This is a genomic window from Flavobacterium sp. J49, assembly GCF_011742145.1.
Classification (GTDB): domain Bacteria; phylum Bacteroidota; class Bacteroidia; order Flavobacteriales; family Flavobacteriaceae; genus Flavobacterium.
In genome coordinates, this window is sequence record NZ_JAAQQU010000104.1 from 711,997 (window position 1) to 930,373 (window position 218,377).

At 37.7% G+C, this 218,377-nt stretch carries 180 protein-coding genes, 3 tRNA genes, 1 pseudogene and 1 riboswitch (1 of these 185 cut by a window edge); of the genes and pseudogenes, 94 read left to right on the forward strand and 90 right to left on the reverse strand.

The features are described from left to right. The 6 genes from HA632_RS09780 to HA632_RS09805 all read left to right on the forward strand — a co-directional run. Positions 1–164 carry the end of a lysine transporter LysE gene (locus HA632_RS09780; RefSeq protein WP_176306987.1) on the forward strand. Its footprint begins 463 nt before the window's first position, so only the last 164 of its 627 coding nucleotides appear in the window; its start codon lies beyond the left edge, outside the window; it ends in the stop codon at positions 162–164. A 1-nt stretch (position 165) separates the two neighbouring features. Then, a complete protein-coding gene (locus tag HA632_RS09785; protein ID WP_176306988.1) occupies positions 166–492 on the forward strand; it encodes an MGMT family protein in 327 nt (108 codons plus the stop codon). A 147-nt stretch (positions 493–639) separates the two neighbouring features. Then, positions 640–1,776 (forward strand): Mrp/NBP35 family ATP-binding protein, encoded by a 1,137-nt coding sequence (locus tag HA632_RS09790; protein WP_176306989.1) that lies wholly within the window; start codon positions 640–642, stop codon positions 1,774–1,776. A gap of 82 nt (positions 1,777–1,858) precedes the next feature. Beyond that, a complete protein-coding gene (locus HA632_RS09795; protein ID WP_176306990.1) occupies positions 1,859–2,098 on the forward strand; it encodes a NifU family protein in 240 nt (79 codons plus the stop codon). A gap of 268 nt (positions 2,099–2,366) precedes the next feature. Continuing rightward, positions 2,367–3,425: an NAD(P)/FAD-dependent oxidoreductase gene (locus tag HA632_RS09800; RefSeq protein WP_176306991.1), complete on the forward strand. Its 1,059-nt coding sequence runs from the start codon at positions 2,367–2,369 to the stop codon at positions 3,423–3,425. 3 nt (positions 3,426–3,428) lie between these two features. Then, on the forward strand, positions 3,429–3,761 hold the full coding sequence (locus tag HA632_RS09805; RefSeq protein ID WP_176306992.1) for a 2Fe-2S iron-sulfur cluster-binding protein: 333 nt from the start codon (positions 3,429–3,431) through the stop codon (positions 3,759–3,761). A 1-nt stretch (position 3,762) separates the two neighbouring features. Here the strand turns inward: HA632_RS09805 and HA632_RS09810 are convergent, their stop codons facing one another. The 4 genes from HA632_RS09810 to HA632_RS09825 all read right to left on the reverse strand — a co-directional run bounded on the left by HA632_RS09810 (position 3,763) and on the right by HA632_RS09825 (position 7,557). Next, positions 3,763–4,467: an SGNH/GDSL hydrolase family protein gene (locus HA632_RS09810; protein WP_176306993.1), complete on the reverse strand. Its 705-nt coding sequence runs from the start codon at positions 4,465–4,467 to the stop codon at positions 3,763–3,765. Positions 4,468–4,512: 45 nt separating this feature from the next. After that, positions 4,513–5,295, reverse strand: a complete 783-nt coding sequence (locus HA632_RS09815) for a DUF3050 domain-containing protein (protein WP_176306994.1) — start codon at positions 5,293–5,295, stop codon at positions 4,513–4,515. Positions 5,296–5,413: 118 nt separating this feature from the next. After that, positions 5,414–6,592, reverse strand: coding sequence for an acyl-CoA dehydrogenase family protein (locus HA632_RS09820; protein ID WP_176306995.1), 1,179 nt, complete (start codon positions 6,590–6,592; stop codon positions 5,414–5,416). 233 nt (positions 6,593–6,825) lie between these two features. Beyond that, positions 6,826–7,557 carry a hypothetical protein gene (locus HA632_RS09825; protein WP_176306996.1) on the reverse strand — a complete coding sequence of 244 codons (732 nt, stop codon included), beginning with the start codon at positions 7,555–7,557 and terminating at the stop codon, positions 6,826–6,828. A gap of 131 nt (positions 7,558–7,688) precedes the next feature. Here HA632_RS09825 and HA632_RS09830 point away from each other — a divergent pair, with 131 nt between their 5' ends. Further along, complete coding sequence (locus tag HA632_RS09830; protein WP_176306997.1) at positions 7,689–8,513, forward strand: hypothetical protein; 825 nt, start codon at positions 7,689–7,691, stop codon at positions 8,511–8,513. On the opposite strand, the gene HA632_RS09835 is transcribed toward HA632_RS09830, so the two are convergent. The 3 genes from HA632_RS09835 to HA632_RS09845 form a co-directional block, all read right to left on the reverse strand. Further along, positions 8,514–9,230, reverse strand: coding sequence for a tRNA1(Val) (adenine(37)-N6)-methyltransferase (locus tag HA632_RS09835; protein WP_176306998.1), 717 nt, complete (start codon positions 9,228–9,230; stop codon positions 8,514–8,516). A 165-nt stretch (positions 9,231–9,395) separates the two neighbouring features. Beyond that, positions 9,396–9,920, reverse strand: a complete 525-nt coding sequence (gene rimM / locus HA632_RS09840; RefSeq protein WP_176306999.1) for a ribosome maturation factor RimM — start codon at positions 9,918–9,920, stop codon at positions 9,396–9,398. 14 nt (positions 9,921–9,934) lie between these two features. Then, positions 9,935–10,582, reverse strand: a complete 648-nt coding sequence (locus tag HA632_RS09845) for a 30S ribosomal protein S16 (protein ID WP_176307000.1) — start codon at positions 10,580–10,582, stop codon at positions 9,935–9,937. A gap of 200 nt (positions 10,583–10,782) precedes the next feature. On the opposite strand from HA632_RS09845, the gene HA632_RS09850 reads away from it, so the two are divergent. From HA632_RS09850 to dnaE, 3 genes are all read left to right on the forward strand, one after another. Continuing rightward, entirely contained in the window at positions 10,783–11,499 is a 717-nt protein-coding gene (locus HA632_RS09850) for a DUF6252 family protein (RefSeq protein ID WP_176307001.1), read from the forward strand. Between the two features lie 129 nt (positions 11,500–11,628). After that, positions 11,629–11,997 (forward strand): RNA-binding protein, encoded by a 369-nt coding sequence (locus tag HA632_RS09855; protein ID WP_176307002.1) that lies wholly within the window; start codon positions 11,629–11,631, stop codon positions 11,995–11,997. 145 nt (positions 11,998–12,142) lie between these two features. Continuing rightward, positions 12,143–16,645 carry a DNA polymerase III subunit alpha gene (gene dnaE, locus HA632_RS09860; protein WP_176307003.1) on the forward strand — a complete coding sequence of 1,501 codons (4,503 nt, stop codon included), beginning with the start codon at positions 12,143–12,145 and terminating at the stop codon, positions 16,643–16,645. Here dnaE and HA632_RS14005 read toward each other — a convergent pair. Together HA632_RS14005 and HA632_RS09865 are read right to left on the reverse strand one after the other, a co-directional pair. Further along, complete coding sequence (locus HA632_RS14005; RefSeq protein ID WP_255166371.1) at positions 16,632–16,856, reverse strand: hypothetical protein; 225 nt, start codon at positions 16,854–16,856, stop codon at positions 16,632–16,634. The two genes, dnaE and HA632_RS14005, sit on opposite strands and share 14 nt — an antisense overlap. A 41-nt stretch (positions 16,857–16,897) precedes the next feature. Next, a complete protein-coding gene (locus HA632_RS09865; protein ID WP_228778773.1) occupies positions 16,898–17,539 on the reverse strand; it encodes an O-antigen ligase family protein in 642 nt (213 codons plus the stop codon). Between the two features lie 265 nt (positions 17,540–17,804). Between HA632_RS09865 and trxA the strand changes: the two genes are divergently transcribed. From trxA to HA632_RS09890, 5 genes are all read left to right on the forward strand, one after another. After that, on the forward strand, positions 17,805–18,122 hold the full coding sequence (gene trxA, locus HA632_RS09870) for a thioredoxin (protein WP_121312549.1): 318 nt from the start codon (positions 17,805–17,807) through the stop codon (positions 18,120–18,122). Positions 18,123–18,357: 235 nt separating this feature from the next. Continuing rightward, entirely contained in the window at positions 18,358–19,284 is a 927-nt protein-coding gene (locus HA632_RS09875) for a DUF58 domain-containing protein (RefSeq protein WP_176307004.1), read from the forward strand. An 86-nt stretch (positions 19,285–19,370) separates the two neighbouring features. After that, positions 19,371–19,444: transfer RNA gene (locus HA632_RS09880), tRNA-Asp, on the forward strand. 310 nt (positions 19,445–19,754) lie between these two features. Next, entirely contained in the window at positions 19,755–23,063 is a 3,309-nt protein-coding gene (locus HA632_RS09885; protein ID WP_176307005.1) for a T9SS type A sorting domain-containing protein, read from the forward strand. 117 nt (positions 23,064–23,180) lie between these two features. After that, on the forward strand, positions 23,181–23,657 hold the full coding sequence (locus HA632_RS09890) for a hypothetical protein (protein WP_176307006.1): 477 nt from the start codon (positions 23,181–23,183) through the stop codon (positions 23,655–23,657). Between the two features lie 83 nt (positions 23,658–23,740). Here HA632_RS09890 and HA632_RS09895 read toward each other — a convergent pair whose 3' ends face one another. Together HA632_RS09895 and HA632_RS09900 are read right to left on the reverse strand one after the other, a co-directional pair. Then, complete coding sequence (locus tag HA632_RS09895) at positions 23,741–24,874, reverse strand: glycosyltransferase (RefSeq protein WP_217902846.1); 1,134 nt, start codon at positions 24,872–24,874, stop codon at positions 23,741–23,743. Continuing rightward, positions 24,865–25,782 (reverse strand): lysylphosphatidylglycerol synthase domain-containing protein, encoded by a 918-nt coding sequence (locus HA632_RS09900; protein ID WP_176307007.1) that lies wholly within the window; start codon positions 25,780–25,782, stop codon positions 24,865–24,867. Before HA632_RS09900 ends, HA632_RS09895 begins: the two co-directional genes overlap by 10 nt. Before the next feature lie 163 nt (positions 25,783–25,945). On the opposite strand from HA632_RS09900, the gene HA632_RS09905 reads away from it, so the two are divergent. The 6 genes from HA632_RS09905 to HA632_RS09930 all read left to right on the forward strand — a co-directional run bounded on the left by HA632_RS09905 (position 25,946) and on the right by HA632_RS09930 (position 32,955). Then, positions 25,946–29,209, forward strand: coding sequence for a reprolysin-like metallopeptidase (locus HA632_RS09905; protein ID WP_176307008.1), 3,264 nt, complete (start codon positions 25,946–25,948; stop codon positions 29,207–29,209). 99 nt (positions 29,210–29,308) lie between these two features. Further along, positions 29,309–29,863, forward strand: a complete 555-nt coding sequence (gene ruvC, locus HA632_RS09910) for a crossover junction endodeoxyribonuclease RuvC (protein WP_176307009.1) — start codon at positions 29,309–29,311, stop codon at positions 29,861–29,863. Positions 29,864–29,920: 57 nt separating this feature from the next. Next, positions 29,921–31,054: a radical SAM family heme chaperone HemW gene (hemW, locus tag HA632_RS09915; protein ID WP_176307010.1), complete on the forward strand. Its 1,134-nt coding sequence runs from the start codon at positions 29,921–29,923 to the stop codon at positions 31,052–31,054. Positions 31,055–31,065: 11 nt separating this feature from the next. After that, positions 31,066–31,824 carry a cyclase family protein gene (locus HA632_RS09920; protein WP_176307011.1) on the forward strand — a complete coding sequence of 253 codons (759 nt, stop codon included), beginning with the start codon at positions 31,066–31,068 and terminating at the stop codon, positions 31,822–31,824. 3 nt (positions 31,825–31,827) lie between these two features. After that, positions 31,828–32,199, forward strand: coding sequence for an MmcQ/YjbR family DNA-binding protein (locus tag HA632_RS09925; protein WP_176307012.1), 372 nt, complete (start codon positions 31,828–31,830; stop codon positions 32,197–32,199). A 45-nt stretch (positions 32,200–32,244) separates the two neighbouring features. Beyond that, positions 32,245–32,955: a PH domain-containing protein gene (locus tag HA632_RS09930; protein ID WP_176307013.1), complete on the forward strand. Its 711-nt coding sequence runs from the start codon at positions 32,245–32,247 to the stop codon at positions 32,953–32,955. Between the two features lie 117 nt (positions 32,956–33,072). Here HA632_RS09930 and HA632_RS09935 read toward each other — a convergent pair whose 3' ends face one another. The 5 genes from HA632_RS09935 to HA632_RS09960 all read right to left on the reverse strand — a co-directional run bounded on the left by HA632_RS09935 (position 33,073) and on the right by HA632_RS09960 (position 38,605). Continuing rightward, positions 33,073–34,173 (reverse strand): DUF4407 domain-containing protein, encoded by a 1,101-nt coding sequence (locus HA632_RS09935; RefSeq protein ID WP_176307014.1) that lies wholly within the window; start codon positions 34,171–34,173, stop codon positions 33,073–33,075. Positions 34,174–34,289: 116 nt separating this feature from the next. Beyond that, positions 34,290–34,721, reverse strand: a complete 432-nt coding sequence (locus HA632_RS09940) for a hypothetical protein (RefSeq protein WP_176307015.1) — start codon at positions 34,719–34,721, stop codon at positions 34,290–34,292. Continuing rightward, entirely contained in the window at positions 34,722–36,560 is a 1,839-nt protein-coding gene (locus HA632_RS14010; protein ID WP_228778774.1) for a M56 family metallopeptidase, read from the reverse strand. It abuts the gene before it with no gap. Beyond that, positions 36,557–36,928: a BlaI/MecI/CopY family transcriptional regulator gene (locus HA632_RS09955; protein WP_176307016.1), complete on the reverse strand. Its 372-nt coding sequence runs from the start codon at positions 36,926–36,928 to the stop codon at positions 36,557–36,559. The genes HA632_RS14010 and HA632_RS09955 overlap by 4 nt, the downstream gene beginning before the upstream one ends. Before the next feature lie 288 nt (positions 36,929–37,216). Beyond that, positions 37,217–38,605 carry a dipeptidase gene (locus HA632_RS09960; protein ID WP_176307017.1) on the reverse strand — a complete coding sequence of 463 codons (1,389 nt, stop codon included), beginning with the start codon at positions 38,603–38,605 and terminating at the stop codon, positions 37,217–37,219. Positions 38,606–38,712: 107 nt separating this feature from the next. Here HA632_RS09960 and HA632_RS09965 point away from each other — a divergent pair. After that, positions 38,713–38,794: transfer RNA gene (locus HA632_RS09965), tRNA-Leu, on the forward strand. An 86-nt stretch (positions 38,795–38,880) separates the two neighbouring features. On the opposite strand, the gene HA632_RS09970 is transcribed toward HA632_RS09965, so the two are convergent. From HA632_RS09970 to HA632_RS10025, 12 genes are all read right to left on the reverse strand, one after another. Further along, entirely contained in the window at positions 38,881–39,660 is a 780-nt protein-coding gene (locus tag HA632_RS09970) for a hypothetical protein (protein WP_176307018.1), read from the reverse strand. Next, positions 39,605–40,168: a hypothetical protein gene (locus HA632_RS09975; protein ID WP_176307019.1), complete on the reverse strand. Its 564-nt coding sequence runs from the start codon at positions 40,166–40,168 to the stop codon at positions 39,605–39,607. The genes HA632_RS09970 and HA632_RS09975 overlap by 56 nt, the downstream gene beginning before the upstream one ends. Beyond that, a complete protein-coding gene (locus HA632_RS09980) occupies positions 40,168–40,878 on the reverse strand; it encodes a TIGR04255 family protein (RefSeq protein ID WP_176307020.1) in 711 nt (236 codons plus the stop codon). Before HA632_RS09980 ends, HA632_RS09975 begins: the two co-directional genes overlap by 1 nt. Before the next feature lie 122 nt (positions 40,879–41,000). Then, on the reverse strand, positions 41,001–41,894 hold the full coding sequence (locus HA632_RS09985) for an Abi family protein (RefSeq protein WP_176307021.1): 894 nt from the start codon (positions 41,892–41,894) through the stop codon (positions 41,001–41,003). A 199-nt stretch (positions 41,895–42,093) separates the two neighbouring features. Beyond that, positions 42,094–42,279 carry a hypothetical protein gene (locus HA632_RS09990; RefSeq protein WP_176307022.1) on the reverse strand — a complete coding sequence of 62 codons (186 nt, stop codon included), beginning with the start codon at positions 42,277–42,279 and terminating at the stop codon, positions 42,094–42,096. Positions 42,280–42,672: 393 nt separating this feature from the next. Further along, positions 42,673–44,940, reverse strand: coding sequence for a VapE domain-containing protein (locus HA632_RS09995; RefSeq protein ID WP_176307023.1), 2,268 nt, complete (start codon positions 44,938–44,940; stop codon positions 42,673–42,675). An 82-nt stretch (positions 44,941–45,022) separates the two neighbouring features. Further along, positions 45,023–45,328 carry a helix-turn-helix domain-containing protein gene (locus tag HA632_RS10000; protein ID WP_176307024.1) on the reverse strand — a complete coding sequence of 102 codons (306 nt, stop codon included), beginning with the start codon at positions 45,326–45,328 and terminating at the stop codon, positions 45,023–45,025. Positions 45,329–45,410: 82 nt separating this feature from the next. Next, positions 45,411–45,590: a hypothetical protein gene (locus HA632_RS10005; RefSeq protein WP_176307025.1), complete on the reverse strand. Its 180-nt coding sequence runs from the start codon at positions 45,588–45,590 to the stop codon at positions 45,411–45,413. 4 nt (positions 45,591–45,594) lie between these two features. Next, complete coding sequence (locus HA632_RS10010; protein ID WP_176307026.1) at positions 45,595–46,362, reverse strand: hypothetical protein; 768 nt, start codon at positions 46,360–46,362, stop codon at positions 45,595–45,597. Continuing rightward, a complete protein-coding gene (locus tag HA632_RS10015) occupies positions 46,359–49,529 on the reverse strand; it encodes a type ISP restriction/modification enzyme (RefSeq protein WP_176307027.1) in 3,171 nt (1,056 codons plus the stop codon). The genes HA632_RS10010 and HA632_RS10015 overlap by 4 nt, the downstream gene beginning before the upstream one ends. A 90-nt stretch (positions 49,530–49,619) precedes the next feature. Continuing rightward, positions 49,620–50,528, reverse strand: a complete 909-nt coding sequence (locus HA632_RS10020; RefSeq protein WP_176307028.1) for a hypothetical protein — start codon at positions 50,526–50,528, stop codon at positions 49,620–49,622. Next, complete coding sequence (locus HA632_RS10025) at positions 50,525–51,835, reverse strand: phage integrase SAM-like domain-containing protein (RefSeq protein ID WP_176307029.1); 1,311 nt, start codon at positions 51,833–51,835, stop codon at positions 50,525–50,527. The genes HA632_RS10020 and HA632_RS10025 overlap by 4 nt, the downstream gene beginning before the upstream one ends. Before the next feature lie 356 nt (positions 51,836–52,191). Here HA632_RS10025 and HA632_RS10030 point away from each other — a divergent pair, with 356 nt between their 5' ends. Next, positions 52,192–52,956, forward strand: coding sequence for a hypothetical protein (locus HA632_RS10030; protein ID WP_176307030.1), 765 nt, complete (start codon positions 52,192–52,194; stop codon positions 52,954–52,956). Positions 52,957–52,992: 36 nt separating this feature from the next. On the opposite strand, the gene HA632_RS10035 is transcribed toward HA632_RS10030, so the two are convergent. The 6 genes from HA632_RS10035 to HA632_RS10060 form a co-directional block, all read right to left on the reverse strand. Further along, positions 52,993–54,759 (reverse strand): DUF885 family protein, encoded by a 1,767-nt coding sequence (locus HA632_RS10035; protein WP_176307031.1) that lies wholly within the window; start codon positions 54,757–54,759, stop codon positions 52,993–52,995. Between the two features lie 67 nt (positions 54,760–54,826). Further along, positions 54,827–55,189 carry a nuclear transport factor 2 family protein gene (locus HA632_RS10040; RefSeq protein ID WP_176307032.1) on the reverse strand — a complete coding sequence of 121 codons (363 nt, stop codon included), beginning with the start codon at positions 55,187–55,189 and terminating at the stop codon, positions 54,827–54,829. Between the two features lie 62 nt (positions 55,190–55,251). Further along, entirely contained in the window at positions 55,252–56,181 is a 930-nt protein-coding gene (locus HA632_RS10045; protein WP_176307033.1) for a pseudouridine synthase, read from the reverse strand. A gap of 178 nt (positions 56,182–56,359) precedes the next feature. Further along, positions 56,360–57,286, reverse strand: a complete 927-nt coding sequence (locus HA632_RS10050) for a geranylgeranylglycerol-phosphate geranylgeranyltransferase (protein ID WP_176307034.1) — start codon at positions 57,284–57,286, stop codon at positions 56,360–56,362. A gap of 55 nt (positions 57,287–57,341) precedes the next feature. Further along, positions 57,342–58,280 (reverse strand): mevalonate kinase, encoded by a 939-nt coding sequence (locus tag HA632_RS10055; protein WP_176307035.1) that lies wholly within the window; start codon positions 58,278–58,280, stop codon positions 57,342–57,344. Positions 58,281–58,285: 5 nt separating this feature from the next. Then, positions 58,286–59,377, reverse strand: coding sequence for a diphosphomevalonate/mevalonate 3,5-bisphosphate decarboxylase family protein (locus HA632_RS10060; RefSeq protein WP_176307036.1), 1,092 nt, complete (start codon positions 59,375–59,377; stop codon positions 58,286–58,288). Between the two features lie 89 nt (positions 59,378–59,466). Here HA632_RS10060 and HA632_RS10065 point away from each other — a divergent pair, with 89 nt between their 5' ends. Further along, on the forward strand, positions 59,467–59,943 hold the full coding sequence (locus HA632_RS10065) for a TspO/MBR family protein (RefSeq protein WP_176307037.1): 477 nt from the start codon (positions 59,467–59,469) through the stop codon (positions 59,941–59,943). A gap of 48 nt (positions 59,944–59,991) precedes the next feature. Here HA632_RS10065 and HA632_RS10070 read toward each other — a convergent pair whose 3' ends face one another. The 11 genes from HA632_RS10070 to HA632_RS10120 form a co-directional block, all read right to left on the reverse strand. After that, the gene (locus HA632_RS10070; protein WP_176307038.1) at positions 59,992–63,144 is read right to left on the reverse strand and encodes a T9SS type A sorting domain-containing protein; all 3,153 of its coding nucleotides are present in this window, start codon (positions 63,142–63,144) and stop codon (positions 59,992–59,994) included. 64 nt (positions 63,145–63,208) lie between these two features. Then, positions 63,209–64,423 carry an NAD(P)/FAD-dependent oxidoreductase gene (locus HA632_RS10075; protein ID WP_176307039.1) on the reverse strand — a complete coding sequence of 405 codons (1,215 nt, stop codon included), beginning with the start codon at positions 64,421–64,423 and terminating at the stop codon, positions 63,209–63,211. Beyond that, positions 64,420–65,067 (reverse strand): glycerophosphodiester phosphodiesterase family protein, encoded by a 648-nt coding sequence (locus HA632_RS10080; RefSeq protein ID WP_176307040.1) that lies wholly within the window; start codon positions 65,065–65,067, stop codon positions 64,420–64,422. The genes HA632_RS10075 and HA632_RS10080 overlap by 4 nt, the downstream gene beginning before the upstream one ends. Positions 65,068–65,069: 2 nt before the next feature. Next, complete coding sequence (locus HA632_RS10085; RefSeq protein WP_176307041.1) at positions 65,070–66,731, reverse strand: alpha-amylase family glycosyl hydrolase; 1,662 nt, start codon at positions 66,729–66,731, stop codon at positions 65,070–65,072. A gap of 1 nt (position 66,732) precedes the next feature. Then, positions 66,733–69,105, reverse strand: coding sequence for a TIM-barrel domain-containing protein (locus HA632_RS10090; protein ID WP_176307042.1), 2,373 nt, complete (start codon positions 69,103–69,105; stop codon positions 66,733–66,735). A 90-nt stretch (positions 69,106–69,195) separates the two neighbouring features. Continuing rightward, the gene (locus HA632_RS10095) at positions 69,196–71,064 is read right to left on the reverse strand and encodes a glycoside hydrolase family 13 protein (protein ID WP_176307043.1); all 1,869 of its coding nucleotides are present in this window, start codon (positions 71,062–71,064) and stop codon (positions 69,196–69,198) included. After that, positions 71,051–71,431 carry a GxxExxY protein gene (locus tag HA632_RS10100; RefSeq protein WP_176307044.1) on the reverse strand — a complete coding sequence of 127 codons (381 nt, stop codon included), beginning with the start codon at positions 71,429–71,431 and terminating at the stop codon, positions 71,051–71,053. Before HA632_RS10100 ends, HA632_RS10095 begins: the two co-directional genes overlap by 14 nt. A 144-nt stretch (positions 71,432–71,575) precedes the next feature. Then, positions 71,576–73,882, reverse strand: a complete 2,307-nt coding sequence (locus HA632_RS10105; protein ID WP_176307045.1) for a glycoside hydrolase family 65 protein — start codon at positions 73,880–73,882, stop codon at positions 71,576–71,578. 34 nt (positions 73,883–73,916) lie between these two features. Beyond that, positions 73,917–74,570 (reverse strand): beta-phosphoglucomutase, encoded by a 654-nt coding sequence (pgmB, locus tag HA632_RS10110; RefSeq protein WP_176307046.1) that lies wholly within the window; start codon positions 74,568–74,570, stop codon positions 73,917–73,919. Beyond that, on the reverse strand, positions 74,563–76,092 hold the full coding sequence (locus tag HA632_RS10115) for an MFS transporter (RefSeq protein ID WP_176307047.1): 1,530 nt from the start codon (positions 76,090–76,092) through the stop codon (positions 74,563–74,565). Before HA632_RS10115 ends, pgmB begins: the two co-directional genes overlap by 8 nt. Positions 76,093–76,279: 187 nt before the next feature. Beyond that, positions 76,280–77,299, reverse strand: a complete 1,020-nt coding sequence (locus HA632_RS10120) for a LacI family DNA-binding transcriptional regulator (RefSeq protein WP_176307048.1) — start codon at positions 77,297–77,299, stop codon at positions 76,280–76,282. Positions 77,300–77,525: 226 nt separating this feature from the next. On the opposite strand from HA632_RS10120, the gene HA632_RS10125 reads away from it, so the two are divergent. From HA632_RS10125 to HA632_RS10155, 7 genes are all read left to right on the forward strand, one after another. Beyond that, positions 77,526–80,612, forward strand: a complete 3,087-nt coding sequence (locus HA632_RS10125) for a TonB-dependent receptor (RefSeq protein WP_176307049.1) — start codon at positions 77,526–77,528, stop codon at positions 80,610–80,612. Positions 80,613–80,631: 19 nt separating this feature from the next. Then, on the forward strand, positions 80,632–82,182 hold the full coding sequence (locus tag HA632_RS10130; RefSeq protein ID WP_176307050.1) for a RagB/SusD family nutrient uptake outer membrane protein: 1,551 nt from the start codon (positions 80,632–80,634) through the stop codon (positions 82,180–82,182). A gap of 20 nt (positions 82,183–82,202) precedes the next feature. Continuing rightward, positions 82,203–83,252 (forward strand): SusE domain-containing protein, encoded by a 1,050-nt coding sequence (locus HA632_RS10135; protein ID WP_176307051.1) that lies wholly within the window; start codon positions 82,203–82,205, stop codon positions 83,250–83,252. 61 nt (positions 83,253–83,313) lie between these two features. After that, positions 83,314–86,178, forward strand: a complete 2,865-nt coding sequence (locus HA632_RS10140) for an alpha-amylase family glycosyl hydrolase (RefSeq protein WP_176307052.1) — start codon at positions 83,314–83,316, stop codon at positions 86,176–86,178. A gap of 120 nt (positions 86,179–86,298) precedes the next feature. Continuing rightward, positions 86,299–89,067 (forward strand): AsmA family protein, encoded by a 2,769-nt coding sequence (locus HA632_RS10145; RefSeq protein WP_176307053.1) that lies wholly within the window; start codon positions 86,299–86,301, stop codon positions 89,065–89,067. A 75-nt stretch (positions 89,068–89,142) separates the two neighbouring features. Further along, positions 89,143–90,459, forward strand: coding sequence for a hydroxymethylglutaryl-CoA reductase, degradative (locus HA632_RS10150; RefSeq protein WP_176307054.1), 1,317 nt, complete (start codon positions 89,143–89,145; stop codon positions 90,457–90,459). Positions 90,460–90,463: 4 nt separating this feature from the next. After that, on the forward strand, positions 90,464–91,378 hold the full coding sequence (locus HA632_RS10155) for a GYDIA family GHMP kinase (protein WP_176307055.1): 915 nt from the start codon (positions 90,464–90,466) through the stop codon (positions 91,376–91,378). Between the two features lie 50 nt (positions 91,379–91,428). On the opposite strand, the gene HA632_RS10160 is transcribed toward HA632_RS10155, so the two are convergent. From HA632_RS10160 to HA632_RS10190, 7 genes are all read right to left on the reverse strand, one after another. After that, on the reverse strand, positions 91,429–93,525 hold the full coding sequence (locus tag HA632_RS10160; RefSeq protein ID WP_176307056.1) for a peptidylprolyl isomerase: 2,097 nt from the start codon (positions 93,523–93,525) through the stop codon (positions 91,429–91,431). A 108-nt stretch (positions 93,526–93,633) separates the two neighbouring features. Next, positions 93,634–94,893 (reverse strand): hemolysin family protein, encoded by a 1,260-nt coding sequence (locus HA632_RS10165; protein ID WP_176307057.1) that lies wholly within the window; start codon positions 94,891–94,893, stop codon positions 93,634–93,636. A gap of 3 nt (positions 94,894–94,896) precedes the next feature. Next, on the reverse strand, positions 94,897–95,088 hold the full coding sequence (locus HA632_RS10170) for a hypothetical protein (protein ID WP_176307058.1): 192 nt from the start codon (positions 95,086–95,088) through the stop codon (positions 94,897–94,899). Positions 95,089–95,090: 2 nt separating this feature from the next. Next, the gene (lptC, locus tag HA632_RS10175; protein ID WP_176307059.1) at positions 95,091–95,642 is read right to left on the reverse strand and encodes an LPS export ABC transporter periplasmic protein LptC; all 552 of its coding nucleotides are present in this window, start codon (positions 95,640–95,642) and stop codon (positions 95,091–95,093) included. Continuing rightward, positions 95,642–96,916, reverse strand: a complete 1,275-nt coding sequence (locus HA632_RS10180) for a hypothetical protein (protein WP_176307060.1) — start codon at positions 96,914–96,916, stop codon at positions 95,642–95,644. The genes lptC and HA632_RS10180 overlap by 1 nt, the downstream gene beginning before the upstream one ends. Positions 96,917–96,928: 12 nt before the next feature. Continuing rightward, on the reverse strand, positions 96,929–98,179 hold the full coding sequence (locus tag HA632_RS10185) for an outer membrane beta-barrel protein (RefSeq protein ID WP_176307061.1): 1,251 nt from the start codon (positions 98,177–98,179) through the stop codon (positions 96,929–96,931). Further along, complete coding sequence (locus HA632_RS10190) at positions 98,176–98,904, reverse strand: type III pantothenate kinase (protein WP_176307062.1); 729 nt, start codon at positions 98,902–98,904, stop codon at positions 98,176–98,178. The genes HA632_RS10185 and HA632_RS10190 overlap by 4 nt, the downstream gene beginning before the upstream one ends. Before the next feature lie 131 nt (positions 98,905–99,035). On the opposite strand from HA632_RS10190, the gene HA632_RS10195 reads away from it, so the two are divergent. The 6 genes from HA632_RS10195 to HA632_RS10220 all read left to right on the forward strand — a co-directional run bounded on the left by HA632_RS10195 (position 99,036) and on the right by HA632_RS10220 (position 106,719). After that, positions 99,036–99,108: transfer RNA gene (locus HA632_RS10195), tRNA-Phe, on the forward strand. 151 nt (positions 99,109–99,259) lie between these two features. Beyond that, positions 99,260–101,428 (forward strand): S9 family peptidase, encoded by a 2,169-nt coding sequence (locus HA632_RS10200; RefSeq protein ID WP_176307063.1) that lies wholly within the window; start codon positions 99,260–99,262, stop codon positions 101,426–101,428. Positions 101,429–101,456: 28 nt separating this feature from the next. Continuing rightward, positions 101,457–102,974, forward strand: a complete 1,518-nt coding sequence (locus tag HA632_RS10205) for a peptide MFS transporter (protein ID WP_176307064.1) — start codon at positions 101,457–101,459, stop codon at positions 102,972–102,974. Positions 102,975–103,051: 77 nt separating this feature from the next. Next, complete coding sequence (locus HA632_RS10210; RefSeq protein WP_176307065.1) at positions 103,052–104,710, forward strand: peptide MFS transporter; 1,659 nt, start codon at positions 103,052–103,054, stop codon at positions 104,708–104,710. Between the two features lie 5 nt (positions 104,711–104,715). Next, the gene (locus HA632_RS10215; protein ID WP_176307066.1) at positions 104,716–106,197 is read left to right on the forward strand and encodes a peptide MFS transporter; all 1,482 of its coding nucleotides are present in this window, start codon (positions 104,716–104,718) and stop codon (positions 106,195–106,197) included. 54 nt (positions 106,198–106,251) lie between these two features. Then, on the forward strand, positions 106,252–106,719 hold the full coding sequence (locus HA632_RS10220) for a thioredoxin family protein (RefSeq protein ID WP_176307067.1): 468 nt from the start codon (positions 106,252–106,254) through the stop codon (positions 106,717–106,719). A 10-nt stretch (positions 106,720–106,729) separates the two neighbouring features. Here HA632_RS10220 and HA632_RS10225 read toward each other — a convergent pair whose 3' ends face one another. Genes HA632_RS10225 through surE form a run of 4 tightly spaced genes read right to left on the reverse strand, consistent with a single transcriptional unit; the run spans position 106,730 to position 111,402 of the window. Next, positions 106,730–108,757, reverse strand: coding sequence for a ComEC/Rec2 family competence protein (locus tag HA632_RS10225; protein WP_176307068.1), 2,028 nt, complete (start codon positions 108,755–108,757; stop codon positions 106,730–106,732). 40 nt (positions 108,758–108,797) lie between these two features. Beyond that, a complete protein-coding gene (locus tag HA632_RS10230; protein WP_228778775.1) occupies positions 108,798–109,463 on the reverse strand; it encodes a C40 family peptidase in 666 nt (221 codons plus the stop codon). Positions 109,464–109,511: 48 nt separating this feature from the next. Further along, positions 109,512–110,624: a lipid-A-disaccharide synthase gene (gene lpxB / locus HA632_RS10235; RefSeq protein WP_176307069.1), complete on the reverse strand. Its 1,113-nt coding sequence runs from the start codon at positions 110,622–110,624 to the stop codon at positions 109,512–109,514. A gap of 10 nt (positions 110,625–110,634) precedes the next feature. Beyond that, on the reverse strand, positions 110,635–111,402 hold the full coding sequence (surE, locus tag HA632_RS10240; protein WP_176307186.1) for a 5'/3'-nucleotidase SurE: 768 nt from the start codon (positions 111,400–111,402) through the stop codon (positions 110,635–110,637). A 212-nt stretch (positions 111,403–111,614) separates the two neighbouring features. Here surE and HA632_RS10245 point away from each other — a divergent pair, with 212 nt between their 5' ends. Next, on the forward strand, positions 111,615–113,798 hold the full coding sequence (locus HA632_RS10245) for a carboxy terminal-processing peptidase (RefSeq protein WP_176307070.1): 2,184 nt from the start codon (positions 111,615–111,617) through the stop codon (positions 113,796–113,798). A gap of 48 nt (positions 113,799–113,846) precedes the next feature. Here the strand turns inward: HA632_RS10245 and HA632_RS10250 are convergent, their stop codons facing one another. The 7 genes from HA632_RS10250 to purH all read right to left on the reverse strand — a co-directional run bounded on the left by HA632_RS10250 (position 113,847) and on the right by purH (position 121,655). Then, positions 113,847–114,389: a hypothetical protein gene (locus tag HA632_RS10250; RefSeq protein WP_176307071.1), complete on the reverse strand. Its 543-nt coding sequence runs from the start codon at positions 114,387–114,389 to the stop codon at positions 113,847–113,849. Positions 114,390–114,438: 49 nt separating this feature from the next. Further along, positions 114,439–115,701 carry a rod shape-determining protein RodA gene (gene rodA / locus HA632_RS10255; protein ID WP_176307072.1) on the reverse strand — a complete coding sequence of 421 codons (1,263 nt, stop codon included), beginning with the start codon at positions 115,699–115,701 and terminating at the stop codon, positions 114,439–114,441. 12 nt (positions 115,702–115,713) lie between these two features. Next, positions 115,714–117,648, reverse strand: coding sequence for a penicillin-binding protein 2 (gene mrdA, locus HA632_RS10260; protein ID WP_176307073.1), 1,935 nt, complete (start codon positions 117,646–117,648; stop codon positions 115,714–115,716). Then, the gene (locus HA632_RS10265; protein ID WP_176307074.1) at positions 117,645–118,151 is read right to left on the reverse strand and encodes a rod shape-determining protein MreD; all 507 of its coding nucleotides are present in this window, start codon (positions 118,149–118,151) and stop codon (positions 117,645–117,647) included. Before HA632_RS10265 ends, mrdA begins: the two co-directional genes overlap by 4 nt. After that, positions 118,144–118,971: a rod shape-determining protein MreC gene (mreC, locus tag HA632_RS10270; protein ID WP_176307075.1), complete on the reverse strand. Its 828-nt coding sequence runs from the start codon at positions 118,969–118,971 to the stop codon at positions 118,144–118,146. Before mreC ends, HA632_RS10265 begins: the two co-directional genes overlap by 8 nt. A 72-nt stretch (positions 118,972–119,043) precedes the next feature. After that, the gene (locus tag HA632_RS10275) at positions 119,044–120,072 is read right to left on the reverse strand and encodes a rod shape-determining protein (RefSeq protein ID WP_121312631.1); all 1,029 of its coding nucleotides are present in this window, start codon (positions 120,070–120,072) and stop codon (positions 119,044–119,046) included. A 56-nt stretch (positions 120,073–120,128) separates the two neighbouring features. After that, a complete protein-coding gene (purH, locus tag HA632_RS10280) occupies positions 120,129–121,655 on the reverse strand; it encodes a bifunctional phosphoribosylaminoimidazolecarboxamide formyltransferase/IMP cyclohydrolase (RefSeq protein WP_176307076.1) in 1,527 nt (508 codons plus the stop codon). 186 nt (positions 121,656–121,841) lie between these two features. Here purH and HA632_RS10285 point away from each other — a divergent pair, with 186 nt between their 5' ends. Continuing rightward, positions 121,842–123,098 (forward strand): ABC transporter permease, encoded by a 1,257-nt coding sequence (locus HA632_RS10285; protein WP_176307077.1) that lies wholly within the window; start codon positions 121,842–121,844, stop codon positions 123,096–123,098. Positions 123,099–123,209: 111 nt separating this feature from the next. On the opposite strand, the gene accD is transcribed toward HA632_RS10285, so the two are convergent. From accD to HA632_RS10300, 3 genes are all read right to left on the reverse strand, one after another. Next, on the reverse strand, positions 123,210–124,064 hold the full coding sequence (accD, locus tag HA632_RS10290) for an acetyl-CoA carboxylase, carboxyltransferase subunit beta (RefSeq protein WP_176307078.1): 855 nt from the start codon (positions 124,062–124,064) through the stop codon (positions 123,210–123,212). An 88-nt stretch (positions 124,065–124,152) separates the two neighbouring features. Beyond that, positions 124,153–125,220: a class II fructose-bisphosphate aldolase gene (gene fbaA, locus HA632_RS10295; RefSeq protein ID WP_176307079.1), complete on the reverse strand. Its 1,068-nt coding sequence runs from the start codon at positions 125,218–125,220 to the stop codon at positions 124,153–124,155. A 51-nt stretch (positions 125,221–125,271) separates the two neighbouring features. Next, complete coding sequence (locus HA632_RS10300; protein ID WP_176307080.1) at positions 125,272–127,815, reverse strand: BamA/TamA family outer membrane protein; 2,544 nt, start codon at positions 127,813–127,815, stop codon at positions 125,272–125,274. A 36-nt stretch (positions 127,816–127,851) separates the two neighbouring features. On the opposite strand from HA632_RS10300, the gene HA632_RS10305 reads away from it, so the two are divergent. Continuing rightward, positions 127,852–128,580 carry an RNA methyltransferase gene (locus HA632_RS10305; RefSeq protein WP_176307081.1) on the forward strand — a complete coding sequence of 243 codons (729 nt, stop codon included), beginning with the start codon at positions 127,852–127,854 and terminating at the stop codon, positions 128,578–128,580. On the opposite strand, the gene HA632_RS10310 is transcribed toward HA632_RS10305, so the two are convergent. From HA632_RS10310 to HA632_RS10325, 4 genes are all read right to left on the reverse strand, one after another. Beyond that, the gene (locus tag HA632_RS10310; protein ID WP_176307082.1) at positions 128,577–129,278 is read right to left on the reverse strand and encodes a porin family protein; all 702 of its coding nucleotides are present in this window, start codon (positions 129,276–129,278) and stop codon (positions 128,577–128,579) included. The two genes, HA632_RS10305 and HA632_RS10310, sit on opposite strands and share 4 nt — an antisense overlap. 23 nt (positions 129,279–129,301) lie before the next feature. Beyond that, positions 129,302–130,036, reverse strand: coding sequence for a bifunctional demethylmenaquinone methyltransferase/2-methoxy-6-polyprenyl-1,4-benzoquinol methylase UbiE (gene ubiE, locus HA632_RS10315; protein ID WP_176307083.1), 735 nt, complete (start codon positions 130,034–130,036; stop codon positions 129,302–129,304). A gap of 112 nt (positions 130,037–130,148) precedes the next feature. Continuing rightward, positions 130,149–130,634, reverse strand: a complete 486-nt coding sequence (locus tag HA632_RS10320; RefSeq protein ID WP_176307084.1) for a dihydrofolate reductase — start codon at positions 130,632–130,634, stop codon at positions 130,149–130,151. Beyond that, complete coding sequence (locus HA632_RS10325) at positions 130,634–130,969, reverse strand: 2TM domain-containing protein (protein ID WP_176307085.1); 336 nt, start codon at positions 130,967–130,969, stop codon at positions 130,634–130,636. The genes HA632_RS10320 and HA632_RS10325 overlap by 1 nt, the downstream gene beginning before the upstream one ends. A gap of 238 nt (positions 130,970–131,207) precedes the next feature. Between HA632_RS10325 and HA632_RS10330 the strand changes: the two genes are divergently transcribed. After that, the gene (locus tag HA632_RS10330) at positions 131,208–131,504 is read left to right on the forward strand and encodes an isoamylase early set domain-containing protein (protein ID WP_176307086.1); all 297 of its coding nucleotides are present in this window, start codon (positions 131,208–131,210) and stop codon (positions 131,502–131,504) included. Positions 131,505–131,560: 56 nt separating this feature from the next. On the opposite strand, the gene HA632_RS10335 is transcribed toward HA632_RS10330, so the two are convergent. The 4 genes from HA632_RS10335 to HA632_RS10350 form a co-directional block, all read right to left on the reverse strand. Next, positions 131,561–132,385, reverse strand: a complete 825-nt coding sequence (locus HA632_RS10335; protein ID WP_176307087.1) for a thymidylate synthase — start codon at positions 132,383–132,385, stop codon at positions 131,561–131,563. Positions 132,386–132,456: 71 nt separating this feature from the next. After that, positions 132,457–133,083, reverse strand: a complete 627-nt coding sequence (locus HA632_RS10340; RefSeq protein ID WP_176307088.1) for a bifunctional nuclease family protein — start codon at positions 133,081–133,083, stop codon at positions 132,457–132,459. 241 nt (positions 133,084–133,324) lie between these two features. Then, on the reverse strand, positions 133,325–134,293 hold the full coding sequence (locus HA632_RS10345; RefSeq protein WP_176307089.1) for an electron transfer flavoprotein subunit alpha/FixB family protein: 969 nt from the start codon (positions 134,291–134,293) through the stop codon (positions 133,325–133,327). Between the two features lie 16 nt (positions 134,294–134,309). After that, positions 134,310–135,056, reverse strand: coding sequence for an electron transfer flavoprotein subunit beta/FixA family protein (locus HA632_RS10350; RefSeq protein WP_176307090.1), 747 nt, complete (start codon positions 135,054–135,056; stop codon positions 134,310–134,312). 233 nt (positions 135,057–135,289) lie between these two features. On the opposite strand from HA632_RS10350, the gene HA632_RS10355 reads away from it, so the two are divergent. The 3 genes from HA632_RS10355 (at position 135,290) to HA632_RS10365 (ending at position 139,490) form a co-directional block, all read left to right on the forward strand. After that, positions 135,290–136,267, forward strand: coding sequence for a pyruvate dehydrogenase complex E1 component subunit beta (locus HA632_RS10355; protein WP_176307091.1), 978 nt, complete (start codon positions 135,290–135,292; stop codon positions 136,265–136,267). A 132-nt stretch (positions 136,268–136,399) separates the two neighbouring features. Continuing rightward, positions 136,400–138,886: a DUF5686 and carboxypeptidase-like regulatory domain-containing protein gene (locus HA632_RS10360; RefSeq protein WP_176307092.1), complete on the forward strand. Its 2,487-nt coding sequence runs from the start codon at positions 136,400–136,402 to the stop codon at positions 138,884–138,886. Then, positions 138,870–139,490: a DNA-3-methyladenine glycosylase 2 family protein gene (locus HA632_RS10365; protein ID WP_317174602.1), complete on the forward strand. Its 621-nt coding sequence runs from the start codon at positions 138,870–138,872 to the stop codon at positions 139,488–139,490. The genes HA632_RS10360 and HA632_RS10365 overlap by 17 nt, the downstream gene beginning before the upstream one ends. A 2-nt stretch (positions 139,491–139,492) precedes the next feature. Here HA632_RS10365 and HA632_RS10370 read toward each other — a convergent pair whose 3' ends face one another. Next, entirely contained in the window at positions 139,493–140,212 is a 720-nt protein-coding gene (locus HA632_RS10370) for a glycosyltransferase family 2 protein (RefSeq protein ID WP_176307093.1), read from the reverse strand. Positions 140,213–140,378: 166 nt separating this feature from the next. On the opposite strand from HA632_RS10370, the gene HA632_RS10375 reads away from it, so the two are divergent. The 5 genes from HA632_RS10375 to HA632_RS10395 all read left to right on the forward strand — a co-directional run bounded on the left by HA632_RS10375 (position 140,379) and on the right by HA632_RS10395 (position 149,506). After that, positions 140,379–142,937, forward strand: coding sequence for a sodium-translocating pyrophosphatase (locus HA632_RS10375; RefSeq protein WP_176307094.1), 2,559 nt, complete (start codon positions 140,379–140,381; stop codon positions 142,935–142,937). A gap of 93 nt (positions 142,938–143,030) precedes the next feature. Continuing rightward, a complete protein-coding gene (locus HA632_RS10380) occupies positions 143,031–145,304 on the forward strand; it encodes a family 20 glycosylhydrolase (RefSeq protein WP_176307095.1) in 2,274 nt (757 codons plus the stop codon). Between the two features lie 2 nt (positions 145,305–145,306). Beyond that, on the forward strand, positions 145,307–146,299 hold the full coding sequence (locus tag HA632_RS10385) for an isoaspartyl peptidase/L-asparaginase family protein (protein ID WP_176307096.1): 993 nt from the start codon (positions 145,307–145,309) through the stop codon (positions 146,297–146,299). 64 nt (positions 146,300–146,363) lie between these two features. After that, the gene (locus tag HA632_RS10390) at positions 146,364–147,029 is read left to right on the forward strand and encodes a copper homeostasis protein CutC (protein WP_176307097.1); all 666 of its coding nucleotides are present in this window, start codon (positions 146,364–146,366) and stop codon (positions 147,027–147,029) included. Further along, positions 147,026–149,506 carry a glycoside hydrolase family 2 protein gene (locus HA632_RS10395; RefSeq protein WP_228778776.1) on the forward strand — a complete coding sequence of 827 codons (2,481 nt, stop codon included), beginning with the start codon at positions 147,026–147,028 and terminating at the stop codon, positions 149,504–149,506. The genes HA632_RS10390 and HA632_RS10395 overlap by 4 nt, the downstream gene beginning before the upstream one ends. A gap of 30 nt (positions 149,507–149,536) precedes the next feature. On the opposite strand, the gene HA632_RS10400 is transcribed toward HA632_RS10395, so the two are convergent. Together HA632_RS10400 and HA632_RS10405 are read right to left on the reverse strand one after the other, a co-directional pair. Further along, positions 149,537–150,151 carry a deoxynucleoside kinase gene (locus tag HA632_RS10400; protein WP_176307098.1) on the reverse strand — a complete coding sequence of 205 codons (615 nt, stop codon included), beginning with the start codon at positions 150,149–150,151 and terminating at the stop codon, positions 149,537–149,539. Then, on the reverse strand, positions 150,151–150,945 hold the full coding sequence (locus tag HA632_RS10405) for a hypothetical protein (protein WP_176307099.1): 795 nt from the start codon (positions 150,943–150,945) through the stop codon (positions 150,151–150,153). Before HA632_RS10405 ends, HA632_RS10400 begins: the two co-directional genes overlap by 1 nt. A 119-nt stretch (positions 150,946–151,064) precedes the next feature. On the opposite strand from HA632_RS10405, the gene HA632_RS10410 reads away from it, so the two are divergent. The 3 genes from HA632_RS10410 to HA632_RS10420 all read left to right on the forward strand — a co-directional run bounded on the left by HA632_RS10410 (position 151,065) and on the right by HA632_RS10420 (position 157,226). Next, positions 151,065–151,961 carry a GLPGLI family protein gene (locus HA632_RS10410; RefSeq protein WP_176307100.1) on the forward strand — a complete coding sequence of 299 codons (897 nt, stop codon included), beginning with the start codon at positions 151,065–151,067 and terminating at the stop codon, positions 151,959–151,961. 31 nt (positions 151,962–151,992) lie between these two features. Beyond that, entirely contained in the window at positions 151,993–154,743 is a 2,751-nt protein-coding gene (locus HA632_RS10415; protein ID WP_176307101.1) for a carboxypeptidase-like regulatory domain-containing protein, read from the forward strand. Between the two features lie 146 nt (positions 154,744–154,889). Further along, positions 154,890–157,226, forward strand: coding sequence for a hypothetical protein (locus HA632_RS10420; protein WP_176307102.1), 2,337 nt, complete (start codon positions 154,890–154,892; stop codon positions 157,224–157,226). Positions 157,227–157,284: 58 nt separating this feature from the next. Here HA632_RS10420 and metK read toward each other — a convergent pair whose 3' ends face one another. After that, positions 157,285–158,535, reverse strand: a complete 1,251-nt coding sequence (gene metK / locus HA632_RS10425) for a methionine adenosyltransferase (protein ID WP_176307103.1) — start codon at positions 158,533–158,535, stop codon at positions 157,285–157,287. Positions 158,536–159,251: 716 nt separating this feature from the next. On the opposite strand from metK, the gene HA632_RS10430 reads away from it, so the two are divergent. The 10 genes from HA632_RS10430 (at position 159,252) to HA632_RS10475 (ending at position 170,925) form a co-directional block, all read left to right on the forward strand. Then, on the forward strand, positions 159,252–160,544 hold the full coding sequence (locus tag HA632_RS10430; protein ID WP_176307104.1) for an O-acetylhomoserine aminocarboxypropyltransferase/cysteine synthase family protein: 1,293 nt from the start codon (positions 159,252–159,254) through the stop codon (positions 160,542–160,544). 1 nt (position 160,545) lies between these two features. Next, positions 160,546–161,004, forward strand: a complete 459-nt coding sequence (locus HA632_RS10435) for an OsmC family protein (protein ID WP_176307105.1) — start codon at positions 160,546–160,548, stop codon at positions 161,002–161,004. A gap of 143 nt (positions 161,005–161,147) precedes the next feature. Continuing rightward, positions 161,148–162,149, forward strand: a complete 1,002-nt coding sequence (locus HA632_RS10440; protein WP_176307106.1) for an alpha/beta fold hydrolase — start codon at positions 161,148–161,150, stop codon at positions 162,147–162,149. Beyond that, the gene (locus HA632_RS10445) at positions 162,136–163,236 is read left to right on the forward strand and encodes an aspartate kinase (protein ID WP_176307107.1); all 1,101 of its coding nucleotides are present in this window, start codon (positions 162,136–162,138) and stop codon (positions 163,234–163,236) included. Before HA632_RS10440 ends, HA632_RS10445 begins: the two co-directional genes overlap by 14 nt. 155 nt (positions 163,237–163,391) lie before the next feature. Next, a riboswitch (SAM riboswitch) is annotated at positions 163,392–163,496 on the forward strand. 245 nt (positions 163,497–163,741) lie between these two features. After that, entirely contained in the window at positions 163,742–164,731 is a 990-nt protein-coding gene (locus HA632_RS10450) for a homocysteine S-methyltransferase family protein (RefSeq protein ID WP_176307108.1), read from the forward strand. 35 nt (positions 164,732–164,766) lie between these two features. Beyond that, a complete protein-coding gene (locus tag HA632_RS10455) occupies positions 164,767–165,129 on the forward strand; it encodes a four helix bundle protein (RefSeq protein ID WP_176307109.1) in 363 nt (120 codons plus the stop codon). Next, on the forward strand, positions 165,126–167,837 hold the full coding sequence (metH, locus tag HA632_RS10460; RefSeq protein ID WP_176307110.1) for a methionine synthase: 2,712 nt from the start codon (positions 165,126–165,128) through the stop codon (positions 167,835–167,837). Before HA632_RS10455 ends, metH begins: the two co-directional genes overlap by 4 nt. Before the next feature lie 73 nt (positions 167,838–167,910). Then, entirely contained in the window at positions 167,911–168,867 is a 957-nt protein-coding gene (gene metF / locus HA632_RS10465; RefSeq protein ID WP_176307111.1) for a methylenetetrahydrofolate reductase [NAD(P)H], read from the forward strand. Between the two features lie 208 nt (positions 168,868–169,075). Beyond that, on the forward strand, positions 169,076–170,164 hold the full coding sequence (locus HA632_RS10470) for an acyloxyacyl hydrolase (RefSeq protein ID WP_176307112.1): 1,089 nt from the start codon (positions 169,076–169,078) through the stop codon (positions 170,162–170,164). Positions 170,165–170,175: 11 nt separating this feature from the next. Further along, positions 170,176–170,925: a head GIN domain-containing protein gene (locus tag HA632_RS10475; RefSeq protein WP_176307113.1), complete on the forward strand. Its 750-nt coding sequence runs from the start codon at positions 170,176–170,178 to the stop codon at positions 170,923–170,925. A gap of 11 nt (positions 170,926–170,936) precedes the next feature. Here the strand turns inward: HA632_RS10475 and gldA are convergent, their stop codons facing one another. After that, the gene (gldA, locus tag HA632_RS10480; protein ID WP_176307114.1) at positions 170,937–171,836 is read right to left on the reverse strand and encodes a gliding motility-associated ABC transporter ATP-binding subunit GldA; all 900 of its coding nucleotides are present in this window, start codon (positions 171,834–171,836) and stop codon (positions 170,937–170,939) included. Between the two features lie 127 nt (positions 171,837–171,963). On the opposite strand from gldA, the gene HA632_RS10485 reads away from it, so the two are divergent. The 16 genes from HA632_RS10485 to HA632_RS10560 all read left to right on the forward strand — a co-directional run bounded on the left by HA632_RS10485 (position 171,964) and on the right by HA632_RS10560 (position 191,276). Then, positions 171,964–172,896, forward strand: a complete 933-nt coding sequence (locus tag HA632_RS10485; RefSeq protein WP_176307115.1) for a M20/M25/M40 family metallo-hydrolase — start codon at positions 171,964–171,966, stop codon at positions 172,894–172,896. A gap of 237 nt (positions 172,897–173,133) precedes the next feature. Then, positions 173,134–173,961 carry a prephenate dehydratase gene (locus HA632_RS10490; protein WP_176307116.1) on the forward strand — a complete coding sequence of 276 codons (828 nt, stop codon included), beginning with the start codon at positions 173,134–173,136 and terminating at the stop codon, positions 173,959–173,961. After that, on the forward strand, positions 173,958–175,106 hold the full coding sequence (locus HA632_RS10495; RefSeq protein ID WP_176307117.1) for a pyridoxal phosphate-dependent aminotransferase: 1,149 nt from the start codon (positions 173,958–173,960) through the stop codon (positions 175,104–175,106). The genes HA632_RS10490 and HA632_RS10495 overlap by 4 nt, the downstream gene beginning before the upstream one ends. A 52-nt stretch (positions 175,107–175,158) precedes the next feature. After that, positions 175,159–176,241, forward strand: a complete 1,083-nt coding sequence (locus HA632_RS10500; protein ID WP_176307118.1) for a bifunctional 3-deoxy-7-phosphoheptulonate synthase/chorismate mutase type II — start codon at positions 175,159–175,161, stop codon at positions 176,239–176,241. Positions 176,242–176,342: 101 nt separating this feature from the next. Then, the gene (locus HA632_RS10505) at positions 176,343–177,998 is read left to right on the forward strand and encodes a hypothetical protein (protein WP_176307119.1); all 1,656 of its coding nucleotides are present in this window, start codon (positions 176,343–176,345) and stop codon (positions 177,996–177,998) included. A gap of 103 nt (positions 177,999–178,101) precedes the next feature. Continuing rightward, on the forward strand, positions 178,102–179,082 hold the full coding sequence (gene rsgA, locus HA632_RS10510) for a ribosome small subunit-dependent GTPase A (RefSeq protein WP_176307120.1): 981 nt from the start codon (positions 178,102–178,104) through the stop codon (positions 179,080–179,082). A 6-nt stretch (positions 179,083–179,088) separates the two neighbouring features. Next, on the forward strand, positions 179,089–179,541 hold the full coding sequence (dtd, locus tag HA632_RS10515) for a D-aminoacyl-tRNA deacylase (RefSeq protein WP_176307121.1): 453 nt from the start codon (positions 179,089–179,091) through the stop codon (positions 179,539–179,541). A 1-nt stretch (position 179,542) separates the two neighbouring features. Then, positions 179,543–179,746, forward strand: a complete 204-nt coding sequence (locus tag HA632_RS10520) for a hypothetical protein (protein ID WP_176307122.1) — start codon at positions 179,543–179,545, stop codon at positions 179,744–179,746. 57 nt (positions 179,747–179,803) lie between these two features. Beyond that, positions 179,804–181,714: a DUF3857 domain-containing protein gene (locus HA632_RS10525; protein ID WP_228778777.1), complete on the forward strand. Its 1,911-nt coding sequence runs from the start codon at positions 179,804–179,806 to the stop codon at positions 181,712–181,714. 5 nt (positions 181,715–181,719) lie between these two features. Then, positions 181,720–183,720, forward strand: a complete 2,001-nt coding sequence (locus HA632_RS10530) for a DUF3857 domain-containing protein (RefSeq protein WP_176307123.1) — start codon at positions 181,720–181,722, stop codon at positions 183,718–183,720. A 4-nt stretch (positions 183,721–183,724) separates the two neighbouring features. Next, positions 183,725–185,713 (forward strand): DUF3857 domain-containing protein, encoded by a 1,989-nt coding sequence (locus HA632_RS10535; protein WP_176307124.1) that lies wholly within the window; start codon positions 183,725–183,727, stop codon positions 185,711–185,713. A gap of 1 nt (position 185,714) precedes the next feature. Beyond that, positions 185,715–186,041 carry a nucleotide pyrophosphohydrolase gene (locus HA632_RS10540; RefSeq protein ID WP_176307125.1) on the forward strand — a complete coding sequence of 109 codons (327 nt, stop codon included), beginning with the start codon at positions 185,715–185,717 and terminating at the stop codon, positions 186,039–186,041. 96 nt (positions 186,042–186,137) lie between these two features. Next, on the forward strand, positions 186,138–187,394 hold the full coding sequence (aroA, locus tag HA632_RS10545) for a 3-phosphoshikimate 1-carboxyvinyltransferase (RefSeq protein ID WP_176307126.1): 1,257 nt from the start codon (positions 186,138–186,140) through the stop codon (positions 187,392–187,394). Between the two features lie 203 nt (positions 187,395–187,597). After that, entirely contained in the window at positions 187,598–188,647 is a 1,050-nt protein-coding gene (gene queA / locus HA632_RS10550; protein ID WP_176307127.1) for a tRNA preQ1(34) S-adenosylmethionine ribosyltransferase-isomerase QueA, read from the forward strand. A 236-nt stretch (positions 188,648–188,883) separates the two neighbouring features. Further along, positions 188,884–190,164: a kynureninase gene (gene kynU, locus HA632_RS10555; RefSeq protein WP_176307128.1), complete on the forward strand. Its 1,281-nt coding sequence runs from the start codon at positions 188,884–188,886 to the stop codon at positions 190,162–190,164. A 23-nt stretch (positions 190,165–190,187) separates the two neighbouring features. Then, positions 190,188–191,276: an agmatinase family protein gene (locus tag HA632_RS10560; protein ID WP_176307129.1), complete on the forward strand. Its 1,089-nt coding sequence runs from the start codon at positions 190,188–190,190 to the stop codon at positions 191,274–191,276. 7 nt (positions 191,277–191,283) lie between these two features. Here the strand turns inward: HA632_RS10560 and HA632_RS10565 are convergent, their stop codons facing one another. Next, complete coding sequence (locus tag HA632_RS10565; RefSeq protein ID WP_176307130.1) at positions 191,284–193,725, reverse strand: PAS domain S-box protein; 2,442 nt, start codon at positions 193,723–193,725, stop codon at positions 191,284–191,286. Between the two features lie 343 nt (positions 193,726–194,068). Between HA632_RS10565 and HA632_RS10570 the strand changes: the two genes are divergently transcribed. Beyond that, entirely contained in the window at positions 194,069–196,456 is a 2,388-nt protein-coding gene (locus tag HA632_RS10570; RefSeq protein WP_176307131.1) for a penicillin acylase family protein, read from the forward strand. On the opposite strand, the gene HA632_RS10575 is transcribed toward HA632_RS10570, so the two are convergent. Genes HA632_RS10575 through HA632_RS10590 form a run of 4 tightly spaced genes read right to left on the reverse strand, consistent with a single transcriptional unit; the run spans position 196,453 to position 200,046 of the window. Then, complete coding sequence (locus tag HA632_RS10575; RefSeq protein ID WP_176307132.1) at positions 196,453–197,985, reverse strand: cryptochrome/photolyase family protein; 1,533 nt, start codon at positions 197,983–197,985, stop codon at positions 196,453–196,455. The genes HA632_RS10570 and HA632_RS10575 overlap by 4 nt on opposite strands. Continuing rightward, positions 197,986–199,293, reverse strand: a complete 1,308-nt coding sequence (locus HA632_RS10580; protein ID WP_176307133.1) for a DASH family cryptochrome — start codon at positions 199,291–199,293, stop codon at positions 197,986–197,988. It abuts the gene before it with no gap. Further along, a complete protein-coding gene (locus tag HA632_RS10585; protein WP_171220831.1) occupies positions 199,266–199,409 on the reverse strand; it encodes a DUF2256 domain-containing protein in 144 nt (47 codons plus the stop codon). Before HA632_RS10585 ends, HA632_RS10580 begins: the two co-directional genes overlap by 28 nt. Then, on the reverse strand, positions 199,399–200,046 hold the full coding sequence (locus HA632_RS10590) for a flavin reductase family protein (RefSeq protein WP_176307134.1): 648 nt from the start codon (positions 200,044–200,046) through the stop codon (positions 199,399–199,401). Before HA632_RS10590 ends, HA632_RS10585 begins: the two co-directional genes overlap by 11 nt. 148 nt (positions 200,047–200,194) lie before the next feature. On the opposite strand from HA632_RS10590, the gene HA632_RS10595 reads away from it, so the two are divergent. Continuing rightward, on the forward strand, positions 200,195–201,535 hold the full coding sequence (locus HA632_RS10595) for an NAD(P)/FAD-dependent oxidoreductase (protein ID WP_176307135.1): 1,341 nt from the start codon (positions 200,195–200,197) through the stop codon (positions 201,533–201,535). 149 nt (positions 201,536–201,684) lie between these two features. Here the strand turns inward: HA632_RS10595 and HA632_RS10600 are convergent, their stop codons facing one another. Genes HA632_RS10600 through HA632_RS10615 form a run of 4 tightly spaced genes read right to left on the reverse strand, consistent with a single transcriptional unit; the run spans position 201,685 to position 204,454 of the window. Continuing rightward, positions 201,685–202,050, reverse strand: coding sequence for a cupin domain-containing protein (locus HA632_RS10600; protein WP_176307136.1), 366 nt, complete (start codon positions 202,048–202,050; stop codon positions 201,685–201,687). A 58-nt stretch (positions 202,051–202,108) separates the two neighbouring features. Next, positions 202,109–202,558: a DUF4440 domain-containing protein gene (locus HA632_RS10605; RefSeq protein WP_176307137.1), complete on the reverse strand. Its 450-nt coding sequence runs from the start codon at positions 202,556–202,558 to the stop codon at positions 202,109–202,111. 7 nt (positions 202,559–202,565) lie between these two features. Next, positions 202,566–202,934, reverse strand: a complete 369-nt coding sequence (locus HA632_RS10610; protein ID WP_176307138.1) for a DMT family protein — start codon at positions 202,932–202,934, stop codon at positions 202,566–202,568. Continuing rightward, positions 202,934–204,454, reverse strand: coding sequence for a helicase HerA-like domain-containing protein (locus tag HA632_RS10615; protein WP_176307139.1), 1,521 nt, complete (start codon positions 204,452–204,454; stop codon positions 202,934–202,936). Before HA632_RS10615 ends, HA632_RS10610 begins: the two co-directional genes overlap by 1 nt. A gap of 391 nt (positions 204,455–204,845) precedes the next feature. On the opposite strand from HA632_RS10615, the gene HA632_RS10620 reads away from it, so the two are divergent. The 10 genes and pseudogenes from HA632_RS10620 to HA632_RS10665 all read left to right on the forward strand — a co-directional run bounded on the left by HA632_RS10620 (position 204,846) and on the right by HA632_RS10665 (position 213,475). Beyond that, complete coding sequence (locus tag HA632_RS10620; RefSeq protein WP_176307140.1) at positions 204,846–205,667, forward strand: MotA/TolQ/ExbB proton channel family protein; 822 nt, start codon at positions 204,846–204,848, stop codon at positions 205,665–205,667. A gap of 43 nt (positions 205,668–205,710) precedes the next feature. Continuing rightward, positions 205,711–206,337 (forward strand): biopolymer transporter ExbD, encoded by a 627-nt coding sequence (locus HA632_RS10625; protein WP_176307141.1) that lies wholly within the window; start codon positions 205,711–205,713, stop codon positions 206,335–206,337. Positions 206,338–206,355: 18 nt separating this feature from the next. After that, positions 206,356–206,922, forward strand: coding sequence for a biopolymer transporter ExbD (locus HA632_RS10630; protein WP_176307142.1), 567 nt, complete (start codon positions 206,356–206,358; stop codon positions 206,920–206,922). A 31-nt stretch (positions 206,923–206,953) separates the two neighbouring features. After that, the gene (locus tag HA632_RS10635) at positions 206,954–207,742 is read left to right on the forward strand and encodes an energy transducer TonB (protein ID WP_176307143.1); all 789 of its coding nucleotides are present in this window, start codon (positions 206,954–206,956) and stop codon (positions 207,740–207,742) included. 232 nt (positions 207,743–207,974) lie between these two features. Further along, on the forward strand, positions 207,975–208,898 hold the full coding sequence (locus tag HA632_RS10640; RefSeq protein ID WP_317174603.1) for a substrate-binding domain-containing protein: 924 nt from the start codon (positions 207,975–207,977) through the stop codon (positions 208,896–208,898). Between the two features lie 10 nt (positions 208,899–208,908). Next, a complete protein-coding gene (locus tag HA632_RS10645; RefSeq protein ID WP_176307144.1) occupies positions 208,909–210,570 on the forward strand; it encodes a tetratricopeptide repeat protein in 1,662 nt (553 codons plus the stop codon). A gap of 125 nt (positions 210,571–210,695) precedes the next feature. Further along, entirely contained in the window at positions 210,696–211,328 is a 633-nt protein-coding gene (locus HA632_RS10650; RefSeq protein WP_176307145.1) for a 7-carboxy-7-deazaguanine synthase QueE, read from the forward strand. Positions 211,329–211,422: 94 nt separating this feature from the next. Further along, positions 211,423–211,740, forward strand: a pseudogene (locus tag HA632_RS10655) (energy transducer TonB); the annotation flags it as partial. A 76-nt stretch (positions 211,741–211,816) separates the two neighbouring features. Next, positions 211,817–212,221: a DUF2059 domain-containing protein gene (locus tag HA632_RS10660; protein WP_176307147.1), complete on the forward strand. Its 405-nt coding sequence runs from the start codon at positions 211,817–211,819 to the stop codon at positions 212,219–212,221. Between the two features lie 96 nt (positions 212,222–212,317). Continuing rightward, positions 212,318–213,475, forward strand: a complete 1,158-nt coding sequence (locus HA632_RS10665; protein WP_176307148.1) for an aminotransferase class V-fold PLP-dependent enzyme — start codon at positions 212,318–212,320, stop codon at positions 213,473–213,475. Between the two features lie 96 nt (positions 213,476–213,571). On the opposite strand, the gene HA632_RS10670 is transcribed toward HA632_RS10665, so the two are convergent. Continuing rightward, positions 213,572–214,270, reverse strand: a complete 699-nt coding sequence (locus HA632_RS10670; RefSeq protein WP_176307149.1) for a bifunctional 2-polyprenyl-6-hydroxyphenol methylase/3-demethylubiquinol 3-O-methyltransferase UbiG — start codon at positions 214,268–214,270, stop codon at positions 213,572–213,574. Between the two features lie 74 nt (positions 214,271–214,344). Between HA632_RS10670 and HA632_RS10675 the strand changes: the two genes are divergently transcribed. From HA632_RS10675 to HA632_RS10685, 3 genes are read left to right on the forward strand one after another with little or no spacing between them, the layout of a single operon-like run. After that, positions 214,345–214,842 (forward strand): YkgJ family cysteine cluster protein, encoded by a 498-nt coding sequence (locus tag HA632_RS10675; protein ID WP_176307150.1) that lies wholly within the window; start codon positions 214,345–214,347, stop codon positions 214,840–214,842. A gap of 7 nt (positions 214,843–214,849) precedes the next feature. Continuing rightward, positions 214,850–215,239 carry a PH domain-containing protein gene (locus HA632_RS10680; protein WP_176307151.1) on the forward strand — a complete coding sequence of 130 codons (390 nt, stop codon included), beginning with the start codon at positions 214,850–214,852 and terminating at the stop codon, positions 215,237–215,239. 38 nt (positions 215,240–215,277) lie between these two features. Beyond that, the gene (locus HA632_RS10685) at positions 215,278–215,502 is read left to right on the forward strand and encodes a hypothetical protein (RefSeq protein ID WP_176307152.1); all 225 of its coding nucleotides are present in this window, start codon (positions 215,278–215,280) and stop codon (positions 215,500–215,502) included. Here HA632_RS10685 and HA632_RS10690 read toward each other — a convergent pair. After that, positions 215,499–216,710, reverse strand: coding sequence for an exo-beta-N-acetylmuramidase NamZ domain-containing protein (locus tag HA632_RS10690; RefSeq protein WP_176307153.1), 1,212 nt, complete (start codon positions 216,708–216,710; stop codon positions 215,499–215,501). The two genes, HA632_RS10685 and HA632_RS10690, sit on opposite strands and share 4 nt — an antisense overlap. Before the next feature lie 76 nt (positions 216,711–216,786). Here HA632_RS10690 and HA632_RS10695 point away from each other — a divergent pair, with 76 nt between their 5' ends. Further along, positions 216,787–218,019, forward strand: a complete 1,233-nt coding sequence (locus tag HA632_RS10695; RefSeq protein ID WP_176307191.1) for an ABC transporter permease — start codon at positions 216,787–216,789, stop codon at positions 218,017–218,019. Positions 218,020–218,377: the final 358 nt, after the last annotated feature.

The window sequence follows — 218,377 nt, forward strand, 5'->3', positions numbered from 1 at the left end:
TTGGAGTGGTTTTAGGTTCGTTTAGCGTTTTTTACCTCTACATTGTTGCCTTCAAAAAGATTGAAAAAAAGACCGAGTTCCTCATGCAAAACATCAATATTGTTATTGGTTCGGTGACCACTTTTATGGCAGTGGTTACTTTGATTAAATTACTTTACGGCTAAAATGGAAGATAATTTTTTTGAAAGAGTTTATGCCATAGTGCGCCAAATTCCCGAAGGAAAAGTGACTTCTTATGGCGCTATCGCAAAAGCCTTAGGTGCAGCACGTTCCGCTCGAATGGTAGGTTGGGCCATGAATGCCAGTCACGACAGAGAGGATGTTCCTGCACATAGAGTGGTAAATAGAATAGGAATGCTTTCCGGGAAACACCATTTTGACGGAACCAATTTAATGCAGCAACTCCTCGAAAACGAAGGCATTGCGGTAATAGACAATCAGATTGTAGATTTTGAAAAGCATTTTTGGCAACCGGAGATTAGTGGTCAATAAACTTTCCGCAACCTGCATCCATCTTTCAACTATTTCTCCATAAACATTTTCAATTCATTAACTATTGTTTCCAAACATTTCGTATTATCTTTGCAATCTAAATTCAGTTTAAATAAAAGGAACTGAAAAGCTTAATTACAACTCGAAATGAAACTAGATAGAAAAGAAATCTTAGCGGCTTTAGAAACCATTACTATCGCCGGCGAAGGAAAAAATATGGTCGAAAGCGGTGCGGTAAAAAACGTACTAACATTCGGTAACGAAGTGGTAGTTGATTTAGTAATCTCAACACCGGCCATGCACATTAAAAAACGTGCTGAAGACGATATCAAAAAATTAATCCACGAAAAATTCTCTCCCGAAGCAGAGGTGAAAGTCAACATCAAAGTAGAAACCCCAACCCAAAACCCGAACGAAATCAAAGGCAAAGCCATTCCCGGCATCAGCAATATTATTGCTGTAGCATCTGGAAAAGGAGGCGTTGGAAAATCTACCGTGACCGCAAACTTAGCGGTGACTTTGGCCAAAATGGGATTCAAAGTAGGGGTTTTAGATGCGGACATTTACGGACCTTCAATGCCGATTATGTTTGACGTGGAAAATGAAAAACCAATCTCTGTTGAAGTTAACGGAAAATCCAAAATGAAACCGGTTGAAAGCTACGAAATCAAATTGCTTTCCATAGGATTTTTTACGGCTCCGAGTCAGGCCGTGATTTGGCGCGGACCAATGGCTTCTAAAGCGTTGAACCAAATGATATTCGATGCCGATTGGGGTGAATTAGATTTCATGCTAATCGATTTGCCACCGGGTACAGGCGATATCCACTTGTCGATCATGCAATCGTTACCAATTACTGGCGCTGTTGTAGTAAGTACACCACAGGCAGTTGCTTTGGCGGATGCCAAAAAAGGAGTGTCAATGTTCTTATCTGACAGCATCAACGTTCCGGTATTGGGAATCATAGAAAACATGGCTTACTTCACTCCCGAAGAATTGCCAAACAACAAATATTATATCTTCGGAAAAGAAGGTGCTAAAAACCTCGCGGCCGATTTACAAGTGCCGTTTTTAGGAGAAGTGCCTTTAGTACAAAGTATACGCGAAGCAGGAGATTACGGTCGTCCGGCAGCGTTACAAACCGCATCGGTGATTGAAAGGGTTTTTGAAGAAATCACCCGTAATGTAGTACAGGAAACGGTAAACAGAAATAATGATTTACCACCTACTGAAGCCATCAAAATAACTACCATGGCCGGCTGTTCAGCAGTAAATAAAAAATAAAATTGATTTGAAGATTTGAAGATTTGAAGATGCCAAAATCATTTTCAAATTTCCAAATTCTCATATTTTCAAATTAAATATCATGACAAACGAAGAATTAACTTTAAACATCGAAAAAGCACTCGACGAAATCAGACCGTTTCTGAATTCCGATGGCGGCGATATCAGTTTGGTTTCCATAGAAGATGAAAAACACGTAAAAGTACGTCTTCAAGGCGCTTGTACTTCTTGTAGTTTAAGCATCAGCACAATGAAAGCCGGTGTGGAAACAACAATTAAAAAATATGCGCCACAGATTGAAACCGTAGAGAACGTAGCTTAATGTCATCCTGAGCTTGTCGAAGGATGGGCGTTATCCGCGATTAACAAAAACTACGTTCTACAAACTTGTTTTTGTCTATCGGGATCCGGGCTATTCGTTGCAATCTTTTGATGATTTCCCTTTCGCTACGCTTCAGGGCAATCCTAAAAAGGATTTCCACTTCTATCCCTAACGCATTCGTGCTGAACATGACAAAAATCATAAAATAAAAGTTCCGGTTTAAAGACCTTAGCGCCTTAGAACCTTAAGAACCTTACAACCTCAAAAAATGATTGAAACAGATATACTAATAATCGGTGCCGGACCTACAGGCCTTTTTGCGGTCTTCGAAGCAGGATTATTAAAACTAAAATGCCACATTATTGACGCTTTACCGCAACCCGGCGGACAATTAGCCGAATTGTATCCCAAGAAACCTATCTACGATATTCCCGGTTATCCCGAAGTATTGGCGGGCGATTTGGTGACCAATTTAATGGAGCAAATCAAACAATTCCAACCCGGATTTACTTTAGGAGAAACAGCCGAAACCATCGAAAAACTCGAAGACGGCAGTTTTATCGTAACAACCAATGAAGGGACAAAACATTTGGCCAAAGCCATTGCCATTGCCGGTGGTTTAGGGACATTCGAACCGCGAAAACCCATTTTGAAAGACTTAGAGTTTTACGAAAAAGAAGACCGCGGTGTAGATTATTTCGTCAAAGATCCCGAAAAATACCGAGGTAAAAACATAGTGATTTCCGGTGGTGGTGATTCTGCTTTAGATTGGAGTATCTTCCTTTCTGAGGTGGCAGCTTCCGTTACTTTAGTTCACCGAAGAAACGAATTCCGAGGCGCTTTAGATTCTGTTGAAAAAGTACAAGAATTGAAATCGACCGGAAAGATAAAGTTAATTACTCCCGGTGAGGTTGTAGGATTCAAAGGTTCGGAACGAATCGAATCGGTAGATATTGAAGTTAACGGTGCTCGAATGAATGTGGTGACCGATTATTTTATACCGCTTTTTGGCTTGACACCAAAATTGGGTCCTATTGCTAATTGGGGATTAGAAATTGAAAAAAACGCCATTAAAGTCAACAACGCTTTAGATTACCAAACCAACATCGACGGGATTTACGCCATCGGTGATGTTAATATTTATCCCGGTAAATTGAAGTTGATTCTTTGTGGTTTCCACGAGGCGACTTTAATGTGTCAAAGTGTTTACCAACGATTGAATCCGGGCAAAAAATATGTCTTGAAATACACCACAGTTTCGGGTGTTGACGGTTTTGACGGAACCCGTAAAGAAGCGGAGAAAGCAGTTGTAAAATCGATAGACTAAGATATGGCACAAGATATTACCATAACCATCACCGACCGCGAAGGCATCAGTCATGAAGTGCAAGCACCAACCGATATGAACATGAATATCATGGAGCTCGTTCGTGCCTACGAATTAGCACCCGAAGGAACCATAGGTATTTGTGGTGGTATGGCCATGTGTGCTTCTTGCCAGTGCTATGTGTTAAATGATTTTCCGCTTCCTGAAAAAAGCGCGGATGAAGAAGCCATGCTTTGGGAAGCCTTCAACGTCAAAGAAAACAGCCGCTTGGGTTGTCAAATCCACATCACAGAAGACCTTAACGGATTAGAAATAGAATTGGCTCCGGAAGTCTAAACTACAAACCCAATTTCATCTTAGCTTCGGGCAGAATCCTTTCTACAAATTCAGCATACGCTATCGTTGAAGGATGCAATCCGTCACTGGCGACCAATTCGGGTTGGAGTAAACCTAATCTGGTGATGTCTGTAATATTAACAAAAGTAATGTTGTTGGTTTCGCAATAATTTTTTGCAAAAGCATTGTATTGATAAACCCCTTCCGAAATGGCGATTGAACCTTGTCCAAAAGGCGTATAAGCATAATCCGGAATCGAAACTACTATCAGTTTGTTTTTATCTCCTCCGGCTTTGGTAATGGCTATATTAACCAGTTCAGGAAATTCTTGTTCGTAAAGGCTAAAAGGTTTGCCTTGGTATTGGTTGTTGACACCAATTAACAGGGTAACCAAATCATAAGTATTGGGCAGATTTTCATTCCCAATAGCCGTTTTCAAATTCGTAGTTGTCCAACCGGTTTGCGCAATGAGTTTGATGTTAAAAGAATCTTCCGCGTTTAAGAATTGCTCAAGGCCGTCCTTCAATTGTTCGGGAAACCGACAAGTTTCGCATACGCTTTGACCGTAAGTATAACTGTCGCCTAAAGCCAAATACTTATAGTTTACCGGAACAATTTCAGTAGCGGTATTGTCCTCATCAGAACTACAACCGATCAATAGTAAGCCAAGCAAGAGCGAGAAAAATATTTTAGTCAAGTATCTCATAAGGATTATTTTCAATACAATTACGCTAAAGCAATTGCTATAGGTTTAAACCAATGCCAGGCTTGATTCTATTTTTTCTTCAATGGCATTCCAAAGTCCGATTCTTTTCTCCAAAGCTAAAATGGAAACTTCCTCAACTTCTTTCCATTTTTGTGCATCATCCTGACAAAGTTCGGTAATCATTTGCATCGCCATTGGGCCGTGTTCGTCGGCGTCTAACTCGATGTGTCTTTCGAAGTAATAAATCAACTTGGACAAATCCACTTTCGGGAAATTTTGTTGGAAGCTTTTCAAGATTTCGGTAAACATATTCGGAATCAAATCTTCTCTACCAAAAGTAAACGCCGCGGCAATTTTATGCACTTTACCTTCTTCGATTACGCGGAAAGTAAAGTCGAGAAACGCTTTCACTTCAGGATGCAAATCACTTTGTTTGATCCCGATAAATACATTTTTAGTGTCATTTACATTTTTAAGAAAAGCTTCTAATTCTTGCGTACAAGCACCACAACTTTGCATGGCTTCCACATACATTTCGAAATGACTCAAGCGTTTGCCGTCTAAAGTCAAATCGCTTTCTTCGGCCAATACAATTTCGTTAATCAAATACCTGGTTTCCGGATTTTCCGAAGCAAACCATGGCGTAGTAGTGCAAGTCAGTTTGCTTTGCAGTGCTTTTAACAGCGACATAAAATCCCAAACGGCATACACGTGATTTTCCAAAAACTTTCGCAAGTCGTCAATGGTTTTTACTTTGTCGTATAATGGATGTTGGAGTAAAATGTCTTTCTGTGGTTGGATTTTTTCGTTAATAATAGAAATGGTCATAGCTTTTTTTTAATATTTACGGATTTCAAAACACTAAAGTTTTAAATACACACAAAAGTAAAAATGCTTCCCCAAAAAGAGAAGCATTTTATATCAATTTTATTTATTGTTTAATCTATTATTTAAAGGCCGGAATTCCTGTTATATCCGCACCGGTAATCAACAAGTGTATGTCGTGTGTTCCTTCATAAGTAATCACACTTTCCAAGTTCATACTGTGGCGCATGATAGAGTATTCACCGGTGATTCCCATTCCGCCTAAAATCTGACGTGCTTCACGAGCTATGTTGATGGCCATGTCTACATTGTTTCTTTTTGCCATAGAGATTTGAGCCGTAGTCGCTTTGCCCTCGTTTCTCAAAACACCCAATCTCCAAGTCAATAATTGGGCTTTGGTGATTTCGGTAATCATTTCGGCCAATTTTTTTTGTTGTAATTGCGTTCCGGCAATGGGCTTGTCAAATTGAATTCTTTCTTTAGCATAACGCAAAGCGGTATCGTAACAATCCATGGCCGCACCAATAGCGCCCCATGCAATTCCGTAACGAGCAGAGTCCAAACACATCATTGGCGCACCTAATCCCGATTTGCCCGGCATTAAGTTTTCTTTCGGCACTTTTACGTTGTCAAAAATCAATTCTCCGGTAGCCGAAGCACGCAATGACCATTTGTTGTGCGTTTCAGGTGTGGTAAAACCTTCCATACCGCGTTCTACGATTAAACCGTGAATTCTGCCTTCTTCATTTTTGGCCCAAACTACGGCGATGTCAGCAAATGGCGCATTAGAAATCCACATTTTAGCTCCGTTCAACAAATAATGGTCGCCCATGTCTTTGAAGTTGGTAGTCATTCCGCTTGGATTCGAACCATGATCTGGTTCTGTCAATCCGAAACAACCCATGAATTCTCCGGTGGCCAATTTGGGTAAGTATTTTTGACGTTGCTCTTCGGTTCCGAATTTCCAAATAGGATACATTACTAAAGATGATTGTACCGATGAGGTAGAACGAACACCCGAATCGCCTCTTTCAATTTCCTGCATGATCAAACCATATGAAATTTGGTCTAAACCGGCACCGCCATATTCCTCAGGAATGTAGGGTCCAAATCCGCCAATTTCACCCAAACCTTTGATGATTTGTTTTGGAAATTCTGCACGTTGCGCATAGTCTTCAATAATTGGAGAAACTTCTCGTTTCACCCAAGCACGAGCAGAGTCACGCACTAATTTGTGTTCATCCGTTAATAAATCATCTAAATTGTAGTAATCCGGAGCTTGAAATAAATCTGGTTTCATTTTCTAAAAAGTGATTAATTAGTGATTAGTAATTAGCCAAAACCAGTTACGAAATCGTTTGCAAAGCTAATCAATCTTACTTAAAATCTCAATCAACAATTGTTATAATTTTTTGAAGCTTTTTGCTTCGCTAGTTCACTCCTTGTCAGGAGCTCGGGTCCGGCTATCCGCTTTATCTTTTTCAGAGAAAAAGGATGCCGCTGCTATCCGAGCTAGGGATTCACTGTTGGAAATTAACGCTCGAGTTTCTTAAATGCTTCATTTTTTTCAAATAAAAAATCGGCCATTTCCAATAGGTCTCGTTGTTCGGCCAAACTTTTAGCTCTCGAATCCACTTCACAATAAGCAATGAACAACTCAATTTCTTCGGGTTTGAGTTTGAGTTTTTGGGTATAAAAAGCAGTGTCAAAATTCAAGTCGAGATAGTCTTTAAACGGAATTGGCGGAAGAGATTTTTCCCGTTTTTCTCGGTCTTTGTTTTTGAATAAATTGCGCAATCCTTTGGCCATTCTGACAAAGTCGATTCCGTTTTCGATTGTACCGTCATAAACATTCTGTACTTTGAGTGCGTTGGCTTGTTTGGCAAGCTTTATGGCATCAATATCTGATTGTTTTACCTCTATTTTGAGACTTGATTTTTTCAAAATTTCTACATCTTCCAATGCAATCGGTTTTTCCTCTAAATAAATGAGAAGTTTGGTTTGGTCTAATTGTTCTTGTGTGACCACTATTTTTCGGTCGACATATTCTTTGGAAATGATAAAGAGTTCATCTCCGGTTTTGGCCAAAATACTGAAATTACCATTGCTGTCGGTTGTGCTGCTTTTTTTCGAATTTGTATTGACAATATCAACATTGCTGATGGACTTTCCTTCAGACAACACTTTTCCGTGAAGTAGTTTTTCGCTTTGCGCAAAGCCTAAAAAAGGGAACAAAATAAAGAACCAATACGTAATTTTTGCCATAAGCTTTGAGATAAAACCTTCAAGGCCAAATTAAACATTGCGAATCGGGTAAACTCCGAAGAATTTGTTAAATATTTTAGTACAAAAAGTTAAACTTAAAAAATGTATCTTGGAACTCCTTTTTAAAAATTATGAGAAATAAGATAACGGTATTGTTTTGTTTGATGTGTACTTTATTTCAAGCACAAACGGTCGTGCATGTTAAAGATAAAGAGTCAAAAATGCCTATAGCTTATGCCAATATCTGGAAAGCGGAATCGCTTTACAAAACAGCTGATTCAACGGGAGTTTTTAGTGTTAATTCTACAGAAACGGCAAGTTATTTTAAGATAACTTCTGTTGGTTATCATGATACCATTGCAAAAATCACAGAGGAAATATTCCTGCGACCGAATAGAATTGCCTTGGATGAAGTAAAGTTGGTTCAACGCAAATTCGAAAAAAAAGTAAAACTTGGAAAAGTCAAAAGAGGCGATAATCATTACGGAGTACAATGGGATACTAAAATGGCAATGACGGCCAAATATTTTCCCAACAAAGATACCAAAGGAAAATACCTTAGTAAAGCCAAGTTCTTTGCCACAGCAACCAATAAAAACAGGTTGATAAGTGTTTTGGTTTATTCGGTTGGTGATGATGGAAAACCTGACGAAATATTAAACACAGAAAATCTTGTTTACAAACTCAAAAAGGGAACGCATGCTGTGGAAGCGGATTTAAATAGTTTCAATATTGAATTTCCTTCCAACGGGATTTTTATCATCATTCAGCATCCATTGTTGGAGCAAAATAAGAATTACAGTAAAGATAACAATCACCCAAATGGTTTTTTTTATGAACCTTTAATCTCCATTGATGAATCAGAGGAATACATAGATTCCTGGTATTTTAAAGATGGGATATGGAATCAAAGCAAAACGTACTCAATCAATATTGAATTACTTCTTACCGATTAATTACATCTTCAGATAAAAATCTTTAGTCAAAGCAATATAGTCTTCAGTATATTGATGACGTGCCGTTTCGATGATAAGTTCATCAATTGGGAAATTGGTTTTTTCAGCAAAGGAAAAAGCGAGTAAACTTCTTTTGATTTCGGTGGTTGGGGTACCTTTTACTCTCGTAATTTTCAGAGGAAACAAGTTACATTCTTTAGCCAAACCAATAAATTTTGCTTCTTCTTTATAGGGAATGATTACAGAGAAAATTCCGTTCTCAGAAAGTAAAATGGAAGCCGCTTCTATCAAATCTTCAAAAGGCAAAGCGTCTTGGAAACGCGCTAAATCTCTTTGTTCGCTGTCGGTTTTGTAATCTTCGCTGTAGAATGGCGGATTGGAAACAATCAAATCGTATTCTTCGTCTTCCAAATCCTCCATAAAATCGTCGAGTGAAGCGTGAAAACAGAACAAACGGTCATTCCATGGCGAATTTTCAAAGTTTTCTACGCATTGTTCAAAGGCGTTTTCGTCAATCTCGAAGGCGTCAATCTGTTCGGCTGTGGTTCTTTGGGCCAACATCAAAGCCAAAATTCCGGTTCCGGCACCAATATCCAACACCGAAAAAGGACGATTGTCTATGGGCGTCCAAGCGCCAAGCAAAACCCCATCGGTACCGACTTTCATCGCGCAACGGTCTTGGGTAACGGTAAATTTTTTGAATTGGAATTGAGACATTTGATATTAAGAGGAGGAAGCTCAATGGGCTTCAGGTATTTTTAATTGTGTTTTTTACTGACAAACATGAATCAGAACTCAAACCCCTAGCCCCGATTGTAGCTAGCTACCGTGTAGCGCGGAAAGCGGGACACGAGCTCCGCGAATTGGCGAAGCAAATAGCTCCTAAAGATACATTTCGATTAAGCCTTCCGGTAAATTCATCACGACTTTTTTGTTTTCTCTGTCGATTTTCACTAAGAATTGGTCAATCATTGGTACCAAAATTTCAACGGAACCATTGACTACTTCAAATAAAGGTTGGGCTGAAGTATCATTAATTGAAACGATTTTACCAAAAACACCTAAGCGTTGGTCTTCGATTTCAAAACCAATCACTTCGTGGAAATAGAATTTATTACCTTCGAGTTTGGGCAACATGTTGAGTGGAAGGTAAATTTCGCAACCGATTAATTTATCGGCTTCTTCTTCGGAGTCGACATCTTCAAATTGTACGCGAAGAAAGTCGTTTTTGTGCAAGGCACTGTTTTCAATAAAAAATGGAACCAGATTTTTGTTGAATTCAACAAATACTGATTCCATGTTTTCATATAATTCGGGTTCGTCGGTATCTAAATAGATGAGAACTTCCCCTTTGAAACTAAATTTTTTTGCAATTTTACCTAAATAGAAACAATCTTCTTTACGCATAATTGCTTGAAATATTAAGCTTCTTTTTCTTCGCTGGTTTCTTCAGCAGCAGGAGCTTCTTCAACAGCCGGAGCTTCTTCAGCTACAACTTCAGGAGCTTCTTCAGCAGCAGGAGTTTCCTCAACAGCAACTTCAGCCACTACTTCCGGAGTTTCTTCCGCTACAGTTTCTTCAACTGCTACTTCTTCAGCCACTTCTTCTTCTACTTTGGCAGCTTCAACAGCGGCAGCAGCACGTTTGTCATTGGCTTCTTTTTCTGCTTTCAAAGCTTTGGCTTTTGCAGCTTCTTGTGCTTTTGATAAACCTTCTTTTTTAGCAGTTACTTTGCCTGCTTTTTCTTCTAACCATTTGGCCAATTTAGCATCAGCTTGTTCTTGCGTTAAAGCACCTTTGCGAACGCCGCCATCAAGGTGGTGTTTCATCAAAGCGCCTTTGTAAGAAAGGATAGCTCTTGCAGTATCGGTTGGTTGAGCTCCATTGTGTAACCATTGAACCGCTTGGTCAAGGTTTAAATCAATAGTAGCAGGGTTAGTGTTTGGATTGTAAACGCCTAATTTTTCTAAGAATTTACCATCTCTTTTTGAACGAGCATCAGCAGCTACGATCCAATAAAAAGGTTTCCCTTTTTTTCCGTGTCTTTGTAATCTAATTTTTACTGACATAATCTTTTTGATTAATTTGAGGTACTCGACCTCGGTTATTTAAGGGCGCAAAGATAGTTATTTTTAGGAAACAAACTAATTGAAAGTTATATTTTTACTCCTAAGTTCTTGTTTTATCTAACTTTAACGTTATTTTTTTAAAATTTAATTAGCATTTTTATATTAAAAAGTTATTTTTGTGGAGTAATACATTCAAAAAAATGAAAAGAATTTTGTCCCTTATTTTAATTGCAACCGCAATGATCTCTTGTCAAGAAGACGTTAAATTTAACGACCCGGGTTTTCAGGGTTTGAAAGATGATGTTTATTGGAGAGCTAATGATGCAAGAGCATACTTGTCAACCGCAGGCCGACTTACTATTGAAGCCTTGACGGAGTATGAGCAAGTTACTTTAAGCACCACCAATGCCAATTTAGGCACTTATGTTTTGGGTACAACCAACACCAATAATGCCGCACGATATACCTCAAGTTTAAACGGAGTAGATTTGGAATATGCTACTGTAGCTGTTCCCGGTCCGGTTTCAACTTTCACTTTGGTTTCGGGAGGTACCGGATACACTAGTGGGACATCCGTTGCAACAACCGGAGGAACAGGAAGCGGATTATTAGTAAATGTTACCGCCAACAGTTCAGGAGTGGTTACGGGATTGACTCTTGCTTCAAGAGGAAACGCCTACACAGCCGGAGATTTAATTACAGTGTCCGGAGGTAACGTCAATTGCACTTTTAGAGTTGTAAACGTTCAGAACAGCAATGGAGAAATTAAAATCACAGAATACGACAATGTAAATATGACGATATCTGGAAAATTCAAGTTTAATGCCGCCAATGTCAACAATAACCCTTTTGGCGGACCTATAATGAATTTCCAATACGGAGAGTTTTATAAGATTCCAATTTATCCATCTCTTTAAGAATCAATTAATTTCAATGATATAAGCCATCTTCGGATGGCTTTTTTATTTATTTGTAATAAAGTCCAAATTTATAGCGGTTTACGTTTTATTTAGGTTACCTTTGTAACTGAATTTTAAATTTAAAATATGAACATTTTTGTTGGGAGTCTTCCGTTTAGTATAGACGAAGCAGATTTAAGAGAATCTTTCGGGGTTTATGGTACGGTTAATTCCGTAAAAATTATTACTGATAAATTTACCGGAAGAAGTAAAGGATTTGGTTTTGTTGAAATGGAAAATGATACTGAAGCTGAAAAAGCAATTCAGGAATTAAACGGTGCTACTGTTGAAGGACGTACTATTGTGGTAAATAAATCTGAACCAAAACCGGAAGGCGAAAGAAGAACTTTTAACAACAACCGTTCAGGCGGTGGTGGTTACAACGGCGGTGGAAATTCACGTGGTGGTGGAAGCTATAGTGGTGGAAACAGCGGTGGAAATAGAGGAAGATACTAGTATATATTCTTTATAGATATTTAAAAGCCAACTCAATCGAGTTGGCTTTTTTGTTTTTTGTTGATAACTAAAATTGATTACCTAACGGCTAAAACGTATTTTTGTTTTTATCATAAAAGTAGCTTTTGGCTAATCCCTTATTCAGATGTATTTAATTTTCGATACCGAAACGACCGGTTTGCCCAGAAATTGGGCCGCACCCATTTCAGACACCAACAACTGGCCTCGCTGTATTCAAATTGCTTGGCAGTTGCATGATGCGCTGGGAAATCTTATCGAACATCAGGATTATTTGGTCAAACCCGAGGGTTTTAATATTCCGTATGATGCCGAAAGAATTCACGGGATTTCAACTGAATTAGCCCAAGAGCAAGGCATTCCTTTGGCGGAAGTTTTAGAAAAATTCAATACCGCTTTGGCGAAAGCCAAATTTATAGTCGGGCAAAACGTTGGCTTCGATGTCAATATTATGGGCTGTGAATTTTACAGGTTAGGCGTGAATTCTCCTATGGCTGCCATGCCGGTTTTAGATACTTGTACCGAAGTTACCGCTGACCTTTTAAAATTACCGGGCGGTCGAGGCGGAAGATATAAATTACCAACCCTGACCGAACTTCACGGCTATTTGTTTGGTGTTCCGTTTGCCGAAGCACACAATGCCACAGCCGACGTTGAAGCTACCACCCGTTGTTTCTTAGAATTAATCAGAAGAGAAGTTTTTACCAAGGAAGAACTCGATGTTCCGGCGGATTATTTCAGAGAATTTGGAGAAAACAATCCCAAGGAAATCCAACTAATCGGATTAAAACATATCAATCTGAAACAAGCTTCGGAGGAAATCCGAAAGCAATTTCAGCAACAAGAAGCAGTTGTTGAGCCAATCGACCAAGAAGAACAAATCCACCATGATGTAACCGATGTTGAGTTTGTGCATTTGCACAATCATACCCAATTTTCAGTCTTGCAATCAACCATTAGTGTTAAAGATTTGGTGAATGCTGCTGTACAAAACAAAATGCCGGCGGTGGCCATGACCGATCATGCGAATTTGATGGGTGCTTTCCATTTTGTTAGAGATATTTTATACCATAATAAATCGGCTCAAGCCAAAAACAAGCAAGCCGAAGAAAACGGAGAAACACCAACTGAAACCATCGTAAAGCCCATTGTAGGCTGCGAGTTTTATGTTTGTGACGACTTAAAAGATAAGTCTAGAAAAGACAACGGCTACCAAATCGTTTTTTTGGCCAAAACTAAAAAAGGCTATCACAATTTGGCCAAATTATCGTCCATCGCTTACACCGAAGGGTTTTATTATGTGCCCAGAATTGACCGAAAAGCTATCCAACAATACAAAGAAGATATCATCGTTTTATCCGGAAATCTCTATGGAGAAATTCCGAGTAAAGTGTTGAATATTGGAGAAAACCAAGCCGAGGAAGCCTTAATTTGGTGGAAACAGGAGTTTGGAGAAGACTTCTACATCGAGTTAATGCGCCACAATCAAGAAGATGAAAATCGCGTGAATGTTTCATTGATTTCATTGGCCAAAAAACACCAAGTCAAAACGGTTGCAACCAACAACGTCTTTTATATCAATAAAGAAGATGCCAATGCGCACGATATTTTGTTGTGTGTTCGCGATGGTGAAAAACAATCTACGCCTATAGGTCGCGGTAGAGGTTATCGTTATGGTTTAAACAATAAAGAATACTATTTCAAATCGGGTGAGGAGATGAAAAAACTCTTTCACGATTTGCCTGAAGCGATTGTAACTACTGAGGAAATTGTCAACAAAATAGAGATTTATGATTTATCTCGCGAGGTGTTACTTCCCAAGTTTGACATTCCGGAAGAATTTTTAGTGCCCGAAGATGAAGCTGATGGCGGTAAAAGAGGAGAGAATAAATATTTGGCCTATCTCACTTTTGAAGGTGCCAAAAAACGTTACGGAGAAATCACTCCCGAGATTCAAGAGCGATTGGATTTCGAGTTAAAAACGATTGAAAATACGGGTTATCCGGGTTACTTTTTGATTGTACAGGATTTCATCGCTGCTGCCCGAAGAATGGACGTTTCCGTTGGTCCGGGTCGTGGTTCTGCAGCCGGTTCGGTAGTGGCGTATTGCCTGGGAATTACCAATATCGACCCATTGTTGTACGACTTGCTTTTTGAGCGCTTCCTAAATCCGGATCGTGTATCGATGCCCGATATTGATATCGATTTTGATGACGAAGGCCGAAGCCGTGTAATGGATTATGTAATCAATAAATACGGTTCCAAACAAGTAGCCCAGATTATCACTTATGGAACTATGGCCGCCAAATCATCGGTTCGCGATACCGCACGTGTGCTGGATTTGCCATTATTTGAAGCTGATAAAATAGCCAAGTTGATTCCGATGACGATGAATTTGGCCAAAATTTTTACCCTTGATAATGATAAATTAAAAGCAGCTTTAAGAGCAGAAGAATACGATAAAGTCAAAGAATTAATCGAGTTGGCAAATGCCGATGACCTTGGTGGTGAAACGATTCAACAAGCCAAAACATTAGAAGGAAACCTAAGAAATACGGGTATTCACGCTTGTGGTGTGATTATTACGCCAAGCGATATTACCAATTTCGTTCCCGTGGCAACCGCCAAAGATTCTGATTTATATGTGACCCAATTTGACAACTCGGTGGTAGAAAGTGCCGGATTGTTAAAAATGGACTTCTTGGGTTTGAAAACCCTAACCCTGATAAAAGATACGGTTAAGTTGGTCAAATACAGAACCGGAATTGAACTTGATCCGGATGCTTTTCCGATAGATGATGTGAAGACTTATGAATTGTTCCAAAGAGGCGAAACGGTTGGGATTTTCCAATACGAGTCACCCGGAATGCAGAAGTATTTGAAAGATTTAAAACCCACAGTTTTCGGAGATTTAATTGCGATGAATGCGCTTTATCGTCCCGGACCGTTGGAATACATTCCGTCATTCGTTCGCAGAAAGAATGGAGAAGAACCTATCACTTATGACTTGGAAGCCAATGAAGAATATTTGAAAGAAACCTACGGCATTACGGTTTACCAAGAACAAGTAATGCTTTTGTCTCAAAAATTGGCCAATTTCTCCAAAGGTGATGCCGACGTTTTGCGTAAAGCGATGGGTAAAAAGCAAAAAGATGTCTTGGATAAAATGAAATCCAAATTCATCGAACAAGCCGTGGCCAATGGTCATGCTGAAGACAAATTGGAAAAAATATGGAAAGACTGGGAAGCTTTTGCACAGTACGCGTTTAACAAATCGCACTCGACTTGTTATGCCTGGATTGCCTACCAAACCGCTTATTTAAAAGCCCATTATCCTGCGGAATATATGGCGGCCGTACTTTCTAACAATATGAACGATATCAAACAAGTGTCGTTCTTTATGGAAGAATGCAAGCGCATGGGATTGCAAGTTTTGGGTCCGGATGTGAACGAGAGTTTTTATAAGTTTACGGTTAACGAAAACTATGCGGTTCGCTTCGGAATGGGCGCCATTAAAGGCGTTGGTATGGGTGCCGTGGAAACCATTGTCAACAACAGAAAAGAAGGCAAATACAAGTCGATTTTTGATTTGGCCAAACGAATAGATTTGCGTGCAGCCAATAAGAAAGCTTTCGAAAACTTAGCTTTGGCCGGAGGTTTCGACTGTTTTTCGGACACGCATCGGGCACAATATTTCCATACCGATGGCGACAACATCACTTTTTACGAGAAAGCCATTCGCTATGGGGCAAAATTCCAAGAGAATGAGAACTCCTCTCAAGTGAGTTTGTTTGGGGATGCCAGTGATGTTCAAATTGCAGAGCCAACGGTTCCGCCTTGCGAAGATTGGAGCACGATGGAGAAGTTAGCCAAAGAGAAAGAAGTGGTTGGGATTTATATTTCGGGTCATCCTTTGGATGATTTTAGATTTGAAATGAAATATTTCTGCAGCAGCAAATTAGAGCATTTAAAAAATTTGAACAGCTATGTCGGGAAGACCTTAACTTTTGCCGGAATTGTGACCAATGTACAATACAAAACCGCCAAGAACGGAAAAGATTGGGCCATGTTCACTTTAGAAGGATATGATGAAAGTCATGACTTCAGGATTTTTGATGAAGAGTATTTGAAGTTCAGACATTTCTTGGTTAACAACCAATTTGTCTATTTCAAAGTTACGGTCAAAGACGGTTGGGTCAATAGAGAAACCGGAAAAAAATCGGAACCGAGAATCCAATTTGCCGATGTAAAACAACTTCAGGATGTGTTGCCTCAGTTTGCTAAAAAGCTGAGTATTCAGATGGACATTAATGATTTGCATCAAAATGCCATCCAGCAATTGAATCAAATATTTAGTTCAAACAAAGGTGATAATACAGTTACTTTCGAGATTATCGAACAAGAAAAAGTTAAAAAAATAGTTGAAGCAGTACCCAAAATCATGGCAGAAGATGAAGCCAATTTAGAGGCGGAAAACCTTGAAGATATTGAAATAGAAATCCCTACAGTTGAAGAAGAAATACAAGTGATTACTAAGGTTACGCTTCCGAGTCGAAAATTGAAGATTAAAATCTCAACCGAATTACTTCAAGAATTAGAAAAGTTGGGATTGAGCTTTAAACTGAATTGATTTCAGTGTCTTTTTTGAGTCTTAAAAGAGCCAAGGCGTAGATAAAAGAAGGCGCAGCGACTCTCATGCCCGTATGATTTATAGTAAGCAACCAAAAGGTAAAAAGACAAATAAGATAGATATTTTCTTTATTTTTCAAGTAAAGGAATAGTGGTGTGAAGAGTAAAATTAAAATACCAGCTATACCAAACAGTCCGTGTTCGGCCAGCATTCTTGTGATTTCGTTGTGTGTGGAAATGCTGGTGCCATGTTTTAAGCTTCGGGTTTCTTTTTTTTTCCGACACCAACACCCATGATTGGGTTTTTTGTGAATTGATTTATTTCATCCAAAGCAATATCTTTTCGGCCTTCTGTTTCATAAGATTTATACAATCCCGAGGGATTTTGGTTGTTGTATCTTTTAAACAAAAGACCGTCTGTTTGACAAGAACCCAAAATAAATATCAGCGGAAAAACAAGCGAAACAACCACAAGTTTTAGTTTAACAGGAAGGTATTTTTTATAATTGAATAAAATAAAAAAGACTAAAAGGACTACCATTGCTATGGCTGTAATCATTCCGCCTCTAGAAAAAGTCAATAAACCTCTATAGTAAATAAAGGAGAAAAGTAAGCTGTTTATGGCGATAAGAATACTGGGAATCAAGAATAACAAGAACAGCCAATACGGATAAGCTCTTTTCGAAAAACCGCTGTAATACAATCCTATAAGAACAAACAGCAATACAAAATACCTGCCGTATTCGTGAAAGGGATTGCCTTGCGTAGTTCTCAAAAGAACTTCACTGCCTACTATATATGCGGCAACATAAAGGACTTCATGGTTTTTGTTTTTACTTTTGATTACATAATACAATCCGATTGCCACAATCAGTAAAGCGTAAACTTTAGCCAAAAAAAAGGGAAAACCGAAATCAAAACTCCAATACCTATATGGCCTGTGATAATTTTGATGTAATCTTTGTCAGTCATTAGAAGTAAGATATTAGAAACAAATATATAGTAAATTACTAACTGACAATACGCTGAAGGAAGATTTTAGTTGCAATCAGCTTTTCAAATGCAGTCATAGCCAAATCTGATTTTTTTAGTAAAGAAAACCAAAATAAAATGTCTAATTTTGTCCTCAAATAATTAAAGTAATTTAAAAAATATAAAATATGGCTTTAGCAATTACCGATGCTACTTTTGACGAGGTAGTATTAAAATCAGATAAACCGGTTGTAGTAGATTTTTGGGCAGCTTGGTGTGGTCCGTGTCGTATGGTAGGTCCGGTTATCGATGAGATTTCATCAGAATATGAAGGAAAAGCAGTGGTTGGAAAAGTTGACGTTGACGCTAACCAAGAGTTTGCTGCCAAATACGGTGTGCGCAACATTCCAACGGTTTTGGTATTTCAAAATGGTGAAGTAGTAGGACGTCAAGTAGGCGTTGCTCCTAAGAAAACATATACTGATGCTATTGATGCATTGTTGTAAAATACCAATGAAAAAGAAACTAAGGTCTAACGAAAGTTAGGCCTTTTTTTATAAAAGGAGCACAAGATTGGCTGTTTTAGAAAATTCAGACCCGCTGTCCGCGCTACACGGTAGCCAGCTCCCATCGGGGCTAAAATTCACCTTTTGCAATTTTTAGGATAACTTTTTAAGTCATTCAAATTTACCTATATTTGACACGAGCCTTGCGCAAGCATGGCGAACTGACGAAGTAATTATGAAGATTGAAGAACAAAAAGAACTCGTTTCCGGGTTTAAACATCTGGAATTGCTCGCCAACCAAGTGGTGGAAGGCTTTATTTCGGGCATGCACAAATCGCCTTTTCATGGGTTTTCGGCAGAGTTTGCCGAACATAAAGTGTATAATTCCGGAGAAAGCACCAAGCACATCGATTGGAAATTATTTGCCAAAACCGATAGGCTTTACACTAAAAAATTCGAAGAGGAAACCAATTTGCGTTGCCATTTGATTATTGACAACTCCTCTTCTATGCATTATCCTAAACTGAGAAGCGAGGAGCTGTTTTACCATAATAAAATCGGATTTTCCGTATTGGCTTCAGCGGTTTTAATGAATTTGTTAAAGAAACAGCGTGATGCAGTAGGCTTGAGCGTGTATTCGGATACGTATGAATATTACGCGCCCGAAAAGGGAAGTGATCGCCACCATCGCATGATTTTAAACAAGCTTGAAAATCTTTTAGAAAACCCCAAGGAATCTAAAAGCACCGACACCGTAACTTTTTTGCATCAAATAGCCGAGAAAATCCACCGCCGTTCGATGATTATTTTGTTTACCGATATGTTTCAAACGGGAAATAGTGAAGCACTGTTCAATGCCTTACAGCATTTGAAACACAACAAACACAAAGTAGTCGTGTTTCATGTCATCGATAAAAAAACCGAAATCAACTTCAATTTCGATAATGCGCCCCGAAAATTCATCGATTTGGAAACGGGCGAACAGATCAATATTTTCGCCGATTCGATAAAGGAAGCCTACGAAGAAAAGGTAAATGAGTATTTCAAAACCTTAGCGATGACTTGTGCTCAAAACAAAATCAAGTATGTTCCGGTAGCTGTGGAGGATTCTTTTGAAAAAATTTTAACCACATACTTGGTTGAAAAACAAATGTTTGGTTAGTGCGGCAAAATCATTTTCGTTTTTTTAGATAAAAAATGTTGCAGAATTGAAAATCAGTTGTATATTTGCAACCGCAATTAAGCGATGGTTTGGTAGTTCAGTTGGTTAGAATACATGCCTGTCACGCATGGGGTCGCGGGTTCGAGTCCCGTCCAGACCGCTAAAATTGGGAAAGGTTTTCGGAAACGAAAACCTTTTTTGCCCAAAATAGGATTTTAAAAATTCTGTTTTAGGCTCCAAGAAAGTATCTAAGATTAGTTGTGTTGTTTCGATACGAATTTGTAACTCGTATCAAGGTTTAGTAGTTAGACCAATGAAAAGCTTTCCACTTTATTGTGGATGGCTTTTTTGCTTTATAAGGGTTTGAATTTTTGTTTTGTAATTCATTGGAAATTTGTAACTTGCATTGCCTTTAGAGAACACATATTGCTCTTGGGTCAATTGTCAATCAACCAAACCAATTCCAAAACATGAAAAAACTATTACTCGTTCTCACATTATTTTTTTCAACCTCCATTTTAGTAGCCCAAAATTTTAATCAGCCTTCACAATTCAACAATGTGTGTGATGATAACAATGATGGAATCGCTGCCTTTTGGCTGGGAGAAATCTCCTTTGAAATCTTAGGAAATTTGAACCCCGATGATTATGTGATTACCCATCACGAAACTCAAAATGATGCGGTAACCGGATTCAATGCTTTAACAAGTCCCTACGCCAATATATACTCATTCACACAAACTGTTTTTGTTAGAGTTGTTACAATTGCTACTAGTGAGATAACGATTTTGACTTACAATTTAAATGTCAACCTAACACCGGACGCGCCGACCACTACCGTTGTCAATTGTGCCAGTCTTATCACAAGTTTTCCATGTTGGGATTTGACAACTGTTATTCCGCAAATTCTTAATGGTAATCCGAGTTTGTCGGTTTCCTTTTTTACATCTCAGTTTGATGCCCAAGCTAATGTTAATCAAATTGCCAACCCAAGTTGTTACATAAGTCCGTTTGGAGCACCGACTCAGCCTCCTGTTTTTTACCGCGTAGAATTTCCGGATACCGGTTGTTTTGCCATTGGCATAGTTGAATTGGTTACCATTACTTGTGGAAACCCGAATTGTCCGGCACCGGCACAACTTGTGGTTACCAATGTTACACAAACTTCAGCAGTACTTGGTTGGACCTCTGGTGGTAATGAAACTTCTTGGAGTATTGGAATAACAGCCAACGGAATGCCGGTTACTACTATTTTTACACAGGTAAATCCATTTGTAATAACAGATTTGTTGTGTGACACAAATTATATTTTTAATGTCACTGCCAATTGTGATGCCTCAGGCACAAGCGCTGCTTCAAACTGGGGAGAGTTTATGACCATGCCTTGTTCGCCACAACCTGGTCAGCCTATTAATATTAATACTTGTGGCGATGATTCTCAGGCTTGTTTTGATTTGACGGTGAATAATTATTACATCATAGGGAATTTGAATCCATCAGAATACACGATTACCTATCATCTTACTCAGACAGATGCGGAAAACGATGTGGCCGCAATTACAACTCCGGCGAATTATTGTGCCCAACATGGAGCAGTAATTTACGCTCGTTTAGAAAACAACACTACTCAAGAGTATCAGTTTTTCCCTTTTGCTTTGATTGTAGATAATTTTTTCGATGGAACTATGACATTACCGGCATTGCAACAATGTGATGATAATAATGACGGAATAGTGACTTTTGACCTCACTAGTATTCAAGCAGCGTTAAACTCAAATAATGTTGTAGAATACTACCCGAGTTTGTCCAACGCTCAAAATCAAGTAGTGCCTTTTGCGAATCCATCTCAACTTAACTTAAGTACTCAGAACATGGTAACTATGGTTTTTGCCCGTGAAATTATTCAAAACGGTTGTGACCAAATTTACAGCTTTGAGTTGTTGGCGTATCCTAACTGCAATTTGGCTTACACTTGTGCCCAAGCCAACTCGTTGTGTAATGCATTGGGCGTTCCTTTTGCAAACACCGTAAATGTTAATGGAAGCGGTTCCGCCAACTGTTTGGGAACTACACCAAACCCGACATGGTTTTTCTTACCGGTGAGTCAGGCTGGCAATATTACTTTTCAAGTGAATCAAGTATCTAATAACGGACAACCTTTGGATGTTGATTACATTATGTATGGTCCTTTTACATCACCTACGGTAGCTTGCGGAAATCAAAGTATGTTGCTTAGCAATGTAGTTTCTTGTAGTTATTCATCTGCGGCAGTAGAGTATCCGTTTATTCCAAACGCTTTACCGGGTCAATATTATTTATTGATGGTAACTAACTTTAGCAACAATCTCGGATTAATCACCATCACGGAAGCTAATACCTCCAATACCGGCGCAATAGACTGTTCGGGATTGCGTTTGAATGCCTTTTTAGATGTTAACAGTAACGGGACACAAGACAACGGAGAGCAAAACTTCCCTTTAGGACAATTTACCTATGAAGTCAATAACAATGGGAATGTTCACAATATAGTTTCTCCAACAGGATTCTATAATATTTATGATACTAATGGTTCCAATTCTTATGATTTGAGTTATTCAATTGACCCAAATTATACGGCTTCTTATGCCATAACCACAGCTTCTTACAGCAATGTGAATGTAGTAATCGGTGGCGGAATGCAAACTTATAATTTCCCGATTACTGTAACGCAAACTTACAATGATTTAGCCATAAATATTGTTCCTGTAAATGCCCCTAGACCAGGGTTTACCTATATGAATAAATTAGTGTATACCAACAATGGTAACCAAACGATAGCTTCGGGAACGGTGACATTTAATCATGATCCTTTGGTTTCAATTGTCGCTAATACCCAATCGGGGACAATGCCAATCACAAACGGATTTACCTATAACTTCACTAATTTGTTGCCTTTCGAGTCAAGAGAAATATTGGTAACAATGCAAGTACCAAACATTCCAACAGTGAATATTGGCGGATTATTAACCAACACCGCTTCTATAATTCCGTTAAGTGGCGATGTGGTTCCGGCTAATAATTCAACTACTAATACACAAATTATCATCGGAGCCTATGACCCGAATGACAAAATGGAAGCCCATGGAGAACAAATTTTGCATTCAACATTTACTGCTGATGATTATTTAACCTATACCATCCGTTTTGAAAACACAGGAACGGCCAGCGCAATTAATGTTAGAGTAAATGATGTCTTGAATTCTCAACTGGACGAAAACTCTATTCGAATGGTAAGCGCGAGTCATCCTTACATCATGGACAGAATTGGAAACAATATCAATTGGCTTTTTGATAATATTATGTTACCGCCATCGGTAGCCAATACCAATATTGGAAAAGGATACATTACTTTCCAAATCAAACCGACAGCCGGTTATGCTGTAGGGGATATTATACCAAATACCGCCTCAATTTATTTCGATTTCAATCCGGCCATTATTACCAATACATTCAATACGGAGTTTGTGCAACAATTGGGCGTTGGTGAATTCGAAAATGCTGATTTTGTTTTCTACCCGAATCCGGTTTCAGATATCGTGACCATTCAAGTGAAAAATGAGGGCACTATTGCCAATATAGCTGTTTACGATGTGTCAGGCAAAATGATTATGTCTCAAAAATCCGAGAATGCTTTATCAATCCAAACACTCAATTTGTCTTCGGTTTCCAAAGGCATGTATCTTTTAGAAGTGACTACGGATACCAACCTGAAAGTAGTGAAGAAATTGATCGTCGAATAAATTCAAAATTTAAAATAACAAAGCCTTCTTTCGAGAAGGCTTTTCTTTTTTGGACAAACTGTAGCTTCGTGAATATAATTTCTTATTTTTGAAACTGTTAATCCGATGGAACCTTACATGAAAAAAGCGCTCGCTTTATTTTTACTAACCTTTTGTTTTTCCTGCCAATACTTGGAGAAGAAGGTGCCTTCCGAACAAGAATTGCTCGACCAACAAATGAAGGAAATCAATTGGAAAGAAGTGGATGAATATCCTTCGGTAACGGATTGCGAGAAGTTGACAGATGCAGCCCAACGCAAACAATGCTTTTTCGACTTTTTAACCGCCACTATTGAGCAAAAATTAGCGGTCGACACTTTGGCTACCATGTTTCCAAAATTAGACACCATTGAAGTCAGAGTAACCGTGTTGCCGGATGCCACTTTAGAATTCAATCCCGAATTCCCCAAAGATTCCGTCGCCTATGATACCATCAAAATTGACAGCATTCTTAAAGCACGTTTAGTAGATTTTCCTAAAGTAAATCCGGCTTTAAAAAGAGGCATTCCGGTCAAAACGCAGTTTGTGCTTCCGGTGATTATTAAGCAGGAATAATTTTTAGGAGCTGTTTCCCACTGTCCACTATATCTTTTGTCGCGTTTTGAGAACGAGACAAAAGGATGCCGTTCCCATTGGGGCTATTTAGAAAACCTTCTGCCTTTCCAAGAAAAGCGGCCAAACAAGGAATAAATCCCAACCAAGCTCGAGTAAAAAGGATAAATCACACTGGTTGCCAAAGGGAAAATACATTGGCCTTTGAGTAAGTATTTGTTGGTTTTATATAACAACCAGTAATCCACCAAATATTTAGCCGAAAACACGCCAAGCAAAATGCGCCAGTCAAAGTTCCCTACAACAGTCAACAAACAACAGCCAACCAACCCAAGATTCATCATCAACACAATAACCGCTAAGAACTTCGCATAACCGCTTTGATAACCGGTTGTTTTACTCGCCCAACGAACCCGTTGCATAAAGAAGTCAAACAAATCGTTCTCAGGTTTGGTTTTTACGATACTCTCGTTGTTTTTTAGATAATGAATTTTATCTAAGTGATTCTTCGTCGCCTTCTGTAACAAGAAGACATCATCGCCGCTGGCATTTTTGGAAACTCCGTCAAAACCGCCTATTTCTGTAAAGAGTTTTTTGGTATAAGCAAAATTGGCACCGTTACACATAAACGGTTTTCCAATTCCGAAACTACCTATCGTAGTGCCTTGTAAACTTAACAAATCCAGTTGTTGAAACTTGTGAAACCAATTGTTTTTGGTTTTGTATTTTACCGCTCCAACAATCATTTCCGGTTGGTTTTTTTGAATATAATTGTCTAAAGTTAGCAACCAATTTTCAGGAACAGTGCAATCGGCATCCGTAGTGATAATCCAATCGTGTTTGATAATCGGAACCGCTCGTCCGATAGCGTCTTTTTTAGGCGAATTTGATAAGCGTAAATTCTCCAAAAGTGTTGTGTCCAAAAATTCATGGTCCAATCGCCATTTGATACAAACGCGCTCCGAAAGGTCGGTAGAAAAGTCATCCACCATAACAATTTCGATCAACTTATAAGGATAGTTCAGTTTGGAAAACGATTGCAATAGTCTCGGTAAATTCTTTTCCTCATTGCGAAAAGGAACGATGATAGAAAAAGCTGTTTTAGGTTCAACAGTCGTTCTTTTGAAAGTTTTGACTTTGTCATAGCCCAAAATTAATTGAACCATTAATACAACATAAACTAATAAAATCAGGGAAAGTGCTATTGTAATCAATTCCATTTGGGTTTAAATTTTAAAACAAAATAACTGCCGATAACCACCGGCAACACTACATTTAAAAACCACATCAATGTGGAAATAAAAATGACTATCCATTCGTTGATGCCTAATTTCTCGAAGAAAAAAAGTGCGACGCTTCCTTTTACAGCAAAATCCAAAAACTGAAAACTCGGTAAAGAAGAAGCCAAAAAATAAACCGCTGCAATCGAAGCCATCATCGTTAGATAAGGTAAATCTACATCAAAAGCCAGAAATAAAAAATAGTATTGGTGCGAAAAAACCATGTAGCGAAAAATAGCCAGTAAGATGTTTTTGCGATGAATCGTTTTTGGAATTTCGTTGAGTTTGGCCAAAAGCTTTTCAATCGAATAGCCTTTGATTTTTATTTTTTTGGACAAAAAAGAAGCGAGAAGCAAAAAACAAAATAAACCAATTATTATCAGTGCCCATTTCCAATAACCAATGATAAACAACCCAATCGTGCCGAAAAGAACCGTTAAAATCATTTGAATACCATTGCAAATCAAGTTGAGGAAAATAATCTTTTTAGTTTTTTTTTGTTCAAAATACAAAGCTTTACCCGCGTATTCGCCTAAGCCATTTGGGGTAAAAATTCCGGCAGTCAAAGCGCCAAGCACCTGTTTGGTAGATTCGCCAACGGAAATGGGTTTGATAAAAGCAACTAAGTTTTGCCATTTGAGGATTTCCAAAAAACGATTGGCAACACTAAACGAAAGTAAAAAGGCAATTCCTAAAACAGATTGTTTCTGTTCAAGCAAAAGGAAGAATTTTTGCCAATCCAGTTGGTCGTTGTTTTTCAATTCTCCATAAATAAAATAAAAGGAAAGCAAAACGATAGTTAGCTTGACAATAAATAAGAAGTATTTATTTCGGAGAAGATTTTTCATACCGCAAAGTAACGGATATCCTGTTTTGAATCCTAAAATATCTATTAATCATAATCTTAGGGGTTAAAAATTGTTTTGTTGAAAAAAAATCATATTTTTACGCCTTTGTTTAAAAAATTCTTTAAAAAACTACTAAAATAACACAGAAAACTAAAAAATAATGATGAAAAAAATTACAATTTTGCTTCTTGTTTTGGTGTGTTTCAGTGGATATTCTCAAAAGTCAAAAGCTTGGGAAATCACGTCACGCCAAAACATTGAACCTTTAACGCAGGTTCAACGTTCAAATTTCCCCAGAGAATTCAAACTTTATGATGCGAATCTAACTGATGTTAAAGCGGCATTGCAAACTGCACCAAACAGACTGACTGCAAAGCAATCTAATGTTGTAATTTCGGTGCCTAATGTAAATGGAACAACAGAAAGATTTCAAATGTTTGAATTTTCAAATTTTTCACCGGCATTGCAAATGCAATTTCCGAATATTCGTTCTTACATCGGGGTTGGGTTAGATGATAACCAAGCACAAATAAGACTAAGTATGGATGATAGCGGAATGCAAGCTATGATTTTCAGAACGGGCAGAAGAAACGAATTTATTGAACCATATTCTACAGATGGTAATGTTTACGCGGTTTATCAATCGAGCAGAGAGAATGGAGGATTACCATTTACTTGTTCAACAGAAGATGTAAATCTATCCGGTAGTTTGCAAAGACAAAATTCATTATCACCCAACTCAAATTCGGGTGAGTTGCTTATTTTTAGATTGGCTTTGTCTTGTAATGGTGAATATACTGCCTTTTTTGGTGGTACAGTGGCCAATGCTTTAGCGGCGATGAATGCAACTATGACAAGAGTAAACGGTGTATTCGAAAAAGATTTGTCGATTCACATGAATTTGATTGACAATAATGCACTTATTGTTTATACCAACGCAGGTACTGATCCCTATACCACTATGAACAATTGGAATAACCAATTGCAAACAACTTTGACCAATATAATTGGGGAAGACAATTATGATGTTGGACACATGTTTGGTTCCTCAGGTGGTGGCGGAAATGCAGGTTGTATCGGTTGTGTATGTGTTGACGGTATAAAAGGAAGAGGAATCACGTCACCTTCGAATGGTGTTCCAATGGGCGATACCTTTGATATTGATTATGTGGCCCACGAATTGGGACATCAGTTCGGTGGAAATCATACTTTTTCTCATAATGTGGAAGGCAGTGGTGTCAATGTTGAGGTAGGTTCGGGATCAACCATTATGGGATATGCCGGTATTACAGCGCAGGATGTTCAACCCAATTCCGATGCTTACTTCGTCTATGCTTCCATCAAGCAAATACAAGACAATATGGTAGGTAAAACTTGTCCGACCAGAATTACTTTGACCAATGTTGCACCTGTGGTAAGCGCAGGTTTAGATTATACTATTCCAAAAAGTACTCCATTTATTTTAACCGGAACAGCAACTGATGCTAATGGTGATTCTATGACTTATTGTTGGGAACAAAATGATTCTGCAACCAATCAAACCGGAGCAGCCAGCGCTGCATCGGCTACTAAAACCGGTGGTCCAAACTGGCGTTCATATACACCAAACGCTTCTCTAAGTAGATACTTTCCACCATTAGCAAGAGTAATTGCAAATCAATCAACAACTCAAGGTACAGATATAACTGTAGAAGCATTGAGTTCGGTTGCCAGAACATTAAATTTTGTGTTTACTGCCAGAGATAATTATACAGGAGCGGGACAAACCGGATCTGATAACATGGTTGTTACCGTAAATGGAACAGCCGGACCATTTTTAGTATCTGAGCCAAATACTGCTGTTAGTTGGGCAGTTGGGACAAATCAAAATGTAACTTGGGCTGTAGCCGGAACTACCACAAACGGCGTAAACGCTCAGTATGTAGATATTTACCTGTCTACCGATGGCGGTAACACATACCCTATTTTATTGGCCAGTAAAGTGCCCAATGACGGTTCGGAAACGATAACTGTACCTAATAATGTTGGAACTACTAACAGAGTGATGGTTAGAGGATACCGACACATTTTTTATGACATCTCTAATACCAACTTTACCATAACAGCTCCGACATCAACATTCGGTGTCAGCTTTAATCGTATAGCCGAACAACAAAACAAGCAAATTTGTACCGGAAGTACCATATCGTATGCTATACCTTATACAACTTATGCCGGTTTTAGTGGTACAACTAATTTCACGGTTACAGGTCAACCGGCTGGTACAACGGCCACTTTGACACCAAATAGCCTTTCGGCAAATGGAGAAGTAATCTTGACAATAAGCAATACGGGTTCGGCAACTCCGGGATTCTATTCAGTAGTGGTTACAGCAACATCAGGCGCAACAACCAGAACAGTGCCTTTTTACTTAGAGCTGTTTAATTCTAATTTCCCAACTCAGGCGTTAACGTATCCCGGAAATTTACAAATTGGTATTCCAACAACACTTACTCTAACATGGCCGGCTAATGCTAACGCAACGGCTTACGATGTTCAAGTGGCTACTGATGACAATTTCACCAATATAGTTGCTTCTGCCACAGTTACAACCAATTCTTATAATGTTACAGGATTGTCCGATGCAACGCAATATGTTTGGAGAGTTTTACCCAAAAACAATTCTTGTGTAGGGAATTATAGTGCTGCGAATTTGTTTAAAACCGGACTGCCAAATTGTACTGTTTTCAATTCAACTAACGTGCCGATCAATATTCCTACTACCGCAAACGTAACGGTTAATTCAACACTAAACGTGGCTTCAACCAATGTGATTTCTGATGTCAATGTTACGATGAATATTTCTCATACATGGGTAAACGATATGACGATAACTTTAATAAGTCCAACAGGAACACAAGTACAATTGGTGGCTCAACCTTGTACTAGTGATAGTTTATCGAATATTAACGCCACTTTTGATGATTCCGGAATTCCTTTGGTTTGCGAAATCAATCCGGCGATTTCAGGAACAGTTCAACCCGTTCAATCGTTAACGGCTTTTAATGGTCAGACCATGAACGGACTTTGGACCTTGAGAGTTTTAGATTCGTTCAACCAAGACGGTGGTGCCATCAATAGTTGGAGCTTGAGATTGTGTAGTACTGTTGCGGTTCCGCTTGGAGTTGATGAAAACACCATTAAAGATTTCAGCTTGTATCCCAATCCAAACAACGGAGATTTCAATATTCAATTCAATTCGACTTCATCTGAAAACATTGAACTTTCGATTTACGACCTAAGAGGAAGACAAATTTATGGGAATACTTATGTTAACAATGGCTTCTTTAATGAGAGCATTCGATTAAGTAATTTACAGTCAGGAGTTTACTTAGTAAAAGTCAAAGATGGTAAAAATGAAATTACCAAGAAATTCATCAAACAGTAATTGGTGAAAATTCAAATAAGGAAAGGTCGTTTTTTAAACGGCCTTTTTTTATGAAATCCATTATTGTTTGCTATTTTTACCAAAATAAATCATCGTATTTTGACCAACGAACGCATCATATTAGGCATTGACCCCGGAACAACCATTATGGGTTTTGGATTGATTAAAGTGGTCAATAAAAAAATGGAATTCCTTCAATTGAACGAACTCATTTTAAGCAAATATGATGACCACTATACAAAGCTGAAAGTCATTTTCGAACGCACCATCGAGCTCATTGAAACCCATCATCCCGATGAAATTGCAATTGAAGCTCCTTTTTTCGGAAAGAATGTTCAGTCAATGCTGAAACTCGGAAGAGCACAAGGTGTTGCGATGGCAGCCGGTTTGTCGCGTCAAATTCCCATCACAGAATACGAACCGAAGAAAATCAAAATGGCCATTACCGGTAACGGGAATGCCAGCAAAGAACAAGTCGCCAAAATGCTCCAACAGCTTCTTGGCTTAAAAGAATTACCCAAAAATCTGGATTCTACCGACGGTTTAGCCGCAGCAGTTTGTCATTTTTTTAACTCGGGAAAAGTAACCGGAACTAAAAGCTACAGCGGTTGGGATGCTTTTGTAAAACAAAACGAAGAACGAATAAAAAAATAGTGCTCGGTATTCAGTCTTCAATAAACGGTACTGACCACTAACCACTGACCACTAAATATGTCTGGCATCTACATCCATATTCCTTTCTGCAAACAAGCCTGTCATTACTGTGACTTCCATTTTTCGACTTCATTAAAGAAAAAGGACGAAATGGTTTTGGCATTAGCAAAAGAAATTGTTCTGCGCAAAGATGAATTTAAGAACGAAACAGTCGAAACCATTTACTTCGGTGGCGGAACGCCAAGTATTTTACAGACTTCAGATTTACGATTGCTGATTGATACGGTTTTTCAAAATTACAAAGTCGAAGCCAATCCCGAAATCACTGTCGAAGCCAATCCGGATGATTTAACCGAACAAAGAATAATCGAATTATCAAACAATTTGGTTAATCGCCTGTCAATCGGCATCCAATCTTTCTTTGAAGACGATTTGAAGTTGATGAACCGAGCGCACAATGTTGAAGAAGCCAAAAAATGTCTGGAAATTGCCACCCAATATTTTGACAATATCACCATCGATTTGATTTACGGCATGCCGAATATGAGTAACCAAAAATGGCTTCAGAACATCGAAACCGCTTTGTCTTACAATATTCCTCACATTTCGAGTTATGCGCTCACTGTTGAGCCGAAAACCGCTTTGCATAAGTTTATAAAGCAAGGTGTCATTCCGAAATTGGATGATGAATTGGCGCAAGAGCATTTTAATTTATTGGTAGACAAACTCGAGGAAAACGGATTCATCCATTATGAGCTGTCCAATTTTGGCAAAGAAAATTATTTTTCCAAAAACAACTCGAGTTATTGGTTGGGCAAAAAGTATATCGGAATCGGGCCGTCGGCTCACAGTTATGATGGCGAAAAACGAGGTTGGAATGTGTCTAATAATTCGCTTTACCTAAAATCTTTAGCCGAAAATAAAGTCCCGATTGAAACGGAAATCTTAACCAAAACCGATCGCTACAACGAATACATCATGACCGGTTTGCGAACGATTTGGGGCGTTTCTTTGGATAGAGTCGAAAAAGAGTTTGGGCCAAAATATTTAGACTATCTCAAACAACAAACCGCTAAATACATTGAAGATCATTTGCTTTTTATTGATGACAATATTTTGCGAACTACCAAAAGCGGCAAGTTTTTGGGAGACGGAATTGCAAGTGATTTGTTTTTGCTAAATTTGGAGTAAAATCCATTCCATTGAAAGCAGTAATCAATAATACATTCCAAATCGACTTATCAAAACCCATTGATATTTCCCTTCCATTATCTAACACCGATGCCAATCCGATTGCGTGGTATATCGAAAAACCCGAAATCAAACCGGTTAAATTCGGCGATTGGGTTGGGAAAGTATCTGAAGGCAGTTCGACCAATTTCAACAATATTTTCTTCAATCCGCACGGTCACGGTACGCATACCGAATGTCTCGGTCATATCACCAAAGAATTTTACAGTATTAATCAATGTTTGCAACAGTTTTTCTTCACGGCTGAATTGATTTCCATTGAGCCTAAAATGACAGGTTTAGATTTAATCATTACCAAAGATCAAGTTGTTGCTGCTTTGAACAGTAAAACTCCCGAAGCGATAGTCATTCGCACTTTGCCTAACCAAACCGATAAGAAACACAAAAACTATTCTCATACCAATCCGCCTTATTTAGCGGAAGAAGCAGCGATTTTTATTCGCGAAAACGGAATCAAGCACTTGTTGATTGATTTGCCAAGCGTCGATAGGGAAGAAGACGAAGGAAGATTATTGGCGCACAAAGCTTTTTGGAACGTAAAAAATGTCGATAATCTCAATACCGATGCACGATTGGATAGCACCATTACTGAAATGATTTTTGTAAACGATGAAATCCAAGATGGAAGTTACATTCTCAATATTCAAATCGCTTCGTTTGAAAATGATGCCTCGCCAAGCAAACCGGTTTTGTATAGAATTGAACACTAAAAAATGAACATCCAACAGCTTTACGAATTTTGTCTTTCCAAAAAAGGCGTAACCGAACACTTTCCGTTTGACGAAGACACTTTGGTGTTTAAAGTCGGAGGTAAAATGTTTTGCCTGACATCGTTAAAAGAATGGGAAAAAGGTACACCGTCGCTCAATTTAAAATGCGATCCGGAACGCGCCCAAGAACTACGTGCGGAATATGATGCCATCAATCCAGGCTTTCATATGAGCAAAATCCATTGGAATACGGTAAGTTTTAACAATGATGTTTCGGATAAAATGATGTGCGAATTGATTAACCATTCCTATGAATTGGTTTTCAAAAGTTTGACTAAAAAAAGTCAAAACGAAATTCTCGAAAATGAGAATTAGGCATTACTTTTGCTAAAAATATTGCGTCAAATTAAAACACAAGCCATGTTAGACAATTTAAAGAAGATATTAAACGAAGATCAAGACCCGAAAGCGATTGAGAAAATCACCAATAAGTTGGATAATTTATTAATGTCAAATGAGCATATCGGTTACATTGCGGTACAAAAAAAACCGGCGGTCAATATGTTTCCCGACAGCATAGTGGTAACCAATAAAAGAATTATCCTTTGTAAACCTAAGAACTTAGGCTTATCGATGGAGTTCATGGATTATGATTGGGATGATATTGAAGCCAGTTTTGTAAAAGAAGGGATTTTAGGTGCTGATTTTACGTTTTCCACCAAGTCTGATTTAACGCATACGGTTGATTATTTACCTAAAAATCAAGCGCGAAAATTATACACTTTTGCCAAAGAACAATTGGATTTATTAAAACATCCAAAAGCGGAAGCCTCAACTGTTGAGCAGTCCAAAGCTGTTGAGGTTACAGAAGAACCACAAACCATCGAAGAGCCCGAAGTAATTGAAGAAATGGCGACCGAAGAAGTAACCAATTTTGCCGAAATCATTCCGGTAGAGCAATCAGGATATCGTGATGAAAAGCAATTTCCGGATGATAAATCAGGTTTGGCCGAATTGTCGCAAGACGAATTGTTTGAAAAACTACAGAACTACAAAAAATTATTAGACAACGGACTGATTCTTCAAGGCGAATACGATGCTTTAAAGAAAGAAATCCTGAGCCATATGTAATTTAGGGGATGAGTAGTAATAAGAGACCCGAGGCGAAGCCGAATTGAGCGAAGCAAAAAGGGAATAGTTAATTATATTTTTAACTATTCCCTTTTTGCTTTTCCCTTGTCCCTTTTTCTACATCGACTTCTTCTGCTTATCTACAAAACCATCAGCCTGAAGCTTGAGCAACTCAATGGCACCTTTTTTCTTATAGTTGTAGATTTCTTTGTCGTCGCGTATGTCGGCATAGACTTTATCATAGATTTCGGCATCGGTTTTCTTCTGCAGTTCGCTTTGGTAGCGGTTTTGTTCGATTACATTTTTGATGCCCATTTCTTTATCTTCTTGTTTCAAATCGTATTCGCCTTTTGGGGATAATAATTTGGCAATAATTGGAGAAGTTTCTATCGCTAAAAACAACAACATGATAAAGAACGAAGGCAACCAAGGCAATTTCCCCAAAGCATTAATTCGCGCCATTAAACCATCAAAACTGTCAATGATAGGTTGCGTTTCGGTCACTTTTTTGTCTAAATCTGCTTGTAATGTTTTGCTCCTGGCTTCTTTTTCGGCTAAGATTTTAGCACTGGTAATTTTTAAGGAATCCAATTGTTTGGTCGCCAAATCATGAGCCGCACGCTTCTCTTTATAAATAGGTCCTTTCCCCATTTTTTTGGTTCCGGCAGTTCCTTCCGCTTCGGTGATATAGGAGTTATATAAGGAAGAAACTTCTTTTTCTTTTTTGGTTATGGATGATTTTAAACTGTCCATTTCGGCTTTGTTTTTATCCACATCGCCTTTGAAATAATTGGTCACTTGATTTTTATTAGCAGTCGCCAATTCATTTTTCTCCTTTAATAAAACGGTATTGATTTCTTTTTCAAAAATTTTGATTTCCAAGGGTTTTGAAATCACGATAGCGATAATAGTAGCCAATACTATTCGAGGTGAAGCTTGGATAAATTCGTCTAAAAAACGATCTCTTTTTTTGATGGTAGAAACGATAAACCGATCGAGATTGAAAATTAAAAATCCCCAAATTAGTCCGAAGAAAACGGCGGTATAAATATTGTCGAAAACCGTATAAAGCGCATAACTTCCGGCGATGAAAGCCATGATTGCAGTAAAAAATACGGTAGCACCGATGCCGGCGTATTTGTTTTGTTCGCCATTGGAACAAGAGTTCACGATGTCGCTGTCGACACCGGAACAAAGGAGGAAGAAACGCTTTAACATGATGATTGGTTTTACTCCAAAACGAGTTTGGAAGATTTTGATTATGATGATTATACAAATATAACGCCAAAAGTTGAGGTTTATTGTAAGGTCTTGATTTTTAATAAAAAACCCGCTTATCTTAGCGGGTTTGGGATGAATTCTTGTACCGAAACTAATTCGCCTTTTTCGTATTTCTTGATGCCGATAACTTTGCCGTTTTTGTCAAAAAAGGTCCATTCTCCTATGATGTACCAATGGGTTTCTTCATTTTCTTCTACCATCATTGATTGACCTGTTGAAGTAATGTGACCTTCAGAGTCAAAGGTGGTGATGTAACAAATGCCGTCCTTGTATTTTTCGGTTTTGACTAGTTTTCGGTTTTCGTAATATTTCCAGGTTTTGATTTCTATACTCTTTTTGTATCGTCCTTTTGATTTGTAAAGAATACCGTTGACAGTGTCTTTGTAAATCCATTTGCCAACGCGGTCATGGTTTACTGTTCGGTTGATTTTGCAACTGCTAACCAATACAATTAGCATCAAAAAGGATAGAAACCTCCAATTCATTTACTCGGATTTTATTGAAATCGGTAAGCTGTACATTGTTCTGACCGGTTTTCCGTGTATTTTTCCCGGTTTCCATTTAGGCGAGTTTTTCAAGACTCTTTCTGCTTCTTCTCCGGTTCCGTAACCCATGTCTCTGAGGATTTTTATGTTGGATAAACTGCCGTCTTTTTCCACGATGAAACTGGCAAAAACCCTTCCTTTCAGTTTGTTTTTGGTGACTTCTTCCGGTATTTTATAGTTGGTGCCAATGTATTTGTAAAAGGCTTCTAGTCCTAATTCAAACTCGGGTTTTTCAGTTACTTCAGCTACCGATTTAACATCAGTGCTGTCTTTTTGTGGTTTTACTTCCGAACCGTACATTGGTTTTGGTTTTTGAGCAATTTGTTTTTTCCTAACCGTATCTTTTATGTATAAATTATAACCTTCTTTTCCTTTAGTTTGCCAAACAATAGTGTCCGGTTTTGTTGTTTTGCTTAGAATTTCATCAACTTTATTTTTTTTGTAGTTTGATATTACCATTTTTAAAGTGTCATTCCCAAAATGCAAATGGCTGTTTTTTAAATTTTCATCAAAATATTTTTTAGTGTACAGTGTATATTGATATTCTTGAGGAAACCTTTTTGATCTTGCATTTTTATGTACAAAACTATAGGTGTAATGTGAAAAATCGGTTCTCTTGTATTTTTGAATTTCTGCCGCGCTACTTGTTTTACCGTTTATCCAAACTGCCATATTTTTGGTTTTCATTTTTTGAAACAAAGGTTCAGGAACTTCTTTTGAGATAATCATATCAGGAACCCAACTCAAATAGCTTCTTTTTTCTTCAAGGGTTAGTTCTTCATACATTTTGTCTATCGTTATGCCATTTCTTACATCTTTTAAAATGATTCTGACGTTTGAGTAATAACGATCTCTAATTTTATCTTCACTTGTGAGGTTTTTTTCGGTCTTATTTGTTGTCGGTAATGCTTTTTCCTGCGCCACAATTTCAATACAGAAAAAGTAAATTAAAGCCACTAGAATCGGTGTTATGGCAATTTTTTTCAAAAAGGCGATGCTTCTCGAAGTGTTTTTGGTCATCATAATCAATCGTTTTTTGGTTACTAAATAATTCAAATTACTGGCCAAGTAAATCGTTTGGTTGCCGTTTCCTTTTTGCAATAGCAAGCTTTGGTAAAACGGAACATCATTATAGGATTCTACCACTTGTTCGTCTGCAAGGAATTCGTGGTTGAGTTGGATGGCTTTTTTATAGAAATACAAAACCGGATTGAACCAAAAAACGGTTTTCAAAAATTCAACAAACAAGATGTCTAAAGTGTGTTTTTGGGTAACGTGAACTAGTTCGTGTGTGTACAATTCATCTTCAATATTTCTTTGGTTGTAATCGTCAAAATTGATGAAGATGGAATTCAAGAAAGTATGTGGAAGTGTTTTTTCATCGACTAAAACCAGCTTGGCGTTTTTGTATTTTACGATTGGATTGGAACTTGATTTTGAAGTTAATTTACAAATGTTTTTACCGAATCGAATGCCTAAAAAAAGTGTTGTTACTGCGTATAAACTCCATAAAACAATCGGTGTATAATCAATAGTTTCTATAACCGGAATGGTTTCATCCGACATTGGAAACGGCATGTAAATTGGTTCCGTGATTGCTGCAACCGGAATTTCTTTGATTATTTCAAAAGTTATAAACGGAATCACAAGCGAAATCACAATCGAAAACAACAAGTAAAACCGATTGAATTGGTGCATTTTTTCTCTTTCTAATACCAAATGATAGAAGCCAAGAAAGACAATTAAGCTTATGGTTGAAGTAATTAAGAAGTCGATCATTTTTTCTTTTTTTGAAGTTCAACATCGATGATTTTCTTTAAATCTTCCAATTCTTTTTCAGACAAATTAGTCGAAGTCGTAAAGAACGAGGCAAATTGGGAAGCCGAATCGTTAAAGAAGTTTTTAATCAATCCGTTAACGTGTTTAGAAAAGTAATCCGATTTTTTTACCAACGGATAATATTCTCTGGAGTTTCCAAATTCGTTGTAAGCCACAAATTTTTTGTCAATCATTCGTTTCAAAAGTGTGGCTACGGTTGTCGTTGCCGGTTTGGGTTCGGGAAAGGCTTCTAATAAATCTTTCATGAAAGCCTTTTCAAGTTTCCACAAATGTTCCATCAACTGTTCTTCTGAATTGGATAACTGCATTGCTCTACGTTTTTAGAAATTACTCTACAAATGTAGAATAAAAATTCAATTCTACAACTGTAGAGTAAAAATTTAACATTTAGGTCTAATTTAATCTTGACTTGCGTTAAGGATTGCAGTGGAAATCCTTTTCCTTGAAAAGGAAAAGATTGTAATGGAAAGCCTGACCTTGTTGCTTTAGAGAATTTCTATTTAGATAAAATGTTGTGCAACAAGGGAACGCCCAAAATAAAAAATCCGTTTACTCAACTGAATAAACGGATTTATAATTTGCGAATCTGCGGTTAACTATTTCGACAATTCAACAAAATATTTATAGAACAACGGAATCGTCTCAATCCCTTTCAAGTAATTAAAAACTCCGAAATGTTCGTTTGGCGAGTGAATCGCATCGCTGTCTAAACCAAATCCCATCAAGATAGTTTTTGATTTCAATTCTTTTTCAAACAAAGCCACAATCGGAATACTACCGCCTGAACGCACCGGAATCGCTTGCACACCGAAGGTTTCGGTATAAGCTTTATTTGCTGCTTTGTACCCAATGCTGTCGATAGGCGTTACATAACCTTGACCGCCGTGATGCGGTGTAACTTTTACTTTTACCGCTTTTGGCGAGATGCTTTCAAAGTGGTTTTTGAATAATTCGGTGATCTCTTCCCAGTCTTGGTTGGGCACCAAACGCATCGAGATTTTGGCGTAAGCCTTACTCGCAATAACTGTTTTCGCACCTTCGCCCGTATAACCGCCCCAAATTCCGTTGACGTCTAATGTCGGACGAATTGAGTTTCTTTCATTGGTCACATAGCCGGTTTCACCATAAACATCGGCGATGTCTAAAGCTTGTTTGTATTTGTCTAAAGAGAAAGGAGCTTTTGCCATTTCTGCTCTTTCGGCAGTGGAAAGTTCTTCTACTTTGTCATAAAATCCGGGAATCGTAATGTGGTTGTTTTCGTCATGCAAAGAAGCAATCATCTTAGTCAATACATTGATAGGATTCGCAACTGCGCCACCGTACAATCCGGAGTGTAAATCTCTGTTTGGCCCGGTCACTTCGACTTCCACATAACTCAACCCACGCAAACCGGTGGTGATACTCGGCTGTTGGTTGGATATCATTCCGGTATCGGAAATCAAAATTACGTCGCAGCTCAGTTTTTCCTGGTTTCTTTCAACAAACCAACCTAAGCTTTTCGACCCGACTTCTTCTTCACCTTCAATCATGAATTTTACATTACAAGGAAGTGAATTGCTTTGAATCATGTATTCAAATGCTTTTACATGCATATACATTTGCCCTTTGTCATCACAAGCACCACGGGCGAAAATCGCGCCTTCAGGATGGATTTCGGTAGTTTTGATTACCGGTTCGAATGGTGGAGAAGTCCACAATTCCATTGGATCCGGTGGTTGTACGTCGTAATGGCCGTAAACTAGAACCGTTGGTAAGTTCTTGTCGATGATATGTTCCCCGAAAACGATTGGATAACCCGGCGTTTCGCAAATTTCTACAAAGCTACAACCGGCTTTTTCCAAGCTGGCTTTTACGGCATCGGCGGTGTTGATTACATCTTGAGCATATGCGCTGTCGGCACTTACCGAAGGGATTTTCAAGAGTTCAATTAACTCATTGATAAAACGTTCTTTATTTTGTTGAACGTAATTTTTGATGTTGTCCATGGGTTTAAATTTGTTGTGCTTCAAAAGTACGAAATTGGCAGATATTTTTTTTAATAATTTTCCTTTGAAAGTTTGAAGTTATGATTATATTTGCACTCACGAATTTTGCGGGTATGGCGAAATTGGTAGACGTGCCAGACTTAGGATCTGGTGCCGCAAGGCGTGTAGGTTCGAGTCCTATTACCCGCACTTTTTAAAATTACAAAACCCTTAAAATCAACATTTTAAGGGTTTTTTATTTTTATTTTTGCCGAAATTTTGCCGAAAAAATCAGTTTACGCAACGAACAAGTTCTTTTTTATTTTCTCATAATTTGGGAGTTGTGGATATGAATTCACCTTGATCCAATCATTAAATATTACCTCGACAAACTTTCTATCTGTTGCATTTTTTGCTTTTTCGAGGGGATCATCTTTAAAATTTTTGATTTCTAAAACCACATGCCAATAATTTAAAGCAACAGGATCATGAACGAATCGAATACGTCCTAACAATTCGATATCTCCAGGTGGTTTGTTTGACAAAATATTAGATCCAAATGATGCTTTAAATTTTTCAATCTCTTTATGGAGCTGTGGATTAGAAGATAGGTTATATGGCAAAGTTATATCATGTAATTCATTTGCATTTATAAAAATAGATCCTTTTGTGTCATCGATACTGTAATTTTCCAAATATTTGGATAAATAAACATTACCGCCAGTCCATGAATCGGCTCCGGCATTCGTCGCAATAAACTTAGAATGTTTTGCTTTAAATCTAGCGCCCATAATATTAAGTGACAAATACGGAATCCTTTTTAGGTCTAAGGCATCTTCATTTAACAAAAAGGAACCATCATTAAAAATATGGAATGTTTCAGATTGAGGAAGTTCGGATCTCCTTAAAACATAAATTATCCCACCTGAAACTAATTCGTTAAAATCAATTTTTAGTTTAAATTTTGTTTTAGGTAAAATTTCAAAAGGATAGTTTAATCGCCCGGTGAGTCGTAAAATTTTACAGTGACAAATATTCTTTAAACTTTCCAGTAAATTCTTTAATTTCTGCGACATCCGATGCAATTAATTTTCTGTCGATAAAATAAGAATAAATGATGTCTGTATCACTGTCCTTAATATCTTTACTGACAATTAACATTTTATTATTGTTAAAAATGGTGGTAATCTTTAATAATTCAGACTTAGTAAACTCCAGGTGTACATCATTGAATCTTAACTCAGAAATGTAATTACACAGTAAATTGAAGATTTTATCTGTGGAATTAGTCAAGTTTTTATTTTGTTTTAACATTGAGTATAAATCATTAATTTTTGATTTGTTTGTGTTGAAAAATTCCGGTAAACTAACTTTAAAGAACTCAGTTTGATTTGAAATTCCTTTGATTGAATCGAAGTAAACGTGAGTCTTAGGTTGGGGTTTGAAGTTAAGCAATAACATTTCAGAGTTATAACAATCCAATGAAGATGTAGTCCTTGAATTTTGATTTTCATAAAATTTTTGAAGAATAACATCGTTAGTAGTAACAACACTTCTTTGAATTTCTTGATTATCTGTCTGCATCAGTAAGTTGGATTTAATGTTTGAATGAATTCTCTTTTCAAGAGACCAAAGAATAATTTCTTTAAATCTGTGTGTAAATTATCAATAATTTTATAGACATCATTGTTTGGATTTAAATCATTTACAAATGAAGCATCTATATCTATATATAAGCCTCTTCTTTCATCGTCATGTTTTAATATTTTGGTATTTGGAGTAATTTGCAACAGTAAAGTACTGTTGTCAGTTTTAAAATAAGATTGGAAACCTGCAAAGATACTCTGCATGCCATTTATTTGAATAGTTGGGATCTCTGCCAGCGCATTATTGGGATTGGTAATGTCATCTAACATACTGCCATACCTTACTCCACATCTTTCGATTTTATTGATAAATCCTAATTTGAAAATTTTTTCTAACGAATCTTTAATAAAAGGAAAATAATTGCGCCAATATTTATATTCTGAATTATGTTCAAAAGAGATACTGTTCGTAGTGAATGAAATAAGGTACTCATCATTTGAAAGGATATAATCCGCTGCAAACCTAAATTGTTCTTCTTGTTTTTTTAGTTCATCTGGAATGTTGCCCTTATCTAACTTTGGAAATTTGTCTGAGAATGTCAATACCATCTTCTGTAACATTTCTTCCTTTGTAATATTGGTAGAAAATCTTATTTCGATCGTTGTAATGAACAATGGGTTTGGAGAAATACTCGTTGGTAGCTGCATACTATAAATTACATTTAGATGTAAGTCTGTGTAAAATTAAACTATATAAATGTCTAAATATATACTTTTTCACAAAATTTTATATATTTTAGGTTAAAATGCTTTATATAAAATTAAGTATTCTAATTCCATATTGGTTCTAACTCCCACTCCTTAGGGAATCCCATTTCTTTTTCTTGATGTAAAGGACAGTTTTGCATAATTTGTTTTAAACGATCTTTAAAGTCGTTTCCGGGACTAATTATATTCAAAACATACTGAACACAGGATAGTGTTGCATATAACTTATTTGTGTAAACATCTTGATTTTGTAAAAATTGATTAGCTGTATTATACGGTAAAACAATTTTTACTAATCTTCGATTCCATACACGACCATGATGAGCACATATATTTCTGAGACTGCAGAAACAAAACAACCAATTTTCAAAAATATTTACATCTTTTATTCCGAAGTGATTTGCAACCTCTTTTTTTTCATTTGTTTTCACCAAATTTTGGTAAATCCTAGAAAGTAATCCAATGCTACTAACCTCTAATGACATCCAGCAAGGCGGCTCTGTTGGAAATGTATATTTATTTTGATAGTGTGTTATAAATGTTTCGGATCCGCGATTAATTTCTTTTTGTAAATCAGTCACTTGATTTGCAAAACGCATACTGTCTCTATAATGCTTTGGATCAATATGCCAATGAGAACCATGTTTTAAAGAATAGTGGTAAATTATTTGTGTTCTTAATGAGATCTCGATTTTTTCCATTGCATCGAAAATTAATAGCCTTAATTTTCTATCAAAAACATAAAGAGTAATTATATCTTCAAAAGATATTTTCTGAACGAATGGATGATTAATATCTGCATTATCTTGAAAAGGATAAGTATAAGCTCTTAATCTATAAAAACTTATGTTGGAAAGATAATCAGCTGCCTTTGATTCATTCCCAAAGGATAAACCTCGATCTTTGAGTTTTTGAATTTGATCAAGTATTGAAATTGACGGTTTAGTATATTTCATAAAAATCGAAAACCAGCCCGGGTGCGCTGATCGAGGGAAGCGTGGCTGGTATTATTGATGCAAATGTATAAATGTTTTTAATCTAAACAATTTTTTTTAACCTTTTTAACGATGTATTTATAAGAAAATCCGACAATCTGCATGTTTTTTATCGGGTTTTGATTCATTTCATCGATTTTTAAAAAATTAGAAAGTCTAATTATTTCTCTAATATGAATGTTATTGCATAAGCGGTAGAAGTTGTTAATTCAGTATGTATTGTTTGTCTTATGATATATCCTTCTTCTAAATATTTCGTAAGTTGAGGATATTCGGTTTCTAAAAAAACTTTGGATGTGGTTGTTACTCCAACGGTTAATTGAGTAATTGTTATTACTTTTTGCATAATTATTAATTTAATTTGTTTAGATAAAATTATTGACAATTTTTGAGTAGACCTTTTTTAATCGTTTAAATGCGGATAAATTGGTTAAAAAGAGTGCAGGAAATAAAAAGTTTTGAGGTTTTCACTTACCTATGTTACTCTACAATGTAAAACCCCAATAAAACAAAGGCTTGCAAAACTGTAAATTAATTAAAAGGTAGTTACCCCAACCAACCTTAGTTACCCTAATCAAAAGGTAAGATATGGTAACTTAGGGTAAGATGAAATTAAAATAAGTTACCTATAATAAAGTCAGCAAAATTAAAGGTTTTTAAAAAATAAGGTAACTTAGGTAACTACTTTTTACTTAATTTTTGTATTTTTTAAATACTCCCTTTTATTTTTACTGCTTTTTTATCCATTCGGGTATTCTTTTTTCACAACCCAATATCCCCAAACGCCATTGTGTTTTTTTCTGATAAATCCGCACTTTTGCATAGCCCTGCCAATTGCTTCTTTGTTTAATCTCATATTGGAAGTATATACGTTAATGTAGTTTAAAATCCACGTTGCTGTTAAGAACTCCGCATTTTCAATATTTGTTGGCACTTCAAAGTATTTTGGTATTAATTCCCGCTCCGGCGATAAAATTTGAAATTTATCATTTCTAAGTTCATTAAGTCTAATGTCTTCCGGTGTCATTTCTGCTTTGAAGGTTTCATCCTTAGACAACGAATACGCTTGCGCCCAAAGGTTGTCTATATTAAATTCAAGACTATAATTGAAATTAATTTTTTTGACTATGAAACATAGCCAACGAACGGAACCGGTTTCATCAACTAAAAATGAACTCATGTTTGTTGAACCTATAAAGTTAGCAACCCTTGAAATAACTATGTCTTTTTTTCCATAGGGAAGTCTTGTTTTAATTTTATCGGAACTAAACAACGATTTTAATTTATTAATATCTGTTTTCGACAATGTAGCTAATTCATCTAAATTTATTATAAAATTTTGACCAAGTCTTTTAAGTGCATCTTTATCCTCCGGTAAATTTTCACAATAGTATTTATTGAATGATGTAGGTACTAGGAACCTGATAAGGGTTGTTTTGCCAATATTTTGACCTTTTGCATCGTCTGACAAAACAAAAGCTTGTTTATTATAGTATCCATCCGTTGTAGAACACTTTACAGACCTGACACACCATTTTGTAAATTGATAAATAAATTGAGATCTGTCTTCGCCTTGTTCTAATTCTACATAATCCAAAAATTGTTTTATAAAATCCGTTTTTTTATCCCATTCCGGCAAGTTTTCAAAGTAAATTTTTATCGGGTTAAATTTTGGCACAAAATCACTCAATAATATTGAACTTAAGTTTCCTTTAGAAATTTTTAAATGCTTTTTTTGCATTTCCACATACAGACTGTCTTCGTTTAATTCTTTCCAGTCATTTTTGTCTTTTGGACTTATCTCAATTTCATTTGCAATAACATCAAACCTTAAATCGTAGTGTTTAGAAATGTAATTTTCAGCTTTGTGGAAAATGGTTAAATCTGTGTTTTCCGTAACCTCTTTACCGGCATTTTTATTTTTTACTGCTAAATCAATAATTTTCTGAAAATCAGCAGCAGTATATTCTTGAAAATAATCGGTAACATCATATCCCTTTATATTTTCGTTTGCTGGCAATTGCAATGCTATGATTTCAGGAAATCTTTTAACTAATGCATTTCTGCCTTTTTCGCCGGCTTCATCGTTATCATAACATACAAACAAATGAGTACATCGCTTTTGCAAAAGTTCTATTTGTTCTGGTTTTGGATTTCCTGATTCGCTTCCAAATGTAACCGCATTAAATCCCCTAGAGTTTGCTATAATAGTGTCCTTTTCTCCGGCACAAATTATAATGATTTCCTTTTTTTCTGTTCCTAATTGCTCAAATCCAAAAATGCCCGACTTAAAAGCTGGTAAAACATTTTTCTTTACTCCAATGTCAGGCTGGAATGGAATGTATAATTTAATTTGTCCGTCTAATTCGATGACAAAAGCCACACTTCCATTTTTTGTGTATATTGGTTTTTTACCGCTCCAGCAGTAAGAAGAAATTGAACTTACATTGTATTTTTCCAAAACAGCTTTTGCAATACCCAATTTTTCCCAGTACTCCAAGTCAAGGGCTGTAAATTCTCGTTTAGTTACTGTCAAAGTCTTTGAAGAAGTTTTGTCTTTTGCAATACTTTGATTTGATGTTTGCAAAACCTCTTTTTTAGCCGGATATGGTGGTTTTACGCTGTTTTGATTGATTTCTAAATCGATATTTATATCTATTGCAATGGTGCTACACACTTTTACAAAGTCTGTTTTGCAATCCAGCTGATTTAAGTCTGCGACAAATTGCCAGACATCACCGTTACGAGAACTTTCATTGTGTCCTTTGTATTTCAAAACATCGCCATCGTAGTAAAAATGGAATGAAGGGTTTTTGTCTTTGTCCGTAAATGGATTTGACACTCTCATGTTTTTTGGGAAAGATGGAATGCCTAAATAGTGAAGATAAATATCTTCTTGTGTCGTTTGAGATAAAATTTTATCTTTGATGCTTGAATTTGAATACATAAAATCATTTTTTTTACACCGTTTGCAAAAGCCATTTGCAAACGGTGTTTTGTTATACATTACTTTTTTTTAGGTTCTTTAGGGGCATAAACAGCTTTTGCAAAGGAGTTTTGCAAAATGACAGTTGCTTTTGCAAAACCCATTACTGATGTGTTTTTGATGAAAATTTATTGTGTTTTTGAAGTGCTTCCATTACATCGCTTTTTTTATACCGGATTTTATTGCCGATTCTAAATGCCGGAATAATGTCTTTTCGCGTGTAGTCCCATAAGGTTGTGAGACTGATGCCTAACATTTCGGCTGTTTCCGTTCTGGAAAGAAGTCTGTTGTCATCGTTGCTTTTAGTGGAACTTGCAAAATTTTCCAATACAACTTTGATACCGTCTAGGATTTCATTAGTAAAACCTTCTGCGGTTGTGTTTTCGATTTGTACGATTGATTTAGTCATGGGTCTATTTTTTATTGTTATAGACCACAAATTGACGAAGATGGATTTGTTTGAAACAATTAGGGTAACCCTGTGAGTTACCCTAACGTTTTTTGTTAAAGACGGTTTTTAATAAATATTCAATTGCGTCTTGTTCGGTAAAGGCTTTGTTTTTCTGCCTGTCGCCGTTTAATTTTAATCTAATTTGGATTAGATTATTTAATTTGATTAATTCGTCATTATCAAGATGAATTGCTATGTTAAAAACATCATTGGCTTTCATATATTTAGAAGTCTAAATTACAATCACAATCTACAACGTAGTCAGGTTTATAAAAATTCATGAACATTGCAACCGCAGTAAAAGTTTCATCATATTTAAATTGCAAAAGTCTTTTTATTAATTCTTCCTGATTCACAAAACTTATATCTGATTTTGTGTGTATTAATTCATCTCTAAGCTTTTTTAGATTGGTGATATGTTGGGTGTGAATTGTTTGACGTGAAAAAAAGTTAGCCCCATTCAATAGTTGTGGTAATACTTTTTTTAGTTTATCATCAAAAGCAATATGCCTTTGAATTTGTTTCTTATTGTAGTATGCTGTATTTCTGTCAGTTTCTAACGAATATGATTTGTCATCGGGAAGTATATGATTGATAAAGCTTTCAAGAGCAGTAAATAGAAAAATAATGCAGCCACTAGCATTGCCGTAATAATGATAAATATCATTCGTTGCATCTTCTCCAAACTTGTCGTTTTTTGAAGTTAATTTTTCAAGGAGTTTTACTTCAAATTCTTTTCTCTCTTTGTTCTGATTATAAGCACTATCATAATAAACTAAGGTCAAATCAGGGATTGGGATAAAAGCAATTCCATTTGAGTGCTTATAAGGAAATGCCTTTATTATAAAGTTTTTTTCAGTTGTAACAAAAAGGTCTTTCTGTTTTGCTTTTTTAAATAAGTTGCCATCATTAATAGATACTTCCTCTCCAATTTCTTTTAATTTATTGGCTCCTTCCATTTGAAAGAGATATTTTTTCTTGATGTGCTTCATAATTTTACTTTATCAATCTCTTTCATCAACCTATCCGTTTCCGTTAATGCCACTATTATCTTTTGGTAATGGAAAAGCTCTTCAGTTGAAAGCTCACGGTCTTTTCTATCCTTTAGCCATTTTTGAGCCGGCTGGTACCCGCCAATGTAGAAATTCCATGCTACTTCGGGTACGTTTGCAAAGTATTGCAAGTCGTTGATGTAAACCTTGCCATCCTTATAAATTGGCTTTGTGACAACGTTATTGCCGTCTTCGGGATATTGGGTAATGTATTTGTCAACTATTGGACTTTCTAGTAAATGAATTTCACGCAACTGACTACCTAAATCTACCAAATCAAAAAACGTTTTTTGGTCTTTTGGGTAAGGCACTCTTGGGAAATCTATTTTAAGAAACTCTTTGTATTTTTCACGGTAGTTAGGACTATGTAACACGGCATAGATATAATCTAACAAGTCAATAGGAGTAAAGGTATTGGCTTCTACAGTCTGCTCTTTGTTTGCAGGTTTCTCAGGACTAAAGAACATACCGGTTTCTTTGGCAATAGCATTCACAATCTCCATGTTAAGATTAGGAACACGATTATTGGTTTCAAAGGCACTTTGTTGGGTTGTGGTTTCGGAATATAGGTAGAGGGGAAATATGCTTTCAGCACCTTGCATACCGGGACTTGACCAGCCTCTTCTATCTGAAATATATTTTGTAATAAAAGCAACAGGCGAATTTTCATTGTAGAAACCCCTTTTAGCAATAAATCCAATATTATCATTCAATAAATGCTTCATTACATTAAATCTTCCATTGCAAACAAAACCATTTTGCTTACCGGAATAAAAAGTTTTTCTAGTATCAAAAGGTCTATAACTTACATTTTGCCATACTTTTGTATTGTTTATGTTATTTTTTATATCTTCTTTAGCTCTTCCAATTTTCCAATCCCTTGCATCAGTAGTATCATATTTTTTTGCAATTTCACTTTCATCTAATTCTGCAAAATCTTTAATTACCTCTCTTAATGAATTTTCTTCAAAATGGATTGTTATAGCATCTCTAATAGTTTCTATTCCTGCAACATTTTCATTAAATAGATTGTCAACTTTAAATCCTTTTTCATATTCAATTTGTTCCCCAAAATCCTTTGGAACAAAGAAGTAATAAGGGTTTTCAAAATTTAACTTTTTCCAAATTAACTTTGAAATATTTTCTTCAAGTTTATGGTATTTAATATCTCTTTTTCCATACAAATCATAATGAAAAACTTCTCCTAGCTCATTCCTTTTCTTGTTTCCAGTTTTTACAAAAATATTAATAGAAACCCCTTGCATTATATCAAATACATTTTGGTCAACAGAGCCATCAGGACAAACTTCTTTTTTCTTTGCATTACCATGCAAATCAAGAATATATATTTTATCAAAACTCTCTAATAAATGTTTTCTCATTTGACGATGTGTAATGCCATCAATGAAGCTATTATTAGAAATATATGCTAAAATGCCACTTCCATTTTTATCAATAAAATATTGTCCAAAACGAGTAAATTTTATATAATCGTCATCAAGATTTATTTTTCTTTCATTTAAATCTTTTTTGTAGTCTTTAATTAAGTTTTGAATCCATTCGCTTTTATTGGAACTACTCACACTATAAGGCGGATTTCCCATTACAACCATCACAGGTGCATCACGTTTAATTGCGTTGGCTTGGTCTGCTTCGTCAGAAAGCCATGAACTAAATAAGGTTTGGGTATCGGGGTGTGCTTCTTCTAAACTGTTTGTTAGGAAAATTCTAAAACGTTGGTCATCGGTTGGTTTATAGCCGGTTTCCGTTAAGAGCATATCCATTTTAAGATGTGCCATTGCATATGAAGCCATTAGTAATTCAAAGCCGTTTAATCTTGGTATTAAATCATTGGTTACATACTTACTCCAAATGCCTTGTTGTCCTTCAAACTTCTTATGGATATGTTTTACTACTTCGGCTAGGAATGTTCCCGTGCCGGTGGCTGGGTCAAGTATTTGCACTCTGTGTACGTCGACTTCGGTAGCTACTTCTTTAATCTTGGCATCTTTACCTTTGGTTTGGGTTACGGCTGTTTTTTTGATTTTTATTTTGCTGGTATCGGCTAAACCATCTTTTAAATTGAATTCTGTTTTTAAAATATCATCAACTGCACGAACGATAAAATTAACTACCGGTTGCGGTGTGTACCATACGCCACGTGCTTTTCGTAATGCTGGATTGTATTCGCCTAAGAAAGTTTCGTAAAAGTGAACTACCGGGTCTTCTTGCTTGGTGCTACGACCAAAGTTTTTCATGATAACTGCCACATCACTTGCAAGAAAGATGGAAACTAATTCTTCCACAATCCAAACCAATCGGTTGTCAAGGTCATAACCGGCAATATCTTGAAATAATTTGCGTAAAAACGGATTACTTTTCGGAATTAAGGTTGCTGCTTCTTCACGTGAAAAAGTGGGTAGCGTAGGGTCGTGGTAACGTGCGGCAAACATACCGTATGCAATTGTTTGAGCATAAATGTCAGCAAAAGATTTGTTGTCAATATCATGAATCAACATTTGCTGAAAAGATAACATTTGACTTTTTATACTTGATCGTATGCCTTGCAAGTCATCATTGTTTAATGATTTTTCAATGACATCAGCCATTAATTTGGCTTTACCCGCCATCATTTGCGCCAGTTTAGTGGGCGATTTTATAGTTTGAGATACTGTTTGCGCAAAGTTTGCAATAAGGTTTGTAAACTGTTCAAAGTTGTCTTGCAATGCTACTATTGCACCATTTTCGATTTTTGCAATAGCTATTTTGGTAACGAATTCACCGTCTTTGTAAAAGTGAAAATCTAAATAATCAGTAAAAATTAAGTTTGATAGTCCGGCTTTGTAGCGGTCAAACTGTTCTTTTAATGTTTTGCTAGCTAAATCAACGCCAATATCCTTTGCTTCAATGTAGCCGATGGGAACATCTTTTCTAGTCAACACATAATCAGGCGCGCCACAGTCAACTCTTGCCGGTTCATTGGTAACTAGGACATCCGGTAAAATAGCCATAATTAGGTTTTGCAAGTCTCCTCTGTAGGAGTGTTCTCGTGCATTGCCGGTTTTATAAAGGATATCTAGTTTGGAAATGTATTGTTGAATGGTCATTGCAATGAAATTGTTTTCGTAAATATAAGAAAAATACCTTTTTTCTCTTGTCTTTTTATAAGTTCGCTGCAGTTAAGTTTTACTTGCAATTTAACCCAATATTTTTTTCACAATTTCTTCAGCTTCAGCTTGTTCTTTAGCCCATTTGCCGCCTTCTTTGAATTTTCCATTTTGCTTTTTTTCTACCTGTAAATAGTAATGCTTAATGTTGTCTGGATGGTCTCCAAAAAGATGTGTTAATAGCTCTCCCTTTTTATTAGCGGTTGCATTTGCAAATTTATTAGAGCTTAATATTACTTCAAAAAGCGAAAGTCTAAATGACATATCTCTTTTCTTTTCTTTATTTTCTTCACTCATGGTTGAGGGTTTGTTTAATAGTTCATTTTTCTTTTTTTCGCAAAAATCACTAATGCCGGAAAAAATAAAATAGTCTGTCCAATTTTTATCTAAAGCGGCGGGAAGAAATTTGACTTCTCCCTTCAAAAATTCAGAGATGTACTCATACCTTTCATGCCCTAGAATTTCATCAAGAAAATACTCTTCCCAAGATGCATAGCCGTTAGTTTTAGTTTTGTTTTTGTACAACGCATAGTACTGTTTATCTTCTATTAGCGAAAAATATTTTTTATAGCTGTCCTCTATTAGTTTGATTTTATCTTCCTGTTTGAATTCTGCTTCGATAAGTAGTGCTATTTCATCAGTAGCATGTTCAATATCTGAATCGAAGAAAGCATTGAGTTGCCAATTTTTGACATAAATCATTTCCCAGAGAACGTTCTTTTTTAGATAATAAGCTTTCCGATTATGAATAAAGAAATCCCCAAATGTCATCACGTCATCATCATTGATGAAAAAATCATCATCATTTTTTTGAGAATCGCTCAATTCTTGTTCTTCAAAAATGCCGCTCTCAATTAAGACTTCAAAAGTATTTTTGATTATGTTTTCAAAGTCAAATCCTTTAAGAATTCTATAATATTTTGTGTCTAATGAACTCATTTTTTTATTTTTTCATTTTCCCATAATTCGCGAAGCTTTTCAGCATTTTCTTTAGGGGTAATTTTTATGTATTTCAAAAATTGTGTTTCAGTACTATGTCCGGTTATCGCCATTATAGTCATGTTTTTCAATTTACCATATAGATTTGAGGCAAAAGACCTTCTACAAGTATGTGAAGAAATTAATTGATATTTCGGATAAATACCTGTTTCTTTCCGCATTTTATTTTTGGAAATTATATCAGCGTCAGGGAAGAAATCTTTGTCCTCTTTTTTATTTATCATTTTAGCACCCTCTACCATTTGAGTGAATCCAACTTCTTTGCAAACTGTTTTGACATATTCGTTAAAAGTTTGGTCTTCCACTTTTTTAGGAAATTCACCACCTCTTTTAGAAAGTATTTCTGCTATTTGTTCATGTACCGGAATGATAACAAATTGACCTGTTTTCTCGGTTTCGACTTCAATAAAATTATCTTTAATATTTATTTTTTTCAATCGTTTAAAATCAGATATTCTTAATCCGGTTCTTAGCCCAATTATAAAATTATCTCTGATGTTGTCTAAACTTTCAGAATGGCTAAAATCATGGTTGTATACGGCGTTTATTTCTTCTTCTGTTAAGTAAACATCCTTTGTTTTATTTGATATAGCCGAAAATTCCGAGTGTCTGTATTGCTGATTTATTGGGAGACCATCAATGTCGATTATTTTACACCATTTTTTTACGTTCGTTATGTAGCCGCCAATTGTGTTGTTATTTATCTTTTCAATATTTTGACAGTAAAACAAAAAGTTTCGATAAAAGTCTAATCCAATATCTTGAAAACGCAATTTAGTTTTGAAGTACTTTTCATAATTTTCAAGTTTGTATTTGGTTGTCGTGTAGTGTTGAATAGTTCTTTTTTTTATGGGTTGACCTTTGTAAAGATTGTTAGGACATTCGTCAATAAATTTTTGAACCCAGTCAACAAAATATATTTTGTGTAGTTCATCCTTATCTACTTGTCCGAAGAAGTTGTTTACATAATCTTTTAGCCAGCTTTTACCATGATGTTTTTGAGAAATGTAATAGGATTGGTACTTCTCAATGAGATAGTTTTCCAAAAGTCTTAGCGTGTTGTTGACTTCATCTTTGTTAGTGGCTGAAACAGTATTTTTAACTATTCCTTTTTTATCGCTCCAGTCACTTAATTTTACATGTAAACCTGTTTTGGTTTTTTGGTCAAATTTATTACTGTCCCACAGCCTTACATAAATGCTTGTGATTTCTGACTTGCCTTTTACTATAAAGAATTTTATTCGCACCTTGTTTTTATTGAAATACGAAGATAAATATTTTGCCGAAATATTGCCGAAAATATCTTAATTAATTTGAATTAATCCTTATTTCCTCAAACTTTTTGAATTTAAAATTACTCTTTAAAGGCTTTATTTGTATAGGTTTATCGTGTTTTTGTTGTTGTGGCGAATTATCAATGTTTTAGATGCTTGTAATACTATTACCCGCACAAACAAGCTCTAACGAAAGTTAGGGCTTTTTTATTGGTGCCAATTAGTTAATAATATGTTCACAGTTTGTTGTTTTTGAGTGTTTTAATTTTTGAAAATTCGATTATTTTTACACCATCAATATTAATTTGAGGTAAAAATCTTTTATTCTAATGAAAGGGAAAAAGCTTATGATAACTGTGGTACTAGGAATTTTTGGATTTGTTTTATTGGCACTGTCTGGTTATTTGCTATATAGAAACAGTTCCAATTCCATTTCGGCGGAAAAACAGAAGCAATTGGATGAAGCCATCAAACAAATCGAGGTTTTGAATGCCGAAATTGTCGAAAAGGATAAAATTGTTGATGAAGCCGAGCAAAAAATAAAGACCTTACGATACGATACTTTTACCTTAACCGCCGGTCAAAATATTCCCATCATAGAAATTGTAGATAACGATTTAAGTGAAGGGAACGTTTCAGAAGAAGGCTCAAAAAAAGTACATAAATTGATGTACCACCATCAAATCAAATTTTCCTTGGTCAATGCCGGGAAAAGTGCTTTAAAAGATGTAATCTTCTCCATTAAGGATGATTACAACAAAGGCAAAGAAAAAAAGAAGATGGCAAAAGCCGTAGCTAGTGTTGATTATTTGGGGAAAAAGGTAAATGATGCGGAATTGGGAGAATATGAAAATATTGAAGTCAATACACTGAATCTGAAATCCAAAAAACTACTTTACACCAGCAACCTTCCGGCAAGTTTTGGCGTAGCCGATTACGAATACCATTTGATTGTGGAATGGAGTCAGGGTTTTTATCAAATGTACATTAAGATTGAAGAAGTCGACGGGAAGTTAAAATATAACTACGAATTTTTTGATGTCAATGGAAACACCATTGATTTCAACAACCTCGAAAACAGTATTAGTAATTAAGTAAAAAGCCTCTCGATGGAGAGGCTTTTTTTATGTTTACTTCCCGGAAGTAATCCAGCGGTTAATTTTCTTTTCCAGTAAGGCTAAAGGCATCACGCCCGATTCTAAAACTTTTTGGTGGAAAACTTTGATGTCAAATTTACTTCCCATTTTGTCTTGTGCTTTCTGACGCAATTCTAAAATCTTTAATTGTCCTATTTTATAAGACAAGGCTTGTCCGGGAATCGCCATATAGCGTTCAATTTCGGCTATGATGCTGGCTTCGCTTTCGGCTTCATTGTCTAACGAATATTTAATGGCCTGTTCACGGGTCCAACCTTTAGCATGAATGCCTGTATCCACTACCAAACGAATCGCACGGTGCATCTCGTTGCCCAACATGCCGAAATATTGGTACGGATCTTTGTAAAGGCCTAAATCTTTACCTAAACTTTCGGTATATAAAGCCCAACCTTCGCCATAAGCGCCAAACCAATTGAACTTTCTGAAATCAGGTAATTCTTGGTTTTCTTGCTGGAGTGAAATTTGGAAATGATGTCCCGGAATCGCTTCGTGTAAAAACAAATCCTCATCTCCATAATAATTGTAATTGGCTACATCCGGAATGGGAACATAAAAGGTTCCCGGTCTTGAACCGTCAGCCAAACCTTGAACATATTCTGCACTGGCAGTTTTTTCTCTGAAAGCTTCGGTTCTTTTGATTTGGAAAGGTGTTTTGGGTTGTAAAGAGAAAAATTTATCTACATTAGGTTTGATAACCTCATTGATTTTTTCGAAGTTGGCAATGACTTCTTTCGGGTCTTTAAAAGGTTTTAGCTCTTTTTTGTTACGTACATGTTCAAAGAATTCTATAATGGTGCCTTTGAATCCTACTTGGGCTTTTACCTTTTCCATTTCTGCTTTGAGGCGTGCCACTTCTTTTAAGCCCAATTCATGGATTTCTTCCGGGGTTTTATCCGTTGTGGTCCATTGTTTTACATAAACTTTATACAAATCATCTCCTCCTTTAAGACTGCCGATACCACTCGTTGTTCTGCATGCCGGAACGTATTCGGTTTTCATGAAATCGATGAGCTTTTGAAACTGAGGAGTTAGTTTAGTGTTGATTAATTCAGCATATTGTTTTGACAAATTACTTTTTTGTTCTTCGGTAAAGTCGGCCGGAAATTTTTTGCAGCTGGAATAGAAAAGATTGTCTTCTGCTTTTGGTGTAATTACATCTTGAAATTGCGGAATGATTTTTTCGGCTAATGCCTTTGGTAAAACCACTTTCTCTTGGATTCCCTTTTTCATATACACTATAGCAGAGTCAATCCAAACTGAATAAGTGTCCATTCTTTTTAGGAAATTTTGATAATCTTTTTCATTTTTGAATGGTTGGGCACTTTCCGCACTGGCGAATTGTCCCATCGTCAAATGCGTTCCCCAAAACTGTTGTATCGGAGTCAAATTGGCATTTTGTTTCAATAAATCTTTCCCGATAGAAACTTCCCAAGCGATGATGTCAAAGCTGTTTTTTTCTTCGTCTGAAAGGGCTGCAGTGTCAATCGTTGCCAATTCTTTTTCGTATTTATCATAGAAAACGGCTTGTTTTTTTCTGTGGAAATCTGTCATTTCAAAGACCAGTTGGTCATTGAATTCGCTTTGCCCGTTTAAGGTAGCTTCCAAAGGGTTTAAAGCATTTTTATCGTTGAAATAGGATTTGACAACAGTGTTGATATCGCCTGTTTTTTCTTCTGATTTGCAGTTTGAGAAAAGTAAAGACAACACAATCATCGCAGTTAATGGATATAAATTCTTCATAATGTTTGGTTTAGTTGGAGTAAAACTATTGGTTTTTGGTCAATGGTATTGTTAACGGAATGATAAATTATCCGTGATACACTCGAGAGGTAATGATGCGATTTTCTTTGATTTCAAGGACTTCAGCGACTAACATGTCGGGTTCATTTTCAACAGTTCGAACATATTCCATAAAAACCCTATCTGAGTTAGAAGTCAACGAAGTGACTTTATAATGTAAAGTGGGCAAACGGTCAAAAGCGTCTTGCCACCAAGAGCGCAAGGCTTCTTTTCCGGTGACTAAGCCATTGGTTTCGGGATGGCGAATTTTTAGTTTGGGACTAAAATGTTCTGCTTCGTCATCATAAAGTGATAATAATTTTTCAAGGTTGTGCGCGTTGAAGGCTTCAAACCAAAGATGGGCAATAGAGAGATTTTTTTCTGCTGACATAATTTTTAAATAAAAAATCCCAAGTAAATGGGATTTTTGTTACGGTAAATATAGACTATTTTTTATACGTTTTTCAAATTGATAATTTCCTGTTCGGTTAGGAAACGCCAATTGCCACGGGGTAAGTTCTTCTTGGTCAAACCGGCAAAAGAAACGCGGTCAATTTTTAAAACATCGTATTTGAAACTTTCAAAAATGGCGCGAACCACTTTTACATTGGAAGTTCTTAGTTTCAAACCAATTTCTGTTTTGGCTTCACCTTCGATGTACGAGATTTCATCTACATATAAACGGTGTCCGTCAAGGGTTACGCCGGTTGAGATTTTTTCCAAATCTTCAAACTTCAGGTTTTTGTCTAAGGTAACTTGGTAAATCTTAGCTGATTTTTGATTGGGTAAACTAAATTTTCGAATCATATCGGTATCATTGGTAAAAACCAATAATCCGGTTGTGTTTTTATCCATACGGCCAATGGGTTGGATTTTGGCTTTGGTGGCGGCGCGAACCAATTCCAATACATTTCTGTGATCGGCATCGTCTTCGTTGGAAGTGGTGAAGTTTTTAGGTTTGTTGAGCAAAATGTATTCTTTGCGTTCCGGGGTTAAAGTGGTACCGTCAAAGTTGACCACATCGCCCGGTTTTACTTTGTAACCCATTTCGGTAATGACTTCACCATTGACTTTCACGTTTCCGGATTGGATGTAAATATCGGCATCTCGACGCGAGCAAACACCCGAGTTGGAGATGTATTTGTTCAAACGAATGTCATCCGATTTTAAGGGTTTCGGGATATTGTTTACCGGTTTAGTTCCGCTCCGTTCGCCTCCGGCTCGGTTGGCTGTTTTTTTGGGAGCGGCATCACCAGTTGTTGGCTTAGCCTTTTTCGGACCTTGCGCTCTTTTTGGCATGGCTGGTTTAGGCTTATTGGAGCTTGGTCGCGAGTTGTTTGGTCGTGAACCGCCTCTTTTATTATTGCCTTCATTCTTGTTCATAAATTCTATAATTTAGTGCAAAGATACGTATTTCAGAGTCTTATCCCGACTATTAAAATGCTATGGTTGGATTTTAGCCCCGGTTGCCATGAAAATCCTCGCAGAGATTGTAATGGAAAACGGGAACCTGCCTGCCTGCCGGCAGGAATGGTTTAGCAATTGCCCATCACTTTCGCTCCTAACGAACAATCGTTTCTACTATCTTTTTGCCGTGAATTAAGACCGAAGGATTGATGAGTACGATGCAAAAGACACCCGAAACGACCAAAAATTTTAGGATGTTGTGGAGTTTGAGGTAATCGGGTTTTGAGTTGGATTTCCAGAGCTTTTGCAGGAAGAAAATCAGGATAATCATGCTGAGATAGAAATAGATATCCATGTAACCGACTTCAAAAATTTCGATTAAGAAATAGATCGGAATGATGGTGGAAATGGTCAAAAGCGTAATGATTTTTTTAGAAAACGCTTCGCCGAATAATACGGGAATAGTTTGGTAATCGTTGGCGATATCACCTTTGATGTTTTCTAAATCCTTAATCATTTCGCGGATGAGAATGAGTAAATACAAAAACGTTGCGTGTGCAAATATTTGCGGGTAAAGATTTTTATAGTACAAAAGAATCGCAAAAAAGGGCAACACTGCCAGGAAAGAAGCGGTTAGGTTTCCGATGATTACTATTTTCTTGAGTTTGTGTGAATAGAACCAAATGAGGAAAATGTAAGCTGAAAAGAACAATACAGCTCTTAGCGAAACCAGGAAAGCCAGCAAAAAGACAATGAAATTTACGGTAAAGTATACTTGGAGTTTGGTTTTTTGACTGACCAATCGGTCGAGTTGGGATTTATTGGGGCGATTGATTAAGTCTTTTTTGCTGTCGTAAAAATTATTGATAATGTAGCCTGAAGCAATGGTTAATCCGGAAACCAAAACAATGATAAACAGGTTGAAATCGAGCAAAACATCCAGCGCTCTTTTTTCGGGAGCCAAAATAAAGATGGCTGATAAATATTGTGCTAATGCTATGACGGGAATGTTATAGCCACGAATCACTGAAAACATGCTTATAATTTTCAGTAAGGTGTGTTTGGTTTTTCGGCTTAACATTATTACAACATTAGTCCTTCGGCTGCGCTCAGGATGACAAAATAGGATTTCATATTTAAAACTGGTAAACCACTTCCAGTTTGTAATCTTTCAGGGATTGTTTGGCCTTTTCTAAATCTTCGGTGAATCCAAGAATGTAACCGCCACCGCCGGAACCGCAAAGTTTTAAGTAGTAATCATTGGTGTCAATGCCGCGTTGCCAAACGCCGTGAAATTGTTCCGGTATCATCGGTTTGAAGTTGTTTAAGACTACTTTAGACAACTGTTTGGTGTTGGCAAACAAAGATTTCATATCGCCGCCGAGGAAATTTTCCACACAAGCGTCGGTGTATTTGATGAATTGGGATTTCAGCATTTTACGGAAGCCTTCTTCTTTTAGGTTTTCCATAAAGATGTTAACCATTGGAGCAGTTTCGCCAACGATTCCGGAGTCTAACAAAAATACTGCGCCTTTTCCGGTCGCACTTTGAGACGGAATGCCGGTAGCTTCGATATTGTCTTTGGAATTGATGAGAATCGGAATGCTCAAATAGCTATTTAAAGGGTCAAGACCCGAACTTTTTCCGTGGAAGGCAGCTTCCATTTGGGAAAAAATTGTTTTGAGCTGCAATAATTTTTCGCGGGTTAGATTTTCTAGAACGGTGATTTTGTCGTTGGCATATTTGTCATAAATAGCGGCAACCAAAGCACCACTGCTCCCAACACCATATCCTTGCGGAATACTGGAATCGAAATACATGCCGCGCTCCACATCGGTTTTTAAAGCGTCTAAGTTGAAAGTCACTAATTCGGGTTGGTCTTTTTGGAGTTGCTCCAAATAGGTTACAAAACGACGTAAACTCGCATTAGATTTAATCGCTTCTTCAGAAGGGTTTTCGTCCACTTTCAAAGCACCGTTGTAAAAGTTATAGGGAATGGATAAACCTTTAGAATCCTTTATAATTCCGTATTCTCCGAAGAGAAGAATCTTTGAGTAAAATAATGGTCCTTTCATCTGTTTTAATTATCAATTATCAATTGACTTCCAAGTCCAATGGCATCACAAATATAGTTACCATTTTGACAATAGCCAACTAATTCGTTAGTAATAAATTGCATCGCTTCAACTCTAACGTTTTCGGGGTACAAAACATGTACATTCGCACCGGCATCGAGGGTGAAACATATAGGAATATTCGTTTTATTTCTGAATTGCCATATCTTATTGATGATTTCCAACGTGTTGGGTTTCATCAAAATAAAATAAGGAATCGAGGTCATCATCATGGCGTGTAAAGTCAACGCTTCGCTTTCTACAATTTTGATAAATTCGGTTAAATCCCCATTTTCTAGTACTTTTTTGATGGCCGATAAATTATCATGCGCTTGGGCAAATCGTTGCTCGGCAAACGGATGATTGTGCATTAAATCGTGTCCGACTGTACTTGAAACTTGCTTTTCGCCTTTGTCTACTAATAGAATGGTATCCTGATAGTTTTTGAAATTGTCATGAATCTTGGCTGGAAATTCCACTCCGAATAAGTCTGAGCTTTCGTTAATTTCGGCATGATTTCCCCAAACAACAACACTTCCTTTTATGCTTCGGCAGGCGCTTCCCGAACCTAATCGGGCAAGGAAAGAGGCTTTTTGGTTAAAGAAACGGTCAGTCATTTCGGGATACAAAGCTTTTTCCAAGCTCATTATATTCATTGCCAATGCTGCCATTCCCGAGGCAGAAGACGCAATTCCGGAACTGTGTGGAAAGGTGTTTTCGGTATCGATGGTGAAATGATAGTTTTTTAAGTAAGGACAATAAATTTCGATTCGTTCCAAAAACTTTTGGATTTTCGGTTTGAAATCTTCTTTGGGTTTTCCTTCGAACAGCAAATCAAAAGAGAAATTAGTGTTGTGTTCTTTTTTGGCAAAAGCCAATTTAGTAATCGTTTTACAGTGATTCAAAGTAAAACTGATGGAAGGATTGGCCGGAATTTGATTTTCTTTTTTGCCCCAATATTTGACTAAAGCAATATTGCTGGGTGCGCTCCATTGAAAACTACCGTTTTCGATAACTGTAGAAAATGGTTTTGAAATAAAATCCTTTTCGGATAGCATAGATTTTGAAATTTAAACAAAGATACATTTTTTATAAAAAGGATGTTCTTTTGTTTAGTATATTTGAACAATATTTAAACAAAATTAACATGCAGAGGATTTTAAGAATAGTGCTTGTGGTGTTCACTTGTTTGACTATTGGTTATTTATCCGGTATGGTCACTCGAGAGAGTATCACGACTTGGTATCCTACCTTAATCAAACCGGTTTTTAATCCGCCGAATTGGATTTTTGCTCCGGTTTGGACGGTGCTTTACATGATGATGGGTGTGGCCGGCGGCATGATTTGGAATCGGATTGATACCGATGAGGAGAATGTCAAGAAGGCTTTTAAGTTTTTTATTTACCAGTTGGCGTTGAATGCGCTTTGGTCTTATTTGTTTTTTGGATTGCACAATCCTTTATTGGCGTTGATTGAAATTGTTTTACTTTGGCTAGTTATTTTTGAAACCTATACACAATTTAAGAAAATTGATAAAATTGCCGGAATGCTCTTTATTCCGTATTTGGCTTGGGTCAGTTTTGCCACAGTGCTCAACGCAAGTATTTGGTGGTTGAATAAATAAAAAAATCCCGTCGATCAGGCGGGATTTTTTATCTCTAAGAATATTCAATTATTGGATTACTAACTTTTTGATGGTTTTTAAATGGTTTTCGGTATTAATTTCTACCAAGTACACACCTTTTGATAAATCGTTTACATTCAAATTGAAAATCTCGTTTGCATGTACCTTAACCGTTTTAACCGCTTTTCCTAACATATCATAGAGTACAACAGTATCAATGGTTTCAGTAGTATTTACCAAACTGATTTGAACATTGTTAGTAGCAGGATTAGGATATAAAATCAAGTTTCCATCCGCAAAAGTAGTATTGCTTAATGCGTTCAAGAATTTCGTATTAAAGGTATTGGTAACAATAGCCGGATTGGAGTCAAAATAAATCGAGGCATTGTTTGGAATGATGTCACCCACTTGGAAGCCCGGATTGGCTTTGATTTTGAATTGCACATAGCCCATACTTCCGTTGACATTAACAAACGAGGATGGAAGATAGATGTTTTTGAATTCCCATTGCAAATGATTGTCATTTCTGGTCATCGTGTAGTTGTGGCTGGCACTAACCATTCTAACGCTTTCCTGATCTAATTGTGAATCAAGTAAATCCTCTATACGAATATCTATCGCACTGGCCGTTCCGTTATTTTGGAATCGGATAGTATAGAACAAATAATCATCAGCAGTAAACTCATTGATTCGAATTTTGTCTCCATGGGCTTCCATTTTGTCATTTGGATCCCAAGAATTTACAACAATTTGTGAATTAGTATACGAATTGTTAACCAAGTTAATATCACTCGCAATAGCTGAAATGGTAGCAGTAGCCGTCAATAAATCATTTAAATTCACTGTAGGGCTTGGAGGAACAGTCATTGTCACTGTGATAATTCTGGTTTCATTTGGCTGAAGATTGGTAAAATTATAAGTGAATCCATTCGCGTTATTTGTAACTCCGGCCTGACTTACATTGTTTATCGTTACTTGAGAAGGTTTTATAAAAGCAACTGTGCCGTCTGAAGCCGCTAGCCCAATATTTTTATAAATTATTCTATTTTGATAAGTTAAGCCAGGTCTTGGCGGACTCAAAGGCGCTATGGAAATACTTAAGTCAGCATAAGTTTGAGTCAAAGTAACAGGGAAATAAAAAAACTGAGTACCGCTACCCACCGCTATACTTATATCGTTATAAGTTGTTCCGGCAGTAGTGTAATAGGCTGTGTATTCCGGTTGTAATTCATAACTAAAATCATAAGAATTGCTTGGATTAGTGTCGTATAAAGCAAATTGACCCGATGGAGAATAACCACTGATATTTGTTCCGGAATCGTTTTGTTGGTAAATAAATGATCCATTAGAAAACAGAGTTTCTCCGGTATCTCTAATGCCGTTATTGTTATCATCCACAAAGGATACTAAAACAATTTTGTCTGCATCAGGGGCACAAGTTACATTAGCAATCCATCCGGGTCTGTTTACACTGTTGTCACTTCTGAATCTGAAGGTCAAACAGCCATCTGGACTTGAAGAGGTAAAAGGGCCAGGGGGAGTTGTGCCCCAATAGCCGCCTGCTAAACCTCCGGGAACGTTGGCAGCCGGATTTGAACTGGCAATTTGAGGCGCATTAATAGAGTTGCCATCAAATACATACAGTGCATCCCAATCCGCTTCCACATCGAAAGTAGTAAATGCAACGGTTACAAGTTCACCCGGAATGGTAGGGCATATAACATAAGTATTATCAGAATTATTAGCATAAAGACTATTTGCTCCGCCGTTATCCACAAATTGACCGCCACAAGCCGGAGGTGAAGATTGGGTGCAAGCAGAAACGCCTACACTCCAAGTACTTGAATCATTGGCAGAACACACCGATCTGGTATAGATGGTGTAACAAGTGTTGGGCGAAAGCCCGGTGATAACAAAAGGATTTACAGTAGATGCTATAAATCCGGTTGTATTAGCATTTGGGACCGGACTTCCGGCCGGAAGGACAATTATATCCCAATTGGTGGCCGAACCGGTTTCAGTCCAACCGGCAACCAGTGAAGTAGGAGTAGCTCCCGAAATTGTTAAAGCAGTTGGTCTTGGACAAGTTGGTGCCGGTGCACACGTAATGTTAGCAATCCAACCGGTTCTATTTATAGTATTGTCACTTCTGAATCGGAAGGTTAAACAGCCGTCTTGACTTGAAGAAGTAAACGGTCCCGGAATTGCAGTTCCCCAAAAACCACCGGGCAAACCACCGGGAACATTTCCGGCCGGATTCGTACTCGCTATTTGAGGCATGGCGGTTGAATTTCCGTCAAAAACGTATAAAGCATCCCAAGTAGCTTCGGTGTTGAATTCGGTAAAAGTAACCGTAACTAAATCTCCCGGATTATCAGGACAAATGGTTGTGGTAACATCTGAACTGTTAAGATAGTTGGCATTTGAACCTCCGTTGTCAACAAATAAACCGCCACATACTGTAGGGCCAATTAGGGTTGTAAAAGTTAATGGTCCAGACCATTCGCTTATTTCCGTTGCATTACACATGGCTCTGACGTAGGCATTGTAACATGTAGAAGAACTTAAACTTGAAAATGTATAGGAGGTTGTAGTTGCGTTTGTTCCGGAAGTATTAGCCGTTGGCGGAGCTGACCCACAAGGGACAGCAATGATTTGCCATCCGGTAGCGGTACCCGCTTCTGTCCAAGTTAAAGTTGTCCCCGAAGCAGTAACATTTGTTGAAGCCAATGAAACGGGTTGAGGACAAGCTGGTGGTGCTGCGCAAGTTACATTGGCTATCCATCCCGCACGGTTTACGGCATTGTCACTTCTAAATCGGAAGGTAAGACAACCACTGGCATGCGAAGAGGTAAATGGTCCCGGTAAAGTCGTTCCCCAAAAACCTCCTGCCAGTCCTCCGGGGACATTGGCGGCTCCGTTAGTACTCGCAATTTGTGGAGCAGTTGTGGAGTCACCGTTAAAAACGTAAAGGGCATCCCAAGTGGCTTCGACATCGAAAGCGGTGAAGGTTACGGTAACATTTTCGCCCGTATTGCTTGGGCAAATTGTGACGGTACTATCGGTATTGCTAACATAATTGGCGTTAGGTCCTTCCGGATCCGTAAACGTTCCGCCGCAGGAAGGGAAATTTTGCGCATAGGAACTTAAAATTGATGCAAAGAACATAGTCCAAAGACTAAAGAGTAGTTTTGTTTTCATTATTGGTTGGTTTTGACTACCAAATATAACTGATTTTGAATTAAATAGCTAAAAAAGAATAAAATTATTTGGCGATTGTTAGTGCCGCAAGAAACCCACTCGTCCAGGCGTTTTGAAAGTTAAATCCGCCCGTAATCGCATCGATATTGACAATTTCCCCGGCAAAAAATAAGTTTTCATGCAACTTGCTTTCCATGGTTTTAAAGTTGATTTCTCTTAAATCAATGCCACCTGCAGTCACAAATTCTTCCTTAAAAGTACTTTTGCCATTCACCTGAAATTGACCATTGGTGAGTTGGTTAGCCAAATTCGTCAATTGCATTTTAGTCAAATCGGCCCATTTGGTTTCATCCGAAATGACGGAAGCCAAAACCAAACTTTCCCAAAGTCGATTCGGAAACTCGAAAGGCGATTTTTTGCTCACCACTTTTTTTGCGTGTTCTTGTTTGAGTTCTTTCAAACTTTCCATGGCTTCGTCAAAAGTAACATCATTGAGCCAGTTGACTTCTAACACAAATTGGTATTTTTTCTCTGCCAAAATTCTGGCGCCCCAAGCCGAAAGTCTTAAGATTCCCGGTCCACTCATGCCCCAATGGGTAATCAATAACGGTCCGGAAGCTTCCAATTTTGTGCCTTTGACTTTCACATGGGCAAAAGCCGAAATTCCCATCAAATCTTTGATTCGAGCGTCTTTGATATTAAAAGTAAATAACGATGGAACCGGTGGAATTATTGTGTGATTCATGCTTTCGAGCAATTCCCAAATCTTAGGATTACTGCCGGTAGTCATGACTAATTTTTGACAAGAATAAGTCTCGTGGTTGGTTTCTACTTTCCAGTAATTGTCACCATGAAAAAGCGATTGCATACTTTGTCCGGTTAGCACGTCAATTTTTAGTTTCTGGGTCAAGCCCAAAAAACAGTCGATGATGGTTTGGGAAGAATCCGTAGTGGGAAACATTCTCCCATCGTCTTCTATTTTCAATTCGACGCCGTGCTTTTCAAACCATTCAATCGTATCGCCTGAACAAAATTGGTGAAACGGACCGCGCAATTCTTTTTCGCCACGCGGATAAAATTTGACCAAATCATTCGGTACAAAACAAGCATGTGTTACATTACAACGGCCACCACCCGAAATGCGCACTTTCTCCAATACGGTTTTACCACGCTCCAAAATAGCGACTTTGAGCTTCGGATTGTTTTCGACAATGTTAATGGCTGTAAAAAAACCTGCCGCACCGCCGCCTACAATGATAATGTCATAGTTTGAGTTCATATTCGCTCGGGAAAATCAGTAATGATACCGTCAACGTTTAACGATGTCACAAAGGTAATATCTTCGGGTTCATTTATCGTCCAAGGAAAAATTTTAAATCCTTTTTCTTTGACTTTCTGAGTTTTTTCAGCCGTCAGCATGTGGTAATAAGGATGAATCGAATAGGCTTTGATGAATTTGGCGAAAGCCAAAGCCAAGTCTAAATCGGTTTCTGTCAAAACGCCAATTCGGATTTCCTCATCGTGAAACCGGACTTCTTGTAACGCATTCCAATCGAAACTCGAAATTAGGATTTTAGTTTTTTCGAATATGTTTTTATCTATCAAATCCAAAACAGCTTGGGTGGCCGAAAACGTTTTGATTTCTACATTGATTTCGCAGCGATTGTCCACTTGTTCGAATACGTCGCGTAATGTTGGAATCCCTAACTTTTGCAATTCTTTAGCGGAATAATCGGTAACCAAACCCACGCTCGAAGTCGTACGGTCAATGGTTTCATCGTGTATGACCATCGGCACTTTATCCAAACTCAATTGTACATCGAGTTCAATCATGTCAACGCCTAAGGCAATGGCTTTTTGGAAGGAAGCCAAAGTGTTTTCGGCTGCATGACCTTTCGCACCGCGATGACCGATTATGAGCATGGTTATAATTTTTCCAATAAAACTATCGTAGCATTAGTGTCTAAAGTCACTTTTCCATTTTCAACAGTGGCTTCTTTGTTCGAATAAGTATCTTTTACTTTGGTTCCGTTAGTAAAAACAGTTCCGACAGAAATTTCTTTTTTCCCTATTGGCAAATCTAATCCTACGACTACTTGGTCGTTGTAATTGCCTTTGCTGTAAGTTCTGCTAAAGACATAAGGCGATTGCGAAATCATTTGGTGTACTCCGGCGCCAACGGCAGGATGGTTTTTTCTGAATGTTCCCAAAAGTTGGTAATGCACCAATAATTGGTTTTTGGTTCTGTCTGTTTTCAAATCATTCCAGTTCATAAACGAACGCAAAGTAGCATCGCCTTGAGTGCCTTCAATTTCAAGAGAACGAGCAGTTTCGTCTCCGTAATACACTTGCGAAATGCCCGGTGCCAACAACAATTTGGTTCCCGATTCAAAGGTTTTTTCGCGTTTTTTATCAAATGGCCAACCGTCATCGTGCGACGTTACATAGTTCATTACGGTGTTGCCTTTCAAATCATTTTGCAAAATGTTAGAATACTTAGAGAACAATTCTTCATAGTTCATTTTGGCCTCATTTCTGAAATCGAAATTGATTAATCCGGTGAAACCATTAGCGTAATAATCTACTTTTTTATCCCCAAAATCATAGAGTCTTTTCGCTCCGATATTGTAACCATACACTTCACCAACGGTAAAGAAACCATTGTTGTCTAATACTTTGGATGGGTTGCTCTTTTTGAAATCGGCGAAAGCCCTATCGCATACTTTTTTGAAATCGGCCCAAACATCTTCGGTGGTGTGTTTGGCGGTATCGACTCTATATCCGTCAATACCATAATCGGTAATGTAATCTGAAAGCCATTTCATGATGTAATATTTCGGAGCTCTCGGATAACCTGTTTTTTTGAAAAAAGCATCCAATTCGGCTACTTCTTGTTCGTAACGACCTTCTTTCTTCCATTTTTCGACCAACATTGGCGGCAAAGCAACGTTTTCATTGCTCTCGGTTTTCACATCCGGAAGGTTTTCTACTAACGTACAATTGATGTAAGTGTCGTAAGACTGGTAAGTACATTTAGGCGACGTTCGTACCCAATCGCTCGGATAAACCGGGTCAAGTTCTGTAACCGGTCCGGTGTGATTGATTACAGCGTCGAGCATGATTCTGATGCCTTTGGCGTGTGCTTTTTCGACCAATTCTTTTAAATCTTCTTTGGTCCCGTAACTTGGATCAACTGCTGTCCAATCTTTGGTCCAATAGCCGTGAAAGCCATACGAATTACCCGTGCCTTCATCGACTGAGCCGTGAATTTGCTCTACAACCGGTGTCATCCAAATGGCGTTGATGCCGAGATTGGTAAAATAGCCTTCGTCTAATTTCTGAATTACACCACGAATATCGCCGCCTTCAAAGCCGCGTAAAACACCGGTGGGTTTATTGCGGTTGATGATTTTATCATTGGCCGGATTGCCGTTTTGGAACCTATCGATTAAAAGGAAATACACATTGGCACTTTCCCAAAGGAAAGGCGTTTGTGCAGCAGTTGGTTGTGTTTTTACCGTTTCTTTGGTGCAATTACAACCCAACAATAGTAGGGCAGCGGAAAGCGTAAGCAGTATATTTTTCATATTAGTATTCAATTTTAATTTCAGGTGTAGTGCCTTTTTTCCAGGTTACCGGAATTAATAGAGGTTCGTTAAAGGTTTTGAAAACCATTTCTTGTCCGTTAACAAAAATGCGTTTGGCTTTGATGTTATGAATCAATACCGAAACCGTTTTGTCTGTTGCCGTATAGTTTTTTCCAACGGTTGAAGCTAGTTTTATAACCAATTCCTTCCCATTGTTATTGCTGATGAAATTCAATATTTCGTATTGTCCTTTTTCAAAAGCTTGTGGCGTTTCCCCGTTGTCGTTGTATAATTTCCCTGTTGAGGTTTTAACCGTTTCATCAAAGTAAAAATGCAAATTGAAGTTGTCCACCGAATATTTTGAAGTGTTTGGAATGGTTTCAATCATCGGAACAAAACTACCGCCGCGAACAAATGTCGGAATATGGTCTTCCTCTATTTTTACAAAATCAGATTTTCCTCCAAAATGTTTTTCACCAGTGTAAAATTCAAACCAGTTACTACTTTTTGGAAAATATATCTCAGAATAAAAAGGTTCTTCTGGGAGTGGTATTGTTATTGGCTTAATCAAAAAAGCATTACCCCAAAGATAGCTTTCCTTTTCGTTGAGCAATTTTTCATTCGTTGGCTCTTCAAAGAATAACGGACGCATTAACGGTGTTCCTTTTTGGTTGTTTTCAAAAGCCAAAGTGTAGTTGTAAGGCATCAATTGGTAGCGCAATTCTACTGCTTTTTTGGCTTTGGCCTTGGTGTGAACATCTTTATAAGTTACTTCCGATGCCACATCTTCTTGAGCATGCGGACGGAAAATCGGGTTGAAGACGCCGTATTGTAACCAACGCAAATACAATTCGTTATCGAAATAATCACCGGCAAATCCGCCTAAATCCGAGTGCATATAGGCCATGCCTTGCATTCCCATTTGCATCGCGATTTCCATTTGGGATTGCAATCCGCCCCAACTCCTGGAAACGTCGCCACTCCAAGGCATCATCCCAAAACGTTGCGAACCCGAATAACCGGCGCGCATTAGGATAAATGGTCTTTGGTTTGGAAAATCTCTTTGGTAACCATCGGCGATTAATTTGGCCCAATTATGACCATAAATATTGTGGACTTCATCCGCTTTTCCGGCTGCTGTTATCGCTTTGGACGGGAAGACTTCCGGTTCGCCTAAATCGCCCCACATGCCGCCGACACCTTGGTTAATTAAGCGTTTGTACACATTCCAAAACCATTGATTGCCTTCCGGTTTAAAAATGTCGACTACACTGGTATTTCCGAAATAAAAATCCCAAGTGGCCGGTTTTCCTGTTTTATCGGTAACCAATATTTTCTTATCGACAGCTTCTTGCCATTTGGATGAGGTTGTCAGAATGAAAGGTTCGGTGATTAAAATTGTTTTGACGCCTTTGGTCTTCAAATCGGCTATCATTTTTTCGGGATTCGGAAATTGTTCTTTGTCCCATTCGAGATTGCCCATGGTGCCTTGTACGGTTTTGCCAAACCAATACAAATCGAGGATAATTGCATCTACCGGAATGCCGTCGGAGTTGAATCGATTAATCGTTTTTTCGACTTCTTCTTGGGTATGATAGCCAAATCGGCTGGAGAAATTCCCAAAAGTCCAGCGTGCCGGCATCGGTTGTTTTCCGGTTAAATCGGTATAATTGGCTACTAAATCTTCCCAAGTATCGCCTACGATGACCTGATAGGTTTTTCTGCCGGAAATGGTTTCGTATTCTAACGTATTGTTTTTTTTACTGTCTAAATCCAAATGACCAATCGCGGCGTTGTCGAAATGCACGGCGTACAATTTGGAAGACAAAACCAGCGGAATACAGAAGTTCATCAACTCGGCACGGGTTTCATAACCATAATGGGCTCTGTTGTATAAAGCCAAACGATTTCCACGACGGTTCATGCCTAAAGCTCTTGCACCGCCGCCAAATAATACTTCTGAATTATCGAGATTGAATTGTAAAACTTCGGTGCTGTCCTTTTTGATGTAGCCGTTTTTTTCAGACAACAAGACTTTGCCTTTATTGGAATAAGTAATTCTAAAAGGCGATTTGTTGATCACAACCGTAATGTCTTTAGTGAAAAGCGAAATCGAATGGTCTGTTTTGGAAACAGCGGTTTTTATTTTTTCAGGGGTTTTGATTACGGCATGCGAATTGGCATTGAAACTTTCCCCGTTTGGCACAAAAGAAGTCTCAACAATTTTATCGGAATAAGGTTTGATGCGATAAGTTCCGTCACTGGTTTTTATTTCCAATAGGTTATTTTTCCAGCTATGTGAAAGGTAATTTCTATTGGCGTTTTGGGCGAATGAAAATGTGGTAATTAATAATAGTAGTAATAGCTTTTTCATTTTGTTTAATTAATCTCGCAGAGGCACAAAGGCACAAAGGCACAAAGCATTTTTATTTATTTTGCGTCTCTGCGACTTTGCGAGACTTATTTATTTTAACTCTAAGACTAAAACCGATTTCCCTTCAATAGTCACATCGTTTTTTAAATCAAAAGAAGCATTGCTTAAAACGTCTTTTCCTGATTTGTAATGGTTTAGATTTTCTTGAAATCTGTTGGTTTTGAAGGTTTGTTTTTCGTTGCTGTTATTTACAACTACCATCACGCTTTCTTTTTCGTTGTAACGGAAGTAGACGTAAACATTGTTTTCCGGAATGTAATGTGTTGTTTTGCCAAAATGAATCACATCTTTTGATTTTCTCCAGTTGAATAGTTTGGCTGTGAAATCGTAGAATTTGTTTTGCTCTTCAGTTCGACCGGCTTTGGTGAAAGCATTATTGGTGTCGCCATTCCAACCACCGGGAAAATCATGACGAATATCGCCATCGCCTTTGCCTTTGTCACCGGCCATCGCAATTTCGGAGCCGTAATACAATTGAGGAATTCCTCTAACCGTAGCCAAAATAGTCATTGCCATTTGGTATTTTTTGAAATCGTTTTTGTAAGCTTGATTGATACGATTGGTGTCGTGATTTTCGGCAAAAATTAAAATGTTGTTGATGTTGGGATACAAAAAATCATTGGCAAAATTATCATATACTCTGATCATTCCTTTATCCCATTCGCCTTTGTCTTCGTTAAACACTTTTTCCAAAGCATTGTATAAAGTGAAATCCATTACACTTGGTAAATAGGAATTATAACTTTGAATGGCGCCAATTTTACTATCTTTTTGCCAAAAAGCCATTTGCGCTTGGTCTTGCATCCAAACTTCACCTACAATATTGAAATGCGGGTATTCATCGGTGATGGCTTTGGTCCATTTGGCTATACCGACTTTGTCATTATACGAATAAGTATCCACACGGAAACCATCTAAATCGGCATATTCAATCCACCAAATGGCGTTTTGCGTCAGGTAATTTAATACCAAAGGATTCGACTGATTCAAATCAGGCATCGACTTTACGAACCAGCCGTCCATACAATATTTAGCATCGCGTTCGGAAGCATTAGGGTCGAATTGTGTCGTCATTCTGTAATTAGAATTTGTAAATTCCGGGAATTGGTGAACCCAATCACGTGTGGGTAAATCTTTGTACATCCAGTGTTGCCAACCCCAATGATTGGTTACATAATCCATAATGTTTTTCATGCCGCGTTTGTGCAATTCGGCGCTCATACGAACATAGTCATCATTAGTTCCGAAACGTGCGTCAATTTTGTACACGTCGGATTGACCGTAAGTATGATACGAACCTCTTTCGTCATTGTCTTCGCAAAGTGGCGTTGGCCAAACAGCAGTCGCACCAAGCGATTGTATATAGTCTAAATTTTTGATGATGCCTTCAATATCACCGCCGTGTCTTCCGTTGTCTTTGGAACGATCCATTTTTTCGGTTAAGGCTGCATTATTGTCATTGTTTGGATTTCCGTTGGCAAATCGGTCCGGCATTAAAAGATAGATTACATCAGAACTGTCGTAGCTTTTGCGGAAGCGAGAATTTTCCCTTCTGGTTTTAAGCGAATAGTTTTGGGTGAAGGATTTTTTGCCATTTCTAAACGTAAACACAAAATCTTGGGCTGAAACATTTTTGGTTTCAATGGTTACAAAAAGGTAATTCGGGTTTTCGGTTTTTTGAATGCCTTTGATGATGATGCCGTTGGAAACAGTGACGTCGTTTTGGGCAATATTTTTGCCGTAAAACATGATTTGAACATCGGAAAGCGTCATGTCATTCCACCAAAACGGTGGCTCTACTTTGTCAATTTGGGCGAAAGCCGAAAAAGAGATTAAAATCATTAGTATTGTTAATCTCTCGAAGGCGCGAAGGCGCGAAGGGTTTTTAAGATAATCCATGAACTACTCGTTTTATGCCGTTTTTAATTAATGCTTCATTAAAATTTATTAATAATCCTAATTTTAAATTAGTGACTCTGATATACGTTAAGAGTTGTTTTAAATGAATATTTGAAATTTTTTCAACTGATTTTATTTCAATAATAACTTTGTTTTCAACAATTAAATCTGAGCGAAAACCGATATCTAGATGGATATCTTCCCAAATTACAGGAATAGGTTTCTGTCTTTCTACCGTTAAACCTTTTTTTGTTAATTCATGATGTAATATTGCTTCGTAAACACTTTCTAATAAGCCTGGACCAAGTCTTGTGTGTATTTTGTAACTTATGTCAACTATGATTTTTGAAAGTTCGTTTTCTGTCATATTTATATTTTTATAGTCATGAAAAAAATGTTTTCTCGCAAAGGCGCTAAGACGCAAAGGTTTTATGTTTTATTTCTTTAGTTATGTTTAAAAAACAAAGTCGCAAAGTAAAATATCTTTGCGACTTTGTGTCTTTGCGAGAAATTACACAGTCACCAAACTATTCGGTTCTACTAAAATGGCTTTACCATTGACAAAAACCGAAATCGCTGTTTCGCCTTCCAGGGTAAAGTTGGTTTCATTTTGGTGAACAGCCACTTTTAAAATTTGGTTTCTAAAATTGATTTTAAACGAATACCCATCCCAGTCTTTCGGAATTCTTGGTTCGAAATGCAAAGTGTCGTTTTTAACTCTCATTCCGCCAAAACCTTCCACAATACTCATCCAAGTGCCGGCCATTGACGTGATGTGTAACCCTTCTTCGACTTCTTTGTTGTAATCGTCTAAGTCTAAACGTGACGTTCTTAAATAGAACGTATACGCTTGTTCCATTCGGCCTAAAACAGCAGCTTGAATGGAGTGTACACAAGGCGATAACGAACTTTCGTGAACAGTAAACGGTTCGTAAAAGTCGAAATGTTTCTCCAATTGTTCTTTGGTAAAATGATCTTCAAAGAAATAGAAACCTTGTAGCGTATCGGCTTGTTTGATATAAGGAGAACGCAGGATTCTGTCCCAAGACCATTTTTGGTTGATTGGGCGTTGTGATTTGTCTAAATCGTGTACTTTGACCAATTCTTTGTCTAAGAAACCGTCTTGTTGTAAATAGACATCGTGTTCTTCAGAATACGGAAAATACATGTGGTCGGCTACTTTTTTCCAGTGAAGGATTTCGGTGTCTTCCAATTTTACTTTACTCATGATTCTGGTGTAATCAGAAGCATATTCTTGTTTTACTTTTTCGATTTGCTCGATGGTATAATCGATACACCATTTGGCAATATAATTGGTGTAAAAGTTATTGTTGACGTTGTTTTCGTACTCATTCGGACCGGTTACGCCTAAAATTACGTACTGATTTCTATACGTAGAGAAAGTTGCTCTTTGGTGCCAAAAACGGGCAATTCCGATTAACACCTCCAAACCTTTTTCAGGAATGTAACTATAATCTCCGGTGAATCGGTAGTAATTGAAAATAGCGAAAGCAATAGCGCCGTTTCGGTGGATTTCCTCAAATGTGATTTCCCATTCGTTGTGGCATTCTTCGCCGTTCATGGTTACCATCGGATACAATGCGGCACCATTTTTAAAGCCCAATTTTTCAGCATTTTCAATGGCTTTGTCCAATTGGTTGTAGCGGTAAGCCAAAAGGTTTCTGGCTACTTGTTGGTCTTTGGTCGCCATGTAAAAAGGAATACAATAGGCTTCGGTATCCCAATAAGTGGAACCGCCGTATTTTTCTCCGGTGAATCCTTTCGGACCGATATTCAAGCGAGAATCTTTGCCCAAATAGGTTTGGTTCAATTGGAAGATATTGAACCGAATTCCTTGTTGGGCTTTCACATCACCTTCAATAGTGATATCGCTCATTTCCCATATTTTGGCCCAAGCCTCGATTTGGTTTTGTAGTAAACGATCATAGCCTAAAGCCAATCCTTTTTGAATTACTTTTTGTGCTGCCGGTATCAATTCGGCAGAAGCATGATTCATGGAAACGGTGTAACCACCCAATTTTTGGAAAGCTACCGTTTGGCCTTTTGAAACCAGTTGCTCATAGGTAAAAACCACTTTGTCTGAAGTAGTGTCTACAAAGGTTGGTTCGGCGTTTTGATTTTCGTTATTGATGAAAATGCTGTTGTGCATATAAGTAGCTACTTCAAAATGCGTTTTGAAAGTACGCGCTACGACAAAAGCTTCGTTATTTTGATGTTGGGTTTCTAATGGTTCCCAAAATTTCTCTTCCCAGTTGGCGTCTTCATTGTGTACTCCGGCGTCTAGATAAGGTTTGAAAACGATAGTCGCATCATTGTTTTTCGGAGTGATTTCGTATTTGATTACGCCCAATTCATCTAAATCCAAAGAAAGAAAACGTCTGACATTAACATCGATTTCGATTCCGTTGTTCAAAGTGGCTGAAAAAGAGCGATTGTACCAACCTTCTTTCATGTTCAGTTCGCGTTTGAAGTTGGCTATTTTACAAGCAGCCATGTCCAGTGTTTCACCATTGATTTCGATTAAGATTCCAATCCAAACCGGTGCGTTTAACACTTTGGCAAAATACTCCGGATAGCCGTTTTTCCACCAGCCCACTTTGGTTTTGTCCGGGTAATAAATCCCGGCGATGTAACTTCCTTGGAAAGTGTTGCCTGAATAGAATTCTTCAAAATTGGCACGTTGACCCATGGCACCGTTTCCGATACTGAATAAACTTTCCGAGGATTTTACGCTGTCTAAATCAAATCCTTCTTCAATAATTGACCAGTTATCTGGTTTGATATAATCTTGGTTCATTGTAATTTTTTTATTGTCCTTTTATCATTCAATTTTAGTCGAGGAGAGCTTCTATAAAAGAAAAATCCATAAACGTAAAATCTTTAAAATTATACTTTGCTTCGTGCAATATTTCAGCATCGCCCATACCAACACTAATCATGTTGGCAATGTTGGCGGCTTGAATTCCGGCTACGCTGTCCTCAAAAACGATGCAGTTTTTGTTGTTAGCGTTTACTAATTTGGCGGCTCTTAGAAAAACTTCCGGATCGGGTTTGGCATTGGTTACATCATTGCCATCAACGATGGCATCAAAAAAGTGCAAAATCCCTGTTTTCTCTAAAATAGGTCGGGCATTTTTACTGGCCGATCCTAGGGCAATTAGTTGTTTTTTTTCTTTAATAAATTGAAGAACGTTGATCACTCCGGGTAATAATTCGCTTTCGTTCATATCTACCAAATAGGATAAATATTCTTCGTTTTTTTGGATTAGCCATTTGTTTTTGTCCTCCTGTGAAGCTTGAACGTTACCAAGCGCTAAAATGATGTCAAGAGAACGAACGCGGCTAACGCCTTTTAATTCTTCGTTGTGTTCAGGGGTAAATTCGATTCCTAACTCTTGAGCTAATTTTTGCCAAGCCAAAAAATGGTATTTGGCTGTGTCAACGATAACTCCGTCAAGGTCGAAAATGAATGCTTTTTTACTCATTAATAATAATTTTCGATTTGTCATTGATGGTGAGTGAAATAATTCCCGCAAGAATCATAGATGCGCCACCAATTAATAGGGCATAAATAGGTTCGCTGTTAAAAAATCTAGAGACTAAAAAGCCTAAGATAGAAGCAGCGACCAATTGTGGAATTACAATAAAGAAGTTGAAAACTCCCATATAATAACCCATTTTACTTGATGGTAAAGCACCGGATAACATAGCGTAAGGAATGGACAAAATACTAGCCCAGGCAATTCCAACCCCAATCATCGGTAACCATTCCATAGTAAATGTTGTAGGTTCGGTGATGAAATAAATGGAAATTAATCCCAATCCACCAAAAGTTAAGGCAATGAAATGCGTAAATTTTCTGCTGGTGTATTTGGCTAATAACGGCAACAAAAATGCAGCGATAGCCGCAATCAGATTGTAATTAGCAAACATTTCACCGACTTGATTCGCACCATTGTTATAAGCCTCAGAAGTAGTGTCTGTTGTACCGTAAATGTGTTGCGTCACAGCAAGTGTAGTGTAAATCCACATAGAAAATAAAGCAAACCAAGAAAAGAATTGAACCCAAGCCAATTGCTTCATGATTTTTGGCATAAACTGAAAATCGTTCATGATAGTTACAAAACCATTGTCTGTCTTATTGGCTTTTTGCAATAATCCTGAGACCAACATGGCCAATCCGCCTAATCCAATTAAACCTAGGGAAAGCACATATAAATCTTTCTTTAAATCATAATTAAAAATGGCATAAGAAAAAACAACACTGACAATCAAAAATAAAATACCTTTTGTTAAGTGTGATTTTGCATTGGTAGCAAACCATTCTGCTGAATGGGTTTCTTTTTTGTATTCTGTTTCTTGGTGTTTTTCAAAGGCTTCCATTTCTTCCGGAGAATATTCTTTAGATGTCAGCACTGTCCAAAGAACAGTCACAATGAAAGCAACTCCGCCCAGGTAAAACGAATATTTAACCGAATCTGGAATAATCCCTAATGGAGCTGTGTTTTCAACACCGAAATAGGTAAAGATTAATGGGAGTTTGGAAGCAAAATAGGCGCCAATTCCGATAAAGAAACTTTGCATAGCAAATCCCATTGTTCGCTGTTTTTCCGGCAGATTATCCCCAACAAAAGCTCTAAAGGGTTCCATTGAAACGTTTATGGAAGCGTCCATAATCCAAAGCATTCCTGCGGCAAACCAAAGCACGGGTGAATTAGGCATTATGAATAATGCTGCTGAAGCTAAAATGGCACCAGCCAAAAAATAGGGTTTTCTTCTGCCTAATCGGGTCCAAGTTCGGTCTGAGAAATAACCAATGATAGGTTGAACAATTAAACCGGTTAAAGGAGCTGCAACCCATAATATAGGGATGTCATCAATATTGGCTCCTAAAGTTTGAAATATTCTGCTAACGTTTGAATTTTGCAGGGCAAAACCCATTTGAATCCCCAGAAATCCGAAACTCATGTTCCAAATTTGCCAGAAACCTAATTTACGCTTTTCCATTATCGTAATTTATTGGTTTGTAATACGATAAGCGCTTTGCTTATCAAAACTTTAATTTGTTTTCGAAGTAAAGTACAAGCTTTGATAATTAGGGTAAAGATAATAAAGAATTTATATTGTGATGATTCTCTTTAAAAAAAATGATATTGACAAGTTACGCAAACGTTTTTTGTTGATAAAAATCCTTTTATTTCGTGGATTCTCTTTCGACCAACTCGGTTTCGATTACTTCGGTTCTGTATTGTTCTTCGTCTTCTTCTTCGGCTTCTAGTCTTTCAATCAGCATTTTAGCAGCTTTGCCGCCCATTTTCACGCCATTTTGACTAACCGTTGTGATGCTTGGAGAAGAATATTTGGAAATGATTCCGTCTGTAAATCCGATGATAGAAATGTCTTCCGGGACTTTTTTGCCCAGTTTATTTGCTTCTTTTATAGCGGTGACAGCGAACAATTCATTTACGGCAAAAACGGCATCAATTTCATTGTTGGCCAAAAGATGGGCTATGCTGTCTTCGAAGTTTTCGGTGTCTTCAATTTTTAAAATAAGATTTTCGTCTACTTTTAAATCATTGTTTTTTAGGGCTTTGACGTAGCCTTCAGTTCTAAGTTTTCCAACGCTTACATAATCAACGGTTGAAATCAGCGCAATTTTTTTAAAGCCCTTATCGATTAAGTGCTGGGTTGCATTGAAGGCTGCAAGATTGTCGTCGATAATTACTTTATCGCAAAGAATTTCATTGGTGATACGGTCAAACATTACCACCGGCATTCCTTGATTGATGACTTCAATTATATGGTGAAAATCTTTCTTTTGTTGGGTTTCTTTTGACAGCGACATGATAAAGCCATCGATACTTCCGTTGGCTAGCATTTCCATGTTAATTACTTCTTTGTCAAAGGATTCGTCTGAGAGGCAAACCAAAACATTATAGCCGTTTTCATTGGCTACATTTTCTACTCCGCTGATGACCGTGGCAAAGAAATGGTGGATAATTTCGGGAATAATAATACAAATTGTCTTGGTTTTTTTGTTCTTTAAACTCAGGGCAATATTGTTGGGTTTGTAGTTGTATAATTTGGCAAATGCTTGAACTTTTTGACGTGTATCTTCGCTTATTTCCAAACTGTTTCTAAGTGATTTTGAAACGGTAGAAATGGAGACGTCAAGTTCTCTGGCAATCTGCTTGAGTGTTACTTTTCTTTTCATTTTAGGAATGTAATAAATACTGATTTCTGAATAAAGATATACGTTATTTTTAATTCTGTCAATTTTAGCCTTAAAATAATGAAATAATAGAAAAGTTTTCAACACGAAAACGTTTTCGGTGCAGATTTAACAAGCGTTTATTCCATCAATTGAAATTTTTACATAAATTTAACATTCGAAGTATATTTACAAGCACAAAATTAAATTTTTAACCTAAACAAAACGTATGAAAACAATTTACAAAAAGTTGTTATTTTTATTCCTGCTACTGCCTTTTAGCGCTCTTGCACAGAGCACTTTAAGCGGAGTTGTTGTTGACAGCAAATCAAGCCAACCATTGCCGGGAGTAAATGTAATTGTTCAAGGTGCGAACAACAGCACCACAACAGATTTTGACGGGAAATTCCAGTTAGGAGGCCTAAAAAACGGAGACAAATTAGTCTTTTCGTTTATTGGTTATGACTCTAAAACGGTTACTTTTTCAGGTCAAAAAACTGTTAACATCAGCTTAGATGAAAGCGCAAACCAGCTACAAGAAGTTGTGGTACAAGTAGGGTATGGAACCGTTAAGAAAAAAGATGCAACGGGATCGGTAACTACTGTAACTGCAAAGGATTTCAATAAGGGTGCGATTGTATCTGCAGACCAGTTGTTGACTGGTAAAGTTGCGGGTGTTAGAATTACCACTAATGGTGGTCAGCCTGATTCTGCACCTAATATTAGAATTAGAGGAGGTGCTTCGTTAAGTGCAAGTAACAATCCTTTAATTGTAATTGACGGAATTCCGATTGACAGTAACAATCCGGCCGGAGTTAGCAATCCTTTTTCGCTTATTAACCCGAATGATATTGAGAGTTTCACAGTGTTGAAAGATGCAAGTGCAACTGCAATTTACGGATCAAGAGCATCAAATGGTGTAATTATCATCACTACAAAAAAAGGAACTACGGGAGACATTAAATTTAATTACTCTGCTAATTTCACAGGTGGAAAAGTAGGGAAGAAAATCGAAATCATGGATGGGTCTACTTTTGTTAAGTTCATTCAAGAATATCATCCTACCTTTACTAACTTGTTAGGGGTTGATGATCCCAACAGTACTTTGACGGATGATTTGTCTACTCCTGAAGTAGAAGGAAGAATACTTTCTAATACTGATTGGCAAGATCAGATTTTCAGAAATTCATTTTCAACGGATCATGCCTTTAGTGCCAGAGCCAATATTTTTGGAGATGTGCCTTTCAGAGCTTCATTAGGATTCAATAAAACAGAAGGGTTAATCAAAACAAATGATTATCAAAGAACTACAATGTCGCTTAAGTTGACGCCAACTTATTTTAAAAAGCATTTAAAAGTTGACATTAATGCCAAAGGGATATCAAGCAAGAAAAATGCTGTAGATGAAGGAGGCGCTTTAGGTAGCGCAGTTTATATGGACCCTACTAAACCGGTATATGATAATTCTCCTAACAACAGATTTGGCGGATATTATCAAAACACCCGATTAAACGGAGGACGTTATATATTAGATGGCGCTTGGAATCCATTAGCCATATTAGAGCAAAGAGACAGACCGGAAAGAGTTTACAGATTTTTAGGAAACGTTGAGTTTGACTATAAATTTCACTTCTTGCCGGATTTACATTTTGTAAATAATTTTGGTTTGGATGGTTCAAGAGCTGTTATTGAAGAAAAGTATTCTGATAATTCTATTGCTACTTATCGTTTTAATCAAGGAACGGATCCTAATACAAACTATGTATTCAACCCGGGAAGAAATTATTACGAAGCCCAAAGAATTACCAATACTACATGGGATTCCTATTTCTTATATGCTAAAGAATTAAAAGGACTGGTTAATAAGTTTGATTTACAAGGAGGTTACTCTTATCAAAACTTCAAAAATGACGGTCACAGAGAATTTTACCAATATAATAATGATACTGGTATAAGAGAATTAGTTGTAAATGTTAATAATCCTAATAACAGATACTTCAATGTTTTAAACTTACAGTCATATTTCGGTAGAACAAACATTGATTTTGCTAATAAATATTTACTTACCGTTTCATTCAGAGCTGACGGTTCATCTTTGTTTAGAGAAGACAAAAGATGGGGCTATTTCCCAGCCGCTGCTTTAGCATGGAAACTTAAAGAAGAAAGTTTCTTGAAAAATGTAAGCTCAGTTAACGATGCTAAAATCAGAATTGGATACGGTAAAACCGGACAACAAAATATTACGGATGCGGTAGGTTTCTATCCTTCTACACCTTTGTTTGCTATAGGTAGTAATTCAAGTCAGTATCTTTCAGGAACTAATTTGTATTCAGCTATTGCCTTCAACCCTGATTTAACATGGGAGAAAACAACCACATACAATTTAGGACTTGATTTTGATTTGTTTAAAAACAGTTTCTTATCAGGAAGTTTTGACATCTATAAAAGAGAAACAACTGATTTGCTTGCCAGAGTAGCTTTGCCACCGGGACAAGGACTTTCAGATTCATTTGTGAAAAATGTTGGTTCTACAGAAGGAAAAGGGTTTGAGTTGAATTTAAACATCAAACCATTCAAGACAGACAACGCAAGTATTGAAATTACTTCCAATTTAGCCTATAACTATACTGAAGTTACAGACTTAAATGATGTTACTCAAATTACTGCTTTCGAGTCTGGGATTGGTACACAAACAGGAGTATATTTAGCGCGTCATGCGGTAGGATTTCAACCTTATTCTGCTTGGGTATTCCAACAATTATATTCAGCAGACGGTTCATTGATTCCTGGTGCTTTTGTGGATAGAAATGACGATGGAGTTATTACTAACGATGATAGATATTACAAAGCCTTACGTCCGAATTGGACATTTGGATTCGGATTTAATTTCAACTACAAAAACTGGGATTTAAGTTCAAACTTCAGAGGTCAAATCGGTGGTCAAACTTACAATCAGAGAAAAATGAGTTTAGGATGGGTTGATGCTGCATTACCGGTAAATACCAACAGTTTAACCAACGTGCTTGATTTTTACAGCAATGAAGCGGATGCTTCAATCCAAAACATTCAAGGTAACGTACCTTTATCAGATTACTACCTAGAAGATGCTACATTTTTACGTTGTGAAAATATTGTAATAGGGTATAGATTTAACAAGTTCATTAAATCTTCATCATTAAGAGTGTATGGAGCTTTAAATAATCCTTTTATCATCACCAAATACAAAGGTCAAGATCCGGAGAATTTCAATTCTATTGATAACAATTTCTACCCTAGACCTAAAATGTACACATTTGGTCTGAGTTTAGATTTTTAATTAAAAAACTATGAAAAAAATGAAAAAATTAAAATTGTTTAGCATTTGTATTTTGTTCTTTGGGACATTGTCATGTACCGATGATTTAAATACAGAACCTTTGGTAGAATTGTCGCTTCAACAATTGTTGCAAGAAGATCCCAATGCTATCACAGGTATTATGTCAAAACTGTATGGTTCGTTTGCCCTTTCCGGTGCTAATGGTCCCGGAAGTTCAGACATCAGTGATGACGCGGGGGAATCTCCTTTCTTAAGGGGAATTATCAATCTTCAGGAGTTTACTGCAGATGGTATGAAAAACCGATGGGGAGACGATGGATTAGACCAGTTAACCACTACTTCTAATTGGGATGCCAATAACAAGTTTTTCAGATATTTATACAACAGAGCTTTCTACACTATTCCACAATGTAATAATTTATTGGCGGTATTGTCTAGTGTTGATGTTCCTAACGAAGAAGCAGTTGTAAGTGAAGTTAGATTCTTAAGAAGTTTAGCTTATTTTTATTTAATTGACTGTTTTGGTAAAGGCGTTTTATTAACTGAAGATAACTTAGGTAGTGCAACACCGTTACCTCAATCATCAAGACAAGAGCTGTTTAATTTTGTTGAATCTGAATTATTGGCTATTGAAAATACTTTACCGGATACCAATCAGTATGGTAGAGCCAATAAAGCAGTTGGCAGAATGTTACTGTCAAAATTGTATATCAATGCAGAAGTTTACACGGGTACTCCTAGATACACAGAAGCACTTACCTTCATTTCTAAAGTGATTACTGAAGGAGGTTATAGTTTGGATCCAAATTTTGAACACATTTTTTCTGGAGACAACCATACATCACCCGAAATCATTTATCCTTTAATTGCTGATGCTTTGGTTAGCCAAAGTTATGGTAATACTACCTATTTGGTAAATGGAAGTTTGAACTCTGCTACAATGACTTTGTCAGATTATGGTGCAACCGAAGGATGGGGCGGACACAGAGCTTCTAAAGCATGGTATGGTTTATTTGGCGCTAATGCCGGTGAATTAGCTTCTTCACCTGACCAAAGAGCGCATTTGTTTTGGACATCTGGCCATACTTATGAAATGACCGATTACAGAGAATGGGAGAATGGTTATCCTTCGACCAAATTTAGAAACTCTAATTTCTTCTCAAGTTCTTCACCAACGTCTTTTTCAAGTACCGATTTTCCTTTATACAGATTAGCAGATGCTTATTTAATGTATGCAGAATGTGTAGTAAGAGGTGCAGGTGGCGGTTCAGTTTCTCAAGCTGTGAATTATGTAAATCTAGTAAGAGCTAGAGCAGGTGCTAATGCAATTTCAGCCGGAGATTTGACCTTAGATTTTATTTTAGATGAAAGAGGAAGAGAATTGATGTTTGAAGGACACAGAAGAACGGATCTTATCCGTTTTGACAAATTTGCAGGCGGTAGTTATTTGTGGCCATGGAAAGGAAACACCTTAAATGGTGCTTCGATTTCAACCAACTATAAACTTTTCCCTATTCCTCAACAAGCTCTTGAAGCCAATCCTAATTTAACTCAGAACCCAGGTTACTAATTAAAAAAATATACTTAAAAATGAAAAAAATATTAAAAATATCTAGTTTAGCTTTCTTGTTAATAGCAGGAGTTGCTTGTGAAAATGATGATCAAACAATAGCTCAGGCTGTAGGCGATCCTGAATTAATTGCTCCTGCTTCCGGAACAGAATATGAATTGTCTCCGGCTAACGAAACCAATGAAGCTACAACCTTAATTTGGAATCATGCAGATTATGATGTTCAAACGGAAGTAAATTATGAGGTTCAAGTGGCATTAGCCGGAACCGATTTTGCAACAGTGATCTCTGGTGGAACAACTACAAACAGATTTTTTACTTGGTCAGTAGCAGCTTTAAATCAAGTGGCTTTAGATGCAGGTTTAACTCCATACACTCCCGGAGATTTAGATGTTAGAATAAGAGGAACTTTAGGCGCTAATGCTGAAATGGAAAGTTTTTCAAATGTTATTACTTTGACAGTAACAACCTATACTACTGAGTTGCCAAAATTAGCAGTTCCTGGAAACCACCAAGGTTGGAATCCACCAACAGCTCCAAGAATAGCTTCTTCAGGATTTAATCAAACAGATTATGAAGGATATATGTGGTTAGACGGAGGATTCAAATTTGTTGGGCCTAATGTAGCAGGAGCCTTTGCCTGGGGTAATACTGATTGGGGTGATGATGGTTCTTTCTCAGGAGTTCTTGCAGAATCAGGAGAGTCAGACATTGTAGCTACACCTGGTTATTACAGAGTTAATGCCAATACAACAACATTGCTTTACACTGTTGTTCCAACAAATTGGGGAATTGTAGGTGCTGCAACTCCAGGAGGTTGGGATAATAGTACTGCATTAACTTACAATGCTACTACCAAAAAATGGGAAGGAACAGTAGTTATGACAGCCGGAGGTTATAAATTCAGAGCCAACAATGCTTGGGACATTAATTTAGGAGCAGATTCAGATTTAGATGGTTCAATGAACTATGGTGGACCGGATTTATCAGTTGATACTGCTGGGACCTATAATGTTGTTTTAGATTTAAGCAATCCAAGACAATATACTTATTCAGTGACACTTCAATAAGTAAATTAAGAATAACTAAAAAAGGGTTTCTTTTGGAAACCCTTTTTTTAAATTTTAAGCTATGAAAAATTTTATTTTATTTCTGTTTGCAGCCCTTTTAGGAAATTCAGCTTTCGCTCAAGTTTCTTGGCAAGGCGGTTCCAATCCTGATGCTACAGCAGCAGCTACCATACTGTTTGATAAATCAGGTACAGGGTTAGCCACTTACACAGGGACAATATACGCTCATACAGGGTTAACGGTAAACGGAACCCCTTGGCAAAACGTAAAAGGTTCTTGGGGTAACAATACCACACAACCGGCGCTGACTTTAGTTTCGGGAAATATATATAAATTAGACTTAACACCAACAATACTTCAGTATTACAATGTGACGTCCGGTTCGGTGACCAAAGTTAATATGGTTTTCAGAAATGCAGCCGGTAATGCACAAACAGTTGATTTGACTTTAGATGTAGGTGCTTTTCAGGCGGCATTAGTAACACCGGTTGAAAACAGTAATACCATTATTAATAGCGGTCAAAGTTTGACAGTAACTGCCAATAATACAAACGGTCCGGCTAATTATAACTTGTTGGCCAATGGTGTTAGTATTAACACTTTCTCAGGAACAAGTTATAATTATACCGATGCCAATATTACAGTTAATAAGACTTATGAACTACAAATTACACAAGGCGCTACTTTTTTCTCAAAAACTTTTGGAGTTATTGTAAATGCCGGAACAGTCAATGAAACAATGGCATCCGGTCTCGAAGACGGGATCAATTACAATCCATCCGATGTGACCAGAGCAACGGTTGTATTAGACGCACCGGGAAAAGATTTTGTTTACCTCGCCGGAAGTTTTAACAACTGGCAACCGGGAACCAATTATTTGATGAAAAAAGACCCGGGAACAGGAAAGTTTTGGTTAGAATTAACCGGATTGACCTCGGGACAACAATATACCTATCAGTATTGGGTAGTAGATTCTACACCAACGACCAATTCACCCGCAGTTGTAAAAACAGCGGACCCTTATTCAACCTTAGTACTGTCACCTTTTGACGACCCATACATCCCAGCCGCTTCTTACCCTAATTTACCGGCATTCCCTGCCGGGCAAACAAGAGAAGTTACCGTTTTGCAAACCGGTCAAACGCCCTACAACTGGAGCTCGGCAACAACCAATTTCGTTAAACCTAAAAAAGAAGATTTAGTAGTTTATGAAGTTTTAGTCAGAGATTTTGATGCCGATAGAAATTACCAAGATTTAATTGATAAAATTGACTATTTTAAAAATTTAAAAGTTAATGCAATCCAATTGATGCCGGTAATGGAATTTGAAGGAAATGAAAGCTGGGGCTATAACACTTCTTTTCATATGGCTTTGGATAAATTCTACGGTAACGCAGCTAAGTTTAAAGAGTTTGTCGATTTGTGCCACCAAAACGGAATAGCAGTTATTCTAGACCTTGCATTAAATCACGCTTTCGGAAGAAATCCAATGGTCAGAATGTGGATGAAAGATCCTGATGGGGACGGCTGGGGTGATCCTGCTGCCGATAACCCTTATTTTAATGAGTTTGCCAAACATAGTTATAGTGTCGGGTCCGATTTCAATCACTCTTCTGCAAGAACCAAATACTATACTAAAAGAGTCATCAAGCAATGGATACAAGAATTCAAAATTGATGGTTTCCGCTGGGATTTAACCAAAGGATTTACCCAAAACTGTTCCGGAGGAGATGACACTTGTACCAATGCTTACCAAGCTGACCGTGTTGCCGTTCTCAAAGAATATGCCGATTACTCTTGGTTATTAGACCCAACACATTACGTTATCTTCGAACATTTGGGTGGTGATAGCGAAGAACAACAATGGGCCAATTACCGTCTTGGAGAAACTCCAAGTAAAGGAATCATGATGTGGGGAGAATTACACGAAGCCTACAAACAACTTACTATGGGATTCTCAACCAATGCTGATATTAGCAGAATGGGTCACGTGAGCAGAGGATTTACCGGCAAACGTTTGTTAGGTTACCCTGAAAGTCATGACAAAGACCGATTGGTTTATGAAGCTGTTACTTACGGAAATGGAGGAGGAACAGCACCACCACTGAACAATTTAAATAATGCCGTTGCAAGAATGTCGGCTATTGGCGCGTTATCTATCCTAGTTCCGGGGCCAAAAATGATTTGGCACTTCGCTGAATTAGGAATGAACAATTCCATTTACACTTGTGAAAATGGAACTGTAAATTCAGAGAACGATGTCACAACAGGAGATTGTAAATTAGCCACAAAACCACAACCACAATGGGTCAACAACTGGTTAACCATGACTACACCCAACAGACAGCAAGTGTACAACGATTGGAAAAGATTAATCCAAATGAAAATCGAAGAGCAAGTGTTTGAAGGAGATTATGCCATTAGCCCAGACGGAAATAATATCAGACAGAGAATTTATGTCTATGACAATTCACTACCTTCAACACAATTGAAAAATGTGGTTATTATTGCCAATATGTCTGTGGCAAGTCAAAATATTAATCCTAGTTTCCCATACACCGGAAATTGGTACAATTTGATGGATAATACCCCTTACAATGTAACCAGCACCACCGCAACAATTACATTGCCTCCGGGAGGTTTCAGAGTCTATGGTAATCAGCCTGTAGCTTTATCAACTAATGATTTTGACATTGTGAACCAAGTGAGTTTGTATCCAAATCCAACTTCAGGAAGTTTCAGCATCAAAGGACAAGTGGCCAAAGTGGAAGTGTATTCTATCACCGGACAAAGAGTTAAATCCTTTGAAAATATTTCATCAGAAGCCGATCAATTCGACATCAGTGAATTGAACAGCGGTGTATATTTAGTCAAAGCTTTTGACCTAAATAACCATTCTACAACGATGAAATTAATCAAACAATAAGGTTAGATTAGTTATATAATTATTTTGCAGGAGCCACGTTTTTTTTAAGCGTGGCTTTTGTTTTATAAAAATTTTCCCCTTAAATTTTTTTGTCTCTGTGATGAATTGTATTTTTGACTCATGAAAAAGCCATCAAAGTCAATCATAGTCAGGATTTTAAAGATAACCGGAATCACTTTTGGTTCTATTATCCTTTTGTTGTTTTTGATGCCTATACTTTTTCCGGGAAAAATTGCCGAAGAAGTAAAAGCGTTCGCCAATAAGAAATTAAACGGCGAATTAGATTTCAAAGAAGCCAATCTTTCGTTCTTCAATCACTTTCCGTCTTTAACTTTAACCCTAACCGATTTTTCCTTAAAAGGTTCTGCACCCTACCAAAATGAAACATTAGTTTCCGCCAAGGAAGTGTCGTTCGGAATAGATATCAGCTCTTTGATTTTTGACAAAAGTGTTACTATCGATAAAGTTTTCGTGTCCAATGCGTTAATTAATGTAAAAGTCAATGCCAAAGGCGAAGCCAATTACAACGTCTACATTTCCGAAGCCGAAACGACAAAAAAAGATACCACAAGTAATACGTCACTTCGATTGGATAAAATTGCCATTGAAGACAGCCATTTGGTGTACGATGACCAATCAACGAAAGTTTTAATCGATGCCAAAGGATTTAATTACATCGGTAACGGCGACTTAGACCAAGCCATATTCGACATCTATACCGAAGCCGAAATCGAAGACTTCGATTTTGCCTATGACGGACAACAATACCTCAAAAACAAAAAGGTAAAAGCCGATTTGATTACCAAAATCAATACCAATTCCCTGGCCTTTGTCTTCCAACAAAATAATTTAAAAATCAACAAGCTTCCGGTGGAATTCAACGGGAAGTTCGACTTCCTGAGCAATGGTTACGATATGGATTTTAACATCAAATCGGAAGACAGTAAGCTCAACGATTTCTTCACGGCTTTGCCACCGGCTTATGTTACTTGGCTCGACAAAACCAAAGTCAAAGGCAGTACCGATTTGTCTTTTACCCTAAAAGGAAAATACATCGCTTCTAAAAATCAAAAACCAGATGTGGCTTTCAATATGAAAATTCGTGACGGTTTGATTGAATACAAAGATGCACCTTTTCCGGTATCGAATATCTTCCTCAATTTTGACACCCAATTACCGTCCTTGGACACCGAAAAATTAAAAGTCAATATCGATTCTATTTTCTTTAATGTCGATAAAGATTATGTCAAAGCAATTATCAAAACTGAAGGTTTGTCGAAACCGAATATCAGCGCCAGAATCAATTCCAAAATTGATTTAGCCCAAATGGACAGAGCTTTCGGATTGGAAAATATGGATTTGCGCGGTATACTCAATATGGACATCAAATCAAACGGGGTTTACGACAAAAAGAACGGTAAGATTCCGGTAACCAATGGGAAAATCAATTTCAAAAACGGCTACGTAAAAACCGATTATTACCCAAATCCGATTCAGAACATCAATGTAGTCGCCACGGTTTTAGACCAAAAAGGATCGTTGGATGATTTGAAAATCAATATTACGCCGGCTTCTTTTGAGTTCGAGGGAAAACCTATTTTTGTCAACGCCAAGCTGCAGAATTTCGAAAATATCAATTACGATATTAAAGCCAAAGGCGAATTGGATTTAGGCAAAATCTACCAAGTCTTTTCCCAAAAAGGGCTCGATGTAAAAGGCTACATCAATGCCGATGTTTCCTTCAAAGGTTCGCAAGATGACGCTATGAATGGCAGATACGCTAAGTTGCAAAACAAAGGCACTTTAAAATTGAGAAATATCAAAACCACTTCGGAATATTTGCCCAAACCATTTGTGATTAAAGAAGGAACTTTTGTGTTCAATCAGGACAAAATGAACTTCAATGATTTCATGGCGGCCTACGGTCAATCCGATTTTAAAATGAATGGTTATCTGCAAAACGTAATCGATTTTGTGTTGACGGATAAAGCCATATTGAAAGGGAATTTCCAATTGCAGTCGGACTATATCAATGTCGATGAATTCATGACACAAACCACTGCAACAACCATTTCAGATTCAACTAAAGCAACAGTCGCAGCCGGAGTGGTGGTGATTCCTTCTAATTTCGATTTGCAGTTTAAGGCTACTGCGAAAAAAATTAATTTTGAAGGGTTGGCTATAGACAATCTAAAAGGCAACATGAAAATCGACAAAGGGCAATTAGAACTCAAACAATCCGGTTTTGATTTGATTGGTGCCAATGTTAAAATGGATTTGGTGTACGGCAGTCAATCGACTGAGAAAGCTTTTTTTGATTTCAAGATTTTGGCCAAAGAATTCGACATCAAACGCGCTTACAACGAAGTAAAAATGTTCCGAGAAATGGCAACCGCAGCCGAAAGTGCCGAAGGAATTGTTTCCTTAGATTATAAAGTCGCCGGAATTCTCGACGCGAATATGGCACCCATTTATCCATCCCTAACCGGAAAAGGAACCTTGTCTGTAAAAAAGGTCAAGATGAAAGGGTTCAAAATGTTTGGTGCCGTAAGCAAAAAAACAGGCAAAGACGCTATTAAAAATCCGGATGTATCGCAAGTTGATATCAAAACCACCATTAAAAATAACATCATCAATATTGAACGTTTCAAGTTCAAAGTCGCCGGTTTCCGCCCAAGAATTGAAGGACAAACCAGTTTTGACGGCAAGCTGAATATTAAAATGCGTTTGGGTTTACCACCATTTGGCATCATTGGCATTCCGATTAAAGTTACGGGAACACAAGACGAACCCAAAGTACGTTTGGGCAAACAAACCGAAGACTTACAAGAAACCGAATACGAGGGCGAAGTGCCGCAACCTATTTCAGCGGAACCAAAACCCTTGTAATTTCCAATAGTTTTTCGGTTATAAATTCACGCGCTATAACTTATCTTTGTAGCCAATAAACTTTTATTTTTTGATATGAATAATGCAGTTGCCGGTTTTTCCAAATTGTCCAAAGAAGAAAAAATCAATTGGATTGCTAACGAATATTTCAGTAATCCGACCGAAGCGATTACCACCATCAAACAATATTGGAACAGCGATGTCAAATTGCAACAGCTGCACGACGAATTCATAGAAAATACAATTACCAATTTCTATTTGCCGATGGGTATTGCGCCCAATTTCCTAATCAATGGTAAATATTATTCGGTACCAATGGTGATTGAGGAAAGTTCGGTAGTTGCGGCAGCAGCCAAATCAGCCAAGTTTTGGAGTACACGAGGCGGATTCAAAGCGACCGTTTTAAATACAGAAAAGATTGGTCAAGTTCACTTTTTATTCAAAGGAGATGCAGCTAAACTGCAAGCTTTTTTCAATACAGTAAAACCAACTTTAATCGATTCCACCGAGAGCATTACCAAGAACATGCAAAAGCGTGGCGGCGGTATTTTAGGATTGGAACTCAAAGATAAAACAGCGGAATTAGAGAATTATTACCAATTGCATGCAACCTTTGAAACCAAAGACAGCATGGGCGCGAATTTCATCAATTCGTGTTTGGAACAATTGGCCAAAACTTTAAAAGAAGCAGCACAAAACCATTCCGCTTTTAGCGAAGCCGAAAAGAACATTACGGTTGTCATGAGTATCTTGTCCAATTATGTTCCGAATTGTATAGTGCGTGCCGAAGTTTCCTGTGAAGTTTCAGCTTTAGCTGAAAAGAAAATAGAAAATCCGCAAGAGTTTGCCGAGAAATTTGTGCAAGCCGTTCGTATAGCAGAGATTGAACCATTCCGCGCGGTAACGCACAACAAAGGCATCATGAATGGTATTGACGCTGTGGTTTTGGCTACCGGAAATGATTTCCGTGCCGTCGAAGCCGGCGTGCATGCTTATGCTTCGAGAAATGGTCAGTATTCAAGTTTGTCTCATGCTCAAATTGAGAACGGTATTTTTACCTTTTGGATGGAAATTCCGTTGGCTTTAGGAACGGTTGGCGGATTGACTTCATTGCATCCGTTAGTAAAAATGGCTTTGGAAATCCTAGGCAAACCTTCTGCACAAGAATTAATGCAATTGGTTGCGGTCACCGGTTTGGCACAAAATTTTGCTGCTTTACGTTCGTTAACCACAACCGGAATTCAGGAAGGTCATATGAAAATGCATTTGAATAATATTTTAAACCAATTCGAAGCCACATCCGAAGAGCGAAAAACAATTGTAAAGCATTTCGAAAAAAATACGGTGACACATTCTGCCGTAGTAGCACTGATTGAAAATCTAAGAAAATAATCTTTTGAAGAAATCCTTTTACAGCAACGGAAAATTACTCATTACAGGAGAATATGTGGTACTTGACGGTGCCCAAGCTTTTGCGTTGCCTACCAAGTATGGGCAAAATCTAATCATAGAAGAAGCTGATGGAGACAGCATTCAATGGACGAGTTACGACAGCGACAAGAGTGTTTGGTTTGAAGATATTATTCCGTTTGCCTCGATAGTTAGAAAAGAACGCCATGATGATGCCAAAAGCATTAAAAACACTTTAATTGAAATCCTGCACGAAGCGTATTTGATGAATTCTGATTTTATTACCCAAACGAAAGGTTATAAAATCACCACCGAACTGACATTTCCCAAATCATGGGGTTTAGGAACATCTTCTACACTAATCAACAACATTGCCCAATGGTTGCAAATTGATGCCTTTGAACTGCTTAAAAGAAGTTTTGGCGGTAGTGGTTACGATATTGCGTGCGCCCAAAATAACTCAGGGATTTTATACCAAATTGTAGACGAAAAACCGGTGGTTGAGATTGTGAACTTTAATCCCGACTTTACGGATAAAATTTTCTTTGTTTATTTGAATAAAAAGCAGAACAGCAGAAATGCGATAGCCTCGTATTACAGCAATCAGGTCGACATTCGCAAAACCATTCCGGTGATTAATGAACTGACGAAAACAGTTGTAGAGGCGGAGCAGCCTAAAACTTTCGCATTGGCTTTGGCCCAACATGAAATAGCCTTAAGCAATATTTTAGAATTGTCGACGGTTAAAGAAACACTATTTCACGATTTTGATGGCGTGATTAAAAGTCTAGGCGCATGGGGAGGTGATTTTGTACTGAGCATCTCTAAAGAAAATCCAACAGACTACTTCAAAGAAAAAGGTTTTGAAATAGTCATCCCTTACCACGAAATGATCTTATAATAAAAAACCCCGAATTCACTTCGGGGTTTTTTATTTATTGTGATTTACGATTAATAGAAATCAGCTCTGTTGTCTTGGATGTCTGCTTCGTTTTTCAACGCTTGCATAAATCTTCCGGCATTACCGGCAGCTTGTGGCTTTAATTTATTTACGTAATCAGTATATTTTGGAAGTGCTGGTGCTTTAGCAACGGTTTTGGTTACCACTACATAAACTCCGGCATTGCCATCAATAGCTTTAGAAATTTGTCCTGCTTTTGAAGCGAAAGCAGTTCCTACCACTTTTGGCTCAAAACCGGCACCAGGAACAGCCGGACTTTCAAGGGTTAAATCAACAGCGTTAACCACTGCAACTTTATTTGAGGCAGCAATGGCAGCCAATGAACTTCCGGTCATTTTAGCTTTGATCATTTCTGCTTTCTTTTTGTTTTTCAAAAGACCTTCCACTTGTGGTCTGGCTTCTTCAACAGCCATTAAGCCTTTCTCGTTTACTTTTTTCAATTTCACAATTACATGACCCATATTAACTACTTCGAAACGTTTTACGTCTCCAATGTTAGTATCGTCTGCAAATGCCCATTTCACGATTTGTCTTTGGTTACTAACCGCACCAAAACTTTCGTCAATGGCTTTAACTCTTACCGATGGATTCACCGTCAATTTAGCTTCTTTGGTCAAAGCAGCAAAATCTTTACCGGAAGTAGCATCCATTTCAAACTTAGTAGCTTGGGTGTAAATTTTGTCATTTGTTGCTTCTGACGGCTCAATTTTTTCAGCAATGGTAGCCAATTTAATAGCGTCTTGCTTGTCGGTAACGCTAATGATGTGGTAACCAAATTCAGTTTCTACTAAACCAATTTTTCCAACCGGATTGTTGAATACGAAATCGTTGAACGGTTTCACCATTTGGCCCGGACCGAAATAACCCAAATCACCGCCTTGTTGTGCAGAAGAGTCATCAGAATTGGACATCGCCAAAATCATAAACATTGATGGGTTGGCTAATGCTTGGGCTAATAATCCTTCAGCTTTGGCTTTGGCTTGTTCTTTAGTTCTTTTCTCTTTTTTGTTAGGAACTTGAGTACCTTCCCAACTGATTAAGATGTGACTTGCTTTTGATTTTGCACCTGCTTTTCTTCCTAAAGCTTTAGAAATACAATAGTAGTTGCTAAACATATATGGTCCGTATACTTGACCGGTTGCTAAACCAAATAATTGTTCAGCGTGTTCTGCCGGCAAATCTTGTTTGGTGATGTAAGTTGAGTCAAAAGGAATGTCAGAATTTTGGTTTACAAATTCAGCAATATTTTTTGCCGATTGGAAACTTGGAATCGTATCATTTTTACCATCTTTGAATTCAACACGTGTAGTCAATAGCGAATTGATTTTGTTTTTAACTTCTGCCTCGTCTTGAGCAGATGGTTTTTCTTCAATCAATACATACTCCAATTCGCGAGATTCTTCTGATTTGAATTTTTTCTCTTTGGTTTTGATGTAAGCTAAAATCTCATCGTCAGTGATTTTAACGTCGCTGTCTTTGATGCTTGAGTAAGGAACTGAAACAAAGTCAAAAGTTACTTTGTTCATCTCGGCCTCGTATTTGAATTTACCTTCAGTTTCTGTAGTATACATGGCGCCTTTTACCAATGAATTGTAAATTTGGTACTTGGCATTTAATTCAGCGTCTTTTTCTCTTTCTTTTAAGATTTGAATTCCTTCCGGATTGGATTTGAAGTAATCTTTAAACTTGGTTACATCAAATTTTCCGGCAGCATTCATAAACATTTGGTTTTGGCCAATGTTGGGATCCGCTTTGAATACTTCAACAATATGTTTTTCGCCAACGCGTAATCCTAATTTTTCGAATTCAGCGGTCAACAAGGCAACACTTACTTCTTGGTTCCAAACTTGGTTAGAAGCTTGCATAGAAGTCATTGGTTGACCGTTTTGTCCGCTTTTTTCAACGTTTGCTACTTTAATTCTAAAGTCTTCAAAAGAAATATCCTTTCCGTTAACACTTCCTACGTCAGTTGATATGCTTTTAAAGCCGTTGCTAAATAAATCTTGCACGACAAAAGCCAATAATGCAAAACCTATAAGTATTAAAAGTAAGCCTGAGCGATTTCTAATTTTTGATAAAATTGCCATTTCTAATCTTGTTAATTTTTAATTCAGTTTGCGAAAATACAATTATCTGTGAAATAATAATACTCACTTAGTTATAATTTCATCTATTTTTTAATTTTTTTGCAGAAACTAATCAATTAGCATCATTTTCACCAATTCGATTTTCTTATTCGTCGCTTCTTCTATGGTGAATTGGAAGTTTTCTATGGTGATTTGATCTCCTTTTTGCGGAATTTCTTTGAAGAAATCAACGATAAATCCACCCAAAGTACCATAAGAATCTCCTTCAGGGATATTCAATTTGTACGTTTCGTTTAAGTATTCTACTTCCAATCTTGTTGAAAACAAGTAAGTAGTGTCGTCGAGTTGTTTTTCCGTGAAAGCTTCATCAGAATCGTGTTCGTCTTCTATTTCACCAAACAGTTCTTCTACGATGTCTTCGATGGTCACAATTCCAGAAGTTCCACCATATTCATCCAATACAACAGCCACGCTTTTTCGCTTTTTGGTCAACAAATTCATCATGTCTTTGATGTAGATGGTTTCGGGTACAAACTCGACAGGAATCATCACCGATTTAATGGTTCTTGGTTTTTTGAAAAGTTCAAAGGAATGCACATAACCAACAATATCATCCATCGTATTGAGATACACCAAAATTTTAGAATACCCGGTTTCAATAAACAGTTGTCGCAAGTCAGATACTGAACTATATAGGTCAACCGCTACTAATTCGGTTCTTGGGGTCATAATTTCTCTGGCCTTTACACCGGAAAATTCAAGGGCATTTTGAAAAATTTGAATTTCAGAATCAACGGTTTCGTGGTCTTGCACCGCGCTCATTTGCTCAGTGATGTAATTGCCCAATTCTATTTTGCTGAAGGAAAGGGTAACTTGATCTCCTTCGGTTTTGAAAAATTTCTTCAAAATATAATCGGATATCCAGATCATAAAGGAAGAAATGTAGTAGAAGAGTTTGTAAAAAAAATAGGCAGGCAAAGCAAAAAACTTCAGGAAACTATTGGCATAAATCTGAAAAAATACTTTAGGCAAAAACTCCGAAGTCATCAAAACGATTAGTGTCGAAATTACAGTTTGTAACAATAAATTTGATAAATCGGTAAATTGATAACCAAGATTCACAAACCATTTCATCAGTAAGTCACCCATGAAAAATCCGTAAATTACCATAGCAATATTGTTACCAACAAGCATGGTAGCAAGGAACTTGGAAGGCTTTTCGGTGAGCTTGGTTAGGATTTTGGAAATAAAATCATCTTGTTTTTTTTCAATTTCAAGATAAATTTTATTGGAGGAAATAAAGGCAATCTCCATTCCCGAAAAAAAGGCGGAAAGTATCAAACACAAGATAATAATTCCGACCTCCATGCTTTAGGGTTTTTTATTGCGCTCAGCAAATTTTTTGGCAAAATTTCTGCGAAAGAAAAACATGAAAATACAGACTGCTGCAAAGGCGGCACTGATAATCCAATTTTCTTTTTCTTGCCATCTTAGAAAGGAATCAACGCCAAAAAGAACTCCGGCGATTAGGTAAGCGTATTGGGTAAATTTTAGATAGTTCATAATTATTCTGATGATTGGACTTGTCCGGATACTTTTTGTGAATTTACTTTTTTGAAATCTTTACTGAAATCAATTCCTTCGCCATAGGAAACCCCTTTTGGTGAAGTAAATTTAAACTTTTTTTCGGTAAAAAACCATTCGTTTTTTTGGTCGTAATACAATTGCTCAGTTTCGAGTTGCTCTCCGTTTTGGTTAGAGATTTTTACATTGCCTTGTAAGTCAATCATGTCGGTGATTTTATATCTTACCGCATAGTTGGCGTCGATGTAAGTCTGTTTTCCGTCTTTGTCAAATAAGGTCAAATGCATGCCTTTGGGAAATTCGGTAAAGGGAAATTCTACCGTGGCATAATCAAGCATTTTCGGACTGATTAAATTGGCGGTAATTCTACCTGAATCGGTGTATTTTAAATTGATTGAATCGGCATCACCACTAGGGGTAAACTCGGAAACGCCCATTTTTTGAACCTCTTTAAAATTGCTTTCACACGAGGTAACTGCCAGACATACCAACAAAGAGAACAAGAAAATGCTATTTCTGAAAAGGACATTCATTATTTAGCGGGAAAAGTAATGGTTTCATTTATCCAACAATCGATGGTTAATGATTTTCCATTCATTTTGGCCTTATTGATTTCAGCCTGTGTCAAAGCTTTCGAAGCAAAGTCCTGCGCCATTTTATCGGCTGCGGGTTTTAGCTTAGGATCGGCAATACCGGCTTTTTTAGCGGTTTCTATGGCCAAATAATAAATGGCTTTTTTTTCAAAATCGTCTTTACCGCATTCCTCCGGAGCATAAGAATACAATTGGGCCAAAAACAAATGCGCTCTTCCCATTTTCGGGTCAAACTGCAAAGCTTTGTTTAGCGTTTCTTTAGACTTGGTCATGTCGTTTGCCAACAATCCTGTTGCTAAGGTGTAATAAATTTTGGCTTTCTCTTGCGGGTTGGTTTCTAAATCGGCCGCTTGGTTGTAAAACTGAATGGCTTCGGTGAATTTTCTTTGACGCAAATTGGCCAAAGCCATGAAATAAGCCGATTGAGAAGTGGCTTTTACACTATATAATTTTTCAGCCATGGTCACAAATACGGGTTGTGAACTGCATTTAGCGGAAAGATTGGTTAAAGCAGTTGCAATCCAATCGTTATTGTCTTTGTTTTGGGTGAAGTTTTTTTCGTAATACGATGCCAAATTGCTGCAATTTACTAAGTCTTTGGACAATGCATTAATGCCTCGCTGTGCGGTTTTGTATTGGTCTGTTTTCTCCGTTTGGCTGTTTTGCAATTGGGTAAGCATATAATTAACCAAAGTATATTTGTCTAAAACCAAATCAGCAGTAAATTTTTTATCACCGGCTTTGTATTTTTCATAGCAAAGACTGAAATAGGTGTAAATGGCATTGGCGTTGGTTATGCTTGCTGAAGCTTTAGAGAAACCGCTGTCCAGCAAACTAAAAATCTCTTCTTTAGCTTCTATTTTGTTGTCGTGTAAAGCCATGGCCTTATTCACTTCATAATCTGCTGTTTTTTCGGGGAAGTTTTTGTTGTATTGGTCGTAAAGCGCCATTTTATCACGAACCAAAGTTTCTTTCTCTTCTGCTGTGGCGGCATTGTCTATTTTGTACTGAATGATATTAAATCCGTCGGTGTAAACGCTTTCACTTTGTTTTGGGCAATTTTTTTTCACTTCACTCCAAGTATCAAAAGCAGCAGCGATGTCTTTGGCCTTAAAAAAATCCTGATAGGCAGTCATTTTAGAAGTGCAGTCAAACTTTTGGGCATTGATATTTGTAATAAACAAGATGCCAATCAGAGAAAAAATTGCTTTCATAATGAAAAAATTTTAGTCATATTTACGTTTTACGAACCATCTGTCATTAAGAGACAAACCAACACTGATGTTAAAATAGTTTTCTTCTACTAAGTTATAATATTTAGTACCTCTTTTGCCCATTTCCAAACCTATGTTGATTTTAGAAAAACTACCGCCTAAAGGAAGACCAAAACCGATATTGGCAGCAAAATCAGTTATCGATTTGTCTTGAATTACCAAACCGGTATTTTCGTATCTCAATCCGGCGCGGTAAGTTATTTTTTTGAAATAATTGGAATAGGAGTTGTAATTTGGAATAAAATAACCGCCCATACTATAACGAACGGAGTTTTCAAAAGTAGCTCCGTTGATGTCCTCAAAACGATTAGACATGGCGCTGTTGTTTAAAAGGGTAACTTCGGCACCAAGAAGCCATTTCTTTGCCTCACCCAATCCGGAACCAAAAGAGAGTTTCGACGGCAGTTTGATGGTGGTATTGGCTACATCAACTTCTTCAGTTTCGATGATGCTGATTCCTCCGGAACTTAAAAATTGTATGATTTCAATAAAGCGGGTATTGCTGAGTTTAACTTTAGATTCGGGTGAATATCCTAAGCTACTGAAAAAACTTAGCTTTTTGTTTAATTTTGTTTGATAAGTAGCGCCAAAATCAACATTAAATCCTTGAATGGTTGATGCATTACTTTCACGAGTTCCGTATTGAATTTCGTTTTGGTATCTTAAATTGGTGGTTTCTACAGTACCAAAATTATACTGTACATCCGCTCCGATATTAATTTTTTTGGTCAATTTGTAACCTGCCCCAAAAAATACTTTGTTCACGCCGCCAATCCCGCTATATCTTGAGTAAATAGGCACATCATCATCTGAAACACTCTGGATTTTGTACCCAACGGAAGAATAAGGGATGAGGCCGAAACCTAAACCTAATTTGCCGATTGGAACGCCAACAGCCAGATAATCAAGAGTCGTTCTTCTGGCTTTTTCTTCTTGGGTTTCAGTTTTAGATTTGGTGTTGGCATAAGTGCCGCCAATAGAAAATGTGGTAAGTTTGAGACTCGCCAAATGAGCCGGGTTTTGAAGGTTCAAGTGAATACTGTCGGGAAAAACTGAAAGTCCGCCCATGGCACGAGTTTCCGCAGTTCCTTTAAATTTGATGTCTCCAATTCCGTAATAAGAATATGGGGAAGAAGTTCCCTCTTGAGCTAAGGCAGAGAATGAAAAAAGTAAACAAAGGCTTACTATAAATTTTTTAATCATTTTTGATTGTATTGAAATGTTTGGTTCAAACCTTCCAGCAGAAAATTTGAATTGGCAAATATGGTATTTTTTAATCGTTTAGCCAAAAATTCTGCATCGCCACCCGTTAAAATTATGATAAATTTAGCGTATTGTGATTTATACTGTTCAATAAAGCCGTCAATTTCAAGCGTTATACCGTTTACAACTCCCGAATGTATAGATTCTTGGGTCGAATTTCCAATTACATATTCCGGGTAAGCTTTTTTTAATAAAGGTAATTTTGCGGTAAATTGATGCAAAGATTCATAACGCAAACGAATACCGGGAGAAATAGCGCCGCCGAGATATTGATTGTGTTCATCAACAAAATCATAAGTGATACAAGTACCGGCATCAATTACAAGTCGGTTTTGATTGGGAAATTGCAACGTGGCCGCGGTAGCCAATACCATTCGATCGATACCAAGGGTTGCAGGAGTGCTGTAAAGATTCACAAAAGGAAATTTACTCTGATGTGTGATAAAGTAAACCGAAGCTCTTTTTTCAAAACACAAAAAGTCAGTTTGGGTAATATTTCCAACACTAGCCACCACAATATGGTTGATTTTTAAATGTTGGTCCAAAATAAAATTAATTTTTTCGACCACTTCTTTTTTGTCAAAAACAATGACGGTCAAAAGAGTATCGTCTTCAAATACAGCGGATTTGATTCGGGTATTTCCAACATCTATGGCTAATAGCATACGGGCGATTTTGATTAGGCTAAGGTAAGAATAGTTTTTTTTTATTATTTGTTTTGGATAAATTAAAAATCGTTCTATATTTGCACCCGCAACAATCAAGGCATACCGCCGAACGAGACGTAGCAAAAGAAGGTACCTTAGCTCAGTTGGTAGAGCAATGGACTGAAAATCCATGTGTCCCTGGTTCGATTCCTGGAGGTACCACTTAAACCCCGATAAGAAATTATCGGGGTTTTTTGTTTTTCGGGAATTTTGAAGTCTAAAATCCCGGTTTAAAAATGCATTTAACACAAAAATGTGCGGTGGTTTCTAAATTTTTCACTAAAATTGACCTCTTTTATAATCCATCATTACAATGAAAATAAAAAAAGCAGTTGTACTGTTCCTTTTATCGTGCTTTTCTTTAACGGCACAGCAAAAATTAAGCGTTGAAGAAATTTATTCAGGAGCTTTCAGACCTGAAGCCATGGACGAACTTATCGCCATGAAAAACACCAACCAATACACCGTTCTCAACTTTGACCGTACTTCAAGATCCATGCAAATTGATTTGTATGATTTTGCGACGCTTAGAAAGGTCAGTACTTTGATTGACACCAAAAGCTTTCCGGAATTAACAGCCGGTATTGACAGTTATTTTTTTAGTAAAGACGAAAAACAATTGTTAATGGCCAATAATTCCAAACCAATTTATCGTCACTCATTTACCGCCGATTACTTTCTTTACAATTTAGCGACCAAAAAACTAACCAAAGTGTTAGAACAAGTTCAAAGACCGACATTTTCTCCCGACGGCTCTAAAATAGGGTTTGCCAAAGCCAATAATCTTTTCATTTATGATATCGCTTCCGCAAAAGTGACTCAGGTAACTACTGATGGTAAGAAAAACAGCATTATCAACGGAATTACCGACTGGGTTTATGAAGAGGAGTTTGCCTTCGTGAGAGCTTATGATTGGAGTGCCGATAGCAAAAAGTTGGCCTATATTCGTTTTGACGAAAGCGAAGTGCCTGAGTTCTCCATGAATGTTTTCAAGAAAAACTTATATCCAACGGTAGAAACGTTCAAATATCCAAAAGCCGGTGAGAAAAACGCCTTGGTTTCTTTGCATATTTACGATGTGACTTCGGCCACCGTTAAAGCCATCAACTTAGGAAATTACAATGATTTCTACATCGCGAGAATGGAATGGACCAATGAGGCCAATGTGCTTTCTGCTCAAGTGTTGAACCGTCATCAAGACAATTTAGATTTGTTGTTCATTGACAGTACAACCGGAACGGCAAAAGTTGTTTTAAACGAAAAAGACAAAGCCTACGTAGATGTGACCAACAATTTGACGTTCTTAAAAGACAACAGTTTCATTTGGACATCTGAAAAAGACGGCTTCAACCATATTTATTTATACGACAAAACCGGAAAGTTGAAAAACCAAGTGACCAAAGGCAATTGGGAAGTAACAGCTTACTATGGTTTTGACGAAAAAACCAAAACAGTTTTCTACCAATCGGTTGAAAATGGTTCTATTGTAAGAGATGTGTACCGTATTGGTTTAGACGGAAAAAATAAAATCAAGTTATCAAAACAAGTCGGTACCAATGGCGCAACTTTGAGTCCGAACTTTGAATATTTTATCAACCGATATTCCAGTGCTACTCAGCCAACCGTTTTTACTTTAAACAGTGCCAAAGACGGCAAGCAAATCCAGTCTATTGTTGACAACAAAGCTTTGGTAGAAAAAATCAAGAAATACGATTTACCGGCCAAAGAATTTTTCGAATTAACCACCGAGAAAGGCCACAAACTAAATGCCTGGATGATCAAACCCAAAGATTTTGATGCGACTAAAAAGTATCCTGTATTTATGTTCCAATACTCCGGACCGGGTTCGCAAGAAGTCGCTAACAATTGGTTGGATTCTAATGATATGTGGTTTATGATGTTGGCACAACAAGGTTATATTGTAGCTTGTGTAGATGGTAGAGGAACCGGTTTTAAAGGAGCAGCTTTCAAAAAATGCACCCAAAAAGAATTAGGAAAATACGAAGTAGAAGACCAAATCGATGCCGCTAAAGTCATTGGGAATTATGCTTATGTAGACAAAACCAGAATCGGTATTTTCGGTTGGTCTTATGGCGGGTTTATGAGTAGTAATTGTCTTTTCAAAGGCGCTGATGTATTCAAAATGGCCATTGCCGTGGCACCGGTTACCAATTGGCGTTTCTACGACAGTATTTATACCGAAAGATACATGCAAACTCCGCAAGAAAACGCAAGTGGTTATGACGACAATTCGCCTATCAATCACGTGAGCAAGCTAAAAGGAAACTTTCTTTTAATTCACGGAACCGCTGATGACAATGTGCATGTACAAAATACCATGCAAATGATTGAAGCTTTGGTGCAAGCCAACAAACAATTTGATTGGGCGATTTATCCCGACAAAAATCATGGCATTTACGGCGGTAAGACCAGAGTGCAATTGTTCAATAAAATGACCAATTTTATCAAAGAAAATTTATAATTAACCAATACAAACTAAAACCAATATTATGAGTGAAACTACAGTAAAAACAGGACATCCAAAAGGACTCTATTTCCTTTTCTTTACAGAGATGTGGGAAAGATTCAGTTATTATGGAATGAGGGCAATCTTTATTCTATTTATGACGAAAGTTTTATTAATGAAAGATGCAGATGCTTCTGAAATTTATGGGAGTTATACAGGGTTAGTTTATCTAACTCCACTTTTAGGAGGTTATCTGTGTGATAAGTTTTTAGGAAATAGAAGAAGTATTGTGATTGGTGGTTTGTTAATGGCTATTGGTCAGTTTTTTATGTTTTTCAGTGCTTCTGCCGGTGTAAATGGAGGTGTTTCACTAATGTGGATGGGATTGACTGCAATCATTATTGGAAATGGTTTCTTTAAACCCAATATTTCTACCATGGTGGGTCAATTATATCCGGCCAACGACAGAAGAATAGATAGCGCATTCACCATTTTCTACATGGGAATTAACCTTGGAGCATTCTTTTCGCCATTAGTTTGTGGATCAATGGATTTCAAATGGGGATTCTTAGCCGCAGGAGTTGGAATGTTAATTGGTCTTGTGGCTTTTGTTTTAGGCCAAAAAAAATACCTTATTTCTGAAGACGGAAGACATATTGGTTTACCGGTAAAGAAATTAGATGCCAAAAGTATTGGGATGATAGTCGGTTCAATTGCTATTATCTTCTTTATGTTGAATTTCAAACAAATGTTCAAAAGTGATATTGATATCATCAGCTACTTCATCTATGGCGCAATGGTATTAATGCCGGTTTTGATTTTTAGTGATAAAAGTTTAAGCAAAATCGAGACACAACGCATTACCGTGATTTTTATTCTTGCTTTCTTCGTTATCTTCTTTTGGGGTGCGTTTGAACAAGCAGGTGCTTCTTTAACGCTTTTTGCCGATAGACAAACTGAAAGATCCTTGTTTGGTTGGGAAATGCCGGCCTCTTACTTTCAATCAGTAAATCCATTAGCTGTTATTGCTTTAGCACCAATTATGACCATTGTTTGGGGATTTCTATATGCAAGAAAATTAGAACCTTCTTCTCCAAAAAAGATGGCCATTGGTTTAGGTTTAGTAGCCATGGGATATGTTGTAATTGCCATTGCAGTTAAAGGTTTAGGATTGGGAGAAAAAGTATCCATGTGGTGGTTGATTGGTTTGTATGTAATTCATACTATTGGAGAATTATGTTTGTCACCAATCGGATTGTCAATGGTTTCTAAGTTAGCACCACTACGTTTGTCATCCTTGATGATGGGTACTTGGTTTTTAGCCAATGCCGCGGCTAATAAATTCGCAGGTACTTTAAGTGCCTTAATTCCGGGAGGTGAAGATGGAACTGGCGGAGCAACAAATTTTTTAGGATTTCAAATCACAAACTTATATGAGTTTTTTGTCTTATTCATCATTATGTCAGGTGCTGCAGCTGCAATTTTGTTTTTCTTAAGTTCTTGGTTAGAAAAAAGAATGCACAATGATCATGTTGAAGTGATTCCTGAATTAGACAGATAGTGGCATATTAAAAATATTTTATATCTTTCAAACCTACAAGCAACCCTTGTAGGTTTGTTTTTTTAAATCAAAAAATTATGTGGAAAAGTCATCCTAAAGCACTGCCTTATTTGTTTTTATCCGAAATGTGGGAGCGATTCGGTTATTATTTAATGATTGGAATTTTTACTTTATATCTTAAAGATGTAGAGGCCGGATTCGCCATGACCGAGAAAGAAGCGTCTGATTTGTATGGTACTTTTATCGCCCTGGTATTCTTAACCCCTTTTATTGGTGGCTTGGTGGCCGACCGTTATTTTGGCTATAAAAAATCAATCGTCATCGGCGGATTGATGATGGGAGCGGGATATATGCTGATGGGAATTCATGACATTACAATGCTGTATGTTGCCATGACTTTGGTCATCTTGGGTAACGGATTCTTCAAACCTAATATCTCAACACTTTTAGGGAATTTCTATAACGATGAACAATACAAAGACAAAAAGGATGAAGGCTACAACATTTTCTATATGGGAATCAATGTGGGTGCCTTTATCTGTAACTTTTTTGGCGCAGCCTTGCAAATCCTTCTGGGCTGGCAATATGCCTTTATGGCTGCAGGAGTCGGGATGTTTATCGGGGTAATTGTTTTCCTGATGGGAACCAAACATTACGGAGATAAAACCGAGAAAAAGGGAATACAAGAAGGGGATATGCCGTTTTATAAAATTGTACTTTTTATTTTAGTGCCTTCGGTAATTTTTGGGGTAATTGGTTGGTTTCTAAAAGGGGTAACGTCTGATACCAATCCCAATAGCTACGTTTTTGGTTCAGATAGTACCGATGCCTTTATTTTTGCTTGTATACCGGTAATTTTCTTTTACGGAAGCTTGTACTTCAAAGCGAAAACTGAGGACAAAAGACCTATCGGCGCCTTGTTGGCTATTTTTGCGGTAGTCATCTTATTCTGGGCGGTATTTAAACTCAATGGTTCTGCCTTAAATACTTGGGCCGACCGTTATACCGACAGAGAAATTACAGGTACAACCCAAACGGTTTTCAATGGTTTGAAATTGGCCAAAGAAGTCGAATACAAAAAAGATTCAACAGAATTATACGATGCCGGATTCCGTCTTCAAAAGGAAAACGGCGTAGTCAAAAAAGTGGTAGACTATCCGATTTATTTCAGAAATGTAAAAGAAGAAAAAAAACCGGAAGAAGGAAATAAAATCAGTATTTGGGCCACCAATTTAAGCCAGTCCATCAATCCGGGTTGGGTGATTATTTTAACGCCTTTGGTCGTAGCCTTTTTTACCTTTTTACGCAGTAGAAAGAAGGAACCAAGTACGCCAACCAAAATAGCTTTCGGTTTATTAATTTCAGCGTTGTCTGTTTTAGTGATGGTTGCCGCAGTTCACATTGGCAACAACGGCAGTGAGAAAGTATCGGTTTGGTGGTTGGTAGCCAATTATGGTGTCATTACCATTGGAGAGCTTTTCCTCAGTCCGATGGGATTGTCGGTGGTTTCTAAGCTTTCGCCAAAGAACATCACGTCTTTAATGATGGGTGGTTGGTTTTTATCCACTTCGATCGGAAATAAAATGTCGGGTGTTTTGGCCAGTTTATGGGATACTTATGATGACAAAGCCAATTTCTTCTGGGTGAATTTTGCCTTGCTGATGTTTGCGACCTTGTTGATGTTTGCTTTACTGAAACAACTGAATAAAGTAATGAAAGAAAAAGGGATAAACTAAACATTATGGAAAAAGATTTAACCATCGAACAGATTCAAAACTTTGAAGGCAAATACCCAAAACAACTTTGGTATTTGTTCTTTAGTGAAATGTGGGAGCGTTTTTGTTTCTATGGAATGCGCGGTATGCTGACTTTTTTCATGGTAGACCAATTGTTGATGAATGAAAAGGTAGCCAATTTGCAATACGGAGCCACACAAGCTTTTGTATACGCATTTACCTTTATTGGCGGTTTGTTTGCCGATAAAATACTAGGCTATAGAAAATCGCTTTTTTGGGGCGGTATAATGATGATAGTCGGGAGTATAATTTTAGCGATTAATCCGCAGGAGTTTTTCTTTTTGGGAATCTCATTTACCGTGATAGGAACAGGTTTCTTTAAACCCAATATTTCCACCATGGTCGGGACTTTGTACAAAGCCAATGACACCCGAAGAGATGCCGGCTTTTCCCTGTTTTATTCGGGTATCAATATAGGCGCATTGTTGGGCGGTTATGCTTGTATTTATTTAGGAAAAAACTACTCATGGAATTTGGCTTTCGGTTTGGCCGGAATTGTCATGACCATCAGTTTATTGACTTTTGTATTTACCCAAAAAAGTATGGCAGATATTGGAATTTCTCCTTTACTGCATTTAGAAAATTCGAAGCGTAAATTATACGAATATGCTACCTACATCGGAACAATTTTAGCCATCCCGTTAATTATGGCCATGGTGTCTAACCCGGAATATACCGATTATTTTATGTATACCATAGGACCGATTACGCTGCTTTATTTGGCCTACGAAATGAGGAACTTTTCTATAAATGAAAATAAGAAGTTGTTGGCGGCGATGGTATTCATCATTTTTTCTATTTTGTTTTGGGCCTTTTTTGAACAAAGCGGTGGTTCTTTGAGTTTGTTTGCTGCCAACAATTTAGACAATGATATACTGGGACTCAAATTAGACCCGAATGGCGTTAACAATGCTGCGAATTCATTATTTGTAATCATTTTTGCTCCTTTGTTAGGGATTGTTTGGATTTGGTTGAGTAGCAGAAAAAAAGAGCCTAATACTGTGGTCAAATTTGGTCTAGGCTTTTTATTCTTGGCTTTGGCTTTTTATACTTTTTATACGACCAGATTTTTCGCTAATGCCGAAGGTTTAACTTCTCTTGAAATGTTTACTTTGGCTTATTTTATAATTACGTTTGGGGAATTGTGTTTATCACCTATCGGACTTTCTATTATGACCAAACTCGCGCCGGTAAAACTTCAGGCCGTGATGATGGGAATGTGGTTCTTGGCGAGTGCTTATGGTCAATATGCTGCCGGAATATTAGGCGCCGGAATGGCGAGTGCGGATGAGAATGCTTCCAAAGTCGAAAAATTAACCGCATACACTGATGGTTATAATCAATTGGCCATTTATGCGTTAGTGGCCGGCTTGGTGCTGATTGCCATTTCGCCCTTAGTCAAAAAATTAATGCAGGATGTAAAATAGCCGACAGTAATTGGTACTGTTTTTGTATATATTTGTAAAAAAAAATAAGATCACATGAAAAAATTAATCCTTACGTTATTCCTGGTTTTAGGGTCTTTAACGATACAAGCACAAGAATTGACATGGCAAACTGACATCAACAAAGCCATGGAAATTTCTAAAAAATCTAAAAAGCCTTTAATGTTATTTTTTACCGGAAGCGACTGGTGTGGTTGGTGTATCCGTTTGCAAAAGGAAGTTCTAAAAACACCTGAGTTTGCCAAATGGGCCAAAGACAATGTTGTTTTAGTGGAGCTTGACTTCCCGAGAAGAACACCACAGCAACCGGAAATCCAAAAACAAAACATGGAATTACAACAAGCTTTAGGTGTTAGAGGTTATCCTACAGTATGGTTTGTGAAAGCTTCTAAAAAAGACGGTAAAATCAACTTAGAGCAAATAGGCAGCACAGGCTATGTTGCCGGCGGTCCAAGTGCTTGGTTGGCCGGAGCCGATCAAATATTGGCACCAAAAAAATCCTAATTCATCCAAATTAAATCTTATAAAATCCCTTTTCATTGGTATAGTGAAAAGGGATTTTTGCTTTATCACAAGTGGATTCCCATAGTTTAACATAGCTTTTATAATTGGAAGCATCTGCAATGATTTGTTGGGGTTTACAATTCTTTAGTAAACGTTCCATATTCAGTTTCGGGGAATTGATAATAATTAAAATATCGGGTTTTATTTTGGCGGAATAAATAGCCGAACTGTCAATCAGTAATATCCTTTTGTTTTTGAAGTAGTATAGGTTTTGGAGTCGTCTTTTCTCTTTGACCTGACAAAAATTGCCAACCAAATAGGCTTGAATGGTTGTGTTGTTTTCCAAAGAAGTCAAAACACTATCGTTGCTGTAAACTGTTACATTTTCATTTGTTCTTTGAGTGATAAGATTGCTTTTTCTCGAGTTGAAAACAATAAACTCTTCAGTGTTGTGCGTTTTGAATCTGGTAACAATGTAAAGGCTTTGCAATGTGATAATACTCAATAAAACAATGACCAATCGCTTGAAATTTGGTTTTTTGTACCAAATAATAATCATGGTAATCGCGAGGTAAGAAGTCCAAAGCATAGCAATGGTAAACGATACATTCTTGAGTACAAAATCTTCATAAGAAGCAACTTTATGAATGAGATTGTTTTGCCATTCAATCAGCAATTCCAAAGGCTTAACCACGAACATCGGCACTTTTCCGAAACATGCAAATACAATGGCTGTCAAACCAACAATCATAATTATGCCAAGCATTGGTAACACGATAACATTGGTCACAAAAAACAAACCCGGAAATTGGTGAAAATAATAAATACTCAAAGGTAAAGTTCCGATTTGAGCCGCAAAAGAAACGGTTAAGATATCCCAAAAGTATTGGGTAATTTTGTATTTGGGTTGCCAAATGTCGTTTAGTAAAGGTTGTAACCATAAGATAAAAAACAAAGCTAAATAACTCAACTGAAATCCAACATCAAACAGAAATGAGGGTTTCCATAGCAGAATTAAAAACATAGAAACCAATAAGGTGTGAAACACATTCACCGTTCTTCGCAAGTGATTGCCAATGGCTACAAACGAAAACATCGTTACCGAACGTACCACCGAAGGCGCTAATCCGGCCAAAATGCCATAACTCCATAACGAGAGCAGTATGATGAACAGTTTGATTAAAGTATTCCTTTTCGTGTTGGCTATTGGCTTTAAAAGGAAAGTAACAAACAGTAAGATAAACCCAACATGCAAGCCTGAAACAGATAAAATATGAACAGCTCCGGCCAATTGGTAATCTCTTAAAACTTCAGGTGAAATATCTTGTTGTTGCCCAAGCAATAAGGCAATCATGATATTGAGTTCCTCTTTTTTGAATTGCGATATTGTTAAGTTTCGGATGATATCTGTTCTGAAATTGGAAAAACGTGACCAAAGCATTGATTCGGTTTTGTCAATGATAATTTGCTTTTCATCGGCATAAATTTGACCATAAATCTGTTGGTTTTTTAGATACTGCCCATAATCAAACTGGTTGGGATTGAATGGTTTTTTATTTTTATAAATGGTGCTGAAAAGCGTCACTTGACTGCCAATGGGTAAATCCTCAATCCGATTGGATTGCCGAATGTTGACAATGACTTTGCCAAAACTTTTATGATGGTCAATCCTTTCGATGTCGGCCACATAACGAATATTTTTTGCTGTGCTTTTAAGTTTTTCGTGTACTTGAAATGTAATTTGATGCGATGATTCTTCGACCAACTGATTGAGATAATGATTTTGCCGTAAACCATCATTATGGTAAATTGAAGTAGCCAAACCGATAAAGAATGAAATCCCCAAAGCAACTATTCCAAAAAGCGTTCTACAGATTGTTTTTCTCTTACACCCAAAGTGCAAAACTATCATGAATACCAATCCAATCAAGATACTCCCATAGACGACAGGCGACTCGGGTTGGTGTTTTTGGTACACAATTATTCCCAAAATAAAGGCAAAAGTGATACTCGCTAAAGGAAATTGTAAGATTTTCATGTAACTAAATTACAAGATATCTTTTATTTAAGCAAGAAAATTACTGTAAAACTCTGTTTATTTGTACGAAAGTTCTATTGTAATAGGATTCTTTAGTAGAAGAAATAATAACGCCACTTTGGGTAGAGGAGTGGATAAACTTCACTTCATCTGCGGTTACTTCTACAACCATTCCCACATGATTGATTCTTCTCTGACCGCGATTGATAAAGAAAATCAAATCGCCTTTTTTGGCCTCAGACAAATCAACTTTAGTGCCTACTGTAGCCATTTCGTGAGACGAACGCGGTAAAGTAATATCGAATTTTTTAAAGGTAGAATAAATTAAACCCGAACAATCAAAACCGGCTTTTGTGGTTCCGCCACCGCGATATCCTACGCCTAAATTGTCAGAAGCGCTATTGATTAATTGTTTGATCAAATAACTGGCATCCTCGTTTTCGATGACAATGTCGTCGTCATTCTGGTTGTTCACCTTAGCGACTTTTTTGGTGAGATTGGGTTCGGGAACCTGTGTTAATGATAACTCTTTAGTTTGACTTTTCTTTTTCTTTTCCGTCGTCTTTACCGGAGTTGCAGCAATCGCTTTGGGTTCGCTGTACATTCCTTTTTTTACAGCAACTTCCTTCGAAGTAACGATGCTCGAAGTGGGTTTACAAGCAGTAAACAGCAATAAAAGAAGTGATATGTAAGCGATGTTTTTCAATAAAAAATTGTTTTTTACAAAAGTAAAAATTAGTGTTTGTAATCAAAACTACTTTAGGTCATTTATGATAAATTTAGCAGTTTTTTTGCTGGCGCCAATGCCTCCTAATTTGGTTTCCAATTGGTTGTATTTTTCTAAAAGAGCGTTTCTGTGCTTTTCTTCAAGCAATTTTGAGAGTTCTTTTCTCAGGTTTTTAGTGTTGCATTTGTCTTGAATCAATTCAGTCACCACTTCTTCATCCATAATTAAATTGACCAATGAAATGTATTTTAAAGTAATGATTCTTTTGGCAATTTGATACGAAATATAACCGCCTTTATAGCACACGACTTCGGGTACTTTGAACAACGCGGTTTCCAAAGTAGCCGTTCCTGAAGTTACCAAAGCGGCTCTGGCGACACTCAACAAATCATACGTTTTATTCGAAATGAACTTGACATTCTTATTGGTCAAAAACTGCTCGTAAAAATGATAGTCCTGACTTGGCGCACCGGCAATTACAAATTGGTAATCGCTAAAATCATCCACGATGCTAAGCATCACACTCAGCATTTTTGAAATCTCTTGTTTTCGGCTTCCGGGAAGAATTGCTATTATAGGTTTGTCGTCAAGATTGTTTTCTTTTCTAAAGGTAACTTCGTTTGTTTTCTCACGATGGTGAATCGCATCTATCAAAGGATGTCCGACAAAATCAACTTTAAAATGGTGCTTGACTTCAAAGAAATCTTTTTCAAATGGTAAGATGACAAACAGTTTGTCGAAGTCTCTTTTGACCGCTTTGATTCGGTTTTCTTTCCAAGCCCAAATTTGCGGAGCGATATAATAATGGGTTTTAATACCACGGGCTTTCGCCCATTTGGCAATGCGCATGTTAAAGCCGGGATAATCGATAAAAATAATCACATCGGGATTGAATTTTTCGATGTCAGCTTTGCAAAATTTGATGTTGTTTAGGATGGTTTTCAGATTCATCACTACTTCGGCAAATCCCATAAAGGCCAATTCACGGTAGTGTTTTACCAAAGTTCCGCCAACGTTTTGCATCAAATCGCCACCCCAAAAACGGATTTCAGCAGTTGCGTCTTCCTCGTAAAGCGCTTTCATCAAATTGGAACCGTGTAAATCGCCCGAAGCTTCGCCGGCAATGATATAATACTTCATCTGTTAAATGTTATAAATCCCAAGAATTTAATTGCTGAATGGCATGATGTGCCGTTAAATCAAACTGCACCGGAACCACTGAAATATAGCCTTTTGACAATGCCCACTCATCAGTGTCTTCGCCTTTGTCCTGGTTGACAAATTCACCACTCAACCAATAGTAATCTTTCCCGTATGGCGTTTGTCTTTTGTCAAATTTCTCCATCCAAATGGCTTTGGCCTGACGACAAATTTTGATGCCTTTAATATCGTCATATTTCAATTTGGGGAAGTTGACATTCAAAACCGTGCCTTCGGTTAATTTTCTAAACAAAACTTCTAAAGCTATCTTTTTGATAAATGGTTTTATCGTTTCAAAATCGGCATTCCAATCATAATCCAATAGCGAAAAACCTATAGCCGGTATGCCTTCAATCCCTGCTTCCACTGCAGCACTCATGGTGCCCGAATAAATCACATTAATCGAAGAGTTAGAGCCGTGATTAACGCCAGAAACACATAGGTCAGGTTTCTTTTTCAAAATTTCATTGACCGCCAATTTGACACAATCCACCGGAGTTCCTGAGCAAGCGTATTCGGTAATGGCAGCATTTTCGGCAGAAACTTTATTCAAGTACAAAGTGCTGTTGATGGTGATGGCATGTCCCATGGCGCTTTGCGGACTGTCGGGTGCCACCACAATCACGTCGCCAATTTCAGCCATGACGTCAATTAAGGCCCTAATTCCCGGGGCATTGATGCCATCGTCATTGGTAACTAAAATAGTGGGTTTGGTCATCATCTTTTTTTTAATTCTGTAACAAAGCACGGTTTTTGTACGACTTACTGTGCATGCAAAATTAACCATTTTAAGGCTTTACAACGCTACAATTTTTTATAACTTTGAAGCAATTGCCGTTCTGAGTGGAACACAGGAAATGATTTTAACAAAATTTTATCTGGCAAGGCAAATCTTGGCATGGTTTTTTGTTTAATTTAGACCAATAATTAATGAATGTTATAATGCAGTTTATGAAAAGAAATTATAAAGCACTACTGGTAGTTTTGACACTATCAGTGGCCTTATTGGGGTTCAGTTTGTTCCCAAGTAAGAAAGAATCAGATCCGGAAAAAGATAAATTGTTGATTGAGTTGTTGACTTTTGTCATAGAAAAAGGACATTATAGTCCGGCCGCCATCGATGACAATTTTTCTAAAGGAGTTTACAAAGATTATCTGAATGCTTTAGATCCTTCTAAACGTTTCTTTTTGCAATCGGATATCGATGAATTTGCTCAGTATGAAACGCAAATTGACGACCAAATTTTAAACAAAGAATTGTCTTTCTTTGACTTGACCTACACTCGTTTGATGAAGCGTATGGAGGAAAGTAAAAGCTATTACAAAGAGGCATTGGCCAATCCTTTTGATTATAAAAAGGATGAAACGTTCAATACCGATTATGAAAAAATGCCCTACTGTAAATCAACTAAGGAATTAAAGGAAAGATGGCGTTTACAAGTAAAATTGTCGGCCTTATCGTCTTTGGTTGAAAAACAAAAGTTAGAAGAAGACAAGAAAAACAACAAAGATTTATCGAAAAAATCAGAGCCAAAAACTTTCGAACAGTTAGAAAAAGAAACCCGCGAAAGCACTTTGAGTTCTCTGAATGACAATTTCAATTTCATCAAAGATTTAGACCGAGAAGATTGGTTTTCGATTTATGTGAATGCCATATCGTCTCGTTTTGATCCGCATACTTCTTATTTCGCGCCCAATGAAAAAGAGCGTTTTGATTTGAGTATGAGCGGAAAGTTGGAAGGAATCGGCGCGCGTTTGCAAAAGAAAAATGACTTTACTGAGGTTTCAGAATTAATTTCAGGCGGTCCGGCCTGGAGAGGAAAACAGCTGGAATCTGGAGATGTTATTCTAAAAGTAGCCCAGGCAGATGGAGAACCGGTGGATGTGGTGGGAATGCGTTTAGACGATGTTGTTAAAAAAATTAAAGGGCCAAAAGGTACTGAAGTTCGTTTAACGGTTAAAAAGCAAGACGGAACTATTAAAGTAATTACTATCATCAGAGATGAAGTAGAAATTGAGGAAACTTATGTAAAATCGAGTGTGGTAGAGAAAGACGGATTCAAATACGGCATCATTTATTTACCAAAATTCTATATCGATTTTGAAGACCAAAACAGTCGCGATGCCGGAAAGGATGTCGCCATTGAAGTAGAAAGACTAAAAAAAGAAGGTGTTCAAGGCATTGTGATGGACGTTAGAGACAATGGCGGTGGTTCTTTGAAAACGGTTGTTGACATAGCAGGATTATTTATCGAGCAAGGTCCGATTGTACAAATCAAATCAGCTGCCGGTAAAAAAGAAGTGCTTTACGATCGTGATGCCAAAGTGCAATGGGATGGTCCGTTAGTAGTGATGATTAATGAGTTTTCGGCTTCCGCTTCAGAGATTTTAGCAGCGGCCATTCAAGATTACAAGCGTGGAGTTGTTATCGGAAGCAAACAATCTTATGGCAAAGGAACAGTGCAAAATGTGATTGATTTAAACCAATTTGTTCGCGGCAGTACTTACGGAGATTTAGGCGCTTTAAAAACGACTACTCAAAAGTTCTACAGAATCAACGGTGGTTCTACTCAATTAGAAGGCGTGAAAAGTGATATTGCCATTCCGGATAAGTATGCTTATTTAAAAATGGGTGAACGCGATATAGAAAATGCGATGCCTTGGGACAAAATCGATGCTGCCGATTATAAAGTTTGGGACAAACAAAACAATTTTGATTTGACCATTTCCAAAAGCAAGACCAGAATGCAAAACAACCCGCAATTGCAGTTGATCGATGACAATGCCAAATGGTTGGACGAAAGAAATAAAGAGAATGTATATAGTTTGAATATCGACAAATTCAAAGCCGAACAAAAAGCTTTGGACGAAAAGAACAAAAAGTACAAACCCATTTCGGATTACAAGAATGCCTTTGATTTTAAATCATTGCCTTATGAGATAGAAAGCATGAAAAATGACCCTGTACTGAAGGAGAAAAGAGAAAGATGGCATGAAAGCTTGTCAAAAGATATTTATATTGAAGAAGCGATTCATATTCTAAATGATTTGCAAACCGAAAACAATAAAGGTTTGTCTTCAAAATTAAAGAAAGATAAAGTAGTTAAATCTTAATATTCTTATTATAAATAAAAAAGCCACCATGTCGGTGGCTTTTTTTGTTTAACGTCTTAATTTATTCAGCTTCTTTTCTGTTTTATCAAGGTCTTCTTGTAACTCTTGAATTCTGATTTGTTGTTTGCTGATTTTGATGTTTTCTTTTTCAATTTCAATATCGCCTAGCTTTCCTTTTCGTTTGTTCTTTTCGAGTTTCTCTTGCATTTTTTGAAGGTCTTTTTTCTCTTTGATAAGCTTCTCTTTGATTTTGATTAAGTCCTTCTCTCCTGAAGCAATTTTCTTTTGTTCTTTGGCAAATTGCTTTTGTTCTTTCTCCAGCTTTCTTTGCTGTTTATCTAAAGCTTTAGCTTGTTTTTCAGCCGCTTTTTTCATTTTCTCGGCCTCTTTTTGTTTTTGTAAAGCTGCTTTCTGGATGGCTGCTGATTGTTCCGGAGACAAAGTTCCCGCTTTATCTTTGGCTTTTTGAAGCTCAATTTGCTTTAAAGCAATGGAATCTGTGGTGATTGCAACAGTGTCTTTGGCCACTTGAGCACTTAAGGAAAAACTACCTAAAGCGATTAATAATAAAAAAGGAAATTTTGTTTTCATGACTTGAAATTTTTAGTGTAATCCCAAAGTTACAAAAACCATTCCTAAATTACCATTCATTCACTTTGTTTGCATCCATCTTAAGGAAAATGAAAAGTAAAATGGTGAATCCCCATAGTCCGGAGCCGCCATAAGAGAAGAAAGGCAATGGCACTCCAATCGTAGGGAAAACCCCAACGACCATTGCGATATTGACAAAGAAATGGATAAAGAGTATTCCGGCAACACAATACCCATAAACCCGACTGAATTTGGTCTTCTGTCGCTCGGCGAGATAGATGATTCGAATAATCAGAATTACAAATAAGGCAATCACAAACAGCGAACCGGTGAATCCCCATTCTTCTCCAACAGTAGTGAAAATATAATCGGTGTGTTGTTCGGGTACAAATCCGCCTTTGGTTTGTGTGCCTTCGAGATAGCCTTTTCCAAACCAACCTCCGGAACCAATAGCAATCTCAGATTGATTGGTGTTATAGCCAACTCCTTTCATGTCGACTTCTTTGCCCAAAAGAATATTAAAACGGTCGCGGTGGTGTTGCTTGAATACATTTTCGAAAACATAGTCTACAGAAAAAACATAGCCCGAGATAAGAACCAAAATGATACTGCTCAATAGCCAGTTTCGGTCTATGATACGGCTTCTGTAATAAACAAAAAGAATGACAGCCAAAGCTATACCGATTAGCGCCAAAGGTTTAATAATTAAGGCTAAAACAAACAAAACAATAGCGATAAAACCCGTCCAAACATACCAAGAAGGCAAACCTTCTCGGTAAAGAACCAAAATGAAAACGGTATAAATCAAAGCACTTCCGGGATCGGGTTGGGGCAATATTAACATGACCGGAAGAAAGATGATAATCATCGCTTGGATTTGTCGGTTAAAGTCTTTTAAATTAACTTGTACATCGCTTAGGTATTTGGCTAAAGCCAAAGAAGTAGCGGCTTTGGCAAACTCCGACGGTTGTAGTGTAAAACTTCCTATGGCATACCAACACCGTTGTCCGGCAATGGTTTTTCCAAAGAGAAATAATCCTACTAAGGATACTAGTGCAATGGCAAAAATGATACTGGAGTACTTTTCGTAAAACTTGGCGTCAATAGAAAGCACCACGAAAATCATCGGAATTGAAAAGAGGATGAACAAAAATTGCTTCCCGTAAATTTGACTGAAATCAAAAATGGAAGTTTCCTGCTCTATGGAAGACAACGATGACGAATAAATATTGAGCCAACCCATAATCACCAAGATGATATAGATGACAACACTTATCCAATCCAAGTTATTTGTTACACTTTGATTTTTCATGGTCTGTAGAAATTAATTTTGTGGAGTCGTACTCTTTTTAATTCCGTTGGTGTCTTTTACTGTTGGTTTTATGGGCGTTTTAATGCTTTTGTTTATCAAAGTGTCTTTTATCGGATTGGTGATGTATTTGTTGTACTCTGCCTGAAGACTTCCTTCTAACATTCGCTTTTCTAAATCTTTGCGGGTAATTTTTCTTTTGATGTATTTTTCAATCATCAAACTCGTTATCGGTCCGGCCCAACGTGAACCCCAATATCCGTTTTCAACAAATACGGCTATGGCAATTTTCGGATTGTCTTTTGGAGCAAAAGCCACAAAGATCGAGTGATCTTGGAGCTTTACCCTTTTACCGTTAATTTTGGTATAGTTTTCAGCAGTTCCTGTTTTTCCGCAAATGTCTATTCCTTCCACATTCAAACCATGCGCAGTTCCGAGGTTGTAAACATCAAATAAGCCACTTATCATGGGTTCATAATATTTTCTGTCGATGGAAGTCACGTGTTTGGTCGTGAATTTTTTATCAATTTGTCCTCCTTTAATTTTTTTGATGATGTGAGGAGTATAATAAAAACCTCTGTTGGCAACGGTTGCAATCATGTTGGCCAACTGAATTGGAGTCATCAAAACTTCCCCTTGGCCTATCGCATTAGAAACGATTGTTTTGCTGTCCCAGCCCCAACCGGGATACATTTTTTTATAGGTTTTTGAAGTAGGCAGACTTCCTTTTTTTCCGGTGGGTAAGTCATATCCCATAAATTGTCCTAAGCCGAATGTTCTTAAATGTTTGCTCCAAGCATCAACACCGTCTGACGGTTTTTTGTATTTGTTTATGGTTTTCATGTAAACACTTGCAAAGTAGGTGTTACAAGAATTATAAATTCCGTTGTGCAAAACAGATACCCCTGAATCGTGACATCTCATAAATCGACCACGAGCATAACTGAAACCATGGTGACAAACAAAACTGGTGTTTTCATCAATAACACCTTCTTGAAGCGCAACCAATCCGGTAAGGATTTTAAAAGGGGAACCGGGTGTGTATTCGGCCAAAAGACCACGGTCGTAAAGCGGTTTGGCTATAGAGTCGTGGTAAAGCATGGTATAATTTTTAGAACGCTGTCTTCCAACCAATATGGCAGGGTCATATGATGGCGCGGTTACCAAAGCTAAAATTTCCCCTGTGCTTGGTTCGATAGCTACAATTCCGCCGCGTTTGTTAATCATTAGCTCTTCTCCGTACTTTTGCAATTCGGCATCAAGCGTTAGGTTGATGTCATTTCCTTGTACGGCGATCGTATCAAATCGGCCTTCTTTATACGAACCAATATCTCGGTTGTATTTGTCCTTCTGAATGTATTTTACACCTTTGATACCGCGTAAAATTTCTTCATAGCTTTCCTCAACACCTTGTTTGCCAATCAAATCACCGCTATTATAATATTTGTTCTTTTCTATGATGCTTTCGTTTACTTGGGTGATAAACCCAAAAACATTGGCGCCAAAAGCCACTTGATAATCTCTCAAAGAACGTTTTTGGATGTAAAAACCGTTAAACTTTCTCTGAATTTCCTGAAAGGCTGCGTATTCTTTTTTGTTGAGCTGTGCCAAAAACACAGAAGGAAGTCGTGGACTGTAAACCTTGGCTTTCGCAATTTTTTTGAGGAACTCTTCTTTGGTGATGTTAAGCAAAGAGCAAAATTCAACTGTGTCTAAATTTTTGACATCTTTGGGGATCACCATGATGTCATATGAAGGTTGATTAGCTACCAAAAGTTTGCCGTTTCTATCGTAAATATAACCTCTTTCGGGATAATCATATTGGATTTTAATTGCGTTATTATCGGATTTTAGCTTTAAGGAATCATCAATTACCTGCAAATAGAATAGGCGTATTACAAGTAAAATGGTTACAACGAAAATGATTGTGGGCAACAAAACTTTTCTCATCGTTTACTTGGCTTAATGATGTAGATGATAATGATACAAGTAATAATGGTGAATAAGGTACTCAATACAGTACGCAATAAAATATCCCAAAGGAAGCTCAATTTAAAGACTTCCAATACAAACAATACAATGTGATGCAGGACAACAGCAATTAAGATAAAGGAAAACCTTTCGGGTGTTAGGACATCATTTAATTTTACCGTTTGGTATTCGTAACTCAACCCGAAAGAAAATTTAAAAATAGCCGGTCTGAAATAAGCCAACATAATGCAAGCTGCGGCATGAATACCACCCGAATTACAGAACATGTCCATCAGTAAGCCCAAAAAGAAACTCGCCATCAACAATCCGGTTTTGTTTCCGTTTACGGGAAAAAGGATGATGAATAGAACATAGGGGAATGGATTGATAAATCCAAACAAATCGATTCGATTGAATATCAAAACTTGCGCAGCGAGCAACAAGATGAATCGGGCCATATTTCCTAATAAAGCGCTATTCATTTTTCTTGATTTGACTTTCTAATTTAGAGATTTCTTCAGCGTCTTTGTTTTTGATAATGTATACATGGCCTAAATTGGTCATGTCATTAAATAATTTGATGTCAAGAGTATAATAGTTGGTTACGTTGTCGATGTAAACCTTTTCGATAGTTCCGATGCCAATATTCTCGGGGAAAATAATAGATTGTCCACCGGTTACAATTGTGTCACCTTTGCGAACGCCGGCCAATCTTGGGACGTCTATCAACTGAACAAATCCGGTGCTTTTACCGTTCCAAACTAAGGAACCAAAATGATTTGACTTTTTGATTTTAGCGTTGATTTGAGATTTGACATTCAAGATACTAATAATGGTCGAGTAATTTTTGGATGTATTGTCTACAATTCCGATAATACCGGCACTGTTGATGACACCCATATTGGGTTTGATTCCTGAAGCCGAACCATTGTTGATGGTCAGGTAATTTTCGTGTACACTATAGGAATTGCGAATCACTTTGGAAACAATAATGTCGGTTTTCTTAACGCCTTTTATGGAATCAATTTTCGGTAATTTTGTAGTGTCTTTTTGATTGAACAAAAGCGTTTTTAATCGGGCGTTTTCTTGGGCCAATTCCTCGTTTTGTGATTTCAAATGAAAATACTCATCAATGTTATTGACCTTTTCATAAATGCCGCCGGTAAAGAAATTAGCAGAGCTAATCATCTTGCTTTTATGGTAAGAATGGGATTGAATTGTCAGAGAAAGGGATATCACCAAAAGCAGCAAAAACAGTAAGCGATTACTGTTTTTAAGTATAAAATTAAAAATTTGCTGCATTTTTAAACTGTATAATGTTTGTTATAATATCCGTCGAAATAAAGATAAAAAATAAATAGTCTTGCCGGCTAATTATTTAATTAAAATACTTCTGAACTTCGGAATATTTTTAAGCGCCATTCCGGTACCGCGAACCACGGCTCTTAAAGGGTCTTCAGCAATATAAACCGGTAAATCTGTTTTCTGAGAAATACGTTTGTCCAATCCTCTCAACATTGAACCTCCACCGGCAAGATAGATACCTGTATTGTAGATATCGGCTGCCAATTCGGGTGGTGTTTGTGATAAGGTTTCCATAATCGCATCTTCAATACGTTGGATAGATTTGTCTAAAGCTTTGGCGATTTCTCTATAAGATACTTCAACCTGTTTTGGTTTTCCGGTCAACAAATCTCGACCTTGTACCGACATGTCATCCGGTGGTGTTTCTAAATCGTCTGTAGCTGCTCCAATTGTAATTTTGATTTTCTCAGCCGTACTTTCTCCTACAAATAAATTGTGTTGCGTTCTCATGTAGTAAACAATATCATTTGTGAAAACGTCACCGGCAATTTTAACCGATTTGTCACAAACAATTCCGCCCAAAGCGATAACTGCAATTTCTGTGGTTCCACCACCAATATCCACAATCATGTTTCCTTTGGGTTGCATAATATCGATACCGATACCAATTGCCGCAGCCATAGGTTCATGGATTAAGTAGACTTCTTTTCCGTTTACACGTTCACACGATTCTTTTACTGCACGCATTTCTACTTCAGTAATACCCGAAGGAATACAAACTACCATGCGAAGTGCCGGAGTAAACATTTTTTTCTTTAAAGCCGGGATACTTTTGATGAACATGCTGATCATTTTCTCAGACGCATCAAAATCGGCGATAACCCCATCTTTCAACGGACGTATGGTTTTGATGTTTTCATGGGTTTTACCCTGCATCATATTGGCTTCTTTTCCTACCGCTATGATTTTACCTGATATTCGGTCACGAGCTACAATTGAGGGGCTATCAATTACAACTTTATCATTGTGAATTATCAGAGTGTTGGCTGTACCAAGGTCAATTGCTATATCCTCGGTCATGAAATCAAAAAATCCCATAAGTCTTTTAAGGGTTTAAACGTTTATATAATTTTTAACGCACAAAGTTAAACAAATTAATGTTTGAAATGACGTGTGCCTGTAAATACCATCGCAACTTTATTTTCGTTGCAAAAATTAATACTCAATTCATCTTTTATCGAGCCACCCGGCTGAATAACTGCCGTAATTCCTGCATTGTGAGCGATTTCCACACAATCCGGGAAAGGGAAAAAGGCATCACTCGCCATCACAGCTCCGTTCAAATCAAACCCAAAAGTAGTCGCTTTTTCAATCGCTTGCTTCAAAGCATCTACTCGTGAAGTTTGTCCGGTTCCCGATGCTACTAATGTACTGTTTTTTGCAAATACAATCGTGTTTGATTTGGTATTTTTACAAATTTTTGAAGCAAATAATAAATCATCGATTTCTTGTTCGCTAGGCTTTGTATTAGTAACGTAAGTAAGGTGTGTTTTATTATCCGTGATGTTGTTTTTATCTTGTACCAATAAACCGTTCAAACAAGTTCTTACTTGTCTGTTAGGCAATTCCACATCGTGTTGTACCAAAATAATTCGGTTTTTCTTTTCAGATAAAATCGCAATCGCTTTTTCGTCATAACTTGGCGCAATCACTACTTCACAGAACAAGCTGTTGATTTCGTTTGCAGTGGCCTCATCAATTTTGCTATTGGCAATTAAAACACCGCCAAAGGCCGAAGTCGGATCGCCCGCCAGCGCCGCTAAGTAGGCATCTTTCATGTTGCTTCTCGTAGCTAAACCGCAAGCGTTGTTGTGTTTTAAAATGGCGAAAGTTGGATCGTTTTCTTTGAATTCTAAAATTAAATTTACAGCGGCATCAACATCCAGCAAATTGTTATATGACAATTCTTTGCCGTGTAATTTGGTAAACATTTTATCAAATTCTCCAAAGAAGAATCCTTTTTGGTGTGGATTTTCTCCGTAACGCAATACTTGTCCATTATCAATACTTACTTTGAAAATGGTTTCATCAGTATTGAAATAATTAAAAATGGCACTGTCATAATTCGAAGAAACGTGGAATGCTTTTGAGGCCATCACTCTTCTTTGTTCCAATGTAGTGGTACCGTTTTGAGTCGAAATCAAATCCAATAAAAGGGCATATTCGTTTACGGAAGCTACAATCACAGTGTCTTTGAAATTTTTGGCAGCAGCGCGAATCAAAGAAATACCGCCAATGTCAATTTTCTCTATAATGTCTGCTTCGCTAGCTCCCGAAGCTACTGTTTTTTCAAATGGGTATAAATCAACAATCACTAAGTCAATTTGAGGAATATCAAACTCCTTCATTTGCTCCACATCTGAGGAATTGTCTTGTCGGTTTAAGATGCCGCCGAAAATCTTTGGGTGCAAAGTTTTGACTCTTCCGCCCAGAATTTCCGGGAACGAAGTGATTTCTTCTACAGGAACTACCGGAATTCCTAAGTTTTTGATGAACTCTTCGGTACCGCCGGTTGAATAAAGGGTTACATTTTGTTCGTGTAGTTTGCGAACAATTGGCTCTAAACCGTCTTTTGAAAAGACAGAAATCAAGGCTGATTGAATTGTTTTTGGTGTGCTCATGTTGTGTGTGTTGTGTGTGTCAAAGGACAGATAGTTTTAAGGGGACAAAAGTAGTTTTTTTAATGGCAAAATTCAAGCAAGAATTGTAACAATATTTTGTTTTTTGACACAAATAAGGCAACGTACAAAATAATCATGATTTTCATTATTTTTATGGAAATTTGCCTTTATCTAAACCGATCATAAATGTTACTTTACTTAAGACTCCTAAAAGAAAGTTTTGCCTTTGCCATGAACGCTTTGCGGAACAATAAATTGCGTACCATGCTTTCTTTGTTGGGCGTAACGATTGGAATATTTTCTATCATTGCAGTTTTGGCAGCGGTTGATTCTTTAGATAGAAAGATAAAAAACGATTTGAGTTCCTTAGATAAGAATACCATTTATCTGACCAGTCAGTCTTTTGGTCCGACTGAGATTCCGAGATGGAAAAGAGAACAGTTTCCCAATGTGACTTTTGAGGAATACCAATATATGAAAACGGCTTTGAATCATGTAGAGAATTCTTGCTTTCAATATTTTACCGTTAATCAAAATATTACTTACGAGTCTCGAACATCAGAAGCGGTAAATATGGTTGCGGTGACTGCCGAATTTGTTGATGTTCAGCGAATGGAGTTTTCCAATGGTCGTTTTTTTAATGAAGCTGAATCTTATTCGGGAAAACAAGTAGTGGTTTTGGGCTATGAGATTGCTCAAAATCTTTTTGACGGATTTGACCCCATAGGCAAGGTGGTTAGAATGTACGGACAAAAGTTTACTGTTATCGGTGTCACTAAAAAGAAAGGAAGTTCCGGGATAGATATTGGCGGCGGAGATGATACTTCTGTGTTTTTTCCTTCTACTTTTTTAAGAAGAATTTATGGGGATAACAATCCGCAAGTCCTGCCTGTAATAGTCATCAAGCCGGAAAAAGGTACAGATATTGACGCATTGAAAGGAGAAATATCCCAAAAACTACGCAATTTCAGAGGAGTTAAACAAGGTGATATCGACAATTTTTTCATCAACATCTTGTCGGGATTAACCGATATGATTGATGGTCTTTTGGGAAGTATGCGAGTAGGAGGTATCATCATCAGCTTCTTTTCATTCTTGGTAGGTGGATTTGGAATAGCGAATATTATGTTTGTTTCAGTAAAAGAACGAACCAGTCTTATTGGTATTCAAAAATCCTTAGGAGCCAAAAACAGGTTTATCCTTTTACAGTTTTTATTCGAAGCCATAATTCTTTGTCTGATTGGCGGTTTTATTGGTTTGGTGATTGTGTGGTTGTTGGCCATGTTATTGACCAGTATTTTAGATTTTGAATTTGTCTTAGGATTGAGCAATATTATTATCGGCACCGGATTGTCGGTCTTTGTCGGGTTGGTTTCAGGAATTTTACCGGCTATTTCAGCTTCAAAATTAGATCCGGTAGAAGCGATTCGTAGCGGTATGTAATTAGCATTTCAGAGTTTAATTGTCGGTGTTCAGCCGACAATTCTGTTGGACATAAAAAAAACACAAAGTTTATGCTTTGTGTTTTTTTGTATAATTTACTATCGATTTCGACTATCTCACCTCTTGGTTCAAAATCAAATCGAGGTACAAGTTGATTTTGTCTTTCAATTCTTTACGCGGAGCGATAAAATCAAGGAAACCATGGTCTAATACGAATTCGGCCGTTTGGAAACCTTCCGGTAAATCTTTTCCGGTAGTATCTCTAACTACACGTGGTCCGGCAAAACCAATCAAGGCACCTGGTTCGGAGATATTGATGTCTCCTAACATCGCGTAAGAAGCTGTTGTTCCTCCAGTAGTTGGGTCAGTACACAATGAAATGTAAGGGATTTTAGCTTCGGCTAGTTGTGCCAATTTGGCTGAAGTCTTCGCTAATTGCATCAAAGAATAAGCGGCTTCCATCATACGAGCACCACCCGATTTGGATATCATTACAAACGGAATATTATTTTTGATGGAATAATCGATACCACGGGCAATTTTTTCACCCACTACAGCACCCATAGAACCGCCGATAAAGGCAAAGTCCATACAACAAACCACCAAGTCTTTCCCTTTTGATTTACCAACACCGGTACGAACAGCATCTTTCAATCCTGTTTTGTCAATAGCGTCTTTTAATCGGTCAGAGTATTTTTTTGTATCAACAAAATTCAAAGGATCTTTAGAAGTCATTTTGGCATCTAATTCTTTGAATTCGTTGTTATCAAACAAGATTTCGAAGTATTCTTTGCTGCCAATTCTCACGTGAAAATCATCTTCGGGACTTACCCATAGATTTCTGGCCAATTCATCTTGGTCAATAATTTTCCCCGTAGGCGATTTGTACCAAAGTCCTTTGGGAACGTCTTTTTTGTCTTCCGTAGCGGTTTGAATTCCTTTTTCTGTTCTTTTAAACCAAGCCATAGTTAAGTTTATTAGTTTATGATTTGTTGTTTGCGGTGGGTTTAATTTAAAACGATAAACTACAAACGAACAAACTTAATTATATTATTTATAGAGTGTTTACGTTATTCAAGTCAGCAAATGCTTGTTCTAATCTGGTATTGAAAGTGACTTCACCTTCACGAATCCATTTTCTTGGATCGTAGTGTTTTTTATTGGGTGAATCAGCGCCTTCCGGACTTCCGATTTGTGTTCTTAAATAATCAATTTTGGAAGTCATATAATCTCTGATGCCTTCGGTGAAAGCAAATTGTAAGTCGGTATCAATGTTCATTTTGATTACCCCGTAAGAAATCGCTTCTCTGATTTCTTCTAAAGTTGAACCTGAGCCACCATGGAAAACAAAGTCAACCGGATTTGGTCCTGTATTAAATTTATTTTGAACATAGTCTTGAGAGTTTTTCAAGATTTTAGGGGTCAATTTTACGTTACCCGGTTTGTAAACGCCGTGTACGTTTCCGAAAGCGGCTGCGATGGTAAATTTTGGTGAGATTTTCATCAACTCTTCGTAAGCGTAGGCCACTTCTTCCGGTTGGGTATATAATTTTGAACTGTCAACATCAGAATTGTCAACACCGTCTTCTTCACCTCCGGTGATTCCTAATTCGATCTCCAAAGTCATGCCCATTTTGCTCATACGAGCTAAGTATTCTTTACAAATTTCAATGTTTTCTTCGATGGGCTCTTCGGATAAATCAATCATGTGTGAAGAGAATAAAGGTTTTCCGGTTTCAGCAAAATGTTTTTCTGAAGCGTCTAATAAACCATCAATCCAAGGCAATAATTTTTTAGCACAATGGTCGGTATGTAAAATTACAGTAGCACCATAGGCTTCCGCTAGCGTATGAATATGCTTTGCTCCGGCAATTCCACCGGCAATGGCTGCTTTTTCGCCTGCATTTGACAATCCTTTTCCGGCATTAAATTGTGCGCCACCATTCGAGAATTGAATAATCACCGGTGCGTTTAATTTGGCAGCCGTTTCCAAAACACCGTTGATAGTGCTCGAACCGATTACGTTTACCGCAGGAAGTGCAAATCCTTTTTCTTTAGCATAATTAAAAATTGCTTGTACGTCATCTCCGGTAGCAACTCCTGGTTTGATATTGTGCGCCATTGTTTTGTGTCGTTTTTTAAGTTAAGGTTACAAAAATAATAATTTCTAATTTTAGAAAGGATAATTTATTCCAATATTTAAAACGGATTTATTGAAGCGCATTTCGCTAAACCATCTTTCATTTTCTTCCAAGGCCGGATTATAGGTTTTGAATCCTAAATCCAAACGAACGATAAAGAAGTTAAAGTCATATCTGAACCCGAAGCCTGAACCTACGGCTATATTTTCAAGAGATTGTAATCCGTTAAAAATGTAATCTTCGTCTTCGGTATTGTCTAATACATTCCAAATATTACCCACATCTGTAAAAAATGCACCATTTAATTGTTGGAATATATTAAAACGAAACTCGGTACTAAAGGTCAGTTTCATATTGGCTTCATTAAAATCCAAAAAACTACCGCTTGCGCCCGGACCTAAACTGTAGGATTGCCAGGCTCTGATGTCATTTGTTCCTCCGGCAAAATAACTACGTGAAAAAGGAACGTCTTCAGAATTGCCGTAAGGAATAGCGATTCCCCCAAAAGCTTTGACCGCCAAAACTTTTTTACGGCTTAAATCCCAATGTTTGATGTATTCGAATTCGGTTTTGATGTATTGTGAAAATTCGACGTCCAAGAAAGTATTGGCGCCATTTTGATTCTGCAATTGCTTAGAGGCACGAGCCAAAAGAGAAAGGAGGTTTCCGGCCGATTCTACTTTGGCTTTAATGGCGTAAAATTCGTTGTCAAAAAAATCCTTTTTTGAGGTTTTAGTAAAAGTGATGTTGGAGGCAAAAATCAAGTTGTTCTCAATCAATCTGAATCTTCTTTCCGCGATACTCAACAACGATTTGGCATCGGGAAGCGTTACCGGGACAAGACCATTGCTTACGTCATTAAAAAAAGCCAAAACACCATCCTCAATTCTTAAATTTCCGTTTTCAAAATAAGCCGGATTTACGCTGGGATAACTTTGTGCAATTTCATTAACGGTATTGTAGGACGACTTATAAATGTTAAAGTAATTCGAAGGATTCAAGTTTTTTACAAACTGGATGTTAATCAAATCAAATTTGAAACTGGTGTTTCTTTTGGGTGTCCAATTGTAGGTTAGCGAGCTCGTAAAGTTCTGTTTGTCTAAACCGATATTGGTTTGTTTCGAATAACCTACACTCAAAGTGGTGTAAGGAATCATGGTTTTCGGTATGATTTTGTCTGTTTTGAAAGGCAAAAAGATACGCGGGAAATTCAATTTGGCATCAACCCCAATTTCTGAAATATTAAAGAAAGTATCGTTGGGATTGCTCAAATCTTTTGAAGAACCAATATTTCCTCTAAAGCCTATTTCAAAGGTTTCTGCACCATTAAACACGTTGCGAATACTTAAGAAGGTATTTCCGGTTATCCCAAAGTCTTGAATATTGGAATGGGTGAAATCGGTTGAAAATCCGAATGTGTATTTTTTTCTTGGGGTTAAATAAACATTGGCAATCAAACTGTTCTTTTGGGTTTTGTCTTCTATATATTGAATCAACGGATAGTTGAATACTTTGAGATTACTCAAATATCTAGAAGTAACCGAAGTTCTGAAATCTGAAAAATAATTGCCTTTGGTCACAAAAATCCCATCAGTTATGGCTTTAGGACGGTATTTTAATTTATTGGTACTGTATAATGTAAAGTCGTTGTAAGTTGCACTGTCCTTGATGGCCGCATTGGGATTTGTCGGACTGTGATCGGTAAAAATATTGACTTTGCTGATTTTGTATAACTCAAATGGTTTTGTTTGTATACTGTCTTCAGTTCGAATGATTTCATTTTCGATGACCAAGTTTACCGTTGGTTTGTGTTTTTTGTTAATGGTATCAATGTCAAAACTCACATAATTTTGTTGGAAGCGAAAAGCGCCATTGTTTCTGAAATCTTCGGTGATGCGCTTTTTTTCTTCAATAAAAGTACTAGTTTCATATCGTTGGCCGGTTTTTATCAGGGAGCTTTTTTTTCTCAACTGATAAATAGAATCCAAAGGTGCGCTGGCAATATAAGCATTGAGGCTGTCAATGATGTAAGGTTTTCCGGTACTGATGTCATAGCGAAGTTTGACCTTTTTCTTATCAATAGTGTCTATTTTATATTTTGAGGTTACATCAAAATAACCGCGGTTGTAGTAGTAAGATTTTAAACGGCGCAAAGACTTTTTGGTACTTGTGGTGTCAAGTATTACAGGTGCTTCACCGGTTTTTCTCAAAAAATTGTCAAGACCCGAATAGAGAAAAGATTCGCCAAGACGCTTGACTTGTTTTTTAGAGAGCCAATTCGCTTTTCGGTAATAGCGTTTGGGATTTTTGATCATTTTGGCTTTGAACAAAGAGTCTGATTTAGGCTTAGCCAAATTATAAAGGTTCAGCCTAAGACGATAACCCAAAATGGAGCTGTTCTGCTTTTGGTACAACTGATTGGTGACTTCTTCCAAATTGCTTTTTTGGCCATCAACATAGATATCGTTTTTAGTAAGTAGTCTTTTTCCATCCGGAACCCTTTTTGTAGAGTTACAACCAAAGATAATTAGCCCGGTTAGAATAAATAGTGATATTTTTGTGATACTCTTTTTCAATTTTGTGAAATATTTAATTCAAAAATACAGTATTTTATGGTTAGTAAAAACCAAATAAAATTAATTACCAGTCTTCAACATAAAAAATACCGTAACGAGCATCAATTGTTTATAGCCGAAGGTGTAAAAGTAATACAGGAATTGTTACAATCAAATATTGTGCTGGAACATTTATTTGTTACAGAAAGTATTTTTGATACTCTTAATCCGGCACAAAAAACCCTAATCAAAGAAGCCGATATGAAGCGAATCTCTGCCTTGGTTTCTCCGAGTTCGTGTTTGGCCATTTTCAAAATCCCAAAAGCCAAAACCATAGAGGATAAAGGTTTGATTGTGGCGCTCGACGATATTCGTGATCCCGGGAATTTGGGAACAATCATTCGACTTTGCGATTGGTTTGGGGTTAAACAATTGGTTTGTTCCAATGAAACGGTTGATGTGTATAATCCCAAAGTAATTCAGGCTACTATGGGCTCGATTGCCAGAGTGAATGTCCATTATGTTGATCTGAACACGTTTGTTTCTCAAACCAAACTACCGGTTTTTGGAACTTTTATGGATGGAAATAATATTTACAAAGAAGCTCTTCCTACAGATGGCATTTTAATCTTTGGCAATGAAGCCAATGGGATTTCTCCTTCTTTAGAGAAAATAATCAAAAACCGAATCGCCATTCCGAGATTTGGAGATGTTCAACAAACGGAGAGTCTAAACGTAGCCACTGCGACAGCTGTTTGTTTGAGCGAATTTAAAAGGAATTCTTAGTGGAAAGTAAAGTTGATTAAAACCGCACGGGTTTTCAACGATTCAATGTTGCCTGTCCACGGACTGTTAGGGTCATCATCGCGGATCAACTCGTCATTAAATCCGAAAACACCTCTGATAGAAGGTGAGAATTTGAAGTATTCAAAATACAAGTCAATCCCGAAACCAAAAGTATAATTCTGTGTCCAAGGTTTGACCCTGAATTTTTGTTCAGAGTTGTCGTCTTTTGATTTGGAATTACTCGATAAGTTTAAAGTGCTTCCAACACCACCGAGTAAGTAAGGTCTAACATTTCCGGTGCGTAAGGAGGAAAATTTTAGCATTAAAGGAAAGTCGATATAAGTTGCTTTTACTTCCCTCAATGCATCGCGTTCATTGGTAAATCCGGGATAAGTCAAAGTTCTGCTGGCATAATACAATCCGGGTTCGAAACGCAATTCTACATATTCGTGTAACCTCAAAACCCCGACCAATCCTACGTTAAAACCGGTATGTCCTTTGACATTAATATCCTGTCCGGGCACTTTGTAATCGGTTTTGAAATCAAAAGAACTAAACCCTAAAAAATAACCCCAATAGACTCTTTGCTTGTCAAAGTTTTCCAAATTAACAATAGGATCTTTAGAAAAGATGCTTGTTCCAAATTGCGCTTGAGCAGTAAGGTTAAAAAGGACAAAAAGGACAATTAATTTCTTCATTAGTATGCGTGCAACTTCAGTTTTTATTTTTTTGTGGCGGTGTAAATAGTGGCTACTCCAAAAGTTTGTGGCATGGCTTTACATTCTATAAACGAAACTTTTCGCAAAATATTGTTTAAAGCTTCTCCAAAAGGAAAATTGGCTGCCGATTCTGAAAGATAACCATAGGCTTTATTGTCTTTTGAAAAGAGCTTTCCAATCAAAGGAAGAATGAATTTGGTGTAAAAACCATAGCCTTGCTTGAACGGAAATTTTGTCGGTACCGAAGTCTCTAAAATCACAAAAATGCCGTTTGGTTTTAAAACCCTGTAAATTTCGGCTAAACCTTTTTCCAAAGTTTCAAAATTTCTGATGCCGAAAGAAACTGTAATGGCATCAAAATAATTATCGGGATAAGGAATGTTTTCACTGTCGCCTACGACCATTTCTATTTTGTCTGCCAAGTTTTTATCCAGAATTTTTTTCTTGCCAACTTCAAGCATTCCAACCGATAAATCCAAGCCGATAATTTTCTTCGCTGCTGTAGATTCGGCCATCATGATGGCTAAATCGCCGGTTCCGGTGGCTATGTCAAGTGCGTTTTCGGGATTTTTGGCTTTGACCAATTCGATTACTTTCTTTCTCCATTTAACATCAATACCCATCGAAATGACTCTGTTCAAGCCATCATATTCTCCCGAAATGGTATCAAACATTTGGGTGACTTGTTCTTTTTTGCCTAAGGTAGATTCCTTATAGGGTGTAATTTGCTTTGACATTCTCAAATTTTTAACTGCGTTGAGTTCGACCTAACGGTCTCGGGTGACAAATATAAGCCAATATTTTAATTGCGATAAGGCTTATGATTTTCTTTAAGAATTGTGGAATGAATTATGGTTTTCTGACAAAGGTTTGAAATGTAAAATCAAATTCATGTCGCTCGTCTCGGGGATGAAACTCTTCAAAAACCAATTGCCATTCGCTTAAATCAATTTCCGGGAAAAAAGTATCGGCTTCAAAGAAATGATGCACTCTGGTAATGTCAACTTTATCCGCTCTGGCTATGGATTGTTGGTAGATTTGGCCTCCGCCGATGACAAAAATGTCTTCTTCTTTGGGACAAACTTCAATGGCTTTCTCCAAGGAATCAACTACAATGCAACCTTCGGGTTGGTAACCTTTTTGGCGCGAAATAATTACGTGTGTTCTGTTGGGCAAAGGTTTAGGAAAACTTTCAAAAGTTTTTCTGCCCATGATAATATAATGACCGGATGTCAGGGCTTTGAATCTTTTAAAATCATCGGGCAAATGCCAAAGGAGTTGGTTGTCTTTACCCAGGGCATTGTTTTCAGCCACAGCGGCTATGAGTGTTATCATTATTTTGTGGGGTTTGTGTTTTCCAAGTCGTTTTTGAGTTGTTCAACTTTTTTGGTTTGTTTGAGCATCAACTTGTCTATTTGGGCTCTTTCCCAGTTTTTATTCATAAAACTATCGGTAATGAGTACTTTGATGACATGAAAAATAAAAAGGCTGCTCCAAACCGCTACTATCCATATCCACCAATTGGTTTCGTCGTGAAAGTTCAACAAATGATTGGCCGAAAACAAAAAGACACTGCCAATGCTAAGCACAATAAAGTGTTGAAACAAACGCTTTTTCTGGTTGATTCTGTTCCGGGCGTATTCGTATAATTCGTGTTGGTTACTCTCCATAAGACGAAATTTGTGCTTTAAAGATAAAATTTATTTTTAAAATGATAAAATCTCATTTTGGGATAATGTATTACGAAACCGATTTCTTAATCACAGATGTAAAATTTAAGGGTATTTTAATTGTAAATCTTCTTTTAAATTGGCTATGTTTTTGGCAATCTCGTAAAAATAATTGCGCTTGTAAAACCTATAAAAAAATCGCTTTACTTTGCCTCAGTAATCTATAAATGAATTAGTTATGGCTATCAAGAAACAAGTTATAAAAACAAAACCGGTTGTTAAAGTTACCTTTTCAATCGAGGCAAAAGAAGCAAATGCAGCTGCAGTAGTTGGTGATTTCAATAATTGGAATCCGGCTGAAGGAGAATTATCTAAATTGAAAAACGGAACCTTCAAAGCTACTTTTGATTTACCAAAAGACAACTCTTTCGAGTTTAAATATTTAGTGGATGGTTCTTATATAAACGATCCGGAGGCAGACAGTTATGCATATAACGAATTTGCCGGAGCAGAAAATAGTGTGTTAGCACTATAGGTTTTAGTTTTGGTTAGGAAAAAATCCGTTTCGGTTTCGAGGCGGATTTTTTGTTTTTATACCGCTACAGCACCTTTAATATGCGGATGCGGATCATAATCCACTAAGGTGAAATCTTCAAACGTGAAGTCAAAAATGTTTTTTACTTCAGGATTTAAAATCATTTTTGGTAGTGGTCTTGGTTCGCGTGACAATTGCAATTCCACTTGTTCGAAATGGTTGTTGTAAATGTGGGCATCGCCAAAAGTATGGATGAATTCACCCACTTGCAAGTCACATACCTGAGCAATCATCATTGTAAACAAAGCATAAGACGCAATATTGAACGGAACGCCCAAGAAAATATCGGCACTTCTTTGGTACAGTTGGCAAGACAATTTCCCATCGGCCACATAAAACTGAAAGAATGCATGACACGGCGGTAAAGCCGCTTTCCCATTCGCTACATTTTCTGAAAAAGATTTTGAAGTATCCGGCAAAACTGATGGATTCCAGGCGGAAACCAACATGCGACGGCTGTTTGGATTTGTCTTTAAAGTCTCAATTAATTCGGTGATTTGGTCGATTTCTTCACTGTTCCAATTACGCCATTGGTGACCGTACACCGGACCTAAATCGCCATTTTCATCCGCCCATTCGTCCCAAATTTTCACCCCGTTTTCTTTAAGGTAGCCAATATTGGTATCGCCTTTTAAAAACCAAAGCAATTCATAGATAATCGATTTTAAATGCAACTTTTTGGTCGTCACCATGGGGAAACCTTCGCTTAAATCAAATCGCATTTGGTAACCAAAAACACTTTTGGTTCCGGTTCCGGTTCTGTCTCCTTTTTGGCAACCGTTTTCCAAAACGTGTCGCATTAAATCGTGGTATTGCTTCATTTTTATGTTGATTTGGTTATTTGGTTATTTGTTAATTCGAATAACCAAATTAACGAATAACCGAATTAACTTTAAGACTCTCGTTTTGATATTTCATCACGAATCTTTGCTGCTTTCTCATAATCTTCGTCCTGCACGGCTTTTTCCAATGATTCATGAAGCTCGGAAAGACTCATGCTGACATAGATATCGCCTGCTTTGCCTTCGTTGTCCAATCCGAAAGTTTCCGGTGTAGACAATACGCCTTCGTCTTCGATGTTTTGATTTTCGAGGTCGGTTGGATTGGTGTTGAGGTAAATACCGGCTTTGTCTAAGATATTTTTATAGGTAAAAATCGGCGCGTTGAATCGGAGTGCTAAAGCGATAGCATCTGAAGTTCGGGCATCGATAATTTCTTCTATTTTGTCGCGTTCGCAAATGATACTCGAGTAGAAAACACCGTCCACCAATTTGTGGATGATGACTTGTTTGACCACGATATCGAATCGGTCGGCGAAACTTTTGAATAAATCGTGGGTTAAAGGTCTGGGCGGTTTGATTTCTTTTTCTAAGGCAATAGCAATGGATTGGGCTTCGAAAGCGCCGATGACAATAGGTAATTTTCTTTCGCCGTCTACTTCATTTAAAATCAGAGCATAGGCACCGTTTTGGGTTTGGCTATAAGAAATTCCTTTTATGGTTAGTTTTACTAAACTCATTATTTTTTAGTATCAAGTATTGGAGTACAAGTACTCGGACTTTATGTTTACAATTACAAAAATGGCTTCCCGCTTAGCCCTGACAGGAGTGTAAATCCTTTTGAAAAAAGATTGCAACGGATGGCAGGAAAATGGACTGCAAAGTAACAAAAACTTTTCGCTTCTAAAAATGGAAAGCACAAAAAAAAGAGTCGGTGAAAATTTTATATTTCAACGACTCTTAGAATGAATTAATAACGGTTTATGCGTTTTGAGCTTTAAACTCTTTTAGTTTTTGGGTCAGGCGAGGCAAGATATCGAAGGCATCGCCAACGATTCCGTAATCTGCCACTTTGAAGAAAGGTGCTTCGGCATCGCTGTTAATCACTACTTTCACTTTAGAAGAGTTGATTCCGGCAATGTGCTGAATGGCACCCGAAATTCCCACGGCGATGTATAAGTTGGTTGCTACCGGTTTTCCAGTTTGGCCTACGTGTTCGCTGTGAGGTCTCCAACCTAAATCAGATACCGGTTTCGAACAAGCGGTTGCAGCGCCAAGCACTGAAGCCAATTCTTCTAGCATGCCCCAGTTTTCAGGGCCTTTTAAGCCACGTCCGCCGGATACCACGATATCAGCATCGGCGATGGTTACTTTTCCGGTGGTTTTTTCTACCGATTCTACTTTTACGTTAAAATCGGCGTCGTTCAAGTTGGGAGCAAAATCTTCTTCAGCAGCAGCGGCAGCGCTTTCTACCAATCCGTAAGAGTTTTTAGCTAAGCTTAATACTTTTACGTCAGTTGAGATTTCAGTGATGTTAAACGCTTTGTTAGAGAAAGCATTTCTTTTGACTTGGAAAGGCGAAGTGCTTAAAGGCAATCCCACCACATTCGAAGCAAATCCGGCGTCTAAACCAACGGCAACCAATGGTGCCATGTATAAACTGTCGGTGGTTGAGGAAAGCAAAATGACTTTCGCGCCTTCTTTTTGTGCGGCTTGTTTTACCACATCAGCATAGGCTTTGGCGTTAAAGTTGGCTAACTTTTCGTTGCTTACTTTCAACACTTTATCTACACCGTATTTGGATAAATCGGAAACATTGCCGGCGTTTACGGTTACCGCAGTTACCGTTGTTCCTAATGATTCGGCTACTTTTTTGGCATAAGAGGCCAATTCAAAAGCTACTTTTTTGAATTTTCCGTCGGCCGATTCTGCATATATTAATAATGACATGTCTTTCGTTTTAAAATTAGATAACTTTTGCTTCGTTGTGTAAGGCATTTACCAATCCGTCTAAATCATCGGCAGCGAATAATTTCACCGCTGATTTGGGTGCCGGTTTTTCAAATTTTACTGCTTTGGTATTAACATTAGCGCCAACCGGTTCTAAAACCGTCAAGACTTTGGTTCTGGCAGTCATAATTCCTCTCATATTCGGAATGCGTAGGTCTTTTTCTTCCACCAATCCTTTTTGGCCACCAATTACTAGAGGTAAAGAAGCGGCAATGGTTTCTTTTCCGCCGTCGATTTCACGAGCGGCTTTGGCTGAGTTTCCGTCGATTGTTAATTCGGTACAAGAGTTTACAAAGTTGTAATCTAATAAACCGGCTAACATACCCGGAACCATTCCGCCGTTGTAGTCTAAAGATTCTTTTCCGCAGATTACTAAATCGTAACTGCCTGTTTTTACTACTTCGGCTAATTGTTTGGCCACAAAAAATCCGTCAGTAGGCGTGGCGTTTACTCGAATTGCTTCGTTGGCACCAATGGCTAGTGCTTTTCTTAAAGTAGGTTCAGTATCGGCACCGCCAACATTAACAACCGTTACATTAGCGCCTTGTTGTTCTTGGAACCAAATTGCTCTGGTTAATCCGAATTCGTCATTGGGATTGATTACGAATTGCACACCGTTGGTATCAAATTCAGAATCACCGTTAACGAAGTTAATTTTTGAAGTAGTATCAGGCACATGACTGATGCAAACTAATATTTTCATTGTTGTGTTTATTAAGTGAATTTTTCAGAGCGTAAAAGTATAAAATATATTTCTAATTTTTATATGCATGCATAATATTTTTTCAAATTTCAATCGATTTCGTAACCCATGAAAATTAGGCTTGTCGTAAAGACTTGTCAATAGGCTATTAATTAAGGGCAAGAAATGTTTTTTAATCGTATTTAATTTTTATTTTTGCCTTTCAAAATTATTGACCGTAATATAATCCTAATATGAGAACGATACAATTTAGAGAAGCGATTGCTGAAGCGATGAGTGAAGAAATGCGTCGCGACGAATCAGTCTATTTAATGGGTGAGGAAGTAGCCGAATACAACGGTGCTTACAAAGCCTCTAAAGGAATGTTAGACGAATTCGGACCCAAAAGAGTAATCGATACCCCAATTGCAGAGCTAGGTTTTGCCGGAATTGCAGTAGGTTCCGCCATGAACGGTAACCGTCCGATTGTTGAATATATGACGTTTAACTTCTCGTTGGTTGGGATTGACCAAATCATTAACAACGCCGCTAAAATGCGTCAGATGTCGGCCGGACAATTTCCAATGCCGATGGTGTTCCGTGGACCTACCGCTTCTGCGGGTCAATTAGGAGCGACACACTCTCAAGCTTTTGAAAACTGGTTTGCCAATACTCCTGGGTTGAAAGTAGTAGTGCCTTCAACACCTTATGATGCCAAAGGGTTACTAAAATCGGCTATTCGCGATAATGATCCGGTGATTTTTATGGAATCAGAACAAATGTATGGTGATAAAGGGGAAATTCCGGAGGAAGAATATACACTTCCGCTAGGCGTTGCCGATGTAAAAAGAGAAGGAACAGATGTTACTATCGTTTCTTTTGGTAAAATCATTAAAGAAGCTTTTATTGCGGCTGACGAATTAGCCAAAGAAGGCATTTCTTGTGAAATCATCGATTTGAGAACGGTTCGTCCAATGGATTACGATGCCATCATCAACTCGGTTAAAAAAACCAACCGATTGGTTGTTTTAGAAGAAGCTTGGCCGTTTGCCAGTGTGGCTTCTGAAATTACGTATATGGTTCAGGAAAGAGCCTTTGATTATTTAGATGCGCCAATCCAAAGAATTACAACCGCTGATACACCGGCCCCATATTCGCCAACCTTACTAAAAGAATGGTTGCCTAATGCAGAAGATGTAATAAAAGCGGTTAAAAAAGTAACATATAAATAGACTCTTAGACTAACGGCTTTGTCGGAGGTTTAGAAATTTTTCTAAATATCGTAGAAGTCTAAAAATCTAATAACCTAAATACTTATATTTGAAACTTCATCCTACAAAATACGATGGAGTTTTTTTTTGCCCATGAAAAAGATATTTACTTTAATTGTTTTCCTATTTGCGTGTAGCCTTTCAGCCCAAACGAAAGTGAGCGGAATTGTTGTCGATAATTCGAATGAGCCGATTCCTTATGCTAATATTGTTTTTAAAGGAGTCAAAACCGGTGGTGTTGTTTCAAACGAAGATGGTCGATTTTATATTGAATCACCCGATACGCACACAGCCTTGATTGTTTCTTTTGTCGGATTTCCCGATACAGAGGTGAAGTTGCCCAAACAGGTCAATTATGATTTTAAAATTGTTTTGAAAGAAGGAAATGCGTTGAAAGAAGTTAAAATTTACGCAGGGAAAACCTCAAAAAAAGACAATCCGGCTTTGGATATTTTGAGAAAAATTTGGGAACGAAGAAGAAAGAACGGGCTTAAAATGTTCAAACAATACCAATACGAAAAGTATGAAAAAGTTGAGTTTGACATGAACACCATTGACAGCGCTTTTATGAAAAGTAAAATTTTCAAAGGCATGGAGTTTGTCTTCAAAAACATTGATACCTCCAGCGTTACCGGTAAAACCTATTTGCCCATTTTTATCAACGAATCACTCTCTGAGTTTTACGGGGATAATGAAGCCAAAAAAACCAAAGAAATCCTCAAAGCCAATAAGAATTCGGGCTTAGGGAATGGCGATGGCGTGAATATGTTTATCAAAGATTTGTACAGCGATTTTGATATCTATGACAATTATTTGAACTTTTTCGACAAGAGTTTTGTAAGTCCGTTATCGCGCACCGGAATAGATGTTTACAATTATGTCTTAACCGATACCGCTTTTATCGACAACAAATGGTGTTACAACATAGTGTTTTATCCGAGACGTAAAAACGAGTTGACTTTTAAAGGCGATTTTTGGGTAAACGATTCCACTTTTGCCATTAAAACCATCAATATGGCGGTGACCAAGAGTGCCAACATCAACTGGGTAAAAGATATTTATATCGAACAAGAATTTGAAGTGTTAAACGATTCGGTTTTCTTGCCGACCCGGGATTATATGATGTCCGATTTTGCTTTGCGCAAAAAAGAAGAATCCAAAGGTGTTTACGGTAAAAGAACCACTTTATACCGCAACTTTAAGTTTGACGAAAAGAAACCGGAGAAGTTCTACAAAGAGGAAGTCAATTTTATCGATAATGAAGTTTATGCCAAAACCGATGAATATTGGGAAGAAAACCGTTTTGAAAAACTCAACAAAGATGAGCGGAAAATCTATGAAATGATTGATACGCTTAAAACGGTGAAAAAATTCAAACGACTCTACAGTTTGGTTTCCATTTTAGGAAGCGGTTACATTGAAATTCCGAAATGGCATTTGGATTACGGACCTATTTTTTCCACCGTTGGCTTTAATGAAGTAGAAGGTTGGCGTTTAAGAGCGGGAGGAAGAACATATTTCGGCCCAAATGATACTTGGCGTTTGCAAGGTTATACTGCTTACGGATTTGAAGACAACAAGTTCAAATACGGCATGTCAGGAAAATGGATGATTGACAAGAAAAACAGAATCATCCTTTCCGGGGGCAATAGGCGAGATGTAGAGCAAATTGGGGCGAGTTTAACCACGACCAATGATGTTTTAGGCAGAAGTTATGCCTCATCGGGTTTGTTTACAACAGGTGCCAATGGCAAACTGACCAATATCAACTTGAGTACTTTAGCTGCTGAGATTGAACCGGTAAAAAACCTCACGTTCCAACTCGGATTTTCGTATCGTACGTTAGAATCGGCTTCGGATACGTTTAGTTTGAATTATTATACCGATGATACTTTTACCACCACAGCCAGTGAAGTTAAACAGTCGGAGTTGAACTTGCAGGTAGAATATACACCAAAGAAAAAAACCATTGGTTACGGAGTGGAAAGAAGAGAAGTTGATAGTCCGTACAGCCGTTTCTTTATCAATTACAGTCAAGGTTTCAAAGGATTTATCGATAGCGATTTTGATTACCAAAAAATCCAATTGTACTACAAGCAACCAATAATCATTGGCGCATTAGGACGTTCCAATTTTACGATGGAATTGGGAAAAACCTTTGGACAAATTCCACTCGGATTGATGAGTGTGGTTCCGGGAAACCAAACGTATTTTATCATTCAAAACACCTTCAGCAACTTGAATTTTTATGAATTCGTAGCCGATGAGTATGCCACTTTCCAATGGGAACACAACTTCAACGGTAAGGTATTTGCCCGAATTCCGGGATTGCGAAAATTAAACTTGCGCGAGATTGTTGGAATCAGAGGTGTTTACGGAACGGTTTCTGACGAAAACAGAGCCATAAATGCATCGGGATTGGTTTATAAAGCGCCTGAAAAACCGTATTGGGAATACAGCGCCGGAATTGGAAATATCTTCAAAGTATTCCGTTTGGATTTTGCTTGGAGAGGCAATTATAGAAACTTACCGGATACAGATAATTTCACCATCAAAGGTTCGTTTGGATTCTATTTCTAAAATGCAGGAAGCGGTTGCTTATTTGGTCGAGAAAGATGAAGTTTTTCAAAAATTACATCAGCAATACGGCAATCCTTTTATTCCAACGCGACCGGAAGGATTTCAAACCTTGTGCAAACTCATTTTAGAGCAACAAGTTTCTATCGAATCGGCTCGGGCTTGTTATGTTAAAATTGAAAATGCTTTAGGCGATGTTGCTCCGAAAACCATATTTCAGACCTCAGAAGAAACGCTCAGAAATTGTGGTGTCAGTCGCCAAAAAACTATTTATTTGAAAGCTTTGGCGGAAGCCATCTTGGATAAAACCTTAGTTCTAGAAACACTTTCTCAAAAACACCCGGACGAAGTCAGAAAAGAATTAATCCAAATCAAAGGTATCGGAAATTGGACTATTGATGTTTATCTGATGTTCTCATTGCAATCACAAGACATACTTCCGATTGGCGATATTGCTGTGGTCAATACGATAAAAGAATTGTATGGTTGTGAAGAGAAGGAAGCGATGATAGTTTTGGCTGAAAATTGGAAACCCTACCGAAGCATGGCAACGTATTTTCTGTGGCACCATTATTTAGTCAAGCGAAACCGACAATTTATTTTTTAGCCCTATCTGAAAATCCCATATCTGAAGATGCAATAAATCGCGTGAAAACCATCGCGCCAACTGATTTTTTTGCCCTCTTCAAAGGTTCGGCCGTAATAACTAATGCCAACTTCGTAGATTCTGATTTTGGGGATTCGGGCTACTTTTTGAGTCACTTCGGGTTCAAATCCAAATCGTTTTTCTTTGAGTGTAATCGACTTTAAAACATCGGCACGAAACATTTTGTAACAAGTTTCCATGTCGGTCAGGTTCAAATTGGAAAACATATTGCTCAAAAATGTTAAAAACTTATTCCCGATGCTGTGCCAAAAAAACAAAATACGATGCGGTTTTCCGCCCATAAAACGACTGCCGTAAACCACATCGGCAACTTCATCAACTATAGGTTTTAAAAGAATGTTGTATTCCTGCGGGTCATATTCTAAATCAGCGTCCTGAATCACTATAATTTCTCCGTTGGCTTTTTTAATTCCGGTGTGTAAAGCCGCGCCTTTGCCTTTGTTTTCAGTGTGTTCCAAAAAAACAATGGGTAACTCAGGATTACTTTTGATATAAGTTTGAACGCTTTCAGCCGTATTGTCTGTGCTGCAATCATTTACAATAATGACTTCTTTTTGAATATCATTAAGGAGTGAAACAGCTTTTATTTTGTCCAATATTTTGTAAATAGTCGGACCTTCATTATAGGCAGGGATTATGATAGAAAGCGTTTTGATGGCCATTTGAATTTAAATATTTCTCAAAAATAGGTTTTTTGGTTTAGTAAGCAATAATTTACTTTAAATACATGTATACCAATTGAACTAATATTCACAAATTATATTGTTTTTATTTGTTAAAGTTTTGTTACTTTTGCGACCGATAAAATTTATAACAAAAATTATATTTATGGAATCAATGATGATTTATGTGCCGATAGTGATGGCATTAATTGGATTAGCTTTTATGGCTGTCAAAAGATCTTGGGTTTTAAAACAAGATGCGGGCGATGGCAAAATGAAAGAGATATCAGATTATATTTATGAAGGAGCTTTGGCTTTCCTTAAAGCAGAATACAGATTATTGGCAGTGTTCGTATTGATTGCCAGTGCTGTGTTGGCCGGAATTTCTTTTGTAGTTCCTACAACACACATATTAATTGTGGTGGCTTTTATTTTCGGAGCTTTCTTTTCGGCCTTAGCCGGAAATATGGGGATGAAAATCGCTACTAAAACCAACGTAAGAACAACCCAAGCGGCTCGTTCCAGTTTACCACAAGCTTTGAAAGTGTCTTTTGGTGGTGGAACCGTTATGGGATTAGGTGTTGCCGGTTTAGCCGTTTTAGGGTTAACAGGTTTCTTTATCCTTTTCTTCCGTTACTTTATGAATGGCGTATGGACTTCTGCCGAAGACATGACTATCGTTCTGGAAACATTAGCCGGTTTCTCTCTTGGAGCAGAATCTATCGCTTTGTTTGCTCGTGTAGGTGGTGGTATTTATACCAAAGCTGCTGACGTTGGTGCTGACTTAGTAGGTAAAGTTGAAGCAGGAATCCCTGAAGATGATCCAAGAAATCCTGCTACTATTGCAGATAACGTTGGAGATAACGTAGGTGACGTTGCCGGAATGGGTGCTGATTTATTTGGTTCTTATGTAGCAACTGTTTTGGCTGCGATGGTTTTAGGGAACTATGTAATCAAAGATATGGGCGGAAAAATCGAAGACGCATTCGGTGGTATTGGTCCAATTTTATTGCCAATGGCAATCGCTGGTTTCGGAATCTTATTCTCTATCATCGGAACGATGTTAGTAAAAATATCAAGTGATGACGCTAAAGAAAAACAAGTGCAAGGTGCGTTAAACGTTGGAAACTGGGTTTCTATTATTTTAACTGCAGTGTCGTGTTTCTTCTTAGTACAATATTTATTGCCTGCTACAATGACCATGGAATTCTATGGTGAAGGCGCGCAACAAATCTCTTCTATGAGAGTATTCTACGCTACTATCGTTGGTTTAGTAGTAGGTGGAGTAATTTCGTCTGTAACAGAATACTACACAGGTTTAGGAACAAAACCGGTTTTGGCCATTGTACAAAAATCTTCAACCGGTGCAGGTACAAATGTAATCGCTGGTTTAGCTACCGGTATGATTTCTACATTCCCAACCGTATTATTATTTGCCGGTGCTATCTGGGCTTCTTACGCTTTTGCCGGTTTCTACGGTGTAGCTTTAGCAGCTTCTGCAATGATGGCTACAACGGCTATGCAATTAGCAATCGATGCTTTCGGACCAATCTCTGACAACGCCGGTGGTATCGCTGAAATGAGTGAATTACCAAAAGAAGTTCGCACAAGAACAGATATCTTAGATTCAGTGGGTAACACTACTGCTGCTACAGGAAAAGGTTTTGCTATCGCTTCTGCTGCGTTAACTTCATTGGCTTTATTTGCAGCGTATGTAACGTTCACCGGAATTGACGGGATCAACATCTTCAAAGCGCCTGTATTAGCGATGTTATTCGTTGGAGGGATGATTCCTGTTGTGTTCTCTGCCTTGGCAATGAACTCGGTAGGTAAAGCGGCAATGGACATGGTTTACGAAGTTCGTCGTCAGTTCAAAGAAATTCCGGGTATCATGGAAGGTACAGGAAAACCTGAATACGGTAAATGTGTGGAGATTTCTACTAAAGCTGCTTTAAGAGAAATGATGTTGCCGGGCGTTTTAACTATCGGTTTCCCAATAGCTATCGTATTATTAGGTAAATTAGTTTATGCTGATAACAACCAATTAATCGCTGAAATGTTAGGTGGTTATATGGCTGGTGTAACTGTATCGGGTGTACTTTGGGCTGTGTTCCAAAACAACGCCGGTGGTGCTTGGGACAATGCCAAAAAATCTTTCGAAGCTGGTGTTGAAATCAACGGAGAAATGACCTATAAAGGTTCTGATGCCCACAAAGCAGCTGTAACCGGAGATACTGTTGGTGATCCGTTTAAAGATACTTCAGGTCCGTCAATGAACATCTTAATCAAGTTAACTTGTTTGATTGGTTTAGTTATCGCTCCAATCTTAGGGGGTCACGAAGCCGGTGCAGTAACCAAAAAAATGGAATGCACTATGGAGATGAAAAAAGAATGTAAAGACATGGGCAAATGCGACATGAGCAAATGCAAAGACATGACCAAAGAAGAATGTGCTAAAATGTGTGATTCTTTAGGTTGTACGCCTGAGCAAAAAGAAGCTTGTTTATCTCACTACGGTGCTGACGGTAAATTCATCGCTGATAAAAAAGGATGTTGTGCCAAACCGGAAGCAGCTACTGCAACTAAAGATGTAAGAGTTGAAATTACCAACACTAACGGTAAAGCCAAAGCAACTGTAACTACTACAGTAGGCGGAACAGCAACAACTCAAACTTTTGAAGGTACTGAAGCAGAAGTGAAAGCTAAAGTAGATGCTTTAAAATAATCGAAAGATTTAAAAATAATAAAGATGCCTCGCAATTGCGGGGCATTTTTTTTGTCTTTTTTGTTTAAATTAGCCAAGACAAACACAACTTCCATGACCAATAAATTTGCCTTTTTTTTGCTGCTATTTTTCAATATTGTTTTTTCACAGAATCCATTGCCTTTGATTCCTCAGCCCGAATCGGTAGAAATCAGAAAAGGCCATTTCGTTTTAAATAAAGAAACGGTAATCCAAGCAGAGGCTTCTATGTTTGAAGCACACTATTTGCAACAAGCCATAAAACAGCAAACAGGATTGGAGCTTAAAATTGTACCGGTGGCGGCCAATGTTTCCAAAATAAGCTTAAGTTTTGATCTTGACAGTCCTGAAGCTAGTGGCATCAAAGAACCCTATAAACTCACGGTTTCCGATAAAACAATAGTGATTAAAGCGGAATACAATCAGGGCTTTTTCTACGGGATTCAAACGCTTCTCCAGTTAATTCCCTTCGAAAAAAAGGATGAAATCAAAGTACCATGTTTAGAGATAAAAGACTATTCTAAATACGCCTGGCGTGGCATGCACCTCGATTGCGCCCGACATTTCTTCTCCGTAGATTTTGTCAAAAAGTATATCGATTACCTGGCGATGTACAAGTTCAACACTTTTCATTGGCACTTAACCGATGACCAAGGTTGGCGAATTGAAATCAAACAATATCCAAAACTGACCGAAGTCGGTGCGTGGCGAAATGGTTCAATGATAGGCCATTATAACGAACAAAAATATGATGACATCCGATACGGTGGTTTTTATACGCAAGAGCAAATCAAAGAAGTAGTGGCTTATGCCAAACAACGTCACATTACCGTCGTGCCCGAAATCGAAATGCCAGGACATGCCGTAGCCGCTTTAGCCGCTTATCCGCAATATTCCTGTACCGGCGGACCATTTGAAGTGGAAAAACAATGGGGCGTTTTAGATGATGTGTTTTGTCCCAAAGAGGAAACTTTCACTTTTTTGCAAAATATCTTAACCGAAGTTATTGCTTTATTTCCTTCCCAATACATCCACATCGGAGGCGATGAATGTCCGAAAACCCGCTGGAAGAAATGCACGCATTGCCAAAATTTAATCCAAGAAAAAGGACTGAAAGACGAACACGAACTCCAAAGTTATTTCATTCAAAGAATGGAAAAGTTTGTCAACACCAAAGGGCGAAAAATAATAGGTTGGGACGAAATCTTAGAAGGTGGTTTGGCACCCAATGCGGCCGTAATGAGTTGGCGAGGTACCGAAGGAGGAATCGCAGCCGCAAAACAAAAACATTTCGTCGTAATGACGCCCGGTTCACATTGTTATTTCGACCATTACCAAGGCAATCCGCAAAACGAACCTTTAGCCATTGGCGGCTACACTCCGGTAGAAAAAGTGTATGCGTTTAATCCGATTCCAGAAGAATTATCTTCGGAAGAATCCCAATACATTCTTGGTGCGCAAGCCAATTTGTGGACCGAATATATTACATCACCGGAACAAGTGGAATACATGATTTTCCCGCGAATGATGGCCTTATCAGAAGTGCTTTGGGGAACTTCCAATCCCGAGAAATATGCCGATTTCGAAAAACGAATGATACAACAGTTTCCCGTTTTAGAGAAGAAAGGCATCAAATACAGCAAAGCTTTATTCGAAATTACGTCCGATGTGATGCCCAAACCCGGTGGTCATGGTGTTTTATATTTATTAAAAACCAATCTGCAACCCAACGGAATTCACTACACCACCGATGGGTCTCAACCAACAACGCTGTCAAAGGTTTACAATCAACCGCTGGAAATCACCAAATCCCAAACGATAAAAGCGGCTTATTTTGAAAATGACCAACCTAAAAGCAATGTTGTCGAACAATCATTCCTCATTCACAAAGCCACCAGCCAACTGGTTTCGCTTCAAAACCACCCCAGCGGGAATTATGCCAAAGGAGGAGGATTTACTTTGGTGGATGGCATCAAAGGCGACAAAGCTAAATTTGGACAACATTGGCTCGGCTTTTCGGGAACCGATTTAATCGCTACCATTGATTTAGGTTCTAGACAAAAAATCAATCGCTTGGGCATCGGACTATTGAGCAGTCCTTCATCTTGGATTTATTTTCCTAAAAAAGTGACATTCCAGGTTTCAGAAGATATGATACAATTTGATACCATCGGCACTTTTTCCGCTGAAGAAATTCAAAAAAGCAAAGGTCAAATCACCTTAGATTGCAATAAAAAAAACATTCAATTTGTAAAAGTAACGGTCGAAAACTTCGGCACTATTCCCGACGGTCAGCCCGGAGCCGGAAACAAAGCGTGGCTTTTTGCAGATGAAATAACCATAGAATAACTATGTCAAATCGCAGAAATTTTCTCAAAACAGCGGCGGCAGGTTCTGTAGCCTTGGCGCTTCAAACATTTGCTTCGAAAGAAGATAATTCAGCAAAGCCAAAAGGCAAAGTCAATAAGCCAATTGTGCTTTCCACCTGGAATTTTGGCGTACAAGCCAATGGCGCCGCGTGGGAAGTTCTAAAAAATAACGGTCGTGCACTAGATGCCGTTGAAGCCGGAGTGAAAATTCCGGAAGGCGACCCAACCGAAAGAAGCGTAGGCTATGGCGGAAGACCTGACCGAGACGGAAAAGTTACGCTCGACGCTTGTATCATGGACGAGTTTGCCAATATCGGTTCGGTAGCGGCTTTGGAACACATCAAACATCCGATTTCTGTAGCCCGCGCAGTGATGGAAAAAACACCTCATGTGATGTTGGTTGGTGATGGTGCTTTGCAATTTGCCCTATCCCAAGGGTTTAAAAAAGAAAATCTCTTGGTAGAAGATTCCAAAAAAGAATGGAAGGAATGGCTCAAAACCAGTCAGTACAAACCCATTGCCAACATTGAAAACCACGATACCATCGGCATGATTGCTTTAGACAGTCACGGGAATCTTTCCGGTGCTTGTACCACTAGCGGCATGGCGTTCAAAATGCACGGTCGATTAGGTGATTCGCCAATCATTGGTGCTGGTTTGTATGTCGATAATGAAATCGGAGCTGCCACAGCCACCGGTCATGGCGAAGAAGTCATCAGAATTTCGGGTTGCCATTTGGTAGTCGAGTTAATGCGACAGGGAAATTCACCGCAACAAGCTTGTGAAGAAGCCGTTTCGCGTATTGTGAAACTGACACAAAATCGCAACAAAAATCTTAAAGACATCCAGGTTGGTTTTATCGCTTTAGACAAACAAGGCAATTACGGCGCGTATTGTATTCAAGGCGGATTTAATTATGCAGTAAACGACAACTCCGGTAATAAGTTAGTTGATGCAGATTATTTTTTGAAATAAATCTGTGCTAATCCGTTCAATCCGTGTAATCTGCGGCTAAAAAACAGACTAATCAAATTCCAATATGAAATTAGAAATCGCTTGTTTCAACTTAGATTCAGCTCTAATCGCCCAAGAAAATGGCGCCGATAGGGTAGAGCTTTGTGCCGGAATTGACATAGGAGGTGTCACACCCAATTTTGAAACCGTAAAGCAAGCCCGAGAAAATTTAAGCATCGATTTGTATGTTATGATTCGCCCACGAGGAGGCAATTTTGTATACAGTGATGAAGAGTTTCAGCAAATGCAAAAGAATATTTTAGCCGTAAAAGAACTGGAAGTTAACGGTTTTGTTTTCGGAATTTTAGATGAAAATAATAAAATTGATATAGAAAGAAATAGTGAACTAGTGAATTTGGCCAAACCTTTGCCATGCACGTTTCACCGCGCTTTTGACGAAGTAGAAAATCCGTTTGAGGCTTTGGAACAAATCATAGACTGCGGTTTTAAAACGATTTTAACGTCGGGTCAAGCCCAAAATGTAACAGAAGGGATGAACCGTTTAACCGAATTGGTTTCCAAAGCCAATGACCGTATTGCTATCATGCCCGGCGGTGGTTTGCGTTCCACCAATATTGAACAGATTCAACAAAACACCAAAGCGGTTTTTTATCATTCTTCGGCGATAACTGACGGTAGTGAAACTGCAAATCCAAATGAAATTCAAGCCTTAAAAGCCAAACTGAAATGAGAACTTTATTATTGAAATTCATGATTGTTTTTTTGTCGCCAATGGTACTTTGGGCACAAAAAAAAGAGCGCAATTTAAGTTCGGAAAAGTGGCAATTCAAAAGTGTTCATAACGATAAATACAAATGGTTTCCCGCCAAAGTTCCGGGAACCGTGCACACCGATTTGCTGGCGAACCAATTAATCCCCGATCCTTTTTTCGATGCCAATGAAAAACAGTTGCAATGGATAGAAAACGAAGATTGGCAATACCAAACGGCTTTCATAATCTCCAAAGAAGAGCTGGATCATCAAAATGCCATTCTACAATTCGACGGATTAGACACTTTTGCCGAAGTGACTTTAAACGGAACTAAAATCCTTTCCGCTAACAACATGTTCCGAACATGGAAAGTTGACGTGAGAAAGCAGCTGAAAATTGGGCAAAACAAATTAGAAATTACTTTCAATTCCGCCGTTAAAAAAGGAAAAGAAGAAGCCAAAAAACTAACTTATACTTTACCAGGCGACGAAAAAATATTCACCCGGAAAGCACAATACCATTTTGGTTGGGATTGGGGACCAAGATTTGTCACCGCCGGGATTTACAAGAAAGTAGCGCTTCATTTTTGGGACAATGCCACGATAACCAACATCAAAACCAATCAGGATTTGACCAATAAAAGTTTGGCAAAAGTTGAGTTTGCAATCGAAATAAACAGTAAGAATGCTTCTCAATACGAATTAAAAATCAATGAGAAATCGGAATTCCTTCAACTCGAAAAAGGGAAAAACAACTTGTCGCTGACCTACGAAATCAAGAACCCGAAATTGTGGTGGCCCAATGGTTTAGGCGAAGCGCATTTGTATCCGTTTGAAGTTAGTTTAGCCCAAAACAAACAAATCATAGACATCAAGAAATTAAACATCGGCTTGCGAACGATTGAATTAATTCAGGATAAAGATGAAATTGGCAAAAGCTTTTATTTTAAAGTAAACGACCAACCGGTATTTATGAAAGGAGCCAATGTCATTCCGCCCGACAGTTTTTTGCCAAGAGCAACAGATTCGGTTTATCAATCTATAGTCAAAAATGCGGCAGTCGCCAACATGAACATGCTGAGAGTTTGGGGCGGCGGTGTATATGCTGAGGATGCTTTTTATGAGGCTTGTGACAAAAACGGTATTTTAGTTTGGCAGGATTTTATGTTTGCCTGCGCGATGTATCCCGGCGATGAAACGTTTTTAGCCAATGTAAAACAGGAAGTTGTTGATAATGTTTCTCGTTTGCAAAACCATCCGAGTATTGCACTTTGGTGTGGGAATAACGAAAATGACGAAGGTTGGCACAATTGGGGTTGGCAAAAACAATACAACTATTCAGCACAGGATTCGACTAAGATTTGGAACGATTACCAAAAGCTGTTTCACGAACTGATTCCGCAAACACTTGACAGATTGTTACCTAAAAATGAAAACCGTTATTGGCCATCTTCACCATCTATTGGTTGGGGCAAGAAAGAGAGTTTGCTAAGCGGTGATGCCCATTATTGGGGTGTTTGGTGGGGAATGGAACCTTTTGAAATGTACCGTCAGAAAGTGGGACGCTTCATGAGCGAATACGGTTTTCAAAGCATGCCCGATATTAAAACGTTTCAGGCTTTCGCCAAAAGTAGCGAACTGCATTTCGATTCGGAAGCGGTTAAAAGCCATCAAAAGCATCCAACGGGTTACAAGACGATAAATGAATACATGGCGAGAGATTACCAAGTGCCCAACAATTTTGAAGACTATATTTATGTATCCCAATTGTTGCAAGCCGAAGGCATGAAAATGGCCATTGAAGCGCATCGAACCGACCGCAGATGCATGGGAACGTTGTTTTGGCAACTCAATGACTGTTGGCCTGTGACTTCCTGGAGTTCGGTGGATTATTTTGGGAGATGGAAAGCGTTTCATCATCAAGCGAAGCGAAGTTTTGAGGAGGTGTTGATTTCAGTAAAGGAAGAAGAAAGTAGCTATAAAGCTTATATAGTCAATGATGGTTTGAATCCGTTTGAAGGCCAATTTGAGGTGGTTTTACAAGATTTTAATGGTAAAAAACTTTGGTCTGCCAAAAATACCGGCGTTATTCCGGGAAGCTCAAATTTGGTTCATTTTGAAATTTCTAAAAGTGATTTAGAAAGTTTTGAATCGAAAAAAACTGTGCTTTCTGTTTCGTTTGATTCTGAAAATAAATCAGCAAATTCACTTTTCTATTTTGTTAAGCCTAAAGATTTGCAATTGAGTAATCCAAATATCCAAATTACAAAGCTTGATGAGTTAACTTATGAAATCTTTTCTGATGTTTTGACGAAGAATGTTTTTCTTTCTTCTGAAGAAGATACTTTTTTCAGTGACAATTATTTCGATATTTTGCCCGGACAGAAAGTACAAATCCAATTATCAAATTCGGTAAAAGCGATTCAGGTGAAAAGTTTATTTGATACGATGCCATAAAAAAAGCTCCAATTTTGGAGCTTTTTATTTTTAAAACAAGCCGTTTATCTCGGCATTAATTCGGTTGATAATCATTCCTAAATCTTCCGGATTGTTCACGAAATCAACATTATCCACATCAATAATTAATAGCTTTCCTTTATCATAAGTCGTAATCCAAGCTTCATAGCGTTCGTTCAATCGGCTCAAGTAGTCAATTGAAATAGTGTTTTCGTAATCGCGACCTCTTTTGTGGATTTGGGAAACCAAGTTGGGAATGGAACTTCTCAAATAAATCAACAAATCAGGAGCGCCAACCAAGCCTTCCATCAATTCAAAAAGCGAAGTGTAATTTTGAAAATCACGGTTGGTCATTAATCCCATAGCATGTAAGTTGGGCGCAAAAATATGGGCGTCCTCATAAATCGTTCGATCCTGAATGATGTTTTTACCGCTTTCGCGGATTTGCAATACCTGACGGAAACGCGAATTCAAGAAATAAATCTGCAAGTTAAAACTCCAACGTTCCATTTGGTGGTAAAAATCATCCAAATACGGATTGTCAACCACGTCTTCAAAATGAGGTTCCCATTTGAAATGTTTGGCTAAAAATCGGGTTAATGTTGTCTTTCCTGCTCCTATATTTCCTGCGACTGCTATGTGCATTATGGTAGTTTTATTTTAAAATTCTTAATTTGTTGGTTGGTAAAAATAGCTAAAATTTGGTCTTTGTAATAAAAATTGAGGAACGATTTCTCAACAATTTCGATTTCGAAAATCGTTTTCGATTGATTGTTCAGGCAATACAGAGTATTGTCTCTTGAAAACAACAGTTTTTCATGATCAACGATTTGGATTTTTTCAAATGGCGGAATATTGGCCAACAAAGTCACCTTGCCGAAGATATCAATGGAATACCAGTTATTGATTTCGTCAATCCAATAAAAATTATTAAAATCGGATTGGGTGTATTTGATGTTTTCGGCTATGGGATTCCCGACGGTTTTGGAAGTGTTTTTCAAGTAGTCAAACAGCATGATTTGCTGGGTTAAAGCATTGTATATCCAAAATTGATTTTGTGAGGCCATGCCTATTTTAGAGGCCAAAATGGTATTGTCAATTTCAAACAGGTTGAATTTCTGAATTTCATTCAATTGGTTGTCAAGCGTGATAATAGTATTGAAATCTTCATAGAAAACCGCGATTTTCAAGGGATTGATGTAATCAACTGAAGTGATTTTACCCAAAGCCACATTCTTATATTCCCAAGTTTGAGAATCATTTTGTTTGATAAGAACATTGTTTTTGATAAAATAGTTGTTGCCCAATCCATCAAAACCGGCATAGGTTTTATTTTCTAGTTCTTCAGAACTGACCGCAGTGATTTTCAACTTCGGATTTTGTCCGAAGCTATAGGAGAAAATGAGTAGGATAATAAAAGAAAGGGCATTTTTCATCATAGTGCTAATTTACAGTAAAGTGCACTTATTTCCATAAGTCTTCCTCAATATTTTAACAAAACATTGGTAACACTTTAAGATAACAATCGTCATATTTGTTGTATCAAAACCAAAAATCAATGAAAAAAATAGTATTCGCTTCGTTTTTAGTATTCTCTTACTTAGCCACTCATGCCCAAAAAGACTTCCAAGGTATGGCTGTTTATGAATCCAAAACCAGTACTTCCGATTTCAAATCTCGTTTTGAAGGCAATAGAGAAATCTCGCCCGAAATGCAAAAAATGATAGAAGAACGTATGAAAAAAATGTTTGAAAAAACCTTTTTTCTAAACTTCGACAAATCAGCTTCCATTTACAAAGAAGAAGAAAAGCTGGAAACTCCCGGACAAGGTCAAGGTGGTTTCAGAATGATGAGCTCGATGATGGGCGGAGGCGGAACTTATTATAAAAACGTAAAAGACAAGACCTATAAAGTGGATAAAGAATTTATGGGTAAAGAGTTTTTGGTCAAAGATTCTTTGGTCAACTACAACTGGCAAATGACCGGTGAAACCAGAGTAATTGGCGGATACAATTGTTTCAAAGCCACTGCGGTGATTCCGGCGAGTAAGACTGATTTTAGAAACTTCCGTCCTAAAAAAGAAGAAGAGAAAAAGGATGAAAAAGCAAAAGAGGAAACCAAAGAAGGCACTAAAACCAGTTTCATGGACCAAATAGAATTGCCTAAGGAAATTACCATTACCGCTTGGTACACGCCGGAAATTCCGGTAAGTCAAGGTCCGGAAGGCTATTGGGGCTTACCCGGATTGATTTTGGAAGTCAATGACGGCAAAACGACAATTCTTTGTTCTAAAATTGTTTTAAATCCAAAAGATAAAGCAGAAATTAAAGCGCCAAGTAACGGCAAACAGGTTTCGCAAAAAGAATACGACGAAATTGTAGTCAAAAAAATGGAAGAAATGCAGGAAATGAATAATGGTCGCGGCGGCGGTTTCCAAATGAGAATGACCAGATAAGATTCAGAAAATTCAATTTCAAAACGACTTCATGAAAAAACTTTCTCTACTTTTTTTTCTGGTTACAAGCATAGCCACTGCACAAACTATCAGATTCGAAGGAATCATTCAAGACAATACCAAAGCGCCACTGGAAATGGCGAATATCATGGCAATGAATCAAGGCACCAAAACTATGGATGCTTATGCCATAACCAATGACAAAGGGAAATTTGTTTTAAACCTTAAACCCAACGCAACTTACACCATTAAGTTGAGTTATCTGGGCATGCAAAACAAGGAAATTACAGTGACCACGCAAACCCAGAACATCACCCAAAACATCACTATGGAAAGTGGTGGAATCGAGTTAGATGGAGTCGAAATCGTGCGCGAAATGCCCGTTTCGATTAAAGGTGATACCATTGTATACAATGCCGATTCGTTTAAAACCGGTACCGAAAGAAAACTCGAAGATGTACTTAAAAAATTACCCGGTGTAGAAGTCAATGCCGATGGCGAAGTAGAAGTAGAAGGCAAAAAAGTAACCAAATTAATGGTGGAAGGCAAAGACTTTTTTGATGGCGACACCAAGTTGGGCGTAAAAAACATTCCCGCCGATGCCATTGATAAAGTTCAAGTTTTGAGAAACTACAACGAAAATTCCATTCTAAAGGGCGTGGAAAACAATCAGGATAATGTGGCGATGAACATCAAATTGAAATCCGGAAAGAAAAACTTCTGGTTTGGAGATGTCACAGCAGCTGGAGGTTTTTGCCCTGAATCTAAATTTGACCGTTATAATGTCAATCCGAAATTGTTTTATTACAGTCCGAAATACAGTGTGAATATCATCACCAACTTTAATAACATAGGTGAGTTGCCACTAACCATTCAGGATTATTTTAAATTCACCGGCGGTTTCAGAAACATGATGTCTAAAGGCGGTTCGAGTTTTAATGTGTCTTCGAATGACTTGGGGATTTCATTACTCAGAAACAATCGAGCGAAAGAAATTGAAACCGATTTTGGGGCAACCAATTTCTCATATAATCCAACCAAATCATGGACGATAAGCGGATTTGCTATTCTTTCTTCTTCGATAACCGATTTGGAAACCGTATCGACGACTAACTTCTTAGATCCAACCTCTACCGAAGTGGCTTCCACTGAAAACAGAGCTGAAATAGCACATCAGAAAAGTAATTTAGGTTTGTTCAAGCTAAGTTCAAGTTACAAACCAAACACCAATTTCCAATTTGATTATGATATTTTGGCCAAATTCTCCAAACAAGATGAAAACAATTCCTTGTTGAGAGAAACCATTGATGAAGCTGATAATTCGACTACTGAAGATATTTTTACCGCCAAAAAACAAGATCCGGTTTCATTAAATCAGAACTTAAGCTTTTATTACACAGCGGCAGAAAAACACGTTTTTGCTTTTGAAAGCCAACATTTGTACCAAGATGAGAATCCTTTTTACAACGCCAATTTACAATCAGACCCGTTTACTTCAACCTTGCCACCGAGTAATATTTTAGGATACGACACCACGCAAAACCGAACCGATTTAAACCAAAATCGTTTTGTAAAAACCAATAAGTTAGACAGTAAGTTGGATTATTATTATATGCTGACACCAAAAAGTAATATCAATTTAACTTTGGGAAATACGTATTCCAATCAAAATTTTAACTCAAGCATGTACCAAGTTTTAGACAATGGAAACGTTAATGATTTAGACAATACGACCAATACGAATGATGTTACTTACCGTTTCAATGATGCTTTTTTGGGAGTGCATTACAAAGTATTGACCGGTAAATTTACGTTTACACCCGGAGTAAGTTTCCATACTTATGCTTTGAACAATGAGCAATTAGGAACAAGTTACAAGCAAAACTTTACTCGAATTCTGCCTGATTTCTTAGCGTTATACCAAATAAAAAAGGCGGAAACGCTGACTTATAATTTTTCGTTTACCAATAATTTCACCGACATCAATCGCCAAGCAGAAGGTTTTGTATTAAACAATTACAGCAGTTTGTCAAGCGGAAACAGAACTTTGGAGAATGCTGTTCAGCAATCACACTCTCTGCGTTATTTTAAATACAACATGTTCAACTTTGAAAACATTTCAGCCGCTGTAAGTTACAATCGTACCGTTGACGCCATTAAAACGAGAGCTTTTTTCAATAATGTGAACCAAGTGTCTTCGCCTTACAATTCGGAGTTTGCCGATGAGTCAATGTCTTTCTTCGGAAGTTATGGTCGCTCTTTCTTTAAATATTATAAAGCTTCTTTGAATGTCAATTTGAATTGGGGCAAGTTCAACAACATCCAAATCGACAGAAATACATTTCAAGACGTATTAATCACCAATGAAAGTTTTACTCAGATATACAATTTAAGAGCTTCAACCAATTTTAAAAACTTACCAAATATTGAATTGGGATACAGTTACACCATAAACGATTATCCCAACGATACTTTTTTCACCGATAGACCAACGATAAAATTGGATTATTTCTTCCTAAAAAGTTTCTCTTTCGTGAGTGAATACGAGTTTTATCACTATTACAACAAAGACAAATCGGTAGAGAATGAATACGATTTTCTATCGGCGAGTTTGATTTATCAAAAGACCAAAGACAGCAAATGGGAGTATAAAATTTCGGCTACCAACTTACTTAATACAACGTCTTTAAATGATGACAATTTCTCTCAATTTTCTACCAGAACATCGCAATACAGAGTGCAACCACGTTATGTAATGTTGAGTTTGAAATACAATTTATAAGCCTTTTACAATTGGATTTTTAAGTGAACTTCCGTTATTTTTAGCGGAAGTTTTTTTATGAGATAATATTTTCACGAATTGCACGTTAGTTGTGTGAAATATATTATTTTTAAAAAGTATTATAGTAGCCAATAAAAGTATCTTTCATGAAAAATTTCTCTATTTTATTATTTTTTTCTGTCATTACATTCGGTTATGCCCAAACGCCCATACTTGAGCCGGGTATTTATAAGTCAACCACAAAAGGACAGAAGGTTATGTTGAAAATCCTTGAAGACAACCAATTTGAAATGGCTTTTTTGTTCGGAAAATATACAGTTCAAAACGATACCATTACGTTTAATAATTCGGAATCCAATGAGTCAAGTTTTAAGATTAAAATCAACAAAGATGCGCCGTTTTCGAGTACGTTTAAATTAAAATTTGACAACCAAAATTTACTTTACGCCGGTTACGACATCTACATAGGAACCCAAAAAGAGGAACATACCATTGTTGAATACAAGCCACTCAATGAGTATCTTCGTAAAAGCAGTTTAGGCGACCTGTCCAGAAAAAAGGAAGTTAAAATAGACGTCGAAAAGACAAAATATTTGTACTTCGTTGAAATCAATAGAAAACGTGGCGCTGTAGTGACTAAATTTCAAATTGATCCAAGTGTTAACGAAATAGAAGTTCAATACGACTATAATCTGTTTAACGCTATTGAGTTAAAAGGAATAGTAGACAAAGAAACCAAAAAACTGTCAGTAAGAGAAGGACGCAGACTGAATCCGGCTTTTGATTTTGAGAAAGAAGGTTCGGCAATAGCGCCCAAAAATGAAATCAATCCCATCGCCATTGCAAACGAAAAAGATTGGTTGAAAAATAATGGCTTTGAAAATAAGGACGAATTTGACAGCAGTTATTTGGAAAGACGCCAAACCAATACCTATAATTTCAAACTTCCGGTTTTAAAAACCTATGCTGAAGCCTTGAAAAGTCTTGAAAAAACGCCCGAAAAGTTTTTGGTAATTTCCTTTGACAACCGTAAAAACAGCAAAGCTGAATTCACTGAGTTTGTGACTCAAAAAGAGCAAAGATTATCGCGTTTTATGCGAACAAAGTACAACGCAGAAAAAGACCAATTCAATTATTATTTAGCTACCGAAAAAGACCAGGTGTTGCTGCAAAACTTCAAAATCAAAGACAAAACAGCTTTGGTCTTTGTCAATGCTAATGGCGATTTGCTTTATTATACGCCGGGTACTTTAGAAGAAAATTCCAGTCTGTTTGAAATTTATTATTCGGTTTATGATGAAGTCAAAAGAGCCGATGCTCATGTAAGGTTGGATAAATTGGTGAAAAATAAAAAAGCATCGCTGGCTGATTTTAAAAAATCTTTGGCCGAAATCATCAAAACCAAAAAGAACTTTAACGAGTATGCCGAAGGTGTTGTAGATACTGTTGCGGTTGAAGAAATTGATACTGCCGCTGCCGTAGTAGAAGAAGAATATTATGATGAGACCATAGCCGATACCACTGCTGTTGAAGCCGTTTTGGATGGAATGGACGACTATTTGCATGTTGACAATCCTGAAAACTTGTACAACGTATTAACTCCAAAAGAGATAATCGCCGAGAAATGGAAAATATTAGTTGATTTCTACACCCGCAAAGAAACCTATGATGAAGAATTTGGCCAGCTCTGTAAAAGTGAATTACTCAATACCGGTTTCCTTTATAAATTATATGGACAACCTAAGTCAATTACCGACACCGATTTTATAATATTAGATTATTTATTCAAGCGTTATAAAGAGATACAAAAGATTGATGAAAAACCGGCGGAAAAGGAAGTCAGTTATCTTTTCGGATTAAGAAATACTTATGCCGAGAAGAGTATAAGTTCTGTTTTGAGTTCCTTCTTCCAAAATCCTAATTCGGAGTCCATTCCCGTTTCCAAAGGACACCAATTAAAACTGGTGGAGTATTATAAGACTTTTTTAAAAATTTCTGGATTCAATCAAAGCGATTTTAAAAATTATTTGGCCAATATTAAAGAAGCTTATCCTAATGATTACTCTTTGTACTTCAAAGAATATGATGAGTATTTCCAAGCCATAGAAACTAAAAATGCCAGTTTGTTTGAAACTTTAGACGAACTATATACCGGCCAAAAAAGCAATCACCGCTCTTGGTCAGGGTTCAAAGAAGAGTTTTGTGATTTGGCCAATAGCGTAGCATGGCAAGTGGTTGAAACCAAAACCAAAGACATGAACACCATTCAAAAAGCTATCCGATGGAGTGAAGCCAGTGTGAAAGTCTTTAAAACCGAGCACCGATATTTAGACACTTTGGCCCAACTTTATTACATGAATAATCAAAAAGATCAAGCCTTACTAACCGAGCAAAAAGCCATTGATCATGTACCGGCGGATGACAAATCCATTTTAAATGAATACAAAGAAGTTTTAAAACGAATGCAAAACGGCACTTACTAAAAAGCAAAAACCCCAACTCATCGAGTTGGGGTTTTTTATCTTCTATTGGTTTCGAAAATTACAATCCGAAAGCCGATTTTACTTTGTCTACGAAATCTAATTTCTCCCAAGTGAACAACTCAACGGTTACGGTTTTGCTGTCACCATTTGGTGTTTTGAAAGTTTTAGTAACAGTTTCCGGCTTTCTTCCCATGTGTCCGTAAGCTGCAGTTTCACTGTAAATTGGATTTCTCAATTTCAAACGTTGCTCAATAAAGTAAGGTCTCATATCAAATATGCCTTCTACTACTTTGCTGATTTCACCATCGGTCAAGTTTACTTTGGCAGTGCCATAAGTATTCACATTAATCGACGTTGGTTTAGCCACTCCAATTGCATAAGAAACTTGTACCAATATCTCATCACACAATCCGGCAGCCACCAAGTTTTTAGCAATATGACGCGTTGCATAAGCCGCTGAACGGTCTACTTTTGAAGGATCTTTTCCGGAGAATGCACCACCACCGTGAGCTCCTTTTCCACCATAAGTATCTACGATGATTTTTCTTCCGGTCAAACCGGTATCTCCGTGTGGTCCGCCAATAACGAACTTCCCGGTAGGGTTGATGTGGTAAGTAATATTGTCATTGAACAAATGAGCATATTGTGGATATTTTGCTTTGATTCTCGGAATCAAAATCGAAATCAAGTCGCTTTTAATTTTGGCCAACATCGTAGCTTCATCTGCAAAATCATCGTGTTGGGTTGAGATTACAATGGCGTCAATTCTAACCGGTTTGTTATCATCAGAATACTCCAAAGTCACTTGTGATTTAGCATCAGGGCGCAAGTATGTAATTTCGTTGTTTTCTCTTCTCAAGTTAGCCAACTCGATTAACAAAGCATGAGACAAATCCAAAGCCAATGGCATGTAATTTTCGGTTTCGTTAGTCGCGTAACCAAACATCATTCCTTGATCACCGGCACCTTGTTCTTCTTTGCTGGCTCTGTCAACACCTTGATTGATATCGGCAGATTGCTCGTGAATGGCTGATAAAACACCACAAGAGTTGGCTTCAAACATGTATTCGCTCTTCGTGTAACCAATTTTTCTGATTACTTCTCTTGCAATTGATTGCACGTCAAGATAAGTATTTGATTTTACCTCACCCGCCAAAATCACCTGACCAGTAGTAACCAATGTTTCACAAGCTACTTTTGACTCAGCATCAAAGGCTAAAAAGTTGTCGATTAACGCGTCACTAATTTGATCTGCCACCTTGTCCGGATGCCCTTCACTAACCGACTCCGACGTAAATAAATAAGCCATAACTATATTTTAGTTTAATATTAATTTTTAGTGAAAAAAGAGGAGATTGCCACGAAAGCTAAAGGAGAGTTTCTGCTTTAGCATTTTTTAACGAGGTTGCAATCAGTTCAAATTTTTCCTCTCATTTTTCGGTTGCAAATGTATAAAGACTATTTAGAATACAAAAAACTATTTTGCTTTTTTTGTTTTTTTTATGATACTTCCAAAATTCTAAATACGTAGTATTTAAATATATATACACCCACTTCAAATGTTAAATTTTCAGATTTTGTTTGGTGGATTGAAAAAACATTCAGAAGTTTGTCTCATCAAATAACAACTGGAAAAATGAAATTTACAATTTGTCATATGTGTCGCATGATGTGGAAAAATTCCGCAGAGGACGCTATTGCATAATTTTAAATTTTTTTAAAATATATTCAATCAAACCTCTGCTAACCGCAGGGGTTTTTTTATTTAGAACAAATTGTCACCCTGAGTGTAGTCGAAGGGTCAATCCAAAACAAAAAGAAGTAAAAACAATGAAAGTAACAGCAAAAAATATGATGATGGACCGTATGATGCACATGATGATGTGTTGTTGTATTGGCATATCCTGTTACCAAAAGCGAAAGACGTAATCGAAGTTTATATTTATACTCTAGAAGTCCTTTTGGTAAGCCATCCAAAAGGACTTTTTTTATTCCAAAAATCTAATAATCTAAAAATCAGAAAAAATGAGCACACAAAAATTCGCAACCAATGCCTTGCACGCCGGACACGACGTTACTAAAAACGCAGGAACCAGAGCCGTTCCAATCTACCAAACAACTTCGTATGTATTCAACAATTCTGACCATGCCGCTAATTTATTTGGCCTGGCCGAAGCCGGATTCATCTACACCCGTTTGAACAATCCAACCAATGACATTTTAGAACAACGCTTAGCCGCACTCGAAGGCGGCATCGGAGCAGTAGTTACCGCTTCTGGAACTTCTGCTATCGCCACCAGTTTATTGGTTTTACTAAAAGCCGGTGACCACATCGTAGCTTCTAACAGCCTTTACGGCGGAACTTACAATTTGTTGAGCGTAACCTTGCCAAGATTGGGCATCACAACGACTTTTGTAGATCCGTCAAACCCAGAAAACTTTACCAAAGCCGCCCAAGAAAATACCAGAGCGTTTTTCGCTGAAAGTTTGGGTAACCCAAAATTAGACGTACTCGATTTGAAAGCGATTTCGGCAGCAGCCAAAGCATTTAAAGTGCCTTTCATCGTCGACAATACAGTGGCTACGCCTTATTTGTTGAACCCAATTCAATATGGTGCCGACATAGTCATTCACTCCTTAACCAAATACATCACCGGAAACGGAACGTCACTTGGCGGTGTAATCATCGATGCCGGAAACTTTGATTGGAGCAACGGAAAATTCCCTGAATTCACCGAACCGTCTGCCGGTTACCACGGTTTGAAATATTACGAAGCATTGGGCGCAGCGTCATTTATTGCTAAAGTAAGAATCGAAGGATTGCGTGATTTTGGGGCAGCTTTAAGTCCGTTCAACGCGTTCCAAACGATTCAAGGATTGGAAACTTTGGAAATCAGAATTAAAAAACATAGCGAAAATGCTTTGGCTTTAGCCCAATGGTTGCAAGCACAGGAAGTAGTAGCATGGGTAAATTATCCGGGATTGGAAACTTCTAAATACAAAACTCTAGCCGATGAATATTTACCGGAAGGCAAAAGCGGCATCGTAACTTTCGGTTTAAAAGGCGGATTTGAAGCAGCCAAGAAAGTAGCTGATGAGACCAAATTATTCTCGTTACTAGCTAACATTGGAGATACCAAATCACTAATTATCCATCCGGCGAGTACAACGCATCAGCAATTGTCCGACGCAGAGCAAGAAGCCACCGGAGTAACCAAAGACTTAATCCGTTTGTCCGTTGGTTTAGAAAACATCGCCGATTTGAAAGCCGATTTGAAAGAAGCCTTTGTAAAAATTAAAACCCCACAAACCGTATAACATGAGCACCAAAACCGTAAACATAGTTGGCTATGCCAAAGAAAGCAATCAGTTTGTTGTCAAAGCACAAAACTTTGATGTCAGAATCAGTAAGAACGAGCAATTTCCTGAATTGGAAGGGCCAAGTCCGCTAGAGTATGTCTTGGCTGGTTATGCCGGTTGCATCAACGCCGTCGGAAAATTGGTAGCCAAAGAACAAGGCATCGTTTTAAAATCACTTCAGGTAGAAATCTCGGGAACCCTAAGTTTAGACAAATACCAGGGAAAGATTAGCGATGAAAGAGCCGGATTTAAAACCATAGAAGTAACGGTTAGACCTACTTCCGACGCGACCTTGGAACAATTGAAAGACTGGTTAATCGAAGTGGAAAACCGTTGTCCCATTCAGGACAACTTACTCCGTCCGACCCCGGTGTCGGTAGTATTATTCAAAGAGTTTCTAACTACGGAAGCCGCTTAGAGACTTAAAAAAGAAAAACCATTGGTTTTATTCCGCTGCGCTCCATACAATTCGGCAGCGCCTCGGGTGGTTTTGTTTGTTTGTTAAGACTGTCTTCAAAGTTGAGTTTGAAGGCAGTCTTTTAAAAAAATTAAAAAAATAATATGAAAAAGTTGGAAAAAATAGATTTGTTCAATTTTAGTTTGAAAAACGGAAAACATCGCCCTTATATTCCATTGTTTTATCAAACTTTTGGCCAGCCCATTGGGTCAGCGCCTGTCGTGGTAGTCAATCACGCTTTGACAGGAAACTCCAATGTCACCGGAGAAAACGGCTGGTGGAATGATTTGATTGGTGATGGGAAAATTATCGATACCCATTATTTCACAGTGATTGCTTTCAATATTCCCGGAAATGGTTATGATGACAATTTTGGCAATTTGATTTCAAATTATAAAGATTTTACCATTCGTGACATCGCACGCATTTTTTGGGAAGGTTTAGATTTCCTGAAAGTAGAACAAGTTTTCGCCATAATCGGCGGAAGTTTAGGTGGCGCAGTAGCCTGGGAAATGGCAGTATTGAAACCGAATACAGTTCAAAATTTAATCCCGATAGCCACCGATTGGAAAGCCACGGATTGGGTCATCGCCAATGTCTTAATCCAAGACCAAGTGCTGAACAATTCTGATGATCCGATTGCCGACGCGAGATTGCACGCCATGTTATTGTACCGAACACCTCAATCCATAAACCAACGTTTTCAAAGAACTAAATTCAATGATTCTTCTGTTTTTCAAATTGAGAATTGGCTGGCCAATCACGGCGTAAAACTCAAAAACCGCTTTCGGTTATCGGCTTACAAATTGATGAACCATTTGCTCAAAACCAATGATATCACTCGAGAAAGAAATGATTTTTTGGCTGTAGCCAAAGAAATTCAAGCTAACATTCACGTTGTTGCAGTAGATACCGATTACTTTTTCATCCCGGACGAAAACCGTGAAACGGTTGAAAGCTTAAAACCAATCAAAGAAAATACATTCTATCATGAAATAAAATCCATCCACGGACACGACGCTTTTTTAATCGAATTCGAACAATTAGCCCAAATTTTAGGGCCTATTTTTAACCAACAAAAACAACAAACATATGTCAGCGCTTAGAATCAATATAGTCCTTTTTGGTATCGGCAATGTCGGTAGCACTTTAATAAACCAAGTGATTGAAAGTCAAAAATTCTTCCTCGAAAAAAGAAACATCGACCTGAGATTTCCCATCATCACCAATTCTACTTTGGCCTTCTTCGAAAAAGACGGTCTCAAAAACCAATGGGAAGCCAATTTCGCCCAATCCGCCATTCCGTTCCGAATTGAAGACATCATCGAATATGTTCAAGAACAACAATTAGAAAACCTGATTGCCGTGGATGCAACAGCCAGTCAAGACATCATCAAAAATTACATTCCGCTAATCCAAAACGGTTTCAACATTGTGGCAGCCAATAAAAAAGCCAATACGTTACACACCGATTTCTACAAAGAACTGAGAAGAAATCTCAAAAAATACGACAAAACCTTTTTATACGAAACCAATGTCGGTGCCGGTTTGCCGGTCGTTCAAACGATAAACGATTTACACTTTTCAGGCGAAGAAATCACTAAAATCCGTGGGGTATTCTCGGGTTCGTTGAGTTATATCTTCAACCGATTTTCTTCCGAAGAACTACCGTTTTCCAAAATCTTACTCGATGCAGAGAAGAATGGTTACACCGAACCCGATTCTCGAGATGACTTATCAGGTCACGATGTGGCCAGAAAATTGTTGATTCTCGCTCGTGAAGTCGAACAAGAATTTGAGTTTTCCGATATCAAAATCGAATCCCTTTTGCTCCCTAATTTAAATGAAAAAAGCCCTAAATCGGAATACGCAGTTAACAAACAGTTGTTTGACAAGCCCTTTCAAATCGCCAAAATTACTCAGGCCGATAACCATGCCTTGCGCTATGTAGGCGAATTGGATGTCAAGACTAAGCAATTGGAAGTCAAACTGATTTCAGTTCCCAAAAGTTCTGCTCTAGGCCAACTCAAAGGCGCCGATAATCTGATTGAAATTTATACCCAATCGTATGGCGAAATCCCAATCGTCATTCAAGGCGCCGGAGCCGGAAAACAAGTTACGGCTCGTGGCGTTTTGACTGATATTCTCAAAGTCGCCGAGAAAATTAAAATTAAAGAAGCGGTTTGGTTATAACCGACTAAAAATTAACTAATCAACCATTCAACCTACCTGCCGGCAGGCAAGCCCAAAAACCTACAGCACTACAACGTTGTAGGTTTTTATTTTTTTAAAACCCTTGCAAATGTGAATTCTGTGTCCTTACTTTGCACCGTTCATAAACTTATTGTTCGTTATCACGAAAGCTGGAGGGAATAGACCCGTTGAAAGCTTAGCAACCCTTTGCCAAAAGAAGGTGCTACATTCTATCTCAATTTATTGGGAGCAGATAACCCCGAGAATTCTTCTCACTTTCACGATAACTTAATATATAATACAGATTCCAAATTGTCATTCTGACGCTAGGAAGAATCTGGAGCGAATGGCTTGCGCATTTTTTGCAGTCCATATTCCCGCTTTGCGTTGCAATCTCTTCGAGGATTTCCACTACAATCGGGGCTAAAAAGTAAAATGTATTGATTTTTTGGAGTCAGTAGTCTAACCGACAACCGACAACCAACAACCGACAACTCAAAATACTATGTCAAAAATTCAAGACGCCATCAAAGAAAGAATCCTCGTCCTAGACGGCGCCATGGGAACCATGTTGCAACGCAACAACTTCTCCGAAGAAGATTTCCGTGGCGAGCGTTTCAAAGATTTTCCACATCCGCTGAAGGGCAACAACGATTTGCTTTCCATCACCCAACCCGAAGCCGTAAAACAGGTTCATCGCCTTTATTTTCAAGCCGGTGCCGATATCGTGGAAACCAACACTTTCTCAGGTACGACCATCGGAATGGCCGATTACCACTTAGAAGATTTGGTTTACGAACTCAACTATCAATCCGCCAAAATCGCCCGAGAAGTTGCTGACGAATTCAACGACAAGCCGCGTTTCGTTGCCGGTTCTATCGGACCAACAAACAGAACGGCAAGTATGTCACCGGATGTAAACGACCCGGGATTTCGCGCCGTAACATTTGACGATTTACGCATCGCCTACAAACAACAAGTGGAAGCCTTAATTGATGGTGGTTGTGATGTTTTATTGGTAGAAACTATTTTTGATACACTTAACGCCAAAGCCGCTTTATTCACCATCGAAGAAGTAAAAGAAGAACGCAATCTCGATATTCCCGTAATGGTTTCAGGAACGATTACCGATGCGTCAGGAAGAACACTTTCCGGACAAACCGTAGAAGCATTTTTGATTTCGATACAGCACATCGATTTGCTAAGTGTTGGATTCAATTGCGCTTTAGGTGCCGACCAATTGAAACCTTATTTAAAAAGATTGGCACACAATACGACTTTAAACATTTCCGCACATCCCAATGCCGGTTTGCCTAATGCTTTTGGGCAATACGACCAAACACCAACGGAAATGCAAGCCTTAATAAAAGAATATTTGCAAGACAATTTAGTAAACATCATTGGCGGTTGTTGCGGCACAACACCGGAACACATCAAAGCCATCGCCGAGGTAGCTAAAGAATTTCAACCTAGAAAGTTGTCGGTTGTCGGTTGATGGTTGTCGGTTGTAAAATAAAGAACAATAAATTTATGAATAAAGAATATACAGATTTGGAAGTTTGGCAGGAAAGTAGGAAACTCACCAATCAAGTTTACGAATTGACAACATCATTTCCAAAAGAGGAACAGTTTGGTTTGACCAATCAAATCAGACGAGCAGTAGTTTCTGTTACTTCCAATATTGCTGAGGGTTGTGGTAGACAGACAGCTAAAGATACAATCAATTTTTTACACATTTCAAGAGGTTCTTTATACGAATTGGAAACACAATGTTATGTTGCTTTAGATCAGCAGTACATGACCAAGGAACAATTTCAAAGTATTCATAACAGTATTCAAGTTTGCAAGCGATTGTTAAACGGTTTTATCAATTATTATCGAAAATTATCATGAGCACAGTAGATTTGCCGACAACCGACAACCGACAACCGACAACTAAATATTTAAAATTATCCGGATTAGAACCGCTAATCGTCACGCCTGAAAGTAATTTCATCAACGTAGGCGAACGCACCAACGTAACCGGTTCGCGTAAATTCCTTCGATTAATCAAAGAAGAAAAGTACGAAGAAGCCCTCGATATCGCCCGAAACCAAGTGGAAGGCGGTGCGCAAATCATCGACATCAACATGGACGAAGGAATGCTCGATGGAGTTTACGCCATGACCAAATTCCTAAACCTAATCGCTGCCGAACCCGATATCGCCCGAGTTCCGGTAATGATTGATAGTTCCAAATGGGAAATCATCGAAGCCGGTTTGAAAGTCGTGCAAGGAAAAGGTGTTGTAAACTCTATTTCCCTAAAAGAAGGTGCAGCCGCTTTTATCCATCATGCCAAATTGATCAAAAGATACGGCGCAGCAGTAATCGTAATGGCTTTCGACGAAGATGGTCAGGCCGATACTTATGAAAGGCGTATCGAAATCTGTAAACGTTCGTATGATATTTTAGTGAATGAAGTGCATTTCCCGGCAGAAGATATCATCTTTGACCCGAATATTTTCCCGGTGGCAACGGGTATGGAAGAGCACAAATTAAACGCATTAGACTTCTTCCGAGCGACCAAATGGATACGTGAAAACTTGCCTTATGCCGGCGTTTCCGGTGGTGTGAGTAACGTTTCGTTTTCGTTTCGTGGGAATGACAAAGTGCGCGAAGCAATGCATTCGGCGTTCTTATACCACGCGATTAAAAACGGCATGACGATGGGCATTGTAAATCCGGAAATGCTCGAGATTTACGATGAAATCGACCCCATTTTGTTGGAACATGTAGAAGATGTGTTACTCAACCGAAGAGAAGACGCCACTGAGAGATTGTTGGATCTAGCTGAAAGTTTTAAAGGCGATTTCAAAGCCAATGAAAAAGCGGTTCAGGAATGGCGAAACGGTTCGGTGCAAGAAAGATTAACCCATTCGCTAGTCAAAGGAATTGACGAATTTATAGAAATAGATGTCGAAGAAGCCCGTCAATTAGCCGGAAAACCGATTGAAGTCATCGAAGTCAATTTGATGGCCGGAATGAATGTCGTAGGCGATTTGTTCGGAAGCGGTAAGATGTTCTTGCCGCAAGTAGTCAAATCAGCGCGTGTGATGAAGAAAGCCGTAGCCTATTTGTTGCCTTATATAGAAGCTTCGAAAGACGGAAAATCTTCCTCAGCCGGAAAAGTCTTAATGGCAACGGTTAAAGGAGATGTACATGACATTGGGAAAAATATAGTAGCGGTAGTTTTGGGTTGTAACAACTTTGAAATTATCGATTTGGGTGTCATGGTACCACCCGAAAAAATCATTGAAGCTGCCGTTCGAGAGAATGTAGATATCATTGGTTTAAGCGGATTGATTACGCCATCGTTAGACGAAATGGTGTATTTGGCCAAGGAAATGGACAAACTCAACATCAAAATTCCGGTAATGATTGGCGGCGCTACGACTTCAAGAGCGCATACCGCGGTGAAAATTGCGCCCGAATATAAAGAAACGGTTGTCCATGTAAACGATGCGTCGCGTGCCGTAACGGTGGCAAGCAATTTGTTGCAAGCAGAAACCAAAGTAGAATACGCTAAAACCGTTCGGGCAGAGTATGACCAACTTCGTGAAGGCTATTTAAATCGAAGCAGAGACAAAAATTACCATTCGATTGAAGCTGCGCGTAAAAACAAATTACAATTGGATTGGAGTAATTTTAGTCCGGTAAAACCCAATTTTATCGGAACCAAAACCATTGAAGTTGAATTGTCAGAACTGGTTGATTTTATCGACTGGACACCATTTTTCAGTTCATGGGAATTGTTCGGGAAATACCCGGCAATTTTAACGGATGAAGTAGTGGGTGAACAAGCCACTGCTTTATTTGCCGATGCTCAAAAAATGCTAAACCAAATCGTTTCCGAAAAGTGGTTAACCGCCAAAGGAATTCTCGGAATATTCCCTGCGAATACTATTAACGATGATGACATTTTGGTACAACCGACAACCGACAACCGACAACCGACAACTTTTTTAACTTTAAGACAACAATCCCAAAAAACCGTCGGCGCACCCAACATAGCCTTAGCCGATTTCGTAGCGCCCAAAGACAGCGGAAAACAAGATTATATCGGTTGTTTTTGTGTAACGACCGGATTTGGTGTAGATGAAAAAGCAGCCGAGTTCGAAAAACAATTAGACGATTACAACTCGATTTTAGTCAAAGCCTTAGGCGATAGGTTAGCTGAAGCTTTTGCAGAATATTTACACTTAAAAGTGCGCAAAGAAATTTGGGGTTATGCTTCGGATGAAAGTTTAACGAATCAGGATTTGATTGACGAAGAATACAAAGGCATACGTCCGGCACCGGGTTATCCTGCGTGTCCGGATCATTTGGAGAAACCAACGATTTGGAAACTTTTAAACGTAGAACAGGAAATAGGCGTAAAGCTGACCGAAAGCATGGCGATGTGGCCGGCTTCTTCGGTTTCGGGCTATTATTTTGCGAACCCGAAAAGTAAGTATTTCGGATTAGGAAAAATCAAAGAAGACCAAGTCATAGATTACGCGAAAAGAAGAGGAATTTCAACGGAACAAGCCACTAAGTGGTTAAGTCCAAATATAGCAGATTAAGAACCGTTGTCCGTTCTCGGTTCTCAGTTAAAATTGAAAACCTATAACAGACAACAGATACCAGACAACAGAAATGAAAGTAACCCAACATATCGAAAACGCCAACGGGAAACCGTTATTCTCTTTCGAGATTTTACCGCCACTGAAAGGGCAAAATATCCAATCGATTTTTGACAGCATTGACCCGTTGATGGAATTCAATCCGCCGTTTATTGATGTGACTTACCATCGAGAAGAATATGAATACAAAGAATTGCCCAGCGGTTTGCTGCAAAAGAAAGTTGTCAAAAAACGTCCGGGAACGGTAGGGATTTGTGCCGGAATTCAGAACAAATACAATGTGGATGCGATTCCGCATATATTGTGCGGCGGTTTTACCAAAGAAGATACCGAAAACTTGTTGATTGACTTGGATTTCCTCGGAATTGACAATGTTGTGGCACTTCGCGGCGATGCTTTGAAAACGGAAACCTATTTCCATCCAGAGAAAGAAGGCAATGCTTATGCGACCGAATTGGTGACACAAATCAGCAATTTGAACAATGGTATTTATTTGGATGAAGATTTAAAAAATTCTGCCAAGACGAATTTCTGTATAGGTGTAGCCGGTTATCCCGAAAAACACATGGAAGCACCAAGTTTGGACAGTGATATTCATTTCTTAAAACAGAAAATTAAAAACGGTGCGGAATACATCATCACACAAATGTTTTTTGACAATAAAAAATTCTTCGATTTTGTAGACAAATGCAGAGCAGCTGGCATTACAGTGCCGATTATCCCCGGATTAAAACCGATTGCGACTAAGAAGCAATTGAACCTAATCCCGCACCGATTCAGTTTGGAGTTGCCCGACGATTTAATCATGGCAGTTGTAAAAGCCAAAGACAATGATGCCGTAAAGCAAATTGGTATTGAGTGGTGTGTGGCGCAAAGTAAGGAATTGGTAGCGGCCGGAATTCCGGTGTTACATTACTATTCAATGGGAAAAGCGGAGAATATTAAGGCGATTGCGAAACAGGTTTTTTAAACTGATTTTGCAAAAGACCAATCCTGACTAGCCCCGATGGGAATGGCTACCTTGTAGCATGGACAGCGGGAATAGGGACAACAAAAATGCCCGAACCACCTGCCTGCCGGCAGGCAGGTTCGCTCCTAAATTTAAAAATACCGAATGTCCACTGGACATTCTCCTCTTAATATCAAATCCATTATATTTGTGCGTTTTAAATTTTAGGATGAAGAAAATTTACCTGCTTTTATTATTGTTTGCCTTTTCGGGTTTTGCTCAAAATGCCAATCCTTTTGCCATTGAAGCGGCTGTTTTAAGGGGAAATATTTTACCACATACAGAAGACATGTACCACTTGGTCAACGGTCATCCGAAAGGTTTTATGTTGTCTTTGGTCAATAGAACAGATGGTTCCAAAGAATGGCATCGCGCTTACAATTACCCGGATTATGGCGGTTATTTTTTGTATCAGGACTTTAAAAGTCAGGCTTTAGGACAAAATTACGCCGTGGGCGCATTGTACAATTTTTACTTTTTGAAAAGACACTTGCAGCTCAAATTGTCCCAAGGGATTGCTTATACGACTAATCCTTATGACAAAGTAGCCAACAGCAGAAACAAGGCTTTTGGGAGTAAGTTTATGGGCAATACCAATATTGGTTTGGCTTATGACCATCAAAATTTGTTTAAAAACATAGGGTTTCAAGCCGGACTTTTATTCACGCATTATTCTAATGGAAGGGTAAAATCGCCTAATAGCGGCATTAATACTTATGTGCTGAATCTTGGGGTAAGTTATAATTTTGCCGATGATTTGAAACGCGAAGTCGATACTACATCCGCCCAGAAAAGCTATAAAGAACCGATTCATTATAATTTTGTGGTCCGCACCGGAATTAACGAAAATCCCATTATCAACAGCGGTCAATTTCCTTTTTACCATATTGGTTTTTATGCCGATAAACGTTTGAACCGAAAATCGGCTTTGCAGTTGGGTGCCGAATTGTTTTTGACCAATTCTATTCAGGAGTATATCAAATATTATTCGGTCGCTTATCCGGAAGACAATATCGATCCCGATACGGATTATAAGAGAGTCGGAATTTTTATTGGGCACGAGTTGCTCATCAACCGAATTTCGCTCGAAGCCCAGGTAGGTTATTATGCCTACCAACCGTTTAAAAAAGACATTCCGATTTATGATAGGGTCGGAATTAAATATTATTTCACCAAGAAAATCTTTGGCGGATTTACCATCAAAACGCATTTGTTCTTGGCAGAAGCTTTGGAGTTTGGTCTTGGTTACCGATTATAAAAAGTAAAATCATGAAAAAGTTTTCCTTATTAATAGTGTTGTTTTGGATGCTGAACGCTTGCGAAAAACCAAGTGATTGTGTAGAAAGTACGGGTGCCATCATTACCAAAGAAGTGGAAGTGCAAGCTTTCAAAAAAATCAAAGTCTATCGCGGTATTGAAGTTGTGATTACCCAAGGTTTGGAGCACAAAGTAGAAATTGTCGCCGGAGAAAATTTTATCAATAATGTTCAGGTTATTCAAAACGGTGACCAACTGATTTTTAAAGATGACAGCAGTTGCAATTGGGTTCGCGCTTATGGTACGACTAAGATTTTGGTCACTACACCAACCTTAGAAGAAGTGTATTCAAAAACAGATAGGGATATTAGTTCTAATGGCGTTTTGACTTTTCCGAACATCACTTTTATAGCCATGGATAAGGACGGAGATGGCGAAAGCGGTGCCGGAACTGGCGATTTTAACTTGACAGTGAATAACAATTATTTGTATATCGCCAATAATAATGTATCGCGGTTTTATCTTTCGGGACAAACCAATTTAGCCGAGTTTAATTTCTATTTTGGAGATGGAAGAATCGAAGCCGAGAATCTAACGGCACAAAACATCAAAGTGTTTCACCGTGGTTCCAATGATATGACGGTAAGACCGATTCAAAGTATTATTGGCACGATGAACAGCACCGGAAACATTATCTTAAAAAATGTTCCGCCTATTGTAAATGTGGCCGAATTGTACCAGGGCAATGTGATTTATCCTTAAGTTGCGGAACACTATTTTTTAGTTTTTTCCCTAAAAATTTGCTCCAAATTCTTGCTTTTCAAGCTTATCTGAAGCGTTTTCAAACCATTGTCATGCGCAAAGTCGAATACTTTCGGACGCATGTCTTCTTCGGTATTGAAGGTTAGCAACCAAATATTGTCAGTTGTATTTTTATAGGTTTTGATGTCGTTTAAATTGGCCAATAAAGTCGCGTCAATGGCTTTGTCAAATTCCACTTCGATGATTTGTTCTTTTTCTTCCGAAACCAGTTTGTCCAGTTTTTTATCGGTTACAATTTTGCCGTGGTCAATGATGATGACGCGGTCGCAAATGGCTTCCACTTCTTGCATGATGTGTGTTGATAGAAAAACGGTTTTGTCTTTCCCTACATTCTTAATTACATTTCTGATTTCCACCAATTGATTTGGATCTAATCCTGTAGTCGGTTCATCCAAAATCAACACATCGGGATTGTGTAAAAGTGCGGTCGCTAAGCCAACACGCTGACGAAAACCTTTTGATAATTGACCTATTTTTTTATGACTTTCCGGTGTTAAACCGGTTAATTCGATGACTTCTTCAATACGCGATTGGGCTACCTTATACACATCGGCATTGAAAGCCAAATATTCGCGGACATATAAATCCAAGTATAACGGATTGTGTTCGGGCAAATAACCAACAGATTTTTGCACCTGAATTTGCGCTTCATTGACATCATTGCCATTTACGGCAGCCGAACCTTCATCGGCATTGATATAAGTGGTCAAAATTTTCATTAAAGTAGATTTTCCGGCGCCATTCGGACCCAAAAAACCTACGATTTCTCCTTTTTTAATGGAAAACGAAACATTGTCGAGTGCTTTTTGCGCACCATAACTTTTGGAAATATTTTGAACTTCTATCGACATAAACGTAATATTTGGAGCAAATGTAAAGAGAAAAAAAACAGCAACTAATTTTTTTTGATGAGATTAACTTTCTTTTTCAAAGCAAAATTAGATTCCTATATTTACCCTTCGAATAAATTTAAAAACTATGAAAAAGTATCTTTTAGTCTTTCTTGCCTGTGGATTTTTGGGTCAAGCCCAAAATAAACCGGTTATTTCTAAAGCTGAAGTAGTCCGAATTGAAACCGAATTGGCTTCAGACAAAATGCAAGGCCGAAAAGTGTTTACCGCAGGAATCGATTCGGCCTCTGTTTTTATTGAAAAAGAGTTTGCCAAAATCGGGCTCGACTATTACAAAGGACTAAACAGTTACCGACAAGAATTTAAGGGAAAAGGCAAAGCCGCAAATAACGTTATCGGCGTCTTAAAAGGCAAATCAAAACCGGAGGAGTTTGTGGTTTTCTCGGCGCATTATGATCATTTGGGAACAATCAGCGGTAGCAACGACACCATTTATAATGGAGCCAATGATGATGCGTCAGGCACTACAGCGGTGATTGCGTTGGCACAATACTTTAAAGAATTGAATCAAAACGAACGCACGATTATTTTTGTAGCGTTCACAGCAGAAGAAGTAGGAGGTTATGGTTCGGGTTATTTTTCTAAAAACATTAATCCGGAACAAGTAGTAGCGATGTTTAATATTGAAATGATAGGCACCGAAAGTAAGTGGAATAAAAACTCTGCTTACATCACCGGATTTGAAAAATCAGATTTCGGGACCATTTTGCAAAAGAACCTCAAAGGCACGGATTTTAATTTTTATCCCGATCCTTATCCAACGGAACAACTTTTTTATCGTTCGGATAATGCAAGATTAGCAGCAGTTGGCGTTCCGGCGCACACGATTTCAACCTCTAAAATGGATTCGGAACCCAATTACCACCAACTAAGCGATGAGGTTTCGACTTTAGACTTAGACAACATGACCGAAATCATCAAAGCAATTGCCCTTAGTTCAGAATCAATTATCAATGGAAAAGACACGCCAAAGCGAATTGAAAAGTTACCACGCAATTAATTTTACGAAAACGTTACCTTAATTTTTTTTGCCAAGTCTTGTAAAACGGACGTTTTATTTTTTTACATTAGCCAAACAGAATAACAACAATGAGACAATTTAACACCTTTTATAACTATTTCTTTTATTTCTTCTTCGGACAGAAAAAGGGATTAGTATTGTGTTATGTGAAAAAGTAAATTTTTAAAACAATGATAATATGAATCCCGACGAAAGTTGGGATTTTTTTTTGACTATATGGAAACAAAAATCGCAATACAAGGCATCAAAGGTTCTTTTCACCACCAAGTCGCGCAGGAATATTTTCAGCAGGAACATGCTCTTGACGAATGCATGTCGTTTGATGACTTAGTAAAAAGTTTGGTCAACAACCGCTCGCACAAAGGCGTGATGGCGTTGGAAAATTCTATCGCCGGTTCGATTATTCCGAATTATGCTTTAATTGACCGAAATAATCTGCACATTATTGGCGAACATTATCTCGACATTCACATGAACTTGATGGGCTTAAAAGGGCAAAAAATAGAAGACATTACAGAAGTCCATTCGCATCCGATTGCGTTGTTGCAATGTGCCGTTTTCTTTAGCCAATATCCGCACATTAAATTGGTTGAAAGTGGTGATACCGCCGAAACCGCACGTCGTATTCAGGAGCAAAAGTTAACCGGAATAGGCGCCGTGGCTGCTCCGATTGCCGCCAAATTATATGATTTAGAAATATTAGCTGCCGGAATTCACACCATTCAAAGTAACAAAACCCGCTTTGTAATTGTCAAAACCACCAATAAAGAGTGGCCAAAAGAAGAGATTAATAAAGCCTCTATAAAGTTTGAGTTGGATGACACACCGGGAAGTTTGGCCACGGTTTTAAATGTGATGAACAACTGCAAACTGAATCTCACCAAAATCCAATCGATGCCAATTATAGAAACGCCTTTTCAGTATTCTTTTTTTGTGGATGTGATTTTTGAAAAGTACAAACATTATGAAAAAGCCAAAAATATTTTAGACCTAATGACCACGCATTTCAAGGTATTAGGGGAATACAAAAACGGAAGATTATGATAACAACTGCCAACCGATTAAACAGCGTTCAAGAATATTATTTCTCCAGAAAATTGCGAGAAGTACGCCAACTCATTGCCGAAGGAAAGCCTGTCATCAACATGGGTATCGGCAGTCCCGATTTGGCACCTGAAAAAACCGTGATTGAGGCCATGAGCCAATCGATGTTAGACGACAAAGCCCACGAATACCAAAGCTATCAAGGCTTGCCTGAATTGCGAAAAGGCATGGCTGATTTTTATGCCAATCAGTTTAAAGTTGCGTTAGATTTCAATTCCGAAATTTTGCCGTTAATGGGTTCCAAAGAAGGCATAATGCTCATTTCTTTGGCTTTTTTAAACGAAGGCGATGAGGTGTTGATTCCCAATCCGGGTTATCCGACGTATGCTTCAGTGACTGAATTGGTTCAGGCAAAAGCAATCAATTATGATTTGACGAAAGCCAACGATTGGCAACCCGATTTTGAAGCTTTGGAGCAAACGGATTTGTCGAAAGTCAAACTCATGTGGGTTTCGTATCCGCACATGCCAACCGGTGCTAATGGAACGGTGGAATTGTTTAAAAAGCTAATTGCTTTTGGCAAAAAATACCAAATTTTAATTGTCAATGACAATCCGTACAGTTTTGTGCTGAATGACCACCCGATTTCGATTTTGCAAGTTGAGGGTGCCAAAGAGATAGCTTTAGAGTTGAATTCTTTATCTAAGACCTATAATATGGCCGGTTGGCGTGTGGGAATGGTTTTAGGAAATCCAACTTTAATCGACGCGGTGTTGAAAGTCAAAAGCAATATGGACAGCGGGATGTTTTACGGTATTCAAAAAGGGGCAATTGAAGCGTTGAAATTGGGTCAAGATTGGTTTGGAAAGCAAAACGAAATTTACAACAAACGCCGAAATCTAATCTTCCAATTGGCTGAAAAATTAGATTGTACTTTCGATAGAAGCAGTGTTGGTTTGTTTGTTTGGGCCAAATTACCCGAAGACATTTCAGCGGAAGCCTTTATTGACAAAGTTTTAATCGAAAAGCATATCTTCATTACGCCCGGAATTATATTTGGCAGCAATGGGGAAGGGTACATTCGATTTTCGCTTTGCGTTACCGAAGAAAAAATACAGGAAGCTATAAAAAGAATTACGAATTAGAAATTACGAATTACGAATTGGATTTTACTAAATTTACAGAAGATAAAAAGCTATGAATATTACAGCAGACAACAGAAAGTGGTTAGATGATTTTAACTTGAGTCATCCTTTGGTAATCGCAGGACCATGCAGCGCGGAAACCGAAGAACAAGTGTTGAAGATTGCACGCGAATTGAAAAATTCTGACGTGTCCATTTATCGAGCAGGAATTTGGAAACCCAGAACGCGTCCGGGCGGATTTGAAGGCGTAGGCGCGATTGGTTTAAAATGGTTGCAAAAAGCCAAAGCCGAAACCGGACTGTTAATGGCGACCGAAGTGGCCAATGCAGCCCACGTAAAATTGGCTTTAGAGCATGATATAGATGTGCTTTGGATTGGCGCAAGAACTACGGTAAATCCGTTTGCCGTTCAGGAAATTGCCGATGCTTTGCAAGGAACGGATAAAATTGTTTTGGTTAAGAACCCTGTAAATCCCGATTTGGCTTTGTGGATTGGCGGTGTGGAACGTTTGTACAATGCCGGTATCAAAAAGCTAGGCGTTATCCACAGAGGGTTTTCGACTTATGATAAAACCAAATACAGAAACATACCCGAGTGGCAATTGGCTATCGAATTACAAAGTCGGTTCCCTAATTTGCCTTTGATTTGTGATCCGTCGCATATTACCGGAAAACGCGACATGATTCAGGAAGTATCGCAGCAAGCTTTGGATTTGAATTATGACGGCTTAATAATAGAAACCCATTTTGATCCTGATAATGCTTGGAGTGATGCCGCGCAACAAGTAACACCAACGGTTTTGAAACAAATTTTTGAAGATTTAAGAATCCGTAAGGTGACCGATGATGCGGATGATTACAACAATCGTTTGGCCAGATTTAGGGTTGATATTGACGAATACGATGGGAAACTGTTGGAGATTCTAGGCAAAAGAATGAAAGTCGCCGACAAAATCGGTGCCTTAAAAAAAGAGAAAAACGTGGCTGTTTTACAAAACAAACGATGGAACGAAATCCTAGGCAAAATGATTTTAGATGGAGAAGAAAAAGGTTTGAGCGAAGAGTTTATCCTTAAAATCTTCAAAGCCATCCACCAAGAAAGTATCAGCCATCAAGAGAAGATTATTAATAATTAAAGTGATAATTTAGTTAAAACCAAAACCTGTTTATTTATTGGCAGGTTTTTTTTGTATCATTGCCCACAATAAAAACAATCTCTAATTTTAAAACAACCAAAATGAAACAAACCTTTTTAGGTTTTATCTTTTTCGTTTGCAGTTGCATAAGCTTGAATGCACAAAACAAAATTGATAAAATTAACATGACTTACGGTGAAGAATTGCCGGAAGACAAGCAAAAAATCGTAAAGATTATCGGGGAAAGCGGTAATAAAATTTACGCCCTCGGATTCAAAGAAAAGGATGATTATTTTCTAAAAATATTTGAATCAAAAACCATGAAAATCATTTCTTCCAATCCTATTGTCATCCCTCAAATCAGTGATAAAGAGGTTGACTTTGAAGATGTTTTTTTATTAAACGGGAAGCTTTTTGCCATAGGAAGTGTTTACAATAAAAAGGATAAAATTTTCAATCTAATCGGAGCCGAAATTTCAGAAAAAGGCGTTTTGAGCAAAACAACAGTGACTTTATTCAATTCGGAAGTCGCTAAAAAGTCAGAGCGAGGCGGATTTTACTTCAAACAATCTCCCGATGAAGGCGCTTTGTTAATCATGCACACATCTCGTTTTCCTAAAGAAGATGCGATTAAATACGAAGTTAAATTGTTTGACGATAAATTGGCTACACTTTTCTCCAGCGAAGAAAAAGTGAAATTTGACGACAGCAAAAAAGATTACGAGTTTACCATTTCTGATTTTGAATTGAATTTTCAAGATGATGTGTTCTTAGTAATCAATGAAAGCTACCGCGATTCTAAAAAGAAAGAGCAAGTCGAAAAATTCCAAATTCACGCTTTCAAAAAAGCCAACAACTACGTGAAAGAAGTAGTGGATATCAATATCAAAGGCAAAGAAATCATCAACTGTAAGATGATGTCAACCAACAAAAACACATTGCAGTTGGTTGGATTTTACTCCAGTGTTCGTGAAAACGGAAAAGCCAACAAGGAATTAAAAGGCGTTTACAATGCTACCATTAATTTGGCTACGAATGTAAATGACAACTTAAAGTTCAATGAGTTTGACTACGCAACGAAAGTTAAATTATTGGGTGAAAGAAGAGCCAAAAAAGGGAAAGACTTAAAACCTTTATACAGTATCACAACACTAATCGAGAAAAACGACGGCGGTATCATCGTTTTGTCTGAATTGCAATTTGTGTATGTCGGACAAAGTTCCGGAATCGGACCATTGGCTTTTACTCCGGTGACTTATACTAAAAACGAGATTATCGTTACTTGTCTCAAACCGGATGGTTCATTAGATTGGAGTAATGTATTGCCCAAAGAACAATCGGCTACAGTGACAACTATGTCGTTTGCCTTTGGAGCTGTTGGAGGTAATGGAAACTTTGCAGTAGGGATTGCGATGGCTATTCCTTTGGCGCAAATGGGGAAAGGTCCTGAATATTTAGGAGCCATTCCGATTTATAAAGACGGTGTTTTGAATTTGCTTTTCAATGATAACGTTAAAAATAAAGGCGTTACTGATATTGAAGAAATCAAGTCTTTGGGGAACTACAACAACGCAGTTCCGGCACTTTTTATCTTTGATGGGAAAGGTCAAATCACCAGAAAAGATCCCGAAGAAGTAATCAAGAATGAATTGGTGCTTCGTCCGGGGATTTATTACCGCAAAAACCAAAATGAGTTTATCGTTTATTCCTCAAGAAGGAAACTGGATAAACTGGGACGTATGATTTTGGAAGACTAAAAACCTTAAGGCTGTGATTTTTCACAGCCTTTTTATTTGAAACAAACTTTAAACCCATTACAGTTTCATTTTTTTTACCTTTGCTGAATCCTAAATTCAAAAAATGACCGGACTCGTTTATAAATCTACCGGAAGTTGGTACACCGTCAAAGCCGAAGATAATACATTCTATGAATGTCGTATTAAAGGAAAATTTCGCATGAAAGGCATCAAGAGCACCAATCCGATAGCGGTTGGCGATGTGGTCGATTTTGAATTGGATGACACTTCCGATGACATTACAGGAACCATCAATACGATTCACGACCGTAAGAATTATATTGTCCGAAAATCGGTGAATTTGTCTAAGCAAACTCATATTATTGCCTCAAACATTGACATCGTTTTTCTTTTGATTACGATTAACAATCCGCCAACGACTACCAGTTTTATTGATAGGTTTTTGGTTACTGCCGAAGCCTATGGCATTGAAGCGGTTTTGGTATTCAATAAGATTGACACTTTTGACGAAGCCATGCGCGATGAACAATTGTATCTGCAATACATTTACTCCGAAATAGGGTACAAATGTTTGAGAGTATCTGCCGTTGAGAAAAAAGGAATAGCCGAATTGAAAGCCATGATGACCGGAAAAGTAAGTATGTTTTCGGGACATTCCGGAGTAGGAAAATCTACTTTGGTGAATGCTTTGGAACCTAGTTTGAATTTGAAAACCAAACACATATCGGAACAAAGCAAGCAAGGACAGCATACCACGACGTTTGCCGAAATGTATGATTTATCTTTTGACGCCAAAATCATAGATACACCGGGAATCAAAGGTTTCGGGATAGTAGATATGGAGCCTTCGGAAATCAGCGATTATTTCCCTGAATTTTTTAAGTTGAAAGAACAATGCAAGTTCAACAATTGTTTGCACAAAGAAGAACCGCATTGTGCCGTAAAGAAAGCTTTGGATGAAGACAAAATCGCCTGGTCGCGTTACAACAGTTACCTCAAAATTCTCGAAGGTGACGACGAGCATTACCGTTCCGATATTTACAACGATGACCGAATTGCCAGTGACGAAACCCGGAAATCATAATCCACCATGAAAGCAGTCATCCAAAGAGTTTCCCAAGCTTCAGTAACGATTGAAGGTCAAAAAGTAGCCGATATTCAACAAGGATTATTGGTCTTGGTAGGATTTGAAGACCAGGACAATCAAGAAGATATCAATTGGTTAACCGCGAAAATAGCCAATCTCCGAATTTTCGCCGATGAAAACCAAGTGATGAATCTATCTTTAAAAGAGACTAACGGTGAGATGATTATTGTAAGTCAGTTTACCCTTCATGCCTTAACCAAAAAAGGCAATCGCCCTTCCTACATCAAGGCTTCCAAGCCAGATATTGCGATACCATTGTACGAAAGTTTTGTAGCCCAAATGGAAACCGAATTAGGTAAAAAAGTCCAAACCGGACAATTTGGTGCCGACATGAAAGTGGCCTTGTTAAACGATGGTCCGGTAACCTTAATTATCGATACAAAAAATAAAGAATAACATGAAGCAGAAGCTAATCACTTTTTTGATAGGGTTTTTAATTTACGGAACTCTTTTCGGTATAATGATGTTTTATACAGAAACTAATAGGGATGTAAACAAGGCTTTGATTTCGGGTGTTTTTTTTGGAGTTTTCATGGCTCTTTTTGAAGTTTTTATCAGTCCCGGAATCAAAAAATATTTTTCTAAGAAAACAGAAAAATAAGGAATAAGATTATAAATAAAATCATAATTTTTTTATATTTGGTAAAATTTAGTACAAATGAAACTAAGAGTTTTACCATTTTTCCTGCTTTTTCTTTCTTTTACCGTACAGGCCCAAAAGATAGAATATGCCACTATGCTCATTCCTGACAGCTTAAAGCAAAATGCCAATGCTGTCCTCCGATTGAATGAGGTTAACATTTCTATTCCTTCTCAAAAAGAAATGGTAATAAAATCTAAAATAGTCACTACAGTCTTAAATGAGTTGGGTTTGAGGAGTTTGGATTTATCTGAGAACTATGATAAAAATAGGCGAATCAACAAAATTGAAGCGACAGTTTATGATCCATTTGGCAAAGAAATAAAAACTTACCGAAGAAAAGATTTTAAAGACATCAGTGTTGCAGATGGAGTTTCGATTTTTAATGATAATAGGGCTTTATATCTTGATTTTACTCCTACAAACTATCCGTTTACAGTAGTGTTAGAGTCAGAAGTGGCAACTTCGAATACGGCTTTTATACGTCCGTGGAGCCCGATGAATGGCTATTTGGAGAGTGTAGAAAAAACTACCGTATCCATTGTTTACAAGCCCGAATTGGGACTTAAAACCAAAGAGATTAATTTCAAAAGTCATCTCGGAATTGAAAAAAAGGAAACAGCCTCATCAATAACCTATTCTGCTAAGAATTTAGTAGCTAAAAAGAGAGAAGAACTCGCTCCGGGTTTTACGGAAATATTTCCGCTGGTTTATTTTTCCCTGGAAAAATTTTCCTTAGAAAATGTAGAAGGCATAGCCACCAATTGGGAGGAGTTTGGTAAATGGTATTATAATTCCTTATTAGCCGATACAGAAGAAATTCCGGAAGAGACAAAAATTAAAGTAAAACAATTGGTAGGCGCTGAAAAAAATGCGGTTGAGATTGCCAAAATTATTTATAAATATGTACAAGAAAGAACACGTTATGTCAGTGTTCAAGTTGGCATTGGTGGTTGGCGGCCTATGTTGGCTAAAGAAGTTGATAAATTAGGATATGGTGATTGCAAGGCACTGACAAATTATACCCGATCATTACTAAAAACGGTAGGTGTTGATTCTTACTACACGGTTGTGTACGCAGGCGATGATGAGACTAAAGATTTACAACAAGATTTTGCTTCAATACAAGGGAATCATGTTATTCTGACATTGCCTACGGATAAAGGATTGGTTTGGTTGGAATGTACGAGTCAAATTCAGCCTTTTGGTTTTCAAGGGGATTTCACTGATGATAGGAATATATTGCTAATCAAACCCGAAGGCGGTGAAATTGTAAAAACCAAAACATACACCGAGGCAGAAAGTTTGCGAACGATAAAAGGCGCGTATTCTGTGAATGAGGAAGGTAAATTGACCGGAAAAATCAAAATGATTTCTCATGGTATACAATACGATAACACTTTTGGTAAAGAGCGAATGAGCAAAGAAGATCAGACCAATAGGTATAAGGAAGAGTTTGCCAATATCAACAACTTGTCTATCAAAAAAATGCAACTGACTAACGATAAAAATAAGATTGAGTTTACCGAAGAATTAGAAGTGGAAGCCGAAAGTTATGCCCAAAACTCTGCAGGTAAATTAATGTTTGCGCTCAATGCCTTTGATCAAAACAGTTATGTGCCTAAGAAATATAAAACCAGAGAGTTTCCTTTTGAAGTCATTAGAGGCTATACCGATGAAGATGAAATCGAGATCAGCATTCCGGAAGGCTATGTGTTTGAAGCAAAGCCCAATAATGCGGAGCTCAAAACAGAATTTGGGGAATACAAAATGGAGTTCATCTCAGTAAATCCCAAAACAATAATCTGTAAACGAAAATTGATAATCAAAAAAGGGTTCTACGAAAGTGCTAAATACGAAAGTTACAGAAAGTTCAGAGAAACCATAGCCAAATTAGATAATTCAAAAACTGTCATTTCAAAATCCTAACCACCATGAAAAAAATCATTATCCTCATTTTATTGACTTCTTTCACCTCTTTTGCCCAAAAACGAGAATTGGGCAAAGTTACCATAGAAGAATTAAGCGAAAAAGTTTGTCCCTCAGATTCCTCAGCAGCAGCAGCTGTGTTGTTTGATATAGGAGAAGTAAGGTTCGAGTATTTAGAAGGAAGAGGTTTTATTATGAAAACCAGGGTCAGAACCAAAATTAAAATATACAAGAAAGAAGGGTACGATTGGGCCAACAAGTCTGTTCGCTATTATATTGGCGGGAATACTAAAGAGCGTTTGAATTTCAGAGACGCCGTAACATACAATTTAGTAGCGGGAAAAATTGAAAAAACAAAGCTAAAAAGCGATGGTGAGTTTGATGAAAAAATCAACAAGTTTTGGGGCAGAAAAAAAATTGCCATGCCCAATGTAAAAGAAGGGTCAATAGTGGAGTTTGAATATACCTTAGAGTCAGAAAGTATTGGCGTGCTCGAGGATTGGACATTTCAAAGCAGCATACCAATCGTATACAGTCAATTTAAAACGGTTATCCCGGAATATTATGTTTACAAACCTTTGATGCGAGGATTTTTAGTGCCAAAATACGAAACGGATAAAACCACTAAAATAGTAAACACCACAAGCAAAGAAAGATCAGAAGGAAAAATTACAACTACCGGTTTTTCCAATGAGCAGTTTAGCTATTCAGAAACGACTTCTATTTACACTTTAGAAAACGTTCCTGCTTTAAAAGATGAATCGTTTGTCAACAATATCAAAAATTACACTTGTAGCATCGAACACGAATTAAACTCGATTCAATATCCTAATGAACCGATGAAGAATTTGTCTTCAGATTGGGAAAATGTGGTGAAGGCAATTTATGAAAATGACAGCTTTGGCCCCGAATTAAACAAAACAGGTTATTATGATCAAGACTTAAACACAATTTTGGTCGGAACAACATCACCTGAAGAAAAAATTGCCACCATTTTTAATTTTGTCAAATCCAGAATGAATTGGAACGAGTTTTACGGCTACGGCTGTGATGTTGGGGTTAGAAAAGCTTATCTGGACAAAGTGGGCAATGTAGCGGAAATCAATTTAATGTTGACCTCAATGTTTCGTTTTGCCGGTTTTGAAGCCAATCCGGTTGTGTTGAGTACTCGTGGCAACGGGATTTCACTTTTTCCGTCCAGAACCGCATTTGATTATGTTATTTCCGGAGTGGAACTCAACGGGAAAGTGTTTTTGTTTGATGCGACTAACAAGTATGCTTTGCCGAATATTTTACCAATACGTGATTTAAATTGGTTTGGTCGTTTAATTCGCAAAGACGGGACTTCAACGCAAATAGATTTGATGCCAAGGTTCAATTCAAAAGAGGTCGTTAATATTATGGGTCAAATCAATGCAGAAGGACAAGTTACCGGTAAAGTCAGAAGTCAATATTTTGATTATAATGCCTTTTCTTATAGAGACCGAAATAGCGGAATTAACAATGAAAGTATAATTGAACGAATAGAGAAGAGAAACCAAGGCCTCGAAGTATCCGATTACGAAATGCAAAACAGAACAGATTTGTCTAAACCGGTTGTAGAAAATTATGCTTTTTCTACCGATAAACATGTCGAAATTATAGGAGACAAAATGTACATTTCGCCTTTTTTGTTTTTTACTTTGAACGAAAATCCATTCAAACAAGAAACGAGAGAGTATCCGGTTGATTTTGTATTTCCTAACCAAGACAAATACTTAATCAGTTTAACTGTGCCCGATGGCTATGTAGTTGAAACACTGCCGCAGCCCAAAGCAGTCGGGTTGCCGGATGATTTGGCCAATTTTAAATACAATATTTCAAATAATGGATCGCAATTGCAAATAATTTATTCTCTGGATATCAATAGTGCTATCATCAACCCGGATTATTACGATGCGCTAAAAAGTTTCTTCAAAGAATTGGTCAACAAACAAACAGAGAAAGTAGTTCTTAAAAAAGCTTAATAAGATGGGCAGAATTTTTGGTTTGTTTTTAGTTTTACTAAGTTATAATGCAATAGCCCAAAAAACTGTTTTTGGTAAAGTAAAGAAAGAAGAATTAGCGGAAAAAGTATACGCCAAAGATACTTCAGCTTCAGCAGTTGTGATTTTTAAAAAAGCCAAAACTACTTTCACCTATTATGAAGAAAACGGATTTGTTTCTGCCACCGATTTTGAAATAAAAATAAAAATTTACAAAAAAGAAGGCTTTCTTTGGGGCAATTTTGACATTCCTTATTATGTTGGCTACGAAAATCTCAATGATGAATATGTTGATATCATCAGCGCTTACACCTATAATTTAGAAGGGAATGAAGTCATCAAAGAAAAAGTAGTCAATCAAAGTAAATTCAAAAAAGTAATCAACGAGTTTTGGGCCAAAAGAACCATTACTTTTCCCAATGTAAAAGAAGGTTCCATTATCGAACTAAAATACCGCTTGAAATCTGAAAACATTTCTATTTTGCCGGATTTTCAATTCCAGTACAACATTCCTGTAGATTATGCCGAATATGTATCTGAAATCCCTGAGTTTTACCTTTACAAAGGAATGGTAAGAGGATATGTCAAGCCCGAAATGACTTATGATATTGAGCCTACTTCTCAGTCATTTAATAGTAAGGTCGATAAAACAAGCGTGGGTAAAGTGATGAGGTTTAATCAAATCGTTACCAAATACACTGCTAAAGACATTCCTGCCTTAAAAGATGAAGAATATGTAAATTCAATCCAAAATTACTATGGCAAAATCGAACATGAGTTGGAAGTGATAAGGTATCCAGACCAAGAGCCCAAACAAATATCAACTACGTGGGAAAACGTGGCCCAATCAATTTACCAAGACGAACGATTCGGAAAAGAGTTAAAAGAGACGTCCTATTTTATGGATGATTTGAAACTTTTACTCAAAAAAGATTTCTCTACCAGAGATAAAATAAATGCGGTTTTCTCCTTTGTTAAAAGTAAAATGAATTGGGATGAAAGATACGGCTACTATACCAAAAAAGGAGTAGCAAAAGCCTATCAGGAAAAAGTTGGAAATGTTGCTGAAATAAACTTTATCCTATTGTCAATGTTGAAAATGGCGGGTATCGAAGCGTATCCGGTTTTAATCAGTACCAGAGAAAATGGATTGGCGCTTTTCCCCAACAAATCTATCTTTAATAGCGTAATTGTCAACGCTTTTGACGGCCAAGAGAGTTTGCTATTGGATGCCACTGATAAAAATTCAGAGGTTAACATATTACCCATTCGAGACCTCAATTGGAAAGGAAGAGTAATCAAAGAAGACGGTTCTTCCTCAGAGATTGATTTAATGCCGAAATTGAATTCTAAAGAATTAATCAATATCATTGCTCAAATTAATCCGGATGGACAAGTAGAAGGAAAAATCAGGCAGCAATATTTTGATTACAATGCCTACCTTTACAGAGACAAATATAATGGCTTGGTAAAAGAAAGTCTGGTTGATAGGTTAGAAAAAAAATACAGTGAAATCGAAGTGGCCGATTATGAAGTTCAAAATAATTTTGAATTGTCCAAACCCATAATTGAAAACTATACTTTTACCTCAAATAACAGCGTTGAAGTAATAGGAGATAAAATGTATGCTTCGCCTTTTTTGTTTTTTGCCCTTGACAAAAATCCTTTTAAACAAGAGGTCAGAGAATATCCGGTTGATTTTGTATTTCCACATCAAGACAAATACATCATCTCTTTGACCATTCCTGAAGGATACAGTTTGGAAACGTTGCCTAATCCAAAATCGGTTAGCATGCCTGATGGATTAGCCAATTTTAAATACAATATCTCAAGCAACGAAAAGGCAATACAATTGACATGTACAATTGATATCAACAGTGCTGTTATTGGTTCGGAATACTATGAAGCATTAAAAGGCTTTTTCAAAGAATTAGTTAACAAACAAACCGAAAAAATTGTTTTAAAGAAAGGATAAAATGGATATCAAAAACGCCCAACAAGAAGTAGACCACTGGATTAAAAATCACGGCGTTCGCTATTTTAATGAATTGACGAACATGGCCCAACTCACCGAAGAAGTGGGTGAAGTAGCCCGAATCATAGCCCGACGATACGGAGAACAATCCGAAAAAGAAAGCGATAAAAACAAAGACCTGGGCGAAGAATTAGCCGATGTGGTTTTTGTAGTCTTGTGCCTCGCTAACCAAACCGGAGTTGACCTGCAAGCGGCTTTTGATAAAAAAATGGATTTGAAAACCAAACGCGACCACGACCGCCATCACAATAATGAGAAACTGAAATAGTATTAAGATTGTAGTATTAAGTATCAAGACTGAACAGATTAAAATTTTCTGTTTGTATCTTTGTGCTTCTTCGTGTAACTCTGTGAAATAATTCAAATGAATTTACATCTAAAATCTTCAATCGTTAATCCTCAATCTTCAATCTCAATCACAGGTTCGAAATCGGAAACCAATCGCCTGTTATTACTCCAAGCTTTGTATCCGAATCTTACTTTGGAAAACACTTCCAATTCCGATGATTCCGAGGTTATGATTAATGCACTAAAACACAAACAAGATTGTTCTATAGATAATTGTCAAGCTGAGCTTGTCGATGTGCACCATGCCGGAACTGCCATGCGTTTTTTAACCGCGTATTTTGCCACTAAAGAAAATCGCGAAGTCGTGCTAACCGGTTCCACCCGAATGAAAGAACGTCCGATTAAAATTTTAGTCGAAGCCTTACAGCAACTTGGCGCCGAAATCACTTACGAGGAAAACCAAGGTTTTCCACCCATCAAAATCAAAGGAAAAATACTAACACAGTCTAAAGTTTCGCTTCCGGCTGATGTCAGTAGCCAATACATTTCAGCATTGTTACTCATCGCACCTAAACTGGAAAACGGAATCGAACTCACCTTAGAAGGCGAAATAACTTCCGTTCCTTATATCAAAATGACCTTAGCTTTGCTAAACGAAATTGGAGTCAAAACTTCATTTGTTGAAAATATAATCATTGTCAAAAACTTATCCCTTATCCCTTATCCCTTATCCCTAAGGGTTGAATCTGATTGGTCCTCGGCATCCTATTATTATTCCATTGCGGCTTTATCCGAAATAGGAACTGAAATCACCTTGTCGAGCTACAAACCAAACAGCCTTCAAGGCGACAGCACTTTGGCAAAAATCTACAACACTTTCGGAGTAGAAACAACTTTTGTAAAGAAGAGGATTGTATTGCGAAAAACGGATAACCAACAACCAACAACCAACAACTTAGATCTAAACAATGCTCCCGACATTGCCCAAACCATCGCCGTAACTTGCTTCGGATTAGGCGTCGGCTGCCATTTGACCGGCTTGCATACGCTAAAAATAAAAGAAACCGACCGACTCGAAGCTTTAAAAAACGAGCTGACCAAACTCGGCGCGACCATTGCAGTCAACCATGACAGTCTCACGTTACAACCATCATCAACCATCAAGGAAAACGTAGCTGTCAAAACCTATCAAGACCATAGAATGGCCATGGCTTTCGCACCATTGGCACTAAAAGTCCCGATAATTATCGAAGAAGCCGAAGTCGTTTCCAAATCCTATCCGACCTTTTGGGACGATTTAAAAAATATCGGATTTCAGATAGAAAGTATCTGAAAAGCGGAGTATCTGAATAACAAAGTTTGACAAATTGTGTGTTGAAAATCACTCAGCAACTCAGCAACTTAGGCACTCAGCAACTTAATAAAAAAATAAACCCCAAAACACTTGACAACGCCTATCTCACAATAGTATATTTGCAGGCAGTTAAAATTATGGTAACTCATAACTTATAACTTATAACTTATAACGCTATTTAGATGAAATTATCTCACTTTCAATTCAATTTACCCACCGAATTACTAGCTGAATTTCCTGTAGAAAACCGCGACGAATCAAGATTGATGGTCGTTAACCGAAAAACCAAAACCATTGAACACAAATTATTCAAAGACGTAATCGATTATTTCGATGACGGCGATGTAATGATTTTGAACAATACCAAAGTTTTTCCGGCACGCATGTACGGTAACAAAGAAAAAACCGGAGCGCGTATCGAAGTTTTCTTATTAAGAGAATTGAATGCCGAACAACGCCTTTGGGACGTATTGGTAGATCCGGCTCGTAAAATCAGAATCGGGAACAAATTGTATTTCGGAGAAGACGATTCATTAGTAGCAGAAGTTATTGATAATACCACCTCTCGCGGAAGAACCTTGCGTTTCCTTTACGACGGTTCCTATACCGAATTCAGAAGAAAATTAACCGAACTGGGCGAAACCCCAATTCCAAAATACATCAACCGCGAAGTAACCGAAGAAGATGCAGAGCGCTACCAAACGATTTATGCCAAAGAAGAAGGCGCAGTAGCCGCACCAACCGCCGGTTTGCACTTCTCAAAACACTTGTTGAAAAGACTGGAAATCAAAGGCGTTGACTTTGCAGAAATTACGCTACACGTAGGTTTAGGTACTTTCAATCCGGTTGAAGTGGAAGATTTGTCCAAACACAAAATGGACTCTGAAGAACTAATCATCACCCAAGAAGCTTGCGATATCGTTAATAAAGCCAAAGAGAAAAAACGCAAAATATGTTGCGTCGGAACTACTTCAATGCGCGCCATCGAAAGTTCGGTTTCTTCTGCAAGAACCTTGAATCCGTATACGGGCTGGACCAACAAATTCATTTTTCCGCCTTACGATTTTAGCATTGCCGATTGTATGATTACCAATTTCCATACGCCAAAATCAACATTACTAATGATGATTTCAGCGTTTTGTGGACACGATTTAATGAAAAAAGCTTACGAAGAAGCCATCAAAGAAAAATACCGTTTCTATTCTTACGGCGACGCGATGTTAATCATCTAAAACTATAATCCTAACAGTAATGTTGGGATTTTTTTTGGGAGCTGTTTGCTTCGCCAGTTCGCTTTTTAGGAGCTCGTGTCCCGCTTTCCGTTGCAATCTTTTTAAATTTCCATCCGGAAAATCTAAAAAGGATTTCCACTACAATCGGGGCTAGGGTCATTTGCACATTAAAACTTTTCCCTTTTCCCTTTTTTCTTTCCCCTTTTTTTTACTTTTACGGCAAACTAAACAACACCATGACTTTTCAAAATACCCGCGAATTTGCACAACAACTCGATTCGCAAGACGAATTAAAACACTACCGCGACGAATTTATTTTCCCACAGCACAATGGCAAAAATGTGGTTTACTTCACCGGAAATTCCCTGGGATTACAACCCAAACGCACCAAAAAATATGTAGAAGACGTAATGAATGATTGGGGCAATTTAGCTGTAGAAGGTCATTTCTACGCCGAAAAACCTTGGTGGGATTACCACGAAAGATTCGCTGACCCATTGAGTCAAATCGTTGGCGCCAAACCTTCGGAAATCACGGTGATGAATACCTTGACCGTAAACCTGCACTTGTTAATGGTGTCGTTTTACAACCCAACTGCCAAGAGATATAAAATCATTTGCGAAGAAAAAGCCTTTCCTTCCGACCAATATATGTTCCAAAGCCAAGTCAATTTTCACGGCTATACAACCGAAGAGGCAATAGTAGAAATCAAACGCAGAGAAGGCGAACACAACATTCGCTTAGAAGATATTTTAACAAAGATAAATGAAGTAGGCGATGAGCTGGCTTTAGTATTAATTGGTGGCGTCAATTATTATACAGGACAAGTTTTCGATATGAAAGCCATTACGGAAGCCGCACACAAAGTAGGCGCCATTGTCGGATTCGATTTGGCACACGCCGCAGGGAACATCGAATTAAAATTACACGAATGGAACGTAGATTTCGCTGCTTGGTGTAGCTACAAGTACATGAATTCCGGACCCGGAAATGCTTCAGGTTGTTTTGTACACGAAAAACACCACCATGCTGATTTACCCCGTTTTGCGGGTTGGTGGGGACATAACAAAGAACGCCGTTTTAAAATGGAACCACAGTTTGAACCGGTACATGGTGCCGACGGTTGGCAAGTGAGTAATCTGCCGATTTTGTCATTGGCACCCTATTTGGCTTCCGCCGAAATGTTTGCCGAAGTAGGCATGCCAAAACTCATCCAAAAGCGAAATCAATTAACCGCTTACCTTGAATTCATCCTTCACGAAATTGATTCCGAATTAGAAGGAGCCGAATTTGAAATCATTACACCATCAAATCAAGAAGAAAGAGCCTGTCAGCTTTCGGTTTTTCTACATGGTCAAGGCCGTAGCCTGTTCGATTATTTGATGAAAAACGGTGTCATTACCGATTGGCGCGAACCGAATGTTATCCGATTAGCACCGGCGCCATTCTATTGTTCTTATGAAGACATGTATGATTTCGGCCAAACTTTAAAAAGAGGAATAATAGCATTAAAATAGAATTTAGAAAAGATAATAGCACAATGACCAAAGAACAAATTATACAGAGTTTTGATCCAAGCCAACCCGGTTTAGCCGATGCTACGGTTTTCGGATTGCCTTTCTCTGCAGAACAATCAGAAATTATTATTATTCCCGTGCCATGGGAAGTAACCGTAAGTTATGGAGCCGGCGCTTCGGAAGGTCCGGATGCCGTACTTGAAGCTTCCTTTCAAGTGGATTTAAATCACCAAGATTTCCCTGAATTATGGAAGTTGGGAATTTATTTGGATGAAGCACCGGCCCATTGGAAGAAAAATTCAGAGAAATATAAAGAATTAGCACAACCCATTATCGAATTGTTGGAAAGTGGTGAAGCAGTTGAAAATTATCCCGCTTTACAAGCAGACTTAGACAAAATCAATAAAGTGTGTCGCGATTTGCACACTGAAGTAAAAGAAAAAGTGTTGTTTTGGATGCAACAAGGCAAAAAAGTAGCGCTTTTAGGCGGCGATCACTCTACGCCATTAGGGTATTACGAAGCGTTAGCCAGTATTCATGACAATTTCGGAATCCTACATTTGGACGCCCACATGGATTTGAGAATCGCTTATGAAGGGTTTACGTTTTCACATGCCTCAATTATGTATAATGCGTTGCAAATTCCACAGATTTCCAAATTAGTGCAAGTGGGAATTCGCGATTTCTGTGAGCAGGAAGTGGAAGTGGTACAAAAATCAAACGGTAGGGTATTAGTCAACACCGATGCCGATTTAAAAGCCGAAACCTTTGAAGGCAAAACTTGGGCAGAGCAATGCGAGGCGATTATTGCAACTTTACCACAAAAAGTGTGTATCAGTTTTGATATTGACGGCATGTATCCTTGGTATTGTCCAAATACGGGAACACCGGTTCCGGGCGGATTTTCGTTTGAACAAGCAACTTATTTGTTCAATAAATTAGCCGAAAGTGGAAAAGAAATCATAGGCTTCGATTTAGTGGAAGTCGCACCGGGAGAAACAGACGATTGGGATGGTAATGTAGGCGCCCGAATGTTATTCCATATGTGTGGTGTTTTGGCTAAAAATAGCGGATTAAACGTTGGACAAAAAATCAATTTTCAAAGAAAATAATCTTGTTTTAGCTTAGGCTTGAATCCTCAGGGTTTTCTCTGTCATTTCTTTTTCTAATGTTATAGATAAACATGGTCAATTCTTTGGTAAAAGAATCCAAAGAATTGGCAGATTGTTTGAGGTAACCCATCACTTTTTCAACTTCTTCTTGAGTTAACGATTCTTCCATAAGATTGGTTATTCCAATGATTTGGGTAACAGGATGGCGGACTTTGTGAGAGGTAATGAACATCATCTCCTCAAGATCGTTAATGTATTGCTCTTTTTCGCGCTCGGCTTTTTTGAGTTCAGTAATATCGTAACCGGTTAGTATGTATTTGTTGTTTTCTAATGGATGTAATATGCGAAGCATGTAGCGAACGTTGTTGTCCTCTGTGGCCAACTCATCAATCCACTCTGCGGTTTCATTGAGTTTTACTTTCTCGAAGGATTCATGTCTTCGGGTGGCTACAGAAAGGTCGAGGCCTTTTAATTTACAATAATCAAAATCGGTTTTCCCCACAATCCAGTCTCTGATTTCTTCACTTTCAATTCCGGTTGGATTAACATATAAATACTTTTCATCATGGTCATACACCGCAATTTCTGTTGGAATTTTGTTTAATATTTCGTCAGTAAATTTCTTTTGGCTTTGTAATTCTTCGGTTCGTTCCTCAACTCTTTTTTCAAGACTTTGATTAAGAAGTTGTATCTCTTTCTCAGATTTCTTTCTTTGCGTAATATCTATAAAGGATCCAATGTAACACATTACCCCGTCAATTTCGATACTTTCAATTGAATAAAGTACATTGATTGATTTACCATCCGCTGTTTTAAGTTCTGATTCTATCTCTTTTTTGTCCTTGCCATTGTGCAATATTTGTTGGGTTACTTTTTCAAATTCTTCCAACGACAATGTATCGAAAGAGTTACTCTTTTTGTTTAAAAGTAGTTTTTTATCAATTCCCACCATTTTACTAAAGGCATCATTTACATAATTAATTTTTCCTCCTATGATTTGGGTAATGATAATGGCTACAGGGTTGGATTCAAGAATTTGGTAAAACTTGCGGTAAGCGGCATTGATTTCTTCTTCGGCTTTTAGACGTTCAGTAATATCACGGCCGAGCGCATAAAAAATATCTTTAACAGGGATTACATTCCACTCTATCGATTTGTACTCTCCCGATTTGCAGCGGTATCGATTCACAAAATGTACCGTTGCTTTTCCCGACTCTAACTTTTTCACTTCTTCTAAAGTAGATTCAATATCATCAACATGTATTATTTCCAAATAGCCTTTGGTTAAGAATTCTTCGTCACTATACCCTAAGATTTCAGAAAAGGCAGGATTAATACTGATAAACTTTCCGCCTTGTGCTTTGCCTATCATGTCTATAGACAAGTTGTAAAACAAGTCCCTTTCTTCTTCGGCTTTCTTTTTTTCTGTAATGTTTCTGAAAATTAAAACCGAGCCTATAATGTTGCCTTCTCGATCGTGAATTGGGGCACCACTATCGTCAATGTAAATATCACTTCCGTTTTTACTTTTGAGTATGGTGTCTTGGGCCAGTAATACCGTTCGGTTTTCTTTTAATGCTACTATGGCCGGATTGACAACTTTACGACCTGTTTTTTTATCGAAAATGTTAAAAACAGATTCCAGCGGTTGGCCGAGCAATTCATCGATGGTCCAACCTCCAATTTCTGCGGCAGCTTTGTTGAGCATCGTGATTTTACCATTAGTGTCAGTCGTTATAACACCATCTCCTATGCTTATTAAGGTTTGGGTGTACCATTCGTTTTGAACAAAAAGCAGTTCCTCATTTTCTTTTCTTTTTTTAATTTCTTTAAACAAGGAATAAAATATAATCAAGAAAAGGGACAGTGTGATAAAAGTGCCTAAAAAGAGAACAGCTCTGGAAGTATTGATTGACTTTTTCATTTTCATCTCTCTCTCGGAAAGCAAGATTTCTTCTTCAGCATCAATTTCTTTAAAAATAAGCTCAATTTCATCCATAAGTCTTTTTCCTTCGCCTAATTTTATGATTTTTACAGCGCTTTCGTGACCTTCTTTTTGTCTAATGTCAACTACTTTATGGACATAATTAAATTTGTCTTCAATCAAATTTTTTAAAATAGATACTCTTGTTTTTTGTTTTGGATTGTCTTTGACCCAATTTTTTAATTCAGCATATTGAATTCTATAAAGCTCCGTTGAAAAATTCAATTGGTTAAGGAACTTATCATTGCCCGAGATGACATAACCTCTCTGAGCTGTTTCAGCATCCTTAATAGTAGATAGTAATTCTTTACTTTGATTCAATACATTATAAGTGTGTATCACCCATTTTTCATTGTTATAACTTTTTTGATAAGTCACATAAGAAAGTGTACTCAATAAAATGAGAATGGTCAAGGCAAGGAAGAATCCAAGTTTTGCTAGTTTGTTTTCGTATTTTTGTGGCATACTTTTATGACTGAATTAAAAATAAAAATCAAAAGAGCATATTTTTTCATACTTTTCACAAGCACGATTTTTAAAGTTTCCAATAAAAAAGAGATTGTTTTGCAGTAAATGTTTTACAATATACAAAAAAATAATTTACAGAGTCGTTGTTTTTGAGCAATTTGTTTCAATTTTTTTTACCCAAATCCTAGAGGAAATCTTCAAAGGCAGTAATTTCAAGGCTTATTTTTCTTTACAAATCTCAATTTTAACAAAAGAGTTTTCCCTTTTATCAGTACCAAATTTACTGAGGAAGTTTTTGCGAAACCCAAAATAAGTATATTTGTTTTTCAATCAATATTCCATGAAAATCTTAAAGAAAATAAGCCTCCTTTTTTTATTGCTCCTTGTTTTAGTAGTCATTATCGGTGCCGGATATTTGCAATATACCAAACCTGATTACGAAGGTGAAATGGCTCTCAACAATCTCAGCAAAGAGACAACGGTATACTTTGACGATTATGGTGTGCCACACATTTATGCCAACAATCAAAAAGACGCCATGACCACTTTGGGTTATGTACATGCACAAGACCGACTTTGGCAAATGGAACTCATGCGACGCATCGCTCCGGGAAGACTCTCGGAGATTTTTGGTGGCGCGGCTTTAAAAACAGACAAATTTTTTGCCGGAATTGGCATCGATGAGAATTCGGCGAAAGCAGTAGCGCAATTAAATACGAACTCACAAACCTACCTTTTGGCGCAAGCCTATCTCGACGGAATCAATCAATATATCGCAGAAGGCAAAACACCTATTGAAATCAGATTACTCGGAATTGAACAAGAAAAATTCACTTTAAAAGATGTTTACAATATCTTCGGATTTATGTCTTTCAGCTTTGCGATGGCCCAAAAAACCGACCCATTGTTGACCGATATTCGCGACCGATTTGGCATGGAATATTTAAAAGATTTTGGAATCCAAGGCGAATTGGGAACCCAACAATTACAATCTTTTAAAGGGAAATACAAGGAATACAGCGAAATCTCAAAATCAGTAGCGAGTTTGCTTGAAGAGTCTCCGGTTCCTGCTTTTATAGGCAGTAACAGTTGGGTAATTGGTGGCGAAAAAACCAAAAACGGCAAAGTGATTTTAGCCAATGACCCGCACATTATGTATTCCCAACCCGGAACCTGGTACGAAGCCCATATCGTTTGTCCCGATTATGAAATCTATGGGTATTACATCGCCGGAACGCCGTTTCCGCTTTTGGGTCACAATCGGGAGTATGCTTATGGTTTAACCATGTTTGAGAACGATGATGTGGATTTCTTTCAGGAAGATGAAAATCCAAATAATCCTAAGCAATACAAAACGCCTGATGGTTTTAAAAATTACACATACCAACAAAAAACCATCAAGGTCAAAGACAGTGCAAATTTCAAGTTGAATGTCAAAACCAGTCATCACGGTCCGATAATTACCGGTTTATTAGACGGTTTGGAAACCAAGAAGTCTGTAGCGATGCATTGGATTTATACCCAACAAAAAAACCAAATCCTAGATGCCGTTTACGAGTTGTCTCATGCCAAAAGCTTGGAAAGTTTTCATCAAAGTATCGAATTGATTCATGCGCCGGGCTTAAACATCATGTATGGTGATGCCAAAGGCAATATCGCTTGGATTACTTCGGGGAAATTGTATAAAGTCGACAAAAGTGTCAATACCAATTTCATTCTCAATGGCGCCAATGGTATCGATGACAAGAAAGAGTTTATGGCTTTTGCCAAAAATCCACAGGCAATCAATCCACCGTGGCATTATGTTTACAGTTCTAATAACCAACCAACACCAATCGACGGCTATTTGTATCCCGGCTATTATTTGCCCAAAGACAGAGCTATGCGAATCGACGGTTTGTTGAGCCCCAAAAACAATTGGACGAAAGAAGACGTTTCTAAAATGATAGTCGATAATACTTCAGCAACGGCACAAACCATCGTTGGTACTATGACGAAGGCTTTAAATGTCGCTAATTTCAGTGCCAATGAAAAGCAAGCCTTAAGTATTTTAAAAAACTGGAAAGCGACGCATGAGTTGCATGACATCGCGCCAACGCTTTACAACAAATGGTTTTATTTTTACCTGAAAGCGACTTTAGAAGATGAATTCGGGGAAGAAAATTTCAAACTTTTGTTGAGCACACACATTGTCAAGCAAATGATTGAAGCCCAAACCCAAAATGCCAATTCGCCTTGGTGGGACAATATCAAAACGAAAGACAAAAAAGAAACCCAATCGGAAATCCTGACCCAATCCTTTAAAGAAGCCATTGTGTCTTTAGAAAATCAATTGGGCAACGATGTCTCGCAATGGCAATGGAGCAAAGTGCATCAAGTAACCTTCCAACATCCGATTGGAAAAGTGAAATTGTTTAGCAAGTTTTTTAATGTTGGGTCATTTCCAATTTCTGGAACCAATGAAGTTATCAATAACCAATTGTTTATTTACACAGATGAAGCTGTAATTCCGGTTAAAGGCGGACCATCAACAAGACGTATTATTGATTTTTCAGATATTGAAAACAGTTTAAGCGTTTTGCCAACAGGACAATCAGGAAATCCGATGAGCAAGCATTACAGTGACCAATCGGAACTGTTTGTCAACGGTAAATTCAGAAAAATGAAACTGAATAAAAAAGAAATCGAAGCCAGTTCGACCAAACTGATTTTCAAACCAAAATCTTAATACAAATCGGGATTTTGAATGATGTATGCCGCTTTTTCTTTGATTCGATAAAGCTCTTCGGCCGGAATTTTGTTCAATAAGTTCAGCATCATCGCCATGCGTTGGTTGTTCTTGAAGTACTGCTTTTTATCGTCTAAAAAATTCCAATACAAACTGTTGAACGGACACGCATTGTCGCCTAGTTTGTCTTTAACGTTGTAATGACACGACTCACAATAGTTACTCATTTTGTTGATATAACTACCCGAAGAAACATAAGGTTTGGTTGCCAAAATTCCGCCATCGGCATACTGACTCATGCCACGAGTGTTGGGCAATTCTACCCATTCAATCGCGTCGATATATACGCCGAGATACCAAGCGTCAACGGCGTCGGGATGGCGTTGGGACAGCAAAGAAAAATTGCCAATAATCATCAACCGCTGAATGTGATGGGCATAAGCATCGTCCAAACTTTGATTGATGGCCTGACTCATGCAATGCATTTTGGTTTGACCGGTCCAATAAAAATCGGGTAAGGGTTCGTGGTTTTCCAATACATTCATTTGTGCATACTGCGGCATTTCTTTCCAATAAATCCCTCTCACATATTCACGCCAACCGATAATTTGCCGCACAAAACCCTCAACTTGTGCCAAAGTTATGATTTCTTGATTTTGATGATAATGTGCTACAACGGTATCAATCACTTCTTTGGGTGAGAGCATTTTACTATTCATGGCAAAGGACAAACGCGAATGAAACAATTGCTTTTCTTGAGTGTACATCGCATCTTCATACGTCCCGAAATACGGCAGTAAGTTGTTACAGAAATAATCGAGTAATTCCAAACATTCATCACGTGAAATAGGCCAACCAAAATTATCAGGATCAATGTTGCCAAAAGCGCTAACGCCGGCTTGTTGGATTTCGTCTACTATCGTTGAAACCTTTTTCGGAAACTGCTTGGCCTTGGGCACCGGAACTTCACCTTTGTATTTCTTGCGATTGTCGTGGTCAAAATTCCACTGATTGCCCAAAGGTTGTTCGCCTACCATCATCACTTGGTGTTTCTTGCGCATCATGCGGTAGAAACTTTCCATAAACAATTGTTTTTTGCTTTGGAAGAAAGAAGCTAATTCTTCTCTATTGGTGTAAAAATGTTCGGTATCAAAGGCTCGGCTAGTAATGTTTAATTGGCTGCAAATGGTTTTCAATTGCTCGTCTAAACGATATTCATCCGGCAATTGGTATTCGAAATGAGTAATGGAATGTAATGCGATTTCTTTCTGAATCAATAGTTCAAAATCTTGTAAATTGTCTTCATTCGAAATTTTGTAATACCGAACTTGATGCCCTTGCGCTTGCAATGTTTTGGCAAAATGGCGCATCGCCAAAAAGAAAGCCGTGACTTTTTGAATGTGATGTTTCACATAATCGGTTTCCTGACGCACTTCCGCCATCAAATAGATTACAGAATCGTCTTTGGTTTGAAACCAAGAATGATGGCTGTTTAATTGGTCACCAAGAATTAGTCGGAGTGTTTTCATTTACAATAAAGTGGTTTGAAGCCAAAGTTTTTGAAACGCACCATTGGCATCATACATTTCAGCTTGGCGTTTGATGTTGAATTTTCGGTCACGCGGATCATTGCCCACGCCCGAATTGTAAATCCAGTTCCCATAATTAGAATGCACGTCGTAATCAATGAGCATGCTTTCAAAATAAGCCGCTGCAATGCGCCAATCCTGTTCCCATTCTTTCGCCCAATAACTCGCCACGTTTTGGCGACCGCGATTGCTCATCCAACCGGTTTGTTGGAGTTCAATCATGTTGGCATTGACAAATGGTTCTTTGGTTTGTCCGTTCGTCCATTGCTGAAAAGCTTTAGGGTTGAATTTCCATTCGTAGGTTTTGTTCAAAATGCCCTTGAGTTGGAAAATTTTGTTACCGTGTTTGAGCGAAATGTATTTGAAATAATCACGCCAAATCAATTCAAAAATTAACCAATAGGTATCTTCATTGGCACCAATCTCTTTTTCATAACTTTTCACTTCCCAATAAATAGTTCGTGCCGAAATACTGCCGTTGGCCAACCAAGCCGAGAGTTTGGAACTGTAATCTTTCCCGATTAAGCCATTTCGAGTTTTCTTGTAAACAGATAGTTTTTGGGTTTCCCAAAAGTATTCCGCTATGCGCAACAAAGCTTGGTTTTCGCCACCGTGAAATGGGAAAGCAGTTTTAGAAGAGATTTCAAAATCTTCAAAACCTAAATCTTGTAAGGTTGGAATAGCAGTGTTATTCGCTATTCTATTACTTTCCGGCATTACTTTGATTGTTGCACGACTTCTGACCGAAACGGTTTTCTCACATTGTTTTCTAAATTCGGTGAAGACTTCCGGAATTTTTTTGAAATCGGCGTACGGGATATCTTCGGGATGGAATAAAAATTGGTCGTAGCTTTCTTGCCAAGCGATATTTTTCAACTCGTTCTTCAAGGTTTCGGTAACAGCCGTTTCTTCTGCCGTCCATTCTTTTTGAAGGTAAATGTTGTCGATGTTGTATAGGTTCACCCAATCGGGAATCACTTCTTCGGGCGTGTTGTGAACGACCAGAAGGCTAATGTTGATTTTCGACAAATTACCGCGGAGTTCTTGAATAGTCTCCATCAAAAACTTAGCCCTAAAGTGCGCTGTTTTTTTAAAACCATAAGTGGTCTCGGCAAACTGTCTTGGATCAAAACAGTAGGCGGCAATAACTTGATTATTTTCTTTGATGGCTTGAGACAAGGAGTGATTGTCATTCACGCGCAGGTCGTTTCTAAACCAAACTAATCCTGTTTTTTGTTTCTTCTGCATTTTTCGCTACAATAGATTACTTCGTTCCAATTCTTTTCCCATTTTTTGCGCCAAGCAAAGGGCAAGCCACAGGTTTTGCATATTTTCTCGGGTAAGTTTACTTTTTTATGCGCCATTTTTGAGGATAGATTTGGTTTTTAAATGCGGACGAGCATAATCAAATCGGTCTACAATTTTAGGCAAGCAATATCCGTCTAAACCATTTACGGTGACTACATTGGCTTTGTCCAATTGCAACCAATAATCCTCGTGCAAGATTTCTTCTTTGAAATAAATTTCTTCAATAGCAGCAATAATGTGGATGGTGTTGTTTTCTTTGATTTCGTATTCGTTGAGGTATTTGCAGAGCAATTTTACCGGACTTTCCTCAACAAACGGGATGTCGATTTCGGAAAGGTATTCTTCTGTCAAATTCACCATATCAAATTCGGATTCTTCGACATTATAACTGGCGGAAGTTTGATGGGCTTGGGCAATAATATTTTGGGCGATATGATTCACGGTAAAATAGCCTTTTGCTTTTAGGTTGTCATAAGTGTTCCGTGCTACAACATTTGGTCGAAGAATAAAACCCAACATAGCGGGATAACTACCCAAATGGGTCACGCTAGAAAATACCGCAAGATTGGTGTTTCCCTGAGCTGATTTGGTGCCAATTAAATTCGCCGACTTGTAACCCGTGCAACTGTTAATGAGGTTCAACCGATGGATTTTGGATAAATGCGCTAATTCTTTTTGGGTTATTTTTTTCATGTCGGATTTTATTTCAAAGATACGTTTTGTTTAATAAAATCATCAATACATTAAACAAATATATGCTGACGGTCTAAATATTTGTCTATTCTTGAGTCGACTTCTGTAATATTTCAGTAATTTTGCCTAACTTTTTTTCCAGATTTCAATGCAAAATCCTCAAAAAATTGCGGTGGTTGGTTCGGGTTTAGTCGGAACTTTACTGGCAATCTATCTCAAAAGACAAGGACACACAGTTCACGTTTACGACAGAAGCCCTGATATCAGAACGGTTGAATTTTCTGGACGCTCCATCAATTTGGTGATGTCAAATCGCGGTTGGAAAGCCATGGAAGATGTTGGTTTGGATGATGAAATCAGAAAGATTGGAATTCCGGTCGACAAAAGAGCAATTCACCTCAAAGACGGCAAACTCAATTACCAATATTATGGTAAAGACGGCGAAGCTATTTTTTCATTATCGCGTGGTGTTTTAAACCGCAGAATGATTGATTTGGCAGAAGCGGAAGGCGTAACATTTTTCTTTGAACACAAAATTTGGGACGTAACTTTAGCCACAGCAACGCTTCACATTGGGGAAACCGAAAGAGGCGAGTGGACAGAATTGCAATACGATAAAGTATTTGGCGCCGATGGTGCTTTTTCCAGAATCCGCCACAGAATGCAACGCCAAAGCATGTTTGATTACTCGCAAGAGTTCATGAAGTTAGGCTACAAAGAATTACACATTCCGGCCAACGCTGACGGTACGCACAAGATTGATAAGAACTCTTTACACATTTGGCCACGCGGCAATTTTATGCTGATGGCTTTGGCCAATTTAGACGGAAGTTTTACTTGTACGTTGTTCATGCCCTTTGAAGGCGAAAATTCGTTTGAACAATTAAAAGACGAAGCTTCGTTAGTTGATTTCTTTGCCAATTATTTCCCCGATACCGCAGCAGTGATTCCGGATTTGGTTCGCGATTTCTTTAAAAATCCAACCAGTTATTTGGCGATTATGAAGTGCTATCCCTGGACGTTTGAAGATAAAGTGGCTTTGATTGGCGATGCGTCTCACGCGATTGTGCCTTTTTACGGTCACGGAATGAATGCCGGTTTTGAAGACATTACCATTTTGAGCGAAATGATGTCAAAATATGGTGATGATTGGAAAACCATTTTCTCCGAATACCAAAAATCGCGCAAACCTAACGCCGATGCGATTGCCGAATTATCGCTTCGAAACTTCATCGAAATGAGTACCAAAACCGCCGATGAAAAGTTCTTATTGCAAAAGAAAATCGAAAAATGGTTCTCCGACAAACATCCCGATAAATGGATGCCCTTGTACAGTCGCGTGACGTTTAGTTTACAACCTTATGCTGAAGCCTTGGCCATTGGCGATTTCCAAAACAAAATCATGGAAGAAGTCATGCAAATGCCTAATATAGAAGCCATTTGGAATAGTGAAGCAGTCGAGAATAAAATCATAGACTTATTGAAATAATTTTTTTAGGAGCTATTCCAACTATCCGTTGCAATCTTTTTTAAATTGCCGCGGCAATTTAAAAAAGGATTTCCACTGCTATCTGGGCTAGTGCCAGCGCGCCAACTGGCTCTTTCGCTAAAACAGTTCACTGAACTGTTTCTTTACGCTCAGCCCTCTTCCCGATGTACTTTCGTAAAATCAAAAGCCGGTTGGCAAATCGCGATGTATTCGCAAGGTTCGTCAAACGGATTGGAATATTGTACCCGTGTATTTTTCTCAATTTTAATGGATTGTCCTGCTCCCAGGATTACCGTTTCTCCGTCAATGATAAACTGCTTTTTCCCCGAAATGATATAAGTGTATTCGTCAAACTCTGGTGTTTGAAACGGTTCGCTCCATTGAGGCGGTGCAATCATGTGTGCGATTGAAATATCCGGATTGTTAGTCGTGGCATTCCCGTGGTGTTCTTCGATGAGTTTGCCATCAGTCGTTGGCACTACAAAAGGCGCTTTTTGGATAAAGTATTTACTCACTGTTTTATATTGTTTTTTGGTGTTCGTGAACCTTCGGTTTTTTCATTTGTATTCAGTATTAATCCCAAGTGTATTTCCAGCTGCCGTCACTTTGCTTTTTCCAAACGGTGTGAAAAACACCTTTGAATTCTCGTTCTTTTCCCTGAAAATCTTTGATAGACCAAACGTAATTGCCATAAGTATAACCCATGGTTCCATCATTGGATACATCAACATGATTGGGTGTCCAAGTTACTTTAGCCGATTGGTATTTTTGGTCGCTGTAGTACAACTTGATGTTTTCTTTGCCGATAATCAGCGTATCGTTTTCGCGTTTGATGACCGCATTGCTGTCGGCAAAAGTGTAAAAGGCTTCGGGTATGCCTTTGGTTTGTGCCATGTTTTTAAAGTCTTCTTCGGCTTTCAAGACTTCTTTTTTGAAGGGTTCCAAATCGAGTTTAGTTTCGACTTCTTTTTTATTACAGCCTAAAAAGGTAATAGTTACTAGCGCTAAGACGATTTTTTTCATGATTTGATTACTTTTTAAAGATAAAATATACGGCCAAAATTAAGAACACAAAGCCTACAGCATGGTTCCAACGAAAGGTTTCATTTTTGAAAAATAACATTGAGAAAATCACAAAAATGACCAAGGTGATGACTTCTTGTATGACTTTTAATTGCATTAGTGAAAAAGGTCCGCCATTGCCCTGAAAACCAATTTTATTGGCCGGAACTTGGAAACAGTATTCAAACAAAGCCAATCCCCAACTGATTAAAATGATGGTGATCAATCCGGCGTTTTCAAACCATTTGAGTTCTTTGAATTTTAAATGACCATACCATGCCAAAGTCATAAAAACGTTGGACAACACCAATAAACCTATGGTCAAAAACGACTTCATTATTTTCTGAAAAGCTTGTTCAATACACCAAATACACCACGAATAAAAGTAGCGCTGGTCACGACTTTGGTTACTGATTTTCCTATCACTTCGGCCGTGCTCGGCTCGCTGTTTTTCCTTTTCTCTTCTTGCTGTGTTTCTTGAGCGGCTTCGGCTTGTTGGTTGGCTTCCTCAATTTTTTGGGTTAGCATTTCATAAGCACTTTCGCGGTCAACTTCATCATTGTATTTTCTAACCAATTTCGATTTGGCGTTGATTTCGGCAATTTCGCTTTCAGACAAAACATCCATTCTGCTCATCGGTGCACGCATCATGGTAGCGGCTAATGGTGTTGGAACTCCTTTTTCATTTAAAGCGGTGACAAAAGCTTCTCCAATTCCGAGAGAAGTCAATACTTCATCGGTTTTATAATAGTCAGACAGCGGATAATTTTCGGCCGTTTGTTTGATGGCTTGTCGGTCTTTGGCGGTAAATGCTCTTAAAGCGTGTTGGATTTTCAATCCCAATTGGGCCAAAACACTCGCCGGAACATCCATAGGATTTTGGGTCACGAAGTAAACGCCAATTCCTTTGGAACGAATTAGTTTGATGATGGTTTCGATTTGATTTAACAAAGCATCACTGGCTTCGTTAAAAATCAAATGCGCTTCATCAATAAAAATAACTAATTCCGGTTGGTCGGCATCGCCTTTTTCGGGCATCTGTTGGTAGATTTCGGCCAACAAACTCAGCATAAATGTTGAGAATAATTTGGGTTTGTCTTGAATATCAGTCAATCGGAGAATGTTGATATAGCCTTTGCCGTTTTCGTCAAATCGCATCAAATCATCAATTTCGAATGATTTTTCGCCGAAGAAAATATCGCCGCCTTGTTGTTCTAATTCAATGATTTTACGCAGAATAATTCCGGTGGTTGAGGTCGATATTTTGCCGTAGTTTTCTTCGATTTCGTCTTTGCCTTCTTCGGTGATGTAGTTGATGACTTTTTTGATGTCTTTCAAATCCAATAAAGGCATTTGCTTGTCGTCACAATATTTAAAAATTACCGCTACTACTCCGGCTTGGGTATCGTTGAGATCTAAAATTCTGGAAAAAAGCACCGGTCCGAATTCAGAAACCGTGGCACGTAATCTTACGCCGTCTTGTTGAGACAATGACATTAATTCAACCGGAAAGCTTTCGGTTTTATAGGGAATGTTGATTTTGGCATGGCGTTCGGTGATGAATGGTTTTTCTTCGCCTTCTTTGGCTATGCCCGAAAAATCACCTTTGATATCCATCATCAATACCGGAATTCCGAAAGAAGACAATTGTTCTGAAAGCACTTGAATGGTTTTGGTTTTTCCCGTTCCTGTTGCGCCGGCGATAAGGCCATGACGGTTTAGGGTTTTTAAGGGTACTTTAACGAAAGTGTCGGCTATTGCTTCTCCGTTTAAAATAGCGCCGCCAAGAATGATGCTTTCGCCTTTAGAAGAGTAACCTTCAGTAATGTATTTTGAAAAATCGGATGCTGTTGCCATACTATTTTTTAAGGTTTTTTATTGCACCTATAAAGGTAGGGCAAAATAATATAATTTCTAAAATTTATGAAATGTTAATTGTTTTCTTTTAGCAGAAAAAAAGGAGTAATTTTAAATCAATGAAATTGTTTTCGATAAAAATACTTTTTCATATCTTTTTGCGTTATACATATAGATACTTGATTAAAACCTTGAAAATTAGACTTATTTTTATATATTATTTAATGATTTTTTTAAATGGCGATAACTCCTTCAAAAGGGTATTTAAATCGATATGTTATTAAAATTAAAAAAAGTTTTTTTATTTGAAGTAAAAAATTAAATTTGCCCTTAATCAAGTTTATTAACAACTAAAACTTATAATTTATTAAAACTTTTAAAATTTAAAAAAATGGCAAACGTTAAAAAAGAATCTGGGTCTAACGGTTTAGGGATGATGTCAGGAATCATCATTGTAGCATGTATTTTTGTGGGGTGGTTAATCTGGCAGTTTATAATGGGTAATGGTGCTAACTTTGAAGGCGGTGTGAATACAGGTCATCCACTTCCAGGAAACTATTTAGCAATGGTATACAAAGGAGGAGCAGTAGTACCGGTATTGATGGGATTGTTTTTGATGGTAATCGTGTTCTCTATTGAGCGTTTCTTCGTTATCTCAAAAGCAGGCGGAAAAGGAAACTTAGATGCTTTCATGAGAAATGTGCAAGCTAGCGTAAAAGCTGGAAATATTGATGATGCTATCAATGCTTGTGATAAACAACAAGGTTCAGTAGCTAATTCAATTAAAGCAGCATTGGTGAAATACCAAGAGGTTAAAAAAGAAGGATTCACTAGTGAAGAAGCTGCAGAGACTATTCACAAAGAAATAGAAGAGGCTACTTCATTGGAAATGCCAATGTTAGAGAAAAACATGACTATTTTGTCAACTTTAGTGGCGTTAGGTACTCTTGCAGGATTATTAGGAACAGTAACAGGGATGATTAAGGCGTTTGGTGCATTAGCTACTGCAGGTTCGCCAGATCAAGCTGCGTTAGCAAATGGTATTTCTGAGGCATTGATTAATACTGCAACTGGTATCTCAACTTCTGCCTTAGCAATTGTAACTTACAACTTCTTTACTTCTAAAATAGATACTTTAACTTACTCAATTGATGAGGCAGGTTCAACTATCGTGAACACATACAGAAAATTCAGAGGAAGTTTAAAATCATAATTCAGTAATTAGGAAATCTAATTATCGTAATAAAAAATAAATAATGGCTAAAGTAAAAATGTCCAAAAAAGCAACCTCCATCGACATGACTGCGATGTGTGATGTGGCTTTCCTTTTGCTTACATTCTTTATCCTTACGGCAACGGCCAAAGCGCCCGAACCATTACCGGTAGATACGCCTTCATCAACGGTGCAAACCAAATTGCCGGAAACGGATTTGGCTACACTTACAGTTGGAAAGAGTAACGGAGAAAGCCAAGTGTTTTTTGGGGTAAAAGGAAGAGATGTTCGTATAAAAACATTAGAGTTAATGGCTCAAAAATATAATTTAACCTTCACCGAGGACGAAATTAAACAATTCTCACTAGTAGATGAGTTTGGTGTTCCGATTGAAGCGATGAAACAATTATTGGCCATGAAAGCAGCAGATAGAGCAAAACCAGGAACACAGCCTGGGATACCTTGCGATTCTATCAATAACCAACTGAAAGATTGGATTTATACCGCAAGACAGGCAAATATTGATGTAGCTGACAAAGAGCTTCAATTTGCTATCAAAGGCGATGCGAAAGAAGAATATCCCCAGATTAAAAAAATCATGGATATTTTACAGGACCAAAAAATCAATAGCTTTAACTTAGTTACTGGTTTAAGAGGAAAAGATTATTAATTTTAATAATAATATAAAATGGCTGAATTAAATACCGGCGATGGCGGTGGCAAAAAAGGCAGTAAAAAGGTAAGAAGTAAAAAGTCCAATGCAAAAGTGGATCTTACCGCCATGGTGGATTTGGCATTCTTATTGATCACTTTCTTTATGTTGACAACCTCTTTATCAAAACCTCAGTCGATGGATTTGGGTTTGCCTGATAAAGAAAAAGATCCAAACAAGAAGGAACTTGATATAAAAGTTGACCAAGTAAGAACCATGACCATTATCATGGGTAAAGACAACAAGATAAAATGGTTTCATGGATTGCTTGACGCACCTGAACCAGGTGGAGCTCCATCAGATGCTGTTTACGGAAAGAATGGAATTCGTAAAGAAATTTTGAAAAGAGTTACTTCGATACCACAAGCAACAGGCAGTAAAGATAAAGGCATGATCGTAATTATCAAGCCCTCAAAAAAATCAACCTACAGAAACTTGGTAGATATTTTAGATGAAATGGCTATTTGTAATGTGCCAACTTATGCTATCGTAAACGAGATTACTCCAGAGGAACAAAAACTAGTAGATGAAATGAACAAGTAATGTCTTGTGCTAATCTTTAAAAAGTAACATTATGAAATTAGACTTATTTAAAAGACAGTGGATAGACATCGTTTTTGAGGGACGTAACAAAGCCTATGGTGCTTATGAGTTGCGTAAGGAAAACCCAAAAACAACTGTACGTTCACTGCTTATTGGAACATTGATTTTTGGTCTTGCAGTAGCATCACCACTAATAGCAGATTTAATACCGGATAGTTCAGATGATGAAGCTGTATTGGATAAAAAAATTGTAACGATAAAATTACCACCTAAGGAAGAACAACCTAAGGATCTTCCACCGCCTCCGCCACCTCCACCAAAAGTGGACCAAGTGAAGTTTGTGAAGCCGGTTGTGGCAAAGACAGAAGAAATTGTCGAAGAGCCACCTAAGATGGAAGAAATTAAAGATAAAAATTTAGGTAAAGAAACCATCAAAGGTGATCCTGATGCAGAGCTAAGAGTGGAGCCAGTTGGAACAGGACCAAGTGTAATAGAGGAAGATAATAACATTTACAACACAGCCGGTATTGAAGTAAAGCCTGATTTTCCAGGAGGTTTAGAGAAGTTCTACAAATTCGTTGGTAAGAATTTCCAAGTTCCGGAAGAAGAAGGTTTAAAAGGAAAGATATTTGTGACCTTCGTTGTTGAGAAAGACGGTTCATTAACCGATATCAAAGTAATCCGAGACATTGGTTACGGAACAGGTAAAGAAGCCATAAGAGTTTTGAAATCTTGTCCGAGATGGAACCCTGGTGAGCAGAATGGTAAAAAGGTTAGAGTATTGTACTCATTACCGATTTCTATCCAGTCAGCAGAATAAATGGTTTCAAAAATCATAGAAAATTTTCAGAAGAAATCGCTTAAAGAGCGATTTCTTCTCGTTATTAGCTTATTGAATTTTATTGCTTTCGGTGTGTTAGGACTGCTTTTGTTGTTCTGGGACAAACTAAAACTGAATCTGCCCAATAATCTTCAAATAATTGTAGGTTGCCTTATAATATTATTTGGTTTTTTGCGTTTTATTACACAAATAAAGCGTTTGAATAATTTAGATGATGAATAAAATAACTAAAACCATTACCGGTTTTCTCCTGCTGACATTATTGTTTGTTTTTTCTTGTCAAAAGAGCAACAACAATAAGTTAGATACTGTTATTGAAGGGAAAGCAACCATATATGTTGATGAGTCTATTCTGCCGATAATTGAAGACGAAGAAGCCGTTTTTGAAACGCAATACAAAGCCCAGCTGAATTTGGTTTCACAATCAGAAAATGAAGTCCTGAATGCTTTATTAAATGATACGGCCACTATCGCAGTGCTAACAAGAACATTGTTGCCGGAAGAGTTAAAAGCTTTTCAAGCCAAAAAAATCAATCCGAAAATTACGCCTTTCGCTACTGACGCAGTCGCTTTTATCAGAAACAAGTCAGTCAACGATTCTTTAATTGTTTTACAAGAGGTGTATGATTTTCTAAAGGGGAAATCCGGGTCGACTATTAAAGGCTTAGTATTTGACAATGTAAACTCAAGTACAGCAAGATTCATTTCTCAGAAATCAGGAGTTTCGGTTGCCGGTCAAAAAAATGTTTTTTCTTTCAAGACTAATGAGGAAGTTATAAAATATGTAGCCGAGAATGACGGAATGATTGGAGTGATTGGCATAAATTGGGTCTTCCAACCGCCATTGGATTTACAAGAAACTGTTGATAGAGTTACTGTTTTAGGTGTAAAAGGTGTTGATTCAAATGAATTCATATTCCCTACACAAGATAACTTGGCACAAGGCAAATATCCTTTGGCACGTGTTTTGCACATCGTCAACTGTCAAGGTTACTCAGGGCTAGGAATGGGATTTGCTTCTTTCCTGGGAGGAGAAAGAGGACAACGCATTATTTTAAAATCAGGTTTAGTTCCTGAGCGCGTGCCCACCAGAAAAATCATGATTAGAAACAATATTACTAAAGATAAAAATTAAAAATTGCAAGATGAACAAGTTTAAAATATTCAGCTTAGCGTTAGTAGCAACTACTGTTGCGAAAGCACAGGATTTGGAAACGGCGAAGAAAGCTATTGATGCTGAACAATTTGAAAAGGCTAAATCGTTATTGAAATCTGTTATACAATCCAAACCTTCCAATGGGAAAGCCGCTTTTCTTTTGGGTAATATTTACCTAAAACAAAATATAGCTGACTCGGCTACAATCTATTTTCAAAAAGGATTAACCGCCAGTGAAGGAGCAAGATTGAACAACATCGGATTGGCTCAGATGGATTTGGATGCCAATAATAGAGCGGCGGCCCAAGCTAAATTTGACCTGGTTACGAAAGATTTAAAAAAGAAAGACACCGAGGAGTACATCTATATCGCTCGTGCTTTTATGAATGCGGACAAACCTGATTACGCCAGTGCAATAGCAGTTTTGACCAAAGCCGCTACAGCAAATCCTACAGATGCTCAAGTACAATTGGCTTTAGGGGATGCTTATTACGGAGAAAAAAAACAAAACGAAGCTTATGTAGCTTACAGAAATGCCTACCAAACAGATAGTTCTTTGATTAGAGCTAAAATGCAATTGGGTGTTTTGTTAAAAGGGGCCAAAGCTTATACGGAAGCAGTGAAAGCTTACAACGAAGTAATCGCTATCAATCCTAATTATGGTCCGGTTTACAGAGAGTTGGCCGAAACCCATTACCTATGGGGCAATAATGTACCTTCTACCTACACAGAAAACATTCAAAAAGCTTTAGGTTTTTATGAAAAATACATGAGTCTAACGGATTATTCAATTACCTCACGTATGCGTCACGCCGACTTTTTAATCTTGGCTAAAGATTATAAAGCTTTGGAAGTAGAAGCCAATAAAATGAAAGAATTGGATGGGGTAAACCCAAGAATCCTCCGTTATTTGGGATATTCAGCTTACGAAAATGGTAATCCTGATGCCGCTTTAGACGCATTGCAAAAATATACAGCTAATCCAGCAAACAAGATTATTCCACGTGATTACTTGTACTTAGGTCAAGCCAAAATTAAAAAAGGAAGTAGTGCCGATGGTAAAACAATTGACCCTACTTTATTTGCTTCAGCTATCGAAGATATTAAAAAGGCAGTTGAAATGGAGCCTTTAGCAGCTAATGAATTAAATGAATTAGGGAAAAAATTATATGATGTAAAAGCGTTTTCAGCTGCGGCTGCCATTTTTGAAATAGCGGTAACCATTCCAACTTCTAAAAATTATTTGTTGGATAATTTCTACTTAGGGAACTCATTATATTATGATAACACCAGGAAAGATGTAATAAAAGCAGATCCAATTGCTTTGCAAAAAGCTGACGCCGCCTTCGGAAATGTAATTACAGCTTCGCCTACAACCCAAGATGCTTATTTGTTCAGAGCCAGAACCAATAACTTATTGGAGAATGATGAGATGATGGCAACCTACTATCAACAATACATTGACGTAGTCACCGCAAAAGGTGAAGCGGAAGTAACTAAAAACAAATCAAAATTCATTGAGGCCTACAACAGTATGGCGGCGCATTATGCCAATACAGACAAAGCCAAAGCCAAAGAGTTTTTTAATAAAACATTAGCCCTTGACCCGGCGAATAACTATGCAATTGAGTCATTGAAATTATTGAAATAACAATGTTGCCATAATTTAAAGACCGTCTCAATCCAATTGAGGCGGTTTTTTATTGCTTGACAATTTCAAAATTTCAAATTAACTCATATCTAAATTGAGTATCTTTGCCCACTATATTTTATATAATGCTATCAAAAGAAACACAATTAGCCGTTGATAAAGGAGAAATGCTTCCGTTAATGGAAGAATTTTATACCATCCAAGGCGAAGGTTATCATACCGGAACAGCGGCTTATTTTATTAGAATAGGCGGTTGCGATGTGGGTTGTCATTGGTGCGATGTGAAAGAAAGCTGGAATGCCGAATTGCATCCACCGACCAATACCGATACAATAGTAGACAATGCTTTTAAATATGCCGATACCGTGGTGGTAACCGGTGGAGAACCCTTAACATGGGACATGACATTGCTAACGCAAAAATTAAAAGCCAAAAATCTTAAAGTACATATTGAGACATCCGGTGCTTACCCGGTTTCAGGGACTTGGGATTGGTTTTGTTTATCACCCAAAAAAAACAAATTGCCGGTTGAGCAGGCTTATGCTATTGCCAGTGAGTTAAAAGTAATTATCTACAACAAACACGATTTTATTTTTGCCGAAGAGCAAGCGGCTAAAGTCAATCCGAATGCAATGCTTTTTCTACAACCCGAATGGAGCAAAAAAGAAGAGATGACACCGCTGATTGTTGATTATGTAATGAATAATCCAAAATGGAGGGTTTCATTGCAAACACATAAATATTTAAATATACCGTAGTATAATGAAAACTATTAAAATTTTGATTTTTTTCCTTTTCCCATTGTTGGGCTTTGGTCAAATTGTTGAGATGGCACCAACAACAACTTCCAACGACAATAATATTTACAATACAGCAGGAATTGATGTTAAACCTGAGTTTCCTGGAGGTTTGGGAGAATTTTATAAATATGTTGGTAAGAATTACAAAACCCCGAATGTTAAAGGGTTAAAAGGGAAAGTATTTGTGACGTTTGTAATCGAAAAAGACGGTAGTCTTTCGGATATTAAAGTTATAAAAGATATTGGTCTTGGAACCGGAGAAGAAGCTATCAGGGTTTTGAAAGCTTGTCCAAATTGGATTCCCGGAGAACAAAATGGAAAAAAAGTCAGAGTAATGTATTCTTTGCCTATTTCAATCCAATTGCCCTAGTATAAAAGGTTAATCGAAGTTGTTTTTATTTCACCAAAAAAAAGTATTTTTACCATTATTAATCAATTTAAAAAAAATGAAAAAGTTATTATTAGCCGTTGTTTTTGGACTAGTGTCACAATTGGGTTTTTCACAAGACAAAGCAACCAGAGAAGATGTAATACAAGTTATTGAAAAAAGTGGTGCTTTAGGTCAAATAGATGCTGCTAAGAAACAGGTGTTGGAAATGATTCCAGCTGATAAAAAAGCGGCATTTGCTGTAGAATTTGATATTATTATAAAAAAAGCTACAGATTCTACCATCGATATTTATATCCAAGAGTACACCAAAGAAGATGTTAAGGCTATATTGGCTTTTTACAACAGTCCGGTTGGAAAAAAGATGTCTGAAAAAGCAAGTGTCATTGCACAAAAATCACAAGATTCTATGATGAGCTTACAAGGTGAAGTACAGGCCTTGGTTATGAAATACATGCAGTAATCAATACACATAAAATAAAGTTAAAATCCCAAGCACTGTTTGGGATTTTTTATTTTTACCAAAAATACTTCATCATCAAAAAAACATATCAATTTCATGAAATCACAATTTTTACTAGATCCGTCTGTCACTTTCTTAAACCACGGTTCTTTTGGGGCATGCCCCAAACCTATTTTTGAAGCCTATCAACGTTTTCAATTAGAGTTGGAAAAAGAACCTGTAGTCTTTATCCAAAAGAAATTGCCTCAATATTTGAAACAGGCCAAAGCACCATTGGCTGAATTTATAGGTTGTGAAGCTGAGGATTTCTTTTTTGTACCCAATCCGACTGTGGCGATTAATACCGTAATGCGAAGTCTGAAATTGCAATCCGGAGACGAGATATTAGCCACCAATCATGAATATGGTGCCATGGACAGAACTTGGAATTTTTATTGCAAAAAATCTGGTGCCAAATATGTTCGTCAATCCATCAGTTTGCCGATTGTGTCCAAAGAACAAATCATTGAGGAGTTTTGGAAAGGATATAATAGTAATACCAAAGTGGTTTTCTTGAACCAAATGTCGAGTTCAACAGCTTTGATTTTTCCGGTTAAGGAGATTTGCGATAAAGCACAAGAATTAGGATTAATCACCATTGTTGATGGTGCCCACATTCCCGGTCATATTGATCTAAATTTAACCGATTTGAATCCCGATTTCTATACAGGAACGCTGCACAAATGGATGTTGGCTCCCAAAGGCAGTTCCTTTTTATACGTCAAAAAAGAATTCCAAGCCGAGATTGATCCTTTGGTGGTGAGTTGGGGTTATGAAAGTTTGGCGCCAAGCGACAGTCAGTTTTTGGACTACCACGAGTACCAGGGAACTAATGATCATTCCGCTTTTTTATGTACGCCCAAAGTCATTGAATTTTTAGAACAAAATAATTGGAAGGAAAAATCAAAAGCTTGCAAAGAAATTGTCTTTGCCAATTACCAACGCTTTTGTGATTTGCTTAAAACCCAACCTTTAGCACCCATTACAGAAGAGTTTTTAGGCCAGATGGCAAGTATTCCTGTAAAGACTTCGAAACCGGCAGAGTTGAAAGACTTGCTTTATGATCAATACAAAATCCAAATTCCGGTGATGCCTTTGAATGGAGATATTTATTTGCGCTACTCCATTAATGCTTATAATTCTCAGGAAGATTTAGATATTTTGTACAGAGCATTGGAAGATATTATCAAAACTACAGATTTGATAGAAATCTAAAACCCTAGCCCGGATAGGAACGGCATCCTTTTACACCTGTCAGGGTTTTAAAACCTGACAGGTGTAAAAGATAAAGTGGATAGCCGGATTAAGCTCCTAAAAAAGCTTAGCCAAATAATCATAATGTTTGCCTTCGACAACCAATTCACATTCCAAACCATTGGCATGAGCGGCATTTTGCAAGGTGTTGTAATCGAGATATAGCCAAGGGAAAGTATCCTCGATTTGACCTTTATAGGAAACAGTAAACGTCAGTTCGCCATAATAACCATTGGCCGGAACCAAGTAAGCGCCGTCTTCATCTTCATCAAACATGTAAATAATGTCGGAACTGTCTATCAAAATCTGACCATTCGGATTTAAAAGGGATTTTAATTTTTGCAAATAGGTCGTGGTTTCGGCTAAGGTCCCAAAGATTCCGGTGCCGTTCATCAATAATAAAATGGTGTCGAACTTTTCATTCTTAACATCCAATACATTCTGAACTCGGGCATTTTTCACGCCGCGAAGTTCGCAAGCTTTGATGGCTTTGGGGGAAATGTCAATCGCTGTAACGTCAAACCCTTTTTCCTGTAAGTACAAACTATGGCTTCCGGCGCCACAACCTATGTCGAGGATTTTGCCTTTGGCAAGTTGGAGTGCTTTCTTTTCCAATTTCGGCATATCATTATAACTGCGAAAAAGATAGTCTACACTCATTTCATCAGCTTCGGAGATATTGGTTTCAGTGACCAAATCTTCGGGTGAATTGTCGGTTTGAAAATCGAGTATGGCTTCTCCAAAAAGGTCTTTCATGAGTTTATTCGGTTATTCGGTTATTTGGTTATTCGTTTTATGTAATTTTGCAATTCATTCATCAAATAACCAAATTGACAAATCCAAGAATTGATATATTACAAAAGTTAGCCAAAGATAAGCATATCGAAAACAAAAAGTATTTCGACAAGCTCAAAAAGAAAGTGCCTAAGAATTTGGATTATGTGATGCAGGATTTACATGAGGCCGAGTTCAAACGCACCGATTGTTTAGAATGTGCCAATTGCTGTAAAACAACCGGACCATTATTTACGTCGGCGGATATTGAACGCATAGCGAAGCATTTGAAACAAAAGCCACAGCAGTTTATCGATCAGTATTTGCGTATCGATGAAGATAAAGATTATGTGTTGCAAAATGTACCTTGTACCTTTTTGGACCACGAAAATTACTGTATGATTTATGAAGTTCGTCCCAAAGCTTGTCGCGAATTTCCGCATACGGATAGAAAGAAGTTCCAGCAAATTTCCGACCTGACTTTGAAGAATGTGGCCATTTGTCCGGCAGCCTACAACATAGTAGAAGAAATGAAGAAACGTTTACCTTTATAATATTAAAATGAAAGTGTATAGATCAAAAATCGACTGGTGGTTGATTATCGTTATTTTTATAGTGTTCTGTTATCCGATGGTAGAAGGGGTATTGAGTAAAGACTATGTTATGTTTTCGGTTTCTTTCGGAATTTTAAGTTTGGTTTTTCTCATGTTCAAATCTATTAAGTACAAGATTGACGGTGAGAATCTTCATATTTGGTGGACCAAAATCGACATAAAATCGATTAAAAAAATCTACAGCACTCACAATCCACTGAGTTCTCCGGCTTTGTCTTTAGACAGAATAGCGGTGGTTTACAATAAGTATGATGAAGTGCTGATTTCGCCTAAAGAGCGCGAAGACTTCATTCGTGAACTTTTAAAAATCAATCCCAATATAGTAGTGGTGGCATAATAAACCGCTCTTTTTTACGTTTTATAAAAAAGAACGTTATGAAAAGGCTTTCCCTTTATTTGTTACTGATTTACTTTTTTTCCTTAGCAACGGCACTGTTTGGCTATTGGATAGATACCGACAAACCGATAAATTCTTTTGCTTATCAAATGTTTGAAGTCTTTGCGCTGTCCTTAGTTATCTATGTAGTGTTGTTAGTGGTGTTTTTTGCCCCTTACTTTTTGTTCCAATTTTTCAGGAAAATGGTCAAAGGCAACCGCTAATAAATCAGGTATTTTTGACGCATTACTTTAAACTCACTTAAACCTTTCTCCCAAGATTTTCTGATATCGGCTTCCGAGGTTCCGGCTTCAATCTGTTCGCGCAATTTTTTGGTTCCGGCCAATTTGGTAAAGAAATCGTTAAAGAATTTGGTTTTGTCTGAAGTGGTATTGTAGGCTTTGATCAACCATTTTAATTCCAAACGATTCACTTTTTGAATTTGACTTAAATCTTCCCCATAGCACAACAGGTCTTTATGCATCGGTTCTTTGGCACCAAAATTCGGAATAGGAGTAAAGCTGAAACCGTTTTTAGGAAGAAAAGGCGAGCCGTAAATCTGAAACTGTTTCTCTGTTCCGCGTCCCGAACTCACATTCGTTCCTTCAAACAAACACAAACTGGCATATAGGTTAATGGCTTGGTCATTGGGCAAGTTGGGCGAAGGTTTTACAGGCAAACTGTATGGCATTTCCCTTTTGTAATTCAAGCATGGAATCACAGTCAAGTTGCATTGTACTTCGTTTTTCAACCATTTTTCGCCGTTAATCATTTGCGCATATTCGCCAATGGTCATGCCGTGTAATAACGGAATGGGATGCATGCCCACAAAGCTGCTGTGCTCTTTTTCCAAAATCGGCCCGTCCACAATAGCGCCATTTGGATTGGGTCTGTCCAAAACAATCAATGGAATGTTGTTTTCGGCACAAGCTTCCATAATATAATGTAGCGAAGAGATATAGGTGTAAAATCTAGCGCCGACATCTTGCAAATCAAAAACCATAACGTCAATTCCGGTCAATTGTTCCGGTTTGGGTTTTTTGTTATTGCCATACAAGGAAATGATGGGCAAACCGGTTTTGGTGTCTTTGCCGTCTTTAATCAATTCACCCGCATCGGCTGTGCCGCGAAAACCGTGTTCGGGAGCGTATATTTTTTGAACGTTGATTTTTTGGGCTATAAGGTAATCGACTAAATGTGTTTTGTCAGTAAGGATTCCGGTTTGGTTGGTCACAATGCCAACTTTCTTGTCCTTTAATAAAGAAAGGTAAGCAGTATAATTGTCAGCACCTGTTTTTATTGAAGCCGTTGGTGCCGGGTTTTTAATTTCGGGCTCAAGATTTCGCGTTCTGATTTTTTCTCCAATACCGCAAGAAGAAGAAATAAACAAATAGGCTAAAAGCAATAAGATACCGTTGATAAAATATTTCATAACAAATGATTTTCTAAAATGGGCAATAATTCAGGGCCAATAACTTTGTGTATCTTTGTCGCAAACGACTAATAAATTGAAACCGGAATACTTTATAGCCAAAAGACTGATTACTGCTAAAGACCATAAAAGTAGTATTTCTGCGCCAATAATAAAAATTGCCATCACCGCTATTGCCTTGGGCATGATCATGATGATTGTTTCTATTGCTACCGGTATTGGCCTCCAACAAAAAATACGCCAAAAGGTTTCCGCGTTTAACGGTCATATTATTATTTCAGGGTACAACGACAACAATTCTGATGTCAGCACCAAGCCCATTTCCGTCAACCAAAGTTTTTATCCCAAGTTCAAAAATGTTGAAGGCATCACACATGTACAAGCGGTCGCCAGCAAAGCCGGCATCATCAGAACCGAAACGGCTTTCGAAGGGATTATCTTCAAAGGTGTTGGGAAAGATTACGAAACCACTAATCTGGAAGAGTATTTAATCGAAGGCAGATTGCCCAATTTTAAAACCAATCTCAATGAAGAAGTTTTAATCTCACAATATCTGGCCAATAGACTTGGACTTAAACTCAACGACAAGTTTGTAACCTATTTTATGAAAGAAAACAGCGAAGGCTACAACTTGCGTAATTTTGATATTGTCGGGATTTACAATTCCGGCTTCCAAGAATTCGATGCCAGTTATGTAATCGGCGATATCCGTCACGTGCAAAGAATCAACAAATGGAAGTCAGACGAAATTGGTTCTTTTGAAGTCTTTGTTGATGACTTTACCCAAATCGAACAAAAAGGACAACAAGTGTATGCGGAAACTTCTTCCACGCTGGATACCCAAACCATAGTCGAAAAATTCTATTACATCTTCGAATGGCTCAAACTGTTTGATTTCAATATCATAGTGATTCTAATCGTTATGATAGTCGTTTCTACTATTAATATGGTGGTTGCGCTATTGGTTTTAATTTTAGAGCGAACCCAAATGATAGGAATTCTAAAATCACTTGGCGCCAACAATTGGACCGTCCGAAAAATATTCCTCTACAACGCCGCTTACCTTATCGGAAGAGGATTGCTTTGGGGTAACATAATAGGTATTGGGTTGCTATTGCTCCAAAAATACTTCGGTATCATCAAACTCAATCCGGAAAGTTACTACGTCAATGAAGCACCGGTCGACATCAACCTATTTTACATACTGCTTTTAAACATAGGAACTGTAGCCGTTTGTCTATTGGTTTTATTAATCCCATCCTATATCATAACCAAAATCACACCTTCAAAATCTATCCGTTTCGAATAGGAGCGAATGGCTTGTTTTGTTTCAGTAATCCATTTTCCCGCTTTTCACTGTGCATGGCGCCGTTTCAATCGGGGCTATAGGATAGGCTTTTTGGGCAATTTTGTAAACAATTCATAAAGCTATCGACGAACTGCATTTGTAAAAAACGCAGAATCAATGGATTAAAAAAAAGATAAAAAAAGGGTAATTTTTATTTGGAAATGGAGGATTTTAGTTTTTATATTTGCACCCCGCAAGAGAGGGATTGTTCATTGATAAACTGAAAAACGAGGAATTTAAAATAAATTCAAAAATAATTTTAAAAAGCCTTGTTAGTTTAAAAAGAATAGTTACTTTTGCACCCGCTTTGAGACACAAG

What these genes read in the sequence shown, in the direction of transcription:
- HA632_RS09785 (WP_176306988.1), top strand. Translation starts at nt 166, where the DNA reads ATGGAAGATAATTTTTTTGAAAGAGTTTATGCCATAGTGCGCCAAATT.
- HA632_RS09790 (WP_176306989.1), top strand. Translation starts at nt 640, where the DNA reads ATGAAACTAGATAGAAAAGAAATCTTAGCGGCTTTAGAAACCATTACT.
- HA632_RS09795 (WP_176306990.1), top strand. Translation starts at nt 1,859, where the DNA reads ATGACAAACGAAGAATTAACTTTAAACATCGAAAAAGCACTCGACGAA.
- HA632_RS09800 (WP_176306991.1), top strand. Translation starts at nt 2,367, where the DNA reads ATGATTGAAACAGATATACTAATAATCGGTGCCGGACCTACAGGCCTT.
- HA632_RS09805 (WP_176306992.1), top strand. Translation starts at nt 3,429, where the DNA reads ATGGCACAAGATATTACCATAACCATCACCGACCGCGAAGGCATCAGT.
- HA632_RS09810 (WP_176306993.1), bottom strand. Translation starts at nt 4,467, where the DNA reads ATGAGATACTTGACTAAAATATTTTTCTCGCTCTTGCTTGGCTTACTA.
- HA632_RS09815 (WP_176306994.1), bottom strand. Translation starts at nt 5,295, where the DNA reads ATGACCATTTCTATTATTAACGAAAAAATCCAACCACAGAAAGACATT.
- HA632_RS09820 (WP_176306995.1), bottom strand. Translation starts at nt 6,592, where the DNA reads ATGAAACCAGATTTATTTCAAGCTCCGGATTACTACAATTTAGATGAT.
- HA632_RS09825 (WP_176306996.1), bottom strand. Translation starts at nt 7,557, where the DNA reads ATGGCAAAAATTACGTATTGGTTCTTTATTTTGTTCCCTTTTTTAGGC.
- HA632_RS09830 (WP_176306997.1), top strand. Translation starts at nt 7,689, where the DNA reads ATGAGAAATAAGATAACGGTATTGTTTTGTTTGATGTGTACTTTATTT.
- HA632_RS09835 (WP_176306998.1), bottom strand. Translation starts at nt 9,230, where the DNA reads ATGTCTCAATTCCAATTCAAAAAATTTACCGTTACCCAAGACCGTTGC.
- rimM (WP_176306999.1), bottom strand. Translation starts at nt 9,920, where the DNA reads ATGCGTAAAGAAGATTGTTTCTATTTAGGTAAAATTGCAAAAAAATTT.
- HA632_RS09845 (WP_176307000.1), bottom strand. Translation starts at nt 10,582, where the DNA reads ATGTCAGTAAAAATTAGATTACAAAGACACGGAAAAAAAGGGAAACCT.
- HA632_RS09850 (WP_176307001.1), top strand. Translation starts at nt 10,783, where the DNA reads ATGAAAAGAATTTTGTCCCTTATTTTAATTGCAACCGCAATGATCTCT.
- HA632_RS09855 (WP_176307002.1), top strand. Translation starts at nt 11,629, where the DNA reads ATGAACATTTTTGTTGGGAGTCTTCCGTTTAGTATAGACGAAGCAGAT.
- dnaE (WP_176307003.1), top strand. Translation starts at nt 12,143, where the DNA reads ATGTATTTAATTTTCGATACCGAAACGACCGGTTTGCCCAGAAATTGG.
- HA632_RS14005 (WP_255166371.1), bottom strand. Translation starts at nt 16,856, where the DNA reads ATGCTGGCCGAACACGGACTGTTTGGTATAGCTGGTATTTTAATTTTA.
- trxA (WP_121312549.1), top strand. Translation starts at nt 17,805, where the DNA reads ATGGCTTTAGCAATTACCGATGCTACTTTTGACGAGGTAGTATTAAAA.
- HA632_RS09875 (WP_176307004.1), top strand. Translation starts at nt 18,358, where the DNA reads ATGAAGATTGAAGAACAAAAAGAACTCGTTTCCGGGTTTAAACATCTG.
- HA632_RS09885 (WP_176307005.1), top strand. Translation starts at nt 19,755, where the DNA reads ATGAAAAAACTATTACTCGTTCTCACATTATTTTTTTCAACCTCCATT.
- HA632_RS09890 (WP_176307006.1), top strand. Translation starts at nt 23,181, where the DNA reads ATGAAAAAAGCGCTCGCTTTATTTTTACTAACCTTTTGTTTTTCCTGC.
- HA632_RS09895 (WP_217902846.1), bottom strand. Translation starts at nt 24,874, where the DNA reads ATGGAATTGATTACAATAGCACTTTCCCTGATTTTATTAGTTTATGTT.
- HA632_RS09900 (WP_176307007.1), bottom strand. Translation starts at nt 25,782, where the DNA reads ATGAAAAATCTTCTCCGAAATAAATACTTCTTATTTATTGTCAAGCTA.
- HA632_RS09905 (WP_176307008.1), top strand. Translation starts at nt 25,946, where the DNA reads ATGAAAAAAATTACAATTTTGCTTCTTGTTTTGGTGTGTTTCAGTGGA.
- hemW (WP_176307010.1), top strand. Translation starts at nt 29,921, where the DNA reads ATGTCTGGCATCTACATCCATATTCCTTTCTGCAAACAAGCCTGTCAT.
- HA632_RS09925 (WP_176307012.1), top strand. Translation starts at nt 31,828, where the DNA reads ATGAACATCCAACAGCTTTACGAATTTTGTCTTTCCAAAAAAGGCGTA.
- HA632_RS09930 (WP_176307013.1), top strand. Translation starts at nt 32,245, where the DNA reads ATGTTAGACAATTTAAAGAAGATATTAAACGAAGATCAAGACCCGAAA.
- HA632_RS09935 (WP_176307014.1), bottom strand. Translation starts at nt 34,173, where the DNA reads ATGTTAAAGCGTTTCTTCCTCCTTTGTTCCGGTGTCGACAGCGACATC.
- HA632_RS09940 (WP_176307015.1), bottom strand. Translation starts at nt 34,721, where the DNA reads ATGAATTGGAGGTTTCTATCCTTTTTGATGCTAATTGTATTGGTTAGC.
- HA632_RS14010 (WP_228778774.1), bottom strand. Translation starts at nt 36,560, where the DNA reads ATGATCGACTTCTTAATTACTTCAACCATAAGCTTAATTGTCTTTCTT.
- HA632_RS09955 (WP_176307016.1), bottom strand. Translation starts at nt 36,928, where the DNA reads ATGCAGTTATCCAATTCAGAAGAACAGTTGATGGAACATTTGTGGAAA.
- HA632_RS09960 (WP_176307017.1), bottom strand. Translation starts at nt 38,605, where the DNA reads ATGGACAACATCAAAAATTACGTTCAACAAAATAAAGAACGTTTTATC.
- HA632_RS09970 (WP_176307018.1), bottom strand. Translation starts at nt 39,660, where the DNA reads ATGTCGCAGAAATTAAAGAATTTACTGGAAAGTTTAAAGAATATTTGT.
- HA632_RS09975 (WP_176307019.1), bottom strand. Translation starts at nt 40,168, where the DNA reads ATGCAGACAGATAATCAAGAAATTCAAAGAAGTGTTGTTACTACTAAC.
- HA632_RS09980 (WP_176307020.1), bottom strand. Translation starts at nt 40,878, where the DNA reads ATGCAGCTACCAACGAGTATTTCTCCAAACCCATTGTTCATTACAACG.
- HA632_RS09985 (WP_176307021.1), bottom strand. Translation starts at nt 41,894, where the DNA reads ATGAAATATACTAAACCGTCAATTTCAATACTTGATCAAATTCAAAAA.
- HA632_RS09990 (WP_176307022.1), bottom strand. Translation starts at nt 42,279, where the DNA reads ATGCAAAAAGTAATAACAATTACTCAATTAACCGTTGGAGTAACAACC.
- HA632_RS09995 (WP_176307023.1), bottom strand. Translation starts at nt 44,940, where the DNA reads ATGTATAACAAAACACCGTTTGCAAATGGCTTTTGCAAACGGTGTAAA.
- HA632_RS10000 (WP_176307024.1), bottom strand. Translation starts at nt 45,328, where the DNA reads ATGACTAAATCAATCGTACAAATCGAAAACACAACCGCAGAAGGTTTT.
- HA632_RS10005 (WP_176307025.1), bottom strand. Translation starts at nt 45,590, where the DNA reads ATGAAAGCCAATGATGTTTTTAACATAGCAATTCATCTTGATAATGAC.
- HA632_RS10010 (WP_176307026.1), bottom strand. Translation starts at nt 46,362, where the DNA reads ATGAAGCACATCAAGAAAAAATATCTCTTTCAAATGGAAGGAGCCAAT.
- HA632_RS10015 (WP_176307027.1), bottom strand. Translation starts at nt 49,529, where the DNA reads ATGACCATTCAACAATACATTTCCAAACTAGATATCCTTTATAAAACC.
- HA632_RS10020 (WP_176307028.1), bottom strand. Translation starts at nt 50,528, where the DNA reads ATGAGTTCATTAGACACAAAATATTATAGAATTCTTAAAGGATTTGAC.
- HA632_RS10030 (WP_176307030.1), top strand. Translation starts at nt 52,192, where the DNA reads ATGAAAGGGAAAAAGCTTATGATAACTGTGGTACTAGGAATTTTTGGA.
- HA632_RS10035 (WP_176307031.1), bottom strand. Translation starts at nt 54,759, where the DNA reads ATGAAGAATTTATATCCATTAACTGCGATGATTGTGTTGTCTTTACTT.
- HA632_RS10040 (WP_176307032.1), bottom strand. Translation starts at nt 55,189, where the DNA reads ATGTCAGCAGAAAAAAATCTCTCTATTGCCCATCTTTGGTTTGAAGCC.
- HA632_RS10045 (WP_176307033.1), bottom strand. Translation starts at nt 56,181, where the DNA reads ATGAACAAGAATGAAGGCAATAATAAAAGAGGCGGTTCACGACCAAAC.
- HA632_RS10050 (WP_176307034.1), bottom strand. Translation starts at nt 57,286, where the DNA reads ATGTTAAGCCGAAAAACCAAACACACCTTACTGAAAATTATAAGCATG.
- HA632_RS10055 (WP_176307035.1), bottom strand. Translation starts at nt 58,280, where the DNA reads ATGAAAGGACCATTATTTTACTCAAAGATTCTTCTCTTCGGAGAATAC.
- HA632_RS10060 (WP_176307036.1), bottom strand. Translation starts at nt 59,377, where the DNA reads ATGCTATCCGAAAAGGATTTTATTTCAAAACCATTTTCTACAGTTATC.
- HA632_RS10065 (WP_176307037.1), top strand. Translation starts at nt 59,467, where the DNA reads ATGCAGAGGATTTTAAGAATAGTGCTTGTGGTGTTCACTTGTTTGACT.
- HA632_RS10070 (WP_176307038.1), bottom strand. Translation starts at nt 63,144, where the DNA reads ATGAAAACAAAACTACTCTTTAGTCTTTGGACTATGTTCTTTGCATCA.
- HA632_RS10075 (WP_176307039.1), bottom strand. Translation starts at nt 64,423, where the DNA reads ATGAACTCAAACTATGACATTATCATTGTAGGCGGCGGTGCGGCAGGT.
- HA632_RS10080 (WP_176307040.1), bottom strand. Translation starts at nt 65,067, where the DNA reads ATGCTCATAATCGGTCATCGCGGTGCGAAAGGTCATGCAGCCGAAAAC.
- HA632_RS10085 (WP_176307041.1), bottom strand. Translation starts at nt 66,731, where the DNA reads ATGAAAAATATACTGCTTACGCTTTCCGCTGCCCTACTATTGTTGGGT.
- HA632_RS10090 (WP_176307042.1), bottom strand. Translation starts at nt 69,105, where the DNA reads ATGAAAAAGCTATTACTACTATTATTAATTACCACATTTTCATTCGCC.
- HA632_RS10095 (WP_176307043.1), bottom strand. Translation starts at nt 71,064, where the DNA reads ATGGATTATCTTAAAAACCCTTCGCGCCTTCGCGCCTTCGAGAGATTA.
- HA632_RS10100 (WP_176307044.1), bottom strand. Translation starts at nt 71,431, where the DNA reads ATGACAGAAAACGAACTTTCAAAAATCATAGTTGACATAAGTTACAAA.
- HA632_RS10105 (WP_176307045.1), bottom strand. Translation starts at nt 73,882, where the DNA reads ATGAACCAAGATTATATCAAACCAGATAACTGGTCAATTATTGAAGAA.
- pgmB (WP_176307046.1), bottom strand. Translation starts at nt 74,570, where the DNA reads ATGAGTAAAAAAGCATTCATTTTCGACCTTGACGGAGTTATCGTTGAC.
- HA632_RS10115 (WP_176307047.1), bottom strand. Translation starts at nt 76,092, where the DNA reads ATGGAAAAGCGTAAATTAGGTTTCTGGCAAATTTGGAACATGAGTTTC.
- HA632_RS10120 (WP_176307048.1), bottom strand. Translation starts at nt 77,299, where the DNA reads ATGAAAAGAAAAGTAACACTCAAGCAGATTGCCAGAGAACTTGACGTC.
- HA632_RS10125 (WP_176307049.1), top strand. Translation starts at nt 77,526, where the DNA reads ATGAAAACAATTTACAAAAAGTTGTTATTTTTATTCCTGCTACTGCCT.
- HA632_RS10130 (WP_176307050.1), top strand. Translation starts at nt 80,632, where the DNA reads ATGAAAAAATTAAAATTGTTTAGCATTTGTATTTTGTTCTTTGGGACA.
- HA632_RS10135 (WP_176307051.1), top strand. Translation starts at nt 82,203, where the DNA reads ATGAAAAAAATATTAAAAATATCTAGTTTAGCTTTCTTGTTAATAGCA.
- HA632_RS10140 (WP_176307052.1), top strand. Translation starts at nt 83,314, where the DNA reads ATGAAAAATTTTATTTTATTTCTGTTTGCAGCCCTTTTAGGAAATTCA.
- HA632_RS10145 (WP_176307053.1), top strand. Translation starts at nt 86,299, where the DNA reads ATGAAAAAGCCATCAAAGTCAATCATAGTCAGGATTTTAAAGATAACC.
- HA632_RS10150 (WP_176307054.1), top strand. Translation starts at nt 89,143, where the DNA reads ATGAATAATGCAGTTGCCGGTTTTTCCAAATTGTCCAAAGAAGAAAAA.
- HA632_RS10160 (WP_176307056.1), bottom strand. Translation starts at nt 93,525, where the DNA reads ATGGCAATTTTATCAAAAATTAGAAATCGCTCAGGCTTACTTTTAATA.
- HA632_RS10165 (WP_176307057.1), bottom strand. Translation starts at nt 94,893, where the DNA reads ATGGAGGTCGGAATTATTATCTTGTGTTTGATACTTTCCGCCTTTTTT.
- HA632_RS10170 (WP_176307058.1), bottom strand. Translation starts at nt 95,088, where the DNA reads ATGAACTATCTAAAATTTACCCAATACGCTTACCTAATCGCCGGAGTT.
- lptC (WP_176307059.1), bottom strand. Translation starts at nt 95,642, where the DNA reads ATGAATGTCCTTTTCAGAAATAGCATTTTCTTGTTCTCTTTGTTGGTA.
- HA632_RS10180 (WP_176307060.1), bottom strand. Translation starts at nt 96,916, where the DNA reads ATGAAAGCAATTTTTTCTCTGATTGGCATCTTGTTTATTACAAATATC.
- HA632_RS10185 (WP_176307061.1), bottom strand. Translation starts at nt 98,179, where the DNA reads ATGATTAAAAAATTTATAGTAAGCCTTTGTTTACTTTTTTCATTCTCT.
- HA632_RS10190 (WP_176307062.1), bottom strand. Translation starts at nt 98,904, where the DNA reads ATGCTATTAGCCATAGATGTTGGAAATACCCGAATCAAATCCGCTGTA.
- HA632_RS10200 (WP_176307063.1), top strand. Translation starts at nt 99,260, where the DNA reads ATGAAAATAAAAAAAGCAGTTGTACTGTTCCTTTTATCGTGCTTTTCT.
- HA632_RS10205 (WP_176307064.1), top strand. Translation starts at nt 101,457, where the DNA reads ATGAGTGAAACTACAGTAAAAACAGGACATCCAAAAGGACTCTATTTC.
- HA632_RS10210 (WP_176307065.1), top strand. Translation starts at nt 103,052, where the DNA reads ATGTGGAAAAGTCATCCTAAAGCACTGCCTTATTTGTTTTTATCCGAA.
- HA632_RS10215 (WP_176307066.1), top strand. Translation starts at nt 104,716, where the DNA reads ATGGAAAAAGATTTAACCATCGAACAGATTCAAAACTTTGAAGGCAAA.
- HA632_RS10220 (WP_176307067.1), top strand. Translation starts at nt 106,252, where the DNA reads ATGAAAAAATTAATCCTTACGTTATTCCTGGTTTTAGGGTCTTTAACG.
- HA632_RS10225 (WP_176307068.1), bottom strand. Translation starts at nt 108,757, where the DNA reads ATGAAAATCTTACAATTTCCTTTAGCGAGTATCACTTTTGCCTTTATT.
- lpxB (WP_176307069.1), bottom strand. Translation starts at nt 110,624, where the DNA reads ATGAAGTATTATATCATTGCCGGCGAAGCTTCGGGCGATTTACACGGT.
- surE (WP_176307186.1), bottom strand. Translation starts at nt 111,402, where the DNA reads ATGACCAAACCCACTATTTTAGTTACCAATGACGATGGCATCAATGCC.
- HA632_RS10245 (WP_176307070.1), top strand. Translation starts at nt 111,615, where the DNA reads ATGAATGTTATAATGCAGTTTATGAAAAGAAATTATAAAGCACTACTG.
- HA632_RS10250 (WP_176307071.1), bottom strand. Translation starts at nt 114,389, where the DNA reads ATGAAAACAAAATTTCCTTTTTTATTATTAATCGCTTTAGGTAGTTTT.
- rodA (WP_176307072.1), bottom strand. Translation starts at nt 115,701, where the DNA reads ATGAAAAATCAAAGTGTAACAAATAACTTGGATTGGATAAGTGTTGTC.
- mrdA (WP_176307073.1), bottom strand. Translation starts at nt 117,648, where the DNA reads ATGAGAAAAGTTTTGTTGCCCACAATCATTTTCGTTGTAACCATTTTA.
- HA632_RS10265 (WP_176307074.1), bottom strand. Translation starts at nt 118,151, where the DNA reads ATGAATAGCGCTTTATTAGGAAATATGGCCCGATTCATCTTGTTGCTC.
- mreC (WP_176307075.1), bottom strand. Translation starts at nt 118,971, where the DNA reads ATGCAGCAAATTTTTAATTTTATACTTAAAAACAGTAATCGCTTACTG.
- HA632_RS10275 (WP_121312631.1), bottom strand. Translation starts at nt 120,072, where the DNA reads ATGGGATTTTTTGATTTCATGACCGAGGATATAGCAATTGACCTTGGT.
- purH (WP_176307076.1), bottom strand. Translation starts at nt 121,655, where the DNA reads ATGAGCACACCAAAAACAATTCAATCAGCCTTGATTTCTGTCTTTTCA.
- HA632_RS10285 (WP_176307077.1), top strand. Translation starts at nt 121,842, where the DNA reads ATGTTACTTTACTTAAGACTCCTAAAAGAAAGTTTTGCCTTTGCCATG.
- accD (WP_176307078.1), bottom strand. Translation starts at nt 124,064, where the DNA reads ATGGCTTGGTTTAAAAGAACAGAAAAAGGAATTCAAACCGCTACGGAA.
- fbaA (WP_176307079.1), bottom strand. Translation starts at nt 125,220, where the DNA reads ATGGCGCACAATATCAAACCAGGAGTTGCTACCGGAGATGACGTACAA.
- HA632_RS10305 (WP_176307081.1), top strand. Translation starts at nt 127,852, where the DNA reads ATGGTTAGTAAAAACCAAATAAAATTAATTACCAGTCTTCAACATAAA.
- HA632_RS10310 (WP_176307082.1), bottom strand. Translation starts at nt 129,278, where the DNA reads ATGAAGAAATTAATTGTCCTTTTTGTCCTTTTTAACCTTACTGCTCAA.
- ubiE (WP_176307083.1), bottom strand. Translation starts at nt 130,036, where the DNA reads ATGTCAAAGCAAATTACACCCTATAAGGAATCTACCTTAGGCAAAAAA.
- HA632_RS10320 (WP_176307084.1), bottom strand. Translation starts at nt 130,634, where the DNA reads ATGATAACACTCATAGCCGCTGTGGCTGAAAACAATGCCCTGGGTAAA.
- HA632_RS10325 (WP_176307085.1), bottom strand. Translation starts at nt 130,969, where the DNA reads ATGGAGAGTAACCAACACGAATTATACGAATACGCCCGGAACAGAATC.
- HA632_RS10330 (WP_176307086.1), top strand. Translation starts at nt 131,208, where the DNA reads ATGGCTATCAAGAAACAAGTTATAAAAACAAAACCGGTTGTTAAAGTT.
- HA632_RS10335 (WP_176307087.1), bottom strand. Translation starts at nt 132,385, where the DNA reads ATGAAGCAATACCACGATTTAATGCGACACGTTTTGGAAAACGGTTGC.
- HA632_RS10340 (WP_176307088.1), bottom strand. Translation starts at nt 133,083, where the DNA reads ATGAGTTTAGTAAAACTAACCATAAAAGGAATTTCTTATAGCCAAACC.
- HA632_RS10345 (WP_176307089.1), bottom strand. Translation starts at nt 134,293, where the DNA reads ATGTCATTATTAATATATGCAGAATCGGCCGACGGAAAATTCAAAAAA.
- HA632_RS10350 (WP_176307090.1), bottom strand. Translation starts at nt 135,056, where the DNA reads ATGAAAATATTAGTTTGCATCAGTCATGTGCCTGATACTACTTCAAAA.
- HA632_RS10355 (WP_176307091.1), top strand. Translation starts at nt 135,290, where the DNA reads ATGAGAACGATACAATTTAGAGAAGCGATTGCTGAAGCGATGAGTGAA.
- HA632_RS10360 (WP_176307092.1), top strand. Translation starts at nt 136,400, where the DNA reads ATGAAAAAGATATTTACTTTAATTGTTTTCCTATTTGCGTGTAGCCTT.
- HA632_RS10370 (WP_176307093.1), bottom strand. Translation starts at nt 140,212, where the DNA reads ATGGCCATCAAAACGCTTTCTATCATAATCCCTGCCTATAATGAAGGT.
- HA632_RS10375 (WP_176307094.1), top strand. Translation starts at nt 140,379, where the DNA reads ATGGAATCAATGATGATTTATGTGCCGATAGTGATGGCATTAATTGGA.
- HA632_RS10380 (WP_176307095.1), top strand. Translation starts at nt 143,031, where the DNA reads ATGACCAATAAATTTGCCTTTTTTTTGCTGCTATTTTTCAATATTGTT.
- HA632_RS10385 (WP_176307096.1), top strand. Translation starts at nt 145,307, where the DNA reads ATGTCAAATCGCAGAAATTTTCTCAAAACAGCGGCGGCAGGTTCTGTA.
- HA632_RS10390 (WP_176307097.1), top strand. Translation starts at nt 146,364, where the DNA reads ATGAAATTAGAAATCGCTTGTTTCAACTTAGATTCAGCTCTAATCGCC.
- HA632_RS10395 (WP_228778776.1), top strand. Translation starts at nt 147,026, where the DNA reads ATGAGAACTTTATTATTGAAATTCATGATTGTTTTTTTGTCGCCAATG.
- HA632_RS10400 (WP_176307098.1), bottom strand. Translation starts at nt 150,151, where the DNA reads ATGCACATAGCAGTCGCAGGAAATATAGGAGCAGGAAAGACAACATTA.
- HA632_RS10405 (WP_176307099.1), bottom strand. Translation starts at nt 150,945, where the DNA reads ATGATGAAAAATGCCCTTTCTTTTATTATCCTACTCATTTTCTCCTAT.
- HA632_RS10410 (WP_176307100.1), top strand. Translation starts at nt 151,065, where the DNA reads ATGAAAAAAATAGTATTCGCTTCGTTTTTAGTATTCTCTTACTTAGCC.
- HA632_RS10415 (WP_176307101.1), top strand. Translation starts at nt 151,993, where the DNA reads ATGAAAAAACTTTCTCTACTTTTTTTTCTGGTTACAAGCATAGCCACT.
- HA632_RS10420 (WP_176307102.1), top strand. Translation starts at nt 154,890, where the DNA reads ATGAAAAATTTCTCTATTTTATTATTTTTTTCTGTCATTACATTCGGT.
- metK (WP_176307103.1), bottom strand. Translation starts at nt 158,535, where the DNA reads ATGGCTTATTTATTTACGTCGGAGTCGGTTAGTGAAGGGCATCCGGAC.
- HA632_RS10430 (WP_176307104.1), top strand. Translation starts at nt 159,252, where the DNA reads ATGAGCACACAAAAATTCGCAACCAATGCCTTGCACGCCGGACACGAC.
- HA632_RS10435 (WP_176307105.1), top strand. Translation starts at nt 160,546, where the DNA reads ATGAGCACCAAAACCGTAAACATAGTTGGCTATGCCAAAGAAAGCAAT.
- HA632_RS10440 (WP_176307106.1), top strand. Translation starts at nt 161,148, where the DNA reads ATGAAAAAGTTGGAAAAAATAGATTTGTTCAATTTTAGTTTGAAAAAC.
- HA632_RS10445 (WP_176307107.1), top strand. Translation starts at nt 162,136, where the DNA reads ATGTCAGCGCTTAGAATCAATATAGTCCTTTTTGGTATCGGCAATGTC.
- HA632_RS10450 (WP_176307108.1), top strand. Translation starts at nt 163,742, where the DNA reads ATGTCAAAAATTCAAGACGCCATCAAAGAAAGAATCCTCGTCCTAGAC.
- HA632_RS10455 (WP_176307109.1), top strand. Translation starts at nt 164,767, where the DNA reads ATGAATAAAGAATATACAGATTTGGAAGTTTGGCAGGAAAGTAGGAAA.
- metH (WP_176307110.1), top strand. Translation starts at nt 165,126, where the DNA reads ATGAGCACAGTAGATTTGCCGACAACCGACAACCGACAACCGACAACT.
- metF (WP_176307111.1), top strand. Translation starts at nt 167,911, where the DNA reads ATGAAAGTAACCCAACATATCGAAAACGCCAACGGGAAACCGTTATTC.
- HA632_RS10470 (WP_176307112.1), top strand. Translation starts at nt 169,076, where the DNA reads ATGAAGAAAATTTACCTGCTTTTATTATTGTTTGCCTTTTCGGGTTTT.
- HA632_RS10475 (WP_176307113.1), top strand. Translation starts at nt 170,176, where the DNA reads ATGAAAAAGTTTTCCTTATTAATAGTGTTGTTTTGGATGCTGAACGCT.
- gldA (WP_176307114.1), bottom strand. Translation starts at nt 171,836, where the DNA reads ATGTCGATAGAAGTTCAAAATATTTCCAAAAGTTATGGTGCGCAAAAA.
- HA632_RS10485 (WP_176307115.1), top strand. Translation starts at nt 171,964, where the DNA reads ATGAAAAAGTATCTTTTAGTCTTTCTTGCCTGTGGATTTTTGGGTCAA.
- HA632_RS10490 (WP_176307116.1), top strand. Translation starts at nt 173,134, where the DNA reads ATGGAAACAAAAATCGCAATACAAGGCATCAAAGGTTCTTTTCACCAC.
- HA632_RS10495 (WP_176307117.1), top strand. Translation starts at nt 173,958, where the DNA reads ATGATAACAACTGCCAACCGATTAAACAGCGTTCAAGAATATTATTTC.
- HA632_RS10500 (WP_176307118.1), top strand. Translation starts at nt 175,159, where the DNA reads ATGAATATTACAGCAGACAACAGAAAGTGGTTAGATGATTTTAACTTG.
- HA632_RS10505 (WP_176307119.1), top strand. Translation starts at nt 176,343, where the DNA reads ATGAAACAAACCTTTTTAGGTTTTATCTTTTTCGTTTGCAGTTGCATA.
- rsgA (WP_176307120.1), top strand. Translation starts at nt 178,102, where the DNA reads ATGACCGGACTCGTTTATAAATCTACCGGAAGTTGGTACACCGTCAAA.
- dtd (WP_176307121.1), top strand. Translation starts at nt 179,089, where the DNA reads ATGAAAGCAGTCATCCAAAGAGTTTCCCAAGCTTCAGTAACGATTGAA.
- HA632_RS10520 (WP_176307122.1), top strand. Translation starts at nt 179,543, where the DNA reads ATGAAGCAGAAGCTAATCACTTTTTTGATAGGGTTTTTAATTTACGGA.
- HA632_RS10525 (WP_228778777.1), top strand. Translation starts at nt 179,804, where the DNA reads ATGAAACTAAGAGTTTTACCATTTTTCCTGCTTTTTCTTTCTTTTACC.
- HA632_RS10530 (WP_176307123.1), top strand. Translation starts at nt 181,720, where the DNA reads ATGAAAAAAATCATTATCCTCATTTTATTGACTTCTTTCACCTCTTTT.
- HA632_RS10535 (WP_176307124.1), top strand. Translation starts at nt 183,725, where the DNA reads ATGGGCAGAATTTTTGGTTTGTTTTTAGTTTTACTAAGTTATAATGCA.
- HA632_RS10540 (WP_176307125.1), top strand. Translation starts at nt 185,715, where the DNA reads ATGGATATCAAAAACGCCCAACAAGAAGTAGACCACTGGATTAAAAAT.
- aroA (WP_176307126.1), top strand. Translation starts at nt 186,138, where the DNA reads ATGAATTTACATCTAAAATCTTCAATCGTTAATCCTCAATCTTCAATC.
- queA (WP_176307127.1), top strand. Translation starts at nt 187,598, where the DNA reads ATGAAATTATCTCACTTTCAATTCAATTTACCCACCGAATTACTAGCT.
- kynU (WP_176307128.1), top strand. Translation starts at nt 188,884, where the DNA reads ATGACTTTTCAAAATACCCGCGAATTTGCACAACAACTCGATTCGCAA.
- HA632_RS10560 (WP_176307129.1), top strand. Translation starts at nt 190,188, where the DNA reads ATGACCAAAGAACAAATTATACAGAGTTTTGATCCAAGCCAACCCGGT.
- HA632_RS10565 (WP_176307130.1), bottom strand. Translation starts at nt 193,725, where the DNA reads ATGCCACAAAAATACGAAAACAAACTAGCAAAACTTGGATTCTTCCTT.
- HA632_RS10570 (WP_176307131.1), top strand. Translation starts at nt 194,069, where the DNA reads ATGAAAATCTTAAAGAAAATAAGCCTCCTTTTTTTATTGCTCCTTGTT.
- HA632_RS10575 (WP_176307132.1), bottom strand. Translation starts at nt 197,985, where the DNA reads ATGAAAACACTCCGACTAATTCTTGGTGACCAATTAAACAGCCATCAT.
- HA632_RS10580 (WP_176307133.1), bottom strand. Translation starts at nt 199,293, where the DNA reads ATGCAGAAGAAACAAAAAACAGGATTAGTTTGGTTTAGAAACGACCTG.
- HA632_RS10585 (WP_171220831.1), bottom strand. Translation starts at nt 199,409, where the DNA reads ATGGCGCATAAAAAAGTAAACTTACCCGAGAAAATATGCAAAACCTGT.
- HA632_RS10590 (WP_176307134.1), bottom strand. Translation starts at nt 200,046, where the DNA reads ATGAAAAAAATAACCCAAAAAGAATTAGCGCATTTATCCAAAATCCAT.
- HA632_RS10595 (WP_176307135.1), top strand. Translation starts at nt 200,195, where the DNA reads ATGCAAAATCCTCAAAAAATTGCGGTGGTTGGTTCGGGTTTAGTCGGA.
- HA632_RS10605 (WP_176307137.1), bottom strand. Translation starts at nt 202,558, where the DNA reads ATGAAAAAAATCGTCTTAGCGCTAGTAACTATTACCTTTTTAGGCTGT.
- HA632_RS10610 (WP_176307138.1), bottom strand. Translation starts at nt 202,934, where the DNA reads ATGAAGTCGTTTTTGACCATAGGTTTATTGGTGTTGTCCAACGTTTTT.
- HA632_RS10615 (WP_176307139.1), bottom strand. Translation starts at nt 204,454, where the DNA reads ATGGCAACAGCATCCGATTTTTCAAAATACATTACTGAAGGTTACTCT.
- HA632_RS10620 (WP_176307140.1), top strand. Translation starts at nt 204,846, where the DNA reads ATGGCAAACGTTAAAAAAGAATCTGGGTCTAACGGTTTAGGGATGATG.
- HA632_RS10625 (WP_176307141.1), top strand. Translation starts at nt 205,711, where the DNA reads ATGGCTAAAGTAAAAATGTCCAAAAAAGCAACCTCCATCGACATGACT.
- HA632_RS10630 (WP_176307142.1), top strand. Translation starts at nt 206,356, where the DNA reads ATGGCTGAATTAAATACCGGCGATGGCGGTGGCAAAAAAGGCAGTAAA.
- HA632_RS10635 (WP_176307143.1), top strand. Translation starts at nt 206,954, where the DNA reads ATGAAATTAGACTTATTTAAAAGACAGTGGATAGACATCGTTTTTGAG.
- HA632_RS10640 (WP_317174603.1), top strand. Translation starts at nt 207,975, where the DNA reads ATGATGAATAAAATAACTAAAACCATTACCGGTTTTCTCCTGCTGACA.
- HA632_RS10645 (WP_176307144.1), top strand. Translation starts at nt 208,909, where the DNA reads ATGAACAAGTTTAAAATATTCAGCTTAGCGTTAGTAGCAACTACTGTT.
- HA632_RS10650 (WP_176307145.1), top strand. Translation starts at nt 210,696, where the DNA reads ATGCTATCAAAAGAAACACAATTAGCCGTTGATAAAGGAGAAATGCTT.
- HA632_RS10660 (WP_176307147.1), top strand. Translation starts at nt 211,817, where the DNA reads ATGAAAAAGTTATTATTAGCCGTTGTTTTTGGACTAGTGTCACAATTG.
- HA632_RS10665 (WP_176307148.1), top strand. Translation starts at nt 212,318, where the DNA reads ATGAAATCACAATTTTTACTAGATCCGTCTGTCACTTTCTTAAACCAC.
- HA632_RS10670 (WP_176307149.1), bottom strand. Translation starts at nt 214,270, where the DNA reads ATGAAAGACCTTTTTGGAGAAGCCATACTCGATTTTCAAACCGACAAT.
- HA632_RS10680 (WP_176307151.1), top strand. Translation starts at nt 214,850, where the DNA reads ATGAAAGTGTATAGATCAAAAATCGACTGGTGGTTGATTATCGTTATT.
- HA632_RS10685 (WP_176307152.1), top strand. Translation starts at nt 215,278, where the DNA reads ATGAAAAGGCTTTCCCTTTATTTGTTACTGATTTACTTTTTTTCCTTA.
- HA632_RS10690 (WP_176307153.1), bottom strand. Translation starts at nt 216,710, where the DNA reads ATGAAATATTTTATCAACGGTATCTTATTGCTTTTAGCCTATTTGTTT.